The 227,303-nt window shown below is 59.3% G+C and carries 222 protein-coding genes, 1 tRNA gene, 2 pseudogenes and 2 riboswitches (2 of these 227 only partly in view); of the genes and pseudogenes, 126 read left to right on the forward strand and 99 right to left on the reverse strand.

Features of this window, described 5'->3' with window-relative positions; all coding sequences use genetic code 11:
• The 9 genes from mutS to sppA all read right to left on the reverse strand — a co-directional run.
• Positions 1–1,716, reverse strand: partial view of a DNA mismatch repair protein MutS gene (gene mutS, locus ACP7B1_RS04100; protein WP_346305987.1) — the 5' portion only. Its footprint begins 1,005 nt before the window's first position; only the first 1,716 of its 2,721 coding nucleotides appear in the window; it begins with the start codon at positions 1,714–1,716; the stop codon falls past the left edge of the window.
• Between the two features lie 147 nt (positions 1,717–1,863).
• On the reverse strand, positions 1,864–2,703 hold the full coding sequence (locus tag ACP7B1_RS04105) for a GNAT family N-acetyltransferase (protein WP_223612260.1): 840 nt from the start codon (positions 2,701–2,703) through the stop codon (positions 1,864–1,866).
• A gap of 157 nt (positions 2,704–2,860) precedes the next feature.
• On the reverse strand, positions 2,861–3,364 hold the full coding sequence (lspA, locus tag ACP7B1_RS04110) for a signal peptidase II (protein ID WP_223612259.1): 504 nt from the start codon (positions 3,362–3,364) through the stop codon (positions 2,861–2,863).
• 5 nt (positions 3,365–3,369) lie between these two features.
• Entirely contained in the window at positions 3,370–4,248 is an 879-nt protein-coding gene (locus ACP7B1_RS04115) for an RNA methyltransferase (RefSeq protein WP_346305979.1), read from the reverse strand.
• Positions 4,245–5,351 carry a class I SAM-dependent rRNA methyltransferase gene (locus ACP7B1_RS04120; protein WP_346305980.1) on the reverse strand — a complete coding sequence of 369 codons (1,107 nt, stop codon included), beginning with the start codon at positions 5,349–5,351 and terminating at the stop codon, positions 4,245–4,247. Before ACP7B1_RS04120 ends, ACP7B1_RS04115 begins: the two co-directional genes overlap by 4 nt.
• An 83-nt stretch (positions 5,352–5,434) precedes the next feature.
• Positions 5,435–6,409: an ornithine cyclodeaminase family protein gene (locus ACP7B1_RS04125; protein ID WP_346305981.1), complete on the reverse strand. Its 975-nt coding sequence runs from the start codon at positions 6,407–6,409 to the stop codon at positions 5,435–5,437.
• 24 nt (positions 6,410–6,433) lie between these two features.
• Positions 6,434–6,763 carry a LapA family protein gene (locus ACP7B1_RS04130; RefSeq protein WP_346305982.1) on the reverse strand — a complete coding sequence of 110 codons (330 nt, stop codon included), beginning with the start codon at positions 6,761–6,763 and terminating at the stop codon, positions 6,434–6,436.
• A gap of 69 nt (positions 6,764–6,832) precedes the next feature.
• Entirely contained in the window at positions 6,833–7,114 is a 282-nt protein-coding gene (locus ACP7B1_RS04135) for an integration host factor subunit beta (RefSeq protein WP_091878879.1), read from the reverse strand.
• A gap of 78 nt (positions 7,115–7,192) precedes the next feature.
• Positions 7,193–8,179, reverse strand: a complete 987-nt coding sequence (gene sppA, locus ACP7B1_RS04140) for a signal peptide peptidase SppA (protein ID WP_223612256.1) — start codon at positions 8,177–8,179, stop codon at positions 7,193–7,195.
• Positions 8,180–8,438: 259 nt separating this feature from the next.
• Here sppA and lptC point away from each other — a divergent pair, with 259 nt between their 5' ends.
• From lptC to ptsN, 6 genes and pseudogenes are all read left to right on the forward strand, one after another.
• Positions 8,439–9,176 (forward strand): LPS export ABC transporter periplasmic protein LptC, encoded by a 738-nt coding sequence (lptC, locus tag ACP7B1_RS04145; protein WP_223612255.1) that lies wholly within the window; start codon positions 8,439–8,441, stop codon positions 9,174–9,176.
• 44 nt (positions 9,177–9,220) lie between these two features.
• Positions 9,221–9,856, forward strand: a complete 636-nt coding sequence (locus ACP7B1_RS04150) for an LptA/OstA family protein (protein WP_288192577.1) — start codon at positions 9,221–9,223, stop codon at positions 9,854–9,856.
• A 109-nt stretch (positions 9,857–9,965) separates the two neighbouring features.
• Positions 9,966–10,694, forward strand: a pseudogene (lptB, locus tag ACP7B1_RS04155) (LPS export ABC transporter ATP-binding protein); the annotation flags it as partial.
• Positions 10,695–10,861: 167 nt separating this feature from the next.
• Entirely contained in the window at positions 10,862–12,526 is a 1,665-nt protein-coding gene (gene rpoN, locus ACP7B1_RS04160; protein ID WP_346305984.1) for an RNA polymerase factor sigma-54, read from the forward strand.
• 207 nt (positions 12,527–12,733) lie between these two features.
• Positions 12,734–13,327 (forward strand): ribosome hibernation-promoting factor, HPF/YfiA family, encoded by a 594-nt coding sequence (hpf, locus tag ACP7B1_RS04165; protein WP_091878871.1) that lies wholly within the window; start codon positions 12,734–12,736, stop codon positions 13,325–13,327.
• Positions 13,328–13,387: 60 nt separating this feature from the next.
• Positions 13,388–13,852 (forward strand): PTS IIA-like nitrogen regulatory protein PtsN, encoded by a 465-nt coding sequence (ptsN, locus tag ACP7B1_RS04170; protein ID WP_403169237.1) that lies wholly within the window; start codon positions 13,388–13,390, stop codon positions 13,850–13,852.
• Between the two features lie 247 nt (positions 13,853–14,099).
• Here ptsN and ACP7B1_RS04175 read toward each other — a convergent pair whose 3' ends face one another.
• Positions 14,100–14,996: a DMT family transporter gene (locus ACP7B1_RS04175; RefSeq protein WP_426136562.1), complete on the reverse strand. Its 897-nt coding sequence runs from the start codon at positions 14,994–14,996 to the stop codon at positions 14,100–14,102.
• 101 nt (positions 14,997–15,097) lie between these two features.
• On the opposite strand from ACP7B1_RS04175, the gene ACP7B1_RS04180 reads away from it, so the two are divergent.
• Complete coding sequence (locus ACP7B1_RS04180; RefSeq protein ID WP_223612251.1) at positions 15,098–15,955, forward strand: LysR substrate-binding domain-containing protein; 858 nt, start codon at positions 15,098–15,100, stop codon at positions 15,953–15,955.
• Positions 15,956–15,961: 6 nt separating this feature from the next.
• On the opposite strand, the gene ACP7B1_RS04185 is transcribed toward ACP7B1_RS04180, so the two are convergent.
• Both ACP7B1_RS04185 and ACP7B1_RS04190 read right to left on the reverse strand, forming a co-directional pair.
• The gene (locus tag ACP7B1_RS04185; protein ID WP_346307830.1) at positions 15,962–16,345 is read right to left on the reverse strand and encodes a cupin domain-containing protein; all 384 of its coding nucleotides are present in this window, start codon (positions 16,343–16,345) and stop codon (positions 15,962–15,964) included.
• 77 nt (positions 16,346–16,422) lie between these two features.
• The gene (locus ACP7B1_RS04190) at positions 16,423–16,857 is read right to left on the reverse strand and encodes a Fur family transcriptional regulator (protein ID WP_223612249.1); all 435 of its coding nucleotides are present in this window, start codon (positions 16,855–16,857) and stop codon (positions 16,423–16,425) included.
• Between the two features lie 235 nt (positions 16,858–17,092).
• On the opposite strand from ACP7B1_RS04190, the gene ACP7B1_RS04195 reads away from it, so the two are divergent.
• The 4 genes from ACP7B1_RS04195 to ACP7B1_RS04210 are packed head-to-tail and all read left to right on the forward strand — an operon-like array spanning position 17,093 to position 20,584.
• On the forward strand, positions 17,093–17,986 hold the full coding sequence (locus ACP7B1_RS04195) for a metal ABC transporter substrate-binding protein (RefSeq protein ID WP_346307831.1): 894 nt from the start codon (positions 17,093–17,095) through the stop codon (positions 17,984–17,986).
• Entirely contained in the window at positions 17,983–18,879 is an 897-nt protein-coding gene (locus ACP7B1_RS04200; RefSeq protein WP_346307832.1) for a manganese/iron ABC transporter ATP-binding protein, read from the forward strand. The genes ACP7B1_RS04195 and ACP7B1_RS04200 overlap by 4 nt, the downstream gene beginning before the upstream one ends.
• Positions 18,876–19,736 (forward strand): metal ABC transporter permease, encoded by an 861-nt coding sequence (locus ACP7B1_RS04205; protein WP_346307833.1) that lies wholly within the window; start codon positions 18,876–18,878, stop codon positions 19,734–19,736. Before ACP7B1_RS04200 ends, ACP7B1_RS04205 begins: the two co-directional genes overlap by 4 nt.
• Entirely contained in the window at positions 19,733–20,584 is an 852-nt protein-coding gene (locus tag ACP7B1_RS04210) for a metal ABC transporter permease (protein WP_346307834.1), read from the forward strand. Before ACP7B1_RS04205 ends, ACP7B1_RS04210 begins: the two co-directional genes overlap by 4 nt.
• A 36-nt stretch (positions 20,585–20,620) precedes the next feature.
• On the opposite strand, the gene ACP7B1_RS04215 is transcribed toward ACP7B1_RS04210, so the two are convergent.
• From ACP7B1_RS04215 to ACP7B1_RS04260, 10 genes are all read right to left on the reverse strand, one after another.
• On the reverse strand, positions 20,621–29,224 hold the full coding sequence (locus tag ACP7B1_RS04215; RefSeq protein WP_346307835.1) for a GH36-type glycosyl hydrolase domain-containing protein: 8,604 nt from the start codon (positions 29,222–29,224) through the stop codon (positions 20,621–20,623).
• 360 nt (positions 29,225–29,584) lie between these two features.
• Complete coding sequence (locus ACP7B1_RS04220) at positions 29,585–30,622, reverse strand: sulfate/molybdate ABC transporter ATP-binding protein (RefSeq protein WP_346307836.1); 1,038 nt, start codon at positions 30,620–30,622, stop codon at positions 29,585–29,587.
• An 11-nt stretch (positions 30,623–30,633) separates the two neighbouring features.
• Positions 30,634–31,518, reverse strand: a complete 885-nt coding sequence (gene cysW / locus ACP7B1_RS04225) for a sulfate ABC transporter permease subunit CysW (protein ID WP_223612244.1) — start codon at positions 31,516–31,518, stop codon at positions 30,634–30,636.
• The gene (cysT, locus tag ACP7B1_RS04230) at positions 31,508–32,368 is read right to left on the reverse strand and encodes a sulfate ABC transporter permease subunit CysT (protein ID WP_403169255.1); all 861 of its coding nucleotides are present in this window, start codon (positions 32,366–32,368) and stop codon (positions 31,508–31,510) included. Before cysT ends, cysW begins: the two co-directional genes overlap by 11 nt.
• 4 nt (positions 32,369–32,372) lie before the next feature.
• Complete coding sequence (locus ACP7B1_RS04235; protein WP_346307837.1) at positions 32,373–33,404, reverse strand: sulfate ABC transporter substrate-binding protein; 1,032 nt, start codon at positions 33,402–33,404, stop codon at positions 32,373–32,375.
• Between the two features lie 226 nt (positions 33,405–33,630).
• Positions 33,631–33,807: a hypothetical protein gene (locus ACP7B1_RS04240; RefSeq protein WP_346307838.1), complete on the reverse strand. Its 177-nt coding sequence runs from the start codon at positions 33,805–33,807 to the stop codon at positions 33,631–33,633.
• A gap of 17 nt (positions 33,808–33,824) precedes the next feature.
• Positions 33,825–34,331 (reverse strand): hypothetical protein, encoded by a 507-nt coding sequence (locus ACP7B1_RS04245; RefSeq protein WP_346307839.1) that lies wholly within the window; start codon positions 34,329–34,331, stop codon positions 33,825–33,827.
• A complete protein-coding gene (locus ACP7B1_RS04250; protein WP_346307840.1) occupies positions 34,312–34,470 on the reverse strand; it encodes a hypothetical protein in 159 nt (52 codons plus the stop codon). The genes ACP7B1_RS04245 and ACP7B1_RS04250 overlap by 20 nt, the downstream gene beginning before the upstream one ends.
• A 252-nt stretch (positions 34,471–34,722) precedes the next feature.
• Entirely contained in the window at positions 34,723–35,424 is a 702-nt protein-coding gene (locus ACP7B1_RS04255) for a GntR family transcriptional regulator (RefSeq protein WP_426136569.1), read from the reverse strand.
• A complete protein-coding gene (locus ACP7B1_RS04260) occupies positions 35,421–36,803 on the reverse strand; it encodes a formimidoylglutamate deiminase (RefSeq protein WP_346305105.1) in 1,383 nt (460 codons plus the stop codon). Before ACP7B1_RS04260 ends, ACP7B1_RS04255 begins: the two co-directional genes overlap by 4 nt.
• Positions 36,804–36,888: 85 nt before the next feature.
• On the opposite strand from ACP7B1_RS04260, the gene hutI reads away from it, so the two are divergent.
• From hutI to ACP7B1_RS04305, 9 genes are all read left to right on the forward strand, one after another.
• Complete coding sequence (gene hutI / locus ACP7B1_RS04265) at positions 36,889–38,082, forward strand: imidazolonepropionase (RefSeq protein WP_346305104.1); 1,194 nt, start codon at positions 36,889–36,891, stop codon at positions 38,080–38,082.
• Between the two features lie 2 nt (positions 38,083–38,084).
• Entirely contained in the window at positions 38,085–39,626 is a 1,542-nt protein-coding gene (gene hutH / locus ACP7B1_RS04270) for a histidine ammonia-lyase (protein WP_346305103.1), read from the forward strand.
• Complete coding sequence (gene hutG / locus ACP7B1_RS04275) at positions 39,623–40,429, forward strand: N-formylglutamate deformylase (protein WP_346305102.1); 807 nt, start codon at positions 39,623–39,625, stop codon at positions 40,427–40,429. The genes hutH and hutG overlap by 4 nt, the downstream gene beginning before the upstream one ends.
• Positions 40,426–42,096, forward strand: a complete 1,671-nt coding sequence (gene hutU / locus ACP7B1_RS04280; RefSeq protein ID WP_346305101.1) for a urocanate hydratase — start codon at positions 40,426–40,428, stop codon at positions 42,094–42,096. Before hutG ends, hutU begins: the two co-directional genes overlap by 4 nt.
• Positions 42,096–42,647, forward strand: coding sequence for a HutD/Ves family protein (locus ACP7B1_RS04285; RefSeq protein ID WP_346305100.1), 552 nt, complete (start codon positions 42,096–42,098; stop codon positions 42,645–42,647). The genes hutU and ACP7B1_RS04285 overlap by 1 nt, the downstream gene beginning before the upstream one ends.
• Positions 42,648–42,733: 86 nt before the next feature.
• On the forward strand, positions 42,734–43,117 hold the full coding sequence (locus tag ACP7B1_RS04290; RefSeq protein ID WP_346305099.1) for a hypothetical protein: 384 nt from the start codon (positions 42,734–42,736) through the stop codon (positions 43,115–43,117).
• A 113-nt stretch (positions 43,118–43,230) separates the two neighbouring features.
• Complete coding sequence (locus tag ACP7B1_RS04295; RefSeq protein WP_346305098.1) at positions 43,231–44,595, forward strand: PepSY domain-containing protein; 1,365 nt, start codon at positions 43,231–43,233, stop codon at positions 44,593–44,595.
• Between the two features lie 21 nt (positions 44,596–44,616).
• Positions 44,617–45,150 carry a copper chaperone PCu(A)C gene (locus ACP7B1_RS04300; protein WP_346305097.1) on the forward strand — a complete coding sequence of 178 codons (534 nt, stop codon included), beginning with the start codon at positions 44,617–44,619 and terminating at the stop codon, positions 45,148–45,150.
• Positions 45,150–45,740, forward strand: a complete 591-nt coding sequence (locus ACP7B1_RS04305) for an SCO family protein (protein WP_346305096.1) — start codon at positions 45,150–45,152, stop codon at positions 45,738–45,740. The genes ACP7B1_RS04300 and ACP7B1_RS04305 overlap by 1 nt, the downstream gene beginning before the upstream one ends.
• Before the next feature lie 39 nt (positions 45,741–45,779).
• Here the strand turns inward: ACP7B1_RS04305 and ACP7B1_RS04310 are convergent, their stop codons facing one another.
• The gene (locus ACP7B1_RS04310) at positions 45,780–46,673 is read right to left on the reverse strand and encodes a sigma-70 family RNA polymerase sigma factor (protein WP_346305095.1); all 894 of its coding nucleotides are present in this window, start codon (positions 46,671–46,673) and stop codon (positions 45,780–45,782) included.
• Between the two features lie 144 nt (positions 46,674–46,817).
• Between ACP7B1_RS04310 and ACP7B1_RS04315 the strand changes: the two genes are divergently transcribed.
• The 3 genes from ACP7B1_RS04315 to ACP7B1_RS04325 all read left to right on the forward strand — a co-directional run bounded on the left by ACP7B1_RS04315 (position 46,818) and on the right by ACP7B1_RS04325 (position 51,957).
• On the forward strand, positions 46,818–47,267 hold the full coding sequence (locus ACP7B1_RS04315) for a carboxymuconolactone decarboxylase family protein (protein WP_346305094.1): 450 nt from the start codon (positions 46,818–46,820) through the stop codon (positions 47,265–47,267).
• Positions 47,268–47,411: 144 nt separating this feature from the next.
• Positions 47,412–48,623, forward strand: coding sequence for an Mrp/NBP35 family ATP-binding protein (locus ACP7B1_RS04320; protein WP_346305093.1), 1,212 nt, complete (start codon positions 47,412–47,414; stop codon positions 48,621–48,623).
• A gap of 328 nt (positions 48,624–48,951) precedes the next feature.
• Positions 48,952–51,957, forward strand: coding sequence for a GH92 family glycosyl hydrolase (locus tag ACP7B1_RS04325; protein ID WP_426136576.1), 3,006 nt, complete (start codon positions 48,952–48,954; stop codon positions 51,955–51,957).
• 59 nt (positions 51,958–52,016) lie between these two features.
• On the opposite strand, the gene ACP7B1_RS04330 is transcribed toward ACP7B1_RS04325, so the two are convergent.
• Positions 52,017–53,645 (reverse strand): alpha-D-glucose phosphate-specific phosphoglucomutase, encoded by a 1,629-nt coding sequence (locus tag ACP7B1_RS04330; RefSeq protein ID WP_346307448.1) that lies wholly within the window; start codon positions 53,643–53,645, stop codon positions 52,017–52,019.
• A gap of 167 nt (positions 53,646–53,812) precedes the next feature.
• Between ACP7B1_RS04330 and ACP7B1_RS04335 the strand changes: the two genes are divergently transcribed.
• Together ACP7B1_RS04335 and ACP7B1_RS04340 are read left to right on the forward strand one after the other, a co-directional pair.
• The gene (locus ACP7B1_RS04335) at positions 53,813–54,067 is read left to right on the forward strand and encodes a type II toxin-antitoxin system Phd/YefM family antitoxin (protein ID WP_223612223.1); all 255 of its coding nucleotides are present in this window, start codon (positions 53,813–53,815) and stop codon (positions 54,065–54,067) included.
• Positions 54,067–54,480, forward strand: a complete 414-nt coding sequence (locus ACP7B1_RS04340; protein ID WP_346307449.1) for a type II toxin-antitoxin system VapC family toxin — start codon at positions 54,067–54,069, stop codon at positions 54,478–54,480. Before ACP7B1_RS04335 ends, ACP7B1_RS04340 begins: the two co-directional genes overlap by 1 nt.
• Positions 54,481–54,529: 49 nt before the next feature.
• Here ACP7B1_RS04340 and ACP7B1_RS04345 read toward each other — a convergent pair whose 3' ends face one another.
• Positions 54,530–55,147, reverse strand: coding sequence for a L,D-transpeptidase (locus ACP7B1_RS04345; RefSeq protein WP_223612221.1), 618 nt, complete (start codon positions 55,145–55,147; stop codon positions 54,530–54,532).
• Between the two features lie 180 nt (positions 55,148–55,327).
• Between ACP7B1_RS04345 and ACP7B1_RS04350 the strand changes: the two genes are divergently transcribed.
• The gene (locus ACP7B1_RS04350; RefSeq protein ID WP_346307450.1) at positions 55,328–55,822 is read left to right on the forward strand and encodes an MmcB family DNA repair protein; all 495 of its coding nucleotides are present in this window, start codon (positions 55,328–55,330) and stop codon (positions 55,820–55,822) included.
• Between the two features lies 1 nt (position 55,823).
• On the opposite strand, the gene ACP7B1_RS04355 is transcribed toward ACP7B1_RS04350, so the two are convergent.
• From ACP7B1_RS04355 to hrpB, 3 genes are all read right to left on the reverse strand, one after another.
• Complete coding sequence (locus tag ACP7B1_RS04355; RefSeq protein ID WP_105737977.1) at positions 55,824–56,387, reverse strand: ActR/PrrA/RegA family redox response regulator transcription factor; 564 nt, start codon at positions 56,385–56,387, stop codon at positions 55,824–55,826.
• A 68-nt stretch (positions 56,388–56,455) separates the two neighbouring features.
• Positions 56,456–57,760, reverse strand: coding sequence for an ActS/PrrB/RegB family redox-sensitive histidine kinase (locus ACP7B1_RS04360; protein WP_223612219.1), 1,305 nt, complete (start codon positions 57,758–57,760; stop codon positions 56,456–56,458).
• A 63-nt stretch (positions 57,761–57,823) separates the two neighbouring features.
• Positions 57,824–60,271, reverse strand: coding sequence for an ATP-dependent helicase HrpB (gene hrpB, locus ACP7B1_RS04365; protein WP_346306983.1), 2,448 nt, complete (start codon positions 60,269–60,271; stop codon positions 57,824–57,826).
• A 213-nt stretch (positions 60,272–60,484) separates the two neighbouring features.
• On the opposite strand from hrpB, the gene ACP7B1_RS04370 reads away from it, so the two are divergent.
• The 6 genes from ACP7B1_RS04370 to fghA all read left to right on the forward strand — a co-directional run bounded on the left by ACP7B1_RS04370 (position 60,485) and on the right by fghA (position 66,130).
• The gene (locus ACP7B1_RS04370) at positions 60,485–62,482 is read left to right on the forward strand and encodes a S10 family serine carboxypeptidase-like protein (protein WP_426136581.1); all 1,998 of its coding nucleotides are present in this window, start codon (positions 60,485–60,487) and stop codon (positions 62,480–62,482) included.
• 11 nt (positions 62,483–62,493) lie between these two features.
• Complete coding sequence (locus ACP7B1_RS04375; RefSeq protein ID WP_346306981.1) at positions 62,494–62,868, forward strand: hypothetical protein; 375 nt, start codon at positions 62,494–62,496, stop codon at positions 62,866–62,868.
• A gap of 155 nt (positions 62,869–63,023) precedes the next feature.
• A complete protein-coding gene (locus ACP7B1_RS04380; protein WP_223612215.1) occupies positions 63,024–64,136 on the forward strand; it encodes an S-(hydroxymethyl)glutathione dehydrogenase/class III alcohol dehydrogenase in 1,113 nt (370 codons plus the stop codon).
• Positions 64,136–64,612: a GNAT family N-acetyltransferase gene (locus ACP7B1_RS04385; RefSeq protein WP_346306980.1), complete on the forward strand. Its 477-nt coding sequence runs from the start codon at positions 64,136–64,138 to the stop codon at positions 64,610–64,612. Before ACP7B1_RS04380 ends, ACP7B1_RS04385 begins: the two co-directional genes overlap by 1 nt.
• Positions 64,613–64,618: 6 nt before the next feature.
• Entirely contained in the window at positions 64,619–65,269 is a 651-nt protein-coding gene (locus ACP7B1_RS04390; RefSeq protein WP_346306979.1) for a DUF1345 domain-containing protein, read from the forward strand.
• A 27-nt stretch (positions 65,270–65,296) separates the two neighbouring features.
• Positions 65,297–66,130: an S-formylglutathione hydrolase gene (fghA, locus tag ACP7B1_RS04395; protein WP_346306978.1), complete on the forward strand. Its 834-nt coding sequence runs from the start codon at positions 65,297–65,299 to the stop codon at positions 66,128–66,130.
• 2 nt (positions 66,131–66,132) lie between these two features.
• Here the strand turns inward: fghA and ACP7B1_RS04400 are convergent, their stop codons facing one another.
• From ACP7B1_RS04400 to ACP7B1_RS04410, 3 genes are all read right to left on the reverse strand, one after another.
• Positions 66,133–66,894 (reverse strand): RES family NAD+ phosphorylase, encoded by a 762-nt coding sequence (locus ACP7B1_RS04400; RefSeq protein WP_346306977.1) that lies wholly within the window; start codon positions 66,892–66,894, stop codon positions 66,133–66,135.
• On the reverse strand, positions 66,854–67,237 hold the full coding sequence (locus ACP7B1_RS04405; RefSeq protein ID WP_223612210.1) for an MbcA/ParS/Xre antitoxin family protein: 384 nt from the start codon (positions 67,235–67,237) through the stop codon (positions 66,854–66,856). Before ACP7B1_RS04405 ends, ACP7B1_RS04400 begins: the two co-directional genes overlap by 41 nt.
• Before the next feature lie 86 nt (positions 67,238–67,323).
• Positions 67,324–68,703, reverse strand: a complete 1,380-nt coding sequence (locus ACP7B1_RS04410; RefSeq protein ID WP_426136586.1) for a cytochrome P450 — start codon at positions 68,701–68,703, stop codon at positions 67,324–67,326.
• A 281-nt stretch (positions 68,704–68,984) separates the two neighbouring features.
• Here ACP7B1_RS04410 and ACP7B1_RS04415 point away from each other — a divergent pair, with 281 nt between their 5' ends.
• The 3 genes from ACP7B1_RS04415 (at position 68,985) to gyrB (ending at position 73,932) form a co-directional block, all read left to right on the forward strand.
• Positions 68,985–70,799, forward strand: a complete 1,815-nt coding sequence (locus ACP7B1_RS04415) for a S10 family serine carboxypeptidase-like protein (RefSeq protein ID WP_426136588.1) — start codon at positions 68,985–68,987, stop codon at positions 70,797–70,799.
• Positions 70,792–71,220, forward strand: a complete 429-nt coding sequence (locus ACP7B1_RS04420) for a hypothetical protein (protein WP_426136589.1) — start codon at positions 70,792–70,794, stop codon at positions 71,218–71,220. Before ACP7B1_RS04415 ends, ACP7B1_RS04420 begins: the two co-directional genes overlap by 8 nt.
• A gap of 270 nt (positions 71,221–71,490) precedes the next feature.
• Positions 71,491–73,932, forward strand: coding sequence for a DNA topoisomerase (ATP-hydrolyzing) subunit B (gene gyrB, locus ACP7B1_RS04425; protein WP_223612206.1), 2,442 nt, complete (start codon positions 71,491–71,493; stop codon positions 73,930–73,932).
• 34 nt (positions 73,933–73,966) lie between these two features.
• On the opposite strand, the gene ACP7B1_RS04430 is transcribed toward gyrB, so the two are convergent.
• Together ACP7B1_RS04430 and ACP7B1_RS04435 are read right to left on the reverse strand one after the other, a co-directional pair.
• A complete protein-coding gene (locus tag ACP7B1_RS04430) occupies positions 73,967–74,332 on the reverse strand; it encodes a transcriptional regulator (RefSeq protein WP_346306374.1) in 366 nt (121 codons plus the stop codon).
• Positions 74,329–74,625 (reverse strand): toxin-antitoxin system TumE family protein, encoded by a 297-nt coding sequence (locus ACP7B1_RS04435; protein ID WP_346306373.1) that lies wholly within the window; start codon positions 74,623–74,625, stop codon positions 74,329–74,331. Before ACP7B1_RS04435 ends, ACP7B1_RS04430 begins: the two co-directional genes overlap by 4 nt.
• A 284-nt stretch (positions 74,626–74,909) precedes the next feature.
• On the opposite strand from ACP7B1_RS04435, the gene ACP7B1_RS04440 reads away from it, so the two are divergent.
• From ACP7B1_RS04440 to thiD, 11 genes are all read left to right on the forward strand, one after another.
• A complete protein-coding gene (locus ACP7B1_RS04440) occupies positions 74,910–75,965 on the forward strand; it encodes a dipeptidase (RefSeq protein WP_346306372.1) in 1,056 nt (351 codons plus the stop codon).
• A 28-nt stretch (positions 75,966–75,993) separates the two neighbouring features.
• On the forward strand, positions 75,994–77,604 hold the full coding sequence (locus tag ACP7B1_RS04445) for an ABC transporter substrate-binding protein (protein ID WP_426136592.1): 1,611 nt from the start codon (positions 75,994–75,996) through the stop codon (positions 77,602–77,604).
• 27 nt (positions 77,605–77,631) lie between these two features.
• Positions 77,632–78,699, forward strand: coding sequence for an ABC transporter permease (locus tag ACP7B1_RS04450; protein ID WP_223612202.1), 1,068 nt, complete (start codon positions 77,632–77,634; stop codon positions 78,697–78,699).
• Positions 78,696–79,631, forward strand: a complete 936-nt coding sequence (nikC, locus tag ACP7B1_RS04455; RefSeq protein WP_223612201.1) for a nickel transporter permease — start codon at positions 78,696–78,698, stop codon at positions 79,629–79,631. The genes ACP7B1_RS04450 and nikC overlap by 4 nt, the downstream gene beginning before the upstream one ends.
• Positions 79,628–80,461: an ABC transporter ATP-binding protein gene (locus ACP7B1_RS04460; RefSeq protein WP_223612200.1), complete on the forward strand. Its 834-nt coding sequence runs from the start codon at positions 79,628–79,630 to the stop codon at positions 80,459–80,461. The genes nikC and ACP7B1_RS04460 overlap by 4 nt, the downstream gene beginning before the upstream one ends.
• Positions 80,458–81,231 carry an ABC transporter ATP-binding protein gene (locus ACP7B1_RS04465; RefSeq protein WP_346306489.1) on the forward strand — a complete coding sequence of 258 codons (774 nt, stop codon included), beginning with the start codon at positions 80,458–80,460 and terminating at the stop codon, positions 81,229–81,231. Before ACP7B1_RS04460 ends, ACP7B1_RS04465 begins: the two co-directional genes overlap by 4 nt.
• 125 nt (positions 81,232–81,356) lie before the next feature.
• Positions 81,357–82,313 carry a TadE/TadG family type IV pilus assembly protein gene (locus tag ACP7B1_RS04470; protein WP_346306490.1) on the forward strand — a complete coding sequence of 319 codons (957 nt, stop codon included), beginning with the start codon at positions 81,357–81,359 and terminating at the stop codon, positions 82,311–82,313.
• A gap of 56 nt (positions 82,314–82,369) precedes the next feature.
• A riboswitch (TPP riboswitch) is annotated at positions 82,370–82,472 on the forward strand.
• 111 nt (positions 82,473–82,583) lie between these two features.
• Positions 82,584–83,327, forward strand: coding sequence for an ABC transporter permease (locus ACP7B1_RS04475; protein WP_346306491.1), 744 nt, complete (start codon positions 82,584–82,586; stop codon positions 83,325–83,327).
• Between the two features lie 38 nt (positions 83,328–83,365).
• Positions 83,366–84,319 (forward strand): ABC transporter substrate-binding protein, encoded by a 954-nt coding sequence (locus tag ACP7B1_RS04480; RefSeq protein WP_223612196.1) that lies wholly within the window; start codon positions 83,366–83,368, stop codon positions 84,317–84,319.
• 25 nt (positions 84,320–84,344) lie between these two features.
• Positions 84,345–85,007 (forward strand): thiamine phosphate synthase, encoded by a 663-nt coding sequence (gene thiE, locus ACP7B1_RS04485; protein WP_346306492.1) that lies wholly within the window; start codon positions 84,345–84,347, stop codon positions 85,005–85,007.
• Positions 85,004–85,804 carry a bifunctional hydroxymethylpyrimidine kinase/phosphomethylpyrimidine kinase gene (gene thiD / locus ACP7B1_RS04490; RefSeq protein ID WP_346306493.1) on the forward strand — a complete coding sequence of 267 codons (801 nt, stop codon included), beginning with the start codon at positions 85,004–85,006 and terminating at the stop codon, positions 85,802–85,804. Before thiE ends, thiD begins: the two co-directional genes overlap by 4 nt.
• Here thiD and ACP7B1_RS04495 read toward each other — a convergent pair.
• Both ACP7B1_RS04495 and ACP7B1_RS04500 read right to left on the reverse strand, forming a co-directional pair.
• Positions 85,746–88,586 (reverse strand): DUF2339 domain-containing protein, encoded by a 2,841-nt coding sequence (locus ACP7B1_RS04495; RefSeq protein WP_346306494.1) that lies wholly within the window; start codon positions 88,584–88,586, stop codon positions 85,746–85,748. The genes thiD and ACP7B1_RS04495 overlap by 59 nt on opposite strands.
• A 72-nt stretch (positions 88,587–88,658) precedes the next feature.
• Positions 88,659–89,465, reverse strand: a complete 807-nt coding sequence (locus ACP7B1_RS04500; protein WP_346306495.1) for a lytic transglycosylase domain-containing protein — start codon at positions 89,463–89,465, stop codon at positions 88,659–88,661.
• A 255-nt stretch (positions 89,466–89,720) separates the two neighbouring features.
• Between ACP7B1_RS04500 and ACP7B1_RS04505 the strand changes: the two genes are divergently transcribed.
• From ACP7B1_RS04505 to ACP7B1_RS04525, 5 genes are all read left to right on the forward strand, one after another.
• Complete coding sequence (locus ACP7B1_RS04505) at positions 89,721–90,761, forward strand: L-idonate 5-dehydrogenase (RefSeq protein ID WP_346306496.1); 1,041 nt, start codon at positions 89,721–89,723, stop codon at positions 90,759–90,761.
• Positions 90,762–90,901: 140 nt separating this feature from the next.
• Positions 90,902–91,780, forward strand: a complete 879-nt coding sequence (locus ACP7B1_RS04510; RefSeq protein WP_223612191.1) for a D-alanyl-D-alanine carboxypeptidase family protein — start codon at positions 90,902–90,904, stop codon at positions 91,778–91,780.
• A 113-nt stretch (positions 91,781–91,893) separates the two neighbouring features.
• Positions 91,894–92,478 carry a hypothetical protein gene (locus tag ACP7B1_RS04515; protein WP_346306497.1) on the forward strand — a complete coding sequence of 195 codons (585 nt, stop codon included), beginning with the start codon at positions 91,894–91,896 and terminating at the stop codon, positions 92,476–92,478.
• Positions 92,478–93,065 (forward strand): hypothetical protein, encoded by a 588-nt coding sequence (locus tag ACP7B1_RS04520; protein WP_346306498.1) that lies wholly within the window; start codon positions 92,478–92,480, stop codon positions 93,063–93,065. Before ACP7B1_RS04515 ends, ACP7B1_RS04520 begins: the two co-directional genes overlap by 1 nt.
• 4 nt (positions 93,066–93,069) lie before the next feature.
• Complete coding sequence (locus tag ACP7B1_RS04525) at positions 93,070–93,645, forward strand: hypothetical protein (protein WP_403169373.1); 576 nt, start codon at positions 93,070–93,072, stop codon at positions 93,643–93,645.
• Positions 93,646–93,650: 5 nt separating this feature from the next.
• Here ACP7B1_RS04525 and ACP7B1_RS04530 read toward each other — a convergent pair whose 3' ends face one another.
• Together ACP7B1_RS04530 and ACP7B1_RS04535 are read right to left on the reverse strand one after the other, a co-directional pair.
• Entirely contained in the window at positions 93,651–94,949 is a 1,299-nt protein-coding gene (locus tag ACP7B1_RS04530; RefSeq protein ID WP_346308073.1) for a hypothetical protein, read from the reverse strand.
• 71 nt (positions 94,950–95,020) lie between these two features.
• Positions 95,021–96,205, reverse strand: a complete 1,185-nt coding sequence (locus ACP7B1_RS04535) for an MFS transporter (RefSeq protein WP_346308072.1) — start codon at positions 96,203–96,205, stop codon at positions 95,021–95,023.
• Positions 96,206–96,427: 222 nt separating this feature from the next.
• Between ACP7B1_RS04535 and ACP7B1_RS04540 the strand changes: the two genes are divergently transcribed.
• Positions 96,428–97,066 (forward strand): glutathione S-transferase, encoded by a 639-nt coding sequence (locus tag ACP7B1_RS04540; RefSeq protein ID WP_346308071.1) that lies wholly within the window; start codon positions 96,428–96,430, stop codon positions 97,064–97,066.
• A gap of 36 nt (positions 97,067–97,102) precedes the next feature.
• Here the strand turns inward: ACP7B1_RS04540 and ACP7B1_RS04545 are convergent, their stop codons facing one another.
• Positions 97,103–97,984 (reverse strand): DMT family transporter, encoded by an 882-nt coding sequence (locus ACP7B1_RS04545; RefSeq protein ID WP_346308070.1) that lies wholly within the window; start codon positions 97,982–97,984, stop codon positions 97,103–97,105.
• 8 nt (positions 97,985–97,992) lie between these two features.
• The gene (locus tag ACP7B1_RS04550) at positions 97,993–98,406 is read right to left on the reverse strand and encodes a VOC family protein (protein ID WP_346308069.1); all 414 of its coding nucleotides are present in this window, start codon (positions 98,404–98,406) and stop codon (positions 97,993–97,995) included.
• 214 nt (positions 98,407–98,620) lie between these two features.
• On the opposite strand from ACP7B1_RS04550, the gene ACP7B1_RS04555 reads away from it, so the two are divergent.
• Entirely contained in the window at positions 98,621–98,782 is a 162-nt protein-coding gene (locus ACP7B1_RS04555; protein WP_182548090.1) for a Thivi_2564 family membrane protein, read from the forward strand.
• A gap of 40 nt (positions 98,783–98,822) precedes the next feature.
• Here ACP7B1_RS04555 and ACP7B1_RS04560 read toward each other — a convergent pair whose 3' ends face one another.
• Positions 98,823–99,716, reverse strand: coding sequence for a LysR substrate-binding domain-containing protein (locus ACP7B1_RS04560; RefSeq protein ID WP_346308068.1), 894 nt, complete (start codon positions 99,714–99,716; stop codon positions 98,823–98,825).
• Positions 99,717–99,917: 201 nt separating this feature from the next.
• Between ACP7B1_RS04560 and ACP7B1_RS04565 the strand changes: the two genes are divergently transcribed.
• Complete coding sequence (locus tag ACP7B1_RS04565) at positions 99,918–100,070, forward strand: hypothetical protein (RefSeq protein WP_346308067.1); 153 nt, start codon at positions 99,918–99,920, stop codon at positions 100,068–100,070.
• Positions 100,071–100,079: 9 nt separating this feature from the next.
• Here the strand turns inward: ACP7B1_RS04565 and ACP7B1_RS04570 are convergent, their stop codons facing one another.
• The 3 genes from ACP7B1_RS04570 to ACP7B1_RS04580 form a co-directional block, all read right to left on the reverse strand.
• Entirely contained in the window at positions 100,080–100,268 is a 189-nt protein-coding gene (locus ACP7B1_RS04570; RefSeq protein ID WP_223612181.1) for a hypothetical protein, read from the reverse strand.
• A gap of 61 nt (positions 100,269–100,329) precedes the next feature.
• On the reverse strand, positions 100,330–100,731 hold the full coding sequence (locus ACP7B1_RS04575) for a (R)-mandelonitrile lyase (protein ID WP_346308066.1): 402 nt from the start codon (positions 100,729–100,731) through the stop codon (positions 100,330–100,332).
• Entirely contained in the window at positions 100,722–101,102 is a 381-nt protein-coding gene (locus ACP7B1_RS04580) for an ArsR/SmtB family transcription factor (RefSeq protein WP_346308065.1), read from the reverse strand. The genes ACP7B1_RS04575 and ACP7B1_RS04580 overlap by 10 nt, the downstream gene beginning before the upstream one ends.
• A 122-nt stretch (positions 101,103–101,224) precedes the next feature.
• Between ACP7B1_RS04580 and ACP7B1_RS04585 the strand changes: the two genes are divergently transcribed.
• Positions 101,225–102,400: an MFS transporter gene (locus tag ACP7B1_RS04585; protein ID WP_346308064.1), complete on the forward strand. Its 1,176-nt coding sequence runs from the start codon at positions 101,225–101,227 to the stop codon at positions 102,398–102,400.
• Between the two features lie 58 nt (positions 102,401–102,458).
• Here the strand turns inward: ACP7B1_RS04585 and ACP7B1_RS04590 are convergent, their stop codons facing one another.
• Complete coding sequence (locus ACP7B1_RS04590; RefSeq protein WP_346308063.1) at positions 102,459–102,920, reverse strand: YidB family protein; 462 nt, start codon at positions 102,918–102,920, stop codon at positions 102,459–102,461.
• A gap of 160 nt (positions 102,921–103,080) precedes the next feature.
• Between ACP7B1_RS04590 and ACP7B1_RS04595 the strand changes: the two genes are divergently transcribed.
• On the forward strand, positions 103,081–103,338 hold the full coding sequence (locus tag ACP7B1_RS04595) for a GlsB/YeaQ/YmgE family stress response membrane protein (protein ID WP_223612177.1): 258 nt from the start codon (positions 103,081–103,083) through the stop codon (positions 103,336–103,338).
• Positions 103,339–103,494: 156 nt separating this feature from the next.
• Here ACP7B1_RS04595 and ACP7B1_RS04600 read toward each other — a convergent pair whose 3' ends face one another.
• The 8 genes from ACP7B1_RS04600 to ACP7B1_RS04635 form a co-directional block, all read right to left on the reverse strand.
• Complete coding sequence (locus ACP7B1_RS04600; protein WP_426136604.1) at positions 103,495–104,508, reverse strand: DUF930 domain-containing protein; 1,014 nt, start codon at positions 104,506–104,508, stop codon at positions 103,495–103,497.
• Positions 104,509–104,599: 91 nt separating this feature from the next.
• On the reverse strand, positions 104,600–105,133 hold the full coding sequence (locus ACP7B1_RS04605; protein WP_346305850.1) for an ankyrin repeat domain-containing protein: 534 nt from the start codon (positions 105,131–105,133) through the stop codon (positions 104,600–104,602).
• A gap of 138 nt (positions 105,134–105,271) precedes the next feature.
• Positions 105,272–106,186, reverse strand: a complete 915-nt coding sequence (locus ACP7B1_RS04610; protein WP_346305849.1) for a hypothetical protein — start codon at positions 106,184–106,186, stop codon at positions 105,272–105,274.
• A gap of 218 nt (positions 106,187–106,404) precedes the next feature.
• A complete protein-coding gene (locus ACP7B1_RS04615) occupies positions 106,405–107,430 on the reverse strand; it encodes a fatty acid desaturase (RefSeq protein ID WP_223612173.1) in 1,026 nt (341 codons plus the stop codon).
• Between the two features lie 191 nt (positions 107,431–107,621).
• Positions 107,622–109,160, reverse strand: a complete 1,539-nt coding sequence (locus ACP7B1_RS04620; RefSeq protein WP_346308375.1) for a putative bifunctional diguanylate cyclase/phosphodiesterase — start codon at positions 109,158–109,160, stop codon at positions 107,622–107,624.
• Complete coding sequence (locus ACP7B1_RS04625; protein WP_346308376.1) at positions 109,161–109,715, reverse strand: heme NO-binding domain-containing protein; 555 nt, start codon at positions 109,713–109,715, stop codon at positions 109,161–109,163.
• 328 nt (positions 109,716–110,043) lie between these two features.
• Positions 110,044–110,120 (reverse strand) — tRNA-Arg (locus ACP7B1_RS04630).
• 185 nt (positions 110,121–110,305) lie between these two features.
• Positions 110,306–111,196, reverse strand: a complete 891-nt coding sequence (locus ACP7B1_RS04635; protein ID WP_346308377.1) for a LysR family transcriptional regulator — start codon at positions 111,194–111,196, stop codon at positions 110,306–110,308.
• Between the two features lie 109 nt (positions 111,197–111,305).
• On the opposite strand from ACP7B1_RS04635, the gene ACP7B1_RS04640 reads away from it, so the two are divergent.
• From ACP7B1_RS04640 to ACP7B1_RS04695, 12 genes are all read left to right on the forward strand, one after another.
• Positions 111,306–111,920, forward strand: coding sequence for a nitroreductase family protein (locus ACP7B1_RS04640; RefSeq protein ID WP_426136608.1), 615 nt, complete (start codon positions 111,306–111,308; stop codon positions 111,918–111,920).
• Entirely contained in the window at positions 111,917–112,801 is an 885-nt protein-coding gene (locus tag ACP7B1_RS04645) for an EamA family transporter (protein ID WP_346308404.1), read from the forward strand. Before ACP7B1_RS04640 ends, ACP7B1_RS04645 begins: the two co-directional genes overlap by 4 nt.
• 225 nt (positions 112,802–113,026) lie before the next feature.
• The gene (locus ACP7B1_RS04650; protein ID WP_346308405.1) at positions 113,027–113,770 is read left to right on the forward strand and encodes a type IV secretion system protein; all 744 of its coding nucleotides are present in this window, start codon (positions 113,027–113,029) and stop codon (positions 113,768–113,770) included.
• Positions 113,767–114,588 carry a P-type conjugative transfer protein VirB9 gene (gene virB9, locus ACP7B1_RS04655; protein WP_346308406.1) on the forward strand — a complete coding sequence of 274 codons (822 nt, stop codon included), beginning with the start codon at positions 113,767–113,769 and terminating at the stop codon, positions 114,586–114,588. Before ACP7B1_RS04650 ends, virB9 begins: the two co-directional genes overlap by 4 nt.
• A 3-nt stretch (positions 114,589–114,591) precedes the next feature.
• Entirely contained in the window at positions 114,592–115,890 is a 1,299-nt protein-coding gene (gene virB10 / locus ACP7B1_RS04660; protein WP_346308407.1) for a type IV secretion system protein VirB10, read from the forward strand.
• A gap of 51 nt (positions 115,891–115,941) precedes the next feature.
• Positions 115,942–117,045: a P-type DNA transfer ATPase VirB11 gene (gene virB11 / locus ACP7B1_RS04665; RefSeq protein WP_346308408.1), complete on the forward strand. Its 1,104-nt coding sequence runs from the start codon at positions 115,942–115,944 to the stop codon at positions 117,043–117,045.
• A 5-nt stretch (positions 117,046–117,050) separates the two neighbouring features.
• Positions 117,051–117,791 carry a lytic transglycosylase domain-containing protein gene (locus ACP7B1_RS04670; protein ID WP_346308409.1) on the forward strand — a complete coding sequence of 247 codons (741 nt, stop codon included), beginning with the start codon at positions 117,051–117,053 and terminating at the stop codon, positions 117,789–117,791.
• Positions 117,792–117,853: 62 nt separating this feature from the next.
• A complete protein-coding gene (locus ACP7B1_RS04675; protein ID WP_346308424.1) occupies positions 117,854–118,141 on the forward strand; it encodes a TrbC/VirB2 family protein in 288 nt (95 codons plus the stop codon).
• A 1-nt stretch (position 118,142) separates the two neighbouring features.
• Positions 118,143–118,445 carry a type IV secretion system protein VirB3 gene (locus tag ACP7B1_RS04680; protein WP_288191817.1) on the forward strand — a complete coding sequence of 101 codons (303 nt, stop codon included), beginning with the start codon at positions 118,143–118,145 and terminating at the stop codon, positions 118,443–118,445.
• Positions 118,442–120,862, forward strand: coding sequence for a VirB4 family type IV secretion/conjugal transfer ATPase (locus ACP7B1_RS04685; protein WP_426136612.1), 2,421 nt, complete (start codon positions 118,442–118,444; stop codon positions 120,860–120,862). Before ACP7B1_RS04680 ends, ACP7B1_RS04685 begins: the two co-directional genes overlap by 4 nt.
• On the forward strand, positions 120,859–121,044 hold the full coding sequence (locus ACP7B1_RS04690; protein ID WP_346308411.1) for a hypothetical protein: 186 nt from the start codon (positions 120,859–120,861) through the stop codon (positions 121,042–121,044). The genes ACP7B1_RS04685 and ACP7B1_RS04690 overlap by 4 nt, the downstream gene beginning before the upstream one ends.
• A gap of 3 nt (positions 121,045–121,047) precedes the next feature.
• Positions 121,048–122,220, forward strand: coding sequence for a type IV secretion system protein (locus tag ACP7B1_RS04695; RefSeq protein WP_346308412.1), 1,173 nt, complete (start codon positions 121,048–121,050; stop codon positions 122,218–122,220).
• Positions 122,221–122,340: 120 nt separating this feature from the next.
• Here ACP7B1_RS04695 and ACP7B1_RS04700 read toward each other — a convergent pair whose 3' ends face one another.
• The 5 genes from ACP7B1_RS04700 to hglS form a co-directional block, all read right to left on the reverse strand.
• The gene (locus tag ACP7B1_RS04700) at positions 122,341–122,526 is read right to left on the reverse strand and encodes a hypothetical protein (protein ID WP_105737844.1); all 186 of its coding nucleotides are present in this window, start codon (positions 122,524–122,526) and stop codon (positions 122,341–122,343) included.
• A gap of 41 nt (positions 122,527–122,567) precedes the next feature.
• Positions 122,568–122,861 (reverse strand): hypothetical protein, encoded by a 294-nt coding sequence (locus tag ACP7B1_RS04705; RefSeq protein WP_426136614.1) that lies wholly within the window; start codon positions 122,859–122,861, stop codon positions 122,568–122,570.
• A gap of 271 nt (positions 122,862–123,132) precedes the next feature.
• Positions 123,133–125,520, reverse strand: a complete 2,388-nt coding sequence (locus tag ACP7B1_RS04710; protein ID WP_346308413.1) for an EAL domain-containing protein — start codon at positions 125,518–125,520, stop codon at positions 123,133–123,135.
• 324 nt (positions 125,521–125,844) lie between these two features.
• A complete protein-coding gene (locus ACP7B1_RS04715; protein WP_346308414.1) occupies positions 125,845–127,356 on the reverse strand; it encodes an L-piperidine-6-carboxylate dehydrogenase in 1,512 nt (503 codons plus the stop codon).
• 88 nt (positions 127,357–127,444) lie between these two features.
• On the reverse strand, positions 127,445–128,848 hold the full coding sequence (gene hglS / locus ACP7B1_RS04720) for a 2-oxoadipate dioxygenase/decarboxylase HglS (protein ID WP_346308415.1): 1,404 nt from the start codon (positions 128,846–128,848) through the stop codon (positions 127,445–127,447).
• A 124-nt stretch (positions 128,849–128,972) separates the two neighbouring features.
• On the opposite strand from hglS, the gene ACP7B1_RS04725 reads away from it, so the two are divergent.
• A complete protein-coding gene (locus ACP7B1_RS04725; protein ID WP_346308416.1) occupies positions 128,973–129,878 on the forward strand; it encodes a LysR family transcriptional regulator in 906 nt (301 codons plus the stop codon).
• A 147-nt stretch (positions 129,879–130,025) separates the two neighbouring features.
• Complete coding sequence (locus tag ACP7B1_RS04730; protein ID WP_346308417.1) at positions 130,026–131,309, forward strand: FAD-binding oxidoreductase; 1,284 nt, start codon at positions 130,026–130,028, stop codon at positions 131,307–131,309.
• A gap of 26 nt (positions 131,310–131,335) precedes the next feature.
• Here the strand turns inward: ACP7B1_RS04730 and ACP7B1_RS04735 are convergent, their stop codons facing one another.
• Complete coding sequence (locus ACP7B1_RS04735) at positions 131,336–131,572, reverse strand: type II toxin-antitoxin system HicB family antitoxin (RefSeq protein WP_346308418.1); 237 nt, start codon at positions 131,570–131,572, stop codon at positions 131,336–131,338.
• Positions 131,573–131,769: 197 nt separating this feature from the next.
• Between ACP7B1_RS04735 and ACP7B1_RS04740 the strand changes: the two genes are divergently transcribed.
• A complete protein-coding gene (locus tag ACP7B1_RS04740; RefSeq protein WP_346308419.1) occupies positions 131,770–132,615 on the forward strand; it encodes an endonuclease/exonuclease/phosphatase family protein in 846 nt (281 codons plus the stop codon).
• Here ACP7B1_RS04740 and cls read toward each other — a convergent pair.
• Together cls and ACP7B1_RS04750 are read right to left on the reverse strand one after the other, a co-directional pair.
• Complete coding sequence (cls, locus tag ACP7B1_RS04745; RefSeq protein WP_346308420.1) at positions 132,587–134,047, reverse strand: cardiolipin synthase; 1,461 nt, start codon at positions 134,045–134,047, stop codon at positions 132,587–132,589. The two genes, ACP7B1_RS04740 and cls, sit on opposite strands and share 29 nt — an antisense overlap.
• A 14-nt stretch (positions 134,048–134,061) precedes the next feature.
• Positions 134,062–135,564, reverse strand: coding sequence for an ATP-binding protein (locus ACP7B1_RS04750; protein ID WP_374042650.1), 1,503 nt, complete (start codon positions 135,562–135,564; stop codon positions 134,062–134,064).
• Between the two features lie 242 nt (positions 135,565–135,806).
• Between ACP7B1_RS04750 and rpmH the strand changes: the two genes are divergently transcribed.
• The 4 genes and pseudogenes from rpmH (at position 135,807) to yihA (ending at position 139,027) form a co-directional block, all read left to right on the forward strand.
• Positions 135,807–135,941, forward strand: coding sequence for a 50S ribosomal protein L34 (rpmH, locus tag ACP7B1_RS04755; protein ID WP_040853797.1), 135 nt, complete (start codon positions 135,807–135,809; stop codon positions 135,939–135,941).
• A 48-nt stretch (positions 135,942–135,989) separates the two neighbouring features.
• Positions 135,990–136,389, forward strand: a pseudogene (gene rnpA, locus ACP7B1_RS04760) (ribonuclease P protein component).
• Positions 136,373–138,211: a membrane protein insertase YidC gene (gene yidC / locus ACP7B1_RS04765; RefSeq protein ID WP_346308421.1), complete on the forward strand. Its 1,839-nt coding sequence runs from the start codon at positions 136,373–136,375 to the stop codon at positions 138,209–138,211. The pseudogene rnpA and the gene yidC overlap by 17 nt, the downstream one beginning before the upstream one ends.
• Before the next feature lie 192 nt (positions 138,212–138,403).
• The gene (yihA, locus tag ACP7B1_RS04770) at positions 138,404–139,027 is read left to right on the forward strand and encodes a ribosome biogenesis GTP-binding protein YihA/YsxC (RefSeq protein ID WP_288191831.1); all 624 of its coding nucleotides are present in this window, start codon (positions 138,404–138,406) and stop codon (positions 139,025–139,027) included.
• A 22-nt stretch (positions 139,028–139,049) separates the two neighbouring features.
• Here the strand turns inward: yihA and ACP7B1_RS04775 are convergent, their stop codons facing one another.
• Positions 139,050–139,769: an anti-sigma factor gene (locus ACP7B1_RS04775; protein WP_346308422.1), complete on the reverse strand. Its 720-nt coding sequence runs from the start codon at positions 139,767–139,769 to the stop codon at positions 139,050–139,052.
• The gene (locus ACP7B1_RS04780; RefSeq protein ID WP_223612122.1) at positions 139,766–140,305 is read right to left on the reverse strand and encodes a sigma-70 family RNA polymerase sigma factor; all 540 of its coding nucleotides are present in this window, start codon (positions 140,303–140,305) and stop codon (positions 139,766–139,768) included. The genes ACP7B1_RS04775 and ACP7B1_RS04780 overlap by 4 nt, the downstream gene beginning before the upstream one ends.
• A 183-nt stretch (positions 140,306–140,488) precedes the next feature.
• Between ACP7B1_RS04780 and argB the strand changes: the two genes are divergently transcribed.
• The gene (argB, locus tag ACP7B1_RS04785) at positions 140,489–141,382 is read left to right on the forward strand and encodes an acetylglutamate kinase (RefSeq protein WP_105737814.1); all 894 of its coding nucleotides are present in this window, start codon (positions 140,489–140,491) and stop codon (positions 141,380–141,382) included.
• Here argB and ACP7B1_RS04790 read toward each other — a convergent pair whose 3' ends face one another.
• Positions 141,383–141,865 carry an Lrp/AsnC family transcriptional regulator gene (locus ACP7B1_RS04790; RefSeq protein WP_223612120.1) on the reverse strand — a complete coding sequence of 161 codons (483 nt, stop codon included), beginning with the start codon at positions 141,863–141,865 and terminating at the stop codon, positions 141,383–141,385.
• Between the two features lie 122 nt (positions 141,866–141,987).
• Between ACP7B1_RS04790 and phhA the strand changes: the two genes are divergently transcribed.
• Entirely contained in the window at positions 141,988–142,821 is an 834-nt protein-coding gene (gene phhA / locus ACP7B1_RS04795) for a phenylalanine 4-monooxygenase (protein ID WP_346308423.1), read from the forward strand.
• Here phhA and ACP7B1_RS04800 read toward each other — a convergent pair.
• The gene (locus ACP7B1_RS04800) at positions 142,818–143,495 is read right to left on the reverse strand and encodes a GGDEF domain-containing protein (protein ID WP_426136621.1); all 678 of its coding nucleotides are present in this window, start codon (positions 143,493–143,495) and stop codon (positions 142,818–142,820) included. The genes phhA and ACP7B1_RS04800 overlap by 4 nt on opposite strands.
• Before the next feature lie 240 nt (positions 143,496–143,735).
• Here ACP7B1_RS04800 and ACP7B1_RS04805 point away from each other — a divergent pair, with 240 nt between their 5' ends.
• Positions 143,736–144,461 (forward strand): pyrimidine 5'-nucleotidase, encoded by a 726-nt coding sequence (locus ACP7B1_RS04805; protein WP_223612115.1) that lies wholly within the window; start codon positions 143,736–143,738, stop codon positions 144,459–144,461.
• An 87-nt stretch (positions 144,462–144,548) separates the two neighbouring features.
• Here ACP7B1_RS04805 and ACP7B1_RS04810 read toward each other — a convergent pair whose 3' ends face one another.
• Complete coding sequence (locus ACP7B1_RS04810; protein ID WP_223612113.1) at positions 144,549–145,391, reverse strand: LOG family protein; 843 nt, start codon at positions 145,389–145,391, stop codon at positions 144,549–144,551.
• A 153-nt stretch (positions 145,392–145,544) separates the two neighbouring features.
• Between ACP7B1_RS04810 and dapD the strand changes: the two genes are divergently transcribed.
• Together dapD and ACP7B1_RS04820 are read left to right on the forward strand one after the other, a co-directional pair.
• The gene (gene dapD, locus ACP7B1_RS04815) at positions 145,545–146,399 is read left to right on the forward strand and encodes a 2,3,4,5-tetrahydropyridine-2,6-dicarboxylate N-succinyltransferase (protein ID WP_346308146.1); all 855 of its coding nucleotides are present in this window, start codon (positions 145,545–145,547) and stop codon (positions 146,397–146,399) included.
• Positions 146,400–146,482: 83 nt separating this feature from the next.
• Positions 146,483–147,778 carry an MFS transporter gene (locus ACP7B1_RS04820; protein WP_346308145.1) on the forward strand — a complete coding sequence of 432 codons (1,296 nt, stop codon included), beginning with the start codon at positions 146,483–146,485 and terminating at the stop codon, positions 147,776–147,778.
• Positions 147,779–147,782: 4 nt separating this feature from the next.
• Here the strand turns inward: ACP7B1_RS04820 and ACP7B1_RS04825 are convergent, their stop codons facing one another.
• Positions 147,783–148,811: a 2-dehydropantoate 2-reductase gene (locus tag ACP7B1_RS04825; protein WP_346308144.1), complete on the reverse strand. Its 1,029-nt coding sequence runs from the start codon at positions 148,809–148,811 to the stop codon at positions 147,783–147,785.
• A 101-nt stretch (positions 148,812–148,912) separates the two neighbouring features.
• On the opposite strand from ACP7B1_RS04825, the gene dapE reads away from it, so the two are divergent.
• The gene (gene dapE, locus ACP7B1_RS04830) at positions 148,913–150,100 is read left to right on the forward strand and encodes a succinyl-diaminopimelate desuccinylase (protein WP_346308143.1); all 1,188 of its coding nucleotides are present in this window, start codon (positions 148,913–148,915) and stop codon (positions 150,098–150,100) included.
• A 6-nt stretch (positions 150,101–150,106) separates the two neighbouring features.
• Positions 150,107–150,718, forward strand: coding sequence for a hypothetical protein (locus tag ACP7B1_RS04835; RefSeq protein WP_346308142.1), 612 nt, complete (start codon positions 150,107–150,109; stop codon positions 150,716–150,718).
• Here the strand turns inward: ACP7B1_RS04835 and truA are convergent.
• From truA to def, 4 genes are read right to left on the reverse strand one after another with little or no spacing between them, the layout of a single operon-like run.
• The gene (truA, locus tag ACP7B1_RS04840) at positions 150,670–151,455 is read right to left on the reverse strand and encodes a tRNA pseudouridine(38-40) synthase TruA (protein WP_346308141.1); all 786 of its coding nucleotides are present in this window, start codon (positions 151,453–151,455) and stop codon (positions 150,670–150,672) included. The genes ACP7B1_RS04835 and truA overlap by 49 nt on opposite strands.
• Positions 151,455–151,952: an N-acetyltransferase gene (locus tag ACP7B1_RS04845; RefSeq protein WP_346308140.1), complete on the reverse strand. Its 498-nt coding sequence runs from the start codon at positions 151,950–151,952 to the stop codon at positions 151,455–151,457. The genes truA and ACP7B1_RS04845 overlap by 1 nt, the downstream gene beginning before the upstream one ends.
• On the reverse strand, positions 151,949–152,878 hold the full coding sequence (fmt, locus tag ACP7B1_RS04850) for a methionyl-tRNA formyltransferase (RefSeq protein ID WP_288191829.1): 930 nt from the start codon (positions 152,876–152,878) through the stop codon (positions 151,949–151,951). Before fmt ends, ACP7B1_RS04845 begins: the two co-directional genes overlap by 4 nt.
• A gap of 9 nt (positions 152,879–152,887) precedes the next feature.
• Complete coding sequence (gene def, locus ACP7B1_RS04855) at positions 152,888–153,418, reverse strand: peptide deformylase (RefSeq protein WP_426136625.1); 531 nt, start codon at positions 153,416–153,418, stop codon at positions 152,888–152,890.
• Between the two features lie 114 nt (positions 153,419–153,532).
• Here def and ACP7B1_RS04860 point away from each other — a divergent pair, with 114 nt between their 5' ends.
• On the forward strand, positions 153,533–154,768 hold the full coding sequence (locus tag ACP7B1_RS04860) for a DNA recombination protein RmuC (RefSeq protein WP_346305915.1): 1,236 nt from the start codon (positions 153,533–153,535) through the stop codon (positions 154,766–154,768).
• Here the strand turns inward: ACP7B1_RS04860 and ACP7B1_RS04865 are convergent.
• Positions 154,765–155,724, reverse strand: coding sequence for a cation diffusion facilitator family transporter (locus tag ACP7B1_RS04865; protein ID WP_426136628.1), 960 nt, complete (start codon positions 155,722–155,724; stop codon positions 154,765–154,767). The genes ACP7B1_RS04860 and ACP7B1_RS04865 overlap by 4 nt on opposite strands.
• Positions 155,725–155,868: 144 nt before the next feature.
• On the opposite strand from ACP7B1_RS04865, the gene ACP7B1_RS04870 reads away from it, so the two are divergent.
• The 20 genes from ACP7B1_RS04870 to ACP7B1_RS04965 all read left to right on the forward strand — a co-directional run bounded on the left by ACP7B1_RS04870 (position 155,869) and on the right by ACP7B1_RS04965 (position 177,578).
• Complete coding sequence (locus tag ACP7B1_RS04870; RefSeq protein WP_426136630.1) at positions 155,869–157,884, forward strand: hydantoinase/oxoprolinase N-terminal domain-containing protein; 2,016 nt, start codon at positions 155,869–155,871, stop codon at positions 157,882–157,884.
• Positions 157,885–157,991: 107 nt separating this feature from the next.
• Complete coding sequence (locus tag ACP7B1_RS04875) at positions 157,992–160,172, forward strand: malate synthase G (RefSeq protein WP_346305918.1); 2,181 nt, start codon at positions 157,992–157,994, stop codon at positions 160,170–160,172.
• A 6-nt stretch (positions 160,173–160,178) separates the two neighbouring features.
• Positions 160,179–160,694 carry a DUF3859 domain-containing protein gene (locus ACP7B1_RS04880; RefSeq protein ID WP_346305919.1) on the forward strand — a complete coding sequence of 172 codons (516 nt, stop codon included), beginning with the start codon at positions 160,179–160,181 and terminating at the stop codon, positions 160,692–160,694.
• Between the two features lie 168 nt (positions 160,695–160,862).
• A complete protein-coding gene (locus ACP7B1_RS04885) occupies positions 160,863–162,905 on the forward strand; it encodes a GAF domain-containing protein (protein ID WP_346305920.1) in 2,043 nt (680 codons plus the stop codon).
• A 114-nt stretch (positions 162,906–163,019) separates the two neighbouring features.
• Positions 163,020–163,220, forward strand: coding sequence for a type II toxin-antitoxin system VapB family antitoxin (locus tag ACP7B1_RS04890; protein ID WP_346305921.1), 201 nt, complete (start codon positions 163,020–163,022; stop codon positions 163,218–163,220).
• Positions 163,221–163,222: 2 nt separating this feature from the next.
• The gene (locus ACP7B1_RS04895) at positions 163,223–163,591 is read left to right on the forward strand and encodes a type II toxin-antitoxin system VapC family toxin (RefSeq protein WP_346305922.1); all 369 of its coding nucleotides are present in this window, start codon (positions 163,223–163,225) and stop codon (positions 163,589–163,591) included.
• A gap of 147 nt (positions 163,592–163,738) precedes the next feature.
• Complete coding sequence (tsaB, locus tag ACP7B1_RS04900) at positions 163,739–164,428, forward strand: tRNA (adenosine(37)-N6)-threonylcarbamoyltransferase complex dimerization subunit type 1 TsaB (protein ID WP_346305923.1); 690 nt, start codon at positions 163,739–163,741, stop codon at positions 164,426–164,428.
• Positions 164,425–164,928 carry a ribosomal protein S18-alanine N-acetyltransferase gene (rimI, locus tag ACP7B1_RS04905; RefSeq protein ID WP_288191787.1) on the forward strand — a complete coding sequence of 168 codons (504 nt, stop codon included), beginning with the start codon at positions 164,425–164,427 and terminating at the stop codon, positions 164,926–164,928. Before tsaB ends, rimI begins: the two co-directional genes overlap by 4 nt.
• 4 nt (positions 164,929–164,932) lie before the next feature.
• The gene (locus ACP7B1_RS04910; protein ID WP_426136786.1) at positions 164,933–165,799 is read left to right on the forward strand and encodes a lysophospholipid acyltransferase family protein; all 867 of its coding nucleotides are present in this window, start codon (positions 164,933–164,935) and stop codon (positions 165,797–165,799) included.
• Positions 165,800–165,808: 9 nt separating this feature from the next.
• Positions 165,809–167,248 carry a tRNA (N6-isopentenyl adenosine(37)-C2)-methylthiotransferase MiaB gene (miaB, locus tag ACP7B1_RS04915; RefSeq protein ID WP_346305925.1) on the forward strand — a complete coding sequence of 480 codons (1,440 nt, stop codon included), beginning with the start codon at positions 165,809–165,811 and terminating at the stop codon, positions 167,246–167,248.
• Between the two features lie 31 nt (positions 167,249–167,279).
• A complete protein-coding gene (locus ACP7B1_RS04920; RefSeq protein WP_223612080.1) occupies positions 167,280–168,299 on the forward strand; it encodes a PhoH family protein in 1,020 nt (339 codons plus the stop codon).
• A 161-nt stretch (positions 168,300–168,460) separates the two neighbouring features.
• Positions 168,461–168,958 (forward strand): rRNA maturation RNase YbeY, encoded by a 498-nt coding sequence (gene ybeY, locus ACP7B1_RS04925; protein WP_346305926.1) that lies wholly within the window; start codon positions 168,461–168,463, stop codon positions 168,956–168,958.
• 5 nt (positions 168,959–168,963) lie between these two features.
• Positions 168,964–170,052 (forward strand): hemolysin family protein, encoded by a 1,089-nt coding sequence (locus ACP7B1_RS04930; RefSeq protein WP_346305927.1) that lies wholly within the window; start codon positions 168,964–168,966, stop codon positions 170,050–170,052.
• Positions 170,053–170,109: 57 nt separating this feature from the next.
• Positions 170,110–171,699, forward strand: coding sequence for an apolipoprotein N-acyltransferase (gene lnt / locus ACP7B1_RS04935; RefSeq protein WP_426136636.1), 1,590 nt, complete (start codon positions 170,110–170,112; stop codon positions 171,697–171,699).
• A 100-nt stretch (positions 171,700–171,799) separates the two neighbouring features.
• Positions 171,800–172,219: a helix-turn-helix domain-containing protein gene (locus ACP7B1_RS04940; RefSeq protein WP_223612073.1), complete on the forward strand. Its 420-nt coding sequence runs from the start codon at positions 171,800–171,802 to the stop codon at positions 172,217–172,219.
• 165 nt (positions 172,220–172,384) lie between these two features.
• Positions 172,385–173,650, forward strand: a complete 1,266-nt coding sequence (gene metK / locus ACP7B1_RS04945) for a methionine adenosyltransferase (protein WP_199537979.1) — start codon at positions 172,385–172,387, stop codon at positions 173,648–173,650.
• Between the two features lie 22 nt (positions 173,651–173,672).
• On the forward strand, positions 173,673–174,380 hold the full coding sequence (gene trmB / locus ACP7B1_RS04950; protein ID WP_288191783.1) for a tRNA (guanine(46)-N(7))-methyltransferase TrmB: 708 nt from the start codon (positions 173,673–173,675) through the stop codon (positions 174,378–174,380).
• Between the two features lie 236 nt (positions 174,381–174,616).
• Positions 174,617–175,567, forward strand: a complete 951-nt coding sequence (locus ACP7B1_RS04955) for a Bug family tripartite tricarboxylate transporter substrate binding protein (protein ID WP_346305929.1) — start codon at positions 174,617–174,619, stop codon at positions 175,565–175,567.
• Positions 175,564–176,046 carry a tripartite tricarboxylate transporter TctB family protein gene (locus tag ACP7B1_RS04960; RefSeq protein ID WP_288191781.1) on the forward strand — a complete coding sequence of 161 codons (483 nt, stop codon included), beginning with the start codon at positions 175,564–175,566 and terminating at the stop codon, positions 176,044–176,046. Before ACP7B1_RS04955 ends, ACP7B1_RS04960 begins: the two co-directional genes overlap by 4 nt.
• 14 nt (positions 176,047–176,060) lie before the next feature.
• Positions 176,061–177,578, forward strand: a complete 1,518-nt coding sequence (locus ACP7B1_RS04965; RefSeq protein WP_346305930.1) for a tripartite tricarboxylate transporter permease — start codon at positions 176,061–176,063, stop codon at positions 177,576–177,578.
• Positions 177,579–177,606: 28 nt separating this feature from the next.
• On the opposite strand, the gene ACP7B1_RS04970 is transcribed toward ACP7B1_RS04965, so the two are convergent.
• Positions 177,607–177,771: a hypothetical protein gene (locus ACP7B1_RS04970; RefSeq protein ID WP_165403430.1), complete on the reverse strand. Its 165-nt coding sequence runs from the start codon at positions 177,769–177,771 to the stop codon at positions 177,607–177,609.
• A gap of 412 nt (positions 177,772–178,183) precedes the next feature.
• Between ACP7B1_RS04970 and rimP the strand changes: the two genes are divergently transcribed.
• From rimP to truB, 6 genes are all read left to right on the forward strand, one after another.
• Positions 178,184–178,846, forward strand: coding sequence for a ribosome maturation factor RimP (gene rimP, locus ACP7B1_RS04975; protein WP_346305931.1), 663 nt, complete (start codon positions 178,184–178,186; stop codon positions 178,844–178,846).
• A 63-nt stretch (positions 178,847–178,909) separates the two neighbouring features.
• On the forward strand, positions 178,910–180,511 hold the full coding sequence (gene nusA / locus ACP7B1_RS04980; protein WP_346305932.1) for a transcription termination factor NusA: 1,602 nt from the start codon (positions 178,910–178,912) through the stop codon (positions 180,509–180,511).
• Between the two features lie 31 nt (positions 180,512–180,542).
• Positions 180,543–181,184 (forward strand): RNA-binding protein, encoded by a 642-nt coding sequence (locus ACP7B1_RS04985; RefSeq protein ID WP_374042649.1) that lies wholly within the window; start codon positions 180,543–180,545, stop codon positions 181,182–181,184.
• Entirely contained in the window at positions 181,181–183,952 is a 2,772-nt protein-coding gene (infB, locus tag ACP7B1_RS04990; RefSeq protein ID WP_426136641.1) for a translation initiation factor IF-2, read from the forward strand. The genes ACP7B1_RS04985 and infB overlap by 4 nt, the downstream gene beginning before the upstream one ends.
• 94 nt (positions 183,953–184,046) lie before the next feature.
• The gene (gene rbfA, locus ACP7B1_RS04995; protein ID WP_223612059.1) at positions 184,047–184,520 is read left to right on the forward strand and encodes a 30S ribosome-binding factor RbfA; all 474 of its coding nucleotides are present in this window, start codon (positions 184,047–184,049) and stop codon (positions 184,518–184,520) included.
• Positions 184,521–185,495 (forward strand): tRNA pseudouridine(55) synthase TruB, encoded by a 975-nt coding sequence (gene truB / locus ACP7B1_RS05000; RefSeq protein WP_346307273.1) that lies wholly within the window; start codon positions 184,521–184,523, stop codon positions 185,493–185,495.
• Here truB and ACP7B1_RS05005 read toward each other — a convergent pair.
• Together ACP7B1_RS05005 and ACP7B1_RS05010 are read right to left on the reverse strand one after the other, a co-directional pair.
• Entirely contained in the window at positions 185,492–185,839 is a 348-nt protein-coding gene (locus ACP7B1_RS05005; protein WP_342897116.1) for a gamma-glutamylcyclotransferase family protein, read from the reverse strand. The genes truB and ACP7B1_RS05005 overlap by 4 nt on opposite strands.
• A 38-nt stretch (positions 185,840–185,877) precedes the next feature.
• Positions 185,878–186,645 carry a class I SAM-dependent methyltransferase gene (locus tag ACP7B1_RS05010; protein ID WP_346307272.1) on the reverse strand — a complete coding sequence of 256 codons (768 nt, stop codon included), beginning with the start codon at positions 186,643–186,645 and terminating at the stop codon, positions 185,878–185,880.
• Positions 186,646–186,952: 307 nt separating this feature from the next.
• On the opposite strand from ACP7B1_RS05010, the gene rpsO reads away from it, so the two are divergent.
• From rpsO to ACP7B1_RS05025, 3 genes are all read left to right on the forward strand, one after another.
• On the forward strand, positions 186,953–187,222 hold the full coding sequence (gene rpsO, locus ACP7B1_RS05015; RefSeq protein ID WP_105736700.1) for a 30S ribosomal protein S15: 270 nt from the start codon (positions 186,953–186,955) through the stop codon (positions 187,220–187,222).
• Between the two features lie 216 nt (positions 187,223–187,438).
• On the forward strand, positions 187,439–189,583 hold the full coding sequence (pnp, locus tag ACP7B1_RS05020) for a polyribonucleotide nucleotidyltransferase (RefSeq protein ID WP_426136645.1): 2,145 nt from the start codon (positions 187,439–187,441) through the stop codon (positions 189,581–189,583).
• A gap of 132 nt (positions 189,584–189,715) precedes the next feature.
• Positions 189,716–190,735 (forward strand): class I SAM-dependent methyltransferase, encoded by a 1,020-nt coding sequence (locus tag ACP7B1_RS05025; RefSeq protein ID WP_346305208.1) that lies wholly within the window; start codon positions 189,716–189,718, stop codon positions 190,733–190,735.
• Here ACP7B1_RS05025 and ACP7B1_RS05030 read toward each other — a convergent pair whose 3' ends face one another.
• The 4 genes from ACP7B1_RS05030 to fabA form a co-directional block, all read right to left on the reverse strand.
• Positions 190,736–191,089, reverse strand: a complete 354-nt coding sequence (locus tag ACP7B1_RS05030) for a hypothetical protein (protein WP_223612048.1) — start codon at positions 191,087–191,089, stop codon at positions 190,736–190,738.
• Between the two features lie 108 nt (positions 191,090–191,197).
• Entirely contained in the window at positions 191,198–192,013 is an 816-nt protein-coding gene (gene fabI / locus ACP7B1_RS05035; RefSeq protein WP_223612046.1) for an enoyl-ACP reductase FabI, read from the reverse strand.
• Positions 192,014–192,024: 11 nt separating this feature from the next.
• Positions 192,025–193,254, reverse strand: a complete 1,230-nt coding sequence (gene fabB, locus ACP7B1_RS05040) for a beta-ketoacyl-ACP synthase I (RefSeq protein ID WP_105736691.1) — start codon at positions 193,252–193,254, stop codon at positions 192,025–192,027.
• 37 nt (positions 193,255–193,291) lie between these two features.
• Positions 193,292–193,807, reverse strand: a complete 516-nt coding sequence (gene fabA, locus ACP7B1_RS05045) for a 3-hydroxyacyl-[acyl-carrier-protein] dehydratase FabA (protein ID WP_105736690.1) — start codon at positions 193,805–193,807, stop codon at positions 193,292–193,294.
• A 223-nt stretch (positions 193,808–194,030) separates the two neighbouring features.
• Between fabA and irrA the strand changes: the two genes are divergently transcribed.
• A complete protein-coding gene (irrA, locus tag ACP7B1_RS05050) occupies positions 194,031–194,462 on the forward strand; it encodes an iron response transcriptional regulator IrrA (protein WP_105736688.1) in 432 nt (143 codons plus the stop codon).
• A 75-nt stretch (positions 194,463–194,537) separates the two neighbouring features.
• On the opposite strand, the gene ACP7B1_RS05055 is transcribed toward irrA, so the two are convergent.
• A complete protein-coding gene (locus ACP7B1_RS05055) occupies positions 194,538–195,095 on the reverse strand; it encodes an SH3 domain-containing protein (protein ID WP_374042648.1) in 558 nt (185 codons plus the stop codon).
• Between the two features lie 185 nt (positions 195,096–195,280).
• On the opposite strand from ACP7B1_RS05055, the gene ACP7B1_RS05060 reads away from it, so the two are divergent.
• On the forward strand, positions 195,281–196,282 hold the full coding sequence (locus ACP7B1_RS05060) for a 2-hydroxyacid dehydrogenase (protein ID WP_223612408.1): 1,002 nt from the start codon (positions 195,281–195,283) through the stop codon (positions 196,280–196,282).
• 25 nt (positions 196,283–196,307) lie between these two features.
• Here ACP7B1_RS05060 and ACP7B1_RS05065 read toward each other — a convergent pair whose 3' ends face one another.
• The 15 genes from ACP7B1_RS05065 to ACP7B1_RS05135 form a co-directional block, all read right to left on the reverse strand.
• Complete coding sequence (locus ACP7B1_RS05065; RefSeq protein WP_346306230.1) at positions 196,308–196,721, reverse strand: aconitase X swivel domain-containing protein; 414 nt, start codon at positions 196,719–196,721, stop codon at positions 196,308–196,310.
• Entirely contained in the window at positions 196,718–197,974 is a 1,257-nt protein-coding gene (locus tag ACP7B1_RS05070; RefSeq protein ID WP_346306229.1) for an aconitase X catalytic domain-containing protein, read from the reverse strand. The genes ACP7B1_RS05065 and ACP7B1_RS05070 overlap by 4 nt, the downstream gene beginning before the upstream one ends.
• A gap of 21 nt (positions 197,975–197,995) precedes the next feature.
• Complete coding sequence (locus ACP7B1_RS05075; RefSeq protein WP_346306228.1) at positions 197,996–198,778, reverse strand: molybdopterin-synthase adenylyltransferase MoeB; 783 nt, start codon at positions 198,776–198,778, stop codon at positions 197,996–197,998.
• Positions 198,779–198,827: 49 nt separating this feature from the next.
• Positions 198,828–199,142, reverse strand: coding sequence for a quaternary ammonium compound efflux SMR transporter SugE (gene sugE, locus ACP7B1_RS05080; protein ID WP_105736796.1), 315 nt, complete (start codon positions 199,140–199,142; stop codon positions 198,828–198,830).
• 281 nt (positions 199,143–199,423) lie between these two features.
• Complete coding sequence (locus ACP7B1_RS05085) at positions 199,424–200,128, reverse strand: glutathione S-transferase N-terminal domain-containing protein (protein WP_346306227.1); 705 nt, start codon at positions 200,126–200,128, stop codon at positions 199,424–199,426.
• 140 nt (positions 200,129–200,268) lie between these two features.
• The gene (gene recF / locus ACP7B1_RS05090; RefSeq protein WP_346306226.1) at positions 200,269–201,432 is read right to left on the reverse strand and encodes a DNA replication/repair protein RecF; all 1,164 of its coding nucleotides are present in this window, start codon (positions 201,430–201,432) and stop codon (positions 200,269–200,271) included.
• Between the two features lie 20 nt (positions 201,433–201,452).
• Positions 201,453–202,571 (reverse strand): DNA polymerase III subunit beta, encoded by a 1,119-nt coding sequence (gene dnaN / locus ACP7B1_RS05095; RefSeq protein ID WP_346306225.1) that lies wholly within the window; start codon positions 202,569–202,571, stop codon positions 201,453–201,455.
• Positions 202,572–202,757: 186 nt separating this feature from the next.
• Positions 202,758–204,308, reverse strand: a complete 1,551-nt coding sequence (dnaA, locus tag ACP7B1_RS05100; RefSeq protein ID WP_374042655.1) for a chromosomal replication initiator protein DnaA — start codon at positions 204,306–204,308, stop codon at positions 202,758–202,760.
• 865 nt (positions 204,309–205,173) lie between these two features.
• Positions 205,174–205,440, reverse strand: a complete 267-nt coding sequence (gene rpsT / locus ACP7B1_RS05105; protein WP_105736677.1) for a 30S ribosomal protein S20 — start codon at positions 205,438–205,440, stop codon at positions 205,174–205,176.
• A 156-nt stretch (positions 205,441–205,596) separates the two neighbouring features.
• Positions 205,597–206,370: an enoyl-CoA hydratase gene (locus ACP7B1_RS05110; protein WP_346306224.1), complete on the reverse strand. Its 774-nt coding sequence runs from the start codon at positions 206,368–206,370 to the stop codon at positions 205,597–205,599.
• Between the two features lie 13 nt (positions 206,371–206,383).
• Positions 206,384–207,277: a bifunctional DNA-formamidopyrimidine glycosylase/DNA-(apurinic or apyrimidinic site) lyase gene (gene mutM, locus ACP7B1_RS05115; protein WP_426136654.1), complete on the reverse strand. Its 894-nt coding sequence runs from the start codon at positions 207,275–207,277 to the stop codon at positions 206,384–206,386.
• Positions 207,270–208,505, reverse strand: coding sequence for a phosphopentomutase (locus ACP7B1_RS05120; protein WP_346306222.1), 1,236 nt, complete (start codon positions 208,503–208,505; stop codon positions 207,270–207,272). The genes mutM and ACP7B1_RS05120 overlap by 8 nt, the downstream gene beginning before the upstream one ends.
• Before the next feature lie 98 nt (positions 208,506–208,603).
• A complete protein-coding gene (locus ACP7B1_RS05125) occupies positions 208,604–209,224 on the reverse strand; it encodes a TadE/TadG family type IV pilus assembly protein (RefSeq protein WP_346306221.1) in 621 nt (206 codons plus the stop codon).
• A gap of 50 nt (positions 209,225–209,274) precedes the next feature.
• The gene (locus tag ACP7B1_RS05130) at positions 209,275–209,874 is read right to left on the reverse strand and encodes a TadE/TadG family type IV pilus assembly protein (protein ID WP_346306220.1); all 600 of its coding nucleotides are present in this window, start codon (positions 209,872–209,874) and stop codon (positions 209,275–209,277) included.
• Positions 209,875–210,012: 138 nt separating this feature from the next.
• Positions 210,013–210,411 carry a pilus assembly protein N-terminal domain-containing protein gene (locus ACP7B1_RS05135; protein WP_223612024.1) on the reverse strand — a complete coding sequence of 133 codons (399 nt, stop codon included), beginning with the start codon at positions 210,409–210,411 and terminating at the stop codon, positions 210,013–210,015.
• A 320-nt stretch (positions 210,412–210,731) separates the two neighbouring features.
• On the opposite strand from ACP7B1_RS05135, the gene ACP7B1_RS05140 reads away from it, so the two are divergent.
• From ACP7B1_RS05140 to ACP7B1_RS05180, 9 genes are all read left to right on the forward strand, one after another.
• Positions 210,732–210,941, forward strand: a complete 210-nt coding sequence (locus tag ACP7B1_RS05140; RefSeq protein ID WP_346306219.1) for a Flp family type IVb pilin — start codon at positions 210,732–210,734, stop codon at positions 210,939–210,941.
• A 66-nt stretch (positions 210,942–211,007) separates the two neighbouring features.
• Entirely contained in the window at positions 211,008–211,532 is a 525-nt protein-coding gene (locus tag ACP7B1_RS05145) for an A24 family peptidase (protein ID WP_403169649.1), read from the forward strand.
• Between the two features lie 186 nt (positions 211,533–211,718).
• Positions 211,719–212,519, forward strand: a complete 801-nt coding sequence (gene cpaB, locus ACP7B1_RS05150) for a Flp pilus assembly protein CpaB (protein WP_346306263.1) — start codon at positions 211,719–211,721, stop codon at positions 212,517–212,519.
• A 25-nt stretch (positions 212,520–212,544) separates the two neighbouring features.
• The gene (locus ACP7B1_RS05155; protein WP_426136658.1) at positions 212,545–214,080 is read left to right on the forward strand and encodes a type II and III secretion system protein family protein; all 1,536 of its coding nucleotides are present in this window, start codon (positions 212,545–212,547) and stop codon (positions 214,078–214,080) included.
• Between the two features lie 41 nt (positions 214,081–214,121).
• Complete coding sequence (locus ACP7B1_RS05160) at positions 214,122–214,775, forward strand: CpaD family pilus assembly protein (RefSeq protein ID WP_346306261.1); 654 nt, start codon at positions 214,122–214,124, stop codon at positions 214,773–214,775.
• A gap of 40 nt (positions 214,776–214,815) precedes the next feature.
• Complete coding sequence (locus ACP7B1_RS05165) at positions 214,816–216,099, forward strand: CpaE family protein (RefSeq protein WP_346306260.1); 1,284 nt, start codon at positions 214,816–214,818, stop codon at positions 216,097–216,099.
• 18 nt (positions 216,100–216,117) lie between these two features.
• Complete coding sequence (locus ACP7B1_RS05170; protein WP_223612013.1) at positions 216,118–217,596, forward strand: CpaF family protein; 1,479 nt, start codon at positions 216,118–216,120, stop codon at positions 217,594–217,596.
• A gap of 27 nt (positions 217,597–217,623) precedes the next feature.
• Positions 217,624–218,637: a type II secretion system F family protein gene (locus ACP7B1_RS05175; RefSeq protein ID WP_223612011.1), complete on the forward strand. Its 1,014-nt coding sequence runs from the start codon at positions 217,624–217,626 to the stop codon at positions 218,635–218,637.
• 14 nt (positions 218,638–218,651) lie between these two features.
• Entirely contained in the window at positions 218,652–219,680 is a 1,029-nt protein-coding gene (locus ACP7B1_RS05180; protein ID WP_346306259.1) for a type II secretion system F family protein, read from the forward strand.
• A 76-nt stretch (positions 219,681–219,756) separates the two neighbouring features.
• Here ACP7B1_RS05180 and ACP7B1_RS05185 read toward each other — a convergent pair whose 3' ends face one another.
• Positions 219,757–220,584 carry a tetratricopeptide repeat protein gene (locus ACP7B1_RS05185; RefSeq protein WP_346306267.1) on the reverse strand — a complete coding sequence of 276 codons (828 nt, stop codon included), beginning with the start codon at positions 220,582–220,584 and terminating at the stop codon, positions 219,757–219,759.
• Between the two features lie 147 nt (positions 220,585–220,731).
• Here ACP7B1_RS05185 and ACP7B1_RS05190 point away from each other — a divergent pair, with 147 nt between their 5' ends.
• The 3 genes from ACP7B1_RS05190 to ACP7B1_RS05200 all read left to right on the forward strand — a co-directional run bounded on the left by ACP7B1_RS05190 (position 220,732) and on the right by ACP7B1_RS05200 (position 223,425).
• Positions 220,732–222,105 (forward strand): leucyl aminopeptidase family protein, encoded by a 1,374-nt coding sequence (locus ACP7B1_RS05190; protein ID WP_346306258.1) that lies wholly within the window; start codon positions 220,732–220,734, stop codon positions 222,103–222,105.
• A gap of 115 nt (positions 222,106–222,220) precedes the next feature.
• A complete protein-coding gene (locus tag ACP7B1_RS05195; protein ID WP_105736645.1) occupies positions 222,221–222,571 on the forward strand; it encodes a MarR family transcriptional regulator in 351 nt (116 codons plus the stop codon).
• Entirely contained in the window at positions 222,559–223,425 is an 867-nt protein-coding gene (locus ACP7B1_RS05200; protein ID WP_346306266.1) for an NlpC/P60 family protein, read from the forward strand. Before ACP7B1_RS05195 ends, ACP7B1_RS05200 begins: the two co-directional genes overlap by 13 nt.
• Before the next feature lie 60 nt (positions 223,426–223,485).
• On the opposite strand, the gene ACP7B1_RS05205 is transcribed toward ACP7B1_RS05200, so the two are convergent.
• The 4 genes from ACP7B1_RS05205 to ACP7B1_RS05220 all read right to left on the reverse strand — a co-directional run.
• Positions 223,486–223,977, reverse strand: a complete 492-nt coding sequence (locus ACP7B1_RS05205) for a 6,7-dimethyl-8-ribityllumazine synthase (RefSeq protein ID WP_346306257.1) — start codon at positions 223,975–223,977, stop codon at positions 223,486–223,488.
• An 81-nt stretch (positions 223,978–224,058) separates the two neighbouring features.
• A riboswitch (FMN riboswitch) is annotated at positions 224,059–224,221 on the reverse strand.
• Positions 224,222–224,269: 48 nt separating this feature from the next.
• Complete coding sequence (locus ACP7B1_RS05210; RefSeq protein WP_346306256.1) at positions 224,270–225,226, reverse strand: 2-hydroxyacid dehydrogenase; 957 nt, start codon at positions 225,224–225,226, stop codon at positions 224,270–224,272.
• Entirely contained in the window at positions 225,223–226,854 is a 1,632-nt protein-coding gene (locus tag ACP7B1_RS05215; RefSeq protein WP_346306255.1) for an ABC transporter ATP-binding protein, read from the reverse strand. The genes ACP7B1_RS05210 and ACP7B1_RS05215 overlap by 4 nt, the downstream gene beginning before the upstream one ends.
• Positions 226,851–227,303 carry the 3' portion of an ABC transporter permease gene (locus ACP7B1_RS05220; RefSeq protein ID WP_403169669.1) on the reverse strand. Its footprint extends 693 nt past the window's final position, so 453 of the gene's 1,146 nt are visible here — the last part of the coding sequence; its start codon lies off the right edge, out of view; the stop codon is at positions 226,851–226,853. The genes ACP7B1_RS05215 and ACP7B1_RS05220 overlap by 4 nt, the downstream gene beginning before the upstream one ends.

Genomic DNA, 227,303 nt, shown 5'->3' on the forward strand with positions numbered 1-227,303 from the left:
TGCGTCGGCATTGGTAACCGTTTCCCCGGTCAGCACGTCGAAAATGCCAAGCTCGATCGACAGCGCCCGTTCGGCGGCATTGGCGATTTTGGTTTCGAGTTCGGCGAGCTCCGTTGTCGTGAACCGCATCGCATTGGCGATGGTCTGGCGATGGATGAATTTGCCCTTGGCCTCATCCGTGTCGGTCATCACGGATGCATTGTTCGCCGTGACCTCGATGAAATAGCCAAGCACATTGTTGTGCTTGATCTTGAGCGAACGTATGCCGGTCAGATCCATGTAATCGGCCTGGAGACCGGCAATGATGCGGCGGGAGTGGTCGCGCAAGGCGCGCATCTCATCAAGTTCCGCATTGTATCCGGGCCGCACGAAACCACCGTCGCGCTTCAGCAGAGGCAGTTCATCGTCCAGCGCCCGGTCAAGGTGAGCGGCATAGTCGTGGGGCAGGCTGCCAAGGCAATCCCGAACGGCGGAGAGTTCGGGGGGAAGCACTTCCCTGCCCAGGAATGAAGCGATTTGCGCCGCTGCTTCAAGGCCGCGTGCGAGGGCGCCGAGATCGCGCGGACCACCGCGCCCGACGGCAAGGCGCGACAGGGCGCGGGGCATGTCCGGCACGCCCTTCAATGCTTCGCGGGTCAGATCGGCGAGGGATTGTCCGGCGAGAAAGCAGGAGACGGAATCGAGCCGTGCCGCAATGGCTGCGGGATTTGTCAGCGGCGAGGTCAGCCGCTCGGCCAACAGCCGGGCGCCGCCGCCGGTAACCGTGCGGTCAATGGATTTGAGCAGGCTGCCGTCACGATTGCCCGACAAGGTGCGCAGCATTTCCAGATTGGCGCGGGTGGCCGGGTCGATGAAAAGCGTGGAGCCTTCCGATTCCCGCTCTGGCCGCATCAGTGGCGGGCGTTCGGAAATCTGTGTCTTCTCCACATAGGCGATAGCGCCCGAGATGGCGGACAGTTCGGCGCGCGAAAAATGCCCGAAGCCGTCGAGCGTGGCCACGTCGAAATAGCGCTGTATGCGGTTTTCCGCCGTGGCGCTGTCGAAAAGGCTTGGCGGCTGCGGGCTGACCGAGCGCCCGATGACATCGAATGTCGGGCGCAGGTCCGGATCGTGAAACACCGGATCGGCAACGATCAGTTCGCGCGGGTCGACGCGCAGAATATCGGCAAGCAGCCGCGACGGATCGGTTTCGCTGACCCGGAACGTGCCGGTGGAAATATCGATCCAGGCGAGGGCAAACTGGCCCTGCGCCGCGCCTTTCACCCGTCCCAGCGTCATGAGATAGTTGGCTTCGGAGGGATCGAGCAGCTTTTCCTCGGTGAGCGTGCCGGGGGTGACCAGCCGCACGACATCGCGCTTCACCACGGATTTCGATCCGCGCTTGCGCGCTTCAGCCGGGTCTTCCACCTGTTCGCACACCGCAACCCGGAAGCCGCGCATGATCAGCTTCTGCAGATAGTCGTCCGCCGCATGCACCGGTACGCCGCACATCGGGATATCCTCGCCCAGATGCTTGCCGCGCTTGGTCAGGGTGATCCCGAGGGCGCGGGACGCGGCTATGGCATCATCGAAGAACAGCTCGTAGAAGTCGCCCATCCGGTAAAACAGCAGGCTGTCCGGATTGGTCGCCTTGATCTCGATATACTGCTCCATCATCGGCGTTGGGCGCGCCGAGCTGTCAGCCTCATAGGATGGTGTTTCCGCAGTGAATGGCATGTCGGCCAAGACGTTCTCCTGATTTTGACCGATTCCGATCAGAAGACCAATCTATGCGCTATCGGGAACTTTACACACCGTGCAGGCGCATCATCGGCGGTTTTCTCCACAGATGATGTTCGTCCTGCATGAGGCGAAAGTGGAATTTCAGTCGAAACGCTTGGCGTTGGAGATGTAATGGCTGACGTAGCGGGTAGAAATGCGGCTGACCGGCAGAATGATCAGCACATCGGTCGTGCCGAAATCATGATCCACCACCGCACCGTCACCGATCATGGCACCAAGGCGCAGATAGCCCTTGATCAATGGCGGCATGGCGAACAGGGCAACCTTCGGATTGACCGCTTCGCTGGGAACGAGGTCCATCGGCTGATACAGCGATGGCAGAGCCTGGACATCCCAGTCTGGCGTTGCGCGGCAATTGTGATGCAGGAATGACAGCGGCAGGGCATGCGCCGCCGGCACCGTTCCCTGGAAGGATGCGCAGCCGAACATCACGTCGATGGAGTGATAGCGGCAATAGCTCCAGATGCCCTGCCACAGCAGTTCGACCGTGCGCTTCGAGCGGTATTCCGGCAAAACACAGGAACGGCCGAGCTCAAGGAAATGCATCTGCGGCTTGGCGGCAACCAGACTGTCGATCGTATATTCGCTAGCCGAGTAAAAACCGCCTGTTTTGTGGGCAACTTCCGAGCGCATCAGCCGGTAGGTGCCGACGATCTGCTTGTGCTTGGGGCCAATGATCGAGGTGTCATAAACCAGGAGGTGATCGCATACGGGATCAAAACGGTCTGCGTCGCGTTGCTCCAGGGAAGCCGAGCCCTTGGCGCCGAGTTCATCGAAAAATACCTTGAAGCGCAGCTGCTGGGCAGAGACGATTTCGGCTTCGGTTTGCGCAAGGCAAACTTCCATCGTCCCAATGCGTCCAAGCACCGCGACAAGGTGTGGCGCCGTAAACGGCGAGGGTGTTGAATCAACCTGCGACATCGTGTGCTGATCTTTAAAGATAGACGCAGGTTCAAGCAAGGCGAAGCTCATAACGATTCGCTCTCATCATGGTTGATCGGCAATCACTAGATGCTTGAATACAACAATTGGATGACGGGCGCATGACGCGGGAGACGCCGCAGATGCTGGGTTTTCCTCAGTTTCCCCCAGCTTGCCCCTTTGGTGTCTTGCGCTCGCGCAGCCAGACAAAAATTTCTTCAAGCACGACCAGTGCGGCGCCGACGGAAATGTAGGCATCGGCCAGATTGAAGACGGCAAATGACCATGACGGCAGATGGAAAAGAATATAATCAACGACATAGCCAAGCAGGCTGCGGTCGATCAGATTGCCGATGGCACCACCGATGATCAGCGCAAAGCCGATGCGCGAGATCCAGCGTGCCGGTACGGTGCTCCACCAGAGATAGCTGACAAAGGCGATGACGACGACGGTCAAGCCGATCAGGGCAAGGTCGTGCATGCCGCTGAGCATCGAAAATGCAATGCCATTATTGTGAACACGAAAAAGCGCCAGAAATGGCAGCAGATCGATCTGCTGCTGGTAATCCATGCCGGTCTCGACGAGATATTTGATGATCTGGTCGCTCGCCACAGCAAGCACCACAATCGCCAGCAGGCCGAAGAAGGATTTGCTTTTCATGGAGGTTATTTATCCTGTTTGCCGCCATCGAGTGTCAACGCCTCGCGGCGGATCTCGAACAGCATGACGCCGGTGGCAATGGCGAGATTGAGCGAATCCGCCCGGCCTTCCTGGGGAATGCGGGCCAGCTTGTCACAGGTTGAGGCCAGCGTGTCAGGGAGGCCCTGCTGCTCATTGCCCATCAGCAGAATGACCGGCTTGCCCATGTAGGGAATCGTCCGGTAGTCGACGGCGCCTTTGAGGTGCGTGCCGACGATGAGTCCCGAAAATCCCTTTCGCCAGGAAAGGAATTCCGTTTCGCTTGTGCGTATCAGCGGGACGGCAAAGACCGAACCCATGGTGGCGCGCACGGTTTCGAGCGAAAACGGGTCCGTGGCGTCACCGATCAGGATGATACCCTTGGCGCCTGCCGCATCGGCTGTCCGGATGATCGTGCCGAGATTGCCCGGATCGCGCACCCGGTCGAGCGCGACGTAAACATCGTTGCCCTGCGGTCGGGTGGCCGACAGGGATTGCAGCTGCTGTTCGAACACGCCGACGACCATTTGCGGGTTGTCGCGCCGGGTGATGGCGGAAATCACCTTCTCGTTGACCTCGAGCACGTCACCGCCTTTGGCAATCGTGCGGGCTGCCACCTGCTCGACAAGGGAATTGCCCTTGCCGGCCTTGGAATAGACCAGCGTCTTGATGACCCAGCCGAGATCGAGCGCGTCGATGACGAGTTTCAGGCCTTCGGCCAGAAACACACCCTGCTGGTCGCGGAACTTCTTCAGCGCCAGGGATCGCAGATCCTTGACGATCGGGTTGGTCAGGCTGGTGACTTCCTTGACCTTGCCGGGCCGCGCGATGGAGCTGCCGTGCTGGCGGTCGTCATGTCTGGTCATTTGGCACCCCAGCGGCTGAACAGGGACGTGGAAAGGGCGCGCCCGGAAGACCGTTCGCGCAGGATCAGTTCGCCGGACTGCACTTCGCCGCCCAGACCGGTAAAGGCATCGCGCATCAGCTCGTGAATGGCAAAGAACGATGCGCGGATGGAATAGGCGGTCAGCACCACACCGAGCGGATTGGGCGTCAGGATCGACCGGCACAGATCGACCATATCGGGCAGATTGTCGAAGAGCTGCCAGACCTCGCCATTCGGGCCGCGGCCATAGGCGGGCGGATCGAGCAGGATGATGTCATAACCGCTGCCGCGCCGCTCTTCGCGGGCGACGAATTTCATCGCATCCTCGCAAATCCAGCGGATGGGCTTGCCGGAAAGTCCGGCCATTTCCTGATTCTCGCGCGCCCAGACGATCGCTTTCTTCGAGGCGTCGACATGAGTCACCTCCGCGCCCGCACGGGCGGCAACGAGCGAGGCGACGCCGGTATAGCCGAAAAGATTGAGCACCTTCACCGGGCGCTTTGCACCGCGAATGAGGTTGTCCATATGCGACCAGTGCGTTCCCTGTTCGGGAAACACGCCCACATGCCGGAAGGAGGTGAAGCGGCCGAAGAAGGGAATGCCCTCATAGGCAAGCGGCCAAGTTTCGCCGAGCGGCACCTTGGGGAAATGCCAGCGTCCGACGCCTTCTTCATCCGTATTGCCGGTAAAGATCGCGTCAGCCTTGTCCCACTCGGCCTTGTTCCAGGCCGGGAGCCAGATGGCCTGGCCTTCCGGGCGGATGATCCGGTAGGGACCATATTGTTCAAGCTTGAGGCCGTTACCGCTGTCGAGCAGGGCGTAATCATCGGAGGGCAGCGTTTCGAGGATCAGGCCGGTCTTTTCTGTCGGGCGCGGGCCGGTATGGCGGGTCAGGACCCGCTTGGGCAGCGGTTCAGAGCGGGGCGCTGCCTTGACGCGCGCATCATTGTCCGGGGCCTGCGCAGGCTTGGCAAATTGCGGGCGGGGTTTTGTCGCCTGCTGCCGGTGCGGCGCAGCTTTCGGTCCCGCGCCTTTCGGGCCGGTGCCCTTGGCCTTCCTGATTTTTCCGCCAGACGATTTCAAACCGTTATGCCCTCATATGCCCTTGGCCATCGCTCAATGGTGGTTTCCTATGCCAAGATGAGGAAAGGCGAAAGCAAAAACACTCAGGCAGAGGCTGCAATCGCCTTTTCATAGACCAGAATGCCGGCGGCAAGGTCTTCCAGCGCAGCGCCGACCGACTTGAACAGGGTGATTTCATCGGACGACTGACGCCCCTTCACCGTTCCGCGGGTGAGATCGAACAGATCGCCGATCACGTGGCTGTCGCCGATAACGCCCGCCTTGATCGGCTGGACGAGGTCGCCGCCTTCCTTCAGTGCGCCTTCCCTGGTGTCGACAAACACCCGCGCGCGCTTGACGCACTCATCGTCGCTTTCCCGCATGATGGGGGTAAAGGCACCGATAAGATCGACATGCGCGCCCTTCTTCAGATGCCTGCCGAAAATAAGCGGTTCGGTCGACAGTGTGCCAGCAGCGATAATATCGGCATCGGCGATGGCCGCATCCTTGTCGGTAACCGCCTTGGCGTTGAACCCGTCAGCGACGAGATCCGCCGCCACTTTGCGCGCATTGTCGATGCTGCGGTTCCAGATGGAAATCTCGCGGATCGGTCTGACAGAGCTGTGCGCGCGGGCGAGAAAGCCCGAGAGCGCGCCGGCGCCAAGGATAACCAGTTTCGATGCATCTTCGCGGGCGAGATAGCGGGCGGCAAGGGCGGAGGCGCCTGCGGTGCGCCATGTGGTCAAACGCTGGCCATCGATCAGGGCCTTGGGTTCCCCGGTCTTGCCGTCGAGCAGCAGATAGACGCCCATGACGGCCGGTTTGGCAATGGCCCCATTGTCAGGTGACACCGTGACGATCTTGACGCCCATATAGCCCTTCGACGAATCGCCGAGCGCGTCGAAGTCCGACCAGGCCGGCATCAGCAGAAGCGTCGATGCGGCGCCGTCGGGGCGATCAACCGTGTGATGGTGGCGCACGGGCTGGATAACGCCCTGACGGAACGCCGTTTCAATGGCGTTGATCATGTCCGGCCAGTTCAACAGCCCGTCGACGTCAGCCGGAGAGACCAGTTTCATTGCAAATCCTTGAAAATATGCTGCTTAGTGCAGGGAGGGAAGGTTGGGCGTGGACTGCGTGGCCGCCGATTTCCGCGCCTCCATGCGCAGGAGTTCGGCTTCCTGCTTGCGCTGGCGGGCCAGTTTGCGGTGGCGGCCCTGGTTGATCCAGGTGGCGAAACTGCCAAGGATCAGCCCGACGAAGAGAGCGAGAAACAGCCAGACGAAGAGGGGTGCGGCATAGGACAGGCCGGGATTGCCCGGATTGAACGGATCGATCGTAAAGGTCACCAGCCCGCGATTGGCCACCGACAGTGCAATCAGGATAACTGCCAGCGGCACGAGAATGAGGACGACAACGACGCGATTGATCATATCTCTCTCCAGGGTAACAGCACTTCACGTATCATCAGGCTATGAGGCCGCCCCAGCTTGTTGCTGCATTCAGTCGGCGTTCAGCCGGTCGCGCAGCTCTTTGCCGGTCTTGAAGAATGGCACCCACTTTTCCTCGACCTCGACGCTGTCGCCGGTGCGCGGATTGCGGCCGCTGCGGGCGGGGCGGTTTTTCACCGAGAAAGCCCCGAAGCCACGAAGCTCGACCCGATTCCCTTCCGCAAGAGCGTCGGTGATCTCGTCGAAAATGGCGCCGACGATATTCTCGACATCGCGTTGAAACAGGTGCGGATTGCGGTTGGCAATGATCTGGACGAGCTCTGATTTGATCACGGCATAATCCCCTTCTGGTTCAAGTTCAAATGACACGGCCATTATGACTATGTCACTGATCCTGTAAGCTTAAATATTCTATTGCGCCCCTACGGGCCTGCCGTCAACGTGCCAAACAGAAACGAGCCCGTCAAGGAAGATGCGATCACCGGTCAAATCGCGCAGCAACCCGGTGCTTTCCTGCGGAATACCGAGATATTGCGCCAACATTTTCAGCGCGGATTGGGATAGAAACGAGCTGAAAGTTGTCTTTTGTGCGGGTTTCCATTCGATGACAGGCAATTTCTCGTCAACGCCCTTGGTTTTCAGCCAGGCAATCGACTTGTCTTCCCCGCCAAGTTCGTCGATCAGTTTGTTGGCCAGCGCCTGTCTGCCGGTAAAAACCGATCCGTCTGCCAGCGCAAGCGTCTGTTCGCGGGTGAAATTGCGCCGTTCCTGAACGATTCCGACGAACCAGTCATAGGAATCCATGATCATGCGATGGATCATGGCTTTGGCTTCGTCGCTGGCGGGGTTGAAAAAGTTCGGTTCGGCTTTCAGCGGACTGGATTTGATTGTCTCCACCTTGACGCCGACCTTCGTCAGCAGTTCGGAAATATCGGGATACTGGAACAGCACGCCGATCGATCCGACGATGGAGGACTGGCGTGCGACAATATGGTCCGAACCGCTGGCAATCATGTAGCCTGCCGAGGCCGCCAATGTGCCGACCTGCGCAACGACGGGTTTTTTCGCGGCAATCTTGCGCACGGCTTCATAGATGGCTTCGCCGCCCGCCGTGGTGCCGCCCGGTGAATCCACCGAAAGAATGACGCCTTTCACAGCGGTGGAATCGGCGACTTCGCCCAGACGCTTGATGAGTTCGTCATTCTCGAAAATCGTGCCTTCAACACGAATTTTGGCGATATGCGCTGCGGTTTTGCCGGAAAGGCGGTCGGAACCGGAGAGAAATCCGTAAAGCCCGATCAGGGCGAGCGCGACAACCAGAAGGGAAAGCACACGCCAGAATGTCAGCTTGCGCCGGAGACGGCGCCTGTCGATGATTGCGTCAGCTGTGTTTGCCATCGTATCGTCCGTTTCCTGTGCAATTCAGTGCAAGCATTCTTCTGCGGCAACATTCCGAGGAAGTCCAGACCCCGGGATTCAGCACATTGCCCCATATAGGCAATTGGCGCTGCACCTTGTATATGAGTGGATGACGGCATATTTGTTCGATCAAATGCAACGTGTCCCATAGACCCTGGTTCATTTCATCGAAAAATAACCATATTGGCGTTCAACTAACAGGGCGCCAACACATCGCAATCGGTAGTATAGCCAATACATGTCCATTGAACTGAAACATACGCATCCAAACGGCGATGCAACAGCGGCTGCTGCGCAGCATGCGGAAGTTGCGCGGCAATTTTCTGCCACCGAGAAGGATTCGCACGTTTTTCGCGCTGCGGAACGCCATTCGCGGCGCGTGCGCTTCATGAAATTTGCCTTGCCTGCCGTCGCCGTGATCGGCGCTGCGGTTTTCTCCTGGTTCACATTTTTCTCCACGACGAACATCCCGAGCAATATCACTTTGGACAGTGCGGGCATTCAGGATGGCAAGCTGGTCATGACCAATCCCAAGCTGGATGGCTTTACCAAGGACAAGCTCCCCTACAAGATGAGTGCGGAACGGGCGCTGCAGGATGTCGGCAACAGCTCGCTGATCACGCTTGAGAATATCAGCGCGGAAATTCCGGTTGGCCAGGATCTGCGGGCGCAGGTCAACGCCAAGGGCGGCCTTTACGACAATGCCAACCGCCAGTTGAAGCTTGACAACAACATAACGCTGACAACCTCGGACGGCATGAAAGCACAGTTGAAATCCGCCGATATCAATATACAAGAAAACTCGATGTCGACCGATCAGCCTGTCAAGATCGAAAATAGCAGTGCCAGTATCGTCGCAGACAGTATGAAAATTACTCAGAGTGGCAAAGTAATGGTCTTTGAAAAGGGGGTCAGGCTTGTCATTCAGCCCGCAAAGCTGCATGAAGGTCGCAACGAAGCCAAATCACCGCAGTGATTGCCGGCCAGGTGGGGATATCCCGGATTTAGGAGATTGAGACAATGTCGCGCGGGACAAGACTGATCAGCATTTCGACTGTTGCATTGGGCATTTGGGCATCCTCCATGATTGGTCCTGTTGCAGCGCAGGATGCGAGCAAGGCCGGCGGCCTGAACAACGGCATGAAGCTTTCGAGTGATCAGCCCATTCAGATCGATTCCGATCGCCTCGACGTGCATAATGATGTGGGTACTGCCACCTTCACCGGCAATGTAACGGTCACCCAGGGAACGACGCTGATGAAGGCGGGTTCCATGATTGTTTACTACGTCAAGAAGCCGGAAAAGACCGACGCGGAAAAAGCCGCCGACAAGGCAGCCGCCAAAACGGAGACCAAGGCAGCCGCGCCTGCGGGCGCAGGCGCCCAGGACATCGACCACATCGAGGTCAATGACAAGGTCTACGTGAAGTCCGAAGATCAGGTTGCCACGGGCGACCATGGCACGTTCGACATGAAGACGCAGGTTCTGGTTCTGACCGGCAGCAAGGTCGTTCTCTCGCAGGGCGATAATGTTGGCGTCGGTTGCAAGCTGACCGTGCAGATGAAGAGCGGTCAGGCCCAGCTGGAAAGCTGCAAGAACGGACAGACAGGCCGCGTTTCTATCGTCGTTGCGCCGAAGAGCGCTCCGAAGAACTAGGCCGGCGGTATAAGTGTCCCTGTTTTCCCGTCGATCCGCCAAGACCCCTACATCGCCAGACGCGCGCATTTCCCAGGAGATGCGTGCCGCCGATCCGTCGGCAACGGACCGGATGAAGGGTACGCTTGTCGCCCGCGGCATCACCAAGAGCTATAACGGCCGTCAGGTGGTCAATGGTGTTTCCTTCGGTGTGCGCGCCGGCGAAGCGGTCGGTATTCTCGGCCCGAACGGCGCCGGGAAGACCACCTGTTTCTATATGGTCACCGGCCTGGTGCCGGTCGACAAGGGCAATATCGAAATCGATGGCTTTGATGTGACGACGATGCCGATGTATCGCCGCTCGCGCCTCGGAATCGGCTATCTGCCGCAGGAAGCCTCGATTTTCCGCGGCCTGTCCGTGGAAAACAACATCAAGGCCGTGCTCGAAGTGGTCGAGAAGGACCGCACGGCACGGGCGCAGGAACTGGATTCCCTCCTGGAAGAGTTTCATATCGCCCATCTGCGCAAGGCACCGGCGCTTTCCCTCTCCGGCGGTGAACGCCGCCGGCTGGAGATCGCCCGCGCCTTGGCCTCACGGCCCAATTTCATGCTGCTCGACGAGCCGTTTGCCGGTGTTGATCCCATTGCGGTCTCCGATATCCAGCAGCTCGTCCGCCATTTGACCAGCCGCGGCATCGGCGTCCTCATCACGGACCACAATGTGCGCGAAACGCTGAAGCTGATTGACCGCGCTTACATCATTCATGCGGGGCAGGTTCTGACCCACGGCCGCCCGGACGAGATTATTGCCAATCCTGATGTGCGGCGTCTTTATCTCGGTGATCAGTTCAAGCTCTGATTTTATCAATTTCTGGCAGGTTTTTGCCAGAAATCACCCGCCGCTGCGTGAATCCAGATGAATCTTTCCGAAAAGAGTCGTTTTTTGCCTTGCCGGAATTGACAAGCAAGGATTGGGCCATTTCTGTACATTGAGAAGAATTTCGTACAGGAGTACCCGCGTTCACCATGGCCCTGTCGCCAAAACTCGATCTAAGACAAACCCAGTCTCTGGTGATGACGCCGCTGCTCATGCAGTCGATTCGGCTGCTGCAATTGTCCCATGTCGAACTCGAGCAATTCATCGAGCAGGAGATCGAAAAGAATCCGCTGCTGGAGCGCGATGAAACGGCAAATGAACATTTTTCCTTCGAAAGCCGGGATACGTCCGATGATCGCGGGCCGGGGGAAGCCGGTGACTATTTGCGCGGTGTCAATCATGGTGACGCCGACGAAAGCCGCGATGGCGGCAGCGCAAGTGAGCAGAACGACCATTGGCTTGTCAGCGGCGAGTCGACCAGTTCAGGCTCCATGTCCGAGACGTTCGACAGTTCTCTCGAGAATATTTTTCCGGATGATCCTGGAACCCACGACTTCATCGCTGGCGATCTGGCCTCGCAATGGAAATCGTCATCGGGTGACGGATATGTGTCGACGGGCGGCGAGGGGTTCAATCTCGAGCAGGTCACCGCGTCGCCGTTGACGCTGCGCGACCACGTCGGCGAGCAGATCATTTTTGCCTTTGAGGATGCGGTGGACCGCCTGATTGCAGCAGAACTCGCCGATTACCTCGACGAAATGGGCTATCTGCGCGTCGATGTCGAAGAGATTGCCGAGCGGCTGGGCACTGACGCGGCCCATATCGACAGACTGATCGCGGTGTTGCAGACATTCGAACCGGCGGGGCTGTTTGCCCGTGATCTGGCTGAATGTCTGGCTCTGCAGCTGCGTGCAAAAAACCGGCTCGATCCGGCGATGACGATGCTTCTGCAAAATCTGGAACTCCTGGCGAAACGGGATTTTCAAAGCCTGAGAAAGCTGTGCCGGGTCGCCGATGCCGATCTCCTCGATATGCTGCAGGAGATACGCCTGCTCGATCCAAAGCCGGGAACGGCCTTCTCCTCGGGTGTGGCCGACAGCATCATCCCGGATGTGCATGTCGACATGGCGCCGGACGGGACATGGAATATCGAGCTCAATCCGGATGCTCTGCCGCGGGTCCTCGTCAACAACACCTATTATGCGACCATTGCAAAGGTAACGGCTTCCCCGGCTGAAAAGGGGTTTCTCAGCGAATGCCTGCAAAATGCCAACTGGCTGACGCGCAGTCTGGACCAGCGCGCCCAGACCATTTTGAAGGTGGCGACGGAAATCGTACGCCAGCAGGCGGAGTTCCTGCAATTCGGCGTCGCCCACCTGAAGCCGCTCAATTTGAGAAATGTGGCTGACGCCATCGGCATGCACGAGTCGACCGTGAGCCGCGTCACCGCCAACAAATACATGCTGACGAAGCGCGGCGTCTTCGAGTTGCGCTATTTTTTCAATGCGGGGATTTCGGCCACCGAAGGCGGCGAGCAGCATTCCTCCCAGTCCGTTCGGCACCAGATCAAGCTGCTGATCGACAGTGAAAAGCCGGACGATATTTTATCGGACGACACGATCGTGGATCTTTTGAAGGGCCAGGGCGTTGAGATTGCACGGCGTACGGTTGCCAAGTACCGCGAGGCGATGAACATCGCATCCTCGGTGCAAAGGCGCCGGGAGAAAAAAGCGGAGGCTTCTGTGCGCAAGGGTGACGGAAACTCTGGATTCATCCGCCGCACAGGTGTAGAATCGAGGCGAGCGGGTAAATGAACCGAGCCACAGAAGCTTGGTCAAGGGAGAGTGAAGCGCCGGTAATTTGCGTCGATTGAAGCGAAAGCGCGCCTTTTGGAGATGAAGAATCAGAAAGTGAAATGTGATGGATCACTCGCATGGAATGTGCGGGATGTCTTTGCTCGTCTCTCAACAACAGTGTAGATTGGCTCGGGCAATGAAAAGTCACAATGAAGGTGAGGTATCATGAGTCTGCGTGTATCTGGGAAACATATGGACATTGGTGACGCTTTCCGCATTCGCATTGACGAACGGATCGGTGAGATGGTGACCAAATATTTCGATGGCGGATATACAGGCCACGTCACAGTGGAGAAACAGGGGTCGCGCTTCATCGCCGATTGCCTGATCCGTCTCGATACCGGCACGGTGCTGCAGGCAGCGGGCGAGGCACAGGATCCTCAGCTTGCTTTTGATGCAGCCGGAGAACGCGTGGACAAACGCCTTCGCCGTTACAAGCGGCGTCTGAAATCGCATCAGGCGCCCGGCTCGAACGGTGTTTTCGACGATATTTCCTACCGGGTTGTCGCCCCTGTACCGGATGAAGATGAGGATATTCCGGAGGATTACGCGCCAACAATCGTGGCTGAGACATCGATGGCGCTCAGGAGCATGAGTGTCGCATCCGCCGTGGTCGAGCTCGATCTGAAAGATAGTCCAGTGGTTGTCTTCCGCAACTCTGGCAGTACGCAGGTGAATATCGTATACCGCCGCGCTGACGGTAACATCGGCTGGATCGATCCATCGGCCGTGGCCGGTCAGAACGGTGCCGGGTCTTAGGCGAAATTTGAACTACCGTCCGCGCCCAAAGCGCGGACGGTAACAGGAAGGAAGAGAATAATGGATCTGGGTGACCTCATTCAGCCCGACGCTGTCCTGCCCGCATTGAAAGTCAATTCCAAAAAGCAGCTTTTGCAGATCATGTCGGAGAAGGCTGCCGCCTTGACCGGTTTGACGGAGCGGGAAGTGTTTGACACCGTCCTGCAGCGCGAGCGCCTTGGCTCGACCGGCGTTGGCAATGGCATTGCCATCCCGCATGGCAAGATCAACAGCGTCAAACGCATCACCGGGGTCTTCGCACAGCTCGAAACCCCCGTGGATTTCGAAGCGCTGGACGATCAGCCCGTCGATATTGTTTTTCTTCTGCTGGCGCCGGAGAATGCCGGCGCCGATCATCTGAAGGCCTTGTCGCGGATTGCCCGCATGCTGCGCGATCCCGAGCGGATTGCCAAATTGCGCACCGCCCATGATGCGACCCTTCTCTATGAATTGCTGACGGCGCAGCCTGCCTCCAACGCCGCCTGATTCTTTTGCAACCTTCGACGAAAGAGCCGCCTCCGGGCGGCTTTTTGTTGGGGTGGGATAAGGGGTAGGGCATGTTCTGCACTAGTCTCGTGCGTGGTTCGACAAGCTCACCATGAGGGAGCATGGGGGATTGCAAAGAAGTATATTCTGCGATACTGGCGATTGGCTTGCAGCCAACACCTTCCCTCATGGTGAGCTTGTCGAACCACGCACCATGAAGACGCAACGCTGACGGACAGCACCCGCTTCAAACTGCCATGCTCCTGCGCCACGGAAACTGCCACCCGAGCCGCACGCCCAGCGTACCGCAGGCAATCAGCAGCATGCCGGCGGCCTGTGCCATTCCCAGCGGGTGTCCGTAAATTGCCCAGTCCACGATGATGGCGACGATCGGATAGATGAAGGTCAGGACGCCGATGACCGGCGTCGACAGGCGCGGATAGGCCGAATAGATCAGGATATAGGCAATGCCCGTATGGAGGATGCCGATACTGGCCAGCCAGCCCCAGGATGCCAGCGGCACGGGCTCCGCCCAATTGGCAAAGGGCGCGAGCATGACGATGCCGACGATGGTCTGGCACAGCACCGTGATTTCCGGCCGTTGCTCGCCCAGGCCCTTGGCGAGAATGGTCGCAGCGGCATAAAGCATCGCGGCACCAAGCGACATGACGATCCCAAGAATCCATAGCGTGCTGACCGGTGCCGCCGCGCCGACAAGGCCGCTGGCCAGGACGACACCGAGAAAGGCGCCGAGCATCCAGATGATCTGATCGACGGTGATGCGTTCCTTCAAAAGGGTTGCGCCGATGAGAACAACGAAGAATGGCTGGATGTGATAGATGATCGTCGTGGTCGCAATCGACGTCATGCGGAACCCGGCAAAAAACGATACCCAGCTGAGCACCATGCAGATCCCGCCGAGCGCTGCCCGGCCCAGCCGCGGCCAGGAGAGGGTCCGGTCGGGAAGATAACCGCGCAGGAAACACCAGGCGGCGAGGAAGACCATGCCGAAGACACAGCGCCAGAAGACGATGGTGACCGGATCGAGCCGTGTTTCCGTTGCAAAGGCACCGACCGTCCCGATGATGGCCATGGCGATGGCCAGCCGTGCTGCAGGAAAACGATCGGATATCGGGTCAGTCATATGAGTCATTCCCGTGGAAAGGGATGCCCAGTTAGCGCCATTGATTGCCACCAAACAAACGAATAGATTTGGAGCGAACTATTCGCTATATTGATGGCATTATGGCTGCACCCCTCGACCTCGATCTCCTGCGGACCTTTGTAACTGTCATCGAAACCGGCAGCCTGTCGGCGGCTGCCCCGCGTGTCGGCCGCAGCCAGTCGGCCGTCAGCATGCAGATGCAGCGCCTGGAACAGGCGGTGGGCAAACAGCTGCTTATTCGCAACCCCCGGTCCGTCGAGCCGAATCTGGCCGGTGAGAGTTTTCTCAATTATGCGCGGCGGTTGCTGCGATTGTCGGATGAGGCGTGGGCCAATGTCACCCGCCCCGAGGAAACCGGCAGCGTGCGGCTTGGCGTGCCCGATGACTATGCGGCATTCCTGCTGCCGCCCGTTCTGTCGCGGTTTGCCGAGGAGCATCCGCTGGTCACCGTCGAACTGGTCTGCGAGCAATCCACCTCGCTGGTCAAGGCGATCGATGAGGACCGGGTCAATCTGGCGATTGTCACCCGCGGGGCCACCCAGCCGCTGGAGGTGATCCGCCGCGAGCGCTTGATCTGGGTGGCATCGCCGACCCATGTTGCCTGGGAAAATGACCCTCTGCCCATCGCCCTGTTTGAACCCGGCTGCGCCGCGCGCATGAACGTGCTGGATGCGCTGGGCGATGCGGATCGCAGCTATCGCTGCACCTATTCCAGCGCCAGCCTGCTTGGACTGATCGCCGTGGTGCAGGCCGGGCTGGCGGTGGCTGCGCTTGCCGCCTGCAGCGTGCCGTCGACCCTGCGCGTTATCGGCGAGAATGAAGGCCTGCCGCCGCTGCGTGATCTGGAAATCGGCATCATGCGCAGCCCGGTGTCATCCAGTCCGGCCATTGACCGGCTGAATGATTTTCTGCGCCGCGAACTGGCGCAGATTGCGTAAGGTCTGTCAGATCCACACGTCGTTCTGTGCTGTCCGCTCACCGCCCTCGTGGCCGGTATTAAGCACACCCCGGGGTTCGATCAGCATCAGACGGACTTCCCTTTCGGCATAAGGCTTGTGCTCGACCCCTTTGGGGACGACATACATTTCACCCGGCCTGATCGTCACGAACCCGTCGCGGAAATCGATGCGCAGTTCCCCATCCAGGACAATGAATGCTTCATCGGTTTCCGGATGATCGTGCCAGATGAAATCACCTTCGATGCGGACGATCTTGAATTGATAATCGTTGAGTTCCGCCACCACTTTTGGTGACCACTGTTCGGAAAACAGCTTGAATTTTTCCGAGAAATTGATGGCCTTGTAGGATTTCGATTGGACCGTTTGCATGCGGGACTCCTCTGGGCAAATGCCAGCGGAAATTATGCTTCACGCGAAACCAAACGTCTTGGACGTTTGTGCGTGCGCTATTCCGGCCGCTTGGATTTCCGCCCGTAAAGTTCCAGCCGGTGATGGATGATGTCATAGCCGAGCGCGCGGGCGATCTCTTCCTGCAGTTTCTCGATCTTGTCCGACTGGAATTCGATCACGTCACCCGTATCGACATCGATCAGGTGGTCGTGATGCTCGCCATGGGCCTGTTCGAAGCGTGACGGGCCGCCATTGAAGGCGTGGCGATGAATGGCACCCATTTCTTCCAGGAGGTTCATGGTGCGGTACACGGTCGAAAGCGAAATGCTGTCATCGATCTCGATGGCGCGATGGAAAATCTTCATCGCATCCGGGTGGTCTTCGGTGGAGGTCAGAATATCGAGAATGATTCGGCGGGGGCGGGTGATGCGAACGCCTGCCTTGCGCAATTCCTTCTCGTAATCCGGCTTCTGATTGATAGCATGTTTCATACACGGGATTATGCGCCAGAACGCGCTCAGTTGCAAAGATTCTCAACTGGCCTTGGCAGATGCGGGCGTTGGTGCACAGAATTTCGGCGTCTGACCTCTAGCATAATGCAGGAAACGGGAAACGGTTTCTTTTTGCAAATCATTCGCATTTGCATTGACGCACCTCTCACAAGCCGTTATGGAGTAACAATGGTGACGAAAAAGCTCACCATTTTCCCGGTTTGCTGGAGGCGAGATGAGATTTTCCCGACTGTTGATTGCTGTTTTCGCTCTTTTGACGATTCTTGGCCCGGCATCCGCTGCCGATGGCAAGAAGTTCAAGGTGGTCACCACCTTTACGATCATCGCCGACATGGCCCGCAATGTAGCGGGGGACGCGGCCGACGTGGATTCGATTACGAAACCCAACGCGGAAATTCATGATTATCAGCCGACACCCGGCGATATCCTGAAGGCGCAGGATGCCAATCTCGTCCTGTGGAATGGCCTTGGTCTGGAACGCTGGTTCGAAAAATTCTTCGGCAACGTCAAGAATGTTCCGAGCGCCGTCGTCAGCGAGGGCGTCGAGCCGATGGGCATTTCGGAGGGCCCCTATGAGGGCAAGCCGAACCCGCATGCCTGGATGTCGCCCAATGCCGCGCTGGTGTATGTGGAAAATATCCGCAAGGCGCTCGGCACGTATGACCCGGCCAATGCCGCCGTCTATGACCGCAACGCCGCGGCCTATTCGGAGAAGATCCGGGCAACGGTTGCGCCTATCCGCGACAGTCTCGCTGCTGTTCCCGCCGAGCGCCGCTGGCTGGTGACGAGTGAAGGCGCCTTCAGCTATCTCGCACGCGATTTCGACATGAAGGAGCTTTATCTCTGGCCGATCAATGCCGATCAGCAGGGCACACCCCAGCAGGTGCGCAAGGTGATCGACAAGGTTCGCGCTGAGAAAATCCCGGTGGTTTTCAGCGAAAGCACGATTTCCGCTTCGCCCGCCAAGCAGGTCGCCCGCGAGACTGGGGCAAAATATGGCGGTGTTCTCTATGTCGATTCGCTCAGCGATCCCGATGGTCCGGTGCCCACCTATCTCGACCTTCTGCGCGTCACGGCACAAACCGTTGCCAAAGGTTTTACACAGTGAGCGCGTCCTCCCAAGCGCTCGCCGGCCCCTCCGCTGCAAAGCGGGGGGCTGGTCTTTCCGTGCATGACGTGACCGTGACCTATCGCAATGGCCACACGGCTTTGCGCAATGCCAGCTTCGATATCCCGCGCGGGTCGATCACCGCGCTGGTCGGCGTCAATGGCAGCGGCAAGTCCACCCTGTTCAAGGCCATCATGGGCTTCGTGCCTCTCGCCAGGGGATCGGTCTCGATTCTGGGTGAACAGGCGGGACGGGCGCTCAAACGCAATGTGGTGGCCTATGTGCCGCAGAGCGAAGATGTCGACTGGAATTTTCCGGTTCTGGTCGAAGATGTCGTGATGATGGGACGATATGGCCATATGAATTTTCTGCGCATGCCGAAGAAGCGCGACCAGCATATGGTGACTGCCGCGCTGGAGCGGGTCGGCATGACGGAATTCCGCAAGCGCCAGATCGGCGAGCTCTCGGGCGGTCAGAAGAAGCGTGTCTTTCTCGCCCGCGCGCTGGCGCAGGAAGGCGATATCATTCTTCTGGACGAGCCCTTCACAGGCGTCGACGTGCGGACAGAAGAGGCCATCATCGGCCTTTTGCGATCCCTGCGCGATGACGGCAAGGTCATGCTGGTCTCCACCCACAATCTCGGCAGCGTGCCCGAATTCTGTGACCGGGCCGTGCTGGTCAACCGTACCGTCCTGGCCTCCGGACCGACAGTAGAGGTGTTCACGCAGGCCAATCTGGAGATGACGTTCGGCGGCGTGCTGCGCCACTTCATCCTCGGTGGCGTCGATCTGCATGCCGATGCGGATCCGCGCAGCGTGACGGTGCTCAGCGACGATGAACGCCCCTTCGTGATCTATGGTGAACCCGAGGGGAAAGGTAAGCCGCAATCATGATGCAGCTGCTTCTCGAACCCTTTTCCTACAACTATATGATCAATGCCATGTGGGTCAGTGCGCTGGTCGGCGGTGTCTGCGCATTCCTTTCCGCCTATCTGATGCTGAAGGGATGGTCGCTGATCGGCGATGCGCTCTCCCATTCCATCGTGCCGGGTGTTGCCGGGGCCTACATGCTGGGCCTGCCGTTTTCCATCGGCGCGTTCTTTTCCGGCGGTCTCGCCGCAGTCGCCATGCTGTTTCTCAACCAGCGGACAAAGCTGAAGGAGGACGCCATCATCGGCCTGATCTTCACCTCCTTCTTTGGGCTCGGCCTGTTCATGATGTCGCTCTCACCCGCCTCGGTGAACATCCAGACCATCGTGCTCGGCAATATCCTGGCGATCACGCCGGAGGATACGCTGCAACTGGTCATCATCTGCGGGGTGTCGCTGGCTGTCCTGTTGGTGAAATGGAAGGATCTGATGGTGACATTCTTTGACGAAAATCATGCCCGTTCCATCGGCCTCCACCCGCCGCTCCTCAAAATCCTGTTCTTCACGCTGCTCAGCGCGTCGACGGTGGCCGCCATGCAGACCGTGGGGGCGTTTCTGGTGGTGGCGATGGTCGTCACCCCCGGCGCAACCGCCTATCTCCTGCATGACCGTTTCCCGCGCCTGATCCAGACCAGTGTGCTGATCGGAGCCTTGACCAGTTTTATCGGCGCCTATCTCAGCTATTTCCTCGACGGTGCCACCGGCGGCATCATCGTCGTGCTGCAGACGCTGGTCTTTCTCACCGCTTTTGTTTTCGCACCCAAGCATGGAACGCTGGCCGCGCGCCGCCGTGCCCGGCTGGCATTGGAGGAGGAGCTATGAGCGACCTGATCCAGCTTTTGTTGCAGCCGTTCAGCTTCGGCTTCATGCAGCAGGCCTTTGTCATCACGCTTCTCGTGGCAATCCCCATGGGCCTGCTCTCGCCCTTTCTGGTTCTGAAGGGCTGGTCGCTGATGGGAGATGCGATCTCGCACGCGGTTCTGCCCGGCGTGGTGCTCGCCTATATCGCGGGTATCCCGTTGGCCATCGGGGCCTTTGCGGCAGGCATGATCTGCGCCCTTGCCACCGGCTTCCTCAAGCAGAACAGCCGGGTGAAGGAAGACACGGTCATGGGCGTGGTCTTCTCCGGGATGTTCGGCCTTGGCATCGTCCTCTACACCAAGATCCAGTCTGACGTGCATCTCGACCACATCCTCTTCGGCGATATGCTTGGCGTGGCGTGGCGCGATATCGCCGAAACCGGGGTGATAGCAGCCGTGACCCTGCTGGCCCTCGGCATCTGGCGGCGGGATTTGCTGTTGCATGCCTTTGACCCGCAGCACGCGCAGGCCATCGGTCTGCCGGTCAAATTCCTGCACTACGGACTGCTGTGCATCCTGTCGCTGACCATCGTCGGCGCGCTCAAGGCCGTTGGCATCATCCTTGCCGTCGCCATGCTGATTGCGCCGGGCTCCATCGCCTTCCTCTTGACCAAACGCTTTGAACGCATGCTGCTGGTATCGGCACTTGTTGCTGTTTCAACATCACTCGCCGGTATCTATCTGAGTTTTTTCCTCGACAGCGCCCCGGCGCCGACCATCGTCCTTTTGCTGACGGCAAGCTTCATTCTGGCCTTTGTCTTCTCCAGAAAAGCAGCCGCCGCCAGCGCGCAAGCACAGGCGGCGGAATAGGGTCGTCAACTCAGTCAGCGGCCACCAGGCCGCTGGCTATTTTCCCGGCACGACTTCCACGAGTACCGTGTGTTCGCCCGATATCTCCAGCGGAATGCCCGCATCGGCCTTGGCCAGCTTCTTGCCGTCCACAGTGATCTTCCTGCCGCCCTTGGCGGCCGGTTTCACCTCGACGGTATAGCGCGCCTTGCCGTTGCGCAGCACGAAGCTGAAGCCGTCGGTCCATGCCGTCGGCAGGGCCGGATCGACGAACAGCCGGTCATTCCTACGGCTGATGCCGAGAATGCCTTCCGTTGCCACGCGGTACAGCCAGCCGGCAGAACCCGTGTACCAGGTCCAGCCGCCGCGCCCGCGCATCGGATCAACCGAATAGACGTCCGCAGCGACGACGTAGGGCTCGACCCGGTAGGATTCGGCCTTGTCGGCATCCAGCGAATGGTTCACCGGATTGAGCTTGCTGAACCAGCGATAGGCCTCGTCGGCATTGCCGAGCTTGGCCATGGCCAAGACTGCCCAGGTTGCGGCATGGGTATACTGCCCGCCATTCTCACGCACACCCGGCGGATAACCCTTGATATAACCGGGCTCATGCCGCGTTTTGTTGAACGGCGGTGTGAACAGTTTGATGATATCGACCTCGTCATCGACCAGATCCGTCGCAACGGACTGCATGGCCTGCTTGGCGCGATCGGGATCACCATAGCCGGAGAGAACGCTCCAGGACTGGGCAATGGAGTCGATCCGGCACTCGTCGCTGGTCTTGGAACCCAGCGGCGAACCGTCGTCGAAATAGCCACGGCGATACCATTCGCCGTCCCAGCCATCCTTTTCCAGAGCCGCCTTGAGGCTTTCGATATGGGCTTCCCACCGCTTGATGCGGTCGGCATCCTTGCGCTGGCGGGCAATCGGCAGGGTGTCGCGCAGGGTGCTGATCAGGAACCAGCCCAGCCAGATGCTCTCGCCCTTGCCCTCTTCGCCGACCCGGTTCATGCCGTCGTTCCAGTCGCCGGTGAGCATGAGCGGCAGCCCATGCGCGCCGGTGCGGGCGATTGCCAGATCGAGCGCGCGCGCCGCGTGTTCGTAGACCGTGACTTTATCAGCCGCGATTGTCGGCTGATAGAAAGCATCGTGCTCGCCGTTTTCGAGAGCCTTGCCTTCGATGAACGCGATCTGCTCGTCGAGGATGCTCATATCGCCGGTCACCGACGTGTAGTGGGCAATGGCATAACCGAGCCACACCACGTCATCGGAAATCATCGTCCGCACACCGGCGCCTGATGTCGGCAACCACCAGTGTTGGACATCGCCCTCCTTGAACTGGCGGGCGGCGACATTCAGGATCTGGTGCCGGGCCAGTGATGGGTCGAGCACCAGCATGGACAACGTGTCCTGCAGCTGGTCGCGGAAGCCAAAGGCACCGCTGGCCTGATAGAAGGCCGTGCGCGCCCAGATACGGCAGGCAAGGCTCTGATAGGGCAGCCAGCGGTTGACCATCACATCGAATGCATCATCGGGCGTATCCACCTGCAGACCATCGAGGAAGCCGGTCCAGATTGCCTTGGAGGCCGCAAGCGTCTTTTCAAACGGCCGCTTCAACTGTTCGGCGAGAACACGCCGTGCCTCGTTGGCACCGGCGGTATCGCCGATATAGAACAGGATTTCCCTGGTTTCGCCCGCCGCGATCTCCACATCGACGGCAAGCGCCGCGCAGGGATCGCCCCCCGCCTCAACGACGTTGGACAGGGTTTTAGCCTGCAGGACGGCAGCCGGCTGGTCCACCGATCCCAGGAGGCCGAAGAACTCGGTCCGGTCCGATGTCACCGATTGCGGTTTCACGTTTGCGGCGAAGAATGCCACGTGATCCTTGCGGTCGGTGCCGTAGGGATTGCGGGCAAAGAGCGCGCCGCTTTCCGTATCATGCGACGGCACGATGAACGGAGCCGTCTTGGCGCGGGAATTGCCGAGCATCCATTCGACAAAGCCATAGACACGCAACTGCTTGGCTGTCCCGCCATGGTTGGTGATCTTGAGGCTGGACACGCGCACCGGCATGTCCGTATCGATGGTATGGGTCAGTTCAAGGCCGACATTGCCGTGGCGCGACAGGAATGTCGAATAGCCCTGGCCGTGGCGGGTTTCATACTGAACCGACGGATCGCGCAGCACCGAGGCGGTCGGCGAGAACGCGGTTCCCTTGTCCAGATCAACGACGTAGAGCGCTTCGCCGGACCGGTTGATCACGGGATCATTCGACCACTGGGTCAGCTGATAGTCGCGGCTGTTGCTCGACCAGGTGAAACCTGCACCCTCCGCCGACACGTGGAAGCCGAAGCCCGCATTGGAGATCACATTGATCCATGGCTGCGGCGTGGTGGTCCGGTCGGCAAGACGGACGACGTACTCACCGGTCTTCATGTCAAAGCCGCCAAAGCCGTTCCAGAAGGCCAGTTCATTGCCGTCTGTTTTCTGACGGCGCTTGCCCACCAGCTGCGTCGGTGCCGGCGCGATGCTGCGCATCTCGTCAAGGCCGGTATCGCCGGTCGCCAGAGTCTTGCCGGCCGGTATGGCGGCAACGGGCTGCAGGTCGGCGGACAGTTCCTCCGTGCGCTTCAGTTGTTCAACCAGCGTGCCGTTCTGCGCGTGCATGACAATGCGGGCAGAGGCGAGCAGGGTGTTGTAGCTCGCGTCGCTCATCTGGTCCTTGCGCACGGTGAAGATGTGGACGCGCGGGCCATACTGGCCGCCGCGGTTGCGGCTGTTCTCGCAGATCGCTTCGAGCCCGCGCTGGAAGTCCTGGGCGTAGGAGAAGGAGCGTTCGTTGATGACGACGACGTCAACCACAAGCCCCTTTGCCCGCCAGTATTCCTGTGCCTTCAGGACGTTCTTCAGCGTGTCCATGTCGGCTTCGTCATCGATGCGCAGAGCAAGGATGGGGAAGTCACCCGATATGGACATCGGCCAGAGGTCGGACTGGCTGCCAAGGCCGGAAGCGATGCTTTCGGCTGGCATGCGCAGGGCCTTGTCCGGATAGATCAGGCTGGTGGCGACGCGCTGGAAATCAGCGGCTTCGTCCGGATTGATCTCGATATGGTGCAGCCGCACCTGCGAGCTTGTCCAGGACAGCGAGAATTCGCGGGCAAAGCAGTCCGGATGGCGGAAGCGTGAAACGACCTCCTCCAGCTCGTGCCGGTCCGGGCCGACAAGGGTCCAGAAAACCAGCGTGACGCGCTTGTGCGCGGGAACGCGGACGCGGCAGCGCAGTGACGCGATGGGGTCCAGCACGAAGCCCTGGCTGCCGTTGAGGGTTACACCCTCGTCGAAGGCAACCGGATTGCGCAGGTTGCGGCCCCGGCCGATGAAGGCCCGGCGGTCGGTTTCCGCCTGGATTTCACGCATAGCGCCCGATCCGTCCGTGACCACGTGCGCCACGTGAATGTCGGGTTCGTTGCTGCCGCGCTTGCGGCGGGTGGCGTAGATCGTGTCGCCGCGCGGAACGATCTCGGTTTCCACGAACATCTTGGCGAATGCCGGATGTGCCGTGTCCGTATCGTCTGCGGTGAGCACCAGTTCGGCATAGGACGTCACTTCAATGATCCGGTCTTTCGTGCCGGTATTGGTGATGATGATGCGGCGGCCTTCGCCGTCGGAATCCGAAGCGACGATGGTTTCCACCGTCGACTGGATCGTGCCGTTTTCCTTGACGAATTCGGCCTTGTAGTCGGCGAAGATGGTTGTGCTCTTTTCGCCGGCTGCCCGCACGGGATCGCCGGTTGCCGACCACCATTCACCGCTGTCGAGATCGCGCAGGAACAGGAATGTTCCATAGCCGCTTTCCAGCGGATCCGGCTGGAAGCGGGTGATCGCCAGACCATTCCAGCGGCTGTAGCCGCCGCCATTGGCGGTGACCATGACCGAGTAGTGGCCGTTCGACATGATCTGCGTGGCACGCGGAGCGGAAAGCGGGTTCTTGATGAAGCGGATGGAGGCCGTTTCTTCGCCGCTTTCCACGGCCTTGCGCATCGGATTGTCGGCCTTGGCCTGCAGGACAGGGATTTCGCGCGGTGCCTTTTCCTGCAGCAGCAGTTCGGCGGCTTCGATGACGGGATCCGAGTGGAAACGGTCGCGCATGCGGCCTTCGAACACCACATTGTTGACGGCAACGATCGACATGCCGTGATGGTGCGCCATGTAGTTGCGCACGATGGCATATTCCTCGTCTTCGCGCACGCGGGAGCGGGTGAAGTCGACGGCATCATAGAAACCGTACTGACCGAGTGCACCCATCGCGCGAAGGCGTTTCAGATTGGCCACGGCTTCCGCCGGGCGATACTGGCTGGCCATGATGCTGGCATAGGGCGCAACCACGTAGTTCTTGGACAGGCCGCGTTTCAGTCCCAGCGTCGGGACGCCGAAATTGGTGTACTGGTAGTTCATCTCCGGATCGCGTGCATTATAGGCGGCTTCGGAAATGCCCCAGGGCAGGCCCTTGGAATCGCCGTATTCGATCTGGCGCTGGACGATCAGCTTGTTGGTCTGATCCAGCATCGAGCCCAGCGGTTCGATCATGACCAGAGGCGGCATGAGATATTCGAACATGGAGCCTGACCAGGAGATCAGCGCACCACGCCAGCCAACCGGCACCAGGAGACGGCCGAGGCGGAACCAGTGATCGACCGGGATATCGCCCTTGGCGATGGCAAACAGGCTGGCGAGGCGCGCTTCCGAAGCGAGAAGATCGTAGCAGCTCGCGTCCAGCTCGTTGGTATCGACGCGGAAACCGATCGACAGCAGGCGCCGTTCCTTGCGTTCAAGGAAGGTGAAGTCGGTGTCGAAGGCCAGTTGGCGGGCGCGGGTGGCCAGCGAAACCAGCCGCTCGCGCAGGCTGTCGGTTCCCTCGTGGGTGCCGATGGCGTCGTCCGTATGGGCCTGGCAGGTCTTGACCAGAATCAGCGCCCAGCCGTTTGCGGTGGTGCTGAGCGGGCTTTCGAGTTCGCCATGCAGTTCTTCCGTCAGGCGCTGGATGTCACCGGCGAACAGCGAAAGGTTGATGGTGCGCAGCGATGCCGTTTCCGGCTCTTCCTTGATGGTCGTGATGGCGCGACGGAAATTGGCCACCCGCTCGTCAAGTCGGCGGCGCAGGGGTCGCAGGACGCGGCGTTCATCGGGAATGTCGTTGATGGCTTCCTCAAGGATATCGCTGACGTCGAGGATGCCGTCGAGATCGCTTTGCAGATAGACGGACGGAGCCTCCGCCCATTTTTCCAGCGCGGAAGATAGTGCCACCAGATGGCCGGCGAGATTGCCGCTGTCCACCGACGAGACGTAGAGCGGCAGGAGCGGACGCAGCGTGGTTGTTTCGTACCAGTTGTAGAGATGGCCGCGATACTTCTCCATCTTTTCCAGTGTGGAGAGCGTGTCGTCGATACGGGTCAGCGTCTCGTTGAAGCCGATCCAGCCGAAATCCCGGGCCGCCACGGTCGACAGCAGGTACATGCCGATATTGGTCGGCGATGTGCGCGTGGCGATAACCGGATGCGGGTCCTCCTGGAAATTGTCAGGCGGAATGAAATTCTGTTCCTTGGTGACGAACGTATCGTAGTAGTGCCAGGTGCGGCGGGCGAAGCGGCGCAATTCGCTCTTGTCGGAAGAGCGGACATTCAGATCATCGAGCGGCTTGGCCGAACGGCTGACCAGCCAGGCAATGATCGGCGAGAAGAACCAGATCACGGCAAACGGCACGGCCAGATACCAGGCACGGCTGTGGGTGGCCAGCGGCAGGGCGATGGCGACAGCAGCCACGATGATCGCGGGCCACATCAGACGGGTGTAGTACTGCAGCGTGTCAGGTGCGCTGGCTTTCGCCTGTGCCGCCGCCCGCCATTCCAGCAGGTTCTTGCGCGATATGAAGACGCGGTAGAGCGTGCGTGCAATGGCATCGGCCATCAGGCAGGCCATGTTGGCAATGAAAGTGATGCGCAGGGCGATATCGGCGGCGCCGGAGAAAATGTCGGTGAGGATCGCCTGGAAATGGCCCTTCAGCGACAGGTTCATGTTTGTCGGAACAAGATTGGTGAACAGGATCATCGTCGGGACGATGAACATGCTGAAGATCATGAAGAACTGCCACAGGGCAGCGACGCCGGGCGGCAGCAATGTCCAGCCGGCGATGGAGGCGATGATCCAGAAGACCGGCGTCAGCGAGCGACGCAGATTGTCGGTCATCTTCCAGCGCGTGACGGCGGTCACACCCGGCTTTGTGCTGAACAGGTAGGGCAGGAGCTGCCAGTCGCCGCGCGTCCAGCGATGGTGGCGCGAGATGTCGACATTATAGCCTGTCGGATAGTCTTCAACCACCTCGACATCGCTGACGAGCGCCGCGCGGGCATAGCCGCCTTCCAGAAGATCATGGCTGAGAACGGTGTTCTCGTCGATCTTGCCGTCGAGCGCCAATTCGAAGAAATCGACGTCATAGAGGCCTTTGCCGGTGAATGTCCCTTCACCCAGCACGTCCTGATAAACGTCCGAGACGGCAAAGACGTAGGGGTCGATACCGCGGTTGACCGAGAAGACGCGCTGCAGGAACGAGGCATCGTCACCGGTGGTCAGCGAGGGAGTGACGCGCGGCTGCAGGATCGCATAGCCGCTGGTCACGCGGCCGGATTTTTCCTTGTAGATCGGGCGGTTGAGCGGATGGCTCAGCTTGCCCGCCAGGCGGTTGACCGAATCCGGCGTGAGGCGCGTATCGGAGTCGAGCGTCATCACGAATTTGATGTCGCCGGGCACCTCCTCATTGCTGGGGAAATAGGTTGTGTCCTTGTCGCCGCGCAGCAGGAGGTTCAGCTCATGCAGCTTGCCGCGCTTGCGCTCCCAGCCCATCCAGCGGCTTTCCTGCGCATTGTACAGGCGCTTGCGGTGCAGGAGGAAGAAACGCGGGTTGCCGCCTTGCGTATAATGCTGGTTGAGTGCGGTTACTTTTTCACGGGCGTAGTCGAGAATATCGAGATCGTTTTCGTTCTGCTCCACCTTGCTGTCCGCCCAGTCGGTGAGCAGCGCGAAATAGATTTCGCCGCGCGGATTGGTCAGATAGTGCACTTCGAGGTTGCGGATATGCTCGTCGACGGAATCGCGTGAAGTGATCAGCGTTGGCACCGCGACGAGGGTCTTCGCCTCGGGGGGCAGGCCATTCTTGTATTCAAAACCGATCAGCCGTGTCGGCGGCATGAACATCGGAATGATCCAGTTGACGAAGCCATTGGCGGTTTCCATCGTCGGGAACACCGCCAGGACCGTTAGCAGCAGAACCGTATCGCTCGGCAGGCCGTAACGGCGCAGCCAGTAATGGATCAGGAACAGAATGCCGATGGAAATGACCGAAGCCGGAATCCACAGGCCGGCGAGCCCGAGTGTCTTGTAGAACCGGACCCAGCGCTGCAGCAGGGTTGGGGTCGAGCCGCAGGTTTCTTCCAGCTCCGAGCGGCCGTCGCCGGCGAGATAATAGCCGACGTCGCGCTTGCGCTGCACGGTGACGCTCTTCTCGTCCCCCTTGGTTTCCGCACTGTGATGGGCAAGATCCAAGGCAGCCTGCGTGATGTCCTGCTCGCTCTTGCCCGAGCGGCGCGCGATCTTTTCAATCGCCACGCGATAGGCATTGCGGGAATGGAAATCGAGCGCATCAAAATTGGAATGTTCGCGCAGCACCGCATCGACGCCGCTGACCGTCTCGAACCAGGTGATCCAGTCGACATCATCGATAGCCTTCAGGCTGCGGATGAGGTTGCCCATGGTCACGCCGCCGGTGGACTGGCGCGTATGTTCCTGGATGATGGCGTCTTCGGCGTCGCTGCCGTTCTTTTCCAGCTCTTCCTCAAGCCAGGCGACAGCCGCACCGGAGTGCATAGCGCCGCCGCGCAGGCGGTAAAGCAGATGCGTGGCGAAGGTGCTGTCACGCGCGGCAGTGGTGTACTGGGCCAGAAGCTGCGGCAGGGTATCCTTGTCGGCGTTCAGCGTGATTTCGTCGGCAACGCTGTTGGCATAGGCGCGCATGCGCCGCGCCCGTTCGACGCGCAGCGACAGCCGGCGGGCGTTTTCGATGAGAATGAAGCGCACGGCGGAGGGCAGAGCCCAGAGTTCGCCGATATGCAGGGGCGCAACCGTCTGGAATCCTTCGACCACCGCTGTCAGGCTGTTGAGCGAGAACTGGCTGTCCGTATGGGCCGCATAGAGCCAGGCCAGTGCCATGACGCGCGGGATTTCCGGCTTGCCGGCCAGCGGCGGCAGCTGGCGGAAAAACTTCTTCGGAAGATCGCGCTCCACCTGCTGGATGTTCTGGTCGACGAGGTAGTAATTGTCGAGGAGCCACTGGGCCGCCGGAGTAATCGTCTCGCCCTTGCGTGCAGCCGCGTCGGAGGAGCGATAGGAATGGAGGATCAGCCGGGCATTTTCGACCGTGCGCTGTTCGAACACCATCGGTTCGTAGTCGGGCAGGCGGATATCTTCCCCGCGCGCCACGCGCGCGCCCAGGTCCCGCAGGTCGTCGATGGATTTGTAATGGGCTCTGATTGGATTGGGTTGGACCGAAAAAATCTGACCAACGGCATTCTTCTGTGGTGTGAAAGATTTAAAAAAAGACAGTAGGGCCATTTGCCTTCGTTTCGGTTGTGAAGAAAAAATCTTCAGGGCTGCAACACAGACGATAATAACGGGTCGACCGACCCATGGAGAAGTTTACGATCTAATCGGGTACGATCAACTAAGCTACCACCACTTTCATCCTTGCCGATCAGTTTTGATGAAAATGAGTCAGATTGCCATTTGTTTATCTTAAGCAATTCGTAGCGGGCTGCACAGGGGCACAGCGCGCAAACTCCTTTGCGGCTGTTTGCGAACGGGATGGGCTTTGTGAACAGACTGTTTCTGTTTTGGTGAACAAGCCTATGACGACCGGGCAGCAAAAAGCCGGAGCTCATGGAACTCCGGCTTCGGGGACAGAGGCCGAAAGGGTCAGGCCTGCGGGAAGACCCGCCAATGCTTCGGCCGAAAGGCGACGCGGCTCTTTTCCCGGGCCGGATGATCGGCCGGAATTTCAATCTCGACGCGTTCCGCCGCGCCGCCGATTTCGAGCTCCACGCGCCTTGTCGCACCGACACGGCGGCTGGCAATGACGGTTCCAGCAATGCAGCCGCCGCAACCGTCGATCAGCTCAACATCGTGCGGACGGAAATAAAGCGTCGCGTTGCCGTCGGGTGCATCGCTTTTCAGGCCGAGTGTGCGGTCCGCAAGCCATACTTCGCCATTGTCGATGCGTACGGTCAGCGAACTTGATTCGCCAATGAAGCCATAGACAAACGGCGAATTGGGCGTGTCATACACCTGATCCGGCGTTCCGATCTGCTCGATCTTGCCCTGGCTCATTACCACCACCCGGTCGGCGAGCTCCAGGGCTTCGTCCTGGTCATGGGTCACGAAAACCGTCGTGTGCATCGTCTTGTCGTGAATTTCCCGCAGCCAGCGGCGCAGCTCCTTGCGCACTTTCGCATCCAGTGCGCCGAACGGTTCGTCGAGCAGCAACACGCGCGGTTCGATCGCCATGGCGCGGGCAAGGGCAACGCGCTGGCGCTGGCCGCCGGAAAGCTGGGCCGGATAGCGCTTTTCCAGGCCGCCGAGCTGGACGAAATCGAGCAGCTCCGACGAACGGCGGCGGATTTCCTCATTGCTCGGCCGGCTGGCGGAGGGGCGAACCTTGAGCCCGAAGCCGACATTGTCGATCACGGTCATATGGCGGAACAGGGCGTAGTGCTGGAACACGAAGCCGACATTGCGCTCCTGCACGGATTTGAGCGAAGCATCCTCGTCGCCGAAAAACACCTTGCCTTCGGTCGGGGTTTCCAGCCCGGCGATCAGGCGCAGGAGCGTCGTCTTGCCAGAACCGGAGGGGCCGAGCAGTGCAATCAGTTCACCCGAATTGATATCGAGCGATACGTCGTGCAACGCCGGGAAGCGATCGAATTCCTTGCGCACACCACTTACGCGAACGTCCATGTTTATTCCTCTCAGTGTCCGCCATTGGCTGCCAGTTCCGCACCGTATCTCAACTCCAGCAGGGTCTTGAGAACGAGCGTCACCAGCGCCAGAAGCGCCAGAAGCGAAGCCACCGCAAAAGCAGCGACCGTATTGAATTCATTATAGAGAATTTCGACCTGCAGCGGCATCGTGTTGGTCAGGCCGCGAATATGGCCTGAAACGACGGATACCGCGCCAAACTCCCCCATGGCCCGGGCGTTGCACAGAAGCACGCCGTAGAGCAAGCCCCATTTGATGTTGGGGAGGGTGACATGCCAGAAGGTCTGCCAGCCATTGGCCCCGAGGGAAAGCGCCGCTTCCTCGTCGGTCGTGCCTTGCTCCTGCATCAGCGGGATGAGTTCGCGCGCCACGAAGGGAAATGTCACGAACACCGTTGCGAGCACGATGCCGGGAACGGCGAACAGGATCTCGATTCCCTGTGATTTGAGCCAGGGGCCGAGTGCGCTGTGCGTGCTGAACAAAAGCACGTAGACGAGACCCGATATTACAGGGGAAACCGAGAACGGCAGGTCGATCAGCGTCGTCAGGAATGCCTTTCCCTTGAACTCGAACTTGGCAATGGTCCAGGCCGCCACCACCCCGAAGACGAGATTGAGTGGAACGGCAATGGCCGCCACCAGAAGGGTCAGGCGGATCGCGGCGAGCGCATCATGGTCGGCGAAGGCTGCGAAATAGGCGGCGGGGCCCTTGCGGAAGGCCTCGAAGAAAACCGCAATCAGGGGCAGAAGCAGGAACAGGCCGAGAAAGACCAGCGCCACCCCGACGAGGATGAAGCGCGCCGTGCGGCTTTCGGTGGTTGCCGGATGCCAGACATTGGACGCAGCTTCCGGCGGTTGCGGCAACTCATGTCGCATAGCCATACCTCCTGCGGCTCCAGGCCTGGATCAGATTGATGACGAAGAGCATCGTGAACGAAATCAGGAGCATGATGGCGGCGATGGCCGTTGCGCCGGTATAATCGAACTCTTCCAGGCGAATGACGATCAGCAGCGGCGCGATTTCCGAGATATAGGGAAGGTTCCCGGCGATGAAGATCACCGAACCATATTCGCCGACCGCGCGGGCGAAGGCGAGGGCAAAGCCAGTGAGGATTGCCGGAGTAAGGCCGGGCAGCAGCACGCGTGAGATGGTCTGGAAGCGCGTCGCGCCGAGGGTGGCCGCCGCTTCCTCCACTTCCTTGCGGATTTCTTCCATGACCGGCTGCACCGTGCGCACGACAAAGGGCAATCCGATGAAGATCAGCGCGATGGTGATACCAACAGGCGTGAAGGCAACCTTGATGCCCAGCGGATCGAGCCAGCGGCCGATCCAGCCGTTTTTCGAATAGAGGGCTGTCAGGGCAATGCCTGCAACGGCGGTAGGCAGGGCGAAGGGCAGATCGACGATGGCATCGATGATCCGGCGGCCGGGAAAGCGGTAGCGCACCAGAACCCAAGCCACGATAACGCCGAACACGACATTGATCAGGGCGGCGATCAGCGATGTGCCGAAGCTGATTTTCAAGGCGTTCAGCGTGCGCGCGTCCGTCGCGACGTGCCACATGCCGCCCCAGCCCAGCGAGGCGGAGCGCCAGACCAGTCCAGCCAGCGGGATGAGGACGATGAGGGTCAGGTAGGCAAGAGTGAAGCCGAGCGTCATTCCGAACCCTGGAATAACACTCGGCCTCTTAAACCGCCAACCTGCCTTGGCAAGGTTGGAGATCATGCTGTTACTTTTTCGGCTTGTAAATCTGGTCAAACGTTCCGCCATCTCCGAAGTGATAGGGCTGTGCTTTTGCCCACCCGCCGAAGATTGGATCATCGATTGTCACCAGTTTCAACTCCGGCAGTTTTTTCAGGAGATCCGCCGATACCAGCTTGGGCTCGGAAGGGCGATAAAAGTGCTTCGCTGCAATGGTCTGGCCTTCTGCCGAGTAGAGATACTGGAGATAGGCTTCAGCCACCTTGCGCGTGCCCTTGGCATCGACATTGCCGTCGACAACGGCAACGGGCGGCTCGGCAAGGATGGATTGCGGCGGCACGACAATGTCGAATTTGTCGGCACCGAATTCATCGGAGGCAAGATAGGCTTCGTTTTCCCAGGCAAGCAGCACGTCGCCAAGTTCACGCTGGGCAAAGGTCGTGGTCGATCCGCGTGCGCCCGAGTCGAGCACCGGGACATGCTGGAACAGATTGCCGATATAGTCCTTGACCTTGGCTTCGTCGCCGCCGTACTGGCCATTGGCCCAGGCCCAGGCCGCAAGATAATTCCAGCGCGCCCCGCCCGATGTCTTGGGGTTCGGCGTGATGACTTCGACGCCATCCTTGATGAGATCGCCCCAGTCCTTGATGCCCTTCGGATTGCCCTTGCGGACCAGGAAGACAATGGTTGACGTATACGGTGCGGAATTGTGCGGATATTTGGTGCGCCAGTCAGGATTGATCTTTTTGGTTGCCTTGGCGATGGCGGAGATGTCGCTTTCAAGTGCCAGCGTCACCACATCGGCATCGAGCCCGTCAATCACCGAACGGGCCTGCGCGCCGGACCCGCCATGCGATGTCTGGATGGTCAGCGTTTCCCCGGTATCCGCCTTCCATTTCGCCGCAAAAGCCGCGTTGTAGTCCTTGTAGAGCTCGCGGGTCGGGTCATACGAGACGTTCAGCAGCGTCGTATCCGCATGGGCGGCAGACAGCGATTGAAAGGAAACTGTTGCGGCGAATAAAGCAGCCGCAAGCGATAGGGATATACGGGAATGTTTCATGCCTGCCTCCGTGTAGTGTGACCTAAAGCGTAGCAGAGCGTCCCGCAGAGCGGGCGTTGGAAAGAATTCCTTTTATATCGATAAATTAGAAAATTCTACCTGAATACCATAGTCTACAGAAATGGTAGTCTATTCCGGATCGGTGGTGGAATTTGACCGCAGCAGGATTCTTTCATGGCGGCAAGGAAGTGGTACCGGCCTGCGGCCGGTACCGGGCTGGAGGCCCTTATTTGCGTATCAGCAGGTCAACCGGTGTGATCTCTGCGACTTCGGTGTATGTGCTGGTCACTGTCCTGGCTTCGATCGAGGCACGCACTGTGAGTGGCGTGACAAAGATCGCCAGTGTCAGCAATGCGGTGGCGGCGATTGAAAGGCGTCGTTCCATGCGTGCGTTGATGATCATTGGTTTTCCCCTTCGTCCTAGTGGTATTTTGCCCGCAGCGGGCGGGAAATGATGTCGTCAATGGCAAATTTCGGGATCGGCAAAAGCACCTGATCCAGCTCGGCCAAGGTTTCGGCAAAACCGATGGCTGCATTCTCAACCTCTTCCTGGCGGGAGGGGCATGCCATGGCATTGAGGCAGGTTCGTGCCGCAAGCATGTCGCAATTTTGAAGTCCGGCGATCAGCCCCAAAGTCAGGCATTCTTCCTTGCACACATGGTGCGAGCCGAATGGAAATGTCTTCAGCGGGCACAGGGCACAGTGGCGCAACGTGCGGATGAAGAACGAGAGTTCCGACAGGGCGCGGTTGCCTTCACGGCTGCCGAGAATGTCGCTGTACAGGCCAAACGCCATTTCCCAGGCAATCACCGAGCCGGTTTCAAAGCCGGCAGTCCACCGGCGATAGCCTTCCAGCACGAGCTTTTCCGGAGCCCGGTCGAAATAGCAGCCTGTCCCTTGCCCTGCTTCAGATGCGCGTGGATACATGCCCACTCCCATCCTGTTCATTGTTGCGGCATGGGCGGGCAACGGGCGGCGTCAGCCGGTTCAGGCCGGATGCGGGACGTGGAAGCTGCGCATGCAGCGTGAAAACCACGCGCAGGCGTGGCAGAAAAAGACCTATCATAGGGTCCTCCAATCGAACGGGTTCAAGGCCCAGACATCAAAGGTATGCACTCGTGTGCTTGTGCATAAAGGCAATGACTTATTCCAAAGTCAAATGATAATTTTCGAAAAGCATGAAAAATATCAATAACTTAGAATGATTCTAGGAAATTATGAGTTTTTTAGTAGACAATTGTTCTGGCAAGCTGACAAATCATCGCACCCCCGATGGCGCGCGACGATCCATTTCTTGCGTCATCAAGCCGAATGTCTTCTAGAGCTGTGTGACCATGCGGTGCGAGGCGGGGTGGATCATCCGCACGAATGTGATCGGCTTCTGCGGCACAAAGGTGACGCGTTCCACGATGAACACGGCGTCCTTTTCGCTGACACCGAGAATGTCAGCCTCCTGCGCGCTCGCCACGCCGGCGTGAAAGACGATTTCGGCCTGCGAGAACGGTGAGTGGGTCACCAGCCATTCGTTCGGGCTGATGGTCTCGAATGTCTCGCCGCGAATGGAAGGCACCGCATCGAGATTGATCCAGCGATCCTCATATTGATACGGCTTACCGTCGGAGAGGTGCAGGCAGCGCACATGCAGCATGTCCTTGGCCTTGGCGAGACCCATGCGGCGGGCCACATCTCCCGGTGCTTTCTCCACCTGGTTGGAAAGCAGCCTGAACTGGTAGGTGCCGCCCTTTGTCTCGATTTCCTGCCGGACGATGGGAATGACGAAGCGCGCTTCCCGCATCGGGTGCAGGGCAACCCGGGTTCCGGCCTTGCGCTTGCGCACGAGGACGCCGCCCCGCGCCAGTTCCTGCAGGGCGCGGTTGACCGTGGCGCGGGCGCAGCCGAATTCAATGGACAGCACTTCCTCTCCGGGAATCAGTGCACCGGGTGCCCAGACCCGCTCGGCGATGCGCCGGGCCATTTCCGCTTTGATGGCATGGAAGGATTTTCGTGATGTTGCCGTCACACCCGCTCCAGAACCGACGCAAGCCGCGTCTTGTAGGTTGCAAAGATTTGTTCCCGCGCGTGGTGGCGTCCCTCATGCACCACATGACGGCCCGCCGACCACACATCGGTCACCGCGTGTCTGTCGCCTGCAAAAATCCAGCCGTCAAGCAACCGGTCACCCCGCAGGCCGAGGATCGCGGGGTTATCGGCATCGAGTGCAACCATGTCGGCCCATTGTCCAACGGCAAGACTGCCGCCCCTGCGGCCCAAGGCCTGCATTCCGCCCGCAAGCGCGGTGTCATAGAGCGTACGGCCGTTCGATTTGCCGTCAATAGAAAGCGTGACCCGTGAGACATCGCGCAAACGCTGGCTGTATTCGAGCTGCCGCAGTTCCTCCGATGGCGAAATGCGGATGTTGGAATCCGATCCCGTACCGAACCGCCCGCCCGCACCCAGGTAGCGCACGCCATCAAAAATGCCATCGCCAAGGCTTGCCTCGGTCAGCGGGCAGAGGCCGACCACCGCGCCGCTGGCAGCAACGCGCAAGGTCTCTTCCGGTGTCATGTGCGTCGAATGAATGAGGCACCAGCGCTCATTGACGGGCAGATGGTCAAGCAGCCAGCTCATGGAGCGCTGGCCATAGGCTGCCTGCACCTCTTCCAGTTCCGGCAGCTGTTCGGCGATGTGGATGTGGAAGGGCATGGCGGCAAACCGGCGCTCGAGCTCCAGAAGGTCGCGTTCGCTGACGGCGCGGATCGAATGCGGTGCGATGCCAAAGCCCGCATCGGGACCTGTTTGCCGCGCGGCTTTTTCCGCGGCCTGCGCCAGTTTGGAAAAGCGCTCGACATCATTGCCGAATCGCAATTGCCCGCCCGCCAGCGCGCGTCCGTCCACGCCGCCCTGCGCATAGGCAACCGGCAGCAGCGTCAGGCCGATACCGCTCGCACTGGCGGCAGCGGCAATGCGCTCCGACAATTCGCCGAGGCTGGAATAGGGGGTGCCGCCCGGCTGGTGATGGACGTAGTGAAATTCGGCCACGCTGGAATAGCCGGATTCGAGCATTTCGACGAATGCGAAGGCAGCGATGGCCTCGATATCGTCGGGATCGAGAATATCGAGGAAACGATACATGATTTCGCGCCACGTCCAGAAACTGTCGCGGCCTGCCGGGCTACGCGCTTCGGAAAGGCCGGCCATGGCCCGCTGGAATGTGTGGCTGTGCAGATTGGCCTGCGCCGGGAGGAGAACAGCGGTGCGATGACTGTCGCCGGGCGCAGTGCTGTTTGCGTCCACAGACGCTATCTGCCCGCTCGCGCCGATCTGCACGAGGACGTCGCGTTCCCAGCCTTTTTCCGTGAGGGCCGTGCTCGCAAAAACAGATTTTTTGGCTTCGCTCATTTCTTCTCTCATCCCCGGATTGACATAATATGTATATACATAATAACGTCATGAGCAAGCACTAATGGGGATGGTATCAAGGCCGATGAGGAAAATTCTGTCCGGATTGAGGATTGCGACGCTGGAGAACACCGGTGCGCCCTATGGCCTGATCGACACGGGTGCGATCGGCATTGAAGGGGACCGCATTTCCTGGGTTGGCACCGCTGTTCCGGATGACTGGAAAGCTGTCGAGGTGCAGGATTTCGGTGACCGCCTGGCGACGCCGGCGCTGATCGACTGCCACACTCATCTGGTTTTCGGCGGCAACCGCGCGCGTGAGTTTGAAATGCGCCTCGAGGGCGCCAGCTATGAGGAAATCGCCCGGGCTGGCGGCGGCATTGTTTCCTCGGTGAAATCGACCAATGGTCTGTCGGAAGATGAACTGGTCGCGCAGAGCCTGCCGCGGCTTGACACCCTGCTGGCGGAGGGCATTTCCACCGTTGAAATCAAATCCGGCTACGGCCTCAACATCGAGACTGAGCTGAAAATGCTGCGGGTGGCGCGCCGCCTCGCCACGCTGCGTCCCGTGCGCATCAGCACCAGCTATCTCGCTGCCCATGCGGTGCCGCCGGAATATCGCGGCCGCGCGGATGATTATATCAGCGAGGTTGTGCTGCCGGGTCTCGACGCCGCCCATGCGGAAGGTCTGGTCGATGCGGTCGACGGCTTTTGCGAAGGTATTGCCTTCTCGCCGGCCCAGATCACACGTGTGTTTGACCGGGCGAAAGCTCTCGGCATTCCGGTCAAGCTGCATGCGGAACAGCTGTCCAATCTCGGTGGTGCCAAGCTTGCCGCATCCTATGGCGCACTGTCTGCCGATCATCTTGAATATCTCGACGAAGACGGCGCCAAGGCCATGGCCGCCGCAGGCACGGTTGCGGTGCTTCTGCCCGGTGCCTTCTATGCATTGCGGGAAGAACAGGCGCCGCCGGTCAAAGCTCTGCGCGCAGCCGGTGCCCGCATCGCCATCGCCACGGACTGCAACCCCGGTACATCGCCGCTGACATCGCTGCTCCTGACCATGAACATGGCCTGCACCCTGTTTCGCCTGACCGCCGAGGAAGCGCTGGCGGCTGCAACGCGCGAGGCAGCGCATGCGCTGGGATTGCAGGATGACATTGGCACCATCGCTCCCGGCAAACGTGCCGAAATCGCCATCTGGAACGCCGCGCAGCCCGCAGAACTCTGCTACCGCATCGGCTTCAATCCCCTCCATCAGCTCATCTTGAAGGCTTGACCATGACTGTCGTTCTCCACCCCGGTTCCGTTCCTCTGGCTGAACTGGAAAAAATCTATTGGCAGGGCACGCCTGTCAGGCTCGATGCCTCGTTTCATAAGGGGATTGCCGCCGCAGCTGCGCGCATCGCCGAAATCGCAGCCGGCAGCGCGCCGGTCTATGGCATCAACACCGGCTTCGGCAAGCTTGCTTCGATCCGCATCGACGCCGCCGATGTGGGGACGCTCCAGCGCAATCTGATCCTGTCGCATTGCTGCGGTGTCGGCAATGCACTGCCGGAAAACATTGTCCGCCTGATCATGGCCCTGAAGCTGATCTCGCTCGGCCGTGGTGCTTCGGGCGTGCGCCCGGAACTGATCAGCCTTATCGAAGCGATGCTGGCCAAGGGCGTCATTCCTGTCATTCCCGAGAAAGGTTCCGTGGGCGCTTCCGGCGATCTGGCACCGCTGGCGCATATGGCCGCGGCGATGATCGGCGAGGGCGATGTGACCTTTGGCGGGACGCGGATGCATGCCAGCGAAGGCCTCGCCAAGGCCGGCCTCACGCCGGTCGTGCTCGCCGCCAAGGAAGGGCTTGCGCTCATCAACGGCACGCAGGTTTCAACGGCGCTGGCGCTCGCGGGCCTGTTCCGGGCGCACCGCTCGGCGCAGTCGGCGCTGATCACGGGTGCCCTGTCCACCGATGCGGCGATGGGTTCTTCAGCGCCGTTCCACCCCGATATTCACACGTTGCGCGGCCATCGTGGCCAGATCGATACGGGCGCCGCGCTGCGCCGCCTGCTCGAAGATTCGCCGATCCGCGAAAGCCATATCGAAGGCGACGAGCGCGTCCAGGATCCCTACTGCATCCGCTGCCAGCCGCAGGTCGACGGCGCCTGCCTCGATCTCTTGCGCATGGCGGCGCGTACGCTGGAAATCGAAGCCAATGCGGTCACCGACAATCCGCTGGTGCTCAGCGACGGCTCGGTGGTATCGGGCGGCAACTTCCATGCGGAACCCGTTGCTTTCGCCGCCGATCAGATTGCGCTTGCCATCTGCGAAATCGGCTCGATCGCTCAGCGCCGCATCGCACTGCTCGTCGATCCGGCATTGAGCTACGGCCTGCCCGCTTTTCTGGCCCGCAAACCGGGTTTGAATTCCGGCCTGATGATCGCCGAGGTCACCTCAGCGGCGCTGATGTCGGAAAACAAGCAGATGTCGCATCCGGCGTCCGTTGATTCCACGCCGACCTCGGCCAATCAGGAAGACCACGTGTCCATGGCCTGCCACGGCGCGCGCCGCCTGTTGCAGATGACGGACAATCTGTTCTCCATCATCGGCATCGAGGCACTCACCGCCGCGCAGGGCATCGACCTGCGCAGCCCGCTGCAGACCAGCCCGGAACTCACCCGCGCCCATGCCGCGATCCGTTCCGTCGTGCCGACGCTGGATGAGGACCGCTACATGGCGCCTGACCTGAAAGCCGTGTCCGATCTCGTCGGTTCCGGCGCCCTCAATGCTGCCATTTCTCCCGACATCCTGCCAGCACTGGATACCGGCCTATGAGTGTTGTTGACGTCAAGCAGGGGGCGTCCCCGGTCATTCTTGGCCTGCCGCACACCGGCACCGAGGTTCCCGCCGATATCTGGGCGCGGCTGAACGAGAACGGACAACTGCTGGCCGATACGGACTGGCATATCCATACGCTTTATGACGGGCTTCTGCCGGAAGCGACGACCGTTCGTGCCACCTTCCACCGTTATGTGATCGACGCCAATCGCGATCCGGAAGGCGTCAGCCTCTATCCCGGACAGAACACCACCAGCCTCATCCCGGAAACGGATTTCGACGGCAGGGCCATCTGGCGTGACGGCGAAAAACCCGCCGCCGCCGATACGCAAAAACGGCTTGAGCATTTCCACAAGCCCTATCACGCCGCCCTGGCGGCGGAGATCAAGCGCGTGCAGGACATTCATGGCCTCGCCATTCTCTATGATTGCCACTCCATCCGCTCGCACATCCCGTTTCTGTTTCAGGGCAAGCTGCCGGATTTCAACATCGGCACCAATCAGGGCACAAGCTGTGCGCCCGAAGTGGCTGCAGCAACCGGCCGCTTTGCCTTTGCCGCACCGGGCTATGACGGCGTGATGAACGGACGCTTCAAGGGCGGCTGGACCACGCGCCACTACGGCAAGCCGGAAAAGGGTGTGCATGCCATCCAGATGGAGCTGGCGCAGTCCACCCATCTGCAGACCGAAGCGCCGCCCTTTGCCTATGACGAGACGAAGGCCGAGCGCCTGCGCAAGCATCTCAAGGACATTCTCGAAAATCTCGAACAAACCGCCTTCAAGCTCGGGAGCTTAAAATGAACAATCCACGTCACAATATCCGCGAAATCCGCAGCCCCCGCGGTCCGGAACTCAATACCAAATCCTGGATGACAGAAGCGCCCCTGCGCATGCTGATGAACAATCTTGATCCGGATGTGGCCGAAAACCCCAATGAACTGGTGGTCTATGGCGGCATCGGCCGCGCCACCCGCACATGGGACGATTTCGACAAGATCGTCGCGACCCTGAAGACCTTGAACGAGGACGAGACCCTGCTGGTGCAGTCCGGCAAGCCGGTCGGCGTGTTCCGCACCCATGCGGATGCGCCGCGCGTCCTCATCGCCAATTCCAACCTCGTTCCCCATTGGGCGACATGGGATCATTTCAACGAACTGGATAAGAAGGGCCTGGCCATGTACGGCCAGATGACCGCCGGTTCGTGGATCTATATCGGCACGCAGGGCATCGTGCAGGGCACCTATGAGACCTTCGTCGAGGCGGGCCGCCAGCATTATGGCGGCAATCTCAAGGGCAAGTGGATTCTCACCGGCGGCCTTGGCGGCATGGGCGGCGCACAGCCACTGGCCGCCGTCATGGCCGGTGCCTGCTGCCTCGCCATCGAATGCAATCCGGATTCGATCGATTTCCGCCTGCGCACCCGTTATGTCGATGCCAAGGCGGAAACACTGGACGAAGCCCTTGCAATGATCGACCGCTGGACCAAGGCCGGTGAAGCCAAGTCCGTCGGTCTCCTCGGCAATGCAGCGGAAATCCTGCCGGAACTGGTGCGCCGCGGCGTGCGCCCCGACATTGTTACCGACCAGACCTCGGCGCATGATCCGATCAATGGCTATCTGCCCAAGGGCTGGTCGATCGCCGAATGGAAGGCTAAGCGCGAAAGCGACCCCAAGGCTGTGGAAAAGGCTGCCCGTGCCTCCATGCGCGAGCATGTGGAGGCGATGATCGCCTTCTGGAACGCCGGCGTGCCGACGCTCGACTATGGCAACAATATCCGTCAGGTCGCCAAGGACGAAGGACTGGAAAATGCGTTCGCTTTCCCCGGCTTCGTGCCCGCCTATATCCGTCCGCTGTTCTGCCGCGGTATCGGTCCGTTCCGCTGGGCGGCGCTGTCGGGCGATCCGGAGGATATCTACAAGACGGACGCCAAGGTGAAGGAACTCACCCCCGGCAATACCCATCTGCACAACTGGCTCGACATGGCGCGCGAGCGTATCGCCTTCCAGGGCCTCCCCGCCCGCATCTGCTGGGTCGGCCTCGGTGATCGGCATCGCCTTGGCCTTGCCTTCAACGAAATGGTGCGCAACGGCGAACTCAAGGCACCCATCGTCATCGGGCGCGATCACCTCGATTCCGGTTCCGTCGCCTCGCCGAATCGCGAGACCGAAGCGATGAAGGACGGTTCGGATGCGGTTTCGGACTGGCCGCTGCTCAATGCCCTGCTCAACACGGCATCGGGCGCCACATGGGTCTCGCTGCATCATGGCGGTGGTGTCGGCATGGGCTTCTCCCAGCATGCGGGCATGGTGATCTGCGCCGACGGTACGGATGATGCCAAGCGCCGCATCGAACGGGTTCTGTGGAACGATCCGGCCACCGGCGTCATGCGCCATGCGGATGCGGGCTACGAGATCGCCATCGATTGCGCCCGGGAAAAGGGCCTCAACCTGCCGGGTATTCTCGGCTGATGCGCATCCTGCGTTCGACCGGGCACCGGCGGATGCCTTGGAAAAACGGCAAGGGTGTCACCACCGAGATCGCCGTTTTTCCTGAAGGCGCATCGGTCGACAGCTTTGACTGGCGTATCAGCATGGCAAACGTTCCGGATTCCGGCCCGTTCTCGGCCTTTCCGGGCATCGACCGCGTGCTGGCCGTGCTGGAAGGCGAAATGGTGCTGGGCGTGGATGGCCGGCCGTCTGAAACGCTCGGTCCATTGTCTCCGGCGATTGCCTTTCCCGGCGATACCCCGACGAGCGCAGTGGTGCTGCGCGAGGTTACGGACCTCAACGTCATGGTCCGGCGCGGGACGTTTTCGGCGCGGGTTCGCAGGATGGTTGATGCGTCAATCAAGGCGGATGCTGCGCAAACATTTGTGGTTCTGCGCAGTGATGCGAAGCTGACTTCAGGCGAAACACTCGGCTCGGATGATGTATTGCATCTCGCCGGCGCCGAAACGGTGACGTTCAAAGATGTACCCTCGAGCGCATGGCTGGTGGAGATCGACCGTCTTCCTGCCTAGGCGATCCGGCATTTGTCGCTTTGCCGCATAGATTTCCCGCGCAAGCTGCGTTATCTGGTTACCAGGAACCGCAAAACGGGGATGTGATGCGCAAATACGGATACGATTGGCAACTGGCGGTGCGCATGCTGTGCGCGCTGGCGCTTGTCTTCGTCGCCTTTGCCCATCAGCCGGTCATTGCGGCATCCAACAATCAGATCGATCTTGCTGCCTATACGCTACCCGACGGCACTGTTCCCGTGCTCTGCCTTCCCGGCAGTGGTGACCAGGATCCGCACAAGAGCGCATGGCACGGCACGGGCTGCGAAGCCTGCCGTATTTCCGCGTCGTTCATTCTCCCTGTTCCGCCTCACACCGGCGGTCAGCGTGTAGAACCGGCGGTATCGCTCGCCGTCAAGCGCGAAGCGGTGCTGATTGCCCGCAGCCTCTATCCTCCTGCAGCACCGCCCCAGGCTCCCCCTCTCGTCTGACACAACTTTTCGAACGCTGGTCCGCCACCGGTCGGAAAGGTTGCGCCGTTTTGGGCGCGCCCATTGGTCTTTCACAGGCCAACCATTGTTGCTGTCAGACGATTGGAACACGCATGAGCGTCTCAAGCATGGCTTCGCAGAAGCCCAAGGACATCAGTCAATCCCTCTACCGCGCCATCTGGCGCTGGCATTTTTTCGCCGGCCTTCTGGTCATCCCCTTCATGCTCAATCTCGCCATCACCGGCGGGCTCTATCTCTTCAAGGATGAAATCGACAACACGGTCTTTGCCTACCGCAATGTTGTCACGCCGCGCAGCGAGGTGCTTGCGCCGTCGCTGCTGATCAGGAACGCGGAGGCTGCGGTCCCCGGCGCAACCATCCTGCGCTATCGGGACCCCTCCACGCCGACCCAGTCCGCCCGGGTTATCCTCGGTACGGATGCCGGGAAGGTCCTTGTTTTCGTCGATCCCTATACGGGCTCGGTGCTCGGCAAGGTTGCCGAGAAGCAGGAATTCAATTGGGTCGTGCGCAAGATTCACAGCCTCGTCTATTTCGGACTAGCGCTCGACCGGGTTGTCGAGGCCGTTGGCGGCCTGGCGCTGATCCTCGTCGTCACCGGCTTTTATCTGTGGTGGCCGCGCAAGCAGAAAGGCGGCGTCCTCACGGTTCGCGGCACGCCCGACAAGCGTATCTTCTGGCGTGATCTGCATGCGGTGACCGGTGCTGTTGCCGGGGCTTTGATCTTCTTCCTCGCCATCACGGGCATGCCGTGGTCGGCCTATTGGGGCGACAAGCTCAATGCCACCCTGGCGGATAAGGGCCTCGGATACCCCACGCAGCTGTGGAACGACGTTCCGGTGTCGAAAATTCCGACAAAGGATGTACTGACAGAGGCGGGCTGGACCATCGAAAACGCCCCGGTTCCGACGTCGACAGCCGATGGGACGATGAAAAGCGTCGGCCTCGACCGGATCGTGGCGTCCGCCCGGGCCGAAGGCATCACGCCGGGCTTCGAGGTATCGCTGCCGTCGGGACCGGAAGGGGTCTATACCGCGGCGATTTTCCCGGATGATATCGCCATGCAGCGGACGATCCATTTCGATCAGTACAGCGGCAAACCATTGGTCGATCTGAAGTTTGCTGATTATGGCGCGGGTGCCAAGGCCATCGAGTTCGGCATCGGCGTCCATATGGGGCAGTATTGGGGCCTCCTGAACCAGATCGTCATGTTGGTCACGTGCTTTGCCATCATTCTCGCCGCTGTCTCCGCCGTGGTCATGTGGTGGAAGCGTCGTCCCTCGGGGCGTCTGGGGGTGCCGCCCATGCCATCGCAAAAAAGCGTCTTTGCCGCGTTGACGCTGGTCATCCTCGGCTTCGGCGTGCTCTTCCCGCTCACAGGTTTTGCCATTCTTGCCATGCTGGTTCTTGATCAGTTGATCCAGCGTGTTCCTTCCCCGCTCAAACGCGTATTCTCATAACAACGGAACTGGAGAACGTTCATGAAATCCACTCTCACATTTGCTGCCCTCTTGCTGGCAACAACCTTCGCCGTACCTGCATTGGCCCATGATCATTCGGCCATGGCCAAGGAAGGTGCTGCCAAAATGCAAAAGCATGAAGCCACGGATGCGGTCAAAGTCGGCAATCTCGTATTCGCCGGCGCTTTCACCCGTGCCACATTGCCGGGCGCCAAGGTTGGCGGCGGCTATATCTCGATCACCAACGAGGCCAAGGAAGCGGACCGCTTGCTGGGCGGCTCAAGCCCTGTTGCGGCGCGCGTCGAAGTTCATGAAATGAAGATGGACGGCGAAGTGATGAAGATGCGCAAGCTTGCGGATGGCGTGGAAATTCCCGCGGGCGGAACCGTCGAACTCAAGCCCGGCGGCATGCATCTTATGCTGCTGGAGATCAAGCAGCCCTTGAAGAAGGGCGAAGACGTCCCGGTAACCCTCGAATTCGAGAAGGCCGGCAAGGTTGAGCTCAAACTGCATGTGGAAGCTGCCGGTGCGACCTCCATGGAGCATGGCCAGTGATGAATGTTCGCCGCGTCCGCATTGCACTCTGGTCGGTCATCGCCGTTCTGATGATCTTCCTCGCCTTCACCTATTACAGCGCCCGCAAGGGCAACGAGATAGAGCCGGTGAAGCTTGGCGTGCCGTTTTCGCTGATCGACCAGAATGGCGCGCCGATCACCGAAGCGGCATTCCAGGGACATCCGACGGTGCTGTTCTTCGGTTTCACCCATTGTCCCGAGGTTTGCCCGACAACGCTGTTCGAGATGGCGGGCTGGCTCAAGGCTTTGGGCGATGAAGGCAAGGATTTGCGTGTCTTTTTCATCTCTGTGGATCCCGAACGGGACACGCCCGAGGTGATGAAGGGCTACACGGCCGCCTTAACCGACCGGATCACCGGTATCACCGGCGATCCCAAGGAAGTGGAGAAGGTCATCAAGGGCTGGAAGATCTATGCCCGCAAGGTGCCGACGGAAAATGGCGACTACACCATGGACCACACGGCATCGGTGATGCTGCTCGACCGGGATGCCCGCCTGAAGAGCACCATTGACTACAAGGAAACCACCGATGTGGCCCTGAAGAAGCTGCGGCTTCTCATCGGCTCCTGAAGATTTTCCTCCAAAACAGAATGAGACCGGCATCTGGTCTCATTCCTTTCGGCCCTTGCCTTTCCGGAGCACCACCAGGTCAAGCGCGTTGAGGCGCGAAGGTTCGGCAACAGCTTCAATGGCAGTGATCCTGTCACCTGCAATCGTCAGGTTCAGGACCACGTGCAATCTGCCTCGAACCTTGACCACGAGACCAAGCACGCCATCGACAAGCGCTGGCACTGCACCCTGAGCGCGTCCCTTGAACGTATTGGCCACGGCTTCCGCACCGCGAATTTCCGACATTGCGCCCAATTGCACCGCCGCTTTGTCCGCACGGAACACCACATCCGGATCGAGCACGGCCAGAAGCGCGTTGAAATCGCCACCGCGGGAAGCCGCCAGAAAGGCATTCACGATCTCGCGCTGGCGGGCAAGACTGCGGGCCGGAATGGTATCCGTTCCCTGCACCCGGCGACGCGCCCGGCTGGCCAACTGCCTTGCCGCTTCCGGCGTGCGATCGACAATCGGCGCAATCTCGTCGAACGATATGCCGAACATGTCGTGCAACACGAAAGCCAGCCGCTCCGCCGGGGCCAGCCGTTCGAGCACCACGAGCAGAGCCGCCCCCACCGAATCTGCCATTACAATGTCATGTTCGGGATCGCCGCCTGACTCGCGGCCTGCCACGGGCTCTGGTGTTTGCGGAGTCAGTTGGTCCTCGCGCCGTGATGTGCGCGAGCGCAGCATATCGAGGCATACGCGTGAGACGACAGTTGTTAGCCAACCAGCCAAGTTGCCGACGTCGTCCGTATGCGCCCGGCTGAAGCGCAGCCAGGCCTCCTGTACGGCGTCATCGGCTTCGGTCATCGAGCCGAGCATCCGGTAGGCTACCCGCCGCAGATGGGTGCGATTGGCCTCGAATTGCTCGGTCAGAAATTTTTTCTCGTTCATCTGTCACGTTTCCTCACCATGTTCCGTCAAAGCGATGACGAACGAAATCCGGCCGATGTGACAAGAAATCGGGTCCGGGAAACCGTCAAGAGCAAAAGCCCGGATATCTGGTTTCGGGCGTCAGTCAAACGAGAGGAAAAAATGATGCAAGCACGTATGAGCAACCCGGCAATGATCAACCCTGAAGCAATGAAAGCCCTGCAGGCACTGGCTGCGTCCACCGGTGACAGCGAGTTCCCGAAAGGCCTGCTTGAACTCGTGCATCTGCGCGCCAGCCAGATCAACGGCTGCAGTGTCTGCGTCGACATGCATCCGCGCCTTGCCCGCAAGGCGGGTGAAACCGATGAACGGCTCTTCGCCGTGTCCGTGTGGCGCGATACGCCGTACTTCTCCGAGGCGGAGCGCGCCGCCTTGGCCCTGACCGAAGCGGTGACCCGTGTTGCGGATCGGGCCGATCCGGTGCCGGATGACGTCTGGAACGAAGCCGCCAGACATTTCGATGAAAAGCGGCTCGGCAATCTGGTGCTGGCCATCGCCAACGTCAATGTCTGGAACCGTCTCAACATCGCGACCCGGCAGGTGCCGGGCGTATAGAAAGTCTGATCTGCTTGCGCGGATTGCTCTGCAGACCGCCTCGCTCAGCGGGGCGGTTTGCCGCGGAAGTTGCGCTTTGCCCCATTGGCGTTTCTGTTCAACTGCACTATGTGAAGCAGCAGGGAATAAAAGGAATAGTATACAATGGCAGGCGTGACCAAGGAACAGGTTCTCGATCAGCTGAAGACGGTGACCGGGCCTGATTTCAACAGCAACATTGTCGATCTGGGCCTTGTCTCGGATATTTTCATTGCTGACAACAAGGTGTTCTTCTCCATAACCGTACCGGCCGAGCGGGCGCAGGAGCTTGATCCGTTGCGCGCCGCTGCCGAACGGGTCGTCAAGAATATGCCTGGTGTGGCTGGTGCCATCGTCGCGCTGACCGCCGAGAAAAAAGGCGGCCCCACCAGCGACGATGCTGTGCCCCGCCCCGCTCCACAGCGCCCGGTCCAGCGCCCTGCACCCGCCGGTGCCGTGCCTCCGGCCCGCGTTGCCGCACAGCCTGCTGCGCCGCACCAGCACGGTCATGCAGCACCACCGGTCAAATCCGGCGTTCCCGGCGTTGGCGCGATCATTGCCGTCGCCTCTGGCAAGGGCGGTGTCGGCAAGTCGACAACGGCAGTCAATCTGGCGCTTGGGCTGCAGGCCAACGGCCATCGTGTCGGCATTCTCGATGCGGATATCTATGGCCCGTCCATGCCGCGCCTGCTGCATCTCTCCGGCCGCCCGGAAGTCGTCTCCGGCCGTGTGCTCAAGCCCATGGAAGGCTATGGCCTGAAAGTCATGTCGATCGGCTTTCTCGTCGATGAAGAGACCCCGATGATCTGGCGTGGCCCGATGGTGATGTCGGCCCTCACGCAGATGCTGCGCGAAGTGCAGTGGGGTGATCTCGATGTGCTTGTGGTCGATATGCCGCCCGGCACCGGCGATGCGCAATTGACCATGGCGCAGCAGGTGCCGCTTGCAGGCGCTGTCATCGTCTCGACACCGCAGGATCTGGCGCTGATCGATGCGCGCAAGGGGCTCAACATGTTCAAGAAGGTCGATGTGCCCCTGCTCGGGATTGTCGAGAACATGAGCTATTTCATCGCGCCCGACACCGGCAACCGCTACGACATTTTCGGCCATGGCGGCGCGCGCAATGAAGCCGAGCGCCTCGGCGTTCCCTTCCTCGGCGAGGTGCCGCTGGTGATGGAAATCCGCGAAATGTCCGATGCGGGCAAGCCCGTCGTCATCAGCAATCCCGATGGGCCGCAGGCAAAGGTCTATCGCGAGATTGCGGCCAAGGTCTGGGAGCAGCTGCAGGCGGCGAAAGCCAATCCCGGCCGGACGGCGCCGGCGATTGTTTTCGAGTAACCATTTGTCATAGGCCTTGGCCGGGAGGTCCGCAAACGGCCTTCCCGGCTTTGATCCCGCCTGTATCCTCACATGTTGGGCATCCGTTCAATGTGATGGAGAACAGGGCGGTCGTCATTAAATCATTCTCTTTGACTAAAAGCGAATTGACACCCATTGGCTTAAGGAAATAATCCGGCTCCGTATTCAATCGTTTTAAATTGCTTTGGGAGGAGCACGGTTCGAGAGCGCGGTTGTTGCGATCGCGCATGTGTCAGACACGACATCCATTTTTCAACTCTTAATTTCAAGCACAAATTCAAAAGCAAAATTCATTTGGGAGGAACCAATGATTTTCAGACGCGTCCTCATCGCCGGACTTGTCGGCAGCACCATGCTGGCGGGCTGCAATAATGCGGATGACAAGGCTCCGGCAACGCCTGATGCGCAAGGCACCTTTGCTGAAGACATCAGTCCGCTGAACGGCGGCGTGGACCAGGCCGCGATCAAGGGGCTCAAGGAGACTTTGGACGCCGTGCAGGCGAACATCATAATTCTGCAAGGGGATGCCGTGGCCTCGAAAGAGACACTGGCTGCGCTCAAGTCCAGTACCGAGCTCTTGCAAAGCCGGGTCGGCCAGACAGAGGCCTCTGTTGCCGCGTTGACGGAGCTCCGCCCCCGGATCGGCAAGCTGGATGCCGGCCTCAAGTCGCTGACGGACAATGTCAAAACTCTGGATGGGCGAACGGCCGCCACACAGGCCGATCTGGACAGGCTCAAACCCTTGCGGGAGCAGTTTGCCGCACTGAAGGACGATTACGGCAAGGCGCTCAAGCTGAAGCTGGAAGCGGCGGCTCTCGCCCCACTGCTTGCCGACATCGATCTGCTGAAGACAGGCAAGGCCGATGCAGGGAAGCTTGCGGATTTGCAAGCAAAGCTCGACGGCTTGAAGGATGCGGTCGACAAGGCAAAGCTCGGAGCATCTTCAGCCGAAGGCTTCAGCAAACGCATCGCCATGCTGGAAGGCGCACTCGGCTTTCGCGTCGATGCCGCCTTGACACACTATGTCAACCCGCTGATCGGTTCGGGTCAGTCGCCTGCATCGGACGTGCCGGGGGAAACCGAGAGTATGCTTGGCGGCTTTGTCAATCCGGGTGCCAACGTGCCTTTCGGCATGGTTTCCTGGGGGCCGGAGACGGATGTGATCAGCGAGGTGTGGTCCCCGCGTGGCTATCACCATGATTCGGACGTGATCCATGGCTTTCCCATGATCAATCTGAGCGGTGTCGGTTGCCCGACAGAAGCTCCATTCAGGGTTCAGCCAGTGTCCAGTAAGTCGGACGGCAACGCCAAATTCAGTCATGACAAGGAAATTGCTCGGCCGGGTTATTATCAGGTCACATTCGATAATGGGATCAAAACGGAATTGACGGCGACGACCCGCACCGGGGTGGGGCGATTCACCTTCCCCCAAGATAAGGGTGTCGTGCTGACGTTCGATGCTTTAGAGGACGTCAAGGTGGATCTTCCAACACGCACATTTTCCGCCAGGACAAAGGGTGGCAAATTCTGCAACAGCTCTGAGTACAACATCTACTTCTCTGCGCAATTCGATCAACCTTTTACCTACGAAAAACTTCCCGAAAGTAAAACTATCGGCGATAAATATTACACGGTTTGGGCTTTTACCTTTACCGCAAAGCCAGGGGCGGCGACCACCATCGGCATGAAAGCCGGCGTTTCCTATGTTAGTGTTGCCAATGCCAAGGAAAATCTGGAGACCGAAAGCGCATCGCTGACATTTGATGACGCGCGTAAAAAGGCCGATTCTCTCTGGAACGAGCGCCTTAATTCCATACAGGTCACAGGCGGTACCGAAGAGCAGAAAAAAATATTCTACACCGCACTGTACCGTTCCTTCTTTGCCCCTTCGGTTTTCAGCGACGTCAATGGCGCCTATGTAAGCTTTGACGGCAAGGGAACTGTGGAGAAGGTCGAAAAGGACAGAGTCCACTACACAACCTTTTCCAGCTGGGACTCCTATCGCTCCCTTGCCCCCATGCAGGCTTTGCTCGCTCCCAATGAGACTGCAGACATGGCGCAATCCCTCATCAATGATGCCAGACAATGTGGCGGTGTCTTCCCGATGTGGGTCGAAGGGTCTTCTAACAGCAATATCATGCCGGGCGACGGTGCTTCCATTATCGTGGCGCAGACCCATGCGTTCGGTGCGCAGAACTTTGATACCGTTGCCGCACGCAAGATCATGCTTGACATGGCGACTGGGGTTAAGACGACGTGCCGGCGCATAACCACTCTTCCCTTTATCAAGAACTATAAGGAGCGCGGCTATCTCACTGTCGGCGAGGGCCAAACGTATGGCGATAACACGCCGACCTCCAATACGTTGGAATATGCCAGTACGGATTTTGCCATCTCCCGCTTTATCGCTGCCCTTGACAAACAAAACAGCCAACTGGTTGCCGGGGGCGTATCGGATCATGTAGCCATGCTGTTAAAGCGCTCGAACAATTGGACCAACCTGTTCAATCCGGAATGGCGCAAGGTGAAAGACCAACCCTATCCGCAATTGCGGCCGCGCAACGCGGATGGCACATGGCCAAAATATACACCAACAACTGATAACAAGACCAATTATCGGGAAGGTAATGCGGAACAATATACCTACATGGTGCCTCACAATATACGCGGGCTCTTAAGGATGCTGGTGAAGGACAAGGCCGCCAACCCCGATTTGGAAACCGATGCGATTGAGCGTCTCGACACTTTCACAAAATATGTCAATGCAGCGACGAACTCACCCTATCTGTGGGTTGGCAATGAGCCAGGTTTTGCCACGCCATTTTTCTATAATTGGACCAGCCAGCCCCATAAATCGCAGGCATTGGTGCGCCGGGTTCTGCGCGAGCAATTTACCAATACCCCGCAAGGATTGCCGGGCAATGACGATGAAGGCGCCACCTCTGGCTGGTATGTTTGGGGCGCACTTGGCCTCTATCCGGAAATTCTGGCTGTACCCGGCTTGACTTTGACCAGCCCTATTTTCGAAACGGCGGTGGTCTGGCGGGGTGACAGCAAGCTGATCACGATCACAGCGGACAGGCCAGCCTCGACCTATATCCAGAGTGTCAAGGTTGACGGCAAGTCCCATGACAGTACATGGCTGCCGATTGATCCATTTGCGAAACAGCCCATAACCCTCGGCTTTGCTCTTGGTGACAAACCGAGTTGCTGGGCATCAAAGCCGACAACAGACATACCGCCATCCTTTGGCCCGGATGGCAAGGACGTGCCACTGTTGACGCCAGCTGCGGTATGTAACCAGCCGCAATAAAGCTGCAGACAATAAGAGGGCCGCAAAAGCGGCCCTTTTGTTGTCACTGACTTGGAAGGTCAGGTGATCACGCTCGGCTTGTCGCGGCCGGTGCGTGTCTTGATTTCAGTCAGGTCATCCGCCGCGCGGATGAGGTCGGCAAGCGCGCTTTGCGTTTCAAGATCGTGGCGCGCGGCATCGGCCTCGTAGCGTTCGATGTAGAGCCGCAGCGTTGCACCCGACGTGCCTGTACCGGAGAGGCGCAGGACAATGCGCGATCCGCCCTCGAAGAGAATGCGGATGCCCTGATGTTCGCTTACCGATTTGTCGACGGGGTCATGATAGGCGAAATCATCGGCCGTGGTGATTGTCAGGCCCTGCACGGTCTTGCCCGCAAGCGTCGGCAGCTTGGCCCGCAAGGCGTCGATCAGGCTGTTGGCCGCGCCTGAATCCACTTCCTCGTAATCGTGTCGGGTGTAGTAATTGCGCCCATAAGCGGCCCAATGTTCCCGCGCGATCTGCTGGACGCTCTCCTTGCGCACGGCGAGAATGTTGAGCCAGAGCAGCACAGCCCAGAGGCCATCCTTTTCGCGCACATGGTTGGAGCCGGTGCCGGAGCTTTCCTCGCCGCAGATCGTTGCCATGCCGGCATCGAGCAGGTTGCCGAAGAACTTCCAGCCCGTCGGTGTTTCATACATGCCGATCTTCAGCTTTTCGGCGACGCGGTCGGCCGCGCCGCTGGTCGGCATGGAGCGGGCAATGCCCTTCAGCCCGGCATTATAGCCCGGCGCGAGATGGGCATTGGCGGCCAGCATCGCCAGCGAGTCGGACGGCGTGACATAGATGCCCTTGCCGATGATCAGGTTGCGGTCGCCGTCGCCATCGGACGCTGCGCCGAAATCCGGACCGTCCGGCGACATCAGCAGGTCATAGAGATCCTTGGCATAGACGAGGTTGGGATCGGGGTGATGTCCGCCGAAATCCTCCAGCGGTACGAAGTTCACGCAGGTTCCATCCGGTGCTCCGAGGCGGTGTTCAAGGATTTCCTTGCCGTAGGGGCCGGTCACCGCATGCATGGAATCGAACCGCAGAGTGAAGCCGGACCTGATCAATGCGCGGATCGCATCGAAGTCGAACAGCGTTTCCATCAGTTCGGCATAGTCCGAGACGGAATCGATGATCTCGACATCCATGCCGGCAAGCTGCTGCTTGCCAACGGTGTCGATGTCGATGTCGGCGGCATCCGCGATCAGATAGCGGTCGATGACCTTGGAGCGGGCAAATACGGCCTCGGTGATTTTTTCCGGGGCGGGGCCGCCATTGCCGATATTGTACTTGATACCGAAATCTTCGGTCGGCCCGCCGGGGTTGTGGCTGGCGGACAGGATGAGTCCGCCGAACGCCTTGTACTTGCGGATGACATTGGACGCCGCCGGCGTTGAAAGAATGCCGCCCTGGCCGACGAGAACGCGGCCAAAACCGTTGGCAGCGGCCATTTTCACGGCGATCTGCACGACGTCGCGATTGTAATAGCGGCCGTCGCCGCCGATCACCAAGGTCTTGCCCCTGAAACCCTCGAGGGAATCGAAGACCGACTGGATGAAATTCTCCACGTAATTCGGCTGCTGGAATTCGGGAACCTTCTTGCGCAGACCGGACGTTCCCGGCTTCTGGTCATCGAATGGCGTGGTGGCAATCGTTTTGAACATGTGGACCTTCCCGGTTATGCGCATCGGCAGCAATCTATGAGCGCCTTGTCGATCAGGTCAACACGGCAAAAATCAGTTCGGCAAATAAATCAGATTGCGGCAGCCGGGTTAGGTTTGTCTACGTCGCCAGTTTGTAGTAACATATCTACAATTCAAAGAGGTGCGTTATGGGCATTACAACTGTTTCGAGCAGAGAATTCAATCAGCATGCCAGCGACGTCAAGAAGGCAGCAAACAACGGCCCCGTGTTCATCACGGATCGGGGCAGGCCCGCCCATGTCCTCCTGAGCATGGAAGAATATCTGAAGCTCACCGGGGGGCAGGAGAGTCTTGCCGACGTCCTGGCGCAACAGGAACCCTCGGATTTTGATTTCGAAATACCCAGTCTGAATGTCCGTTTTCGTCCGGCCGATCTGTCCTGATGTTTATTCTGGATTCCAATTTCATTTCCGAAATGCGCCGACCGGATAGAGCCGATGCGAACGTCATGGCTTGGGCATCGACCATACCGTTTTCGCATTTTTTCCTATCGGCCATTACGATACTGGAGATTGAACAGGGGCTGCTGCTGGTGGACCGGAGGGATGCGCAACAAGGGGCGATCCTGCGCCTTTGGCGGGACAATTGGGTGTTACCTCGGTTCGAGGGAAGAGTTCTTGCAGTGGACACGGCTGTCGCACAACGCTGCGCGCACCTGCACGTCCCGAACCCTCAATCGGAGCGCGATGCGCTTATCGCTGCAACGGCCCTGGTCCATGGCATGGTTGTGGTAACCCGCAATATTGCGGATTTTGCATCAACAGGGGTCAAGACCATCAACCCCTGGAGCGTGTGAAAAGGCCGCCCAAAGGGCAGCCTTTTCAAGCAATTCATAAGCCGGAGAATTAGAGAACGACGACCTTTGCACCCACTTCGGCGCGGTTGAAGAGGTCGATGATGTCCTGATTCATCAGGCGGATGCAGCCCGACGACATCGCCTTGCCGATGGACCACCATTCCGGCGTTCCGTGCAGGCGATAGCCGGTATCGCCGCCCTTGTTGAAGAGGTAAAGCGCACGGGCACCCAGCGGATTCTGCAGGCCCGGATCCATGCCTTCGCGGAATTCGGCCAGTTCAGGCTTGCGCTTGATCATTTCCTTCGGCGGCGTCCAGGTTGGCCATTCGCGCTTCATGGCTATGCGCGCCGAACCCTGCCATTCAAAGCCCTGCTTGCCGACGCCGATGCCGTAGCGCATAGCGCGCCCGTCGCCGAGGACGAAATAGAGGAACTTTGCCTTGGTATCGACAACGATCGTCCCTGCGGCTTCACCGCCATCGTAGCGAACTTCCTGACGCAGGAACTGCGGCGGAATCTTGGCGCGGGGAATGGCTGGAAGCACATAACCGGCATCAGTCACGGAGGAATAGGAGGCAGTGGAATAGTTGAAGCCGATCGTGGAACAGCCCGTCAGAGCAGTTGCACCCATCAGTCCAACTGCAAGGACGATTGTCTTGAGTTGCATAGTCACCCCATCAAGTATTGGCCGAATCTAAGGCGATTCAGTTGTCTTCCCTCATTACTGCCATTATTGTTAATGCTTGATTAACCGTAAAGCGTAGTTTTCTGTTAACCATACTTATCCTCAACCAAGTGGTGCATTTTTGCCGTATTCGGTTGTAGCGATCTCAGCGATACTTGCATCATGCCCCTTGTGATTCCCGGTCAGACCAGCCCGCTCATCGATGGTCGTCAGTCAGAGAACGCCATGCTGGTGCGCCGCGGCGTGCAGCGGCTGTTTCTTGATCTGGGTCTGGCGGTGATGCCGGAGTTGCCGCTGGCTTCGGGACGGCGGGCCGACCTCGTTGCCATGTCGCGCACCGGTGAAATCTGGATCGTCGAGATCAAATCATCGATCGAGGACTGGAAGGTCGACAAGAAATGGCCGGATTACCGGGCCCACTGCGACCGGCTGTTCTTTGCCACCCATCCCGGCGTTCCCGCCGATATTTTCCCGCAGGACTGCGGATTTATCCTGTCGGATGGCTATGGCGCGGAAATCCTGCGCGAAGCGCCCGAGCACAAATTGTCCGGGGCAACGCGCAAGGCGATGACACTGCGCTTTGCGCGGGTGAGCGCGGCGCGGATGACACTGGCCGAATTGTCCGGAATTCACTTGCCCGAAACGGATATGGAATAGTTCAGCGCGGCGCGCGCTTTGCGAGGATGCGTTGCAGGGTGCGCCGGTGCATGTTGAGGCGGCGGGCCGTTTCGGAAACATTGCGGTCGCACATCTCGTAAACGCGCTGGATATGTTCCCAGCGGACGCGATCCGCCGACATCGGGTTTTCCGGCGGGGCAACCTTGGCACCGGACCGGCGGGTCAGCGCGGCAAACACCTCATCGGCATCGGCGGGCTTTGACAGGTAGTCGATGGCACCGAGCTTGACGGCGTTGACCGCTGTCGCAATGTTGCCGTAGCCGGTCAGGACAATGGCGCGGGTGTCTTCGCGGCGCGCCCGGATTGCCTCGATGATATCAAGGCCGTTGCCGTCGCCCAGCCGCATGTCAACCACGGCATAGGCCGGTGCGTGCGTCTTGACGCTGGCAAGTCCCGCCTCGACCGATTCAGCCGTTGCAACGGTGAAACCGCGGGATTCCATGGCACGCGCCAGGCGCTGCAAAAAGGGCTTGTCGTCGTCGACCAGCAACAGTGTCCGATCGCCGCCTATGGCCGCAATATCGTCCTGATCCGTGTGTTCCATCAGGGTTTCCTGCTCATTTCTTATAAATATACTCCGTTAATGGTTCGCAATGAACAAAAAGTCAAAGGTTATCCGTTTTGTTCATCAAGTTGATTGCGCGGCCATGTCACGACAACTTCTGCGCCTTGCCCCGGATCATTGCGATTGCGGAAGGTGATGGCCGCACCAGAACGCTCCAGCAAGGTTTTGGCGATGAACAGCCCCAGCCCCAGCCCGCCGCCATGTTCATTGGTCTCGCGGTCGCGGCCGGTGGTATAGGGCTCGCCGATTCGGTCGAGAATATCAGCCGGGAAACCTTTGCCGTCATCGGCAACGACGATCTGCACCGTCTTGTCGGTCCAGCCCCAGCTGACCTGAATGGTCTCGCGGGCAAAATCCACGGCGTTCTCCACCAGATTGCCGAGGCCGTAAATGATTCCCGGATTGCGGCGGATGACCGGTTCGTTGCCTTCGCCGCGCAGCTTCGTCACCTCGATGCTGATGCCGAAATTGCGGTTGGGCTCGATGACTTCCTCGATCAGCGAGGAAATCTTCAGCCGCGACATATGTTCCTCGCTTTCCGAGGACAGGCTGGTCAGGCGCTTGAGGATTTCCCGGCACCGGTCGGTCTGCGAACGCAGGAGTTCGATATCCTCGGCAAAGCGATCGTCCTGCGCCAATGCCCGCTGCATTTCCTTGGCAACGAGCGCGATGGTCGCAAGCGGTGTGCCGAGTTCGTGCGCTGCCGCCGCCGCGAGACCATCGAGCGCGGAAAGATGCTGCTCGCGCTGCAGGATCAGTTCGGTCGCCGTGAGCGCATCCGCCAGAAGCCGCGCTTCTTCGGCAACGCGGTAGGCATAGACGGCGGTGAAGACCAGCGCCGAAACAACGGAACACCACACCCCTGCAATCAGCACGAACGGTAGTTGCAAGGCCTGGTCGGGGTACCAGGGCAGGGGCAGATGGAAATAGGCAAGGGCCGTCGCGCAGACCGTCACGAGGACACCGAGCGTCACGGTCGATGAGGCGGGCAGCGATGTTGCGGAGATGATGACGGGGACGATCATCAGCACGGCAAAGGGATTCTGCAGCCCGCCGGTCATGTAGAGCAGGCCCGCCACCTGCAGGATATCGAAGGCGAGAACCGTGATGGCCGCCCGTGGTTCGAGCCGATGGTTTATGGGGTAGCGGAACGACAGGAGGAGATTCAGCCACGCCGAACAGGCAATCAGCGCAAAGCAGATGCTGACGGGGAAGGGAAACTTCAGGTAGAGCGCCACGAAGAGAACAGCGATGCTCTGGCCTGCGACAGCCAGCCAACGCAGGCGGATCAGCGTCGTCAGCCGCAGCCGCCGCGACAGGTATGAGGAACGTATGCTGAATTCTTGAACCATGGGCGAGCTTTAGAACAAACCCGATGCAAAGGGAATTCTCGTTTTGCATCGTTTGCGGCCCGCCTATGTGCCGCGCGGCTTGGCCCGGGCCGTGGGCAGTGCCTGCGCCGGGTCTTCCGGCCAGACATGCCGGGGATAACGCCCGCGCATGTCGCTGCGCACATCAGCCCATGAACCTTTCCAGAAACCGGGCAGATCACGGGTGATCTGGATCGGCCGGTGCGCCGGGGAGAGCAGTTCCAAGAGCAGCGGGATTGTGCCGCCGGCAATGGCAGGATGAACCCCGAGCCCGAACAGTTCCTGCACGCGCACGGCGAGAACCGGGTCGTCCGCATCGTAGCGGATGGGAATGTTCGAGCCGGTCGGCACCGCGAAATGTGTCGGAGCCAGCGCATCGATCCGCCGCTGCAGATCATGCGGCACCAGCGCGCGCAGCCCCTCAACAAGCACATGCGCCGGAATCTGGTTGAGATTGGCGGTTCCCGGCAGGAACGGCAGCAGCCAGTCATCCAGCACGGCAATCAGGTCCGCATCGGTCATGGATGGCCATGGAGCGCCGAGGCCCTTGTGCAGCCAGGCAAGCCGGCGGCGCAGGATCGTCGCCTCCTTCGACCAGGGCAGGATATCGAGACCATGGCTGCGCACTGCCTCGGCAACGCCCTGGTTGGCCTGGTTGCCGCTCGGGGCGGGCAGGGTCTTTTCCGACAGGGCAATGGCTCCGATGCGGGTGGCATCGCGCGCCTGCAGGGCATTGCGGTTTGCGTCATAGCTGACCTGCCGGCCGCTGACGATGCGATCGCCCAGCGCTTCGCGGATGTCGGCTTCGGTTGTTTCCGCCGCTGCCAGTATCCGGGCCTTGCCGGCCCGGCCCGCCAGATCGGCGACGACGAGCCATGGCGCGCGCGCCAGCGAGGTCGCCGCATCCATTTCGCCGCCGCGGCCGTTGGCCAGCGTGAACTGGCCGTTGCCGCGCGCCTTGGCAATCCGGTCGGGATAGGCATCGATCAGCAGGCGTCCGACACTGCCCGGCTCCGTGCCCTGCACAACATCACGTCCGGCCAGCCGCTTTGCCAGCCCGCGCGCCCGCGTTGCCCGCTCGCCGCGTTCGCGCTGAAAACGGCTAAGCCGCACGTCGAGGTCAATATCATTGCCGCCCAACCCGCGTTCGGTCAGGAGCACGGCGAGGTCCGCTGCGCGCGCGCCCTGTCCGCGTTCCCGCGCCGTCAGCACCATATGGGCAAGCCGCGCCGGCAGGGCGAGCGCGCGTATGGCATGGCCCATCGGGGTGATGCGGTCGCCGTCCAATGCGCCAAGGTTTTCCAGCAGAGCTTTCGATTCCCTTATCGCCGGGGCGGGCGGCGCATCGAGAAAGGTCAGGCTGCGCGGATCGGCAACGCCCCAGGCGGCACAATCAAGCACAAGGCCGGTCAAATCAGCCTCGAGAATTTCCGGCGGCGCAAAGGCTTCCAGCGCCGCCGTCTGTTCGGCGCGCCATAGGCGCAGGGCAATGCCGGGTTCCGTGCGTCCGGCACGGCCCGCCCGCTGGTCCACTGCCGCGCGTGCCGCCCGCACGGTTTCCAGCCGGGTCAGGCCGGTGGACGGTTCGAACTTCGGCAGCCGTGCCAGACCGCTGTCGATGACGACGCGCACGCCGTCGATGGTGATGGATGTCTCGGCAATGGACGTCGCCAGAACCACCTTGCGCCTGCCCTGCGGCGCCGGCCGTATCGCTGCATCCTGATCGCGGCCCTCAAGCGCGCCATAGAGCGGCACAATCATCGTGTCCGCGCCCACGCGCCCTTCGAGCGCTTCGGCGGTACGCTCGATTTCACGCTGTCCGGGAAGAAACGCCAGAATGCTGCCGGTCTCGGTGGCCAGCGTGTCGCGGATCGCCCGCGCCATGGCATCTTCGATCCTCTCGTCCGGCTTGCGCTCGCGATACCGCGTTTCGATGGGAAAGGAGCGGCCCTTGCTTTCCAGCACCAGCGCATCGCCAAGAAGCTGCGCCACGCGCGCGCCATCGAGCGTTGCCGACATGACGAGGAGCTTCAGGTCCGGCCGCAGCGCCGCCTGCACGTCGAGCGCCAGCGCCAGGCCGAAATCGGCATCGAGGCTGCGCTCGTGGAATTCGTCGAACAGCACGGCGGCGATGTCCTTGAGATCGGGATCGTCGAGGATCATGCGGGCGAACACACCCTCGGTCACCACCAGGACGCGCGTTTTGGCCGAAACCTTGTTTTCCAGCCGCATGCGGTAGCCGACGGTGGCACCCACCTCCTCGCCCAGCAGGCTGGCCATACGGCTGGCGGCGGCGCGCGCTGCAAGACGGCGCGGTTCCAGGAGGATGATGGTCCTGTCCCCGCGCCATGGCGCATTGAGCAGATGCAGCGGAATGAGCGTCGTCTTGCCCGCGCCGGGCGGCGCCACAACGACTGCCGCCATGCCGCCCGCCAGCGCGCCGTCCAGCGCGGGAAAAATCTCGGTGACAGGCAGGAGAGGCAGGTCAGGCACGGCAAAATCCAGTGGTGAAATCTCCGGCCGTTTTGACAAGGTTTGCCGCGGGAAGTCCATTGTTTTCTCTGTGATGGCCGATGGATGCGACCGGTCACAACCCTTCAGCGCTTCTCCGGTTGTTGAGACTTTCGCTCAATTGACACTGCCTCGCTCCGTTTGACACCTTGGCCGCTTTCAAAAGCAATTTTCAAACTGGGGAATTTTTCACAGATGAGATTACGAATTCTCTCGCTTTCGATTCTGGCGCTCTTGACCGCATGCAATAACAGTTCCGACAGTCCCGTCTCCGAAAGCACGTTTGCATCCGAAGCAGCGCCCGTCGCTGCGGTGAAACCGAATGAAGCGTCCTCAGCCAAAATCCAGCCCAAAGCATTACCGCTTGAAACTGCCCATATTCGTGCCGACGAGCTGATCGAAGCGGGACATTTTACCGACGCTGCCAAAATTTTTGAAGCCGCTGGTCTGAAGGCGGAAAGCAGCTCGCTGCGTACGGTTGAGGCCTTCTTGGTCAACGGCAAGGTTGCGGAGGCGGCCGGCGAACTAACGAAGATTGCGCCGAAAAAGGCCGTGGCGGCGCTTTATACAAGAGCTGGTCTGGACGAGGAAGCCTACAAGCTCTACGCGCCCGCGGACTATATGCTCGAGGACAACACCAAATATAGCGGCCTGCCGGATGCTTCACTTCCTGCAGCTGTTGATGAAAAACCCGCTGTGATGCACCATAAGATGACGCTGAACGGCCAGAGCTTCTGGTACACCGCATCGGCCGGTCATCTGACCGCCTATGCCAAGAATCCGGAAAAGCAGAATCCACAGGCGTCAATCTTCTACACAGCCTATACGCGCGACGATTTGCCGAAAGAAAACCGGTCCGTCACGTTCTTCTTCAATGGTGGGCCGGGCGCTTCATCAGTCTATCTGCATCTCGCCTCGTGGGCACCCAAGCATGTCGTCGTCGATGCGCTCAACGTGCCGGATGCATGGGCCGACGGCCGGCCGCAGGAACTACCCTTCATCGACAGTCAGGAGTCGCTGATCGACAGGACCGATCTCGTTTTTGTCGATATTGTCCCGGGCACTGGATTTTCCGAATCCGTTGCTCCAAATACCAATCAGACGTTCTGGACGACTGACAAGGACGTTGAACTTTCCAGGCAGTTCATCACGCGCTATATCAATTTCAATCGCCGGCAGGAATCGCCGAAATATCTCTATGGCGAATCCTATGGCGGCGGCATCCGCGTGCCCAAGCTTGCCCTGGCATTGGTGGATGCGGGCACTGACGGTTATGAGAAGGCCGAAGGTGTCGACAAATCCAAATTCAAGGTGCTCACCGGATCGGTGTTCCATTCACCGGCTTTCGACTACAACAGTATGAATCAGATTGACGGCGATTTCCCCACTTATGCCATGGTCGCCGACGCTCTGGGAAAATCCACCGCGCGCAACAAAGAAACCTCGCTGGAGTCTTACGCCGGGACCCTCGGGGATATCGCCGTAAAATACGCTGCCGACCGAACTTTCATCGCCTCGTCCTACACGGGCCTTGAGAAGAGAATACCCGCCTTCTGGAACAGACTAGATTTCGAGCAATACGCGGCAGCCTTGATGCCCGGCTATGATTTCAATGTGTATGATGGACGAATGCATGTAAAACTTAAAAAAGATCCGACATCCGGCTTTACGGCATTGAAGTATGAATTCAATTTCTTCGAAGAAGACGCCTTGAACAACAGGATCACCAGCTACCTGCCGGAACATGTCAACTACAAGCCAAGCGCACGCTATATCAATGCGTCCTGGCAGACAAGGGATCCGGGTGTGGTCAAGGGACCAGCGCTGGCATTCGAGCTTTGGCAAGGCCGGAACGGTGCAAGTGGTTTGCCCAACGTCGTAGCGGCCATTGCGCGCGATCCTTCGCTCAAGCTTTTGACCGTACATGGTTATCACGACACGGTGACGCCCTTCCGTCGCTCCGAGCTTGACCTTAAGGGTGCCAGTCTCGGCAAGCGTGTCCCGGTGAAGAACTTTGTGGGCGGGCACATGATCTATTATGCCCAGGAATCGCGGGCATCGCTGATAAAGGCGCTCGATGAGTTCTACGACGCGCCGCCCTATGGCACCGGGCCGACGATTGCCAAAGCCCAATCCTTGCGTCCTGCATTGGCACAAGACGCCGCACCCGTTCCCACCGTAGCCCTGCATTAGGAGAGCGATCCATGTCCATTTCCCGTACAATCTTCATTTCGCTCCTCCTGACCTCAATGGTTGGACAATCAGCCCAAGCCGGTGATCGTGTCTGGCGCCCTGAGCCGGGCACAAAATCAGTCAAGCAGGATGCAACCTCGATCCAAAGACAGCTTGATCAGGAACTGCGTGCCAAGTTCGATGCAGCTGCAACGTCCAATCACCTTCTCACTGCGCAAGCGGCCAGCGACGCCGACTGGGGCTTCATCGCCGAGCATTTTGCGCAGATCGACAAAGACCAGGACGGTTACCTTACCTTCGATGACGTGCAGACCTTCCTCGATGCGCGTTCGCCGCTCCCGGCAGCAAGAGCAAGGGCTGCAAAGAAGGTGCAGGTGATCGAGTAAGAGAAGACCGTTTCGAGAGCAAGGCGCGTCGCAAGAAGCGCCTTCCCCGACCAGAAATGTCGCCGATTTGATTGACGATCCCCGATGTGATCCTGATAGTGCACAACTGCAAATCAGTAGACCGCATGTTGAAAGACGCATCAGGGAGAATTCGCATGAAATCGCGCGCCGCCGTTGCCTGGGAAGCCAGGAAACCACTGACCATCGAAACCATCGAGATCGGCGGGCCGAAGCCGGGCGAGGTTCTGGTGGAAGTCATGGCCACCGGCGTGTGCCATACGGATGCCTATACGCTCTCCGGCCTTGATTCCGAAGGCAAATTTCCCGCCATTCTCGGCCATGAGGGCGCGGGGATCGTGCGTGAGCTCGGCGCAGGCGTCACCTCGCTGAAGGTCGGCGACCATGTCATTCCGCTCTACACACCGGAATGCCGCCAGTGCAAGACCTGCCTGTCGCAGCGTTCCAATCTCTGCACATCCATCCGCTCGACTCAAGGACAGGGCGTCATGCCCGATGGCACCAGCCGCTTTTCCTGCGATGGCGGCGAAGTCTTCCATTACATGGGCTGCTCCACCTTTTCCAATTTCACCATCCTGCCGGAAATTGCGCTGGCCAAGGTGCGCGAGGACGCACCTTTCGACAAGATCTGCTATATCGGCTGCGGCGTGACGACGGGCATTGGCGCGGTGATCTATACCGGCAAGGTCTGGCCTGGCGCCAACGTGGTGGTCTTCGGTCTCGGCGGCATCGGCCTCAATGTCATCCAGGGTGCCCGCATGGTTGGCGCCGACAAGATCATCGGTGTCGATCTCAACCCCGCCAAGGTCGAGATGGCGAAAAGATTCGGCATGACCCATTTCGTCAACCCCAATGAGGTCGGCAATGACAAGGTGGTGCAGGCCATCCAGGACCTGACCGATGGCGGCGCGGATTTCTCCTTCGATGCAACCGGCAACACCAATGTCATGCGCCAGGCGCTCGAATGCTGCCATCGCGGCTGGGGCACCAGCATCGTCATCGGCGTGGCGGAAGCCGGCAAGGAAATCGCAACACGGCCGTTCCAGCTGGTCACCGGGCGCAACTGGCGCGGCACGGCCTTCGGCGGTGCGCGCGGGCGCACCGACGTGCCGAAAATCGTCGACTGGTACATGGAAGGCAAGATCGAGATCGACCCGCTCATCACCCACACCATGCCGCTTGAAGAAATCAACACCGCCTTCGACCTGATGCATGAGGGCAAATCGATCCGCTCGGTCGTCGTCTTCTGATGGCCGATGGCGGCTATACGGTGGACGTGCGCGGGATGGATGAGTTCAGCCCGCGCGATCTCTATGCCATGCTGCGCCTGCGGGTCGATGTTTTCGTCGTCGAGCAGAAATGCCCCTATCCGGAACTTGACGGCAAGGACGGCGACGCACTGCACCTGCGGCTTCTCCTCGGCAATGAACTGGTGGCGAGCGCCCGCCTGCGCCAGCCACATGGCGGTATGGATGCAGCGCGCATCGGCCGGGTCGTCGTCTCGCCCGCGCATCGTGGCAAGCGGCTCGGCGAAAAGCTGATGGCCGAGGCCATTGCCGCCTGCGAAACCCGCTTTCCCGGCCGCCCCATCGCGCTGTCGGCGCAAAGCCACCTGCAGCGGTTTTATGAATCCTTCGGCTTTTTGCCGGTGTCGGGCGAATATCTGGAAGATGATATTCCGCATGTCGACATGCAGCGGCCGGTGACGGCGCAAACGGCGGGGTAGAAGGCGATGCTGCACCGGCACAATCCCTTTTACATCGCTGCTGTTGCCGGTCTCGCCGCGCTGGCGCTCGCCCTGGTGCTCTACCCGCACCTTGCCTATGTGCTCGGCGCAAACACCTTCTTCATCGTCTATCTCATCCTGACGGCGTTCAAGATCCGCCGGCTGACGGCGGATTTTCTCAGGAAGAATGCCGCCCGTTCCGACGAGCCCATGGCGGTCATTTTTGCCGTTACCCTTGGCACGGTTGTCGTGGCGGTGGGGTCGCTTTTCGTGCTGATCAACAGCGGCAAGCATCCGCAGCTGATCAATCTTGTTCCCGCGCTGGCCGCGGTGCCGCTGGGCTGGGCGACCATCCATGCCATGGCCGCCATCCATTATGCCCATCTCTACTGGCAGCCGGATGAAACGGCAGAGGGCACCAAGGACAAACCGCGCAAACATGTCGGCGGGCTGGATTTCCCCGGCGAAAAGGAGCCGGGCGGCATCGAGTTTCTGTATTTTTCCTTTGTCATCGGCATGACCGCGCAAACCTCCGATACGGCGGTCACCAGCACCGAAATGCGCAGGGTCAACCTGCTGCACGCCATCGTTTCCTTCTTCTTCAACACGGTGCTTGTGGCAGCGGCGGTCAATGTCGCTGTCGCGCTCGGCCAGTAATCAGCTCAAAAAACCACGGGAATTGTCATGGAAACGCTATCGATCGCCAGGAGTTTTGAAGGCACGCAGGGAGTCTATCGCCATCGCAGCGATGCCTGCCAGTGCGACATGACCTTCGCGGTGTTTCTGCCGCCGCAGGCCAAGGATGGCCCGGTGCCGGTGCTGTGGTATCTCTCGGGTCTCACCTGCACCCATCAGAACGTCATGGACAAGGGTGAATACCGCCGCGCGGCGGCCGAGCATGGCGTTGCCATCGTCTGCCCGGATACCAGTCCGCGCAGCGATCACGTGCCTGATGAAAAGGACAATTGGCAGTTCGGGTCAGGCGCCGGATTTTATCTCGATGCGACCGAGGCGCCCTATGCCGACAATTACCGCATGGCGAGCTATATCGCGCAGGAACTGCCGGCGCTGATCGCCGCCAATTTTCCCGTCGATATGGCGCGGCAGGGCATTTTCGGCCATTCCATGGGCGGGCATGGCGCCATCACGCTGGCACTGAAACACCCCGGCCGTTACCGTTCGGTTTCCGCCTTTGCCCCCATCGCCCGGCCGGGTGTCGCCGGCTGGTCGCGTCCGGCCTTTGAAAAATATCTCGGCACCGACGAGACGCTCTGGCGCGCCTATGACAGCGTGCTTTTGATCGAGGATGGCCACCGGGTGCCGGAACTGCTGGTGGATCAGGGCAAGGCCGACGGCTTTCTCGATGACGGCCTGCGGCCATGGCTCCTGGAAGAGGCGTGCCGGCAGGCCAATATTCCGCTGACGCTCAACATGCGCGATGGCTACGACCATTCCTATTTCTTCATTTCCACCTTCATGGCCGATCATGTCGCCTGGCATGCGGCGCGGCTCGGTTAGTCTTACGGGCGCAGCGTCCTTGCCATGCGCGGGTCGCCGGCAAAGATCGCGCGGCTGAAACCCAGCCGGATGTCCGGCTGGTCGCAGATGGCCTTGACGCCATAATCGGAAAACACCAGCCGCCACGTGGTCGTGTGCGTGGGGCGCGGCATGGCAAAGGCGCCGCAGGAGAGCAGCGCCAGATTGGCGCCGCCCGCGGGGTCGCGCACCGACTGGTAGCGGATGATCTCGATGCCCGCCTGATGCGCCGCGTCGGCCAGCGCAAGGCAGGCCGTATAGTCGGTCAGGTGCGTCCAATGCTCCGCATGCCGGGCAAAGGGCTGAGCCAGCAGATCGATACCCCGCTTCGTCGCATAGCGGCTCTCGAAAGCGGTGAATTCCAGTGCATTGCGCGGCCAAGGCGTCCCCGGGCTCTCGCTGAAGAACAAGAGCCGGTAGAATGCCGTCTCGGCCACTGCCGTTTCAACCACTTCGCTGGCATAGAACACGCCGGGGGAATAGCCCTCGCGCCGGAAGCGTGAATTGCCGGGATAGCGGCCATAGCGAAAGGGCGTTGCCAGGAGATAATCGAGCCGGGCGCAATCCGGCGGCAGCGGCGGCTTGGTCGCTTCGATCTCGTCCTCGAGCAAGGCCTGCTCGTCGAGCGTGTCGACAAGTTTCATGGTAGAAACGCGGTGTTGCGCCTCAACGAGACGCCAGCAGGCGCCGTGCCGGTCGCGCGCCTCAGATCGGAGCGCGTCGGGCGTCCAGATAGGCAAGGACATGGGCGAGACCGTCAATGGTTTTGATGCGGTTGAGCGGCTTGCCCCCCAGCATACTGTTGTCGGTGCGGATCCACTGCCGGGCGACGCTGTCGTCACCGCCGACAATGGCGTCCAGCGAACGGTAGAGCCGGATGAAAAGCAGCGCCAGCTCATAACTCTTGCCGGTGAGCGGCGTGCCATCCTCGCTGCGCTTCAGGCGCGATATGCTGGGCTCCGACAGGCCGACCACGGTCGACAGTTCCTTGGCGGTCAGTCCGAGCAGTTCGGACGACCGCAGCAAAGCCTTGGAAACAACGGCGGTCTTGCTGGTGTGTTCCGGTGTGCGTTGGGTGAGTGCCGACATGCCTATACCTTTCATCTGAAAGGAATATAGCTTTAATTTCTGGTGAAATCAATAGGCGGAGATTTTGGTTGTCTGGCAGCCATTCCCTACCGCCTTGCCGAAACCGCCATGGGCAGTCCGCCATCGGGTTGCGTTGTGAGTTTCTGCACCGGCCATGGCTTTGCGGTGCCCACCGTATCGAAACGATACCTGTGCAGCAGCGTTGCCAGCGCGATGATGGCCTCCTGCAGCGCAAAGCTGGCGCCGATGCACACGCGCGGTCCGGCGCCGAACGGCAGGTACTGGAAGCGGTCGATTTTATCGCGGTTTTCCGGATGGAAGCGCGAGGGCACGAAGGCTTCGGGGTTGTCCCAGTAGAGGCGATGGCGATGCACCGTCCATGGCATGACCAGAATGGCGGCCCCCTTGGGAATATGCAGGTCCTTATACTGATCGTCTTCCACCGGTTCGCGGTTGATCGACGGCGCCGGCGGGTACAGCCGCATGGCTTCCTCAAAGGCGGCCCGCGTGAGGGGCAGGGCGTTCAGCCAGTCATGCGGCGCCGGCAGCGGATCCTGCTGCATGAAGGCGTCGATTTCCTGTTCGATCAGATCGCGTTCCCATGGCGCCTGCGCCAGCAGATAGAACGTCCAGCCCAGCGCGCGTGCCGTGGTTTCATGCCCGGCGCCGATGAAGGTGATGATATTGTCTTCGATCTCGGCGCGCGACAGCCCGTCCGGCCCTTCCGCGCGCAGGAGCAATGTCAGGAAATCGTTGGGAACGGCGTCGCCATCCCGGTCCATGCGCGCCTTGCGCAGGACGATCGTCTCGGCAACGATCTTGCGGAAGAAGGCCAGCGCCCTGCGGCCACGGATCTGGGTGAAGCGCGGCAGCCAGCTCGGCGCACCGAGGAGGTCCAGCGGATCGACCCGCCCCATTGTCTCGAACAGGCGGTCGACTTCATGGGCGAATTCGTCGGGTTCACCGGCAATTTCGCCGGAAAACAGGGTTTCCGCCAGGATATCATAGGTGAGCATCGTCATGTCGCGGGACACATCGACGGTGCCTGCAACGCTTTCATAGCGCTCGGCAAAGCTTTCCGTGGTCCGCTTCATCGCTGCGGCAAAACCGTTGATGTGGCGGGGGGTAAAGACGGGCGCCATGGCCCTGCGCGAGCGCTTCCAGGTTTCACCTTCGGCCGTCAGCAGCCCGTCGCGCAGGATCGGGCGCAGGATGCGCTGGCGCACCGCCGCCATCTTGTAATTCTTGGCATTGTCGACAAGGACATGGCGGATCAGGCCGGGATCATTGGCGATGATCGTGTGCTGGAAGGCCCAGTCGATGGATACCCATGGTTCATTGTAGGACGGTTCTCCCCACAATTCGAGCGGATTGCGGTAAATGGTGCGGATCAGCTCGATCGTGCCGACCGGGCCCGTACGCGGCACCGGTGCGGGGGGGATGAATGCGGTTCTGACAGTGTCCATGCGGCGGCCTCCAGACCCAGGATGTGGGGATGTTGTTTCCCGATGTCCAGCCATTCAATCCCGATTCCTGCAATGTCCCGGCTCTTCGCCGGTTTGCCGTCGGCGTATCGACCAATGGCTAATTGACGAGGTATGGCCAGGCAGGGTGTACTCATCCCAAGCACCGCCATTTTTGTGAGACAGTCGAAACGGCTGACCGAAAATCAGATTTGTTCTCAATTTTTATCTCATTGTATCAATAGCTTAAGTATTTTATCGATTTGTATTATGAGGTTGTGACCATGGCTTTCCGCCTGTACTGGCTCCTGCTGGCGGTATTTCTCGTCTCCTGCAGTGGCGGTTCCGATTCCGAAAAATCCGCTTCAACCGCCTTGTCAGGAACTTTTACCGCCCCCAAGCCCGTGCAGCCGGTGCCCGGGAGTGCCGTCTTTGCCTATGAGCCTTACGATGCGGTGGACCGCCTGGCTGTGAGCGAAACGCCTTCCAGCAAGGCGCAGACGATCAACCTCAAGGGGAGCGTCATTCCGTTCACCGCAACCGCCGGTCATATGATCGCCTATGACTGGGAAAGTGCCCCGCCGAAGCCGGTTGATCTGGCGCGACTCGATGCGCAAGCCGCCATTTTCTATACGGCCTATACGCGTGATGACCTGCCGCGCGAAACCCGCCCGGTTACCTTCGTGTTCAATGGCGGGCCGGGTGGTTCATCCGCAGATCTGGACCTTGATTTCCTTGGGCCGAAGAAAATCGATACGGTGTCGCCGGAATTGAGACTGCTCGACAATCCCGATACCCTGCTCGACAAAACCGATCTTGTGTTTGTCGATCCGGTTGGAACAGGTTATTCCACAGCGATCCGGCCGTATGAAAACGCGGATTTCTGGGGCGTCGACAGCGACGCCAAGGTCCTGCGCGACTTTATCACCCGTTACATCAACCTCACCGGCCGGCAAAGCTCACCGAAATATATTTACGGTCTATCCTATGGCGGCATGCGTGCGCCGATCATCGGGCGTCGGCTCATCGAAAGCGGCAGTCGCGATTATACGGCTGGCCCGGACGGCAAGCCGGCCAATATCCTGGCCGGACTGATCCTGAACTCACCGATGCTGGACTTTAAAACAGACTGCCGCCAATCCAACGTCTCCTGCGGGGGAGCGCTGCCGACCTACGCCATGGTTGCCGCCTATCACGGCAAACCCGCCGGACGTCAGGATCTGACGGCCGAGGACCTGAAAACGGCCGATCCAGCATCTGTGGCACCAAAGATCGCGAGATTTCTGTCGGATGTCCGCACATTTGCCATCACCTTCAACAGCCTGTATCTGGCCGTATTCCCGGGCGTTTCGCAAGCGGCCTCTGGCCGAATCCAATGGGACGCTTACCTCAAGGCACCCAACGGGTTCGTTTCGGACGCAGGTCAACCCAATGCTGAAGATTTCCTCAATAGGCTCTACACCCTTACCGGAATAGGCAAACCATACCAGAAAGGGAATATGTCCAAGGACAATCCCTGGATCGAAACGCCCAATCTCAATCCCATGCAATTCCTTGAAAAGTTCGATCCGGCGCGGGGTAAGCTTGTCATCAATGACGGACGGCAGTTTTTGCCCAGACAGGCAATCGACCCCTCGTTGGATCGGGCCGATATTTATTATGATTTCATAAAGACCTATCAGGCCGGTTTCATGAACTACAGGTCGACGTCGCAGTATCTGGGTCTCAACGGCGGCGTCATCGACAACTGGAAGTTATTGCCTGATCCAAGGCTGCCGGGTGCCGAAGGCAGGTTGGGAACCAGTCTTCCGGATATGGCTTTTGCCTTGACCTTGAATCCCAATCTGAAGGTTCTCATCCAGCACGGTTATTACGACCTCAACACCGTGTTTCATCAGACGGAACTGAACATAACGCGCGCTGGCTTGGCGGCGAAGGTGCCTGTCAAAACCTATGAGGGCGGTCACGGAGTGCTGCCCGGCAAGACCCGTTCCTATGAGCGTGTCATGCAGGATATCGATACATTCTATGCCCAGCCCCTGGCGAACATGATTGCCGCGTTGAATGCGCCTCTCGCAGCAGGGGATAGCCATGAATAAATTTGCTTTGTGGATGACCACGGTTTTGCTCGCTGTCAGCGCACAAGCACCGGCCTCCCATGCCGGGGATTCCATCAATCTGACCGGGCCGGATCCGGACATGCGGACGCGCGCGCCACGCGCCATTCCGCCGCGTGACCCGCCGGGACAGGGAAATCCCGAGCCGGTCACGCCGGAGGGCATGGACAGCGCCAACGACCGCCGTATCCGTTCTCTGTTTGAACAGGCGGCTGACCCTGCCACGCAGCGTGTCACCGTCGCTTCGGCGGAAAAAGCCGGCGTGGGCTATTTTGCCGATCATTTCAGAGAAATCGATCGTGACGAAAGCGGCAGTCTCGATTTCGCCGAGGTCAAGGCGTTTTTCGACACCCGGTCTCCCATTGCAAGGCCAACGTCGACCGGAATCCAGATGATCAGATAGCGTGCACCGCTGTGTTCCGGTCCGTGGTGTGGCGCCCGGAATGAATTGCGCGAGAAGGTACGCCGCGCTCAGCCTGAATCTGTGCATACTGCAGGGTTCAGGCACGGATTTCCGCGTTGATCAGGCGTTTTTTAGCCATGATCCGTGGATAGCCTATAGGCTAAGAATTGGAAAAATGTACATTAACCACTATATCTAGGTCTGTAGCCGGGCATGATTCGCCCGGGTCCTTCACGCCAGTTCACGGCGCCAAGAAAAGATTGAATTTATATGAGTGATACACCTGAGATGACGACCGGAACTTCACCGGAATATGGTGCAGATTCTATCAAGGTTCTCAAGGGGTTGGATGCTGTCCGCAAGCGCCCGGGTATGTATATCGGCGATACGGACGACGGTTCCGGCTTGCACCACATGGTTTATGAAGTCGTCGACAACGCCATTGACGAGGCGCTGGCCGGTCATGCAACGCGCGTCACTGTCACGCTCAATCCCGACGGGTCCTGCACCGTCACGGACAACGGACGCGGAATTCCCACAGATATGCACGAGGAAGGCGTCTCCGCAGCCGAGGTCATCATGACCCAGCTGCACGCCGGCGGTAAGTTCGATCAGAACTCCTACAAGGTGTCAGGCGGTCTGCATGGCGTGGGTGTTTCCGTGGTCAACGCCCTGTCGGTCTGGCTGCGCCTCAAGATTCGCCGTCAGGGCAAAATCCATGAAATGAGTTTCACCCATGGCGTTGCCGATGCTCCGCTGCGGGAAATCGGCGAGTCCAATGGCGAGACCGGCACGGAAGTGTCGTTCCTGCCCTCGACCGACACATTCACCATGGTCGAGTTCGATTTCAAGACGCTGGAACATCGTCTGCGCGAACTGGCTTTCCTGAATTCCGGTGTTCGCATCCTTCTGGCTGACCGCCGCCATGCCGATCCGGTCGAGCTCGAGCTGTTTTATGAGGGCGGGCTGACGGCCTACGTCAAATATCTCGATCGCACCAAAAAGGAACTGGTCAGCGAACCGATTTATATTCGCGGTGAACGCGATGACACCACGGTGGAAGTCGCCATGTGGTGGAATGACAGCTATCACGAGAATGTTCTGTGCTTCACCAACAACATTCCGCAGCGCGATGGCGGGACGCATCTCGCCGGTTTCCGCGGTGCGCTGACGCGCCAGATGACCGGCTATGCCGAAAACACCGGGCAGGCGAAAAAGGCAAAGGTGTCGCTGACCGGCGACGATTGCCGTGAAGGTCTGACCGCCGTTCTCTCCGTCAAGGTGCCGGACCCGAAATTCTCGTCGCAGACCAAGGACAAGCTCGTTTCATCCGAAGTGCGCGCGGTCGTCGAAAGTCTCGTCAACGAGGCCTTGTCGAGCTGGCTGGAAGAACATCCCGCCGAAGGCAAGGTTCTGGTGGAAAAGGTCATCCAGGCTGCATCCGCCCGTGAGGCTGCCCGCAAGGCGCGGGACATCACCCGCAAGAATTCGCTGAGCATCAGCTCGTTGCCGGGCAAGCTTGCCGATTGCCAGGAACGCGATCCGGCCAAGTCGGAAATCTTCATTGTCGAGGGCGATTCCGCCGGCGGTTCGGCCAAGGGCGGCCGCTCGCGCCAGAACCAGGCGATCCTGCCGCTGCGCGGCAAGATCCTGAATGTCGAGCGTGTCAAGCTGGACCGCATGCTCTCCTCCGACCAGATCGGCACGCTGATCCTGGCGCTGGGAACCAGTATCGGCAAGGACGAGTTCAACCCGGACAAGCTGCGGTACCACAAGATTATCATCATGACCGACGCCGACGTCGACGGGGCGCATATTCGCACGCTGCTGCTGACGTTCTTCTTCCGCCAGATGCCGGAACTGATCGAGCGCGGCCATATCTATATCGCCCAGCCGCCGCTTTATAAGGTGTCGCGCGGCAAGTCCTCGCAATACATCAAGAATGAAGCGGCCTTCGAGGAGTTCCTGATTGATTCAGGCCTTGAAGAGGCGTCGCTCGAGCTGACCGGCGGCGAAGTGCGGGCCGGCACCGATCTGCGGTCTGTCATCAATGATGCGCTGGCTGTCCGTCATCTGCTGCTGGGCCTCAATACCCGCTACGACCGTGCCGTCGTCGAGCAGGCGACCATTGCCGGCGCGCTCAATCCGGAAGCCATTTCCGATACGCCGCGTGCCGAGCTTTTGGTGAAGGAAGTCGCTGCCCGCCTCGACCTGATCGCCGAAGAAACGGAAAAGGGCTGGACCGGCCGGCTTGCAACGCCCGATGACGGTGTCGACGGCTATGTCCTGGAACGTTCGCTGCGCGGCGTCAAGGAAACCGTGACGCTCGACATGGCCTTGATCGGTTCGGCCGATGCGCGCCAGCTCGACCGCTATTCCCCGCGCCTGCAGGAAGTCTACGGCAAGCCGCCAGTCCTGCGCCGCAAGGAAAAGTCCGAATCCCTGGCCGGACCGATTGCCCTGCTTGAGGCGGTCTTTGCCACGGGACGCAAGGGCCTGTCGCTGCAGCGTTACAAGGGGCTGGGCGAAATGAACGCCGATCAATTGTGGGAAACCACGCTTGATCCCAATGCCCGTTCGCTGCTGCAGGTCAAGGTCAATGACGCGACAGATGCCGACAGCCTGTTCTCAAGGCTGATGGGCGATGATGTCGAGCCGCGCCGCGAGTTCATTCAGGACAATGCGCTCAGCGTTGCCAATCTGGACGTCTGATCCCGGACAATCATCCCGGCTGCGGGCGTTGCCGTCAGGCCACCGCCCGCAGGTCAAAATCGGCGTGAATGATGTCGAACGGCACACAAACCTTTGCATCCTCGGTACGTTCGACAAGACCCCAATGGATCAAGGCCGTTACATCGTCGTGAACCCGCTTCACATCGCGCCCGAGCGAGCGGGCAAGCCCGCGAATGCTGGACGGACCTATCTTTTGCAAATGCTCGATCAGTTCCCAGCGTTTGGGCGTGATGATTGAAAACAGTTGGGCCGGCGAACTGAACGTGAATGTCGCAACCGGATCGGCGCTTCCCTTGTTCCAGGTGTTGGTAAATCCCTTGGCAGCGTCACGCATGACTGTGTTCGTATCGCTGCATATCTGGATCGCTGCCCGTCTCATTTGACTATTCTCCTGTCAATTTCCGAATAAAAATCGGTGATCAACGCCTCGACGGAGATGAAGCGATACGGATATTCCCGCCCATCGAGATGGCAGTGATCGCCTTTTCCTCTTTCATTGTCGTATCCGACAATCCGCCTGCCGTGACGTCCCCAGAAAAGCCGGTATTTGTAAGGATGCACGCTTCCTTTGACCGGTATGGGAACGGACCAGATGATCATCTCCATGATGGAGCCATCAGCGAATATGCTCTTGTGCCGATAGATCAGTTTGGCGCCGATGTTGTCAATCATGCCAACGCATTCCCCCGTTGTCAATCATGCCAACGTTCCAGCGATATTTCGCCTTCCTATGGGTAGCAAGTTTGGCAATCCCCAGCCACGATCCACAGGTTGCAACCCGTCCGCATGGGCGGCCCGGCACAAATGGGGTTGCTCTTATACTTTTGTACAATTCCTATCTTGCCTGTTCCTCTGCGACATGATCTTTTGTCAAAGAAGAAGCACGCAGCACCGGACGTTGATGAAACGATTTATCGGTGGGCGTGCCTTGTTGGGTAACCTGAGTGGGAATTGAAATGCAGCCTGTCTTTGATGGTCACAACGATGTGCTTTACCGGTTGTGGAAACATTCAAAAGACGGCGCCGACCCGGTCCGCGAATTCATTGAAGGCACTACCTCAGGCCATATCGACAAAAGCCGCGCCCTGAAGGGCGGGCTCGTTGGCGGCCTGTGCGCCATCTATGTTCCGTCAGGCGATCTTGCCTTCAAGGCGCCCGATGCCAAGGGGCATTATTTTACGCCGCTCGCTGCGCCGCTCGAGCGCGCACCCTCGCTCGACATCTCCCTGGAAATGGCCTCGATTGCGCTGCGTCTGGAACAGGCGGGCGGATGGAAGCTGTGCCGTTCCACCGCCGATATCGAGGAGTCGGTGGCCAACGACCAGTTCGCCGCGGTTCTGCATATCGAGGGCTGCGAAGCGATCGATGCCGATCTGGCGGCACTCGAGGTTTTCTACGCGGCGGGGCTGCGCTCGCTCGGGCCGGTCTGGAGCCGCAACAATGTTTTCGCTCACGGGGTTCCCTTCGCCTATCCGTCCGACCCGGATACCGGTCCCGGTCTGACGGCGGCGGGCGAGGATCTGGTCAGGGCGTGCAACCGCCTCGGCATTCTCGTTGATCTTGCCCATATTACGGAAAAGGGCTTCTGGGATGTCGCCCGGATCAGCGATCAGCCGCTGGTTGCCAGCCATTCCAATGTTCATGCGCTCACGCCGATCGCGCGCAATCTGACGGACAAGCAGTTCGATGCCATTCGCGAGCGCAAGGGGCTGGTCGGCCTGAACTATGCGGTCGCGATGCTGCGTCCGGACGCCCGCGAGAATGCCGACACGCCGCTCAGCGATATGGTTCGCCACATCGACTATATGGTCAATCGCATGGGAATCGACTGCGTGGCCCTTGGCTCGGATTTCGATGGTGCTAAAATCCCCAGCGAAATCACTGATGCGGCGGGCAATCAGGCGCTTGTCAAAGCGCTGGCGGATGCTGGATATTCAAGCGAGGATCTTGCAAAGATTTGCTACGGAAACTGGATGCGTATCCTGCAGTCCGCTTGGCATGAAACGAACTGAAACAACACAAAAAACAGGGGTGACTATTATGTTGATCAACCAGTTAAACGCGAAATTCCGGCTGCTTGTCGGAAGTGCGGCGCTCTCCGCGCTCGTGATATCCGGCGTGCCCGCATGGGCCGCAACGCCAGCCGATACGCTGGTCGAAGCTTTTGCCATCGACGATGTGATTACACTTGATCCCGGCGAGGCCTTCGAGCTCACCATGGGCGAGATCAACGGCAATACCTATGACAAGCTGGTGCGTCTCGACATCAATGACCCCTCGAAGATCATTCCGGACGTTGCCGAGAGCTGGACGGTTTCCGACGATGGCCTGACCTATACGTTCAAGCTGAAGCCGGGCCTGAAATTTGCTTCCGGCAATCCGCTGACCGCTGAAGACGTCGCCTATTCCTTCGAACGCGCCATCAAGATCGACAAGAGCCCCGCCTTCATCCTCACCCAGTTCGGCCTGAAGCCGGACAATATCACCGAAAAGGCCAAGGCAACGGATCCGAGCACCTTCGTTTTCACCGTTGACCAGCCCTATGCCCCAAGCTTCGTGCTCAACTGCCTGACATCGACGGTTGCATCCGTCGTCGACAAGAAGCTTATCTCGCAGCATGTGGTCGACAATGACTACGGCAATGCCTGGATGAAGACCAATTATGCCGGTTCCGGCCCGATGAAGATCCGCGACTGGCGCGCCAACGAAATCCTCGTTCTGGAGCGCAACGACAATTATCACGGCACCAAGGCGCCGCTCAACCGCGTCATCTACCGCCATGTCAAGGAAAGCGCCACGCAGCGCCTGCTCCTGGAAAAGGGCGATATCGACGTTGCCCGCAATCTGGAGCCCAACGATCTGGAGCAGGTGGTCAAGAACAGCGACATCAAGACGACCAGCGCAGCCAAGGGCACGATCTATTATTTCAGCCTCAACCAGAAGAATGCGAACCTGGCCAAGCCGGAAGTGCGTGAAGCGCTGAAATATCTCGTCGATTATGATGCCATCGGTGAAAAGCTGATCAAGGGCATCGGCGAAATCCACCAGACCTTCCTGCCGAAGGGCATTCTGGGCGAGCTGGACGAAAAGCCCTATTCCCTCAACGTGGCGAAGGCCAAGGAGCTTCTGGCCAAGGCCGGCCTGAAGGATGGTTTCTCGGTGACGATGGATGTGCGCAACGGCCAGCCGGTGACGGGCATTGCCGAATCCGTGCAGCAGACCTTTGCCCAGGGCGGCGTGAAGCTGGAGATCATTCCCGGCGACGGTAAGCAGACGCTGACCAAATACCGCGCCCGCACCCATGATATCTATATCGGTCAGTGGGGCGTGGATTACTGGGATCCGAACTCCAATGCGGAAACCTTCACCAGCAATCCGGACAATGCCGATACCGGCACCAACAAGACGCTCGCATGGCGCAATGCCTGGGATGTGCCGGATCTGACCAAGGAAACCAAGTCGGCCCTTCTGGAACGCGACACTGCCAAGCGCGCCAAGACCTATGAGGATCTGCAGAAGAAGGTTCTGGCAACCAGCCCGTTCGTTCTCCTGTTCCAGCAGACGGAAGTTGCCGGTATCCGCTCGAATCTCAAGGGTTTCAAGCTCGGACCATCTTTCGATACCAATTACGTTTTCACCGTATCGAAATGATCAGGGCAAGCGCCCAAGGCTGAAATTATGACGACCACAGAAACACAACTGGAGGCCAGGCGTTCAGGCGCCTGGGCCTCCGGCCTTGCCATTGCTATTGGCCGCTTCGTGCTGATCGGCGCGATCACTTTCCTCGGCCTTCTCGCCGTGACTTTCTTTATCGGACGGGTCATTCCCATCGATCCCGCCCTGGCGATCGTCGGCGATCGGGCCCCGGCCCATGTGGTCGAGCGCGTGCGCGAGGAATATGGCCTGAACCTGCCGCTCTATGAGCAGTTTTTCATCTATGTGAAAGGCGCGCTGCAGGGTAATTTCGGCAATTCGGTCTTGACCTCCAATCCTGTCATGACCGACATCCGCCGGGTGTTTCCCGCCACCATGGAGCTTGCCACGTTCGGCACGCTCATCGGCACGCTTTTCGGCGTACCGCTTGGGGTCCTTGCCGCGGTCAAACGTGGCAGCCTGATCGACCAGATCGTGCGTCTGATCGGCCTTATCGGCTATTCCATGCCGATCTTCTGGCTCGGATTGCTGGCGTTGCTGGTCTTTTACGCCAAGCTTGGCTGGACTTCGGGTCCGGGCCGCATCGACGTCATCTATGAATACACCTTTACGCCCATTACCGGCTTTTATCTTCTCGACGCAGTGCTTCAAGGCAATTGGGACGCCTTCTGGAATATCTTCTCATTCATCATCCTGCCCGCTTCGCTGCTTGGTTATTTCTCGCTTGCCTATATCAGCCGCATGACCCGCAGTTTCATGCTCAATGAGCTGGAACAGGAATATATCGTTGCCGCCCGCGCCAAGGGCCTGTCGGAAACCCGTATCATCTGGGCCCACGCCTTGCGCAACGCCGCCGTGCCACTGGTGACGGTCATTGCCCTGTCCTATGCCAATTTGCTTGAAGGTTCAGTCCTGACCGAAACCGTCTTCTCGTGGCCGGGCCTCGGCCTGTACATCACCAATTCCCTGCAAAACGCGGATATGAACGCGGTCCTTGGCGGCACCATCATCATTGGCGCAGTGTTCATTGCCATCAATCTTCTGTCTGATCTTCTGTATCAGGCGCTTGACCCACGGACGCGCGCACGATGAGCCAGACAATCCATACACCGCCTCCACCCATGTCACGCCGTCAATGGCTGATGAGTGACCGTCCGCAATCACGCCTGCAGGCAAGGCTTGGCCGCGCCTATCTGGTGTGGGGCCGCTTCGCCAGCAACCGGCTGGCGCTTGCCGGCCTTGCCATTATCGTCGCCCTGCTGGTGGTTGCAGCATTGGCCAATGTTCTTGCGCCGCATTCACCCGTTATCGGCGACCTGCGCAATGCGCGCCTGTTGCCACCCGGTGGTGATTATTGGCTCGGCACCGATGATCAGGGCCGCGATATTCTCTCGCGCCTCATCTACGGCTCGCGCCTCACGCTCTATGTCGTGATACTCGTGGCGATCATCGCAGCGCCCATTGGCCTGATCGTCGGCACCGCTGCGGGTTATGCGGGAGGCTGGGTCGATTCCATCCTCATGCGCCTCACCGATATTTTTCTGGCTTTCCCAAAGCTTATTCTCGCACTTGCGCTTGTCGCAGCCCTGGGACCTGGCATCGAAAATGCGGTCTTTGCCATCGCCGTGACGTCCTGGCCACCCTATGCGCGTATTGCGCGCGCCGAAACACTGACGATTCGCAATTCCGACTATATTGCAGCTGTCCGCCTGATGGGGGCCTCGCCGGTCCGCATCGTCCTGCGGCACATCATGCCGCTCTGCCTGTCCTCGCTGATTGTCCGTGTGACCCTGGATATGGCCGGTATCATCCTGATTGCCGCGGGTCTTGGCTTTCTTGGTCTCGGCGCTCAGCCGCCATTGCCGGAATGGGGGGCGATGATTGCGTCGGGCCGCCGCTTCATCATGGATCAGTGGTGGGTTGCCGCAGCACCGGGCTTTGCCATTCTGATCGTCAGCCTAGGCTTCAATCTGTTGGGCGATGGCCTGCGCGATGCGCTTGATCCGCGAGGCAACAACCAATGAGCACGCTTTTGACTGTCAAGGACCTGCGGGTCCAGTTTCCGACCCGGACGGGTGTGGTCGATGCCGTGCGCGGCGTATCCTTTACGCTCGGCCGCGAACGTCTCGGCATCGTCGGCGAATCCGGTTCGGGCAAGTCCCAGACCGGGCGCGCCATCATGGGGCTGACGCCGCCGCATGCGAAAATTACCGCGGAGACGTTGAACTTCGATGGCATCGACCTGCTGAAAGTCTCGGCTGCGGAACGGCGGTCGCTGCGCGGCAACCGGATTGCCATGATTTTGCAGGACCCAAAATATTCGCTCAATCCGGTCATGAGCATCGGGCGGCAGATCGTCGAGACGCTGCGCACCCACGAAAGGGTCAGCAAATCCGAGGCGCGCAAGCGCGCGCTCGACATGCTGGCCGCCGTGCAGATCCGCGATCCCGAACGCGTCTTCGACCTCCATCCGCACGAGGTTTCGGGCGGCATGGGGCAGCGCGCCATGATTGCCATGATGTTGATCACCGGCCCGGAACTGCTGATCGCCGATGAACCGACCTCGGCGCTCGACGTGACTGTCCAGCTGGATGTTCTCGCCATCCTCGACAATCTGGTGCGCGATCGCGGCATGGGGCTGATCTTCATTTCGCACGATCTGCGGCTGGTCTCGTCGTTCTGCGACCGGGTCATCGTCATGTATGCGGGCCATATCGTCGAGGAGATCGCCGCCAAGGACCTGCACAATGCCAAACATCCCTATACGCAGGGGCTTCTGAACTGCATGCCGAAAATTGGTGCCGATACCCATCCTCTCCCTGTCCTTGATCGTAAGCCGGAGTGGGCGGCATGACGACATCTCCTGCCAAAGCGCTTGTCGTCGACAAGCTTGAAGTCACGTTCGATCGTTTCCGTGCCTTGCGGGGTGTCAGCCTCGATGTGATGCCGGGTGAATCCTTCGGGCTCGTCGGTGAATCCGGCTCCGGCAAATCGACATTGCTGCGGGCGGTTGCCGGGCTTGCGCCAACCAGCGGCGGTTCGATCACCGTGAACGGCAAGCTGCTGGACAAGAAGCGCACCAAGGCATTCTATCGTGAAGTGCAGATGGTGTTCCAGGACCCCTATGGTTCGCTGCACCCGCGCCAGACCGTCGACCGGCTTCTGCTGGAACCTCTGGCGGTCCACGGATTTGCCGACATTGAAAAGCGAATCCTGCGCGCGCTCGACGAGGTGGGCCTCGGCTCCAGCTTCCGCTTCCGCTATTCGCATCAGCTGTCCGGCGGCCAGCGCCAGCGTGTCGCTATCGCCCGGGCATTGATCCTGGAGCCGTCGATCCTGCTGCTCGATGAACCAACGTCGGCGCTCGATGCATCCGTACAGGCCGAAGTGCTGAACCTGCTGGAACAGATACGCCGCGACCGCAAGCTGACCTTCCTGATGGTCAGTCACGATCTGGCGGTGGTCACCCACATGTGCGACCGGCTGATGGTCATGCAGAGCGGTGCCGAGGTGGAGCGCCTTTCCGCCGCCGATCTTGCCGCCCGCAAGGTGACGCAGGCCTATACGCGCAATCTGCTCGTTGCCAGCGAGGGTTTTGTGCGGCCGGGCGCACCCGCTGCCTAGGTCGTGCTTTATCGGATTTTTACCATGGTGCACGACTTATCGCAGATTGAGACAATCTGAACGAATTTGCTAAGCAGGCATTTACGGCATGGCCTTCATGGTTCGCTCAACAACCGGAGCGGGCTATGAGCAAATTCAAACAATTCCTGAGAGACAAGCGTGGGGCCACGGCACTGACCTTCGGTCTGCTGCTTGTGCCGCTTATGGGCATGACCGGTCTTGCCCTTGACTATACCGTTGCCTCAAATGAAAGAGTCAATTTGCAGAACGCCGCTGACACAGCGGCGCTGGCCGGTGCCTCCATCTTCACGGGTGGCAATGCACAGGCTGCCGAGGACAGGGCACGGGCCTTTTTGCGGGCCAATCTTGGCGCCAAGGCGAGCACTGTCAGTGTCAATTTCAGTGCAAAGGACCAGAAGGTTACCGTCAATCTGGGAGGGCAGACCAATACCCTCTTCATGTCGTTGCTGAACCAGAACTCAGTCCAGATTGGTGTGACTTCGACTGCGCTGGCGCCGTTGAAACCGTCAGAAGCCAAAATCATCTTGAAGGACATGTACGGCATTTGGGCCAAAAAGGTTTCGATTGTCGTCACTCGCCCTGGTTCAAGTAAGGAAGTGACGTTAGGCACCGTGTTGTATGAGGCCAAAGACAAGACTGCCCTCAATTGGCGAGGAACAGGGGTCAAAACCATGAGTCCGGCTGACGGTAACGTTGTGCTCGGCGACTACCAAACACTGTATATCAAAATGGAAGTCAAAAAGGACGGTTGTGATGTCGGCCGTTATAATTCCACAGCTGGTACAAACACAGTTACGTGTAAAACTGCATCGAGCGGATATAGGAATTATGACGCAACATACCAAACCAATGATGGAAATACTGTGGATCATCTCTTCGTTGACGGTGTGCAGCTGAAGAAAAACGGTGATACAAAGTTAACTGATCTGCTCAGTTGCGATAAGCAATCTCACGAACATGCTTGGGAAGACGGCGGTGGCTGGGACCAGCAAGATCTTTTCTACACGGTTATTTCCGGGTGCAAAGCTGTCGATGGGGAGAATGTCCGCCTGACCAACTGATGTCTGCAATCCTCAAGCGGCGCGATTGACTTTACGCCGCCGCCGCTCCATCATGACTTCATTCCGAGGGGGGCACTGTACAGTGCTGAGATAGCGTCGAGCTGGACCCTTGAACCTGATCCGGGTTATGCCGGCGTAGGAACGGGAATTGAGCATTCTTCACGCACTCTGCCTTGTCTTCGCACATATCCGGATCTCCACACGTTTGATGGAGTCCTGCAGATGCCGTTTTCGCTGAATCACCAATCGCCGAGTCTGTGACGGCCCGCCATGCGCATGCTCGTCCGCATCGCCGGAGCCCTGCTGGCTGTGCTTGCGTGCTGGCACCTCGCTGTCTGGATGCTGCAGCCGCCGCGCTTCATCCTGCCCGGCCCCGGTTCTGTCATTGCCGCCCTGATAGAGCAGCAGCATTATCTCCTGAGCAACGCCGCCATCACGGTGCTTGAGATCGTGCTCGGGCTGTTCTTCGGTGCCATCGCCGGAATCCTTGTTGCGCTTCTGGTGGCCGGCCTGCCGGGTTTCGGCCAGATCGTCTGGCCGCTCCTGTTGGTCTTGCAGGCGCTCCCGGTCTTTGCCATTGCGCCGCTTCTGGTTCTCTGGTTCGGCTTCGGCCTCGCGTCCAAGGTCGTCATGGCCAGCCTGATCATCTTCTTCCCCGTTGCCTCGTCCTTTGCCGATGCACTGCGCCGGACCAGTCAGGATCTGCTGGATGCCGCCGCCCTGACACAAGCCTCGCCGCTGGCGACACTGTTCCTCATCCGCGTGCCCAGCGCCTTGCCCGGCCTCGGTTCGGGCCTGCGTGTTGCGGCGGTCTTTGCCCCCATTGGCGCCGTGATCGGCGAATGGGTCGGTGCCTCGCGCGGACTGGGCTTCGTCATGCTGCAGGCCAATGCCCGCATGCAGACCGATACGCTGTTTGCCGCCCTTATCATCCTCGCCGTTCTGACCATCGTTCTGCGTTTCCTCGTCGATGCCTTCGCCGCACGTCTCACGCCCTGGGTGCAGGCATCATGACCGCCCCGTTTTCCCGTCCCGTTGATAAAGGAATGCCCATGTTTCGCCGCCGCGCGTTTGCCCCCGCCATCATCCTGCTAACCGCCCTGTCTCTCCTCGCATCACCCGCCGCGGCGGCAGACAAGCTGTCTGTCCTGCTGGAATGGTTCGTCAACCCCGACCATGCACCGCTGGTGATTGCCCGCGAAAAGGGTTTCTTCAGCGAAGCGGGACTGGACGTGGATCTGATCCCGCCGGCCGATCCGGCAGCGCCGCCGCGTCTCGTGGCGGCCAAGCAGGCGGACATCGCCATCGGCTATCAGCCCAACCTCTATCTCAGCCATGACGAAGGCCTGCCGCTGGTGCGTTTCGGCACCCTGGTGGAGACGCCGCTCAACACGGTGACCGTCCTCGCCGATGGCCCGATCAAGAGCCTGAAGGACCTGAAGGGCAAAAAAGTCGGGTTCTCCGTGGCCGGTTTTGAGGATGCCATGCTCGGCGCCATGCTGAAATCCGAAGGCTTGAAGACGGGAGATGTCGAGCTGATCAATGTCAACTTCGCGCTGTCGGCATCGCTGATCGCCAATCAGGTGGATGCCACGGTGGGCGGTTACCGCAATTTCGAGCTGACGCAGATGGCGCAGGAAGGTCACAAGGGAACGGCATTCTTTCCCGAGGAGCATGGCGTTCCCGTTTATGACGAACTGATCTTCCTGACCCATCCCGATCTGGCGAAAGACGACCGTTTGAAACGTTTCATCGGCGCCGTGGAAAAGGGAGCGATCTATCTGACCAACCATCCCGATGAGTCCTGGTCGCTGTTCGTCAAGGCTTATCCCGATCTCGACAATGCGCTGAACCGGCAGGCATGGATCGATACATTGCCGCGTTTTGCCAAGCGTCCCGCCGCCCTCGACCGCAGCCGTTATGAACGGCTCGGCGTGTTCATGCACGAGGCGGGGCTGATCAAATCGGTGCCCAAGGTGGATGACCTCGCCGTTGAACTGCAGTGAAATGATTTATTCGGAGAAAAAGACCATGCCAAATGTAGATTTCCGCCTGAATGCCATTGTCGATGTCGACACCATCGGCGGTGATGCCGATCTGGGTGCCCTGGCTTTGCAGGCCGCGCGGGGTGGCGCCACGATCATCCAGTATCGCGACAAGAATTCGCCGACGCGCAAGATGGTGGAGCGCGCCCGTGCCATCCATGCGGCCCTGCAAGGCACAGGCATCCCACTGCTTGTGAATGACCGCATCGACGTCGCGCTGGTGGCGGGTGTCGAGGGTGTGCATATAGGGCGCGAGGACATGCTGGTCGCCGACGCCCGCACGCTGCTTGGCCCCGATGCAATCATCGGCCTGACGGTGAAGAATGAAGCCGATGCGCAGGTGGCCATAAGCTCTGCCATCGACTATGCCTGCGTGGGCGGACTGTTCGAAACCCCTGCCAAGCACAATCCCGACGGCCCGATCGGTTTTGACGGGTTTGCCCGGCTGGCGGCCATCATCCGCGCGGCAAAGCCCGACCTGCCGGTCGGTGCCATCGCGGGCATCGATCTCGGCCGGGTCGCTCCGGCTATTCGCGCGGGTGCCGATGGGGTTGCTGTGATTTCGGCGATCTTCCGTCAGGCGGATCCGCGCGCCGCCGCACAGGTGCTGCGCGATGCCGTCGACGAGGCGTTGAGGGCAAACGCATGACCGCCATCGCCCTGACCATTGCCGGTTCCGACAGCGGCGGCGGCGCCGGTATCCAGGCCGACATCAAGACGTTCTCGGCGCTCGGTGTCTATGGCACGAGCGTGCTGACCGCGATCACCGCACAGAACACCCGCGGCGTCACCGCCATCGAGAACCTGAGCCCGGCTATCATCCGCGCCCAGATCGATGCCGTTCTCTCGGATATCGCGGTCGGGGCGATCAAGATCGGCATGGTTTCCACGGTCGAAACCATTGACACCATCGCGGAAGCCTTGAACCGCTGGCAGCGCAAGGCGGTCGTCGATCCGGTGATGGTGGCAACATCGGGTGATCCGCTTCTGCAGCCGCAGGCGGTGGAGGCGCTGCGCGCGCAGCTCCTGCCGCTGGCACTTGTGCTCACGCCCAATCTGCCGGAAGCCGCATTGCTGACCGGCATACCCGTAGCGGAAACCGAACGGGAGATGGCACGCCAGGCGGAGCTGCTGCTGAAGCTTGGTCCGGCGGCGGTGCTGATCAAGGGCGGTCACGGGCATACAAGCCTCAGTACCGACCTCTTGTTCGACGGCGCGTCTGTCACGCGCTTCGACGGACCGCGGCTCGCCACCATCCATGACCACGGCACGGGCTGCACCCTGGCGGCGGCGATTGCCAGCGGGCTGGCCAAGGGTCTTGATCTGCCCGTGGCAATCGGCGAGGCGAAAGCCTATCTGACGGCAGCCATGGCGGCCGCCGACGGGCTCAATGTGGGTCAGGGGCGCGGCCCGGTGCACCATTTTCATCGCTGGTGGGCGGCGTAGCCGCCGCCCCCGCATTGAGAATGCGCTGGTAGAACAGGCCGACGCCAACCAGCGACAGACCCAATCCGATGAAGGAGAGGGCCCGCAGGATGCCTTCAAGGTTCGACATGTCGAGCAGGAAGACCTTGGCGATCACAAGGAACACGATCGGTGCCGAGATCAGGCGCAATGGCCTGTTCTGCCGCCATGCGCCCAATCCGAACAGGCCAAGGCCGAACAGCAGCCAGACGGCCGAATAGGTGAACATTTCCATCGAGTCCACGCCCTTCCACAGATGAATGCTGCTGCCCCAGAAGAACACCCGGATGGTGAGCGTCACCCACGTGAACAGCATGAGGCCGGACAGGATCGCCAGGGCCATGGCGTAGTGCCGGGGGCGGTTGGCCTGCGTCATGACCAGCGGCAGGCCGAACAGCTTTATCTGCGGTTCGCCGAAGGCGTTGAGCGCCACGAGGGCCGCCAGCAGGCCCGGCAGCAGGTAGCCCATGAACAGGCTGTTGAAGATCAGGCCGCCGCCGACCGAGCCGTCAAACAGCGGATTGAGGAGAATGAAATGCTGCGTCACGGCCACAAGGATGCCGATGTAACCGACAATGAGCGCGGCGATGCGGTAGAGCCAGTCCTGGCCGCCCCGGCTCAGCATCATCAGTGACAATGATCCGCCGAGTGCGATGAGCGTGTAGAGTGACTGCTCGCTCAACGTTACATCGCCGCCACTGTCGAGCGTGCCACCGTTCATCCAGTGGCGGACGAGGATATTGACGAGCACAAAGCCTGCCAGCACGGCCAGAGCCTGCGCAAGCCGGTAAGCGGTGTCCTTGATCCCTTTGGCCAGCACGATCTGTGCAACGATCATGGCCGCGAAGAAGCCGCCGTAATTGAGCAGAAGCTGGTTGAAGAACGGTGTGGTGGACAGGCGGTCACTGCCGACGATCGTCGGATCGAAGAGGATATGCCCGAGGATGACGACGGCAAACACCGCCGGCGCAAAGCGCAGCACCGGTGCAAGGCGGGTGCGTGTGGCGAAGGCATAGACAACCGCCAGGGCACAGGCGGCCAGAACACGCCATTGCGGGTCGAACACCACGAAAAGGGCGAGCACAGCGAAACCGATGGATGCGGCGTCAAACAGCCATGCCGGGGATGCCGGCTTCACGTCGTCCTTCCACAGGCGCGTCAACCACGTCGCAGCGCCGAAGCCGGTGATTGCGAGCCCGACGGTGAGTATCTCTTCGGTTGGGGCAGGCGTGTTGCCGAAGATATAGAGCATCACTGTGATCATCACGAAGGGAATGGCGGTTCCCAGCGCCGCATAGGCAAGGCCGCGCACGATATCAGGCAGGCGGGCAAGCACCGTTGCGGCGAGAACACCGATGGCGGTGAAGGCAAGTGCGATGACTATGGCAAAGCTGCGATATTTCGCCGGATCGTAGAGCGGCAATCCCGAACCGTTGTAGCCGCTGTCCAGCAAGTGATGCATATCCACGAGGGAGAGCGGAACAAGCGCGATGAGGGCGGCTGGAACAAGAAAGGGCAGGGTCCGGCGTATCAGGAGCGGTGCCAATGCCGACACGGCAATAATGAGGGTTGCCAGGACCAGATAGCGCGACGATGCCAGCCCGAAAAGATCGTGCGAGACATAGCCAAGACCGAGAAGAACCGCACCAACGGCACCCGCTATGGTGATGGGATCGTACCAGGGTTCCGCGGTGCGGTCGAACAGGGTGTAGCCGCCGGGCTTCAGATGACTGAAGACGGAGAGGGCCAGCACGCTGACCGTCAACAAGCCAAGGGCCCCGCCATTCGGCATGGGGTCGAACCCGGTATAGGCCGCTCCCCAGAGCGCTGCGAGAAGTATCGCCGCGCCGCCGATCAACGGCCATGCCTTCGCCCGGGCGAGGACAACCGCGACGAGCGTGACGACCGACAGATAGGTCATGAAGCTGTAGGGCGCCGGTGCCTGCGCATTGACCAGGGCCGGTGTCAGGTAGGAGCCGATAAGGCCAAGACCGGCAATCCACGGACCGTGTTTGATGGCGAGCGCAAGGGTGGCAAGGCCGACGGCGCCCAATGCGAGAAAGGCGGTCGAACTGCCGATAAAGCCATAGATGCCGTGGGCGGCATAGACGACGGCAAAGAGGGCCGCTGATCCCGCAGCGGTGAGAACACCGGGAATATAATCCGGGCCCTCGACGGACAGGCCCAGCGGCTTTTCCTTGCGGCGCAGATATTCACCCGCGCCCAGAAGCAGCAGGCCGAAAATCGCACCAAGGCAGAGCCGGATACCGGGGCCGAGCAGTTCGTTCTCGATGGAATACTGGACGACGAAGATACCGCCAAGAAACAGCGCCACGCCGCCGATCCACACGGGCCAGTTGCGGCCAAGCGATCGCTCGAAATCGCCGTAGGACTTCTTTGGCCGGGCTGCCGGTACGGATGGTGCCGGTGTTGCGCGGACGGTGACAGGCGTTGCCGATGGCTTGCCCGACATGATTTCCGCCACTTTTTTCGGGTCCAGCCGCGCTGATGCCGCCATGGCCGGTATCGGTGTTCCCACGGGCTCGGCCGGGGGAACTGCGCGTGCCGGTGTCTCCGTCAAGGCCTCGTCGGCCCGGAAACGGCGAATCGGTTTTGCGGTTTCGCTGGCTGTCGGTGCCGGTTGTGTTTTTTCCGCAATCTGCCGTCGCAATTCTTCGACCTGCTTGCGTAGTGCGGTCACTTGCTGACGCGCCGTGGCCGCTACAACCAGTGCGATGATCGACAGAATGATGGAAAGACCCATGTGTGTGCTCCAGATTGCGCACACAACGCCATGAATCGGCTCATTATTCAACTAGGCGTTGATAAGTGGGGTTTATAGCCCGTAAGGGCGATCAGCCGGAATGGCGATAAAGCCGGGACGCACGGGAGCCGGGTCCGGCGCATAGGCCACCGTCTGCACCGTCGCGGCCGGCTGGCTGATTTCGGGCACAGGTGCCATGGGCAGCGAAGCAATCTGCGTGGACTGGACAGGCGTGGTGCCGCCCTTCAGGCCGGTTTCATCCAGCATGCCCTTGCGCTTGGCCTGATAATAGTAGCCGCTGGCATAGAGGCGAACAGCACGGTCAAAATTGCGGTCGGCAACCTTGTAGGCACCGGCCAGGTATTTCACGCCGTATTTGAGGTTGGTTTCCGCATCGAGCAGGTCCTTTGGCGTGCCGCTGTGCCCCATGGCGCGGGCGGTGGACGGCAAAATCTGCATCAAGCCCCAATACTTGCCGTTGCGGGCTTCCGGACGGCCACGGCTTTCGCGGTGGACAACACGGCGCACCAGCGCTTCCGGCACCGCATAGGCGGCAGAATATTGTGAAATCAGATTGTCGACCCGTGGGCCGTAGGTTTCTGTCTTTGCCGGTGCGGCAATTTTAGCTGTCTCGGCCGGGGCAGCGTGCGCCGCGGCATTGGCGGTTGCGAGGGCGGCCGGGTTGGCTGCCGGGCCGGCATAGGCCATCTGCACAGGCGCGCCCGTCACGGTCAGCGCGGTGGTGCGCGGTGCAGTCTCGGGAACAGGAATCGACGCTGTGCTGGTCGGCAATGTCGGGTTGGCCGTGGTGCAGGCTGCCAGGCTCAGTACCAGACCGAGGCAGGCGAGCGGGCGCAGCAATCGAATGTTTGAAACCATTGTCCACCAGTTCTGAGCGACCGTTTACGGCCTGTTAATCTCTTCTCATAGCCTGTTCGGCGGCTTCCCCGGCAATCACTTTCCGCAACACTCTGTAACAAATGCCGTTTCCACAGGTCTGCAGGGCGATTTTTGGACGCTCCACAGCCCCTGGCGACCGCTGCGAATGCTCCCGGGCCCGATCAATCCGCGCGTGTTGTTTGTCCGCCATTTTCTCGATACGATCGCCGTTATAACCATTCCGGGACGGATCACATGAAGACAATCGCTGCCACCCTTTTCGGCCCGGAGGATTTGCGTATGGCGGAACACACGCTCTCCGCGTTGAAGCCCAATATGGTGCGCATCCGCTTCGGCGCAGGCGGCATTTGCGGCTCGGACATGCACTATTTCCGTCATGCGAGGACCGGCGATTTTGTCGTGACATCGCCGCTGATCCTCGGTCACGAAGTGGCGGGAGAAGTGATGCAGCTCGGGTCTGAAGTCACGGGGCTCAGTGTTGGCGACCGTGTCGCGGTCAACCCGTCGCGCTGGTGCGGCACCTGTGCCTACTGCCACGAGGGACGCGCCAACCTGTGCGAGAATATTTATTTCATGGGGTCGGCGTCGAAGACGCCGCACATGCAGGGCGGCTTTGCCCGTTTTTTTGATGCAACGCCGGCGCAATGCGTGAAGGTGCCCAGGGATTTCCCGTTTCAGGCGGCGGCGCTGGCCGAACCGCTTGCGGTGTGCCTGCACGCCGTTCGCCGGGCCGGACACGTCAAAGGGCATTCAGCCATCATATTCGGTGCGGGTCCGATCGGGCTTCTCACCCTTCTGGCGCTGAAACATGCCGGGGCGGAATCCGTTGTGATGGTCGATCTCGCCGCCGCTCCGCTGAAATTCGCGCTTGAACTGGGTGCCGACCGGGTGTTCGACCTGTCGGAAGGCGAGGACAAGCTTGCCAAACTGGCCGTCGCGACGCCGTTCGATGTCGGCTTTGAAATTTCCGGAACGGCCGCTGGCCTTGCCTCGGCCATCCGCACCGTGCGGCGCGGCGGTACGGTTGTGCAGGTCGGCAACCTGCCCGGCGGGTCTATTCCGGTGCCCGCCAATGCGGTGATGGCGCGGGAACTCGACCTGAAAGGCACATTCCGTTTCGGCGAAGAATTCTACGAAGCCGTTGAACTGATCGTCTCCGGAGAAATCGGCGTGTTGCGGCTTGTCACGGGTGAATTCCCGCTTGAAGAGGCCCCCGAAGCCTTCGCCGTGGCGCTGGACAGATCCCGCAGTGTCAAGGTCGTTCTGACTGCCTGAGGGCCCGGCGACCATTTGCCGTCACGCCGCAGCTTGGTCTGGCGACGGAAATCCGCTAACAGGGTGGCAGAGCAGCGGATTATTAACAATGATGCGCTAAAAACCATTCATCTCCACCTTTGGAAATCAGACCGCTCAAAATGAACGTGCCGCGTGTTTTTTACCCTCTGTCGTTGATGTCAAAATGTGTGGCATTGTTTGTTCTGGTTGTTGGCGTGGCGAGCGGTTGCACGACCACATCGGCGCTGCAGCCGGTCGCAACGACCGTGCCCGCTTCCATCACGGAAAAGTCGGCGTCGATTGTCGTCGATGGCAGTACCGGTGCGGTGCTTTACCAGGCCAGTGCCGACCTTCCGCGCATCCCGGCCTCGCTGACCAAGATGATGACGTTGTATCTGACGTTCGAAGCGCTGGAATCCGGCCGTCTTACCAAGAACACGGTCATTCCCGTTTCCGCCCACGCTGCTTCCCAGGCGCCGAGCAAGCTCGGCTTCCGGCCCGGTCAGTCGATTGATGTGGATACGGCGATCAAGGCGATCGTAGTCAAGTCGGCCAATGACGTTGCCGTTGCGCTTGCCGAAGCCATTGGCGGCTCTGAACCGCAGTTCGCCGCATTGATGACGGCCAAGGCCCGCCAGCTCGGCATGAAGGGCACGACGTTCAACAATGCCTCGGGTCTCCCCGATCCCATGCAGGTCACCACCGCCCGCGACATGGCGCTGCTCGGCATGGCGCTGCGCCGGCATTTCCCGCAGCAATATTACTATTTCTCGCTGCATGACTTCATGTTCAACGGCAGGCTGGTGGAAGGCCACAACCGCGTCCTGGCGAAGCTCAACGGTGCCGATGGCATCAAGACAGGCTATGTCCGGGCCTCTGGCTTCAACATCGTCACATCGGTGAATGACAATGGCCGCAAGCTCGTTGCGGTGGTGATGGGCGGCGACACGGCAAGAGCGCGCGACCAGCAGGTCGTCGATCTGGTTCATAGCTATCTGCCCATGGCTGCCTCACGCTAAACCGCCTCACGCGGTCAGGACTTGCCATGCAGCGCGCAACCGTTGCATGGTTCCTCGGAATGCGACTCAGAATTCAGCGCGTGCTATGGCGCTGATCGGAGGAAGATCGCCCGATGTGGTCCTATGTGCGCAATCTCCCCAGCAAGGCACGCGCCTGGATAACCGCCGGCCTCGGCACCTTTGCCGCGCTCGTCGTGGCCGTGGCCCTCGGCGTATTCGAAGCGCAGCCGCAGGCCGCCATCAGCCAAATTCTTCCCGGACAGTCGCTTGATGCCGGCAAGTGGCGCATCAAGCCTTTGAAAGCCTGGGTTACGGATCAGAAAATCCATGGTCTGACGCCGAAGGCGGATCAGAAGGCGCTGGTGCTTGAGGTCGAGCTGATGAACCGGACAACGCGGTCGGACAAAAGCTACTACAGCGCAGTCCATCTGCCTCCCGGGATAGGAGCAAAGGCGGAAAAACCGATGATCTATCTTGTGCGGGATGACGCGCTGATGCCGTCGCTCCAGCCGGGACTGCCGGAAAAAATGGCCTATGTCTGGCTGATGCCGGCAACGGCGATACCCAAGGATACGGTTGAGCTGAGCTTTGACGCCGATATATTCAAGCGGAGCGATAATCTCTATGGCGCGCCCGGCTGGTGGGGCAAGCGCACGGCGGCCAAGGCCAGTCTGGCCCTTGCCGGAGGACAGGGCTGATGCGCCCGCTCGGCAATATTCTGGTGGTCTGTCTTGCCGTCGTTGTGCTGTATGCCATGCAGCAGACAAAGCCGCATTACGAGGATTTGACCGGTCCCATCCCCGCCTATGGCAAGATGCATGAAACGGTTCATACCCGGCTGGTCGACCTCCGGTTGGAGCAGGTGGATTTCGCCCGCGAACTGACATTCACGCAGTACGGGCAACGCAAGACACTGACGACGTCGGGCCTTTGGGCTGTGGCGACGGCGGAATTGGCGGCAACGACTGCATCGACAACGGTTGCTGCAGCGACATGGGTGGGCCCCACGGGCCTGCATTACGAAAAAACCGATCGTGTCGGCACCCTGAGCAGCCAGATGCCGCCGATGCTTGATCCGGGCATGCCGAGGAAAGTTCGTTTTGTCTTTGAGATCCTGCCGGATCAAGTGAATGGGGCAACGTTCACGCTTTCCGGCCGGATGGCGCCACGGCTCGATTCCGAGGCGCGCATCGCCATCGATGATTTCAGAAAGTTCAACGACGGCCAGCCGCTGATAGCGGACAGCTATGATCTTGCAAAACCCGTGCCCGTTTCAGGGAACTGATCGCATGACCCTCGCGCTTGAAGAGACACCGGATCTTTCGGAACGCCGCTGGCGCCGGCGCAGTCTGTGGGCGCTGGTGCTGCTCGTTCCTCTTGCGCTGTTCGTCATGTCGTACGGCGATGTCAAGGAAATGGGAGAAAGCAACAATGTCGTGCCGATTGACGTCGCGGCTGGCCAGATCGCCCGCTACGGCGGCAGCGACTGGCAGTTTATCGAGCTGCGCACGGTCACCGAGGGCATGAAACCGGGGGCATTGCCGAAAAATGCCGTTCCGGTCATTGCGCGTTTCATTGTCGAAATCGGCGATCCTGACCTGAAAAACCTCTGGCTGATGTGTTCGATCAGGCTTGCGGACGCAACCGGGCGATCCTGGTCACCGGCATCGGTACCCGGCCTGCCGCGTCCTGCCGAGGGGATAGAAACCTGTACCTCCACCATCTTTGCCGGGGTCAGCCAGGGCATGCGGCGGGTGGTCGAGGAGACCTATCTTGTCCCCGCTGATGTCGTTGGGGAGCTGAGGCCGACCATCGGCATGCGCAGCGAGCGGCCCTATTATCTGCGCTTTGCCCGTCCGCAATAGCTGGGCTAGCTGCCGGCAGCAACCGGTTCCGCCTCTGCCGGCTGCGGATTGCGCCGCATCGAGAATGCCGTTTCCATAATTGCGGCAAGAAAGCAGATGCGCAGCGGCTCGATCAGTATCCCGGCCGAGGAGTCCTGCAGGGGGCTGCCGAACAGGAAGGTGACGCCATTGGAAAGGGCCTGCCAGACGTCCAGCGCATGCGGGCCGATCAGCCGCGCGGTGCCCAGCCACATCCAGGCGGCGGCCCATTCGATGAAACGATATCCGAGGATCAGCGTGAGGATGAGGAGCAGTCCGGCGTTGAGGGTCAGCTTGACGCCGTTGGCGATGGGCAGGTAGCGCGAGCGGTAGCCGCCAATGAAATGTTCCACGAAGTCGCGCAGGAATTTCGGGATCGATGCATAGCGCGTGCCGAACTGTTCGACGCGGCGGTGCAGATGCAGAATTTCCTTTTCGTCGCGCACATCGTAGCCATAGACCAGGGCCACCATCACAAGCCAGATCACCGGTAACAGCGCATGAAAGAACAGGCCGATCGCGGCGGTGCCGAACGCTTCGGGAACCTGCTCGACGGGTATGAGTGCTGCGGCATGGGCCGATGCAACCGGCTCCGGCAGACCGGCAAGCAGGGATTTGATATAGGTCCAGAGATTGCCCTCGCTCAGGGCCTTCATCCAGCTATCCTTCCAGCGGCTGATGATGAAGAGGCCGATGAAAACCCAGTTGGTCTCGCACACCACCATGATGATCTGCCAGATGGAACGGCCAGTCTTTTCCTTCATGGTTTTTGCCAGCTTGCGGATGACCCAGGAGATGGCAACGGACAGAAGCAGCCATTTCGAATCCAGCACATCAAGCACATTGCTGCCGCGCTCACCAAAGGGCATCTGGTCGAGCGCGGCGCGTGAATACTGCCGCACCGTATTGCCCAGAAAGCCCCAGGCGGCGTAGTAGGCAAAGAACGGGATGAGCGCGACAGAGACCATGGCGGCCAGTCTCGAAAATCCGTGGCGCGTGTCGCCGCTATCGCTTCCTGTCTGGATTTTCTCCTGCGCCGCGTTCAGTGCCGGTAGGCCGGGCCGGACGATCTGGATCATGGAAACGGTTGTCACAAGCTGCGCAAGGGCCACCAGCGTCAGCACGGCCAGTCCCATATAGTGGTTGATATAGGCCGCATCGACGGCCAGTTGCATCAGCACATGCGATGCGATGACCCCAAGCAGCAGAACGGCAAAAAGCTGTGGCCAGAACCTCAGCCACAGCCGGAATGTCAGCTTCAGGGGCAACATAACGTCGGCCAGCATGATCAATTCCCTGCGAATCTCATGCGGACTGTATCAAAATCGCGGGGCGTGTCACCCCGCGGGGAAAGGCTCTAGCAAGTCGCCAGAACCTGCGTTGCCGCGCGCCTGTCGAGCGCCTGGCTCCAGAGTGTCAGGCCAAGGGCGCCGACCACGAGAATGGCACCGACCCATGGTGTCGCGCCAAGACCGAGGGGTGACGCCACGATGATGCCGCCGAGGAAGGCACCCCCGGCAATGCCGAGGTTGAACGCGGCGATGTTCAGCGCTGAGGCAACGTCGACCGTTTCCGGCGTGTGGATCTTCGCCAGCTGCACCACATAAAGCTGCAGGCCGGGGACATTGGAGAAGGACAGCGCACCGAGCGCGGCCAGCGTGACCAACGACCAGACCGGCGAGACGGCGGTGAAGGTGAAGATGGCCAGCACAAGTGCCTGCAAGGCAAACATCACGACCAGCGCGCCAACCGGGTTGCCGTCGGCCACACGTCCGCCAACCATGTTGCCCACGGCAATCGACAGGCCGTACAGCACGAGGATGAGACTGACCGTCGAGCCTGCATAGCCGGTGATCTCCTGCAGCACGGGAGCAAGGAATGTGAACATCACGAAGGTCCCGCCATAGCCGAGCGCGGTCATGGCGAAGGCCAGCAGCAGGCGTCCGCTGCCCAGCACGCGAACCTGGTCGATCAGGCGTGCAGGAGCGGCCTTGGCGATGGTTGCCGGTAGAAGAACGGCAATGGCGACGAAGGCGATGACACCAAGGCCGGCAACCGCCCAGAATGTTGCACGCCAGCCCAGCTGCTGGCCGATGAAGGTACCAAGCGGAACACCGGTGACGATGGCGACGGTCAAGCCGAGGAACATCATGGCGATGGCCGATGCGCGCTTGTTGGGTGCAACCAGATCGGCGGCGATGGTGGCACCAACCGAGAAGAACACGCCATGCGCAAAGGCGCTCAGCACGCGGGCGACGAGCAGCAGTTCATAGGTTGGCGAAAGCGCCGCAGCAGTATTGCCGACGATGAAAAGCGCCATGAGCCCGAGCAGGAGCGGCTTGCGCTCGATCTTGCCGGTGAGGGCGGTCAGAACCGGTGCGCCGAAGGTGACACCCAGCGCATAGACGCTGACGATGAGACCGGCGAGCGGCAGGGTGATGCCGAGATCGCCGGCAACGGTGGGCAGGAGGCCAACGATCACGAATTCTGTCGTGCCGATGGCATAGGCGCTGATTGTCAACGCCAGAAGTGCGAGAGGCATTGTCTTGTCCTTTGAATGGCAGGCGGGAATTCGATCCGGCCCGCGAATGGAATGATGACGGATGGCAATCCGGTTGCGCTGAATATGGTCGACGCGCATTCCATTGATAATCGTGTGATATCGCGGGATAATCGTGAATTGAATTCATGGATCAGGGCAATGCACGCACGAGGCTTGTCATCGGCACCGGTTTCATGAAAACGTGTGTCAACCGAGGCCCCCATGACTCTTGCTCTGCCAATTCTGTATTCTTTTCGCCGCTGTCCCTATGCCATGCGGGCCCGGCTCGCCATTCAGGCTGCGCACCAGGCCTGTGAGCTCCGGGAAATCGTATTGAGAGACAAAGCGCCGGAGTTTCTCGGCGTTTCGCCATCGGGAACGGTGCCGATGCTGCTGCTGCCCGACGGGACAGTGGTTGATGAAAGCCTCGACATCATGCGCTGGGCCTTGAGCCAGCACGACCCGGAACATTGGCTTGAGGTGGATGATGGCGGCTGGATTGCCCGCAATGACGGCCCGTTCAAGCGCAGCCTTGACCGCTACAAATACCCCACCCGCTTTGATAAAACCGATCCGCTGGCAGAACGCGAAAAAGCCGTGGCAATTCTCGATGAATACGAGGAACGGCTGGCCTGGTCGCGCTGTCTCTTCCGGGCGACGCCGTCGCTTGCCGACATGGCGATCCTGCCGTTCGTCCGGCAGTTTGCCAGCGTGGATGCGGGCTGGTGGAGCGGGCTTGCCCGGCCGCACGTGAAGCGGTGGCTGGATGAGTTCGTGTCATCCGGCCGGTTCGACGCGGTGATGCTGAAATATCCGAAATGGCAGGCAGGTGATGCCCCGACCCTTTTCGGCAACGCCTGAGCATCGATTGCAACGGCTTCGAGCGGATGAAACGTTTCAATCCGCTTGAATGGCCTTTGCCGGCACGCTCTTGTTTTTCAGGTTCAGAAGGTTGCCCGAAAGGATGAGGGCCGCGCCGAGCGCCGTGTAGATATCGATCCGTTCCGCATAGATGAGCCAGCCCAGCACGGCCATGAGCGGCACACGCAGAAAGTCCATCGGAATGACCACGGTGGCATCCGCATAGAGCAGGGCCTTCGCCATGCAGAAATGCGAGAATGTGCCGGTGAAGGCAATGATCACCACCCAGGGCCAGGCATGCAGGGTCGGCCACTGCCAGACATGCAGCGCCGGCAGCAATCCGATGGCTGACTGGATCACCAGCATCCAGAAGATGATTTTCACCACGCTTTCCGTGCGGGTCAGGGATTTGACCATGGTGAAGGAAATGCCGAACGTGAACGCCGCGCCGAGGACAATCAACTGCCCCATTTCGATCGTTCCGATGCCGGGGCGCACAATGATGACGACGCCGATGATGCCGAGAAGGATCGTCAGCGTGCGCCAGAGATTGAACCGCTCGCCGAGAAAGGCGACGGCCATGACGGCCGTCCAGGCCGGTGTGGTGAATTCAATGGCGATCACCTGCGCCAGCGGGATCATGGACAGCGCCTGCAGCCAGGCGAACTGGCCGGCATAATGGGCGGTATTGCGTCCGATGTGCTGCCAGATGCGGCCGGTCCGCATGGCGCGCACGCCGCCGGAAGACCGGATCAGCGGATAGAGCATGGCCAGCCCGATCAGCGACCGCATTTCCATGATCTGGAAGACGTTGAGTTCCTTTGAGGCTTCCCGGCCGGAGATCGCCATCATGAGAATGGCGGCCAGCGACCCGGACATCCAGAACGCCGCCTTCAGGTTTGATGGCTTGAATTCCATGGCGGCCGTTATTTCGCGTAGACGCTGGCGAAATCCGCAAAGCCCTTCACTTCGATCGGGTTGCCCGAGGGATCACGGAAAAACATGGTCCATTGCTCGCCCGGTTCGCCCTTGAATCGCACCACGGGAGGCATGACGAAGTCGACCTTTGTGTGCTCGAGCCGGTCGGCAAGGGCATTCCAGTCTTCCAGCGGAAGAATGACGCCAAGATGCGGCATGGGCACCATGTGATCGCCCACCTTGCCGGTGTTGGTCGTTTCGAACGGCTTGCCGAGATGCAGCGAGATCTGATGACCGAAGAAATCGAAATCCACCCAGCTGTCGGTGCTTCGCCCCTCAGCACAGCCAAGGATATCGCCGTAGAAGCCGCGCGCCTTGTCGAGATCATGGACGTGGTAGGCAAGATGAAACAGCGAGCGCATGGGAAGAATCCTGATAAACGGGGATGATGGCGAAGCTATCAGCAACTGAACCGGCAATGCAATGCACGGTGGTTCGAAATTGCGCGAAGCATCCGGTGCCAGCAGCACGTCCCGATATTGCAGCGTTGGACTGCTGTTTGCATGGAACAAAAATAGCCAGCAAAGAGTTTTGCCACGCTACAATCGTTCTGATCCCGAAAACAGGAAATTTGCAATGTCCATTCTTATCAGCCTTTTGATCACCGTTCTGGTGATCTTTCTTGTGCTCTATCTCGTCCAGATGCTGCCGCTCGATGGCCGCGCCAAGCAGATCGTCCAGGTGATCGTTGTGGTGATCGGGATTATCTCGCTGCTGCGCTATCTCGCAGTTTTCTAGGGATCGCTGCGGCGGGGCTCAAGGCTCTGCCGCATCCTCGCTATTTCTTTACGTCACCGAGCTGCCCCAGCATCCAGTCGCGGAACGCGCGGATTTTCGGGACATTCCGCCGGGCTTCGGGATAAACCAGCCAGTAGGCGTGCTCTGACGATCCCACAATATCGAAGGGTTGGATAAGCTGTCCTTGTTGCAGCTCGGGCTGGAAGAAGAACGGTGTCAGTATTCCCACGCCCTGTCCGGCCAGCACCGCGCGCCCTTCCAGATGCTGATCGCCCAGCCGATTGCGCAGGTCGCCGCGCAGGGCCGGCTTTTCGATACCCACCAGGCTGAACCAGATGTTCCACCAGGGGTCGCCGGGGTCGAGAATGGGCAGTTTGAGCAGGTCGGTTGGTGTCTTGACACTGCCGACAGAGGCAGCGAGTGCCGGTGACAGCATGGGCGTGAAATAGGCCTGGAAAAGCTTGTGACAGACAAGGCCGGGCCACTCCTTTGTGCCGCTGCGAATGCCGACATCCGCCTCCTGACGCACGAAATCCGTCATTTCGCGGCCGGATTTCAGCCGGACTGCCAGTGCCGGGTTCTCCATTTGAAACGAACCCAGCCGTGGAACCAGCCATGTGGCGGCAAAGGTCGGAATCGTCGCAATGGTCAGGATGCCGTCGGCGCTTTCGCGTGTCGTTGCAAAGGCGGCACGCAGGATTTCGAATGCCTCGGTCGTTGCCGGGGCCAGCCGCGCCCCGATTTCCGTCAGGACAACCTGACGCGGCAGCCGCAGAAACAGCGGCGATCCCACCCGCTCTTCCAGCAGTTTGATCTGGTAGCTGACGGCGGCTTGCGTCATGCCGAGCTCCTCCGCCGCCTTGGTGAAATTGCCATGGCGGGCAGCGGCCTCGAAAACACGGATAGCGGCAAGGGGCGGAAGATTCATCGGCATGTTCCATAAGCTGTCCTTATGGAAGATACTCGTCGTTTTGTTGGAAAACAAGCGCGAACAGGCGCATTGAATACACACCCAAGACATGAACGTCGCATACAAACCGGAGTGGAGGTCATGAACCCCTCACCATCGCACTGCACATCCATAGACAACCCCGGATCCCGCTGGGGTTGGTTCGCGACCCTCAGGCGGGCGCTGGTGAGACCCACTGTGGCGATCACCGTCAATGCCGGGGATTTTTCCGATCACATGCTGCGTGACATCGGCATGAGGGACGGCCGTCCCGGGCGGGGCGACCTTTTCACATCGCACCCCGATCTGAGGAAGGATATTTTCAAAGGGTCCGTCTAAGCGTGCCGTTCAGGAATCAAAGTCGACTTCCAGCTGCTTCTCGAGGGCGACAAGGTCCGCGGGAAGCGGCATGCCCATGGCTTTCAGTTCGTTGAGATGCTCACGCAGAGTCTCGTGAATTTCATGGGCGTCAGCCGGCCGTTGCACCATCTCTTCAAGCAGGAGTGCGATCTGTGCCTTGATGTCTTCGAACGCCATGATTTTTCCTTTCAACGCAACCGCAAAGCCGGGTTTTTACACCTGCGCACATGCTAGCAGATTATTGTGCGCCGGAATATTGCGTATCAGAAACCTTTTCCATCCACTCGACGGCATTTCCGTCCAACGCCTCCTGCATGGCGATGTGCGACATGGAATTTGCCGGACCCGCACCATGCCAGTGTTTTTCGCCGGGCGGAATCCAGACGACATCACCAGTCCTGATCTCGCGAATTTGTTCGCCCCAGACCTGCGCGAGGCCCGCACCGGAAACCACATAAAGGGTCTGTCCAAGCGGATGGGTGTGCCATGCGGTACGGGCGCCCGGCTCGAAATGCACGACGACGGCGAGCAGCCGCGCCGGGGAAGGGGTCTGGATGATCGGGTCCTGCCAGACCGTGCCGGTGAACCATTCTTCCGGCGCACGGCGCGTCGGTATGGAGCCGCTCGATTTTATGTCCATTCGGTTTCTCCCGGGGTTTCGGCCGGATCGGCCGGAGGCTGGCTTTCAGGCAACGGCATCGTGCTTGCCGAGGCGATGACGGAGTCGAGAAAGCCGGGGAAGCGATTGTCGAGATCGGCACGGCGCAAGGTCAGAAACCGTTTCGTTCCATCGGGCCGCACATTGATCACGCCTGCCTCCCGCAGCTTGGCGACATGATAGCTCAGGGCTGTTTTGGAACCAAGCTGGGTAAATTGCCCGCATGTCATGGCGCGTTCGCCATTGCGCGCCAGAATGGCAATGATGTTCAAACGCGTCTCGTCGCCAAGCGCTGTGAAGATGGCGGGAAGTGAAATCTCTTCAGCATCCGGATGAAACAGGGGATGGGTCATGCCCTCCTACGTAGCAAGTACGCGGGGAAAGTTCAATGTTCAATAATCGTTGAACTTTGTTCTTGACTTCACATGCCAGTGAGCTCAATAGTTCAAGGATCATTGAACAAAGGATATCTCCCATGGACATTTGCCTTGTCGGTCTGGCGTTGGGTACATTCGCCATTGGCATTGAGGGTTTTGTCGTCGCCAGCCTTCTGCCGCAGATTGCCGGGGATACCGGCGTGACGCTGGTTCAGGCCGGTTATCTCGTGGTCATGTTCGCGCTTGCCTATGCGCTGGGCGCGCCGGTTCTTGCGGCGCTTACCGGGTCTGCAGACCGCCGTCTCATCCTGGCAGGCAGTGCCACCACCTTCGTCATCGGGGCAATTCTGGCGGCATTTGCTCCGTCCTATGCGTTTCTCACGGCCGCCCGGCTGCTGATCGGCATGTCGGCGGGCCTATACGCGGCCACGGCGCAGGCAACGGCCGTCGCCATCTCTGAAGCGCATCACCGGGCGCGGGCGATTTCCGTCATCGTCGGCGGGACCACGCTGGCGGTGGCCTTCGGTGCGCCGCTTGGCGCGCTGATCGCATCGTTTGCCGGCTGGCGCGGCACCTACATCTTCATTGCCCTGATCGGGGCGGCCGCGACAACCTTCGTCTGGTTTCTCCTGCCGCGCGGATTGCGCGCCGACCGCTTGACCCTGCGCCAGCGGCTCGGCGTGATCCGCCACCCCGGGCTCTTGCCCGCGCTTGTCACCATGCTGCTCTACATGGCCGGCGGCTTCATCGTTTTCACCTATATCGCCGCCATCGCGGTGCAGGGCACCGGCCTTTCCCGCACGATGGTGCCGCTGGTGCTGCTGGCCTTTGGTCTTGGTGCTGCCCTTGGCAATGTTGTCGGCGGACAATTATCGGATCGCTTCGGCCCGACGCGCACGGTGATCGCCGCCTCCTTCCTCAATGCCGCATCGCTGATGGCGATCAGCTGGATCATGCAATGGCCGCATGAAATCGCCGGTCCAGCGCTGATGACGATCATGGTTCTCTGGGGAATTGCCGCCTGGATGTTCCCGCCCGCGCAGGCCAGCCGGGTTCTGACGATCGCACCGGAAAGTGCGCCGCTCGCGCTGTCGCTCAATGGCTCGGCGCTCTATCTCGGCATTGCTTCGGGGTCGTTCATCGGCGGGCTGATCATCGCCAATCTGGGCCTTGAATATCTGGGCTGGATCGGCGGCGCCTTCCCGCTGCTCGGACTCGTCGTGATGCGGCTCGCCAGCATCAACGCGCGCAAGACCGAACTTTCCGTCGCCTGATCCCCGGCGACCGAACAAAGGCTGGCCGAAACGAAACCCGTTCCGGCCAGTCTGGTGTTTATGAAGATGATTTCAGGAGCGAAGCAATCTGCTGCGTGCTGGGCACCTGGCCGTTCGGCGTGAGCTGGTCGACCACGCCCGGCAAGATCTTCGACAGCTGCGCGAGAAGGTCTTGTTCACTCATCCCGGTTTGCTGGGCAATCTCGCTGATGGTTTTCTGGCCGAGCGCGCTGCCCAGATCGCCGGGTGCGATGGGCTTGTTTTCACCCGGCTGAAGCCAGGAATTTGCCGTCTCGCCGTGGCCCGCATTGGTCAGGCTGTTCAGGAGACCGCCGAGTCCGCCGAGCAGCCCGCCGCTGGCTGCTGTATTGCCGTTGTCGGCCGTCTGCGGATTGTCGGGAGCCTGCGCGGGCTGGCTCGAGCCGCCGCTCAGCATTTTACCGACCAGAAGTGCTCCAAGCGCAATGATCAGCGGCTTCGATATATTTCCGCCTGGTACCGCATTATCGAAAATTCCCATCTCGATCTCCCTTCTATATTGCTCGGTTTCAGCTCAAATCCGTCGTTCTCCCCCGCAAAGATATTTGTTCATTCCGGGAGAAAGCACAACCATCTTGCTTTTATTCAATCTATGCGAAAACATGACGACATTAAGCCAATGGATAGGAAGGAATGTTCGCATGTCTGTTATCGGTTGGATTGTACTTGGGCTTGTTGCTGGATTTATTGGCAGCAAGATCGTCAACAAGAGCGGTCAGGGCTTAATCCTTGACATCGTTCTGGGCATTGTCGGCGCTGTTGCCGGCGGCTTCATTTTCAGCTTGCTCGGTGCCACCGGCGTCACCGGCTTCAACATCTACAGTCTGATCGTCGCTGTTATCGGTTCCGTCGTCGTGCTCTGGCTCTATCACGCGATCACCGGCAACAGATCTGCATGACCTGAAACCGCTTGCTTTTTGGAATGAACAGCGTGGCATCCGTGCCGCGCTGTGACTGTTATTGTAGGGCAAGGAAAACAAAACACCCACATGGTGCGGCGTCCATTCCGGCCTTAGTAGGACGCGATGATCAAGGCCGGGTCTGGCGCCCGGCTATCAGCGCCTGTCATCCAACTTGCGTGCTTGCCACTCATTTCTTGGAACGATCCCGCCAATCCTGAAGGTGAATGAGACCACCCGCGTTGCGCCGGCATCGACCGAACATTTGAAATCCAGATTGTACCAGTTTGATCCGAGGCGGAACGCGGCGCCAGCACCGTTGAATGACGTCTTGGACATGATCCCTCCCGCGGGGCCATTGGGAAGGATCGCATCCCGCGATGCAGTGCTGGGTTTTGAACTCAGCATCGCCAATGCCTCCGACGTACAGAGGCTTGCAAGGCGCTCTTCTGGCGAAAGCCGTGCGACGATCTGCGCTGTCCGTGGGTCAAGCCCCGAGTTCGGCAGGAATTTCTGGCTCATATTTGAGAATGGATTGGAGCTGGGTGCGGTTTTGGAGCCGTTCGGTTTGGATGCCTGATCTGACTTCTTTGGCGCAGGCTCTGATTTTTGTTGCGGAGTGGGCATATTGTTGACCGCGTTGGTCGGAGCCGGCGACTGTTGCGTTGCCTGCCCCGCCGTTTCGCTGGGCATGGGCGCCGACTGCATATCAGGTCTCGGGGTTTCTGGCGCAGCCGGTTTGCTCTCCAGCGGCAGCGCGGCTGGAGCAGCGTCCATTTTCGCTTGTGCTGCGGGTGACTCCTGCGGGGTTGATGCTGCGTCTTGCGTTGTACCGTTGGCGGGTGGCGCTGCTTCGGAATCGGCAGCATCTCTTTCTGATCTCGGGAGAAGCTTGAGAAGACGTTGCGAAGAGGCGGCCGCTGCGGCGGGGGCCGGGGCGGGCTGCGGTTTTGGCGCCTCTGCCTTCTCTTCCTTCTTTTCCGGTTCCGGCTTTGGCTGCGGTTCGGGTTCTGGCGGCGGAACGACCTTCACCTCCACGCTTTCCGGCTCCGGCGGTGTCGTTTGCCATTGCGGAAGCTGGAGAAACAGCAATGCCGCCACCAAAAGATGCAGGGCGAGGGACGTCAGGACGCCCCCTCCAACTTCGTCCCGCAGTTTTTTGGCGAACACTAGCATTGCTTAAACGATTATCGACCGCATGCCTGAAACCTAGGCGCTTGACCGGCCCGCAACAAGGGGGCAGGACGCAGGCCGGTTCCCTCTACTTCAACAGTGCGGCAATGGCCGGCTTGTCGGCCGCCAGTTCCAGCGCTGTCTTGCCGCCCGCAGTCCTGGCTGATTTATCCGCTCCGTGTTTGAGCAGAGCCTGAACCACGGCGGGATCATCGCTGTAACTTGCCGCCATGTGCAGCGGCGTCATCTTGTCGTAGTCGCCGACGAAGTTGACCTTCGCGCCCTTGGAAATCAGCAGGTCAATGACGCTTGCCGGGCCGTAATAGGCTGCAGTGTGCAGGGGTGCCCAGCCCTCCTGGGTCTTCAGGTTCACATCGGCACCGCAGGCCAGCATCTTGGCAACAAGATCGGCTTTCTTGTCGCGGATCGCGATGCTGAAATGTGTATCGCCGCCCATATCCCGCCCGTTCGGATCGAGTTTTTTGCACTGCGCGGCCGTGGGCGCCGCGCTGGCGCCGGAAACCGGAACAACCGCACTGACCGCCGTCAGAGCCAACCCGAACAGGGCCACATTTGAAAACAATCTCCGCACGCTGTCGTCCTCACCAATTTTGGATTGCATCCGTCATCCGCGACGGATCGATCCCTGCTTTCTACAGGGCTTCTCGTCTGCGGGGCAAGGGAGGAGCAGCGCATTCGGCAAAAGGCCCAAGCACGTCCCGCGGCACATGTCGCGGGACGTGCTGGCGTTCAAGTGGGTCTACCGATTGCGCCGGATTCCGGCCGCACCGCCGACCGCTGCGGCCAGGGCGCCGATCAGCATGGCGACGAAGGCTGCAAAACTGCCGCTTGCGGCAATCTTTGCCGACTTGTCGGCGGCCTGCTTGGCCTGAGCCTTCAGTTCTTCAACCTTGGCCGTGGCTTTGGCCTTGACATCGTCGATCTTGGCAACAGCCGCATCGTATCGCTTGTTGGCTTCATCGGGCGAAATGCCCAGCTGCGCTGCAATGATGGCCGTCACGCGCTGTTTGGTTTCCTGCGATGTCTCTTCACCCAGGGCATGACTGGTCAACGCCGATACGACTTCCTTGCGGGCCTGTTCCGGCGTCAGGGATGTGGTCCCCGAGGGATCGCGGTTGAGCACGCCGTCAACCAGACGGTCGACTTCCGCGCCGGCCTGTTCCTTGGTGATGCCGCTGGCTTGAACAGCCTGCGGGATCATGTCCTTGGCGGTCGAGGCCGCACCGGACACGGCCTGACCTGCTGTCGATCCGACCGAGGACGCGACGCTGCCGAGGACGCCGAAAGCCCCGCCAACGGCGGTGCCAAGCAGATAGAGTCCGATAGCCAGTCCCGCAGCCCAGACAACCAGACCGTGCAGCACGCCGCTCCAGCGCGCATACTGGCCGGAAAAATAGGCAGCGACGTAACCGCCGATAGCCAGGGCAATAATCATCGCAACGGCGCTCCAGATACCGCCACCGATACCCAGGCCCTGCGCGGAAGCGCCGTCGCCGGTGGTGCTGACCGTGCTGAGGCCAATGCCCAGACCAAGGGCTGCGAACATCACCTGGACGGCGATGGTGAGAAGCGTGCCGCCAAAAATACCGCCCCATGCGAGGCGCTGTCGGTCAACCGCGATTGTATCCACTGTGTCCCGATCATACGAAACCATGGTGTGTCTCCATTCATCCTGTTCTTCAGATAAAATCCCTGCGGGGTGCAAGCTCCCGGCGAGGTCAGGATGGAAACACACCCGGATACCGTTGGTTCCAGATCGGTAGCCGGATATATTTTGCACGGGCGCGGGAACAAAAGCCGCGTTCGTGTATGCCTGCGCGGTATGCGCAGGCTGCAAGGCAGGTGTACAGATGGTCTGGAAAGCGGCTGGCGTCAGGCCAGGCTGCGCGCCTCGCGAAACGTGATGAGCCTCTTGCGGCCTTCATCCCACAGGACCAGTTTTACGCAGCGCAGGCTCTGCAGAATGGTGATGCGCCCGACATTGCTCAGCTCCGGATAGTCCCGCAGAACTTCCGGCAGCCGGTAATAGGGCACGCGGCTGGAAAGATGGTGGACATGGTGGATACCGATATTGCCGGTCAGCCAGCGCAGGGGAAGCGGCAGGACGTAATGCGAGGAACCGTGCAGGGCGGCTTCCTGGAACTGCCAGTCAGCGCCTTGCGACCAATGGGTTTCCTCGAACTGGTGCTGGACGTAGAACAGCCAGATGCCTGCAGCCCCGGCAAGAACGACGATGGGCAGATGCACCATCAGGAAGGGAATAACACCCACCAGCCAGATCAGAACGGCTGCCAGCAGCGCGATGGCAAAATTCGTCGCCATGGTGGAGATCCAGGGCTGGGCGCCGGAGCGCATCATGCCGAACGGCAATCTCTGTTTGAAAATGAAAAGCCAGGCCGGTCCGATGCCGAACATGATCACAGGATGGCGGTACAGGCGGTAGCCCAGGCGGCCCCAGCGGGACAAGGCCCGGTATTCGGCAACGGTCAGGGTCGTGATATCGCCGACACCGCGCTCATCCAGATTGCCGGCGGAAGCATGGTGCAGCGCATGGGCACGGCGCCAGTAATCATAGGGGGTCAGAGTGAGAACGCCGATCGCCCGGCCGGTCCAGTCGTCGGAATGCCGGTGGGCAAAGAACGAACCATGGCCGCAATCATGCTGGATCATGAACAGGCGAAGCAGGAAGCCGGCTGCCGGAATGATAAACAGCAACCCCCACCAGAAACCGTAGTGGACGGCAGCCCAGCAGACGGCCCACAGGATTGCAAAGGGAATGACCGTCACCGCGAGCTCGAAAATGCTGCGGCCGCGGTGCGGTTTGCGATAATTCAAAAGGATTTTCGGCCAGGCTCGGCCGCCTAATCCAGCTTCGGAAATGGGAGAGGTGTTTTTCATCGTCTATCATAGGCTTGCGACATGGGGCGACACAAGAGAGCTTCCCGTTCTTTTGTCGTAATAGGCAGATTTATGTGCAAATCCGCCGCGCCATCACGGAAATCGAGGCAGAGCCGATTGGGTGCGACGTGACAGTTCCCACTGGCTTCATGGTGGCCCTCCGTCCTGTATCGACAGACGACGTTTCAGGCTCAGGAGGCTGAAATATTTTGGGCGAATTGCGCCGGATTTGCACGGGCCTCAAGATATCGGGTGATTTCATTCAGGGGCATCGGCCGCCCAAACAGATATCCCTGCTGTACGAAACAGCCGCAACTGGTCAGCCTGAGCGCCTGACTTTCCGTCTCGACGCCTTCGGCGATGACGCGGAGTTCCAGCGCCTGTGCGAGCTGAACAATTGCCTTGACCACGGCTTCGGCCTGCTGGTCAGCGCTGATGTCTCTGGCAAAGGAGCGATCGATCTTGATGACGTCCAATGGCAAGCGCCTGATGTATGAAAGGCTCGAATAGCCCGTTCCAAAATCGTCAAGGGCAATTCGGATGCCGAGCGCGCGAAAGCGGGAAAGGCATTCCTGGGCCTGCTCGAAATCGATCAGCAGCAGGCTTTCCGTGATTTCCAGTTGAAGGGCGGAGGGAGGGAAATGATGATGGGCCAACGTCGCGGCGATATGTTCGACAACCGAGGAGGAACGCAGGTGACGCGGCGACAGATTGATCGACACGTAATCGAGATGACCGTCGCGGATGAACGGGTGCATCTCCCGGCAGCAGCGGTCGATCATTGCCCGGCCAAGCTCGACGATCAACGAACTTTCCTCGGCCAGCGGAATAAACAGGCCGGGAAGAATGAGCCCCCGCTCGGCATGCTGCCACCGCGCGAGCGCCTCCACTCCAACGATTTCATTGCTCTTGGTGGAGATGATTGGCTGGTACCAGGGCTCGATCTCTCCCGCCGCCACCGCGGTGCGCAGTTCTGCTTCCAGGCCCTGGCGGCTCTGAAGCTCGCCCGCCATGGTGTCGTCGAACTCCGTCCATGTCGAGCGTCCAGCCGACTTCGAATGGTAGAGGGCGAAATCGGCAAAGCGCTGCAGAGTTGGTGAATCCACGGCATTGCGGGGGAAGCTTGCAAAGCCGACCGAGCAGCTGACGATCAACTGCAGGCGGCCGCAATCGATCGGCCTGCTCATGACCTCCATGACGTCTGCCGCGATCTGGCGGGCGCGTTCGCTGTGAGCCGGTGTCACGCAGATGACGCCAAACTCGTCGCCGCCCAGCCGTCCGGGCACCTCTCGCTCCCGACAGATTGCGCGCAACCGAGAAGCAACCTCCAGTAGCACCGCATCGCCGACGGCATGGCCGTAATTGTCATTGATCTCCTTGAACCGATCGAGATCGACAAACAGAAGCTGTACCATCCCGCTTTGAACACGAGCCTCCCGGATAGCCGCTTCCAGATCGCGCGTGAAACTGACCCGGTTTGCGAGCGTGGTCAGAGGGTCGCGCTCGGCAAGGAACAGGGCCTGCTGGCGGGAGACCTCCAATTCGTGCGTGCGATCGAGAACGCGCATTTCAAGGTCGTTCGCCAGCACCGTCAGGTGGTTGTTGGCGTTATACAATTCCAGCGACTTCGCCTCGAGCAACCATTCCGCCTCTTCGCGGGCTCGGCGTTCCCGTATGAGGCGCCGTTCGAGACGTGCAACGCGATCACCGGGCGTGTCGGTTTCCAGCATTTAGGCTATCGCATCCGTCTTCTGGATTGAGAACCGGACGAATTTCTCGCCATCGTGTTCGTGCGCGCTTCGCTCTATAAGCACGGTCTCGCCATAGAGCTGAGCCGCGCCAAGAATGAGGCCCGAGGCAAGCGCCGCAAAGGGACGATTGCTGCGATAATCGAGGTGCATTGCCCCGGTCCCAAGGCGTTCGGCCCGAAATTCCGGCAGCTCGGCATCGGGGTAGAGTTTTCGTACCTCCACATGGATATGGCTGTCGATGCTTTCGAGGAAATCAAACAGGGTGGCTGCGGTCTTGAAGAAGTCAGGGAATGAAGCCTTGAAACGCCCGATCAAATGTTGACCAAACAAACCCAACAATTCGTTTGGCGGCGTGTTGCTTTGCAAAGACAAGTTGGTGACAAGCGATTGCATTTCCTTATGGTCGTAAGTACCAACCGCAGTATAGGCACCACCACTCGGCAGGTCGGAAGCTTCGATGAGATCATCCACGGCATCCGCCCCGTAGATATGCTCTACGAAACCCAGTAATTCGGTGAATACCATGCCCTTCATTTTGCCCCCCCTACCTGAACATCGAACCATGTCGATTTCCAACGATAGACTGCAGGAGAAAATGCATAATTAATAATCTAATTAAGAATGAAAGAAAGTTTTCCACACAGTACTTTAGGTGGGAACGCGTGGGATAAATATAGATCCTTTACTTAATTGGTTCTGCTTCATCGTGATGTGATCATGCGGCGACATCCGCGTGCGGGGAATTCTCATCCGCCATTGCGAAAACGGGACGAGAATGCTCCGCACGGTTGTTCAATCCGTTGCGGTCTTAATTGGAAGCCGATTGTTCTGATAAGTCAGGGCTGCTGCTCCTCGCCAGATATGGCGCACCCGACAGGATTCGAACCTGTGACCTCTGCCTTCGGAGGGCAGCGCTCTATCCAGCTGAGCTACGGGTGCATGAGGCTGCGATAGCTCGCATGCGCGAAGCGGTTCTAACCGATGCGGCCTTTGGCTTCAATGGCGAATTTCGCACCTTCCCGAAAGAAATGATTGTACCGGCCGCACGCCGCCCATCGGACAGGTCACCATTCCCCAGACAAGCCGGCGCATGGGTCGGTCAGCGCGGGTACAGCCGCGTTCATTTATTCCCGGCTGAATGCGTCGATGAGGAAATCGACAAAGGCGCGGATTTTCGGCGCGACGTGCTGCCGGGACGGGTAGATGGCATAGAGCGTGGTTTCCACCGTGCTCCAGTCATCCAGCGCCGATTGAAGCCGGCCCTCCTTCAGGTCGTCTGCGACATAGGGATAGGGCATCAAACTCACGCCGAAGCCCGCCCGCAGCGCGTCACGCACAGCAAGGCTTGAGGTGACCGAATATCGGCTGTTGACGGTGATACTCTCTACGCGGCCGAACTTGCGGAACTCCCAAAGGTCGGCATGGCCGGAAAGGCTGAACCGGACACAGGTGTGCGCCTTCAGATCCGACGGTTCTTCAGGTTTGCCGTGCGCCTCGAAATAGGAGGGCGCCGCACAAAGGACATGGGGCATGACGGCGAGTTTTCGCGCGATCAGGCTGGAATCCTCCAGATTGTCGCTGCCGCGAATGGCAAGGTCAAAGCCTTCCCGGACGATGTCGACCCGCCTGTCGTCGAGATGCAGATCGAGGTGCAGGCCGGGATAGCGCGACAGGAAACCGGGAATTGCGGCCGAAAGCCGTGTCAACGTCACCGTCATCGGCGCGCTGACCCGCAATGTGCCGCTCGCTTGCGCCTTAATCGGACACAGGGCTTCGTCCGCCTCGGCCAGTGCATTGAGCCCGCGCACCACATGCTCCAGATAAATCCGGCCTTCCTCAGTCAGCGCCATGCGCCGCGTCGTCCGGTTGATGAGCCGAACGCCCAGATGCGCCTCCAGCTCGGCAATGTTCTTGCTGACCGCAGGCGGCGACAGGCCGAGACGGCGCCCGGCTTCGGCAAAGCTGTTGAGTTCCGCTACCTGGCGAAAGACCCGCAGGGCAGTGAGATGATCCATGTCATAGTTTTCCAATAGTGAATTATCACTTTCGTATATCGCATATTATCATCATCAGGTGAATTATCTATGTGGTGTCAAAGCCACATACCAAGTTTGGAATGACGTGATGACCAACCCTACAATCGCTCTGATCGAACAGCGTGTTTCAGCCAATCGTTTCGATGCCTCGCACACGCTGTCGGATGCGGAAATCAGGGAGCTGACGCGTCTGGCAACGCGTGCCCCGACCGCTTACAACCTGCAGAACTGGCGCTTCATTGCAGTGCGCGCACCCGAGTCCAAGGTCCGATTGCAGCATCTGGCCCACGGTCAAACCAAGGTGCGCGATGCCGCCGTTACCTTCATTGTCTGCGGGCAACTTCCCGACCACGCTGTCCTTGCCGAACGGTTGCGCCCCTTCGTCGAGGCTGGTTTCATGCCGGGCGACATGGCCGCCATATGGCAGAAAGGAGCCCGCACACAATATGCCGATCCTCAGACAGCGCGCGATGAAGCTGTGCGCTCGGCGAGCCTTGGTGCCGCAACTCTGATTTTTGCCGCCGAAGCGCTGGGCCTCGTCTCCGGCCCGATGGTCGGTTTCAATGCCGAAGGCGTTGCGCGCGCGTTCAGCCTTGGGCCGAATGAAGTGCCGGTGATGCTCGTCACCGTTGGCCGCGCCGCGCCCGGAAACTGGCCGCAGAAGCCCCGCCGTCCCTTGGCCGAAGTGCTGGAACTATCATGAGCGCGCGCGGTTCCGACCTGCTGCTGACGGCAATTGCCCCTGTCATCTGGGGCAGTACCTATATCGTCACCACCGCTTTCCTGCCGGGCTTTTCCCCAATGACGGTCGCCATGCTGCGCGCCTTGCCGGCGGGACTGCTGCTGCTCCTGATCGTTCGGCAGCTTCCGGCCGGCATCTGGTGGCTGCGCAGTTTTGTTCTCGGCGCCCTCAATATCGCGATCTTTCTGAGCATGCTGTTCATCGCGGCCTACCGGCTTCCGGGCGGCGTTGCTGCAACGGTGCTGGCGGTCCAGCCGTTGATCGTGATTTTCCTCGCCTCGTTCGTTCTGGCCAGTCCGGCCCGCCCGGTATCGATCTATGCCGCCCTTGTCGGGATCGCCGGTGTCGCGCTGCTGGTGCTGGCCCCCAATGCGGCGCTCGACGGGGTTGGTGTTGCAGCCGGCCTTGCCGGAGCGGTCTCCATGGCCCTCGGAAATGTATTGACCCGCAAGTGGCAACCGCCGGTATCGCTGCTCACCTTCACGGCCTGGCAATTGACGGCCGGAGGGCTGCTTCTCGTTCCGATGGCGCTGCTTTTCGAGCCGCCCATGCCGTTCCCGAGTGCAGCCAATCTGCTTGGCTTGGGGTGGCTTGGGCTGATCGGCGCTGCCCTGACCTATGTCCTGTGGTTCCGGGGCATTGCACGAATGCAATCTGCGGTGGTGTCCTTGCTCCTGTTCCTCAGCCCGTTGACCGCCGTGCTGCTCGGATGGATATTCCTCAATCAGACATTGACCTCACCGCAGATCGGGGGGCTCGTTCTCGTCATTGGCAGCATCTGGCTCGGACAACGGGCCAGCGCGCCTCCGGTCTCCGCCCCCGGAGCCGTTGAAACCCGCTAGGAAAGTCGGCCGGCGGCCTCCCGCAGGAAGCGGCAAAACCTCATCTTCTCCTGCCTGGGCGAAAGGCATCAGACCAAAGTCGAATTGTGTTCCGCGTTCGCATGATATTTACAACTTGAACGGTTCTTCGGGCGCTGCGCAATCGAGGCAGGGCACGCGGTCATATTATAAAATTTTCATTTCAGAATTTTCAGTTTTACCGATTTCAAGGTTTAGCCAGCAGTGATGAATGCGTCTGGATCCAATGAAAACACAATCGAGGCGGGATTGGCACCCGGGCCGGACAGGCGCTATTTCAGCGAAGCCGTCCGCTGGGAAAACGATGTCATCCGCACCGTGAAGCGGTCCCGGCTGACCGCATGGCTGGTGGCTGTCATCAGCTTTGCCCTGGCCTGCCTGACGTTGACCTGTCTGGCCTTGCTGCTTCCGCTCAAGAGCTTCGAGCCCTATGTCATCGAAGTCGACAAAACAACCGGGTTTATGGAGATAAAACAACCACTTGCTGACGGTGATCTGACGCAGAACGAAGCGATCGCGCGCATGTATGTGGTTCGCTATCTGAAGGCGCGCGAGACCTATGATCCGGCAACGGTGAAGGACAATTTTGATCTTGCCCAGCTGTTGTCGACACGCGATGCCGCGCGAGATCTTTTTGCACTCTACGGCCCATCCAATGCGGACAATCCGGTGACGCGTTTCGGCCGCGAGAGCCGGGTCGAACTGAAGATCAAATCCATACAACTTCCCAACAGGCTTACGGCGGTGGTCCGGTTTTCCACACAGCGGACAGGCCGCGAGTCTGGCGCAGAAGAACACTGGGTTTCTCTCCTGCATTTCCAGTATTCCAAAGCGCCCATGCCCAATGAATGGCGGTTCGAAAATCCGCTTGGTTTTCAGGTCGTCGACTATCGCCGCGATCAGGAAAGCCTGTCAGGGCAAGGCACTCCCGGTGACCGGTACCAGCCATGAGGATACGTGCCCGCGCCCGCATGGTATTGCCGGTTGGCGTCGCGATAACGGTGGCGGCGGTCATCCATGCGGCGCAGGCGGAAGTGGCGCCGCGCCGCGGATCTGCGGATGCCCGTGTCAGGACGGTGACTTACAACCCCAGCAACGTCGTCGCGGTCGATGCAACCTATGGCGTGTCGACGATGATCGTTTTGGGCGACACGGAAAAAATCGAAACGGTTGCCGTTGGCGACAGTATTTCCTGGAAAATCGAGCCCAACAAGAAGGGCAACATCATTTTCCTCAAGCCGGTGGAGCCGAAAGCCGCGACGAATATGAACATCGTCAGCGACAAGCATGTCTACACCTTCGTCCTGCGCGCGCATCCGGATTCGCAGTCTGACCAGACCTACATGATCAGGTTCCGGTATCCCGACATGGAGATGGACGCCAAGCTTCTGGCCCAGGCGCAACGGCTGGTATCGGAACCAAACCGCGCCGGGTTCCGCCATGAAGATGCCAATACGGATTATCATTTTCGCGGGGACCGCGCGCTTAAACCGGCCAAGGCTTTTGATGACGGCGTCAAGACATGGTTCAGGTTTCAGGGCGATGTTCCGGCGATCTTCAGTGTTGAAGGAGGCAAGCGCGAAATCCTCGCCAATTACCGGCGTGAGGGAGACTATATCGTTGTCGACAAGATTGCGAAGCAGTGGATGCTGCGGCACGGCGGTTATGCGACCTGCCTGTTCAATCTGAACAGGAAAACAGCGCCATCGATTGTCGCCGCGCCGGCTGTCATCGCCGATGCTCCCGCCTCCAAACGACGCTGGAGATAAGCGATGCCTGATCTCGACTACCATCGCAGTCTGGATATCGAGGCAGGGACAGGTTCCCGCCTGCTGGAACCAAAGCGCACCTTGCGAGCCGGCATCGTTGGCCTATGTCTTGCGGCAGGGGCAACCGGGCTTTTTGCCTTGCCGCTGTTCAGCCACCCGCGGCCGCCGCAAGGCGAGCGCGCTGTGTCCGACGAAGCTTTCCTGCCATCCCGTGCGGGCCAGCTCAATCTCACGCCGCCGCCCGAACGGAAAGCCGCACCGCTCCTGCCGCAAGCCGCAGCGGTGATCGAAGGAAAGGCGGGCAACACTGACGATTCGGAACGTGAGCGGCGCAGCGCCGAGGAAGAAGCACGCCGCCGTGCCGAGGCGGAGGAGGCGGCCTATCATGCGAAGCAACTGGACCGCTACCGCTCGCCGATGATCGTTTCGGAACTGGGCGTCACGGGTGAGCCGGCCCACAATGAGAGGGGTGCCGACGAGAAACCGAAAAGCCCGGATACGTTTCAGGCCACCAATCCGAACGACCAGTTTCTCGCGTCCCTCTCCGGAAAATCCGCAGAAACGGCCAAGGCTGAAAAGAACCCGCGCATCGACGCGCTGGTGCCGCAGGGCACTGTTGTGCGGGGTGTCCTCGAAACGTCAGTCCAGACAGACCTGCCGGGAATGGTGCGGGCCATAACCACGGATGATGTCTGGTCGTTCGACGGAAGGCGGATTCTCGTGCCATCGGGCACGCGGCTGATCGGCGAATACAACGCCGGACTGGCGCAGGGGCAGACACGGGCATTCATCGTCTGGACCCGGCTGTTGCGGTCGGACGGCGTGTCCATCAATCTCGCTTCCATCGGCACGGATGAGCTTGGCCGCTCCGGAATGAACGGCCATGTGAACAGGCATGTTTTTGAGCGATACGGTTCCGCGATCCTGCTCAGTGCGATTTCCGCCGGCGGTCAAATATTGGCTTCAACGGACACATCGTCCAGCCTGAATTCAGGCCCGGTGACGACAACCTATGTTGATCCGAAGACCAATGAAGTCCGGACCGTCACGACCCGTCCCAATATCGATATCGGCGCGAACATGGCGGCAAAGGGCGCTGCGGTTGCGGCGCAAACCTTGGCTCAGGTCGCAGGGGAGGCCTTGAAGGGGTCACTGAACATTCCACCCACGATCACGATCAATCAGGGAACGCCGGTTGCCATCTTTGTCCGCCGCGATCTCGATTTTTCCGATCTCTACCCGGATCCGGTGCGGGAAAAGCTGCGGGAGCTCAAACGGGGGCGCGACGGCTATGGACAATAGAAACCCGCACGCATCCGCCTTCCGGTGTTTTGTGCCGCGCGAGGCTTTCTGATGGGCATGGTCTCCCGCAACGACGATCTGATCTCGCTGGCCTTTGCGCCACTGCAATCGCTGCTGGAAAGGCAGGATGTTATCGAGATCTGCATCAATGAACCGCACAGGGTTTTCGTCGAATATGGTTCAGGCGCGCTGCAGGCCGGTATGGTTGCGCTCAACCTGCCGGAGCTGACCCGCGAGCGGATCTGTTTCATGGCAGAGCGGGTCGCCGCCGCCAGTCATCAGTTTGTCAATGAAGAAGAGCCGCTGCTTTCCGCATCCCTGCCGGATGGTTCGCGGGTTCAGGTGGTGCTGCCGCCCGCGGCACCGCACGGTGGCGCCATTGCCATCCGGCGGAAGATCGTTCGTGATCTGTCGCTCTCCGACTATGCCGAGGCCGGTGCGCTTCTCCGCGCGCGGGTAACCGGCGGGGCTGATGTCTTGACCGACGAGGAACAGGCCCTGTGCGGCCACCTCGATACGGGCGATATCGCGCAATTCCTCCATTTGGCGCTGCGTCACCGTATCTCCATGATCATTTCAGGCGGGACTGGAACGGGAAAGACGACGTTTCTCAACGCCTTGATGCGGGAAATACCGGGGCATGAGCGGATCATCACAATCGAGGATACGCCCGAACTCATGCCGCCGCACGGCAACCATGTCCGGCTGATCGCATCACGGGGCAATCAGAACATCGCACAGGTGGACATGCGGCGTCTGGTGGAAGCGTCACTGCGCCTCCGCCCCGACCGCCTGCTGCTCGGGGAAGTGCGCGGCGGCGAGGCGCTGGATTTCCTGCAGGCCATCAACACGGGGCATCCCGGTTCGCTTTCCACGGTTCACGCAAATTCTCCGCGTGCGGCTTATGAACGCTTGGCAATGCTGGTCATGCAAAGCGGCTTTGGCGGGGGTGGCGGTCTTTCAAAACCGGAAATCATCGATCATCTGCATGCAACGCTGCCGGTTGTCGTGCAACTCGGTCGTAAAGCGGGTCGGCCCGGCGCTGTGTCCGAGATTTTTTACGCTCCCTATGTCAGGCAGACCGGGCGCCCCGAAGCCGTACAGGGAAACATGTTGTGGAACGCCTCCAGCCGTCGCGCGCGCGGTGCCCCATGAGCTGCGTGGCAAACAGGTCCAGCGGTCCTGCTGCCGTCGACACAGGCCGTTTTGCCCGCACAGCTCATCGGACGGTACGGGTTCTGATCGGTCTTTGCCTGCTTGGCCTGACTGTCCCGCAAGCAGCCAGTGCCGTCGAAGCCAACGATCCCGGCATGCCGCCGGTCAAGATCACGGTGTCCGGCGAAAGAACCGCAGCGCCGCAACCGGCGGCGGATATGGCGGTATGCCAGTTCAAACGCGTGCCTTCGGCCGAAGACGGCAAGGCGCTGGTCCAGCGCATCGCCAGGGAGGAGCATGCCGATGTGGCGCTTGCCGTCGCTGTGGCCCGGCAGGAAAGTGGCTTTCGCATGGATAGCGTCTCCAGCGCCGGTGCCATCGGCCTGATGCAATTGATGCCGGCAACCGCACGACGGTTCGAGGTGGATATTTGCGACCCGGAGGACAATGTCCGCGGCGGCGTGCGGTATCTGAAACACCTGCAAACCAAATATGCCAATCCGCTCTATGTCCTCGCCGCCTACAATGCCGGTGAGCTTGCCGTGGAGCAAAACGGTGGCATTCCGCTTTATCCTGAGACGGTGCGTTACATCGCGGCCGTGCTTTCGGACGTCTACGACTGGCGGCCGCTTGGTGACCGCAAATTGCCTGGGAAAGCCGCCCATCAAGGCAGGAAGGCGCCGGACAAACCCGATGCGGGCAGTATCGGCGCATGGACGCAAGGATTTGTTCTTCACGTGGAGTAATCAAAGTGTTTTTTCATTCGTTCATTTTCAAAATCGCCCTGTCGCCGTCGCTCGCCAGGCGTATCGTCACCCGCGGGATAGCGGCCTGGATAACTCTTTGCATTCTGGTCCAGGGCGCTCATGCCCAGACGGGGCTGCAGCCGGTGCAGTCTGTCCTGCAGACCCTCATCGGCATTCTCACCGGGCCAATTGCCTCGATGATCGCCATCTTGGCCGTCATCAGCTGCGGGTTTCTCGCCTGGACCGGGCGCTTCACCTGGGGCATTGCCGGATCGGTGATCATGGGGATTGTCCTGGTGTTCGGGTCGACGCAGATCGTCGCCTTCTTCCAGAGTGCGTTGGGGCATTGAGATGATCCCGGATGATGCGCCAGATCTCGTGCCTCTGGTCAAAGCCCTGACCCGCGCCCCCACGCTGTTCGGGGTTCCCTACATGTTCGCCATGTTCAACATCGTCGTGACCGCGTGCACATTCCTGGCAACGAAGAACCTGCTCATGCTTTTGCTCGTCCTGCCGATCCACAGCCTTGGTTACTTCCTGACACTGCTGGACGATCAGATTTTCACCATTCTGCGCGTGAAGATGTCGAAGGCGCCGCCGCAATCCAAAGCGGTCTGGGGCATCAGAAGCTATGCAGCCGGTGACCGTCCATGACCAGCCGTCCCGTCCGCCGGGAGATGCGGTTTGGTTCGTCGAGCCAGCGCGAGCGCTCCGTTGCAGCCCACATCCCCTATACACGCCACGTGGATGACACGGTGTTGCGCACCCGGGATGGTTATCTGTTGAGCATTCTGAAACTTGACGGCTTCTGTTTCGAGACCGCCGATATGGCGCAGCTGAACGGCAAGCTGGAAGCACGCAACACCCTGTTGCGCTCCCTCGGCAGCAGCCGCTATGCCGTCTATGGCCATATGATACGCCGCCGCATTCAACCGGGCCTCGCGGGCAGGTTCGACAACCCCTTCGCCGATGAATTGAACCGGCGATACATGGCGCAACTCGAGCAGCAGCGCATGTTCGTCAATGACATGTACGTCACCATCGTCCGCCGCCCCCTGCGCGGCCAGGTTGGCGTCATCGACAAGGCGACGCGGCGTCTGTTCGCCAAGGCGTCCGATGATGGCGGGGCTTCCGGCGAAGCGCAGGATCTGCGCGAACTGCAGGATGCCGTTCTCAACATCCGTGATGTCCTGCAGGATTACGGCGCGCGATGCCTTGGTATTCGCGAGCCGCAACCGGGGGTCTATTTTTCCGAACCGCTGGAGTTCCTCGTCCAGATCGTGAATGGTCTGGAACCGGTCAAAATGAGGTTGCCGCGCATGCCGCTTGACGGGGCGCTGGCGATGAAACGGCTGCACTTCGGCCGCAATGCCATCGAGTTCGTCGGATCGACCCCGCCTGACAACAGCAGGCTGGGCGCCATGCTTTCCATCCGGGAATATCCACCCTATACCGGACCGCTGCTGCTCGACGGGCTTTTGAAGGTCCCGCATGAGTTTATCGTCAGCCAAAGCTTCGCGATCGTCGACAAGCCTGTGGTGCAGGCGCAGATAGAGCGCGTCTCCCGGCAGATCGCCATGGCCGATGAAGCCGGTTCCGTGGTGGGCAGCCAGCTCAACAGTGCCCGTGATGAATTGCTGGGCGCGCGTTCGATTTACGGCAATCACCATTTCTCCATCATGTGCCTCGGCGACGACAAGGCAGAGCTTGATCACTGCATCCGCGCCGTCGGCGCTACCCTGACGGACCAGGCCATTCTCTGGTTGCGCGAGGATCTGAATTGCGAACCGGCCTTCTGGGCGCAATTGCCCGGGAATTTCTCCTATATCGCCCGCTCGGCCATGATCTCCTCGAAGAACTTTTCCGGGTTCCTGTCATTGCATAATTTCCCGAGCGGCAAAACCGACGGCAATCATTGGGGCAGCGCCATTTCGCTGCTGGAGACGACGAGTCAAACCGCCTATTTCTTCAATTTCCACGTGCGCGATCTTGGAAATTTCACGATGATCGGCCCCTCCGGCTCCGGCAAGACGGTGGCTCTTTCGTTTCTGATGGCGCAGTCACAACGCATCGCGCCAAAACCGCGCTGCATTTTCTTCGACAAGGATCGCGGTGCCGAAATCTTCATCCGGGCACTGGGAGGCAATTATGCTGTCCTGGAGCCCGGGGAGCCCTCGGGTTTCAATCCGCTGTCCCTGCCTGACACGGGACCCAACCGCGAGTTCCTGTTCCAGCTGTTTTCGCTCATGGTGCGGCGGCCGGATGGTGCAGCGCTGCCCGCCGGGGAGGAAAGCGTCCTCCGCTCGGCCATTGCGCAAATCTTTGCCTCGGGTCCGGACATGCGCTCGTTGGGCGCCTTCGGTTCCCTGCTGCGCGGGCGCCTGCGCGCCGGCGGCGATGATCTTCTCTCCCGTTTCGACAAATGGCTGCGCCCGGACCAGCTTGGCTGGTTGTTCAACAACCCCAGGGATCATTTCACATGGTCCGATGTTGCGGGATTTGACATGACAAAGGTGCTCGATGACCCGCTCATCCGCAGTGCGGCGCTGATGTATATTTTCCATCGGCTGGACGAATTGCTCGACGGCAACCCGCTGCTAATTTTCCTGGACGAGGGCTGGCGGCTTCTCGACGATGATATTTTTGCCGCCTTCATCAAGGATAAGATGAAGACGATCCGGAAGTTCAACGGCGTTGTTGGCTTCGGCACGCAAAGTGCATCGGACATCGCGTCCTCTGCGCTTGCCAATACGCTGATGGAGCAGAGCGCAACGCACATCTTTTTCCCCAATCCGCATGCCGATCTGCAAAGCCACACCACGGGCTTTGGTCTCTCGGCACGGGAAATCCAGTGGATACGGACAGCCGACGCGTCAAGCCGGTCGTTCCTGATCAAGCATGGACAGGAATCGGTCATTGCACGCCTGCGCCTGAACGGCATGGATGACCTGATCAAGGTTTTATCCGCCCGCGCCGATACAATCGAGGAACTGACTGCCCTGCGCCGTCATCTGGGTGATGATCCGCAGAAATGGCTGCCTGCCTTTTGCCGCCCCGGAGACAAGACATGACGTTTCGCACCATCTGCCTGCTGCTCTGCATCCTGATGACGGGCACCGCCTGCGGGAGCGATCAGAGGTTGAAAACCCCCTGTGCCCCCGGATTGTTCTCGTTTGCCGCAACGACACGCGATTGCGGGCCGCTCAGGCCGGTGAATGAAGCGCTGGTTGCCTTGTTCGGGTTTGAGACCTGAGCCATGGCCTTGCCGGAAGCACCCAATTACATCGCCCTGATGTCGGACAATATCGATCGTCTCGGCAGAAGTTTCACGGCGTCCACATACGGGGCTTTTGCCGGTCAACTCACGCCGGTCTTGTCCGGGCTGCTGGTGCTCTACCTGATATTCTGGGGATTCCGGTTTTGGCAGGGCCGGGGTGAAAGCAGCGTCATTGACATCGCCTTCCGCCTGTTTCGCATCGCCATCATCTTCTCGATTGCCACGGGGTGGGGGCCAATTCAAACCTTGGCCTATGGTGTCATTTCGGGCATTCCCACCGCCATCTCTGCGGTCATGATGAACAACATCGTCAATGTCGGGCGTGGCGCCATGTCGCAAACGACGGTTGAACGGGATCTCCATGATTTCTATCAGATAGCGCTGCTGGCTTCTGCGCGGATGTCTGCGCCGGCCACGGGCGTGGTCACGTCAGTTCCGGCGGCAAAACAGGCGCCGCCGGAGGCCGATCCCGCGGCCAAATCCGGCCCGGCCGTCAGGGGAGCGCCGCCAGCGGACGGGCTATTGTCTTCCCTGCATTCCGGCATTGTCTGGATCGCGGCAGCTTTGTTTGTCGGATATGCGGTTTTCCTGATGCTGTTCTCAAAGCTCGCATTATGGATTGTCCTGGCTTTGGCCCCTGGTTTTATTGTGATGCTGCTGTTTCAGGGCGTGTCGCGGTTCTTTTCCGGCTGGCTGAGTGTTGCCATTCAGACAATGCTCGTCCCGATTTTCTTCTATGCGTTTTTGAGTTTCTTCCTGCTGATCATCAAAGAGGTTGTGATCGCCTTGAAAGTGTCGATGGATCAGGGGGCGGTTCCAACCATCAAGGAAATCGCGCCCTTTGTGCTGGTCTGCTTTTCGGGATTGTTTCTTCTCGCGCAAATTGTCCCATTGAGCGCCCGCATAGCCAGCGGTGCGCAACAATGGATCGGCGATGTTTTGCAAGGCGGGGCCGGCCGGATAGTCCCTGCGTCCCTTGTCGCCGCGCGCGGAAACAGCGGGAGGGCGATCCTCACAAAGCCATCGGGCACGAGCCCGGTTCCGCCGGGGATGCAGGGCATCCCGTCATCGCTGTCCGAAATGAACGATACGTTGATACGGGATATTCAGGACCGGAACCTTGCGATAAACCGGCAGACCCGCAACCGGTAGTGATCCCCGCCGAGGCAGGTCAAGAATGCAGATGGTCAAGCGTCAAAACAAAGTGATGCCAGTCAACGGTGTCCGCTGACCAGCATCATTTTAAGGGTCGTTCAAATCAAGCCGCTGTTGTTACATCTTCTTTGCATGATGACGATGATGGCGATGATGCTTCTTCATGTGGCGATGATGCTTCTTCATATGATGATGCTTTTTCATCGGTGCTGCCGATGCCGTGGTGCTGCTGGTGGCGAGCACAGGCGCAGAGAATGCAAGGGCAAGTGCAAGACCAAGTGCTGTGTAGAGTGACTTTTTCATAATGCCGTTTCCTCTCAGTTGGGGCTGTTGTGATGCAACCGTCAATTATTGGCGGGTTGCACACCGAGTACTTTCAGTGCTTTTGCAAAGGTCCGTATGCCCTGTGCCTGCCGATTGCTTGCACAAAAGCGGATAGCCTTTTTCTGCAGTGATTTTGCCTTGGCCGCCCGGGGAGCCTCGGCATGCTCGATGATTGCTTGATGAACCTCTGCCTGGAATTTCACGCAAAGCTCTTTGCGTGATGGTGGTCGCTCCGCTGCAAATACACTGTCAGCGCTTGTGGAGAGCATCATTCCGGCTAGCAGTATTGTTGGTAAAGTCGAAATATTTCTCACGGCCACCTGCGGGAAGAAGAAATGTATTCTCCTGTTATTCGAGAATACAAAATCATTTTACTTGCTCTTTATGGAGCGGGAACATTGCGACAATATTTCCGGTTTGTAGCGTTTTGTTTCTGTGATGTTTCTAAAATGAGGCGGCAATATTCCAGCGCGTAAAGCAATCCCGCGCAAGAATCGTTTGTCGCGGGAAAGGGTGGGGGCAGAGGTGCCGTGGGCCAATCGATGGAACGCGGCTCCCCTGCGCGGCGCCGCGTCCAGAACGATGTCAGAGTGCGACGAGTTTCTTGTCCACCGGTTGCGTCCCGTCGCTGACGAGATGTCGGAAACCCTCCATCGGGCCGGGCATGCCCAGATAGAATCCTTGCCCGGCGCTGCATGATTCGCCCATCAGGAACTCCAGCTCGTCCGGGGTTTCGATGCCTTCAGCAAGAACCGGCATGCCCAGACCCCGGCCAAGGCCGAGCACCGCCTTGACGATGGCGGCCGCCTGTTCGTTCTTGTCGACCGATTTGATGAAGGAGCGGTCAATCTTGATCATGTCAAACGGGAAGGCGCGGACGTTCGACAGCGAGGAATAGCCCGTACCGAAATCGTCCATGGCGATACGCACGCCGAGTGTCTTCAACTGGCGCAACGTGGTCAGGGCGCGGTTGGTATCCTTTATAAGGGCGGTTTCGGTGATCTCGAGTTCAAGCCTGTGTGCCGGCAGGCCCGTTTGCAGCAAGGCGCTGTGTACGCGCTGGGTGAAATCGTGGCTGTAAAGCTGCACGGCAGAGACATTGACGGCAACAGACAGGGGCTTGTCCCAGCTGGCCGCTTCGCGGCAGGCTTCCCGCAACGCCCATTCGCCAAGCTGCAAAATGATGCCGCTCTCTTCGGCGATGGGGATAAACACCGTAGGGGAAATATCGCCCTGGCGCGGATTGTGCCAGCGCATCAGGGCTTCGAAGCCGGTGATCGCGCCTGTGTCCATCCGTATCTGCGGCTGATAGACCAGCCGCAGCTCATTGCGCTGCAGGGCATTGCGCAGGTCGTGCTCTATCAGGCGCCGCTCCCTGGCCTGGGCCCCCATTTTTGCTTCAAAGAAACGATAGGTGTTACGGCCTTCCGCCTTGGCCTGGTAAAGGGCCGTGTCGGCTTGGTTCAGCAAGGTTTCGCGATCGGTCGCGTCGACAGGAAAGATGGCAATGCCGATGCTGGTCGAAATCAGGAAGCCGATCGGGGAATTTGAATTCTCCGACTGCAGTGCCTCGAGGATTCTGTCAGCCAGGCGGCAGGCCGCCGTTGGTGTGACGAGCCCGGGGACGAGAACGGCGAATTCATCGCCGCCAAGGCGCGCCAGCATGTCGTCCTTGCCGAGGAGCCGCGTGATCGCGCCTGAAACCCGCTGCAATATATCGTCACCGGCCGCATGGCCGAACAGGTCGTTGACCTCCTTGAACCGGTCAAGGTCCAGGCAGAACAACGCGAGATAGGTTTCTTCGCCGCTTGCCGCAGTTGCAATCAACTGGTCGAGACGGGCATTGAAATTGCGGCGGTTGGGCAGCCCGGTGAGCGCGTCATGGTGCGCGAGATAGCTGATGTGCGCCTCCGCTTCCTTGCGCGAACGCAGGTCGCGGACCGCAAGAGCGCGATGCCATTTGCCATTGAAGTCGATCGTGTGGGCGATGAGTTCCACAGGGACGAGTTGGCCATCGCCGCCCACAAGATCGGCCTCGATCAATTCATTCTGATCACTCAGCAATTTGGAGCGCAGGCGCGTATCGGGCAGGAAGGTTGCCAGCGATGTGCCTTCAAGGGAGGCGCTCTCCATGGTTGCCAATGTCAGGAAACTTTCATTGGCGGTTACAATGATGTCTCCGTCGCAGATGACCAATCCTTCCACGGCTGCATTGACCAGCTTGTGCATGCGCTGCAGTTCGAGCTTGTTTCTGCGGTTATGAACGTCGACCGTGAACGCAATCGAACTGGCGACGAGAATGAGGGTGCTCACCAGCGCCACGGTTATGGCAATAAGGCTGGCGGGTAGTGCATTTGCCGGAACGGAGATGGACGAATCCGGAATGATCGCGACAGCACCCATGGCAATGAAATGGTGGCTGCAAATCGCCAGGGTCAGCATGCCGGCTGCCGCATGACGGGTTTTGTCCTCCGCTTTGGCCAGCGCCAGGCGGACGGCGAAAGCGCCAAGGACAATGCCGGCACCAATGGACACCGCGACAAGAGTGGGATCCCAGGTAATTCTACCTTCAACCTCAAAGGCAGCCATGCCGGTAAAATGCATGGCGGCGATACCGGCGCCGATAATGGCGCCGCCGGCAAGATCCGCATTCTGCCATCTGGCGGTGATTGCGGTATGCGCACCAAGGCCTGTGACGAGCACGGCTATGACGAGGGATAGTATGGTGAGAAGGCCGTCATAGCCGTTGGGCAGGCCGGGTGAAAACGCCATCATCGCGATGAAATGCGTGGCCCATATGCCGAAGCCGCAGGAAACCGCGGAAACGCTCAGCCAAACGGCCTGATGTGCCGAGTTGCGGGCGTGACGAAGAAGATCAACAGCCGTCAGGCAAGAAAAGATACAGATGGCGGCGGCAAGAAAGACAAGCCTGATATCGTGCTGATTGACGATACAATTGTATACTGTCAACATACGTTTGTTCCCTGCTTTGAATTCTTTTCTTGGATAACTCTATTATTTGTCATCTTAAGTCTAACTTAAGAGGAGCGTTATTTGCCGTTTTGAACAGGTTTGAAATGGTCAGAGTGATATTTAAGTAAACAAATATAAAATGGGAGGAAGAAGTATTTACGCAAATGAATGGATGGGATTATCCAAAGTATAAAATTTTAATAAAACATGCGGCCTGCGGGCGATGACTCCATTCAAATAGACGCTGCTTGAGTCTTGTCTCCACAATAAAAAGCCCCCGGACCGAAAGGCCGGGGGCTGTATTGTTGCAGTCAGGGATATCGATCAGTCGATGTCGAAGGAAACACCCTGGGCCAAAGGCAATGCCTTGGAGTAATTGACGGTGTTTGTGGCGCGGCGCATATAGGCCTTCCAGGCATCCGAGCCGGATTCGCGGCCGCCGCCCGTTTCCTTTTCGCCGCCGAACGCGCCGCCGATTTCAGCACCTGAGGTGCCGATGTTGACGTTGGCAATACCGCAGTCCGATCCATCCGCGCTGAGGAAGCGTTCGGCTTCCTGCAGGTCGAGGGTGAAGATGGACGACGACAGGCCGGCGCCAACCGCGTTGTGATCGGCAATCGCCTTGTCGAAATCGCTGTATTTCATCACGTAGAGGATTGGAGCAAAAGTCTCCTCGGTTACCGGACCGGCCTGCTTCGGCATTTCGATAAGGGCAGGACGGACGTAGTAGGCATTCGGATGCGATGTATCCACGCGGGCGCCGCCGGTAACCTTGCCGCCGTGGGCGACGGCTTCCTGCACTGCCTTCTGCATGTTGTCGAAAGCGGCTTTGTCGATCAACGGGCCGACGAGGGCCGATGTCTCGATCGGGCTGCCGACGGAAACGCTCTCATAGGCCTTCTTCAGGCGTGGAACGAGTGTGTCGTAGACGCTTTCGTGCACGAAGAGGCGGCGCAGGGTGGTGCAGCGCTGACCCGCCGTTCCCATGGCGCCGAAGGCGATGGCGCGCAGTGCCATGTCGAGATCGGCTGACGGGCAGACGATACCGGCATTGTTGCCGCCGAGCTCAAGGATCGAACGGGCAAAACGCTTGGCCAGACGCGGGCCGACTTCACGGCCCATGCGGGTCGAGCCGGTTGCCGAGACGAGCGCAACCTTGGGATGATCGACCAGGGCTTCGCCGATAGTCCGGTCGCCCATCAATGTCTTGGTCAGGCCGGCCGGCACGTCACCGAAGCGCGCGACCGCGCGGTCGAAGATGGCCTGGCAGGCGAGGGCGGTGAGCGGTGTCTTTTCCGATGGCTTCCAGACGACGGCGTTGCCGCAGACGAGGGCAAGCGCCGTATTCCACGACCAGACGGCAACCGGGAAGTTGAAGGCGGAAATGACGCCGACAACGCCGAGGGGATGCCAGGTTTCCATCATGCGATGCCCTGGACGTTCCGTTGCAATGGTCAGGCCGTAGAGCTGGCGGGAAAGGCCGACCGCGAAATCGCAGATGTCGATCATTTCCTGCACTTCGCCGAGCCCTTCGGACGGGATTTTTCCCGCTTCAATCGAGACGAGGCGTCCGAGTTCCGTTTTCAGTGCCCGCAGCTCTTCACCAAAGAGGCGGACGAGTTCACCGCGCTTGGGTGCCGGAACAAGGCGCCATTCGCGGAAAGCCGCATCGGCCTGTTCAATGGCCTTGGCCGTATCGGCCGCCGAATGAATGGCAATATCGGCAATCTTCTCGCCGGTGACCGGGCTGTAGGAAGCCATTGTTCCATCGGTATAGGCGGCTTCGGCCACGCCAAGCTTTGCGAGGAGTGTTTTTACGTCTTGAGCAATCGTCATTTTGCCTTCCCTTTACATATCTTTTGTCTGACCGTGCGGTGAGCGCCGGACTTTTGCCGGAGAGGCCGCAATAAGGTCAAATGAGTGTTCAACTTGCAAGTGCCGCAGGGCGCAGTATTTGCAGGCATTGTTGGATGGAGGCCTGTTCGAGCCCGGCATAGTGGGCAAATTCGTCGAGGACCGCCGTACCGAGGTCAGTCTCGAATTCGCGCTGGCTGGGGCTGGCGACAAATTTCTGGCTGGCTTCGTCACCGAGATTGGACTGGAAAATACCCGCTGCGCTGACGGGGAGAAAATCCTCGTAGACGATAGGATCGAACCGCACGGCACCGCGTGCGATCAAGGTCTCGATATCCCCAGCCTCGCGCGTGGTCACGCGGCCCGCAAAGCTCTCGACGACCGAATAGCGGAAATAGCCGAGACCGTCGCGGCGAATGTCCGCCCAATTGTCGGGAAACGCTTTGAACGTTTCCGACAGGGCGGCGATATAGGCTTTCGCGTTGGAGCCATCAGCCGCCGGACGAATGATCTTGCGGGTGTCATTCAGCAGCCTGTCATAGAGGGCCCGGCCCTTTGGTGTCAGTGCAATGCCGCGCTGCTCGATTTCGCCAAAGCGTGCGGTGTGCGAGCCCGTTTCCCATGTGCCGTCGGAATTTTGAAACGATACATTCTCTTCCAGCGCCTTGAACGATGTCTGGCGCAAGAGGATGGGGCAGGCCCGCGTGGGCGGGCCTTCAATGACCGCCTTGGGAGAAATGCCGTGTTCCGGCATCAGCTCCTGCACCGCATCGATGTCGAGGGTGCGCGGCGTCAGATGATTGATGTGCGGCCCCTTGAACGAGACGACATCGGCAATGAGCCGGTGGGCATCGTGCAGGCGCTGGTAAAGCGTTCCGCTGACGCTCGCCCGGTCGTGCCAGCGAAATGTCTCGAGAATTTCGCTCACGAATATTGCCGCGTCGTCAGAACCAAGGCCGCCTTGGGCTTCTGCCTTTTCAACGAGAGCAATGGCCTTGTCGGTGAAAATCTGCCGCGCGTCCAGAATGGCACGCGCCTTTTTCCGCAAGCCGGCATCGCCGATCAGGTTGAGGCGCAGCAGCGACGTGAACACCCGAAACGGATTGATCTTCAGCGCGGCATCATCGACCGGACGGAAAGCCGTGGAATGGACGGGAACGCCTGCCTCGCTCAAATCGTAATAGCCGACGGGATACATGCCCATAACAGCGAAGACGCGGCGCAGCATGGACAGCTCTTCCGGCGTGCCGACGCGGATCGCGCCGTGGCGCTCTTCCGATATGCGGTCAAGCGTATCGGTTTCCTGCAACTGGTCCTTCAGTTCCGGGGATGTTGCCAGTGTCTTGCCGTTCACCTCGGCAACGAGGGACATGAGTGTGCCATAGGCGGGAACCTCCGTCCGGTACATGGATGACATGGCGGCCGAAAAGGACGCCCTGATCACGTCGGATGACGCAAACGTGCCTGATTTCATTGTGTTCTGTTCCGCTTTGTTGCTGCAACAGCATAAACTATCGCTGTCATGCTCAAACTGGATTATAGAGTGATGATATCGCCAAAGATTGCGATGAATTGAACTAGGTTGATGCGAGATAAGAATGAAGTTAAGCCGCCGTCTGATTCCTGACATCGATATCCTGCAAACCTTCGAGTGTGCGGCGCGCCATGGCAGCTTCACGCAGGCGGCAAAGGAGCTGAACCTCACGCAGAGTGCCGTCAGCCGCCAGATGAGTGAGCTGGAAAGCCAGATCGGCGTCCTGCTTTTCGAGCGCATCCGGCAAAGGGTGGTTCTGTCCGATGCCGGGCAGAAATTCCTGCCCGAAGTGCGCCGCCTGCTTGGGCTGACCGAGGAAACCATGCTGCGGGCCATGGCGGCATCGCAATCGGCGTCATCCCTGAGCATTGCAACATTGCCGACCTTCGGCAGCCGCTGGCTGATGCCGCGCCTGCCGGATTTTCTGCGGCTCTATCCGGATATGGCCTTGAGTGTTGCATCACGCTCGCAACCCTTTGATTTCGAGGAAGAGCCCTTTGATCTGGCAATCCATTACGGTCAACCGGTCTGGGCTCATGCCACCTGCACATATCTTTGCAGTGAAATGATTGTTCCCGTCGGCAGCCCGGAACTGCTGGCCGCCAATCCCGTCGTCACACCGGCCGAACTGGCCGGCTCAGCACCGCTGCTGCACCTTTCGACGCGGCCGAAAGCCTGGGCCGACTGGTTTGAATCGGTACAGGCGGAGGTGGTCAGCCCCTATAAGGGCCATCGTTTCGAGCATTTTTCCATGGTGATCGAAGCTGCGCTGGCAGGATTCGGTTTTGCACTGGTGCCGCGTTATCTCATCGAGCATGAATTGGCGTCCGGTCGCCTGCAGGTGTTGTTCGATCAGCCGCTGACGACAGAGAACAGCTATTATCTCGTCGTGCCGGACCACAAGAAAGAAAATCCCATGGCCCAGAGCTTTTTTGCATGGATCGCCGATCAGGTCAGCAAACGTCCCTAGGGTCGAGACCTTGTGGGTCATTCGCCCGCCGCATCACCTCTTCAACGAATTTCACTTTCGTTGCCGAAAACCCGGTCTATAAGCAGAATGGACGATGAGTCTGTGCAAGATTGCCGGCAAAGGCCGGACCGACCTGACGGTGACCCCATGCTGAATGATGAACGCTCCCACGGCCTCTGGGAAAAGACCGCGCCGCCCGCGCCGGCAACGCAGAAGCTGGCGGGCAATATTTCTGTTGATGTCGCCGTCATCGGTGCCGGTTTCACCGGGCTTTCCGCAGCTCTGCATCTGGCCGAAACAGGTAAAAGCGTTGCCGTTCTCGATGCCGTCGAAATCGGCTATGGCGGATCGGGCCGCAATGTCGGCCTCGTGAATGCCGGTATGTGGGTGATGCCCAACGACCTGCCGCAGGTTCTGGGGCAGGTGCATGGCGAACGTTTGCTGGAACTGCTCGGCAATGCGCCCCAATCCGTCTTCAATCTCGTCGACAAGCATAAGATTGCCTGCGAACTTGAACGCAAGGGTACCTTGCATTGCGCCGTCGGCAAGAGCGGCGTCAAACAGCTGGAACAGCGGGCTGAACAGTGGCTGGCACGCGGCGCGGCCGTCCGCCTGCTGGGCGCAGAGGAAACCGCCGAGAAGGTCGGCTCGACCGCCTATGCCGCTTCGCTGCTGGACAATCGCGCCGGCACGATTCAGCCGCTGGCCTATGTACGCGGCCTTGCAACCGCTGCCATTACCGCTGGCGTTGCCGTCCATACGGGAACCCCGGTGACATCCACGACCCGCTCCGGCGACCGCTGGATCGTCAATACCCCGTCAGGAACCGTGTCGGCTGAGTGGGTTGTCGTGGCAACCAACGCCTATACGACGTCACCCTGGCCGGAACTGCGAGCCGAACTCCTGCATCTGCCCTATTTCAATTTTGCCACGACGCCGCTGCCGGAAGACGTGCGCAACACGGTTTTGCCTGAGCGCCAGGGCGGCTGGGACACCAAGGAGATACTGAGCTCATTCCGGATGGATCAGCGCGGCCGCCTCGTGTTCGGCAGCGTGGGGGCGTTGCGCGGCACGGGAATGGCCGTCCACAAGGCGTGGGCTGCCCGGTCGATCCGCAAACTGTTCCCGCAGATCAGGGATGTGACGTTTGAGGCGGGCTGGTACGGCCAGATCGGCATGACCAACGACAACCTGCCGCGATTCCATACCCTCGCGCCGAAGATCATCAGTTTCAGCGGTTACAACGGGCGCGGCATCGCTCCGGGCACGGTCTTCGGCCGGGTCCTGGCTGAACACATCGCCGGCAGGATATCCGATGCCGACCTGCCTTTGCCGGTGACGAAACCCCGGGAAGAGGGTCTGCGCACCTTGCGCGAGGGATATTACGAAGTGGGTGCCCAGCTGGCGCATTTCGTTGGCAACCGGGTTTAGGCGAAATCTGCAGCTGTTTTCGAGCGTTATTTCACGAGCGCTGGTTTCTGCGATACCGGTGGAATGGGCAATCCGTGATCGGTTGCGGCTTCGAGCCATGCCGTTATGGCATCGTGCGCGTTGCGCACCGCTTCCTCGGGCGTGTTCCCGTCGCTCATGCAATCGGGTAGATCGGGAACATAGGCAATGAAACCGCCACCGTCTGCATGGGGTAGCGGGGAAACGATCACCGAATAATCATAGTAGATTATGCCATGCTGCATTTGCTCAAACCGTTTGCTCATAGCTTGATGTCAGTTGCTGTAGTCAGAACTATGTATCAGCGGATTATTTTGGGTGAAATTGGTACTTGGTAGCAGAGACGAAAGGAGCAATCGCTATCTTGGCGGCGCGCCCACTTCATTTGCTTGCCATTCGGATGAACCCGACATATCTCTTATGCATGGACAGCAAGAAGCCAATGCGGCACACAAGACCCAGTGTCTCAGCCAGCATCCTCGCGGCGGTCAAGAACCGCAACAAGCGCCCGACTGGCGTGACCAAGGTCGTGCGGAACGATACAGTCATTGCGTCCTACAATGTCCATAAGTGCGTCGGCATCGACAAGAAGTTCGATCCTGACCGCATTGCCCATGTCATTGGCGAACTTGGGGCAGATGTTGTCGCTGTGCAGGAAGCGGACAAACGCTTCGGCGAACGGTCCGGCCTGCTCGATCTTGCCCGGCTGGAACGCGAGAACAATCTTGTGCCCGTGCGTGTGGCATCGCTCTACCCCAAGGGGCACGGCTGGCACGGCAATCTGCTGCTTTTCCGTGAAGGTGTCGTGCGGCGGGTGCAGCAGCTGAGACTGCCGGGGCTTGAGCCGCGCGGCGCTCTGGTGGTCGACCTCGATCTCGAAGCTGGCCCTCTGCGCATCATCGCCGCGCATCTTGGCCTGCTGCGGCATTCCCGCATGCAGCAATCCGAGGCGATTCTCGATGCGGTTCATGCGGATCCTTCTCGCCCGACGCTTCTGCTCGGCGACCTGAATGAATGGCGCGTCGGCAGGGGGTCGTCATTGCATTTCCTGCATCCGGTCTTCGATCCGATGAAGAATGCAGTGCCCAGTTTTCCCTCGCGTTTTCCGGTGCTGGCGCTGGATCGCGTGCTCGGCCATCCGCACAGTCTGGTCACCGGCATCGAGGTGCATGACACGCCGCTTGCCCGCGTGGCATCGGATCACCTGCCGATCAAGGCCTATGTCGACCTGAAGGGGGCCCTGGCCGAAACGGCGGAAATCAGAGATAGGGCGAGCCTAGCCAGATAATCCGGTCGAGCAGCCGCACCCAGAATGAACGGGCGCGCAGGCTCTGCAACAGGACCGGTTTTGCGGTTTCAATGGCCGTCTCGATGAGCCCTTCCACTTTTTCTGCAAATGCCGCGTCCATGATCTCCAGGTCAACTTCGAAGTTGAGGCGCAATGACCGCGGATCAAGATTAGACGACCCGACATAGGCCCACTGTCCGTCGATGGCCAGAAGCTTGGAATGGTTGAAATTGCCGCTGGCGCGCCAGATGCGGCAATGGCTCTTGAGAATCTGGTCGAATTGCGCGGTCATCGCGCGATCAACGAGTTTCAGATTGTTGACCGCCGGCACGACGATATCAACCTCGACACCCCGCCGGGCTGCGGTCACCAGAGCGCTGATCAGTTCGCGATCCGGCAGGAAATAGGGCGACATGATCCGGATATGGTTTCGCGCCACGGAAAACGCCCCCATCAGCATGCGATGATTGGCTTCCACGCTCTTGTCCGGCCCGGCCGGGACAGCCCGGATAAAGACGGGATCGCCCGCCGGCGTTTCTGGCGAAGCAATCAGCCAGGGATCGCCAGCCAGCTGTTCACCCGTGGTGAAGCGCCAGTCTTCCGACGCGATATGGAAGAGGTCGGTGACGATCGGGCCGGTCAATCTGAAATGGGTATCGCGCGCATGGTCCTTGCCGGCAATTTCTTCGGAAAAACCGGCGCGAATGTTCATGCCGCCGGTAAACGCCGTTGTCCCGTCGACAATCAGAATCTTGCGGTGGGTCCGCAGGTTCGCATAGGGCAGGCGCAAGCCGATGATGATGTTGCCGTTGAACACGTCGGTGTGCACGCCGCCTTTTTTCAGATAGCCGACAATACTCGGTATGGAATAGCGGGCTCCGACAGCGTCGATGAGAACACGGACTTCAATGCCGCGCTGGACGGCAGCAATCAACGCATCCGCCACGCGAAAACCGATCTTGTCCCGGTCGAAAATGTAGGTCTCGAGCAGAATGCTGCGCTGAGCTGCGTTAATATGGTCGATCATCGAACGGTAGGCATCGTCTCCGCTTTGCAGCATGGCGATGTCGTTGCCGGTTGTCAGGCGGCAGCGGCTCACCCGGTCGCCGAGCGTTTTCATGGCGGCAAAGCGTTGCCCGAAATGCGCAAGGACATTCCCTTCGTCCGCATCGAAACGCATCAGGTGATCCTGACCGATTTCGTGCAGGAAGGCGCGCTGCGAGCTTATGGAGGAGCGCCTGATCCGGTTGATGCCGGCGACCGCATAAATGACCGCGCCGATCACCGGGGAGAGGATGATGACGCCGACCCAGCCAATGGCCGCGCGCACCTCCTCCTTCGTCATGGCCGCATGGACCGCGGCGGGAACGCCGAGGACGATGGAAAGGACAAAGAAGATTTGGGGCCAGTAGGTGGGAAGATAATCACTCATTTGCGAGTGTCATATCACGATATTGAATCCCGGCGCGAGCGCCATTCGGCGAGAGAGACGGGTTGATCCGGTATGCGGATTTCAAAACTTGTGCCCGCGCCTTCGCCGCCGCGCAGTTCAATGGTGCCGCCATGCGCGCGAACCAGCTCGTGCACAATGGCAAGGCCGAGCCCGGTACCACCGGAGCGGGCCGAGCCCTTGAATGCGGTGAACAGGTTCTCGCGCGCCTTGGGCGGCAGTCCCGGGCCGGTATCCTCAATGCCGATGATCGATGTGGCGCCAATTTGTCCTGCCGTGATTGTCAGCCGTTTGACGATGGAGATGTCATCACCCGTAACGCCGCTCATGGCTTGAACGGAGTTGCGGCAGAGATTCGAAATCACGCGGAAGAACTGATCCGGATCCGCGTCGACCTCAAAACTCTCCGGTACGAGGTTTTTGAATTCAATCCCCGACTTTGTATCAAGATTGAGCATTTCTTCCACATCGCTGACGATGGTGTGCAGCTTCACCCGGCGCCGCTGTGGCGGCGGTTCCTGTGTTCCGCCATAGGCAAGCACGGTCTGGGAGTAGTTGATGGCTCGGTCGATCGTCCGTACGAGTTTCGGCACCATGCGCTGAATGGCGGGGTCGCTGGCATTGGCGAGGTGATCGGACATGAGCTGGGCAGACGCGAGAATGTTGCGCATGTCGTGGTTGATTTTGGAAACGGCAAGGCCAAGGTCGGCCAGGTGTTTCTGCTCGGACAATGTGCGCTGCAAGCGCTGCTGCATGTCGGCCAGCTCGCGCTGGGCAATGCCAAGCTCGTCCTCGCGATTGTCCGGCTGGATGACGCGCTGCGGATCATCCGGCTGCTGGGCAAAGGCCAGCATGTTTGCGCTCATGCGCTGGATCGGCCGGATAAGCAGGTGGCTGATGGCAAGGAAGACCAGACCGGCGGTAATGACCGAAATGAACATCGAAATCAGCGTCAGATTGCGGGCATAACGCAACATCGCGTTGCGCAGGGGCGCATCGGATGTGATGAGCTCGATGACCTTCCCCGTCTCGCCGATAGGACCATAAACGCGGATGATGCGGTTGCCGCCATTGATGAGGGTATCGAATGCATCGCGGATCGTGGTCAACGGGTCAGTGACCGTCATGTCGATATGCCGATCGACCTTGGATGGCATGTCCGACACCGCCAGCAATCGTGACGCGCCCATTTCGCGCAGGGCAATCGCCTTGGTGCCCGTGGCAAGAAGCACATCGTTCTGTACGCTCTGCGGAATATCCTTGTCGTCGCTTGCCGCTAGCACGACACTCGCCGCCGCAACGGTATTGAGGCGGTCCGAAAGCCAGCGCATGCGCATATCGGCCATGGTCGGAACGAAAATCATCACTTCGGCCAAGAGGCCGAACAGGATGGTGAGGCGCAACAGCTTGCCTGAAAGGCGTTTGAGGATCGGCAAGCGACGTCCCGCGTGCTGCATACGCGCGCCTGCCGGTTGCTGATCCTGTTGCGTTACCGCCATATTTGCTCCATCAATGCCCGATGTAGGACAAACGTTGCGCCGGTACAATAAATCACTTCCCGATTTTTGCCTATGCGTGAATTGTCCGGTATCAATTGACTTCTTGGTATCATGCCTCTATAAGCCGCGCACGTCCGGGTTGACCGCCCCGGCGGCGTGTTGTTATGCGCCAATGGCGGTCCTGATATGCTCCTGTCAAAGAACAGACCACAAGAAGGGCCGCACACCGCGGTATTAAACAAATGAAGCGTACTTATCAGCCATCCAAACTTGTCCGCGCACGTCGTCACGGGTTTCGCGCCCGTATGGCTACTGCAGGCGGCCGCAAGGTTATCGCAGCACGTCGTGCTCGCGGTCGCAAGCGGTTGTCGGCATAAGGCGTTCCGCGCAGGTTTGCGCGGTTGGCCGAAGTTGGCATTGCAGGAATGAATGATCAAAAACCACTCCGCCTTCGCAAGAGAGCGGAGTTTTTGGCTGTTCGGGCCGGAGAAAAACGCCGCGGCGGCTTTTTTCTGCTCGAAGTCAAGGAGCGCGAAGACCGGCAAGGTCCGCCGCGTGTTGGTTTTACAGTCACAAAAAAGAACGGAAATGCCGTTATCCGCAATCGCATCAAGCGCCGGCTGAAAGAGGCTGTACGCGTCAATGTTGCAGGTGACATGGCCCCCGGAACCGACTATGTGATCGTTGCTCGCCGTGACGCGCTTGATGCGCCATTTGCGGACTTATCCCGGGAACTCTCGAAACGGGTTTCCAAAAAATACCAAACCGGCGTTTCCCCAAGACATGACCGGCCCAACAGGACCCGATAATGGAAACCAATCGTAATTTCTTTATCACCATCGCCTTGTCCGTCGTTATTCTGGGACTGTGGCAGGTGTTCTATATGGGCCCCAAGATCGAGGCCGAGCGGCAGCAGGCACAGATTGAAGCCACACGCCAGGCGCAGACCAAGGCCGCCGGGCAGCCCGCGACGCCAGCCGGTACGCCAGCAAACAATTTGCCGGCATCCACACCCGCCGCACCCGGTGCCAATATTCCCGGCCAGACGCCGGATGCCGCTCAGGCCGGCAGCATCACCCGTGCCGCCGCGCTCGGGCAGACGTCGCGTGTGCAGATCGACACGCCAAGCCTCAGCGGATCCATCAGCCTGACCGGCGCGCGTCTGGATGACCTGCAGCTCAAGCAGTATCATGAGACTGTCGACAACAATTCACCGACCATTCAGCTGTTAAGCCCTTCGCAAATGGCAGACGGGCAATTTGTCGAAATCGGGTTCACCGGCAATGAGACATCGGGCACGGTTCCCGGTCCGACGACCGTATGGACGGTGGACGGCAACAGCAAGCTTAGCCCATCGACCCCGGTTACCCTGACGTTTACCAACGAAAAGGGCCTGGTTTTCAAGCGCACCTTCAGCGTCGACGACAATTATATGTTCACGGTCAAGGATGCCGTGACGAACGGAACCTCCGTGCCGGTTTCACTGGCCTCCTACGGTCGTGTCACGCGGTTCTACAAGCCTCTGCATGCCAGCACCTATGTGTTGCATGAAGGTCCAATCGGCGTGATCGCTGGAAAGCTGGTCGAATACAAATTCGCGGCAATCGAGAAGGAAAAAGAGGTTTCTCCTGAGAAAACAGACACTGGCGGCTGGATCGGCATCACCGATAAATATTGGGCCGCTGCGCTTGTTCCATCGCAAACGAAGCCTTTCAAGGCGCGCATGTCCTACTTCGACAATGGCCGTCCGCAGTATCAGAGCGATTATCTGTCCGATCCGACAACGATTGAGCCAGGCCAATCCACAACGATCGAGAACCTCGTTTTTGCCGGCGCCAAGGAAGTTGGCAAGATCAATGGCTATATGAACAACCTGCATATTCCATTGTTCAAGAATCTGATCGACTGGGGCTGGTTCTACTTCATCACCGAACCGATGTTCTATCTCATCGACTGGCTGTACAAGGCCATCGGCAACTTCGGCGTGGCCATTCTCGTTGTTACGGTCCTGCTCAAGGCGCTGTTCTTCCCGCTTGCCAACAAGTCCTATGCGTCGATGGCGCGCATGAAGCTGGTTCAGCCGAAGATGACCGAAATCCGCGAGAAATATGCGGATGACAAGGTCAAGCAGCAGCAGGCCATGATGGAACTCTACAAGACCGAGAAGATCAACCCGATCGCTGGTTGCTGGCCCATCCTGATCCAGATTCCGGTCTTCTTCGCGCTCTACAAGGTGCTGTACGTCACCATTGAAATGCGTCACGCGCCGTTCTTCGGCTGGATCCAGGATCTGGCCGCGCCGGATCCGACATCGGTGTTCAACCTGTTTGGTCTCATTCCATGGACTGTTCCGGCGTTCCTGATGATCGGTGTCTGGCCGCTGATCATGGGTGTGACGATGTTCCTGCAGATGCGCATGAACCCGACGCCTCCCGATCCGACGCAGGCCATGATCTTCAACTGGATGCCGCTGATCTTCACGTTCATGCTGTCCAGCTTCCCGGCCGGTCTGGTGATTTACTGGGCGTGGAACAACTTCCTGTCGATCACCCAGCAGGGTATCATCATGAAGCGGCAGGGCGCGAAGATCGAACTGTGGGACAATCTCGCGGGGCTCTTCAAGAAGAAACCCAAACCCGCGGAATAGGCGGGTTTCACTCGAATGCCGAAAGCCCCCGCGTCATACCGGGGGCTTTTCATTTGCCGGTGAACGGCGCCGTTCAGTTGACAAGGCGGCGATAACATTGAATGCAGGTGGCTGCGGCCACCCCATGAACGGACGGAAAACAACGTGAGCGAAACCAACGACAATACGAACCGGCTGATCGAAAAGGGCCGGATGCTCTTTGCGCAGGGCTGGGTTTTCATTCGCGGCGTTCCGTCCATGAAATTCCTGCCGCCCGAAGGGCCTATCGAAATCGCCTTCGCCGGGCGCTCCAATGTGGGCAAGTCGTCCCTCATCAATGCGATCATCGGCCAGAAAGGTCTGGCGCGCACCTCCAACACGCCGGGGCGCACGCAGGAACTCAACTATTTCGTCCCGGATGGCCATTCCGGTGAAAATGGCGATCTGCCGCCGCTCGCCGTGGTCGATATGCCGGGCTACGGCTTTGCGGAAGCACCGAAGGAACAGGTCGACGCATGGACGCGGCTTGTCTTCGATTACCTGCGCGGCCGTACCACGCTGAAGCGCGTCTATCTGCTTATCGATGCCCGTCACGGTGTGAAGAAGAACGATGCGGAAGTGCTGGATCTGCTGGATCGCGCGGCGGTGTCCTACCAGATCGTTCTGACCAAGATCGACAAGATCAAGCCTGCCGGTGTGCCGCGCCTCATGGAAGAAACGGCGCAGGCCATCAAAAAACGTGCCGCTGCCTATCCAACGATCCTTGCCACATCGTCGGAAAAGGGCGGCGGGCTGGATGAGCTGCGCGCTGCAATCGCACTTCTCCTCGAAGAATAGAGCCTTACCAGCGTCCTTGATTTCAGATGCTGCTCACAGCGCCCGCTGCGACCACAGCACCGGTGGGCGCTCCGCTTGGAGAGCCGCCTGCCGGTTCAACCGAAATGGCCAGGGTCGTTCCATCCCGCAGCTTTGCGGCAGTTGGCGCAGGTACGTCGAACTCTGTCACCTTGGGCGATTTGAGAACGCCCAGCGACACCGGAGCGTCCTTTCCCGCAATCAGCCAGAGTTCCAGCGACTTGTTCTGCGGAATATCGCCTGAAACCAGCGTGATCCTGAGCTTCCTCGACTTGCCGTCAAAAACAGCAAGGCTTCGCATTGGGCCACTGTCGCTTGCCATGGAGGCAACAAGCTGCGCGGGCGCTGGTCCGGTCTGGCGCAGAACGTACTCCCTGCCGAAGTTGAACAGGACCAGTGCAAGCGCTGCAACGGCAACCGTTCGCCAGAATGCCAGGCTGTTCCAGAAGGAGGCTCCAGCCGCCACGCGGCCCGAGTCGATACCAAAAAGGCGCTGATCGATCTGGCCCTTCAGATAGCTGGGTGCCGTCACCGGCTGAAATTGCACGTTCAATGGGTCGAACCGGTTCTGCCAGTCGGATACGAGGCGCGCAAAGGGAGCATCGGTTTCGATGCGGCGGACGGCATCCTGCCGCTCCTGATCCGGCAGCACGCCCAGCACATACTCGGCTGCGACGAAATCGTCGCCTTCCGGCATTGTGTCATCGGGTGGTATCGTGCTCATCGTTCCAGACATTCCTTCAGTTTCATCAGGCTGCGGCGCAGCCAGGTTCTCATTGTATTCAATGGCACCCGGTGACGGATCGCCAGAAGATCATAGCTCTCGCCGTTCAGATAGGCGCCCCGCACGGCCGCGGCCCGGTCAGAATCCAGCTGATCGAGACACTCGTTGATGCGCTTTGTTTCACCGGATGCAATGGCAGACTGTTCGGGATTGAGGGACGGTTCCGCGAGACCGACCGCCTTTTCCAGTTCGGCTGTTGCTGGCTTGCGGGCCCGCAGCACGTCAATCGAATGATTGCGCGCAATAGCCACCAGCCACGAGATGGGGCTTGTATCCGCGACGGCAAACCGGTCAGCCTTGTTCCAGATCTTGACGAAAATATCCTGCAGTGCATCCTCTGCTTCCGAGCGATTGCCCAAGATACGCAGGCATACGCCGAATAGTTTCGCGCTCGTGGAGGTATAAAGCTTATCGAACGCCGAGCGATCCCGCAAAGCGACCCGTGAAATCAGCTCTGATATGCCTTCGGGTGTCATGCGACCGGCGTTTCCAACTCTTTGATTATCCAGAGTCCTGCCCCTAAGTTAAATCTGCGGATATGTTGTCCTGTCAATGGGCCGCATGCAAAAACGTTCCCGCCCACCCTAAATCATGTTTGCCCATGACCGTCTTTAGGGTTATGAGACCCCGTCCTTTTCAAGCTGGAGCTTGCTTCCCCCATGTCCGAGACTGAGCACACCGCAGAAATTCAGGCAAGCCTTCTATCCGCGGCTCTTCCCTATATGCAGCGATACGAAAACAAGACCGTTGTTGTGAAATATGGCGGCCATGCCATGGGCAACGTGGAGCTTGGCAAGGCCTTTGCCCGCGATATCGCCCTGTTGAAGCAATCCGGCATCAATCCGATCGTTGTGCATGGCGGCGGCCCGCAGATTGCATCGATGCTCGCGCGCATGGGCATCGAATCGAAATTCGAAGGCGGCCTGCGCGTTACCGATGCGAAGACGCTCGAAATCGTCGAGATGGTTCTTGCGGGTTCGATCAACAAGGAAATCGTTGCGCTGATCAATGCGGAAGGCGAATGGGCCATCGGCCTGTGCGGCAAGGATGGCAACATGGTCTTCGCCGAAAAGGCCAAGAAGACGATTGTCGATCCTGATTCCAATATCGAGAAGATTGTTGACCTTGGCTTTGTTGGTGAACCGGTCGAAGTGGACCGCACCCTGCTGGACTTGCTTGCCCGCTCGGAGATGATCCCGGTCATCGCTCCGGTTGCGCCAGGCCGCGACGGCCATACCTATAATATCAATGCCGACACTTTCGCGGGCGCGATTGCCGGTGCATTGGCCGCTTCGCGGCTGTTGTTCCTCACGGATGTCCCCGGCGTTCTCGACAAGGACAAGAAGCTCATCAAGGAACTGTCCGTCGGTCAGGCCCGCGCGCTGATCAAGGACGGCACGATTTCAGGCGGCATGATCCCCAAAGTCGAAACCTGCATCGACGCGATCAATCGCGGTGTCGAAGGGGTTGTCATCCTCAATGGCAAGACCCCGCATTCGGTTCTGCTCGAACTCTTCACGGAACGTGGTGCGGGAACGCTGATCGTTCCCTGATCACCGTTTCAGATGGTCGAGCGGAATCTTGCCCGGCCCCTTGATGTTCTGCAGGACGAGTTGGGTGTGCACATCACGCACACCCTTGAGGCGCATCAGCCGATGCATGACGAAATCGTTGAGATCATCGACAGTGGGCACCATCACGTGCAGCAGGAAATCATGCTCGCCGGTCATCGTCCAGCAGGATGATACCTCGTCCATGCGTTGTATTTCCGTGATGAACCGTTCCGGCGATTCGTCGCTGTGCGATGTCAGTCGCACCTGAACGAAGACCTCGACCATGAGCCCGATGGACCGGCGGTCGATCACGGCGGCAAAGCCTTTGACGACGCCGGTTTCCTGCAGGGCGTCAAAACGTCGGCCGCAGGGCGTGGCCGAAAGCCCGATGGCCTGCGCCAGATCGGTGATGGGCACCCGGCCATTGTCGCGCAGAACCTGCAGCATCTTGATTTCAAATTCGTCAAATCGAGGGGATGTCACTTGTTTTTCTCCAGGATATTATATTTTCCTCTCCAGATAGTGGTTCATTGAGGCAATAAGGTCAAATTCACTCGATTTCTCGGCGTATTCTGGATGTCAGAATGGGAATCGAGGAGGAATTCATGACCATCAGTGTTGAGGCCTATGCCCGTGAATGTGCAGCACAAGGGTTGCGCGGCGACTATCATGCCTGCCAGCCGGATTTTACCGTCGAACAGCAATATGACTATTCGGCGGAAGATCAGGAGGTGTGGCGCACCCTCTGTGACCGTCAGACAAAGCTCACATCGCGGCTTGCCCATCACAGTTACCTCGACGGCGTCGATGCGCTGGGCCTGCTCGACCGTATCCCCGACTTTCATGAAGTAAGCGAAAGACTGCGCAAATTGACGGGCTGGGAGATCGTGGCGGTCCCCGGTCTTATCCCGAACGAGCCGTTCTTCGATCATCTTGCCAACCGCCGCTTCCCGGTCACCAACTGGCTGCGCAGCAAGAAGGAGTTGGACTACATCGTCGAGCCGGACATGTTCCATGACTTCTTCGGCCATGTTCCCATTCTCAGCCAGCCGGTGTTTGCGGATTTCATGCAACTCTACGGTGAAAAGGGTGCCGCTGCGGTCCGTATCGGCGGTGAACAGATGGTCGCACGGCTTTACTGGTACACGGCTGAATTCGGTCTGATGCAGGAAGAGGGCGCCCCGCTCAAGGCCTTCGGCGCCGGCCTGATGTCATCGTTCAGCGAATTGCAGTTTGCGGTCGAAAGCCCGGATGCACACCACGTTCCATTCGATCTGGAAACGGTCATGCGGACCGTCTACGAGATCGACAAGTTCCAGCGCGCCTATTTTGTTCTCCCAAGCTTTGCCGCGCTGCGCGATGCCTTTGAAACCGCCGATATGGCCACCCTTGTTGCCCGGTGGAAGGACAGCCCGCCGCTGGACCCGTCGGCAATCTAGGCTGCGGTTTTCATCGTTGGTTTCACGATGACGCAGTTGCGGCCATTGCGCTTGGCCTCGTAAAGCCTGCGATCGGCGGTCTGGAAATGATCGGCGATCGCCCCGGTCGAGACATCGATCACCCCGCCAATGCTGACGCTGAGCGGAACCTGCTCATTTTCCGGCGTCCGGAATTCAATCAACGTCACATCTTTGCGAATGATTTCGGCAATGGCGCGCACCTCATCCTCGTGTTCCGTGGCCAGGAAAACCGCAAACTCTTCGCCGCCGATGCGGCCGATGCTGTCGTTCTCGCCGATGCTGCGTGAAATGCAGTGGGCAATGGCAGTCAGCGCGCCGTCGCCATTGTAATGGCCGTGCTGGTCGTTGATTTTCTTGAAATGATCCGCGTCGATGATCAGCAGGGATCCGGGTATCTGCCGGCGGACCCTGTCCACATGGGTGAAAAAAGCTTCACGGTTGAGCAGGCCCGTCATGCTGTCGCGGGAGGCTTTCTCCAGGAGCTTGGCATTGGTTTCCTCAAGCTGCAGCATGACCTGACTGAGTTGAAGCAGGGTCACGCGCAGTCGCTCGGACTGCCGGAACACCATCAGCGAGATCGGCGGGGTAATGGTCAACGGACAGATCGTGGCGATCACGAAGCCCATTTTGTTGTGCATGTCGAAAGCACTCATGATGCTCCCGGTGATCAGCAAAGAACAGACAATCGCGATCAGTGTGACAAGCGCACATTTGTACAGAATTCTGAACATTTCACCCCTAATACTGCTACCTGATTACTATGCTGCATTCATGAAGCGGCTGTTAGCGGAAAATGTAAAAACGGTCGTAGTTCGGACTTTTTTCGTCTATTGAGTCGTTATGGCAACAGACTGCCTGTCCCGTTACCGATGTCCCTGCAATGGCGAGTATGCATGACGAAAAATCCCGATCCTCTGAATTTTGCCCATGTAACGGACTGGGTGTTCGATCTGGACAACACGCTCTACCCGCATCATTCCAATCTGTTTTCGCAGATCGACGTGAAGATGACGGGTTATATCGCGGATCTCCTGCAACTTTCCCATGCGGATGCCCGCCAGATGCAGAAGCAGTTCTACAAGGATTACGGGACGACCCTCAAAGGGCTGATGGATCGCTACAATATCGATCCGGACGATTTCCTGCAGAAGGTCCATGATATCGATTATTCATGGCTGGTTCCCAATCCGGCATTGGCCATGGCGATCAAACATCTGCCGGGGCGCAAGTTCATTTTCACTAATGGTGACCGTGGCCACGCGGAGCGGGCGGCCCGGCAACTCGGTGTCCTCGACCAGTTCGACGATATTTTCGATATTGTCGCGGCCGAACTGATGCCCAAGCCGGCGCGGCAGGCCTATGACCGTTTTCTTGATCTGCACGGGATCGATGCCAAGAGCAGCGCCATGTTCGAGGACCTCGCGCGCAATCTGGTCGAGCCGAAGGCGCTCGGCATGAAGACAGTCCTGATCGTGCCGCATAATTTCGAGCCGACGTTCTCCGAGATATGGGAACGCGATCCGGACTATACTGATCACGTCGATTACGTGACCGATGATCTGGCGTCGTTCCTCAATGCGATCCAGCCGGGGCAGGTCCGTGCAGGCATGCCCGCCTGAAGCGATCAGCATCGGTCGAAGCGGTCATCGACGCTGCGGGGTACCGGGTCCTGGCCCGGCGCCGCGCAGCCGCGACGAGGCCGAGGGTCAGGGCAGCTCGTAGAAGGTCTTGATCACGTCCCACGCCTCTTCGGCGTCATCGACAAAGGTGATCAATTCCCTGTCCGACGGCGAAATGACACCCTGTTCGGCCAGGAATTCAAAATTGATCGCCTTTTCCCAGAATGACCGGCCGAAGAGGAGGACCGGGATGCGCTCCATGCGCCCTGTCTGGATGAGTGTCAGCGTCTCGAATGTCTCGTCCATGGTGCCGAAGCCGCCGGGGAAAATCGCAAGCGCTTTTGCCCGCATCAGGAAGTGCATTTTCCGGATGGCAAAATAGTGAAAATTGAAGCAGAGCTCCGGCGTCACATATTCGTTCGGCGCCTGTTCGTGCGGCAGGACGATGTTGAGGCCAATGGTCGGCGCTCCGATATCGGCTGCACCGCGGTTGCCCGCTTCCATCACGCCGGGACCGCCGCCGGTAACAACGACAAACTCGCGGTTGTAGGTGGTCGCGGAATAGGTCGAGCATAGCTGGGCGAACTTGCGCGCCTCGGCATAATAGCGCGAGTTGGCTTCAAGGTTCTTCTTCTGCACTTCGTTCTTCGCGGCCCAGGCTTCACCGCCGGGCTCGGGAATACGCGCGCCGCCGAAAAGCACGACTGTCGAACGGATGCCCCGCTGGGTCAGTGCCATTTCCGGCTTGAGCAATTCAAGCTGCAACCGCACTGCGCGCAGATCGCGGCGTGTCATGAATTCCGGATCGGCAAAGGCAAGACGATAGGTGTCCGATTGTGTTTGCGGGGTCTCGGGAGCGGTTTCTACCCGCCGTACGGCTTCAGTGGAGTGGGAAAATGGCGTCCAGCCGTTTTTTTCATCGGTATTCAATTATATTCTCCTTCTGCGGACGCAAGTGACGCTTACAGACATTAAATCCTATTCGTCGTCCAACATTGTGGCGCTGCGATTGACCCTCTCACAGACTTATCTTACTAGGCCTTACATCAGCCTTAACCGCCCGTGCAATGGAGTGACCTGAAAATGTCCAAGCCCGACCTGGCCAGTCTTGAAAAGACCATCAACAAGGCCTTTGACGAACGCGATGCCGTGAACACCGAAACGCGCGGCGAAATACGCGATGCGGTTGACACATCATTGCTGCTTCTCGACAGCGGCGAAGCCCGTGTTGCCGAACGGCAGGCGGATGGTGCATGGACCGTCAATCAGTGGCTCAAAAAGGCAGTGCTCCTTTCCTTCCGTCTCAATCACATGGGCATCATCGAGGGCGGCCCTGGCGGTGCACCGTGGTGGGACAAGGTTCCCTCCAAGTTTGACGGCTGGGGTGCGACCGAGTTCAGCAAGGCGGGCTTCCGCACGGTGCCGAGCGCGATTGTCCGCCGTTCGGCCTATATTGCTCCGGGCGCCATCCTGATGCCGTCCTTCGTCAATCTCGGCGCCTATGTCGGCGAGGGGACAATGGTGGATACATGGGCCACGGTGGGCTCCTGCGCGCAGATCGGCAAGCACGTGCACCTTTCCGGTGGCGTCGGCATCGGCGGCGTTCTCGAGCCCATGCAGGCAGGCCCGACCATCATCGAAGACAATTGCTTCATCGGCGCCCGCTCGGAAGTGGTCGAAGGCTGCATCGTGCGCGAAGGCGCGGTCCTCGGCATGGGCGTGTTCATCGGCAAATCGACAAAGATCGTCGACCGCGCCACCGGCGAGATTTTCTATGGCGAAGTTCCGCCCTATTCGGTCGTTGTCGCGGGCACTCTGCCGGGCAAGCCTTTCCCCAACAATGAACCGGGCCCGAGCCTCTATTGCGCGGTGATCGTCAAGCGCGTCGACGAGAAGACCCGCTCCAAGACCTCGATCAATGAATTGCTGCGCGACTGATTAGGCGATTTACATCTGGACAGACGGAGATTCCCGACAGAAGCTGGTACCCAAGCCGATTCCATCTCAGCCGAGGTACCAGTATGACTGTGCAGGCTTCCCTTCTGACCCGCGATTATGACGCCAAGCGGCGCCATGCCATTGCCGCCGCCACCATCGGCAATGGCCTCGAATGGTTTGATTTTACCGTCTACGGCTTCTTCACGCCGATCATCGCGCGCTTGTTCTTTCCCGCAATCAATGACCTGACCTCGATCCTGCTCACGGTCGGCACCTATGGTGTCGGCTTTTTCATGCGCCCGGTCGGGGCAGTTGTTCTCGGTGTCTACGCCGACCGGAAGGGGCGCAAGGCGGCGCTGACCCTGACGATCCTGATGATGGCGTTCGGCACGGCACTGCTCGGCTTTGCGCCGACCTATGCACAAGCAGGCATTGTCGGACCGCTGGTTATTGTTCTGGCGCGGTTGATCCAGGGCTTTTCCGCCGGTGGAGAGATCGGCGGCGCGACGGCCTTTCTCATCGAGTATGCGCCGCCGGAAAAACGCGGGTTCTATGCCAGCTGGCAGCAGACAAGTCAGGCGCTGGCCGTTGTGCTCGGTGGTATCTGCGGCACCATCGTCACGCACGCGCTTGATCCCGCAGCCATCGACAGCTGGGGCTGGCGCGTGCCGTTCCTTCTGGGGTTGCTGATCGGACCGGTCGGGTTCTACATCCGCGCCCGCGTCGATGAGACGCCGGTCTTTACCGATAGCCACACGCAGAAGAGCGAGTCGCCGCTGCGTGACGCCCTCAGGGATCATCCGCGCGGGATTGCGTCCGGCTTTGGCGTCACCATTCTCTGGACGGTATGCACCTATGTGCTGCTGTTCTACATGACGACCTATGCCGTCAAGCAGCTCAACATCCCGCTCGCCGATGCTTTCGTTGCGACGACCATTGGCGGGCTGGTGCTGATGCTGGGTTGTCCCATTGCCGGGGCCTTGTCGGACCGCGTGGGGCGCAAGCGGCTGTTGCTGGCCGCCGCCATTGCCATCGGTGTTCTTATCTATCCGCTGTTCGCGTGGGTCAATGCCAAGCCCGATCTGATGACCCTGGCTATTGTCCAGGGCATTCTCGGGCTGCTTCTCGCCGCATTCACCGGACCGGCACCGGCGCTGCTGGCCGAGCAGTTTCCCGCCGGGCTGCGCTCCACCGGGCTGTCACTCGCTTATAATTTCGCCGTGACCATTTTCGGCGGTTTTGCCGCTGTCATCGTCACGCTCCTGATCGAGGCGACAGGTACGAAACTGGCTCCGAGTTTTTATGTGATGGCGGCGGCGCTGGTGAGCGCGCTGACGCTTCTGACCATGAAGGACAAGACGGGAAAGCCGATCGACTAACCGTTTACGCGACGAATTTCTGGCGGATCTCGGCCACCGCATGGCAGCGGACCGGCTGCCCCTCAGCCTGTTTGACGCAGGCAATGACCTTTTGCGCCAGGGGCGTGGGGACATTCTTTTCCCGGGCCAGTTTCACGATGACACCCTGGAGGTAATCGATTTCGGTGGTCCGGCCACGGGAAAAATCCTCCCACATGGATGAGCGGGCACGCGGGTCGATAGCCAGCATCCTGCGGGCGATGCGGCGGAAGAGAAAATCGGGCAATCGCAGAATCCAAGGGAGTATCGCGGGTGATACGCCCTGGACCGGGGCTGCAACAATGCCATGTGCGCGCATGACCTTGAGGCCTTCGCCCATCTGATCGGCAAGCAAGACGCGCCAGTCACGGTCTGCAAGCTGTGCGGCAAGCGGCAGGTTTGACAGGGCGTTGAGCGCGTTGTTCAGGTTCATCATCAGCTTGCCCCAGAGAATGCCTTGCATATTGTCGTGGTGGCTGACCGGAAGGTCCGGCGTCGACAGGGCTTCGGCCAGGCCTTCGACCTTGTTCTCGACAAGGATCGTGCCCTGCGTGGTGCGGCGTACGGTCAGGGGCAGTGCGCCCGCATCCGATTGGACAACGTTGAAAGGCACCATCCCGGCAATCACGGTCATGCTCTCCGGGAGGTTCTTTTGCAGAACGTCAGCATTGCCAACACCGTTCTGCAGGCTCACGACAATGCTGTCTGCAGGCGCGTATCTGGCAATCAGCCCCGCCATCTCTTGCGTCGCGCCGCTCTTGACCGCCACGAGAATGATCCGCGCCTTGTCGAAGGCAGTGGCAGGGTCCTGGGTGAGGGAAAGCCGGTCCGGGGGTAGAAGCCGCTCCGTGCCGTCGAGATTGACAATCTTCAGGCCGGCGCGCCGGATTTCGTCCGCCACCCGGGGCCGCGCCAGGAACGTGACTGCTTTTCCCGCGGCGGCAAGCTGCCCGCCGACATAGCAGCCAATGGAACCGGCACCTGCGACAACAATGCGGCTGGCGTTTTCAAGCATTGGCGGGCCCCGGTTTGACGCAATCGTCAGCCATTAAAACAGATGCGCGCATTGTGATCCAGTGCGTGACAGGATGCTGCTTTTGGATTATCGCTTTGCACATGACATCCTCGACAGATCCCGTAAAAAACCTCGCCCAACTCATTGCTTGTCCGTCGGTTACACCAGCGGAGGGCGGTGCTCTCACCACGCTTGAAGCCATGCTGGCGCCGCTGGGCTTTTCCGTCGAGCGCCCCACCTTCAGCGAAGACGGGACGCCGGACGTTGAAAACCTCTACGCCAGACGTTCGGGCAATGGGCCGCATCTGATGTTTGCCGGTCATACCGACGTTGTTCCCGTCGGTGACGCGGCGGCCTGGACCTACCCGCCGTTTTCGGCGACGATCCACAAGGGCGAGATGTACGGTCGCGGTGCGGTTGATATGAAGGGCGGCATCGCCTGCTTTGCCGCCGCCGTTGCCCGGCATATCGCGAAGAACGGTGCGTTGAAGGGCTCGATTTCCTTCCTGATCACCGGCGATGAGGAAGGCCCGTCGATCAACGGTACCGGTAAATTGCTGGAATGGGCCAAGGCGAGGGGCGAAACCTGGGATGCGGCCATCGTCGGCGAGCCGACAAATCCCGACAAGCTGGGCGACATGATCAAGATCGGCCGGCGCGGTTCGCTTTCGGGAACAATCACCGTTCACGGTGTTCAGGGGCACGCGGCCTATCCGCATCTGGCCGACAGCCCGGTTCGCGGGCTGGTGACGCTGGTGGACAGCCTGCTTTATCCGGCTTTCGACAAGGGGACGAAGAACTTTCAGGCGACCAACCTGGAAGTCACGACGATCGATGTCGGAAATCCGGCGGTCAACGTCATCCCGGCCAAGGCAACCGCGACGTTCAATATCCGTTTCAACGACACATGGACCGATGAGACGCTGATGGCGGAAATCCACAACCGTCTCGACAAGGCATCCGGACGCCGTAAGCTGCGGCCGGGCCGGAAAACCCCGGTCAATTACGAGCTGGTCTGGCGCGACCGGCCAAGCCACGTCTTTCTCACCCATGATGAAAAACTTATCGGCACGCTGACGGCTTCGGTCGAGGCCGTGACCGGCAAGCGGCCGCAGCTGTCCACGTCGGGCGGCACCTCCGATGCGCGCTTTATCAAGGATTATTGCCCGGTGGTCGAATTCGGGCTCGTGGGGCAGACCATGCACATGGTGGATGAGCGCGTGGCGGTCGCAGACCTGGAAACGCTGACACAAATTTACGAGCGGTTCATTGCCGACTTTTTTGCCTGAGCGACCATGCTGAATTTTGAAGACATCCAGCGTTATTTCTGGGGCTCGTGGCGGATCATGAACGGTCATGCCGACGGTCTGGAATTGTTCGACCTTTCCGAAGACGGTTTCTGGCAATCATTCCAGGCCATCACGGTATCGCTGCCACCCCTGATTTTGAGCTGGATTGTTTTTGCCAATGATGCGGTGGCCTTCCGGCCAGAAACGGGAACCCGGTTGTCCCTGATCGGCCGGATCGCCTTTGTCGATTTGACCGCGTGGGTTCTGCCATTGGTGGTGCTGCTGTTTGTTGCACCGCGCATTGGCCTGCGCAACCGTTTCAGTGTCTATGTGATCACCAGCAACTGGGGTTCCGCATTGGTGAACTGGCTGGTTGTGCCCGCCACACTGGTTCATATTTTCATTCCGACCCGGCCGCAGCTCTCGCTGGGTGTCGACCTCATCCTCAATGCCGTTGCGCTTGTTTTGACCTATCGATTGACGCATGTGGCATTGAAGAAAACCTATGCCTATACGACGGCGTTCTTCGCCATTCTGGTCACGGGATATATTGTTCTGGTGGTTGTTCTTCAGAGTGTGCTGGGCATTGCCATGCCGGAGCCGGTCACACTCGGATAATCCACACCGACGAGGTAGAGCCCGTAAGGCGGCGCGACAGGGCCGCAGGCCTTGCGGTCCCGGGCCGCAAGGGCATCGCTGACATCATCGGCTGTCCAGCGCCCGCAACCCACTTCGTTCAACGTTCCCGCAAATGAGCGAATCTGGTTGTGCAGGAACGAGCGCGCGGATGCCCTGATTTCGATGATTTCCCCGTTGCGAAGCACACTGAGGTGATCGAGCGATTTGACCGGGCTTTTTGCCTGACATTGGGTGGCGCGAAAGGTCGTGAAATCATGGGTTCCGACCAGTCGTTGTGCCGCCTCGTGCATTGCCTCCGCATCAAGCGGCTTCTTCACCCACCACGCGCGGAATGCTTCCAGCGGTGCCGGCGGGCGGCGATTGATGATGCGGTAGAGATAATGCCTGCCCGTCGCGGAGAAACGCGCATCGAAATTCTCGGTCATCCGCTCGACATTGATGATCCCGACCGTTTCTCCGGCCACGACCAGATGGGCGTTGAGCGCCTCGCGCACCTTGGCGCTGCTCCAGTCCTTGGTCAGATCCACATGGGCAATCTGGGCAATCGCATGCACGCCGGAATCGGTGCGGCCCGCTGCGCCAAGGGAGATGGTTTCGCCGCAAAACTTGAAGATGGCCTGCTCGATGGCTGCCTGAACGGTATGGCCGTTTTCCTGCCGCTGCCAACCCGCATAGGGGGTGCCGTCATATTCGATGGTGAGTTTGTAGCGCGGCATCAAAGGCCCTCGAACGCTCTGGAATAGACCAGCGTTCCCGACAGAGGTGCATCAGCGAAAGCCAGCGCCTGGAGATACTCGCCCTGATATTGGCTGGCAAAACCCGATGCCCGTGCATTCGTATAGCCGAAGCGGCCGTAATAGCCGGGATCGCCGAGGACAATGGAAAGGGTTTCGCCCATGAGCACCAATTCCTGATGCGCGGCCTTGATCAGTGCCGATCCGACGCCTTTGCCCTGGTGACCGGAGACGACACTGACCGGCGCCAGTGCAACCGCGTCAAAGCTGGTTCCATTCTCAACGCGCAGCCTTGAAAACAGGATGTGGCCCGCCAGGGCACCAACGAATTCCGCAACCAGTTCGAGCACGATATCGCCGTTGCCACTGAGTTGCTCGACCAGCCTTGCCTCATCCGGTCCCGCAAAAGCGTCTTCGACGATAGCTGAGATCAACGCGCGGTCCGCGGGCTGTACGCGACGAATGGTGATGCTGCTCATGGCAGCTTTGCCCCTTGCGCAATCTTGGCGCCGCGCTGGAATTCCTGCCCGTCCATCGCCTTCCCGCCCGCGCGCTGCAGCGCGCGCAAACGCACTGCACCTTCTCCGCAGGCAATGCGCAGATCGTCATCAAGCACCGTGCCCGGCACGCCGGCACCGGTTGCAAGCAGCGAGCGCAGCAACTTGACACGTTCAAGGCCGTCACCGATCTCCATCTCGCACCAGGCGCCCGGAAACGGTGCCAGACCGCGAATACGGTTATGGATGTCAATGGCCGGCAGGGTCCAGTCGATGCGGGTTTCAACCTTGGTGATCTTCGACGCGTAGGTGACACCGTCTTCCGATTGCGGCGTCAGGGTGAGGCTGTCCCGTTCCAGCGCGGCCATAGCGCGCACCATCAGGTCGGCGCCGATCATGCTGAGCTGGTCATGCAGTTCGCCCGCGGTCGTGTCGGGCGTGATCTTGACCTTTTCGGCCATGGCGACCGGGCCGGTATCCAGCCCCTCATCCATTTTCATGATCATCATGCCGGTTTCGCTGTCGCCCGCCATGATGGCCCGCTGGATCGGTGCGGCGCCGCGCCAGCGCGGAAGAAGCGAGGCATGGCCGTTGTAGCAGCCAAGGCGCGTGCCTTCGAGAATAGCGGTGGGCAGGATCAGGCCATAGGCCACCACGATGGCAACATCCGCATTGAGATCACGGAACGCCTGCTGTTCCTCGGGGCTGCGAAGGCTTTTGGGCGTGCGCACTTCAATGCCGAATTCTTCGGCATTGCGATGAACGGGCGAGGGGGTCAGTTCCAGCCCGCGCCGGCCTGCCGGACGCGGCGGCTGACTGTAGACGGCGACGATCTCATGGCCCTGACCAATGAGCGCGTTGAGAACCGGCACGGAGAATTCCGGGGTTCCCATGAAGACGATACGCAGGCTCATGGCTTACACCGCCAGCCGGCTCGGAACGCGATCCTTGGCAAGCTTCTTGAACTTCTTTATCACCATTTCACGCTTGAGGCGCGAGATGTAATCGATGAACAGAACGCCATTAAGGTGGTCGATCTCGTGCTGAAGGCAGGTTGCCAGCAAACCGTCCGCCTCGATCTCATGCTTCTTGCCTTCAATGTCGAAATAGGCGACGCGCACTTTTGCCGGACGTTCCACTTCCGCATAATAATCCGGAATGGACAGGCAGCCTTCTTCATAGATGTTGCGTTCGGTGCTCGACGACAAAATCTCGGGGTTGATGAAAACCTGAGGTGCCTTCGGTTCGTCTTCCTTGGCAAGGTCGATCACCAGCATGCGCAGCGGTTCCGCCACCTGAATGGCGGCGAGGCCGATCCCCGGCGCGTCATACATGGTGTCGAGCATGTCGTTGGAGAATTTGCGCAAATCGGCGTCAAAGCGCTCCACGGGTTTGGAAACCTGGCGCAACAGCGGATCGGGAAGAATGACAAGCGGTTTGATAGACATGAGCATCACCTAATATCTCGGCTTTCAACCGTCAATCCCGGCATAAATGGCATTTGTGAAAATGTTCTCGTTTTGATCTCACATTTGCCATCCGAATCGGTTAGTCTGCTTCCCATGGAAACATCACATTCACTCGACCAGCCATTGTTTCAGCTTGGTGCCACCTCGATATCGGTCGGTACCGCGCTGGTAATGGCGGCTGTCATCGTTGCACTTGCCATTGTCCTGTGCGGGATCGCGCTCTGGCGTTCGGCACGGGTACGGCTGATCGCGGAATTCCAGGCGGAAGACCGTGCGCGTGATGCGGAAGTACGGATGGCCGAGATCCTGAAGAGCCAGTCGGAGATGCAGGGCCGCATGCAGACCATGGCGGAACTTTTCGGTTCGCGCCAGGCGGAGCTCAACCAGTCGATCCGCGAGCGCCTCGACGGCATGACCAGCCGCATCGGCCAGACCATGACGGAACAGACGCAGTCGACCCATGAAAACCTGGCCAAATTGCAGGAGCGGCTGGCGGTCATCGATACCGCGCAGAACAATATCCAGTCGCTGGCCGGACAGGTTGTACAGCTGCAGGCGATTCTCGCCAACAAACAGACGCGCGGCGCTTTCGGTCAAGCACGCATGGAAACCATCATTGCCGATGGCCTGCCGCAGGGAGCCTATGAGTTCCAAGCTACGCTTTCCAATGGAAGCCGGCCGGATTGTATCGTCCGCATGCCGAATGGCGCGCCCAATCTGGTCATCGACGCCAAATTTCCGCTGGAAGCATGGAACGCCATCCGCGAGTCCGAGACACCGGATACGAAGAAACTGGCGCTTGCCCAGTTCCGCCGGGATATCGAGATCCATATTCGCGATGTTTCAGAGAAATACCTGATCAATGGCGAAACCCAGGATACGGCATTTCTCTTTGTCCCATCGGAATCCATCTTTGCCGAAATTCACGAGAATTTCGAAGGCATTGTGCAAAAAGCCCATCGTTCGCGCATCGTCATCGTTTCGCCATCGCTGCTGATGTTGTCCATTCAGGTCATTCAGGCGGTGCTCAAGGATGTTCGCATGCGCGAGCAGGCCCATCTCATTCAGGGTGAAGTGATCCGCCTGATGGAAGATGTCGGGCGTCTGGACGACCGGGTCCGGCGGCTGCAGACGCATTTCGGTCAGGCGAGCAAGGATATTGACGATATTCTCGTCTCGTCCAGCAAGGTGACGAAGCGCGGCCAGAAGATCGAGGCGCTGGAGTTTGTCGATCCGGCGGCCGGCGAACCCGCGAAGGGGCCGGATGCCAACAGGTCGGCAGCATCGGCGACGGGCCAGTTGCGCCTGCGCGTGGTGGATGAAGATTAGCCCTCAACGATTTTTTGCCGCCGCGTCTTCCAGCTACTTGCAGTCTGCGGTTTGACGAAGACGGACACGATGTCCGGGTTGGCCTGACGGATTGCTGTTTCGATACGCTCGACGCAGGCTTCGATCTCGGGTGCGGTAAGATGATCCTCAAATTCAATGCTGAGCCCGGCAACGATCTGCTTGGGTCCCATATGGACGGTCAGTACGCCGTTTGCCTGCTGAATGGCCGGATCCTTGCCGGCAATGTCAAGAATCTGCTGTTCCGCCTCGGGAAGTGCCGACTCGCCGATCAGCAGGCCCTTGCTTTCCCGGGCGAGGAAAATTGCAGTTGCACCGAGGATCATGGCAATGCCGATGGAGGCAACCCCGTCGAGTTCAGGCATGTCGAAGAATTGCGCCGCTGAAATGCCGGCAAACGCTACGATGAGTCCCAGCAGCGCAGCCGTATCCTCAAACAGGACGGTAAAGACGCTCGGGTCCTTGCTCTGTTGCACGGCTTCGAGATAGCCAAGCTTGCCCTTCATGGTTCGGAATTCTTTCAGCGCGACTGTCCATGAGATGCCCTCGAACAACAGCGCAAAGCCAAGCACCACATAATTGACAGTGGGATTGGCGACGGGCTCCGGCTCGAGAATGTGGGTGAGGCCTTCATAGAACGAGACGCCGGCACCCACGGCAAACACCAGCAGGGCAACAATGAAACTCCAGAAGTAAAGCTCGCGTCCATGCCCGAGCGGATGCGCCTTGTCGGCTGGCTTGGCAGCCCGCCGCAGACCGTAGAGAAGCAGGCCGCCATTTCCCGTATCCACCAGCGAATGAACGCCTTCCGACAGCATGGCGGAACTGCCGGTGAAGAAGGCGGCAATGAACTTGGTTGCCGCGATCAGAAGATTGCCGAGGATGGCGGCATAGATAACCTTCTTCGATCCCGCATGACTGCCAGATTGTGATGCCATAGAAGCCCCCTTTTCCCACGTCTCAACGTAGCAGGATTTGAATGGTTCCGGCACTGTTGTGCTGTTGCGGCGGCAAATGGTCGGAATGACGCTAGTCGTTGCTGCCGTCATGGGATAACCCTGCCACAAACGGCGCAGGGCATCATGGCTGATTCACAGGTAGAGAACGCAATTTTCCTCGGTATTGATACGGGCGGCACCTATACGGATGCGGTTCTCTGGTCGGAGGCGCGGGGTGTTATCGCCAAGGCAAAGGCTCTGACAACACGTCACGATCTGAGTGTGGGCATCTCCGGGGCGGTCGAACGCATTGTCGAAGAGGCTTCCGTTGATCCCGGCCATATCCGCCTTGTGTCCATGTCGACGACCCTGGCCACCAATGCTCTTGTCGAAGGACAGGGCGGACGAATCGCGCTTGTCATGGTCGGGTTCTCGCCGGCGGATCTGGAGAAGGCGGACCTCGGGTCTGCCCTTGGCTCCGATCCCGTCGTCTTCCTGCCGGGCGGGCACGATGTCTATGGCCGCCCGCAACCTTTCGAGGTCTCGGCGCTGCAGGAGGCCTTGCCGCGCCTCAAGGAAGAGGTGACGGGCTTTGCAGTCTGCGCCTATTTTGCCGTGCGCAACCCCGAGCATGAAATTGCCATTCGTGATCTTGTGCGCGCTGAGACGGGTCTGCCTGTTACCTGCAGTCACGAACTTTCAGCCAAGCTGAATGGTCCGCGCCGGGCCCTGACAACGGTCCTCAATGCGCGGCTCATCGCCATGATCGACCGTCTGGTGGCGGCGACGGAGGGTTTCCTCTACCGGCGCGGCATTCATGCGCCGCTCATGGTGGTGCGCGGCGATGGTGCACTGGTGTCGGCGGCTTTTGCACGGCACCGCCCGATTGAAACGATCCTGTCGGGACCGGCTGCCAGTCTTGTCGGCGCGCGCCACATGACGGGCCTCGACAATGCCATCGTGTCCGATATTGGCGGGACGACCACGGACGTTGCCGTTCTCGACAATGGCCGTCCACGGCTTGATCCCAATGGCGCCACCGTTGGCGGTTTCCGCACCATGGTCGAGGCGGTGGCCATGCGCACGTTCGGACTGGGCGGCGATTCAGAGGTGTCGCTGGACGACAATGCCATGGCACCGCGCATCATGCTTGGACCAAGGCGGCTGGTGCCGCTGTCGCTGCTTGCGGCCAATCACGGTGCCATCGTCATCGATCATCTGGCGCGGCAGGTGAAGACGGCCAATCCCGGACGCCTGGATGGCCGTTTCGCTTTGCTGACCGGCGTTCCCGAGCAAATGGCATCCGGATTGAGCAAGGGTGAAGCCGAGCTCTATCAGCGGATCACCCGGGAGCCGCAGCCGCTCGACCGGCTCCTGAACTCGGTTTCCCAGACCGCGACGATCAATCGGCTGGTTGCGCGGGGACTCGTTCATCTCTCGGGGTTCACGCCGTCCGATGCCTGCCACGTTCTCCATCTGCAGAACAATTGGAACGGCGAGGCGGCGCGCTATGGCGCCATTCTCTATGCCAGGCGCAAGGACGGCGCGGGCCGCCCGCTGTGCGATACGCCGGAAGAAATTTCGCGGCGCACCTATGACGCGCTCATTCGCCGTTCATCGGAAGTGGTGCTGGAAACCGTGTTTGCCGAAGATGGATTGGATGGACCTGACATGGTGGCCAGTCCGCTGACCCAGCGCGCGCTTTCCGGGCAGGGCGGTATTGCCGGTGTCAAGCTTGATATTGACCGGCCACTGATCGGCCTGGGTGCTTCCGCTCCCGTCTATTATCCCGCCGTTGGAGCCATGCTGGGTGCGCCAAGCATTGTTCCCGTCGATACGGACGTTGCCAATGCGCTCGGTGCCGTGGTCGGGCAGGTGCGCGTATCGGTCGAAGCCCACATCGGTCAGCCCGCCGAAGGGATTTTTCGCGTGACAGCGGGGGAGGCGATGAAGGACTTTCAGGACGAAGATCTCGCGATTGCCTTCGCTGAAGAAACGCTGCAAGGGCAGGTTCGCAGTTTCGCGCTGGAGGCTGGCACCGACGAGGCACAGGTCACCATCGCCCGAAACATCAGCGCTGCGACTGTTGAAGACCAGCGAAAATTCATCGAAGCGGTGCTGGTTGCAACCGCAACCGGCAGGCCTCGCATTGCCCACTGATTGATTGTTTCCCTTCTGGCACAAATCATGTTCATTTAGGCCGAATTGACGGGGAATGCTTTGGTGTGTTCAAGGGTACGCTAACAGAAAATCTTAAGGAGTATAGTATGAGCGAGCGGGTCGAGATCGATGGTCTGAAGGTGGCGAAAGAGCTCTACGACTTCGTGGCTAATGAAGCGGTGGTCGGAACATCGATCAATGCCGACGCCTTTTTCCAGGGTCTGGCAGCAATTGTCGATGATCTGTCGCCCAAGAACCGGGCCTTGCTCGCCAAGCGCGATGCATTTCAGGAAAAGCTCGATGCGTTCTATCGCGAAAAGCGGCAGACAGGATATACGCCAGAGCAATATGAAGCGTTCCTGCGGGAAATTGGCTATCTGCTGCCTGAGGGCGGAACATTCTCCGTCTCGACCGACAATGTGGATCCGGAAATCGCGGTAACGGCCGGACCGCAGCTCGTGGTGCCTGTCATGAACGCCCGCTATGCGCTCAACGCGGCCAATGCGCGTTGGGGTTCGCTTTACGATGCGCTCTACGGCACCGATGCCATTCCGGAAACCGACGGCGCGGAAAAGGGCAAGGCATTCAATCCGCTGCGTGGCGCCAAGGTCATCGCTTGGGCCAAGGCCTTTCTCGATGACAGTGCGCCGCTCGATGGTGCACACTGGGCTGATGTGACCGGTCTTTCCGTTGATCACGGCACGCTTGTGCTCAAGACCGCCAATGGGGTCTCGCCGTCGTTGAAGGAGCAGGCACAGTTCGTTGGCTATAAGGGCGATGCTTCCAGGCCATCCTCCATTCTTATGGTGAAGAACGGCATGCATGTGGAGATCGTCATCAACGCCGATCATCCCATTGGAAAAACCGACCCGGCCAATATTGCCGATGTGGTGCTGGAATCGGCACTCACCACGATTCAGGACTGCGAGGATTCCGTTGCTGCCGTCGATGCGGAAGACAAGGTTGTCGTCTATCGCAACTGGCTCGGCCTGATGAATGGCGATTTGCAGGATACGTTTGAAAAGGGCGGCAAATCGGTCACGCGCAAGCTCAATCCCGACCGGGGCTATACGGGGAAAGACAGCAAGCCGCTGACGCTGCCCGGCCGTTCGCTCATGCTGGTGCGCAATGTCGGTCATCTCATGACCAATCCGGCCATCCTCGACAAGGATGGCAATGAGGTGCCGGAAGGCATCATGGATGCGGCAATCACCGGCCTGATCGCCCTGCACGACGTCGGCCCCAAGGGCCGCCGCATGAATTCGCGCGCCGGTTCGATGTATGTCGTCAAGCCGAAAATGCACGGCCCGGAAGAGGTCGCCTTTGCCTCGGAGCTGTTCGGACGCGTTGAAGCCCTGCTCGGCATGCAGCCCAACACGATGAAGATGGGCATCATGGACGAGGAGCGTCGTACGACGGTCAACCTCAAGGAAGCGATTCGCGCTGCGAAAGAACGGGTTGTTTTTATCAATACCGGCTTCCTCGACCGCACCGGCGACGAGATTCACACCTCGATGGAGGCGGGTCCGATGATCCGCAAGGGTGACATGAAGCAGGCATCGTGGATCGGCGCCTATGAAAACTGGAATGTCGATGTCGGGCTTGAGTGTGGCCTTTCCGGCCACGCGCAGATCGGCAAGGGCATGTGGGCCATGCCGGACCTCATGGCAGCCATGCTTGAACAGAAGATTGCCCATCCGAAGGCCGGTGCCAACACTGCATGGGTGCCGTCGCCGACGGCCGCCACGCTGCATGCCACCCACTATCACAAGGTTGATGTAGCCGAGGTACAGGCAAAGCTGAAGACGCGCGGCCGCGCCAAACTCAGTGATATCCTGTCGGTGCCGGTCGCTTCGCGGCCCAACTGGACACCGGAAGATATCCAGCGCGAGCTCGACAACAACGCCCAGGGCATTCTGGGGTATGTCGTGCGCTGGGTAGATCAGGGCGTCGGCTGCTCCAAGGTCCCGGACATCAACAATGTCGGCCTGATGGAGGATCGCGCCACGTTGCGCATTTCCGCCCAGCACATTGCCAACTGGCTGCATCACGGCGTTGCCGGCGAGGCACAGGTTCTGGAAACGCTGAAGCGCATGGCCGGGGTCGTCGACAAGCAGAATGAGGGCGATCCGCACTACCAGCCGATGGCCGCCGATTTCGACGCATCAGTGGCGTTTCAGGCCGCTTGCGATCTGGTGTTCAAGGGGCGGGCACAGCCGAACGGCTACACCGAGCCGGTCCTGCACCGCCGCAGACTGGAACTGAAAGCCAAGCGCGCGGCTGCATAGCGGCCGATGCGCGCTCTTCGCCTCCTGGCCCTGGTGTTTCCGGCGTTGTTGGCCGGAGCGGGGCTTGCGAGGGCGCAGGGCGCAGAACCGGCCATTGAAATCCTCAACTGGGGTCTGACGCGGGCGAGGGATGTCGGCACTGAAGCGGCACCGGATACGCCGACAGGTTATAACCGGCTCGTCGACGGGCCGGTCGACGTTGTCAGGGCCGACAAAATAACCGCCTGCCTCGGGACCAGTTTCGGCGTGATGTATGCCGCGTTCAATGTCCCCGATTTCCAGGTCGTGCCGATCATGATCGTTGTCCGGCATCCGGTCATTCACACGCCTGATGGCCGCAGTATGCAGCGCAGCAGCTGGCCCGACGGCGCCATCCGGCAGCAGCGCTATGCGGGCTGGGTGTTCGAGAAGAGCTACGAACTGGTTTCCGGTGTCTGGACCTTTTCCCTGCAGGACACGCATGGGCGCGAGTTTGCCACCAGGAGTTTCGACGTGACCGCCGGCAGCTGTCCCATATCCTGATAATGGCCAAGCCCGTTCAGATATCGTGCTGGATCGGCATTTCCTCTCCCTGCGGCGACGCGGATCGCGGGAATTTGCAAATAGCAATTGTCACGGAGCAAAATTAGACTATTTGATAATCACGAAAACTCCCGTGTCTCTCATATAATTTGGCGATTGGGTTTATCCATGAGCGATTTGCCCCATTCAGTTCTTCAGGACGCCCATCGGCTGGCTGCCCTTGCTGAATATGATGTCCTTGATACGCCGTCAGAGCCGGCATTCGATAATATTGTCTCTCTTGCCAAGCAGATTTGCGAGACACCGGTTGCTTTGATCAGCCTGGTCGCCGGAGACCGGCAATGGTTCAAGGCGCGGTCCGGCTTTGAGACCTGTGAAACACCTTTGGAGCAATCGGTTTGTGCCCATGCGCTGCCGACGGGCTCTGTCCTGGTCATTCCCGATCTCACACTGGATGAGCGCACCAGGCACAATACCCTGGTGACGGGAGAACCCCATATCCGGTTCTATGCCGGGGCCGTTCTCAATACACCCAGCGGCGAGGCGATCGGAACCCTGTGCGTGATCGACAGCGTGCCGCGCCCCGGCGGGCTGACCGAAGCACAAACCGAGGCCCTTCAGGACCTTGCCGAGCAGGTCATTACCATCCTCGAACTGCGCCGGGTGCTGGAAAACCGCAACGACGTTGTTCTCCAGCAGCAGCGCTCGATTCGCTCCAGCCTAAAACGGGCCCTGTCGAGTGAAGCGGCGCGCAACAAGCAGTACCGGGTCGATGGATGGCTTGGTCCCGCGCAACAGGCGGGGGGCATCGGGGCATTCGAACTCAATCTTAAAACCAATATTGCGCGCGTTACACCCGAAATGTGCAGGCTATACGGACTGCCGGAGAGCGAGCAATATTCCGCTCCGACGTTCGAGGTGCTGACCTATGCGGACGACAGGCATCTGGTTTCCGATCAACCATCGCGCCTTGATGGCAACGTCATGCTTGATATCGAATACCGGATCCGCCGTGCCGATGACGGGTCGCTGCGCTGGCTGAGCCGCCGTGGCGAGCTCACCCATGACGAGGCTGGCCAACCCGCGTTTTTCCGTGGCACGGTCCAGGATGTCACCAAGCGCAAGCAGGCGGAAATCCGCCAGGCTGCCCTCCTCGAACTGGGTGACAGTATTCGCGACGCCCATACAACGGGCGAAGCTGCGGAAATTGCCTCACGGATTCTCGGTGAAAACCTGAATGCCGGTCGTGCGGGATTTGCCATCATTGATCTGACGGCGGATCTATTCAATGTCGAGCGGGATTGGACAGCGGCCGCACTGAAGTCCATGGCCGGCCGCCACTCGCTGGTGAACTTCAAGGCGACGATCAAGAACTCGCAGATCGGGATTCCGATTGCCGTCTCCGACATACCGGGAACGGACTGGCTGGCGCAGGATTATGACGGCTATGCCGCCCTTCAAGCCCGATCGTTCATCAATGTACCGCTGATGCATGCCGGTGAACTCGTGGGGCTGATGTTTGTTCACGGCGAGAATCCGAGGGATTGGCAGACCGACGAGATTCAGTTTGTCGTGAGCATTGCCGACCGAACCTATGCGGCGATTGCCAAGCTGCAGGCCGAACATGAACAGGGTATTCTCAATCAGGAATTGAGCCATCGCCTGAAAAACACGCTTACCATGGTTCAGGCCATTGCGACGCAGACATTGCGCGATGCGCCGCAGGACGCGGTCGAGGCATTCAAGCAGCGCCTGATGGCGCTCAGCTCGGCGCACAATGTGCTGCTGCACCAGAACTGGTCGGCCGCGCGTATCCGCTCGGTGCTGGAGAGCGTCTTGGCGCTGCACGGCGAAACAGCGCAGTTCGTCTTGCGCGGACCCAATCTCAATCTCGGGCCAAAGGCCGTCCTTTCCCTGTCGCTGCTGCTGCATGAACTTGCTACGAACGCACTGAAATATGGATCGCTGTCCAACAGGCAGGGCAAGGTGGAGATCAGTTGGGAAATCCAGCGTGCTTCGTCGCAGATGGAATTTGTTCTGACATGGCGCGAGAGCGGAGGCCCGGCCACAACTGCTCCCGAAAAGAAGGGATTTGGCTCGCGCCTGATCCGTTTTGGCCTGTCGGGCACCGGGGATGCCGATATTCAGTATGAGAAAGAAGGGCTTGTGGCGCGGTTCAGGGCGCCGCTGGCACTGGTCATGGATAATTGATCAAGATCTTTGGTTAATCCGCACGGACGGTCGGCGGCGCGTGGGTCGACTTTGGTATGCATTGTTTGCCGCATCATTCGATGCTAAAATCATGCCTGAACCAGGAAGCCGGAAATGCGCACCACACTTGCTCTTGATGATGAGCTTATTGCCAAAGCACAGGATTTCACGGGATTGCATGAAAAATCCGCCCTCGTTCGGGAAGCCCTCAAGGCTTTGATCGAACGAGAAAGCGCACGCCGGTTGGCGCTTCTTGGAGGGAGCGAACCAGGTTTGAACACGATACCCCGCCGCCGCATCGGATCGGGCGCATAGGCGTGATCCTCGCCGATACATCGATATGGATTGATCATTTGCGCGTTGGCGATGCCGAATTAAAACTGCGTCTCAACACCAATCAGATAATGGTTCACCCATTCATCGTGGGTGAAATTGCTTTAGGCATTTTACGGCAACGTGACCTCATCCTGGCTGCCCTTCGTGATCTGCCGAAGGTGAAAATAGCCAACGAGGAGGAAGTCCTGCATTTTATCGATGCCGAAGCGCTGTTCAGTCTTGGTATCGGCTATGTCGACGCGCACTTGCTGGCGGCAACGCGGCTAACACCCGGCACGCGGTTGTGGAGCAGAGACAAGAGATTGGCTGCCGCTGCCGCTCGCCTGCAACTCAACGTTGACTTTCCGTGATGCGGACAAGGTACAGGATTCAGTATTCGCGATCGAGGCGGCAATCAGCAACAGGACTGAAAAGCCTCGTGCAATTTTGACCAGATTAATGCGTGCCGCCCCGAACACTACTTGTTTGCTGGCTGATTCTTGTTTACGCGATTGGCCATGAAACTGCTTGCGCTTGATACGGCCTCCACTCGTTGCTCCGTTGCTGTTCTCGATGTCGAGACCGGGACCGTGCTTGCCGCAACGAGTGAGGATATTGGCAAGGGACATGCGGAGCGTTTGATGGCCTTCATTGAACAGACGTTGAACCGTGCAGCGGTGCCGATCAGTGCCATCGGCAAGATCGCGGTCAGCATCGGTCCGGGATCATTCACCGGCGTGCGTGTCGGCGTTTCCACGGCGCGCGGCTTTGGTCTTGCCTTGCAATGTCCGGTCGTGGGTGTCAGCACGCTTGAAGCATTGGCTTTTGATGCACGGCGTGTGTTTCCGGAACGTCCCGTCCTGTCGATTATCGATGCACGTCGCGACGAGATCTATGCGCAGTTCTTTGCGCCGGACGGTTCTGCCGGTTCGGTGCCCGGTGTGACAACCATACCGGACGTGTTGTCTGCCTTGTCGGAACGGCCAGACGATGTCGTGTTGTCCGGTTCGGGCGCGGCCCTCGTCAATGATGGCAAGGAACACAAGCTCGATGTGGCCGTAACGACGTCGACGGGAACGATTGAAGCCTTTGCCCGGCTGGGCGCTCTGCGCTCGGTTGATGGCGAAGCGCCGAAGCCGCTCTATCTGCGCGGGCTCGACGTCAAGCCGCAGCAGGGTTTTGTCCTGCGAAGGAAGGTCTCGGAATGATGGGCTTTCCCCTCGGTAATCTGCGCAACCGTCCTTTTGTCATTGAACCCTTGGCAAGCACGGATTCGATTCACCTGGCAAAGCTGCACGCCCTGACGTTCAGTCAGCCATGGAGCGATGAGGAATTCCATGCGCTGATGATGCAAGGGAATGTCTTCGGTTTCATTGCGCGGGAAGAGGGCAGGCGATCTGCGCCTCCCGGCGGCTTCGTGCTGGCAAGGCTCGTTGTCGACGAGGCGGAAATCCTGACGATAGCTGTGGCGCCGTCCGCGCAGCGGCGTGGTCTTGGCCATGCCTTGATGGACGCGACCCTGCGCCATCTGCACAATGCCCGGGCGGAAATGCTGTTTCTGGAGGTGGACGAGACAAATATGCCGGCCCTGGCGCTCTACCGCCGCCTTGGATTCAAGCAGGTGGGCAAACGTCCCGGCTATTATGAAACTGCGGGCGGCCGTTCCGCGGCCCTGACCATGCGCCGTGACCTGAAGCGGGCACGCTGACATGATGTCCTGGGTCCGTTTTACTGTCACGGCCACGGCTTTTGCGCTGGTCACCCTGATCTCGGTGCCATTGCAGTATTTTTTCCTCAAGGCCGGCTGGGGCTTGCGCAAGCGGTTCCCGATTTTCTATCACCGCATCGTCGCCAAACTGCTTGGCTTGCGCATCCACATGCATGGGGACATGGCAACGCAGCGCCCGCTGCTGCTGGCGGCCAACCACGCATCGTGGACCGATATCGTGGTGCTGGGGGCGCTCAAGGAATTGTCCTTTATCGCCAAGATCGAAGTGGCGAGCTGGCCGCTGTTCGGCATGCTCTCCAAACTGCAGCGCTCCGTCTTCGTGGAGAGGGAAAAGCGCGGTAAAACCCATGATCAGGCGAGCGAGATTGCAACGCGTCTGGCCGCCGGTGACGTCATGGTGCTGTTTGCCGAGGGAACCACCTCCGACGGCAATCGCGTTCTGCCCTTCAAGACCTCGCTTTTCGGTGCCGCCCAGGTGGCAATCCGCGAAACCAGCGTGGAAACAGTGACGGTGCAACCCGTCGCGATTGCCTATACGCGGGTGCATGGCGTGCCGATGGGCCGCTTCCATCGCCCGATCATTTCTTGGCCGGGCGACGTGCCGCTGGGACCGAGCCTGATCGGGCTTTTGAAGGACGGTGCGATCGATGTCGATGTCTGGTTCGGCGAACCGATGACCATCGACAGCAAGACCAACCGCAAGATGCTGGCACGGTTGATGGAGAAGCGGGTGAGGGAGATGATGTTGTCGTCGCTCCTTGGCCGGGATCTTGTCGCAGCGGCGGGAGAAACGCCGGAGTCAGCCATTCCGGCTGACTCTGCTATTCTCAAAGGCCTCAAAAAGCTTTAGAAGCCTCGCATGGACGATATCATCACCTCGCACAAACCGGACGAGACATCCGGAACCGTATCCATTTCGCCAGCACTTGCGAACACGCGCAAGGTCTATGTGAAGACCTATGGCTGTCAGATGAATGTCTATGACAGCCAGCGTATGACGGACAGTCTGGCGGCGGAAGGCTATAGCCCCACCGATACGGCGGAGGACGCCGACCTGGTGTTGATCAACACCTGTCATATTCGCGAGAAAGCCTCGGAAAAACTCTATTCGGCGCTCGGCCGCCTGCGCAAGATGAAGGACGCCCGCGCCAAAGAAGGCCGCGAGCTGACCGTCGGCGTTGCCGGTTGCGTGGCGCAGGCGGAAGGCGACGAGATCACCCGCCGCGCGCCGGTGGTGGATCTGGTGGTCGGTCCGCAGACCTATCATCGCCTGCCGCAGGCGCTTGCCCGTGTGCGGCAGGGCGAGCGGGTCGTCGAGACGGAATATGCGATCGAAGACAAGTTCGAGCATCTGCCGGCTCCCCGCAAGGAGCAGACAAGAAGCCGTGGTGTGACGGCTTTTTTGACTGTCCAGGAGGGGTGCGACAAGTTCTGCACATTCTGCGTGGTGCCCTATACCCGCGGTTCGGAAGTCTCGCGACCGGTCGCGCAGATCTTGAAGGAAGCCGAAAAGCTGGCTGATGCCGGCGTGCGCGAACTGACTCTGCTCGGCCAGAACGTCAATGCCTGGCATGGCGAAGGCGCCGACGGGCGCGAGTGGGGATTGGGCGAGCTGCTCTACCGTCTGGCTGAGATACCCGGCATTGCGCGCCTGCGCTACGTGACCAGCCATCCGCGCGATATGGATGACACGCTGATCCATGCCCACCGCGACCTGCCGATGCTCATGCCCTATCTGCACCTGCCGGTACAGGCGGGGTCGGACCGCATTCTCAAGGCCATGAACCGCAGGCATACGGCTGCGGAATATGTGCGGCTGATCAACCGGATTCGCGAGGCGCGCTCGGACATTGCCCTTTCTGGGGATTTCATCGTCGGCTTTCCCGGCGAGACCGACGCGGATTTCGAGGCGACACTGCAGATCGTGCGCGACGTCACCTATGCTGCGGCTTACTCGTTCAAATACTCGCCCCGCCCCGGCACGCCCGGTGCGGATATGGAAGATCATGTCCCCGAAGCCGTGAAGGACGAACGGTTGCAGCGCCTGCAGGCCCTGCTGTCCGAACAGCAATATGCATTCCAGCGCAGTCTGGTCGGTCAAACCATGGACGTGCTGATCGAAAAGGCCGGGCGGGAACCCGGACAGATGGTTGGACGATCTCCCTGGTTACAACCTGTAATTATCGATGTACATGGCGGCGAAATCGGCGACATAATCAGCGTACGAATCATCAGCACGGGAACCAACAGCCTGATTGGGGTTCGTGAGATGGAAACGACGAGCGACGGGACTATATAAGCACTGAACACCTTTTGGTAAGGAGAGCCGATTGACCGCCACCGAAAAGCTGAAACCCGCTCCGTCAGGGGCCTCGGATCTGGCGCATATCGTACTGACATTCGACAATAACCGGCTGGCAAGCGCCTTGTTCGGTCAGTTCGACGAGAACCTTGCCCGCATCGAACAGAAGTTGGGTGTCGATGTCCGCTCCAAGGGAAACCAGCTTGCGATTCGCGGTGAACCGGGCGCGACCGAACAGGCCCGAAGGGCCCTCGATCAGCTCTATGAACAGCTGCAGAAGGGCCATGATATCTCGGCATCCGATGTGGATGGCGCATTGCGCATGGCTATTGCCGCCGACGATCAACTGACGCTTCCCAGCATGGAAAACAAGAGCAAGATGGCTGCAGCCCAGATATCGACCCGCAAGAAGACGATTTTTGCCCGCACGCCCACACAGGATGCCTATATGCGGGCACTGGACCGCTCGGAAATGGTGTTCGGCGTCGGCCCTGCCGGTACCGGCAAGACCTATCTGGCCGTTGCCCACGCCGCCATGCTTCTGGAGCGTGGTCTGGTGGACCGGATCATTCTGTCGCGTCCGGCGGTGGAGGCCGGCGAACGTCTTGGCTTCCTGCCCGGCGACATGAAGGAAAAGGTCGATCCGTATCTGCGACCGCTCTATGATGCGCTGTATGACATGATGCCCGCCGACAAGGTCGAGCGGGCCATTGCTGCCGGTGTCATCGAAATTGCACCGCTGGCTTTCATGCGCGGACGCACACTGGCGCATTCTGCCATCATTCTTGATGAGGCGCAGAACACGACAGCCATGCAGATGAAGATGTTTCTCACCCGTCTTGGTGAAAACGGACGCATGATCATCACCGGTGATCCCAGTCAGGTCGATCTTCCTCCTGGCCAGAAATCCGGTCTGGTTGAAGCGCTGAGAATTCTCGATGGCGTCAGCGGGATTGTCACAGTCCGCTTCTCGGATGTGGACGTTGTCCGCCATCCGCTTGTTGCGGCAATCGTCCGTGCCTACGACAAGGAAGGCGCCAAGCCCTGAGATATTTCGATCACTTTATCCCGTTGGTCGTCTGATGCGATTTTCTGCACTTCCGGCGTTTATGGACTACAATGTCCACGGCGCTCCGGTTCTTGAAAACCGCGCTATCCGACTCAACGGGCTGAGTGCTCGAAAGATATCCAACGCTTGATGGTACAATTTTGATCGATACCGATATTCTCGTTGAAACCGACGGCTGGCCCGAGGAGGCCACCCTGCAGGCGCTTGCCGAAAAGGCCATTGCTGCTGCATGGCAGACATTGGATCGCGGCCCGCAACCGGTGAGTGAACTCAGCCTCGCCTTTACCGACGACGCGGCGATCCGCGAACTCAACAATGACTGGCGCGACAAGGACAAGCCAACCAATGTGCTGTCATTTCCCGCCTTTCCGATCAAGCCCGGCCAGAAACCCGGCCCCATGCTCGGCGACATCGTCATCGCTCGGGAAACGGTCGAGCGTGAAGCTGCCGATGAACAGAAACCTTTCGACCATCATTTGACGCATCTGATCGTGCACGGCTTTTTGCATCTGCTGGGCTATGATCATATTATCGAGAGCGAAGCGGAAGAGATGGAAGATCTGGAGCGTAAAATTCTCGCGCATCTTGCCATTCCCGACCCATATGCGCTATCGGTCACTGACGATCAATCCGATTGAGGACCATGTCTGACACGTCGCACCAGAACGATCCTGCCGCGCCCGCCAAGGGCATAACCGGGCAGGAGAGTGACGCCGAGGGGCAAAGTAGCACCAGAGCGCCCGCAACCGAAAAGCGCTCGCTTCTCACTGCAATTTTTCCATTTCTGCGCGCTCGCCCGGGCACATCCCTGCGAGAGGATATCGATGCGGCGCTGGCAGGCACGGATAATGGCGATACGGCGTTTTCGCCGGAAGAACGCGCCATGCTTCACAACATCCTGCGCCTGCGCGAATTGCGCGTGGAGGATGTGATGATCCCCCGCGCCGATATTGAGGCGGTTGATATCACCACGACTCTAGGCGATCTGCTGGAGGTTTTCGAGAAATCCGGCCATTCGCGCATGCCGGTTTTCGCGGAAACCCTGGATGATCCGCGTGGCATGGTGCATATCCGTGATGTGGTCAATTACATCACCAAGATTTCCAGGGTGAAGACCCAGCGCCGAACGTCGGCGAAGGCACCCAAGGCACCGGCTGCTGCCAAGTTTGATCTGGGCAATGTCGAACTGACCAAGACCATTGCAGAGCTCAGTCTCATGCGGCCGATCCTTTTCGTGCCGCCCTCGATGCTTGCCAATGACCTGATGGGCCGCATGCAGGCACAGCGCATTCAGATAGCGCTGGTTATCGATGAGTACGGCGGGACAGACGGCCTGGTATCGCTGGAAGATATCGTCGAAATGGTCGTCGGCAATATTGAAGACGAGCACGACGACGACGAAGTGATGATCATGGAGGAGCCGGAAGGCGTCTTCATCGCCGATGCCCGCGCCGATCTTGAAGAGGTCGCGGGAAAGATCGGGCCCGGCTTTGTCGTTGGCGAGCATGGCGAAGACGTCGACACGGTCGGCGGTCTGATCTTCTCGATTCTCGGGCGTATTCCCGTGCGCGGCGAGATGGTCCAGGCGGTTCCGGGCTATGAGTTCCATGTGCTCGAAGCTGACCCGCGCCGTATCCGCAAGGTCCGCATCGTGCCGCTGCGCCATGCCGAGCGCCGCCCGCGCGCTCCGCGTCCGGGCGCGGCGGATGAACCCGCTGAAATGGACGAATGATTGGCGCAAGTCTCACCCGCTTATACTGACGAAAAATCACCAAGGGTGGGGCATGGCATGATCCAGCGTCTGGCCGGAAAAATCATCCTGCTGTGGGGATGGAAGCGTGTTGCGCTGGCATTTCTCATGGGTGCACTGGCCAGTTTCGCGCTGCCGCCCTATGATTTTTTTGCCGTCTGCTTCATCTCCTTTCCGGTTCTTGTCTGGCTGATTGACGGCGCCGTCGACAATGCGGGCGCCGGGCCTCTCCGCAGGCTTTGGCCGGCAGCCATGATTGGCTGGTGGTTTGGTTTCGGCTATTTCGTCCTGGGCCTCTGGTGGTTGGGGAATGCACTGCTGGTGGACGCTGCCGGCTTTGCCTGGGCAATTCCGCTTGCCGTGCTTGGACTGCCGGCCGTTCTCGCCGTTTTCTACGCTTTTGCCGCAGCGCTGGCGCGGCTGTTCTGGAGCGAAGGGATGGGCCGTGTTCTGTCGCTGGCCTTTGCCTTCGGTATTACCGAGTGGCTGCGTTCGATTTTGCTCACCGGTTTCCCCTGGAATGCGATCGGTTATGCGGCGATGCCGGTTCCCGTTCTCATGCAGTCATCGGTTTTTGTCGGCCTTCTGGGCATGAATGCGCTGGCCGTTGCGGTGTTTTCCATGCCTGCTTTGCTTGCTGGCCGCCGGGATATCAGAACCGGCCTGGTTGTCGCGCTGATCCTGGTGTGCGCCCATGCGGGTTACGGGTTTTACAGGCTGCAGACAGCCAGCCTTGTGGCAAAGGGCCCCAATGTTCGTATCGTTCAGCCGTCGATCGCACAGGATCTGAAGTTTGACGTGGAAGCGCGCCGCGATATTCTTGATAAATATCTCGCCATGAGCGGCAAACCGCCGCGATCCGGCGCCCCCGCACCCGACGTGATTGTCTGGCCGGAAACAGCGGTCCCCTATATCCTGACGAGAACACCCGACGCGTTGCGGGCCATTGCCGGAATGCTGAAAGAGGGGCAAGTCCTGCTCGCCGGGGCCGTGCGGATGGAGGAGCCGGGTGGCAATCAGCCGCCGCTGTATTACAACACGATCTACAGCATCAACGATGCCGGTGAGATTACCGGTGCAGCCGACAAGGTACATCTGGTTCCTTTCGGGGAATATCTGCCGCTCGAAGGTATTCTGCGCAGCCTGGGTTTGAGCGAAATTGCTGGAATGCCTGGCGGGTTTACTGCAGGCGCCTCCAAGCAGTCGCTCAAGGTGAACGACAATCTCACGGCTTTGCCGCTCATCTGCTATGAAGCGATCTTTCCGGCTGAAATGGGGTATCAGGGGCCGGCGGCCGACGCGATCATCAATGTGACCAATGATGCATGGTATGGCGATACGCCAGGTCCGTATCAGCACTTCCGCCAGGCGCAATTGCGCGCGGTCGAGCAGGGTTTGCCGCTTGTCCGCGCCGCCAACAATGGACTATCAGCGGTTGTCGATCCCTACGGTCGAATCATCGATGCCCTGGCGCTGAATGCAGTGGGTGTGGTCGATGTGGCGCTTCCCGGTAGGGTTCAACTACCATTAAGTGAAGGCTTACGCAGATTTCAATTTCTGATTGTACTCGGTCTGCTTTTTGCTGCCGTACTGGCGTATTTTTATCGGGATAGAAGGCGTCTCGGTTGACTTTTTTACCTTTGCCCTGTCGAATACCGTTATATTTGGTCTGTTGATACATTGATGATAAAATTAGTTTTCAGCCCCATTTCATACGAATGAGATTTTCATGCCCGATAATAAAAAGCGACCGAACCCAGTTGACGTCCACGTGGGCGCCCGAATCCGTCTGCGCCGGAACATGGTTGGCCTCAGCCAGGAAAGACTAGGCGATAGCCTGGGAATTACATTTCAGCAAATTCAAAAATACGAGAAGGGTGTCAACCGGGTAGGTGCCAGCCGTCTGCAAGCGATTGGCAACGTTCTCAACGTACCCGTCACGTTTTTCTTTGATGATATGCCCGACCAGCCGGAGAAGGTGCAGGGTTTCGAGGAGGAAAGTGACAACACATACGTGGTGGGCTTTCTCAACAGCTCCGAGGGGATTCAGCTTGCGCGTGCCTTCGCCAAGATCGGCGACCCGAAGATTCGCCGGAAAATCCTCGATCTGGTGCGGACATTGAGCCACGAAGAAGATCCCGAAGGATAGATTCCCGTTAGCCTGTCGGTCTTTCCGTTCAAACAGTAGAAAAATTCTTCCAATGCTGTTTGTTTGAAAACGAAAGCGATTGACTGAATCCTTGGACCTTGGCAAACACTACGCAGGCTCGTTCCCTGTGGAATGGGCGTACGTTTGTTTCAAGAGGGGTTTCCCGTGACACGCAGTTCCTATCTTTTTACCAGTGAGTCTGTATCGGAAGGTCATCCAGATAAGGTTTGCGACCGTATTTCCGATGAAATCGTCGACATGATTTATAAGGAAGCAAAGAAAACGGGTGTTGATCCGTGGACTGTGCGTATTGCCTGTGAAACCTTGGCAACGACCAACCGGGTTGTTATTGCCGGTGAAGTGCGTGTCCCCGACACGCTGCTGAAGAAGGACAAGAACGGCGCCGTTGTTCATGACGCCAAGGGTCATCCGGTCATCAATCCCTCCCGCTTCCGCGCTGCCGCCCGCCGTGCGATCCGCGATATCGGCTATGAGCAGGATGGCTTCAGCTGGAAGACCGCAAAGATTGACGTGCTGCTGCATCCGCAGTCGGCCGACATTGCGCAGGGCGTCGACAATGCTTCTGACCGTCAGGGTGAAGAGGGTGCAGGCGACCAGGGTATCATGTTCGGCTATGCCTGCCGGGAAACACCGGACCTGATGCCGGCTCCGATCTATTATTCGCACAAGATTCTCGAGCTTCTCGCCGCTGCCCGCCACAAGGGCGAGGGCGAGGCCGGCCGGCTTGGCCCCGATGCCAAGAGCCAGGTGACGGTTCGCTATGTCGATGGCGTAGCGGCGGAAGCGACGCAGATCGTTCTTTCGACGCAGCATCTGGATGCCAGCTGGGATTCCAAAAAGGTTCGCAAGGTCGTTGAACCCTACATCCGTGAAGCGCTGGGCGATCTCAAGATTGCCGACAATTGCGTCTGGTACATCAACCCGACCGGCAAGTTTGTCATCGGCGGACCGGACGGTGACGCAGGGCTGACAGGCCGCAAGATCATCGTGGACACCTATGGCGGCGCGGCGCCCCATGGCGGCGGTGCGTTCTCCGGCAAGGACACCACCAAGGTCGACCGCTCTGCTGCCTATGCAGCGCGCTATCTCGCCAAGAATGTTGTCGCCGCAGGCTTTGCCGATCGCTGCACAATCCAGTTGTCCTACGCCATCGGCGTTGCCCAGCCTCTGTCGGTCTATGTTGACCTGCACGGGACAGGCAAGGTGAATGAAGATGCCGTGGAAGCTGCGCTGCGCAAGGTCATGGACCTGTCACCCACGGGCATCCGCAAGCATCTTGACCTGAACAAGCCGATCTACGCCAAGACATCCGCCTATGGCCATTTCGGCCGCAAGCCCGGTCGTGACGGTTCGTTCTCCTGGGAAAAGACCGATCTGGCCAAGCAGTTGAAGAGTGCACTGGCTGCGTAAGCAGCCAGTTTGATTGAAGATGATGACAGATACAGAAGAGCCCAGGCGCGAGCGCTCAACGGAAGCGTTTTTCGGCAGACGCAATGGCAAGACACTGCGGCCCCTGCAACGCTCCATCCGCGACGAGTTGTTGCCGCTGCTGAAACTGGATCTGTCGGAACCTGCACCCGGCGACCTTCGCAGTCTTTTTACTGCGGAGGTCGACAAGGTCCGGCTCGAAATCGGCTTTGGCGGTGGCGAGCACCTGCTGCATGAAGCTGCCCGTTTTCCCAAGTCCGGCTTTATCGGTGTCGAGCCTTTCGTCAACAGCATGGCAAAGCTGGTTGTCGATCTGCACGAAAATCCCCTGCAGAACATTCGCCTGTACGACGACGATGCAACGCAGGTCCTGGACTGGCTGCCGGATGCATCGCTTGACGGTATCGATCTGTTTTATCCGGATCCTTGGCCGAAAAAGAAACATTGGAAGCGCCGCTTCGTCAGCCAGAAGAACCTTGACCGTTTTGCCCGGGTATTGAAGCCGGGCAGCCCGTTCCGTTTTGCATCGGATATCGATACTTACGTCAACTGGACATTGCAGCATTGCCGCGCTCATGGCGCGTTCGCGTGGCAGGCCGAAACATCCGCCGACTGGCACACACCCTATGAGGCTTGGCCCGGCACCCGCTATGAGCAGAAAGCGCATCGCGAAGGGCGTGTCGGTGCTTACCTGACTTTTTCACGCCGCTGATTTGCCGATCCGGCCGATATTGGCCGGTCTTCTCCAATACGTGACAGCTTCCAGACAGTTTTCTCCTGTCAATCTGAGCATGAGGAGACCGCTGGGAGGCTGTCCTATAGTTTATTGGTGTACGTTGAATTGCGCGCTTGGCGTCAGTTCAAGACTTTGACTGTTGCCGCCTCCCGGCTTCTTCAAAGAACCAGCAAAAACAGACGGCGGAATGCTGTCACGGGAGGATTTCTACAATGCGTAAAATGTTGCTTGCTTTCGCTGCTGCCGGCGCGATGATTGTGTCGGGTTCGGCCTTTGCTGCCGATTACAAGATCATGGCACCGGCTGCCCCCGGCGGCGGCTGGGACCAGACCGCCCGCACCATCCAGTCCGTGCTGCAGGATGAGAAGATTTCCGGAAGCGTTCAGGTGGTCAATGTTCCCGGCGCTGGCGGCACCATTGGTCTTGCCCAGTTTGCCAATTCGGCAAAAGGTGATCCTGCGCAGCTGATCGTCGGCGGCTACGTCATGGTCGGCGCCATCCTGACCAATGCGTCGCCGGTAAATCTCAGCCAGGTTACCCCCATCGCCCGGCTGACCGGTGAATTCGAAGCGCTGGTTGTCCCCGCAGCATCGCCCATCAAGAGCATGGCCGATCTCGTGGAAAAGCTGAAGTCCGATCCAGGTTCGGTGTCGTGGGGCGGCGGCTCGGCTGGCGGTACGGACCACATCACGGCGGGCCTGATCGCCAAGGCGGCGGGTGTTGACCCGACCAAGGTCAATTATATCGCTTTCTCCGGCGGTGGCGAAGCGCTGGCTGCCATTCTCGGCAATCAGGTGACGGTGGGCATTTCCGGTTATGGCGAATTCGAATCGCAGATCAAGGCTGGTACACTGCGCATTATCGGCATTTCCAGCGATGCGAAGGTAGCAGGCGTTGATGCACCGACGTTCAAGGAGGGCGGCATCGATGTGGCCATCCAGAACTGGCGCATGGTTGCTGCGGCCCCCGGCATTTCCAAAGAACAGGAAGCTGTAATCAGCGCCGACGTCGAGAAGATGGTGAAGTCGAAGGCGTGGCAGGATCAGCTTGCCACCAAGGGTTGGGCAGACACCTATCTTGCAGGTGATGCGTTCAAGACGCAGCTGGCGAAGGATACCGAAGCAACATCGGCAATCCTGAAAGATATCGGCCTTGTAAAATGACAAACAACGTGTCTGCATCCGCAACGCGCCGCCCTGACCGGGCGGCGCTGGTTATAGCCGTCGTTCTCGCTCTGGTTGCAGCTGTCATTGTCTACAGCACCGCAACCGCCCACGGCGGAAGCACCACGCGCATCGGCCCCGGCGCATTTCCCTACACCATATCAGGCTGTCTTTTCGTGCTGTCCGTCTGGACCGGCATTGAGGCGTGGCGTGGAGATTTTCCCGAGCGCGAGGCGCAGGAGTTTGGCCCTGTCATCTGGATTGTCGGCGGGCTTGCCGCGCAGATGCTGCTCCTGAACACGGTCGGCTTTTCCATTGCAACCGGCATATTGTTTGCAGCGACAGCCCGCGGTTTTGGCAAAAGGCCGCTGTGGATGACCATTCCGATCGGGATCGCCCTTTCTTTCGTCGTCTGGATCATTTTCGCCAAGGGGCTGCAATTGTCGCTTCCTGCAGGGCCGCTTGAGCACCTCATTTAAAAGGCATCACAGCCATGGATACATTTACACTCCTCGCCCACGGCTTCCTGGTCGCGCTGGAGCCGATGAACCTGTTTTACGCGCTCGTCGGTGTCACGCTCGGTACCGCTGTCGGCGTTCTGCCCGGCATCGGGCCGGCGCTGACGGTGGCGCTGCTCTTGCCGGTCACCTACAAGCTTGACCCGGCGGGTTCACTCATCATGTTTGCCGGCATTTACTATGGCGGCATGTATGGGGGCTCGACCACCTCGATCCTTTTGAACACGCCGGGGGAAAGCGCTTCCATCGTTACGGCGCTGGAGGGCAACAAGATGGCCCGCGCCGGACGCGGAGGGCCGGCGCTGGCAACGGCCGCCATCGGTTCCTTCGTTGCCGGACTGATCGCAACGCTTGGGCTTGCGCTGATTGCGCCGACAATCGTCAAATTTGCCCTGTCGTTCGGTCCGGCCGAATATTTTGCCCTGATGATCCTGGCGTTCATGACCGTATCCGCCGCCTTCGGCGATTCCACCCTGCGCGGCCTCACGGCGCTCTTTCTCGGCCTTGCCCTCGGATTGGTTGGTATCGACCTCCAGACGGGGCAGGCGCGGCTGGCTTTCGGTATTCCCGACCTTCTGGATGGTGTGGAAGTCACCACCCTTGCTGTTGCCCTGTTTGCAATCGGCGAGACCCTCAGTGTCGCGGCTGCCCGCTACGGTGGGGATGAAAAGATCGAGCCGGTCAAGGGATCGGTGTGGATGAACAGGGAAGACTGGTCGCGGTCGTGGAAGCCGTGGCTGCGCGGCACGGTCATCGGTTTCCCCATCGGCGCAATGCCGGCGGGCGGTGCCGAGATCGGTACATTCCTGTCCTATTCAGTGGAGAAGCAACTGGCGAAGAAGCCGGAGGAATTCGGCCATGGCGCCATTGAAGGTGTGGCAGGCCCGGAAGCCGCCAACAATGCATCGGCTGCCGGAACACTGGTCCCGCTATTGACGCTTGGGCTGCCGACGACGGCAACCGCAGCCATCATGCTGGCCGGTTTCCAGCAGTTCGGTCTACAGCCCGGACCGTTGCTGTTCGCCACCAATCCGCAGATTGTCTGGGGATTGATCGCCAGCCTTCTCGTGGCCAATTTCATGCTGCTGGTGCTGAATCTGCCGATGATCGGGCTCTGGGTGCGCTTGCTGTCCATCCCGAGGCACTGGCTTTATGCCGGCATTCTCGTGTTTGCCACGCTTGGCACCATCGGCGCCAACCCGTCGACATTCGAGCTTGGCATGCTGCTGGCATTCGGTGTCATGGGGTATATTCTGCGCCGGTTCGGTTATCCGATTGCGCCGGTTGTGGTCGGCCTGATCCTCGGGCCAATGGCGGAGCAGCAATTGCGCCGTGCGCTGGCGATCAGCCAGGGCGACGTTACCGTGCTGGTCGGGTCGCCCATTGCGATCATTCTGCTTGTTTTGGCGGTCTGTGCCGTGGTCGTGCCACTGATCTTGCGGGCACGGGGCAAAGGCAGGGTATTGTCGCAGCTTGCTGCGAACGAGGACTGATCAGCGATCAGCCCGGTCCACCGGGATATTAATTCCGGTGGATTGTGCTGAACTGAACGGGGTCAATGCCAAGATTGCGCAAATCCGACGGGATCGGCTGATGACCGAGGCGTGTTGCAGAAGCAACAGCAACGGCACTGCCGAATACGTTGAGAAAGCGGCTGATCTTGTAAGGCATATGTCTCTTGGTCATGGCTCATTCCTTTCGCAGTTATATTGCGATGCAGCATAGATAGGGGAGTTGGCTCGAAAGGGTTAGGCCCCGCAGCGCACGGCAGCCATGCGAAAATGCATTGCGGTGGCATGAATTCGGCATTTTCGGCCCTTACAAAAGCCTGAATCCATTTGTTTGGATGATTTTTGACCATTCCGGCATATCGCCGTTTGAACGGCCGGCCCTTGCAGCGCGGGAAGCGGTATGTGCGGCTGCATGCGGCGTTGAAATCGCCGAACTGTGGCGGACGCGCAGAAATTCGTCACAGAGCTTGAAACTCTCCCCTCATTTCGATATATAGAAGTCATATTCTTGGTCGATAGAACAGGGGTGGGTCCACACAGGTCCCGCTCTTTTTTGTTTCTTGGGGCCGAAACAGGGAAAATTCTGCGTGACAGACGGCACCAAAACAGAACACCAAGCGGTTGAAACAACCGCGCATGAAGAGCGCATTATCACCGAGACGGGCGTCGATGCCCGTATTGCTGGTATTATCGAGCCAGTGCTGGAATCCATTGGTTTCCGCCTTGTGCGTGTTCGGCTTTCCGGACTGAACGGCCTGACCTTGCAGATCATGACCGAACGCTTCGATGGCACCATGACCGTCGAGGATTGCGAACTGGTCAGCCGGACGATGTCGCCGGTTCTCGATGTGGAAGACCCTATCGACCGTCATTACCACTTGGAAGTATCGTCGCCGGGTATTGATCGCCCGCTGGTGCGCAAGTCGGATTTCAACACGTGGTCCGGTCATGTCGTCAAGGTTGATACATCTGCGGTACTGAGCGGGCGCAAGAAATTCCGTGGCCGCATCGCTGCCGTTACCGATGACAGTGTCACGATAGAAAGCGATCAGGCGAGTTATGGTGATGAGCCGGTGATCGAGGTGCCGTTCGAGTTGATCTCGGATGCGCGGCTCATTTTGACGGACGATCTCATTCGCGATGCCTTGCGCCGCGACAAGGATTTGCGCGAAGGCCGGATTCCCGAGGAGGGCGCTGTAGCGCCTGACGAAGCCGAATCCGCTGAGCAGGAACAGACAAAACAGGATTGATCTTCATACGCCGCGGGAGAAGCGGTGCGATGAACCCCCAAGGGGAACTTCAAGGAGAAAGACATGGCAGTCAGTGCAAACAGGCTAGAACTTCTGCAGATCGCCGATGCGGTGGCCCGCGAGAAGTCGATTGACCGCGAGATCGTTATTGCGGCAATGGCCGATGCCATTCAGAAAGCCGCGCGTTCGCGTTACGGTCAGGAAACCAATATCCGCGCCGATATCAATGCCAAGACCGGCGAGATCAAGCTGCAGCGCCTGCTGGAAGTTGTCGAAGACGTTGAAGATCCGGTGACGCAGATCAGCATGGATGCCGCGCGCGACCGCAATCCCGATGCGCAGCCCGGCGATTTCCTTGCCGATCAGCTGCCGCCGATGGATTTCGGCCGCATTGCCGCCCAGTCCGCCAAGCAGGTTATCGTGCAGAAGGTGCGTGAAGCCGAGCGTGACCGCCAGTATGACGAATACAAGGACCGTGTCGGCGAAATCATCAACGGCAGCGTCAAGCGCGTCGAATACGGCAATGTCATCGTCGATCTCGGTCGTGGTGAAGCGATCGTCCGCCGCGACGAACTGATCCCGCGCGAGACATTCCGCTACGGTGACCGGGTTCGCGCCTATGTCTATGACGTGCGCCGCGAACAGCGCGGCCCGCAGATTTTCCTGAGCCGCACTCATCCGCAGTTCATGGCGAAGCTGTTCACCATGGAAGTGCCTGAGATTTATGACGGCATCATCGAAATCAAGTCGGTTGCCCGTGATCCCGGCTCGCGCGCCAAGATTGCCGTGATTTCGCGCGATTCCTCGATCGATCCTGTCGGTGCCTGCGTTGGTATGCGCGGCTCGCGCGTTCAGGCGGTTGTCGGTGAACTCCAGGGCGAAAAGATCGACATTATTCCGTGGTCGCCTGAACCGGCGTCCTTCATCGTCAACGCGCTGCAGCCGGCGGAAGTCGCCAAGGTTGTGCTTGATGAGGATGCGGAACGTATTGAAGTTGTGGTTCCGGATGACCAGCTATCCCTGGCAATCGGTCGTCGCGGCCAGAATGTGCGCCTTGCATCGCAGCTGACCGGCTGGGATATCGATATCCTCACCGAGCAGGAAGAGTCGGAGCGCCGCCAGAAGGAATTCGTCGAACGCTCCAACCTGTTCATGGAAGCGCTTGATGTCGACGAGATGGTCGGTCAGGTTCTCGCATCGGAAGGTTTTGCCAGCGTCGAGGAAATCGCCTATGTGGATGGCGATGAAATTTCCTCCATCGATGGTTTCGATGAGGAGACGGCAAGCGAAATCCAGCAGCGCGCCCAGGAATATCTCGGCCGCATCGAAGCTGAACGTGATGCCCGCCGCAAGGAGCTGGGTGTTTCGGATGAACTGCGCGATCTGCCTGGCATGACGAATGCCATTCTGGTTGCTGTCGGCGAAGACGGCGTCAAGACGGTCGAAGATTTCGCCGGTTATGCGGTGGATGAACTGACCGGCTGGCGTGAGCGCAAGGATGGTGAGACAATCAACCATCCCGGCATTCTCTCGGCTTTCGAAGTCAGCCGTACCGATGCGGAGCAGATGGTTCTGACAGCGCGCCTCAAGGCCGGCTGGATCACCGAAGACGATCTGGTTGCTGTTGAGACGGATGAAGTGCCGGACGAAGAGGTCGCTGGCTGAGAGCGAGAGGCCTTTGTACGTGGAACCGGAAATGAATGACAGGACATGCATTGTCACGCGCGAAGGCGGTTCTGTCGATGACATGATCCGGTTCGTTGCAAGCCCGGACGGGGCGGTTGTCGCTGATTTGAAGCGCAATCTTCCCGGGCGGGGGTGTTGGGTGAAGGCCCAGCGGCGTTATATTGATGAAGCGGTCAAGCGAAAGCTCTTCCCGCGCGCATTGAAAACCAATGTGACTGTCCCGGACGATTTCGGGTTGGTTGTTGAGCAGATGCTGGTAAAATTCGCGCTTGGCAGTTTTGGGTTGGCGCGCAAGGCCGGTGTTGTGGTAACAGGGGCCGCAAAAGTGGACTCAGCTATCCGCAACGGCACCGCAGCGATGGTTCTTCATGCCCGTGAAGCAGCGGAAGATGGCATCCGCAAGCTTGACCAGGCCCGCCGTTCGGTAGTTTATGCCGGCGGACCGGAAATTCCCGCCCTTTCATTGTTTGAAAGCAGTGAAATGGATTTGGCACTAGGCGGGGTAAATGTGATACATGCTGCCGTACTCAAGGGGAAGGCAGCTGCCGGGTTCGTCGAGCGAGCTTGGCTGCTACAGCATTTTCGCGATGGCCGTACGGATCTGGCCGACGCTAAAGCGGCATCTGCCGCGAAGGAAACGGAAACGGAATGAGCGATACAAAATCGACAGACGACAAGACGCTTGGCGTCAATAAAAAGACCCTGACCCTGAAGCGGCCTGGCGTTGAACAGAGCACTGTGCGTCAGAATTTCAGTCATGGCCGCACGAAGTCTGTTGTCGTTGAAACCAAGAAGCGCAAGTTTAGCCTTCCGGATCAGAAGCCGGAGGTAACGCCTCCTGCTGCGCCGGCACCGGCAGCACCGGCGCCCGCATCTGCGGCACCTGCTCCTTCTGCACCGGTTGTGCGCCCGGCGGATCCCCAGCCGGCCCCTGCACCCGTACAGGCAACGACATCAAGTGCTGCTCCTGCGCCAGCGCCGCGTCCGGCGGCTCCTGCGCCAAGCACGTCTGCCGCTTCTGCATCCGCGAGCGCGCGTCCCGCTGCTCCGGCGCATTCGCAGCGGCCTGCCCAGCAGCCCTACCGTTCATCGCGTCCGAACGACCGTTCGGGCATGGTGCTGAACACATTGTCGTCCGCCGAGCTTGAAGCCCGCCGCAAGGCACTTGAGGGTTCAAAAGTTCGTGATGCGGAAGATCGTGCGCGTGCGGCTGTTGAAGCTGCCCGCCGTGCGGAGGAAGATGCTTTGCGTGCCAAGGAGCGCGAAGAATCCGCCCGCCGCCAGGCCGAAGAAGAAGAGCGCCTGCGCAAGGAAGCCGAAGCCAAGCAGCGTTCGGAAGAGGAAGCCCGCAAGCGCCAGCCTGAAACCGCGAAAGCGGCTGAAGATACAGCTGCGCCGAAGGGTGCCGTCCGCAAGCCCGTCGCTGACGAAGAAGAAGAACGTCGTGGGCCTGCTGGCGCCCGCCGCGGCAGCAGTGCCGCTCCGGCAAAGCCGGAAGTGCGCACACCCAAGGTCGTCAAAGGCGAAGACGAGCGTCGCCGTGGCAAGCTCACTCTGGGCACAGCGCTGAACGATGAAGGCCGCAGCCGTTCGCTGTCCGCGATGCGCCGCCGCCAGGAAAAGTTCAAGCGTGGCATGCAGCAGGACACCCGCGAGAAAATCGCGCGCGAAGTCATTCTGCCGGAGACCATCACCATTCAGGAACTTGCACAGCGTATGGCCGAACGTTCGGTTGACGTCATCAAGTTCCTGATGAAGGAAGGCCAGATGATGAAGCCGGGCGATCTGATCGACGCCGATACGGCTCAGCTGATTGCCGAGGAATTCGGCCATACGGTTCGCCGCGTTGCGGAATCCGACGTTGAAGAAGGTATCTTCAACGTGCAGGACGACGAAGGTGCGTTCGAATCCCGTCCGCCCGTTGTCACGATCATGGGTCACGTCGACCACGGCAAGACATCGCTGCTCGATGCCATCCGCAAGGCCAACGTGGTGTCCGGTGAAGCCGGTGGCATCACCCAGCACATCGGTGCCTATCAGGTCGAGCAGAACGGTCACAAGATCACGTTCATCGATACGCCCGGTCACGCCGCCTTTACGGCGATGCGCGCACGCGGTGCACAGGCCACGGATATCGCTATCCTTGTGGTTGCCGCCGACGACAGCGTGATGCCGCAGACGATTGAATCGATCAATCATGCCAAGGCAGCGGGTGTTCCGATCATCGTGGCGATCAATAAGATCGACAAGCCGTCCGCCGATCCGCAGAAGGTCCGCAATGGCCTGTTGCAGCACGAAGTCTTCGTGGAATCGATGGGCGGTGAAACGCTCGACGTGGAAGTGTCGGCGAAAACCGGTGCCGGTCTCGACAAGCTGCTCGAAACGATCCTGCTCCAGGCTGAAATTCTCGACCTGAAAGCCGATCCTTCACGGACGGCCGAAGGTGTGGTTATCGAAGCGAAGCTCGACCGCGGTCGTGGTTCGGTTGCGACCGTTCTCGTCCAGAAGGGCACATTGCGTCCGGGCGATATCATCGTTGCCGGCAGCGAATGGGGTCGTGTCCGCGCGCTCGTCAATGATCGCGGTGAAACGGTCAAGGAAGTCGGTCCGGCAACGCCGGTCGAGGTTCTGGGTCTTCAGGGCCCGCCACAGGCTGGCGATCGCTTTGCCGTGGTGGAAAACGAAGCCAAGGCCCGCGAGATTTCTGAATACCGCACGCGTCTTGCCCGTGAAAAGGCAGTGGCCCGTCAGGCTGGCTCGCGCGGCTCGCTCGAACAGATGATGAGCCAGTTGCAGGTCACCGGCCTGAAGGAATTCCCGCTGCTCATCAAGGGCGACGTGCAGGGTTCCATCGAAGCCATTGCCGGTGCGCTGGACAAGCTCGGAACCGACGAAGTTCGCGCACGCATCATCCATTCGGGTGCCGGCGGCATCACCGAGAGCGATATTGCTCTTGCCGAAGCCTCCAATGCTGCCATCATCGGCTTCAACGTGCGTGCCAACAAGCAGGCGCGTGACCTGGCCGAGCGTGAAGGTATCGAGATCCGCTACTACAACATCATCTACGATCTGGTGGATGACGTGAAGGCAGCCATGTCCGGCCTGCTGTCGCCGGAACGCCGCGAAACCTTCCTCGGCAATGCGGAGATCCTCGAGGTCTTCAACATTACCAAGGTCGGCAAGGTTGCCGGTTGCCGTGTCACGGAAGGCAAGGTCGAACGTGGTGCGGGCGTACGCCTTATCCGCGACAACGTTGTCATTCACGAAGGCAAGCTCAAGACGCTCAAGCGCTTCAAGGACGAAGTGTCCGAGGTGCCTGCGGGTCAGGAATGCGGTATGGCGTTCGAGAACTATGACGATATTCGCGCAGGCGATACGATCGAAGCGTTCCGCGTCGAACACATTACCCGCACACTTTGACGCTAAGCCCTTGCAAGGGCAGCGTTTAAATCATCGATAACAGGATCGCCGGAACAAAAACCGGCGATCTCCTGTATCTTGGGATACGATAAATATGTCTCGTTTTGCCTCATCGTCCGGCCCCTCGCAACGCCAGCTGCGCGTCAGTGAGCAGGTGCGTCACGCGGTTTCTCAGGTGCTTCAGCGCGGTGACGTGCGTGATGACACGCTGGAAAACGCCGTTGTCGCCATTTCTGAAGTGCGCATGTCGCCGGATCTCAAGATCGCCACCTGCTTTGTCTCGCCCATTGGCGCGAAAGACAGCGATGCGGTGATTGCCGCGCTGAACCAGCATGCAAAATTCATCCGCGGCCGGGCAGCGGCCTATCTGAAGCAGATGAAATACATGCCGGAATTCCGGTTCCGCATCGATTCGAGCTTTGACAACTACGCCAAGATCGATGCGCTGCTGCGCAAGCCCGAGGTGACCCGCGATCTCGATGATCATCACGATCACGATGATGATCATGACGATCCCAACCCTGGCGATGTGCCGGGACATGGCCCTGACGGCAACGGAAACAATTGAATGTCGAGACAGCGCAAGAAAAAAGGTCGGCCCGTATCCGGCTGGCTGATCTTTGACAAGCCGAAGGGCATGGGCTCGACCGAAGCCGTCTCCAAGATCAAGTGGCTGTTCAAGGCTGAAAAAGCCGGACATGCCGGCACGCTCGACCCCCTCGCATCCGGCATGCTGCCGATCGCGCTGGGCGAAGCGACGAAGACCGTCCCCTATGTCATGGACGGAACCAAGATTTACCGCTTCACCGTCACGTGGGGGGCTGAACGCACCACGGACGACATGGAAGGCGAGATCACCGTCACATCGGAGCATCGTCCGGACGAGGCATCGATCAAGGCCATTCTTGCCAGATATACCGGTGTGATTCAGCAGATTCCGCCAAAATTCTCCGCCATCAAGATTGCCGGCGAGCGCGCCTATGATTTGGCACGCGGCGGTGAAGACGTGGAAATCCCTTCACGTGAAGTCGAAATCGACCGGCTCGAACTGATTGAACAGCCCGACGCATCCACCGCGATTTTCGAAGTCGAATGCGGCAAGGGCACCTATGTCCGCTCACTCGCCCGGGACATGGGGCGGGATCTCGGTTGTTATGGTCATATCTCCGATCTGCGCCGCATTGAAGTTGCTCCCTTTGACGAACAGGATTTCGTCACGCTCGAGGAACTGGAAGCGGCTCACCCGCCGGCCCCTGTCGAGGGTGAGGAAGGGGAGGACCGTTCCTACGAAGCCATCGAGGCGCGTTTCTCGGTGATGGACGCATTCCTGATCGATACCGGCGCCGCGCTGGAGAGCCTGCCGCAGGTCGCCCTCTCCGATGATCAGGCGCACCGTATCCGCATGGGCAACCCGGTCATCCTGCGTGGCCGCGACGCGCCGGTGGAGGCTGACGAAGCCTGCGTAACGAGCAAGGGCAAGCTTCTTGCCATCGGCTTCATCGAACAGGGTCAGTTCAAGCCCAAGCGCGTTTTCACCGCTTAAGCTTTCACGTAAACCCAGGCATCAATTCCTGATTTCAACCGCACTTCGATGCGTTTGTAATCGGACACTTCGTAGGCGTCCGCCGCGGCGAGTTCGCTCGCCGTGATCTTGAAAACCGTCCCAGCAACCTCGTCGCCGGAATCGCCGCTTGGCACGACGATGGGATGGAAATTGCTGCCGCTTGCACGGATGACATCGGGATCGGTGATTTCGATCATCGATTTCCTGAAACCTGGCATCGCATCCGGCGCGCCTTGCAGAAGGCGGCCGAAGGAAGACTGCTGGACACCCTCCTGCTGCAGGGTTCCATAAGAAAACAGATGGATCGCCGGTGTGTCATTCATGGTGTGCTCCTCTGGCGCTTCGTCCTTAGTGGCGAATATCATTCCTTGATGCAACTGTAGGCTGCGGTGTCGTAGGGCAGGGTGACCTCCGCTTTTCCGGCGAGCGTCGGTTCGTTTGCGATAAGGGTGCGAACGTCGGCGGCAACCCGTTCCTGTTTCTCCGGCGGCAGGGCGGCGATGAAGCTGGTCGACAGCACCCGGTTGACGATGACGTCTTCTGGCGCACCGGTATGGTTATTGGAAAAGTGATGTTCCCTCAACGCGCTGAAGCCATTGAACGGAAAAGGCTTTTTCCACTCACCGGTATGGTGCCGCGGCGTGTCGCCTTCATAGGGCGCAAAGATATCAGCCAGTTTTGCCACCCAGGGAATGCGCGCGTCCCGCGTGTTCCACACCAGCCCGAGGCTGCCGCCGGGTTTAAGCACCCTGTGGATTTCCGTGAGTGCGGCTTTGGTGGCAAACCAGTGGAATGCCTGCGCACAGACGACCGCATCCACGGATGCATCGGCAAGAGGGATCGATTCGGCTGTGCCTGAGTTGGCCGAAATCTCGGGATGTTCATCGATGAGTTTTTGCAGCATTTCGGCAACGGGTTCAACGGCGATGACCGCAGCGCCCGTCGTCATGAGCCGGCGCGTAAACTTGCCGGTTCCGGCACCGAGATCGACAACGGTCTTACCGGGTTCCAGATCCAGCTCATCGCGCAGCCATGCATCGAGTGCGGGCGGATAGTCCGGACGGCCCAGGACATAGCTATCGGCCTTAGCGGCAAAACCCGTGGCAGCGGCGTGATGAATGGTGTTCATGATTTTACTCCGGATCATTGGCCCGCCAACCAGTATGGAAAGGCGGATTGGCGGAATCGGGGCGGGCAGGGACATGCCATGCTCATGCCGCAGTTCCCGTCTAATGTAAGATGGCAAAATGTATATGACCGTTTTGCCCCCGGTTCGACAGCTGAAAAGCGGTCGAATCATTTGCGGCTGGTAATTTGTCACATTTTCGACTATACGGCCCGCAGCGATAGGCTTTGCCTGCCGCTTTAACCGGCCCCCGCTGGACGACATCCCGGCCGTGGGCATCCCGTTTTCCCTTCAAAAGAAAGGACATACGATGTCGATTACCGCTGAACGCAAGCAGGCACTGATCTCTGAATACGCAACGAAGCCAGGCGACACCGGTTCCCCGGAAGTCCAGGTTGCAGTTCTGACAGAGCGCATTGTCAACCTGACCGAGCACTTCAAGGACCACAAGAAGGATAATCATTCCCGCCGTGGTCTTCTCAAGCTCGTCTCGACGCGCCGCAGTCTCCTTGACTACCTCAAGGGTGTAGACGAAGGCCGCTACCAGACGCTGATCGAAAAGCTCGGCCTGCGCCGCTAACGGATTGGACCGGCGGGTGCGTTCAGTCGCTCCGCCGGTCTCTGTTTATCCCTGACAGGGATGAACGCTACCATGAGGCAGGTCATGGGGCAGGATTGCAGGCAACTCGGCCATACGAGTTGCACGTTGTCTTGCCCGTGATTGGTCTGAAACGAAACGGGCGAAACATGCTGCTATCCAAAGGGATGCGCGTATTTCCCCACTGAAGGACAAGATATGTTTAATCAACACAAAGTTGAAATCGAATGGGGCGGTCGTCCGCTCATTCTGGAAACGGGCAAGATTGCCCGCCAGGCTGACGGCGCAGTTCTCGCCACCTACGGCGAAACCGTCGTTCTCGCCACCGTTGTTTCCGCCAAGGAACCAAAGCCAGGTCAGGATTTCTTTCCGCTGACCGTAAACTACCAGGAAAAGACCTACGCGGCCGGCAAGATCCCAGGCGGCTACTTCAAGCGTGAAGGCCGTCCGAGCGAAAACGAAACACTGGTTTCGCGCCTGATCGACCGTCCGATCCGTCCGCTCTTTGCCGATGGCTACAAGAACGACACACAGGTTGTCCTGACGGTTATCCAGCACGACCTCGAAAACAATCCTGACATCATTTCGCTCATCGGTGCTTCCGCAGCGCTGACGCTGTCCGGTGTTCCGTTCATGGGTCCGATCGGCGGCGCACGCGTCGGCTACATCGGCGGCGAATACAAGCTGAACCCGACCATCGACGAAATGGTTGAGTCGAGCCTCGATCTCGTTGTTGCCGGTACAGGTGAAGCCGTTCTGATGGTTGAATCGGAAGCCAAGGAATTGGCTGAAGACGTCATGCTCGGCGCCGTGATGTTCGGTCACAAGAGCTTCCAGCCGGTTATCGACGCGATCATCAAGCTTGCTGAAGTTGCCGCAAAAGAGCCACGCGATTTCCAGGCAGAAGATCTTTCTGCTGTTGAAGCTGCGGTTCTCAAGGTTTGCGAAGCCGACCTGCGCGCTGCCTACAAGATCACCGATAAGCAGCAGCGTTATGCCGCTGTTGATGCGGCCAAGGCAAAGGTCAAGGCACACTTCTTCCCGGAAGGTGTTGAAGAGCCGGAATTCTCCGCCGAACAGATCGCAACCGTGTTCAAGTCGGTTCAGGCGAAGATCGTTCGCTGGAACATCCTTGATACGGGCGGCCGTATCGACGGACGCGACCTCTCGACGGTTCGTCCGATCGTATCGGAAGTCGGCCTTCTGCCGCGCACCCACGGTTCGGCCCTGTTCACCCGCGGTGAAACACAGGCCATCGTTGTTGCAACGCTCGGCACCGGCGAAGACGAACAGTATGTCGACTCGCTGACCGGCATGTACAAAGAAACCTTCATGCTTCACTACAATTTCCCGCCCTATTCGGTCGGTGAAACAGGTCGCATGGGTTCGCCCGGCCGTCGTGAAATCGGTCATGGCAAGCTCGCCTGGCGCGCTATCCATCCGGTTCTGCCTGCCAAGGAACAGTTCCCCTACACGCTGCGCACGGTTTCGGAAATCACCGAATCCAACGGCTCGTCCTCAATGGCTACTGTCTGCGGCACGTCCCTTGCCCTGATGGATGCCGGCGTTCCGCTGCTCCGTCCGGTTGCTGGTATTGCCATGGGCCTGATTCTCGAAGGCGAGAAGTTCGCTGTTCTGTCCGACATCCTCGGCGACGAAGATCACCTCGGCGACATGGATTTCAAGGTTGCCGGTACTGAAGGCGGTATCACTGCCCTGCAGATGGACATCAAGATCGACGGTATCACCGAAGAGATCATGAAGGTTGCTCTGGGTCAGGCCAAGGACGGCCGTCTGCACATCCTCGGCGAAATGGCCAAGGCCATCACTGAAGGCCGTTCGGAACTCGGCGAATTTGCTCCGCGCATCGAAGTCATGAACATCCCGACCGACAAGATCCGTGACGTTATCGGTTCTGGCGGCAAGGTCATTCGTGAAATCGTCGAAAAGACCGGTGCGAAGATCAACATCGAAGACGACGGCACGGTCAAGATCGCGTCCTCCTCTGCCAAGGAAATCGAAGCCGCCCGCAAGTGGATTCATTCGATCGTTGCTGAGCCTGAAGTCGGCGAAATCTATGAAGGCACGGTCGTCAAGACTGCAGACTTCGGCGCATTCGTCAATTTCTTCGGTCCGCGCGATGGTCTGGTCCATATCTCCCAGCTCGCTTCCGAGCGCGTTGCCAAGACCTCCGATGTGGTCAAGGAAGGCCAGAAGGTCTGGGTCAAGCTCATGGGCTTTGACGAACGTGGCAAGGTTCGCCTGTCGATGAAGGTTGTCGACCAGGAAACCGGCAAGGAAATCGTTCAGGAAAAGAAGCAGGCTGAAGAAGACGCTGAATAAGCCTCTTGCTTTGACGTGATGAAAGCGCGCCCTCGTGGCGCGCTTTTTTCTTGGCGGGGTTCGATTGTCGTGGAAGGTTGCCATTCCAGTCAATTCCGCTTCAGACAGACCTATTGATGGATGGATATTGCCATGGCCAACGGCGCACTCAAGACGCTCTTTCTGCCCTTTGAAGACGGGATATTGCCGGTTCCCGGCGCCGGCAGCGCATGGCTGTTTCTTGGCGCCGAGGTGGAACGCGACATCGATCCTGCATGGAAAGATGTGCTGACAGCCCTTCAACCATTCAGGCCGGATTACAACGCATTGCAAAAAGCGGGCTTCCAGGCGGTTTCCCGTCTTGAGGGTAGGGAAAGCTTCAAGGGCGCGCTGATCCTTCTTGGCAAGCATCGTGGGCGCAATGAGGCATGGCTGGCGCAGGCTTTGCGCCATGTCGAAGCGGGTGGCCTGATCGTGGTGGGCGGCGACAAGAAACTTGGTATCGACAGTTTCCGCAAGACGGTCGAGAAATTTGCGCCGGTCACCGACCGGCTGTCCAAGCACCATGCGGTGGCTTTCTGGTTTACGCGGCCCGAGGCTCTCGATGAGGCACAGGTGGAGGCGCTTGTGGCCGAACCGACTCTCGTGGAAGAGCGTTTCACCACCGCACCCGGCATGTTTTCCCACACGGCCATCGATAAGGGCTCGGCGCTGCTGGTGAAGCATTTTGCCGGACGCATCAGCGGCCATGTCGCCGATTTCGGCGCCGGTTGGGGCTATCTTGCCAGCGAAGTCCTGAAACATCCGGAAAAGCTGAAATCGCTGGCGCTCTATGAAGCGGATTTTGAAGCTGTTGAAGCAGCACGGGTGAACCTTGCCGGAGCGAGCGAACTGCCACTGTCGTTCCACTGGCATGACGTGAACGGCGAAGCCATCACAGAGATTTACGACACCATCGTCATGAACCCGCCATTTCATGCGGGGCGCAGCGCCGACCCGACCATGGGGCAGGGGTTCATTGCTGCGGCTGCCAAGCGCCTGAAACCGGGCGGCAGGCTGTTGCTGGTTGCTAATCGCCAGATGCCCTACGAAGCGGCTCTGAAGTCGCTCTTCCGCTCTGTCCTGCCCGTTGAGGATGTCGCCGGCTACAAGATCATCGAAGCGAAAAAATAGTCAGTTCAATCGCCGCCGCCGGATACCGCACAGCCTCGTTTCTTCGATGGCCGCCTCGCTCATCCACGCCATGGATTTGAGGCTGACAACGATCCGTTGCAAAATGGCAGGACGTGGTCCCCTGCGCCAGGTATCGCTGGAATAGAGCGCTTCCTGCGAAGCGTTGAGGTGATCGAGATTGTCATAGGCGCGCACGAGGAAATAGGCATCGGGGTGATGTTCCGATTGGCCGAAGTCGACCACGTCCATATCGATGGACTGGTGTATGGGCAGGCTTTCCTCGCACACCAGTTTGTGGAATTCGGCTCCTGTTCCCGGGCGCAGGCTGTAGATAAGCGTTTCAACGAGGCGCATGGTGGGTCTCCTGACATTCCTGACGAAAAAGGGAGGCCCACTTTCAACAAAAATCCCGCAAAACCAAGCCTGGTCTCACGGGACTGCTGTCAATTCTGGCAGGAGGGTTTATTCCTTGCCGTCGTCGGATTTCTTCAGTTCTTCGAGCGTTGGCATCGATACGATGTTGTAGCCGGAGTCCACATAGTGGATTTCGCCGGTCACGCCGCTCGACATATCCGAGAGAAGATAGAGCGCCGAGCGGCCGACATCGTCGATATCGACGGTGCGGCGCAGCGGCGCGTTGCGCTTCTGGTAGGAGAACATGGCGCGTGCGTCGCCGATGCCGGCGCCAGCCAGCGTGCGGACCGGACCGGCGGAGATCGCGTTGACGCGGATGCTTTCCGGGCCGTAATCGGCGGCGAGATAGCGCACCATGGCTTCAAGGGCAGCCTTGGCCACGCCCATGACATTGTAGTTCGGCATGACACGGGTCGAGCCGCCATAGGTCAGCGTCAGGATGGAGCCGCCATTCGTCATCAATTTTGAAGCACGCTGCGCCACTTCCGTGAAGGAATAGGCTGATATCACCATGGTGCGGCTGAAATTGTCGCGCGTGGTGACATCGGCATAGCGGCCCTTGAGCTGCGACTTGTCGGAAAAGCCGATGGCATGCACGACGAAATCAAGCGTGCCCCATTCCTTTTCCAGGGTCTCGAACACGGCGTCGACGGTTGCGATATCCTCAACATCACAGGGAAGCAGCAGCTTGGAGCCGAGTTGTTCCGCGAGCGGCGCAACGCGCTTGCCGAAGGCATCGCCCTGATAGGTGAAGGCGAGTTCAGCGCCGTTGTCGGCCAGTTCCTTAGCAATGCCCCAGGCAATGGAATGGCTGTTCGCGACCCCCATAATGAGACCGCGTTTGCCTTTCATCAGTTCACCCATATTCTTCCCTCTCAACCCTGGAAACGCTGGAACACCAGCGTTGCATTGGTGCCACCAAATCCGAAGGAATTGGTCAGCACCGTATCCAGTTTGGCATTGTCGATCCGCTTGCGCACAATAGGCATGTCCTCGAATGCCGGATCGAGTTCTTCAATATTGGCGCTCTCGGCGATGAAATTGTGGTTCATCATCAAAAGCGAATAGATTGATTCGTGCACGCCGGTGGCACCCTGCGAGTGCCCGGTCAGTGATTTTGTCGCCGAGATCGGCGGGCAGCCGGCCTCAGCCGTGCCGAACACTTCGCGAATGGCTTCGATCTCCTTGAGATCACCAACCGGTGTCGATGTGGCGTGCGGATTGATGTAATCCACCTTGCCTTTCACGTTCTCGATGGCCATCCGCATGCAGCGGGCGGCACCTTCACCGCTTGGCGCAACCATGTCGGCACCGTCCGATGTCACGCCGTAACCGACGATTTCGCCGTAAATCTTGGCGCCGCGCGCCTTGGCATGTTCCAGCTCTTCCAGAACCAGCACGCCTGCGCCGCCGGAGATGACGAAACCGTCGCGGTTCTTGTCATAGGCGCGCGATGCAACCGAAGGCCGGTCGTTGAACTTGGAGGACATGGCGCCCATGCCGTCGAAAAGCACGGAAAGCGTCCAGTCGAGATCTTCGCAGCCGCCGGCAAACATCATGTCCTGCTTGCCATACTGGATCATCTCGAAGGCATTGCCGACGCAGTGATTGGACGTCGCGCAGGCCGATGAAATGGAATAGTTGACGCCCTTGATCTTGAACCATGTGGCAAGCGTTGCCGATGCGGTCGAAGACATGGCTTTCGGCACGGCGAACGGGCCGACTTTCTTGGATGAACCCGATTCGCGGGTTTTATCGGCAGCTTCGACGATGGTGCGGGTGGATGAGCCGCCGGAACCCATGATGATGCCGGTGCGCTCGTTGGAAATCTGGCTTTCATCAAGACCGGCATCGGCGATGGCCTGGTCCATGGCCACGTGATTCCATGCGGTTCCCCCGCCATGGAAGCGCATGGCGCGCCGGTCGACCAGCGTTGCCGGATCAAGCGTGGGAGCGCCGTGCACCTGACTGCGGAAACCGTATTTTGCATAGTCTTCCGCGAAGACAATACCCGATTTCGCCGCACGCAGGGATTCCAGCACCTCCTGCACGTTATTTCCGATAGAGGACACGATACCCATCCCCGTCACAACCACTCGCCGCATTGCGATCTCCTTGAAGGTGCTGCGCTGACCGATAGGGTCAGGCAGCGCTTTCCTTGAATAGGCCAACCCGCAGGTCGGTTGCCTTATAGATAGTTTCGCCGTCGGCTTTTAGCCAGCCGTCCGCAATGCCCAACACCAGACGACCGCGCATGACGCGCTTGAAGTCGATGCCATATTCGACGATCTTGGTCTTCGGGGTGACCATGCCGGTGAACTTGACCTCGCCGGTTGACAGCGCGCGGCCCTTGCCGGGCTCGCCGAGCCAGCCCAGATAAAAGCCGGTCAGCTGCCACATGGCGTCGAGACCAAGGCAGCCCGGCATGACGGGATCGCCAATGAAGTGACACGGGAAGAACCACAGGTCCGGCTTGATGTCGAATTCAGCACGGATGTAGCCCTTGCCATTTTCGCCGCCGGTCTCGGAAATCTCGGTAATGCGATCAAACATCAGCATGGGTGGCGCTGGCAACTGGGCATTGCCCTGACCGAACATCTCTCCGCGGGCGCAAGCAAGGAGCTCTTCATACCCGTAGCTTGATTTCTGTTCTGGCATTCTGTCTCCCATCAATTGCTTCAATGCTGGCGCTTTTGCGCGGGCGGACCCTATCACAGAGTGTTTCTCGCTGAAAACGGTCTGTTGGCTTATCCCTAACGGAATGGCTGAATTGCGGCCTATTGATCGATTTCGCAAGACGGCATATATCAATGATGTAACACGATAGACAACAGTCTATGGTGAGACTTTTGATATCATTTAACGGAGTGGCAGACGGGCCATGCATATTTCTTATGAGATTGATGCCGACGTACCCTTGCAAGAGCGCCTGCGCTTTGCGGGTTTGCGTCCCACCCGTCAGCGTGTAGCGCTTGCCAGTCTGATCTTTGCCAAGGGCGATCGTCATCTTTCGGCGGAAGAACTGCATGAAGAGGCGCTCGGCGCCAATGTGCCTGTTTCCCTTGCGACGGTCTACAATACCCTGCACCAGTTCACCCAGGCAGGCATGCTGCGTATCCTCGCCGTCGAAGGCGCAAAAACCTATTTCGATACCAACGTTTCCGATCACCATCACTTTTTCGTCGAAGGCGAGAACCAAGTGATCGATATTCCGGATGGCTCGGCCATGGTCGGCCATCTTCCGCCGGTACCGGAAGGCATGGAAATCGTCAACGTGGACATCATCATCCGCCTGCGCAAAAAACGCGGCTGATCCAATCGCATATCAATGATGACGGATTGTGCAGTCTGACGGGCATGTGAGGCAAGCCCGCCCGGATTCTATGGATCAATCAAACTTCTCGCCGGGATAGGCACCCCAGATATCCGATTGGCGCATCCAGCCGCTGGCGCCACTGAATATCAGCCGGCACCAATCCCCATTGCACATCTTGAGGGTTGCCAGAACACCGGGCTGCACCTGCGCCACGATGCCCGCCTTGTCATCGGCGCTGCGATAGACATTCAGCATGACATTGTCCTTGTCACGCTGCCACGGGGCGGTCATCGCTGTGCGCTTGCCGGAGAGGAGGGACTGATAGACCCAGCCTTCGGTTCCCTCGGAATCGCGAATGCGCCGCCAGTTGTCATATTCCTGGACGATTTCCACCGGCAGGCCCGATTTCAGAAACAGCCACGTCACGGCGTAGTCGCGCCCCGGTCCGACGCGCAAATTGACGCGACCGGGTTTCAGGCTGACAAAACGCGGCAATGGCAGGCCGCTTGGGCCAACCTGTTGGGCGGCATAAGCCGTGGCAATGCCGGGAATCGCCGCGGGAACGGCGAGGGAAAGAGCCGACGCAATACCGGCGGTCAGTGTGAAAGAACGAATAAATGAGATGCCCAACAAAATCAGTCCTTCATCGTTCTGAGCTCTTTTCCGGCAATTATGCGGTTGAACAAGGAACGATCCCTATTTTTCTTTGTCTTTGACGCGCCGCCTTGATAGACAAGTATCGGAGCTCAAGAGCAATTGCAGTTTGCAATGACTTGGTTAAAGAGGTCTCAATATCATCGGAAAAAGGGAGGGGAATATTGGTTAACAAAAAGCCTCTGGTCGTCATCACCCGAAAACTGCCCGATTCCGTTGAGACGCGCATGCGTGAACTCTTCGAAGCGCGGTTGAATGTCGATGACCGGCGGTTGTCAAAGGCGGAACTGATCGAAGCCGTCCAGCAAGCCAATGTTCTCGTGCCCACGGTTACCGACCGTATCGATGAAGAGATCATCAATGCGGCCGGTCCGAATCTCAAGCTTATCGCCAATTTCGGCAATGGCGTTGACAATATCGACGTTCCTGCCGCCGCCAAGCGCGGCATCACTGTCACCAATACCCCCAATGTCCTGAGCGAAGACACCGCCGACATGACCATGGCCCTGATGCTGGCTGTGCCGCGGCGCTTGGTGGAAGGCGCATCCATTCTTCTCGATGACGGCAAATGGGAGGGCTGGGGCCCGACCTGGATGCTTGGGCGGCGTATCTGGGGCAAGCGCCTCGGCATTGTCGGCATGGGCCGTATCGGCACTGCCGTTGCCCGCCGCGCCAAGGCTTTTGGCCTGTCGATCCATTATCACAACCGCAAGCCGGTCAGTCCCAGGACAGAAGTCGAGCTGGAAGCAACCTATTGGGACAGTCTCGATCAGATGCTGGCCCGAATGGACATCATCTCGGTCAACTGTCCGTCCACTCCAGCGACGTTCCATTTGCTCTCGGCACGGCGGCTGGCACTGATGCAGCCCTCCGCTTTCATCGTCAACACGGCGCGCGGCCAGATCATCGATGAGCAGGCGCTGATCGCCCAGCTGGAAACCGGAAAGCTCTCCGGTGCGGCGCTTGATGTCTTCGAACACGAGCCTGCAGTCAATTCAAAGCTCCGTAAGTTGGCAAAGGCGGGCAAGGTCGTCATCCTGCCGCATATGGGTTCGGCAACGCTGGAAGGCCGCATCGACATGGGCGAGAAGGTGATCATCAATATCCGCACCTTCATTGACGGGCATCGTCCGCCCGACCGGGTTTTGCCCAACCTCGTTTAAGCCGGTATCGCGGCAACAGCGCGAATTATTGAACGCTGACCATCCCGGCAATATCAATCGCGAGCGTTTGATCGATCAGCGGGGTAAACTCCCTGCGGTCAAGTTTGACAGCCATGGGCGTTGCGTGGCCCATCTCCTGCGCGACAATCAGGCCAAGGAGGAGAATGGCGTCGGGTTCATGCAGGATGATGGCGGCGGGTGCGAGGCCTGCAGAAACGAGTTCCAGAAGCACGGCCGCCGCCGATGACGACCCGATGGTTCCCGGCAGGCACAGAACCTTGCCGGTGATGGCGATGCCGTGCTGCGGATGGCGCACGTCGGCAATCCGTCCGGTCTTGGGATTGACGCCGCCCCAGAAGCTGATCGGAGCTGTCAAAACCAGCGCCTCTGCCAGAGCTGGCTGGCCTTGCACAAGAATTTCTGTTTGAAACCGGCTCATTCGGCAGCTCCAAACACCGGACGCCCGGTAACGGCACTTTCCACACATTCGGCCATGGAGCCGTAAATAACGCCATAACCCGTATTGCCCGGCGCATAATGGGCAAACTTTCCCGAATTGGTCATCAGCACGGCATTGTCGATATCGGGCAGGATGGGCGTGACGACGACACAGGTATCGGCGACGATAATGACGCCGCTTTGTTCCAGCAGCTGGCGCTTGCCGCTGCTTTCCAGCGCGGCGAGGGCATGGCGGCCTGTGCAGGCATAGAGCGGAACATGGAGACGACGTCCGGCGATCAACCGCTCCAGCCGATCAAACTCGGCGCCGGAAAGATGCGGGCTGCCGATAGCCACGGCATGAATGGCGTCTGCACCGGCCGCTGTTGAGAGCCTGCGCCGGGAATCCCGGATCATGTCGGTGGTGACCTTGATCACCGTTTCCGGCGTCTGATGGTGCAGGGCGGTGGCAAGGTCTGGCGCTTCGGGTGTTACGCCCGCCACGTGGAAGAGCCCGATGGCACCGGCAGAGGCCGCTGCTGCGCCAAAAGCTTTCAGTGCATCTTCTCCGGGATGATGCTCGATACCGGCGACAACACCCACGGCATCGCCCATTTCCCGCCCGTAAAGACTGCCAAGGATCGGCCATGCGGCCTCGGACGCCAGGAACTCCGCGTCCAGCCCCGATACATCGAAGACGATTCTGGCCCGGCGGTTTTCCGGGAGATGAAATCCGTAGTACGGGGCGTAGCCTGCAATCGCGCAGGCGATATCGAGAAAGTCGCCATAGCGGTTGGTCCGCGCGCCGAAGACGGAATTGCAGAAGACCACCGCATTGGATTCGCCCCAGGCGACGTCGCTGCCGTAGGCGGGGCGGTGCCCGGCCTGATAGGGCGCGCATGTCCATGTCGGTTCGCAGCCGAGCGTCCGGTAGGCATCCATCATCCGTCGGGCCATGCCGCGCTCATGCGGCTCCAGCCGGTTCTTCGAACAGCCGGTCAAGTCAAGTGAGCCGACATTGAGCGTGGCTCTCACGGCAACCCTTGCCCCGCCTTCCACGAGCTTCTCGGCAAACAGCGTGCCGGAATCGCCGTGATAGAGTGCGCCGTCGATATGGGCGGACGCGATGGGAATGAGCGACGGGGCGCCCATCAAGCGGGCTGTCGCCGCGACAATGCGCAGAGCCATTGCCGCACCCTCGCCGCGTGCACCATTGGCGATTGCCCTTTGCTCCGCAGTCAGATCAAGCGCCATGGCGAAGGGCCTTCTGTCCGCTCACGCCGCAGCTCCGGCGGTGTTTGCCTTGTACTTGATCGTCTCGAAGCGCGAGCTTAGTGCATCGTAAAGCAGCAGCCTGCCGATCAGCGGCTCGCCGATACCGGTGATCAGTTTGATCACTTCGGTGGCCTGCAGGCTGCCGATAACACCGGGGAGCACGCCGAGAACACCGGCTTCCGCGCAGGCAGGCACGAGACCTGGCGGCGGCGGGGACGGGAAGAGATCGCGATAGGATGGGTTCTGTTCGCCCTTGCCGTTCCGTTCATAGGGTTTGAGCGTTGTTAGGGAGCCGTCGAACCGTCCGAGCGCTGCGGAAACCAGCGGGCGTTTTCCCGCTGCACAGGCATCGGCAAGCAGATAGCGTGTGTCGAAATTGTCGGAGCCGTCGACGACGATGTGATAACGGCTGATGAGATCGGCGGCATTATCGGGTGCAATGCGCGTTTCATGGGCTTCGACCGTAACGTGCGGATTGATCGCGGCAATGGCGCGGATGGCGCTTTCGACCTTGGGCGAGCCGACGAGGTCGGTGTCGTGAATGACCTGCCGCTGCAGATTGGACAGCGAGACCCGGTCATCATCGACAATGCCAAGCGTACCGACGCCTGCGGCCGCCAGATACTGGAGCACCGGCGCGCCCAGTCCGCCAGCGCCCACGACAAGCACGCGGGCGCGCTTGAGCTTCTGCTGGCCGGGACCGCCGATCTCCGCCAGGATGATGTGACGGGCATAGCGTTCAAGTTCGGCGGAGGTGAAGGCAGGGTTTTCAGGGTCGCTCATGGCGCTACATTAGAACAAGATGGACCCCGAATGCAGCATCCGATTTGTCTCAGGCAAGAAATTTCAACCCGGCAATGCCGGAGACGATCAGGCCGATGCAGACGAGACGGATGACCGTTGCCGGCTCTCCGAAAAGATACATGCCGAGCAGCGCGGTGCCGACCGTGCCGATACCGGTCCAGACCGCATAGGCGCTGCCCACGGGCAGCTCACGCAGGGCAAGGCCCAGCACGAGAACGCTGATCACCATGCTGGCGCCGGTCAGTACCGACGGCGTCAACCGGGTAAAACCGTCGGTGTACTTGAGCCCGATGGCCCAGCCGATTTCAAAGAGTCCTGCGACGACGAGATAAATCCAGGCCATGACGACCATCCTTTTCCATGTGCGGGCCGTCCCGGCTTGTGTTCAGACGCAGCCTTTTACGGCCGCGAGGAGGTCGTCCTCCAGAGTTCTATCTAGGCTGGCGGAATTGCCGGGGCAAGTTTCCGGTCGCTGAGTAATTTTGGTGTTTAACATCAAGCGGAATGAACGAAGATCATCCCCAACGATACCCCGGATACCACACTCCAGCCGGGGTGCAGGCAAACGCCGCCAAAGCGGCGGCGTTCAGAGGTTCACAACAGGGAATCACAGCAGCCGGGCGCCTATGGTCGCTTGGGTATATCGAGACCGCGCTGCACCGCCGGGCGTGCAAGCCCGCGCTCGAGCCAAGCCGGGACATTCTTCAGGCTGGCATAGTCGACCAGTTCGCCCGCACCATAGAAGCCAACCAAGTTGCGAACCCAGCCAAGCGTGGCGATATCGGCAATGGTGTAGTCGTCATCCATGATCCACTGACGGCCTTCAAGATGGGTCTCGAGCACGCCGAGCAGACGTTTCGATTCAGTCACATAACGCTCGAGCGGACGTTTGTCCTCATACTCCCGTCCGGCAAACTTATGGAAAAAGCCGACCTGACCGAACATCGGGCCAATGGCAGCCATCTGGAAGAACACCCACTGGATGGTCTCGTAGCGCCGGGCCGGATCAGCAGGCAGGAATTTGCCGGTTTTCTCGGCGAGATAGAGCAGGATCGCGCCGGATTCAAACAGCGGCAGGGGCTTGCCGCCCGGGCCATCCGGATCGATGATAGCGGGAATCTTGCCGTTGGGGTTCAGTGACAGGTATTCCGGCGTCCAGCTTTCATTCTTGCCGATATCAACGAGATGGGTCTCATATGGCAGCCCAAGCTCTTCCAGCATGATGGATACCTTCACGCCATTAGGCGTCGGCAGCGAATAGAGCTGAAGGCGGTCGGGATGCTGTGCCGGCCAGCGCTTGGTAACAGGGAAGGCAGAAAGATCAGACATGGGAATTCCTTTGTTGGATCAAGGCACCGGGCGATAACAGCCCTGTGTCCATGGAGGTCTTGTTTCATGGGATTGTTGCAGAAAGAATTCGATTCTTCGGCATGCTAACACGGCCGCAGGCAGGCTTGCCATCATCCGCTTTATCCGGCGCGCACTTCTCCGTGCGACACGTCAAAAAACTGGGCGCGGCCGGTAAGGCTGGAAAACAGCGAGCGGTCCGTGCCCGTCATGAAGGCCTGTCCGCCAAGGTCTTCGATGATGTCAAAGAGGGCGGCGCGGCGGCCTTCATCAAGGTGGGCGGCGATCTCGTCCAGCAGCAATATGGGTGCCATTCCCGCCAGTTCTCCCGTGAGGCGCGCATGCGACAGGATAAGACCGATGAGCAGTGCCTTCTGCTCGCCGGTGGAGCAGAGTTCGGCAGGCATGGCCTTGGGCCGGTGGCGTACGAGAAGGTCGGAGCGGTGCGGGCCATCCAATGTGCGTCCCGCCGCCCGGTCACGGCTGCGTCCGTCGTGCAGTGCCCGTCGAAAGGCCTCCTCAACGTCTGTTGCCGATTCGATACCGATGCGTGCTTCCAGCTCGCCGTCGAGGATGCAGTCGGCCTTGGGGAAGGGACTGTCATCCGGCAGGCGTTCGATCATGCCGTTGATCAGGCGCATGAGCTCGGCCCGGGCAGCGGCAATCGCGATCCCGAGCTCCGCCATGGGGGTTTCAATGGCGTCAAGCCAGGCGCCGTTGCTGCGCTCTTCCGTTAGCAGGCGGTTGCGGCTGCGCATGGCCTTCTCATAGTCGAGCACACGGCGGCCATGTGCCGGATCGATGGCCAGCACCATCCGGTCGAGAAAACGCCGCCGATCCCCGGCCGCGCCGGTAAAGAGGCCGTCCATCGAGGGCACCAGCCAGAGGATGCGGGAATATTCCAAGAGGTCGTCGGCACTGGATGCGGTGACACCATTGATGCGCACCCGCCGCGCGGTATCGCCCGGTGCATTGCCGGCAAGTCCGGTGCCGACATCCACGGAGCCTTCCTCGGTCTCGATGGCCGCATGGATGGCAAAACCATCGGGCGCGTCATTGCGGGTGACATCCGTATAGGTGGCACGGCGCAAACCGCGGCCGGGAGAAAGGAACGAGACGGCTTCCAGCAGATTGGTCTTGCCTGACCCGTTCTCTCCGGTCAGCACCACATGCGACGGGCCGAGCCGCAGTGACAGGCTTTCGTAATTGCGGAAATGCGCAAGCTTCAACCGGCTGATCGAAACGCGGGCCGGTTTGCCCGCGTCCGTTCTGGGATCATCGGTCACAGCGGGATTGTCCGTTTGCGTCAAACCCGCATCGGCATGAGCACGTAGAGTGCATTCGCATCGCCCGTATCCCGCACCAGTGTCGGCGAGCCGGCGTCGGCCAGCATGAAGATCGCTTCCGAGCCGGAAAGCTGGGCAGTGATGTCGAGGAGATATTTGGCATTGAAGCCGATCTCGATCGGATCGGAGTCATAATCAGCCGCAAGCTCGTCCCTGGCGCTGCCCGAATCCGGATTGTTGACCGTCAAGGTCAGCTGGCCATCGGCAATCGTCAGCTTGACGGCGCGGCCGCGCTCGCTCGAAATCGTCGAGACGCGGTCAACGGCAGACGCGAAGCTCTGGCGGTCGATGGTCAGTTTCTTGTCATTGCCGGATGGAATGACGCGCTGATAGTCCGGGAAGGTGCCGTCAATCAGCTTGGAGGTCAGAACCACGGAGCCGATGGTGAAGCGGATCTTTGTGTCCGACAGTTCGATGGTCACGGCAATGTCGGGATCATCGACAAGCTTCTGCAACTCGGCAACGGTCTTGCGCGGGATGATGATGCCGGGCATGCCTTCCGCGCCGGAAGGCGCTTCCAGCTCGGCGCGGGCCAGACGATGTCCGTCCGTGGCCACAGCGCGCAGCTTCAGCGAACCCTCGCTCTCGATGGCATGGAAATAGATGCCGTTGAGGTAATAGCGGGTTTCTTCCGTGGAGATGGCGAATTGCGTCCGCTCAATCAGGCTTTTCAACGCCGTGGATGTGATGCGGAATGTGTGTGTGAAGGATCCTGCAGTCAGTTCGGGGAAATCCGATTGCGGCAGGCACTGCAGGCGGAAATTCGACCGGCCCGAGGTCACGGTCATGGAATTACCGTCGGCATTGGTTGCCAGCATCACTTCCGCCCCGTCGGGCAGCTTGCGGACGATGTCATAGAGCAGGTGCGCCGGCACGGTGGTGGCACCGGATTGTTCGATTTGCGCAGCAGTGGCTTCGGTGACTTCAAGGTCAAGGTCCGTGGCCTTGAGGGCAAGGCTTGCACCCTCAGCATGCAGAAGAACGTTCGAAAGAATCGGAATGGTGTTGCGTCGTTCGACCACGCGATGAACATGGTTGAGCGACTTCAGAAGATTGGAACGTTCAAGAGTTACACGCATGATAAACCGGTCTCACTGTCTTATTCGACCCAAAGCCCGTAAGGGCCTGCGGCGCTTTTTCTGGCGAGAGGGCGAAGTTCCCCCAAGGTCAAGCAAATTGGCAGAAAGTCACCCTAAAAAGCAAGCCTGCGGCTGGCTGCAACGCACCATACCGCAGGCTTTCTGTTGATAAGTGGCGAAGTAGCCTTATTGGGCCTGATCGTTGATCAGGCGCTTCAGGAGCTCAAGTTCCTGCGACAGTTTCTGGTCCTTGCCGACAATATCTTCGATCTTGCGCACCGCATGCAGAACGGTTGTGTGGTCACGGCCGCCGAAACGCCGGCCGATTTCCGGCAGCGAGCGGGGCGTGAGCATCTTGGCAAGATACATGGCGATCTGGCGCGGCTTGACGATGGTGCGCGTGCGCCGGTTGGACAGAAGGTCCTGCTTGGAGACGTTGTAATGGCGCGCAACGATGCGCTGGATTTCTTCGATGCGGATACGCTTGGCTTCACCGCCGCGCATCAGATGGCTGAGCAGTTCATCGACCCGGTCGACCGACAGGTTCGGCTCGAAGGTCTGGCGGAACAGCAGCTGGTTGAAAGCGCCTTCCAGCTCACGGCCGCTTCCGGTGACGGACTGGGCGACGTGATCGAGAATCTCCGGCGAAATATCCAGAGACTGGTCTTCCTGCTGGGCGGCAACCAGGCGGCGCTTGAGAATCTCAAGGCGCATCGCATAGTCCGGCGAAATCATTTCAAGGGCAACACCGCCCTGCAGGCGCGAACGCACGCGCGCATCGAGCGATTCCAGCTCTGACGGCGGGCGGTCGGCTGCAACCACCACCTGCTTGGCACTGTCGAGCAGCGTATTGATCAGATGGCAGAATTCATGCTGGATCGATTTGCCCTGCAGGAACTGCATGTCATCGATGATCAGGAGATCGATATCGCGCAGCTGTTCCTTGAACGACAGCGCGTTGTTGTCGCGAATAGCCGTTGCGAAACGCCACATGAAATATTCGGCAGTCAGGTAGACCACGCGGGCGCGCTCCGAGCGCTTCAGGGCATCGGCGGCAATGGCCTGCAGCAGATGCGTCTTGCCGAGGCCGACGGAGGCGTGAATGAACAGCGGATTGAAACGGACGGCACTGGCGCCGGCATCCGCAATGGTGCGCGCAGCAGCCAGGGCGACCCGGTTTGGCGTGCCATCAACAAATGTCTCGAAAGTGTAGCGCGGATCCAGCGGCGAACCGAACACGGAGTTCTGTCCCGGGCGATCCGTTGCACGGTCGGCAAAATGTGCCGGTGCCTTCTTGTCCTGCGATGTGCTGCCAACGGGGAAAACCGGCTTGTCGCGGGCAATCGCACGCTGGTCGGCCCGCAAGGCAGGCTCTGCCTCAAGCGAGGGGCGGCTGGCGCGGCTGGCGCTGCGGAAAACGATCTCCACCTTCAGGACCTGCTCATCCTCTTCATGCCACAGCGTGTTGATCATGTCGGAGTAGTGGTTGTTGATCCAGGAGCGAAGAAATGCGGTCGGCACGGAAAGGCGAACAATGCTCTTGGATGTCTCATCCAGCTTCAGGCGGCCAAACCAGCTGGAGTAAACTTCATTTCCGAGTTTGGCTTTGAGCTTGGTCTTGACCCTCTCGAAAATCGTCTCGCCCTGGCTGCCGGCCGATACCATACTTTTCCCTTCGTCCATATGGAGCGGGACCATGGCTGCATTCGTGCCGTTTTCCATTATTCCGCTGGTCATTGTCATTGCCTCATCCTGATATTTATCTGTTCGGGCTTGATAGTGCCCGTGTTCGCATGTGGACCGGTCCATGACCGGTTGCAGTCCTCAAGAGCCGGTCACCCCTATGACCGGCCTTCAATCTCCTGGAGCTAATTGTTGGATAAGGTCAGGGACGCGTAGTACAGGTCTGAACAATCTCGCACCGAAATTCTAAAAACCGCCACGTCCACATCCCTTTCAACTTTGGCGCAAAAAGACTCACGCCCGGCTGATGCCAGCGCCGCCAACTTGCTTCTTTTCTGAAACGATCCAGGGTCGTACAACCCGGATACCCGACAAAAACGTACTCGTTACGCAAACGAAAAATCTGCGTCCGAACCCACTAATTTGATAAGCCTGTTAAATGGGTTTTTGCCCACCCCTTCGATGTCTGGACCTTACAAAAACCTTTGCAGGGAGGGCAAGGGCAGGCGCGCCGCTTTTTTAGTGAATTAAAGGTTAACGCTTTTACGTTTTTTTTAACTACCTCCGGTTGGGCAGGGAAAAAGCCTTCGGATTCAAAGCCTTTTTTGGAATGCCGATTTTGCTGCACTGCGGACTCACGCGATCAAAAAAAAATATTAAATTATCGCTTGACATAGGCTGGGGTGACAGATTCCCCCGGCTGGGGTCTGGCGATTATGGCTACCTGCCGTAAGTCATTGAAATTAAATGAGAAATGATGGTTGTCGCTTTTTGTATGAAACTATTTATGACCGGCATATGTCAGGGTTTTGATATGCCACAATCTTTTTCATCGGAAACGAATTTATGCCCAAAAAAATGGCAAATAAAAAACCCGGCTAAGGACCAGCCGGGTTTAAAATAGATTATTTGTGTCTGATTAGGCAGACATGCCCTTAAGGCGCTGTGCGAGACGGGAAACCTTCCGGGATGCCGTATTCTTGTGCACGACACCCTTCGTGGCAGCGCGCATCATTTCCGGTTCAACAGCCTTGAAGGCTACGGAAGCGGCTGCCTGATCACCGCTTGCCACCGCATCTTCGAACTTGCGAAGGAAGGTGCGCACGCGTGAGCGGCGGGATTTGTTTACTTCGGTGCGGGCTTCGATCTTACGCGCCGCTTTCTTGGCCGAAGGAGTGTTGGCCATGATGCCTCTCTTTTCTGTCAGCTACTCGGCAGCATCAACGCGGCCGTCACAAAATAATAGGGTGGCCGAGGGGCCACCAAACGTTGTCGGGCTTATAGATCACGTTTCCGATTGCGTCAACTTGGAATCGTCGCCTGGCCGGTGGATATTTCGGCCTCAGCGATTCTTGAAATTCGGGGCGCGTTTTTCCGCGAAGGCAGCCATCCCCTCTTTCTGGTCTTCCAGCGCGAACATGGAATGGAATACCCGCCGTTCAAATCTCAATCCTTCTGAAAGGGTCGTTTCATAGGCCCTGTTGACCGTTTCCTTGGTCATCATCGCGACAGGCAGCGAGAACGAGGCGATCTTCCGGGCAGCCTTCAACGCTTCCTCCACCAGATCGCCGGCCGGGACAACACGCGAGACAAGGCCGCAACGCTCCGCTTCCGCCGCATCCATCATTCGCCCGGTCAGGCACAGATCCATCGCCTTGGACTTGCCGACAAAGCGCGTCAGCCGCTGTGAGCCGCCCATGCCGGGCATGACGCCGAGGGTGATCTCCGGCTGGCCGAATTTGGCGGTATCGGCCGCGATGATGAAATCGCACATCATGGCGAGCTCACAGCCGCCGCCCAGCGCATAACCGGCCACAGCGGCGATCAGCGGCTTGCGCAGGCGCGTGACCCGCTCCCACTCGCTGAAATAATCGCCGAGATAGGCATCGGCGAAATCCAGTGTCTGCATTTCCTTGATGTCCGCACCAGCGGCAAAGGCCTTTTCCGAGCCCGTGATGACGATGGCGCCGATACCATTGTCCCGGTCGAAAGCTTCAAGCGCTGCGCTGAGTTCGCCGAGCAGGGCGGAGTTGAGCGCATTGAGCGCCTGTGGACGATTGAGCTGGATGAAACCAACTTTCTCACGCGTCTCCACAATGATGTTTTCGTAGGCCATCCGGATACTCCTCCTAATGCTGGCAGATCGGGCAGAAAAACGTCGAGCGCCCGCTTTGGACGATGCGGGCTATCGTGCCATCACAGGCAGGACGCGGGCAAGGCTCGCCTTCACGGTCATAGACAGAAAATGAATGCTGGAAATAACCGAGTTCTCCGTCCGCCTGCCGGTAGTCTTTCAGGCTGGAACCGCCTGCCGCGATGGCATCGGCGATGACAGAACGAATGGAGGTGGCAAGCCGATCCGCCATGGGGTCCGGATCGCCGCTTTTCCCGGCAATGGATCCGGCCAATCGCCGGGGCGATAATTCGGCACGCCAAAGGGCTTCGCAGACATAGATGTTACCGAGGCCTGCGATCAGCTTCTGGTCGAGCAAGGCTGCCTTCAGCGGCGCATTCCTGTCGGCAAAGAGCCTGGCCAGCAATGCGCCGTCCAACCGGTTGCCTGTCGGCTCGATACCAAGGTCTTGTATGAATTTATGGGTGTTGAGCGCTCCTGGCTCGGCAAACAGCATGAAGCCGAAACGGCGCGGATCGTTGTAGACGATCCGGCTTCTGATCCCGTCTCTTGATTGCACATGGATCACCACATGGTCATGGGTCGTGTTTCTTGACCGGTCATGATGGAAGACACCCGGTGCCGTATCTGCCCCGTCCTGTTCGATGCGATAGGAGCCGGACATGCCGAGATGACTGATCAGACCCAGTCCGTCATCCATATGCATGATGAGGTATTTCGCACGGCGCTCCAGCGAGTCGATCGTGCGTCCGATCAGCCGTTCGGCAAACCGGTCCGGAAAAGGAAAGCGCAAATCTGCCCTGCGCTGCTCGACACGCGCAATGGTTGCTCCCTCCATGAAAGGCTGCAATCCGCGGCGGACGGTTTCGACTTCGGGAAGCTCAGGCATGGGATGCAGTGCCCCGCAGGAAGCTCTTTCCGTGTGGACCGGGCGCAATGGCAAGATGGGCTGCGACCGTCTCGCCAATATCAGCGAATGTCGTGCGGATGCCGACAGATCCATGCGGCAGGTCGGGCCCGAAGCACAGAACCGGAACGCGTTCACGCGTGTGGTCCGTTCCCCTGAAGGTCGGGTCGCAGCCATGATCGGCGGTCAGGATCAGGAGATCGCCGGGCCGCAGTTTCGCCATGGCCTCCGGCAGCCGCCGGTCAAAGGCCTCAAGCGCGGCGGCATAGCCGGGCACGTCGCGGCGGTGTCCGTAGAGCATGTCGAAATCGACAAAATTGGTAAAGACGAGATCGCCGTCCTGTGCGTCGTCCATGGCAATCAGCGTTTCATCGAACAAGGCCATATTGCCATTGGCCTTGCGCACCTGGGACACCCCCTTGTGCGCATAGATGTCACCGATCTTGCCGATCGCGATGACAGTACGGCCCGCCTCCGTCAGCCTGTCGAGCAAAGTGGGTTCCGGCGGCGGCACCGAATAGTCGCGCCGGTTGCCTGTGCGCTCGAAGGTTTGCGTGGTTTCCCCGACAAACGGACGGGCAATGACCCGGCCGATGTTCAGGGGGTCGACCAGTTCACGAACAAGCACGCACAGATCATAGAGACGATCCAACCCGAAATGCTGTTCGTGCGCGGCGATCTGGATAACGGAGTCCGTGGATGTATAGAATATCGGCTTGCCGCTGCGAATATGTTCTTCGCCATATTCCTCGATGACCTCGGTGCCGGAGGCATGCTTGTTGCCCAGAATGCCCGGCAGACCGGCGCGCCGCACAGCTTCGGCAATCAATGTGTCCGGAAATGTCGGAATTGTCCTGGGAAAGTAACCCCAATTGAAAGTGACCGGTACACCGGCAATTTCCCAATGCCCGGAAGGTGTGTCCTTGCCATTCGACACTTCCTCGGCAGCACCCCACAGCCCGACAGGATCGGCAGCCGATGCGGGGATATTGATACCCGAAGCGAGGTTGGCGGCATGAACAAGGCCCAGTGAACTCAAATGCGGGAGAGTGAGTGGGCCGGAGCGCAGGCCGTCCTTGTCGCCGCGCCCGTCGGCGCAGGCCTCCACGATGTGACCGAATGTCGTTGAACCTGCATCGCCGAAAGCTGCTGCATCCGGCGCACCGCCTATGCCAAAAGAATCGAGCACAAAAAGAAAAGCGCGAGACATGCCTCACTCCATCAGAACCAGAATCCACAGATAGGTGAAACTGACGCTGATGACAAACACCATGTGCGCAGGCGGTTGTTACGGCCGGCTCCGGCGATTCAGCAGTTGGTGCAGGCTACGGCTTCCGCGCCCTGACGGATCCGGCCATAGATCATCTTGCCCATGACGACACCTGGACCGCTGGTGCCTATGGATGTGTTGACGGTGTCTTTCATTGTCCAGGCAACGAGCGGAATATAGGCAATGCTTGTTTCAACACGCACAAAGTTTGACGTGGGAATCTTCAGGTTGGGATCGATGGTGATGGTACTGCCCTTGGCATAGGGCGTTGAGATGGTTTGGCCCCGTTTGCGCTGCGACCAGGCAACCGTGGCGTTGCCGTTGGCGTCCACGTTGATGGATGTGATGGTGATTGTCGGCAGGTCGCGCCAATAGGGCAAGAGGATGGAAGTCCCGATTTCCATGATATCGGCGATCTTTTCCTTTGTGATGGATTGTTGCTGTGTCACCAGATCGCCCACCATTGCTCCGGCCCGCGCCAGCTTCTTGTTCACGTCGAATCCGTTGGTGATTTCAATGCTCCCGAGAAGAAGCATGATCATCACCGGCGCAATCAATGCAAATTCCAGTGCGGCAACTCCTCGGCGGTCTTTGCCGAACGCAGCCAGGATACGCTTGGAAGCGGCCACTTTTTCACGGATTCTTTTGAATGGCGGCATGGCGGGGGCCTTCGCGGAAGAAAACAGCTGATTGGTTGTTCGGCGCCGCATCAGAGGTACGGCTCATTTTGCCAGGTGGCGGTTGAGAACAGCAGGGTTTTCCCCTGGCTCTTTATGCTTGCGATACGGGTCTTCATCAAATCCGTCAGAATGGGCCAGCGATAGAAAATCCGCAGCTGATTGATCGTGCCAGCACCGCCCGGATTGACCTTCAAGGTGCTGACATCGACGTCATTGTTCGATGTGAGCGGGACTGTCGTAGGGACGGTCTTGAATGTCGCATAGGTCTGCAGGTCGACCACCAGATCGGGGCAGGGCGTCGCGGCCATGAGCAAGCGGGGACAAATCAGTGCTTTCAATTTTGTGGCGTCACTGACATCCGTTGTCCTCAATTGCCCGGTGCGCAGCTGGCGCGCAATATCATCGACCGTATTCGACATGACCTGCTCAGCGGTGAAGCTGAGGGTAACTTCGACAACGGCAAAGATCAGGAGAAAGAAGGGAAGGGCGATCAGGGCGAATTCAATGGCAACACTGCCGCGATTGTCTTTGCGAAAGCGTGTGAACAGTGGGCTTTTTCTTGTGGAGCGCGTGCGTTCCGGCAAATCGGAGTTTCCGCGTTCTTCACCTCTGACAGCTTCCTGCATCATCACTGGACCTTCTCCGTCTCCCCGCCACGGACAAAGCTCTATCAGGCAGATATTAGAATCTCGTGTGAAGGAACGTGCAAATTGTGATGAGTGAATTCACGCTTTCTCAACTGTGATGCTGGCCTCGCGGCAGGCCGGTCAGTTCCCGCCAATTTCCGCGTCTGACTTCTTTTCCGCAGCCGTCTTCTGGGATGTCTCGCAAAAGGGAGAACAGGAGAGTGTTTGCACAAAGGCGCGCCGGTAGACGCGCACAGTGTTGGCGACACTGCGGCTGACGAGAACCTGGTCGTCGACGATTGCTCCGCCTTCGGCGTCCATGATGACGATATTGGTCATGCCGAAGCCTTTCCCCGTCAGGACGACCGTTCGGGAATCCTTGACAACGGCATCCGCTATTTCAGGATCGCCAACCACAACGGTATCTGCGGGGCGCGCAAGCTTCAGCACGGTTGCCTGGTTCATGACCACGTGGATACCCGTGTCAGCATGGGCTTGCACGCTTCCGGACAGGGCAGCAGCGAGCATAAGTGCGATCATTGTTGCATGCTGACCGAAACGTCGTTGGCCGTTGTATCGAACCATGGGAGTGCCCTTCGCAAAATCGTTGAATGAACGATGCCGATGATTGGTGAAGGAAGACTTAAACCTGTGAACTTATCATTAAGTATAATTGTGACTGCTGCTCTGCCCGTGGTGGCACGGCGGTAGGACGTTTCGAAACGGGGGATTTTACGGTTCTCCTTCACCCTTTCGTAACGGTCTTTCTTAAGCTGAAAGCAATGCGCCAGCGATATTGTTCACGACATCACGTTACAGAGTTGGCGACCGTGCGCGGTTGCAGACATGCGGGGGAAAACATGATGTTCAATGCAAAGCGCCTCGCTCAGTCGGATGATAATATATTCACCGGTTTTCCCCGGAACAGGTCGGGTGCGACAGCCATAGAATACGCTTTGATTGCCGGTATCATCTCCGTTGGCATCGTTGCTGGCGCCGGTACGCTCGGAACCGCTGTAAAGGCAACCTATGATGGCTTCGCCACGACGGTGAGCAATGTCACCAAATGAGGGTCTTGCACGTGGGGATTGCGACATGCGGGATGGTTCTACCCCTCGGTTTGATGGAACGGCGCGATGATTGAAGCTGCAATACTGATCGTTTTCCCCTTCGCCATGGCCTTTGCAGCGACATCGGATCTTTTGTCGATGACGATCCAAAATCGTGTATCGCTTATTCTGCTTGTCGCCTTCGCCGTTCTGGCGCCCATGACCGGGATGCCTTGGGATATCTACGGACTGCATTTTGTCGCCGGGGCTGTCGTGCTTGCCTTCACATTCCTGCTGTTTGCGACGGGAACGATGGGTGGTGGTGATGCCAAGCTCATGACCGCGACAGCGGTCTGGATGGGGTGGAACATGGATCTGGCCGGCTATCTGCTTGTGATGTCGCTGCTCGGCGGCGCGCTCACCTTGGCGATCCTCAAGTATCGAAACTCGCACTTTGCCATTGTGTATTCAGGTCGTTTGGATTTCATGCATCGATTGGCACAGAAGAACGAAGGCGTTCCCTATGGTGTTGCCCTTGGCGCTGCCGGTCTCATCATGTTTCCGTCCTCACCCATGTGCGTCTGGGTCATAGACCGGTTGGCCCATGCCTGACGGCTTTCGATCGCCCAAGGGTTGATCAGCCAGTGAAACGGTGCCGCTTCGCGGGAGACGGCACAAACAGACGCCGGTGAGCGTCGTTTTTTGTCCTTTTAAGTAAACTGTTAACCATAATTACACGATTGCCAAGTCAAGGTGCAACCCAGGGTAAATTAGACAAAAGTCTATTGGGGTTCATCGATGCAAAAGGCACGCGTTGTTATTCTCGTCGTGGCGATTACAGCCGCCGGTGCGGCTGGCTATATCGCGACGAATATGAAGCCTGATGCGCCGGTTGTCGTGGAAACAGTTCCCCTGCCACAGATTGAATTACAGGATGTACTGGTCGCCACGGATGGGCTCGGCGTTGGTGCCGAAATGCGAAACCAGATGCGTTGGCAGCCCTGGCCGGTGTCCGCCCTGGCCGATGGCTACATCAAGCGCTCGGAACGCCCCAATGCCGAGGAAGAATTGCGCGGCTCCACCGTGCGGCTGCAGATATTCCCGGGAGAACCCATTCGGGAAGCAAAACTGATCGGCAAGGGCCAGAGTTTCATGTCCGCGCAATTGCCTTCCGGAATGCGCGCCGTGGCAACGCAGATTGCAGCGGATACGTCGGCCGGCGGTTTCATCCTGCCCAATGATTATGTCGACGTGATCATGATCCGGCAGATCGATGGAGAGCAGAAGCAGTTCGCGACAGAGACGATCCTGAGCAATGTCCGGGTTCTCGCCATCGACCAGACAATCCAGGAAGACGAAACAGGCCAGAAAAACAAGGTCGGTTCCACGGCAACGCTCGAGCTGACGCCGCAGCAGGCGGAGATATTGGCCGTGGCTCAGCAAATGGCGAGCCGCATGACATTGGTCCTGCGGTCCTTGCAGGATGCACAGGAGCCCACAGGTCCGGGAGCGGAATATCTCGTCAATTCACCCGGTCGGGCCGGGAACGTCAAGCTGATCAAATCCGGGACTGTCACTGAAATATTGGGGCGCAAATAAAATGGGTTTCGGAGCAATTTTCGGAATGGGTAGATCTGGCAATCGTGCGCACCGGCTTTGGAAAGCCGGACTTGTTGCTGTCGGCTGCTGCATCGCTCCCTTGCCAATCCAGACGGCCGCCGTAGCGCAGAGCAATGTGGTCAAGTTGAATCAGGGGCAGGGCGCGCCAAAGCGGATCAGTCTTGCGCTCAACAAGTCACTGGTGGTCGATCTTCCGGCCGACGCCTACGACATTCTTGTCGCTAATCCGACGGTGGCTGATGCCGTGACCCGCACGGCCCGCCGTATCTATCTATTCGGAAAGCAGGTCGGCCAGACCAATGTTTTCGTTTTTGGACCGAATGGCGAACAGCTGGCCAGTTTCGATCTGGTCATCGAGCGTGATGTTGCCGGGCTTGAGGGCAGTCTCAAGAAGTATATTCCGGATTCCGATATCAAGGTCGAACTCTTGAATGACAACGTTATCCTGACAGGCACGGTGCAGACGCCGCTCGATGCCAAGCGTGCCACGGATCTGGCAACCCTGTTGGTCACCGGCGGTGAAGCCACTACGGGCCAGTATCAACAGACCGCCACTGCCGGCGGCAATGGCAGTAGCAGCGTTATCATTGGTGACCAGAACGAAGCGCGGCAGAAGAGCAAGATCGTCAACCTTATCCAGATTGCCGGTGAAGATCAGGTGACGCTTAAGGTCACGGTTGCGGAAGTCAGCCGTTCCGTAATGAAGCAGCTGGGCGTCAACATGGTCGGGTCCACGAAATCCGACGGCATTCTGTTCGGCTCGGAGAATTTGGCTTCCCTTGTCGGGAAGGGGCTGAGCAGTTCCGGCGCGACCATTCCCATATCGATCGGTAGTGCGACGATCGACTCCTACATCAACGCCATGGAACTGGCCGGTGTGATGAAAACACTGGCCGAACCGACGCTGACGGCGATTTCGGGTGAAAAAGCCACGTTCCGCGTGGGTGGCGAATATAACATGATCAATGGCTCCGATGTCGATGACAAGGGAAAAATCACGTACAATATCGGAAAGATCGATTACGGCATCGGCCTTGAATTTGTGCCCGTGGTTCTTTCTCCGGGGCGTATCAGTCTCAAAGTGCGTACGTCCGTATCAGAACCAACCATGGAAGGGTCGGTTTCTCTGAGTATCGGTCAGACAAGGCCTTCGACCAACGTTATTTCCATCCGTAAACGCCTGGCCGACACGACCGTGGAGCTTCCCTCCGGCGGATCCATGATGATTGCTGGCTTGATGCGGGATGATGCGAGACAGGCTATTTCCGGTCTTCCCGGGCTCTCCAAAATCCCTGTCCTTGGTACGCTGTTCCGCAGCCGTGAATTCGTGCGCAACGAGACCGAACTTGTGATCATCGTCACACCCTATCTGGTGCGGCCGGTTGCCCGTAACGCCCTTGCCCGGCCCGACGACAATCTCAATCTTGCCAGCGATGCGGCCGGGATGTTCCTCGGAAAAGTCAACCGGGTCTATGGGACAAAAGCGGCCACCCCGCCCACCGGCCGGTATGAGGGTGTTGTCGGATACATCTACAAATGAGCAAGGACCCTGCCATGTCAGCCCTGAGGAAATTGAAACCGATGAAACCGGTGCTTGCGCTTCTCACTGTTGCTCTGCTTGCTGGATGCGCGGATCGCGGTACGACCGTTGGCAGCATCCCGGACGATTACCGGACCAACCATCCCATTGTCATCTCTGAAAAAGAGCAGGTTGCCGATATTCCGGTCGGTCATGCCGACAACAGGCTGTCGATCACCCAGCGCAGTATCGTTCAGAATGTTCTGACCAATTATCACGCCAACGGTTCGGGCGTCATTCACATACTTCTGCCGTCGGGTACGCCGAACGAGCGCGCGGCGGGCCGCCTGCGCGATGACATCGTCGCTGTGTTGCGCAGGAGCGGGGTAAAGCCGTTCAATATTTCCAGCGAGCGTTATCGGGCTGACTCGGCTGATTCTGCGCCGATCCGCCTATCCTACTCGGCAATGACGGCCTCGACCGGACCTTGCGGTCAGTGGCCCAAGGATCTCCTCGAAACGGCGGATAACAAGCATTATGCGAACTTTGGCTGTGCGAGCCAGAACAATCTGGCGGCGCAGATAGCCAATCCGGCGGATCTTCTCGGGCCAAGGGCGTCGACGACAATCGATGCAGAGCGTCGCGGCAAAGTTATCGATGCGTACAGAAATGCCACGCCGCCGCCCCCGATCTTCACGCAGGAAGTACAATATTAGTTGCTGAAAGAGACCTTTCGACAAAACGCGGAATGCTAAAATGAGCCAGTTGGCCTTTGAAACAGACGATCAATTCGGGGATGTCGAGGGCCGGCCGACCGGTACGGGGCTGCACGCCTTTCGGCCAATTCCCCGGATCTCGATACAGGCATTTTGCGAAAGCGACGCTGTTGCACAGCAGATATCGCGTGCAAGCGAAGATCGCCGCATGGCGAAGACCCACGCACAGCTTCACATGGGCGGAACAGCGACGGCTGTCGAACTCTTTCAGACGGTGCCGACGCCCAATCTGATCATTCTGGAATCATCGGCCGCGCCGCGTGACATGCTGGAACAGCTCGCCGCCCTGTCGGAGGTTTGCGATCCAAGCACCAAGGTGGTGGTCATAGGCCATTACAATGACGTTTGGCTTTACCGCGAGCTGATCCGCAATGGTATTTCTGAATATATGGTCGCGCCGGTCAATCTGGCCGATATCATTGGTGTGATTGGCGGTCTCTTTGTTGATCCCGACGCAAAGCCGCTGGGAAGCTCGATTGCATTCATCGGCGCCAAGGGCGGTGTCGGTGCCTCGACAATGGCGCATAATATCGCATGGTGCATCTCCTCGCTTTTCAAGAACGAGGTGGTCATCGCCGATATGGATCTGCCTTACGGCACCGCCAATATCAATTTTGACCAAGACCCGCCGCAAGGCATAGCGGAAGCAGTATTCTCGCCCGAACGCATCGATGATGTTTACCTCGACCGGCTCCTGGCGCAATGCGCCGAAAACCTGTCACTGCTTGCGGCGCCGTCGACCCTCGATCGCGTCTTCGATTTCCGCGAGGATTCCTTCGCCCATCTGATTGATGTGGCCCAAAGGTCCGTCCCGCACGTGATTCTGGATATTCCGCACACGTGGAACGGCTGGACCCGCACAACCCTAGCGCGTGCGGACGAGATCGTGATTGTAGCATCGCCAGAATTGGCCAATTTGCGCAACACAAAGAACCTGCTGGACACGTTGAAACAGCTTCGCCCCAATGACGGGCCGCCGCGCCTTATTCTCAATCAGGTCGGCATTCCCAAACGGCCGGAGATCGCACCCGCAGATTTCTGCAGCCCGCTGGGGATTGCCCCGATCGGCGTCATCCCTTTCGAACCCGCATTGTTCGGGAACGCGTCAAACAATGGGCGGATGCTTGCGGAGACCGATTCCTCCAATGCAATTGTCCAGAACATCAATGAGATTGCCCACATCCTGACGGGACGGCTGGAGCTGAAGGCCAAGAAGAAGCCGGTGCTTTCCACGGTCTTGTCCAAGCTGAAGCGCAAGAAATGAGACTGAAGGAATAGACCCATGTTCGGCAAACGCGGAAGTACGGGGGAAGGTCGCCCGGTCCAGGAGTTCCGGGCGCTTGCGCTTGAGACGGCGTTGCCCACGAATCATGCCTCGCTCGCCGCGGAACCGGCAAAGCTCCCTCGGGATATTGCTGAGGTCAAGCGTTTGGCGGTTGTCGAGCAGCCGCCAAAGCCGGCCGCACCACAGCGCGAAAAGAACGAGAGCTACTACGATACAAAATCGCAGGTTTTTACGGCCCTGATCGATACGATCGATCTCTCCCAGCTGTCCAAACTCGATCCGGACGTGGCGCGTGAGGAAATTCGCGATATCGTCAACGATATCATCGCCATCAAGAATTTTGCCATGTCGATTGCCGAGCAGGAAGAATTGCTCGACGATATCTGCAATGATGTTCTCGGTTATGGTCCGCTGGAGCCCTTGCTTGCCCGTGACGATATCGCCGACATCATGGTCAACGGGGCGCGCAAAACCTACATTGAAGTCCTTGGCAAGGTCCAGGAATCGGGGGTCCGTTTCCGCGACAATCAGCAGCTGCTGAACATCTGCCAACGCATTGTCAGCCAGGTTGGCCGCCGCGTCGATGAATCCAGCCCCATATGCGATGCGCGTCTTCCGGATGGCTCGCGCGTGAATGTCATTGCACCGCCCCTTGCACTCGACGGGCCGGTTCTCACAATCCGCAAGTTCAAGAAAGACAAACTGACCCTTGATCAGTTGGTACGCCTGGGAGCGATCTCGCCACCCGGTGCCGAACTGCTTCAGATTATCGGACGTGTGCGCTGCAATATTGTTATTTCCGGCGGCACGGGTTCGGGCAAGACCACGCTTTTGAACTGCCTGACCAATTATATCGACCGGGATGAGCGCATTATTACCTGCGAGGATTCGGCCGAGCTTCAGCTCCAGCAGCCGCATGTGGTGCGCCTTGAAACGCGCCCTGCCAATCTGGAGGGGGAAGGTGAGATCACCATGCGTGATCTGGTCAAGAATTGCCTGCGCATGCGTCCTGAACGGATCATCGTCGGTGAAGTCCGCGGACCGGAAGTGTTCGACCTTCTGTCGGCCATGAACACCGGTCATGACGGGTCGATGGGCACCATCCACGCCAACAGCCCGCGGGAATGCCTCAACCGCATGGAATCCATGATCGCCATGGGCGGATTTGCCCTACCTCAGCGCACGGTGCGGGAGATCATTGTCGGTTCTGTCGATGTCATCATCCAGGCTGCCCGTCTGCGCGACGGTTCGCGCCGCATCACGCACGTGACCGAAGTTGTCGGCATGGAAGGGGATGTCATCATCACGCAGGACCTCATGCTTTACGATATCGAGGGCGAAGATGCGAATGGCCGGCTTATTGGAAAACATGTCTCGACCGGCATAAGCCGGCCGAAATTCTGGGATCGTGCCCGTTATTACAATGAGGAGCACAGGCTCGCCAAAGCCATCGATACAATGGAATTGCAGTCATGATGCACACCGCACGGCGGGAGACCCATTATGTTCGGGCTTGATCTTGAACAACTCACCTTCGTGTTGCTCGCAACGACTGCGGTTGCTGCGCTCGCCTATTTCTTCGTTTTCGACAACATTGAACAGCAGAAAAAGTCAGATGAACGGCTGAAATCAGTCAAGCTGGCCGCGATCGACGGTTTGAGCAAATCAACAGCCAGGGACAAGCAGGTTGAAGCAACAAGGCGCCGCAAATCGGTACAAGACACGCTGAACGATATCGACCAGCGGCAGAAACTGCGTGACAAGAACATCAAGTCTCCGCCGCTGAAAATGCTGCTGCAACAAGCGGGCATGAAGGTGACCGTAAAGCGGTTCTACATTTATTCAGGCATCGTCGGGTTGCTGCTGGTTGTGCTCCGCACGTTCTTCGGCGCCCCGCTTTATCTGGCGCCAGGTTTTTTCCTGATTGGTGCCTTGGGGTTGCCGCGTGCATTCGTCTATTTCAGGCGGCGGCGGCGCGTGGCGGCTTTCCTGCATGAATTTCCCAATTCCATCGATGTCATTGTTCGCGCCATTCGATCCGGTCTACCGCTCAATGACGGTATTCGATTGATCGCGCAGGAAGCCCATGAGCCGGTTCGCACCGAGTTTCGCCGGATTGTGGATATGCAACAGGTTGGGGTGAGTATTCCGGAGGCGGCCATGCGGATGTCGGAATACATGCCCTGTCCGGAAGCAAGCTTCTTCGGCATCGTCATTCAGATTCAATCGCAGGCAGGCGGTAACTTGTCGGAAGCACTTGGCAATCTTTCCAGAGTGTTGCGGGACCGGAAGAAAATGAAGGCAAAGGTTCAGGCCCTGTCGATGGAAGCCAAGGCGTCCGCCTATATCATCGGCGCCTTGCCTTTCGTGGTTGCATGCCTCGTCTACTTGTCCAGTCCTCACTACATCATGGTTCTGTTCACAACCGATATGGGCAACATGATCATAATATGTGCCGGGATATGGATGTCGATTGGCATCGCCGTGATGCGCAAAATGATCAACTTCAAGTTCTGAGCGGAGTAAGCGCGGTGTTCTCTTCCCTTCTCAAAGCGGTGCAGGACAATCCGGACACGGTCCGGACCGTCCTTGTTGCAATCTCAGCCTTTGCAACGGTGGTAACGGTTTTCCTGCCAAAGCTTCGCACTTCTGTGTTGAAGACGCGGATGAAATCCGTCGCGCTGGAGCGTGACCAGCTGCGCGCCAAGGATCGAACCCGCCTTGCCACGGAAAGTATCAGCCGCCACAAGGCCGCGTCGCAGGGTAGCCTGCGCATGGTGCAGAGGCAGGGCGTTCGCCAGTTCGTGGAAAAGCTCGACCTGCAACGGGCGCTTGCCGATGAAAAAACACTGGCATCCCTGCGAACGGCCGGGTTTCGCGGACAGAATGCTTTGAATCTGTTCTTGGCGGCGCGCTTCGGTCTGCCATTCCTGACACTCAGCCTGACTGCATTTTGGGTGTTCGGCATGAATGGCCTGATACAATACCCGACGATGGTCCGAATACTCGTCTGTCTCATCGGCGGTTATGCCGGCTTTTACGCGCCCAATCTTTATGTGAGCAATGCAGGCAGCAAGCGCAAACACTCGATCCAGATGGCGTGGCCGGACTCGCTCGATCTCATGCTGATCTGCGTTGAATCCGGTATGTCCATCGAAGCTGCCTTCAAGAAAGTCTCCGAGGAGATCGGAGTCCAGTCGACCGCCCTGGCGGAAGAGTTCGTCCTGACGAACGCCGAATTGTCCTTCCTGCCCGAGCGGCGGCAGGCCTACGAAAACCTTGCCATGCGGACGGGGCTTGAGTCGGTCAAGGCCGTGGTTCAGGCACTGACGCAGTCGGAGCGTTACGGTACGTCCATTGGTGGCGCATTGCGTGTCTTGTCTGATGAAAGCCGCGAAGCCCGACTGAACGCGGCGGAAAAGAAGGCGGCAGCCCTGCCGCCCAAACTGACAGTTCCGATGATCCTGTTTCTTCTGCCCGTGCTTTTTGCCGTTATTCTCGGGCCCGCTGTGATCCAGGTCTCGGCGCAGGGCGGGCTCTTCGGGACGGCCCTTAAATAAGATCAAATAGGATTGAGGCCTGCCCGCAATCCGAGAGAAAGGGCCGCCTGATCCCAGCGGCCTTTTTCCTGCTTGATCAGCTGTTGGGCTTCTTCTTGTCTTTCAGCATCGTCCAGGAGTTCTGCTGGGCGAGCATGGATCGCAGATATTTGACGTTGGCTTCCGCCTGCTGCGGTGAAAGCTCCTGCTTCGCAATCGTTTCCGCTTCGGGAAACCGTCCCTGAAGTCCGACCACGAGCGCCAGATTCTGCCGGACGCGGCTGTCGGCACCCTGTGCGTTGACCGCTCTGCGCATGTAGGTTTCGGCTGTATTCAATTCGCCTGACAGCACATACGACATCCCCAGATTGGAAAGCAGCGATGCCTCGTTCGGATTGAGGTCCATGGCCCGCTTGTAGATGTCACGGGCTTCGGTGGTTTTGCCGAGTTGGTCGAGGATCGCAGCTTCAGCGGAAAGCAGTTTCCAATCCGGATATTCAGGCGTCTGGGCGCGGCGAACTGCATCAAGCGCCGCTTCGAATTCACCGCTGCTTGCCAATGCCTTGCCGTAAGCGGCCAGAACCTCGCGGTCCTTCGGATAGGCGATAGCAAGGCTGCGCATGACTGCAAGCGCCTGATCGTTTCGCCCCATCATGCGCAGCACCGCAGCAAAATTCATGGCTGTGGCTTTGTCTTTCGGGTTGCTCTGATACCGCGCTCCCAGGCTGGTTGAGGCCTGCGCAAGCTGCTGCGCGTTCATATGGTCAAAATTGCCCGTGGGACTTGCTGTCGATGCTGCTGGCGCAATGGAGCCGGTGGTTGTCTTGTCGGTGGTGGCGCAGCCAGAAATGCTCATTGCAAGGGCAGCCACGGTCACGGAAAAAATGAGCCGGCGGTTGCGTTGAATAATCCCTGCGCTTGTCATAGTTTGCCCCGTCAGATCCCAGCGCACATCCATTGGTGCGTTAACCAATCCCATGTGAAAGAAATATTCTGTTAACCCTAACGGACCGTTAATGACGCCGCCTTTGCCGGCGCAAAAGCAGAAAATTGACACCAGGAGCAAACGATCATGCCTGCCGAAATCACCAAACAAAAATCATCGGATAGCAAGCCTGTCTGGTTCGTGGCGAAGGGCGGGCTGGAAGCGCTTGGACTTGATCCGGCAGCACTTGCCTGGGCCAGGGCAAACGGGTTCGAAGGGCAGGCCGGCCGGCTGCTGGTTGTTCCCGGCGAAAACGGCCAGATCGCCGGCGCATTGCTCGGAACCGGCAAGGATGACAATCCTCTGGCGGCAGGCAAACTCGCGCAGGCTTTGCCGAAAGGCGCCTGGCATCTGGCAGGCCCTGTCAGCGCGCCTGATCTGGCCGCTCTCGGCTTCCTGCTCGGTGGTTACAAGTTCACCCGGTACACGAAGAAGGATGATGCGGAGGTCGCGCTGATGCTGCCGGAAGGCGCTGATAAGGCCGATGTGAAGCGGCAGGCGAGGGCGGTGACGCTCGCGCGTGACCTCATCAATACACCAACCAATGATATGGGTCCGGAGGCGCTGGAAGCCGCTGTGCGCAAAGTGGGCGATGAGCACAAGGCGTCTGTCATCGTGATCAAGGGCGATGCGCTGCTCAAGAAGAATTTTCCGATGATCCATGCCGTCGGCCGTGCCGGTAGCGAGGAGCCGAGGCTGATCGATCTGGAATGGGGCAAGAAGGATGCTCCGAAGGTAACCCTGGTGGGCAAGGGCGTCTGCTTCGATACCGGCGGTCTTGATATCAAGCCCGCCAGCAGCATGCTTCTGATGAAAAAGGACATGGGCGGTGCCGCCAACGTTTTGGCCCTTGCGAGCATCATCATGGATGCGAAACTGCCGGTCCGCTTGCGCGTCCTCATTCCTGCGGTCGAGAACTCCATCTCTGCCAACGCATTCCGTCCGAGCGATATTCTGACGAGCCGCAAGGGCATCACCGTCGAGATCGGCAACACCGATGCGGAGGGACGCCTCGTCCTCGCCGACGCACTGGCATTGGCCGATGAGGAAGAGCCGGAAATCCTGATCGACATGGCGACACTGACGGGCGCAGCGCGTGTTGCGCTTGGTCCGGATGTGCCACCCTTTTATGCGACCGATGAGAGCTTTGCGGCCGATGTGGCCAAGGCGTCCGAAGCCGTGGCCGATCCCGTCTGGCGCATGCCGTTGTGGCAGCCCTACGAAGCAAGGCTTTCATCCCGCGTGGCCGACATCAACAATGTGACGACCGATGGCTTTGCCGGATCGGTGACAGCGGCACTGTTCCTGAAGCGTTTTGTCGAGAAGACCAGGATCTGGGGCCATTTCGATATCTATGGCTGGAACCCGGTGGAGAAGCCGCATTCTCCCGTTGGCGGGGAAGCACAGGCCATCAGGGCGCTTTACCATGTGTTGAAGACGCGTTTCCCGGCTGGGAAGTAACGGGGATTTGCCAGTCTGTGTCCGGCCGAGAAGCCGCCGACCGATTATGACCGCTTGCACTTCGCACCGCGAGGAATAAAATGATACGGAACCGAAATGATCTCGGAAGCCGTTCATGCAGATTGAGTTGAAGCCGTTTCAGGCGCTGACATTGTGGAAGGAAATTGCCGTCTCCGAAGTACGGGATGATGCGCATGACCTGACGATGCGGCAATTGGCGGTGCTGCTGACGGTTTATCTGGAGCCGCCGCCGCACACGATTCGTGGTATGGCTGCCAAGCTGAAGGTGACGAAGCCGGTGATTACCCGCGCGCTAGATACAATGGGTGGTTATGGATTGGTGGACCGGCATCGTGATGAAAAAGACAAGCGCAACGTTCTCGTCAAGAGAACGGTAAAAGGTGCGCTCTATGTTGAAAAGCTCGGCGATCTCGTCATCGCCAAGGCAAGAGGATTACCCCTGTGACATTGGACAAACGGTTGAACGCGTTCCGCCCCGATCTGGCAGACGAAAGCCTGCGTGGGCAGGTAGAGGCGGAGCACTTCGTGGAAGGCAAGCCCATGCGCATTGCCGATCCGGTCGTTGATGTGCGTGGCGCAGCACGCGGCGATGCCGGTGTAACCACACAGTTCCTGTTCGGCGATGACGTCCTGGTGTTCGAAGACAGCAATGGCTGGTGCTGGGTGCAGAACGAGCGGGACGGATATGTCGGCTATGTCGTCGATAAGGCGCTGGACAAGCGCTATGACGAGCCGACGCATATCGTCATCGCACCGCGCACGTTTGTCTATCCGGGATCTGACCTGAAGTTCCCGCCAACCAATGCACTGTCCATGGGATCGCTCGTCACGATAAAGGGCGGCGAGGAACGCCGCGGAACGCTCTACGGCATTCTGCCAAGCGGCGAGGCCGTCATTGCCAAGCATCTCGTTCCGATCGATGAAGTCACCGACGATCACGTGGCGGTTGCCGAGACCCTGATGCACACGCCTTATCTGTGGGGCGGCGTGTCCGGTTTCGGAATTGATTGCTCCGGTCTGGTCCAGTTGTCGCTGCTGATGACCGGTCAGTCCGTCTTGCGCGATTCCGACATGCAGGCTGATACGATCGGCGATGCGATCGAGCCGGATGCAAATTACAACAATCTGAAGCGCGGTGATTTTGTTTTCTGGAAGGGCCATGCCGCGATGATGGCCAGCCATTCCATGCTGCTGCACGCAAGCGGTCATACGATGAGTGTGACACTTGAGCCTCTGCACGATGCCATCGAACGCATTGCCTATCTCTATGGCAAGCCGACAGCGGTGCGGCGGCTCTAGTCAAATAACCCCTCTGTTCGATGGAACAGAGGGGTTATCATTTGCTTTGCTTGTCTGGATTCAAGCCGCCGATAGTTCAGCCACGTGCTGGAATGTGCGGATGATCTGCAGGCAGGCGCGCGCCGCTTCCTGTCCTTTGACCAGGAAATGCCTGGTGAAGAAGTCGATATGCTGGGCGGTTTCCTGGAAATGATGCGGTGTCAGCACGGCTGACAGCATGGGAACGCCGGTCTCCATCTGGGCGGTGAGAAGCGCACTCACCACAGTTCCGGCGACGAAATCGTGCCGGTAAATGCCGCCATCGACGACGAGACCGGTTGCGACAATCGCGTCGTACTGGCCGGTTTCGGCGAGCTTCTTGGCCAGCAGGGGAATGTCGAACGATCCCGGCACATCATAGACGTCAAACCGTCCGGCAGTGACACCCTGACTTTTGAGTTCGCCTTCAAAGCCGATACGGCATTGATCGACGATTTCCGAATGCCATCGCGCCTGGATGAAGGCGATGCGCGGGGCGAAATGTGGGGTATTGTTATTCTGAAACTGATCCATGTCGGTCTCCTCAAGAGTTGACGTGAATCAGGGCACAACCAAAAACGGTCAGGGACTGCCGGAAAGGCAGCCCTTGCTTTCAGTTGTTCTCTTTCATCCGGACTATACCGTCGGCTTCGGAATTGCACCGAAATCTGCTGACCTTTCCGGCAAACCGGAAAGCGCTCGCGGGCTCGCACCTGACATCTTTCGACACCCAGTGATTACCGCCGGTGGGGAATTGCACCCCGCCCTGAGAACACTTGCGCGGGCAATCTATCCGAAGGTTCTGGGCTGTCAAAGCCAAATTTTTCTAATACTGGGCTTTCCGGTCGACAATATTTTTAAGCGGCTCGCCGCGCTCGAAGGATTCGATCTGGGCGACGATCTCCGGAACCAGCGCCGACGGGCTGGAGCTTGCGGCCGCATGCGGGGTGATGATGACCTGCGGATGCGTCCATAACGGGCTGTCTTTCGGCAGGGGCTCCCTGTTGAACACATCAAGCGTGACAGCCGACAGCATGCCGCGTTCCAGCGCGGCCAGGATATCCGCCTCGTTCTGCAACCCGCCGCGACCGGCATTGATGAGAATCGGCGCGCCGAGCGGCCCGTCCGCCTTCATCTGGGCAAAAAGGCTCATTGACAGGATACCTTTGGTCTCCGGTGTCAGCGGCAGCAACGAAACGATGATATCCGCATCCTTCAGAAAATCCTTCAGGCCATCACTGCCAAAATGGCTGGTCACGCCTTCGACGCTTTGGGGACGGCGGCTCCAGCCGCTGACCTTGAATCCCAGCATTCGCAACTTCAAGGCCGCATCCCGGCCGAGAACGCCCATGCCGAGTATGCCGACATTGACCTCATGTGCCGCCGGCTGGCGCCGGTCCTCATGCCAGACCTTGCCGGTCTGCTGCTGCCGGTAGCGCAGGCCGAGGCGGTGGTGATCCAGCACCTGCCAGACCACATATTCCGTCATCCGCATCGTCAGATCAGGGGATACGATGCGCACGATGGGCACATCGGGAATCCTGTCATCATGGAAGACGTGATCCACACCGGCGCCCAATGAGAAAATGACTTCGAGGTTCGGCAGGTCCGCGAGGGAACCGGGGCGCTGTTTCCACACCAGTGCGTAGCGAACCTTTTCCTTGTCCGTATCGGTGTTCAGGACAAGTTTGCGCTGCGGGGCGTTCATGGCAAACTCCGATAGCCAGACCTCCGGGTCCCATCCCGTTACAGCCAGAAAAATCGTGTCGCTTGTCCCGGTCATTCGCTTACTGCTCCCTGTTCCGCCGTTTCTATCCTGAAGGCCGCTGCCATCAGTGCTTTTGTATAATCGCTCTTCGGATTGGCGAAGATCTCCTCCGACGGGCCATATTCAACCGCTTTGCCATTGCGCATGACAAGCACGTCATTGGCCAGCGCTTTCACCACCTTGAGATCGTGGCTGATGAAAAGATAGGCCAGATTGTGCTTTTGCTGCAATCCGCGCAAGAGGTCGACCACCTGCGCCTGCACGCTCATGTCGAGCGCCGAGGTCGGCTCGTCCAGCATGACGAAGCGCGGGTTGAGCACCATGGCCCTGGCAATGGCAATGCGCTGGCGCTGGCCGCCGGAAAATTCATGCGGATAGCGGAAGCGGTTCTCCGGATCGAGGTTGACCTCCTTGAGTGCGGCAACGACGCGTGCATCCCGCTCGTCCGCCGACAGTTTCGGCTCGTGCACAGCAAGGCCCTCGGCCACGATATCGGCAATCGACATGCGCGGCGACAGCGAGCCGAATGGGTCCTGGAACACGATCTGCAACTCGCGCCGCAGCGGCCGCATCTGTTTGAAGGAAAACTGGTTGATGTCCTTCTCGCCGAAGCGGATGACACCTTGAGAAGAAATCATGCGCGACAACGCAAGCCCGAGCGTGGTCTTGCCCGAGCCGGATTCGCCGACAACGCCAAGCGTCTGTCCGGCGCGGATAGTCACATCGATGCCATCGACTGCCTTCACATGATCGACAGTCCGCCGCAGGAAACCCTGCTTGATCGGGAACCAGACCTTCACCTGTTCGCCGCGCATGACGGGCGCGGCGGACAGATCGGCGGAGGGGGGATTGCCTTTGGGTTCGGCGGCAAGCAGATGGCGCGTATATTCATGCTGCGGATTGTCGAAGATTTGCCTGGTGGGGCCGGTTTCGACGATTTTACCCTTGGTCATGACGCAGACGCGATCAGCAATCTTGCGGACAATGCCAAGATCATGCGTGATGAACAGCATGGACATGCCCTGCGCCTTCTTGAGGTCGGCAAGCAGTTGCAGGATCTGTGCCTGCACGGTCACATCGAGCGCGGTGGTCGGCTCATCGGCAATCAGCAGCTTCGGCTTGTTGGCGAGCGCCATGGCAATCATCACACGCTGACGCTGCCCGCCGGAGAGCTGGTGCGGATAGGCATCGAGGCGCTTTTCCGGTTCGCGGATGCCCACTTCGTGCAGAAGCGCAAGCGTGCGTTGCCTCGCCGGTTTGTCGGCCATGCCCTGGTGCAGTTTAAGGACTTCGACAATCTGCTTCTCGATCGTATGAAGCGGATTGAGCGAGGTCATCGGCTCCTGGAAGATCATGGTGATGTCGTTGCCGCGCACACGCCGCAGATCGTTCTCGTCGCTGTCCAGAAGGTCCTGTCCATTGAACAGGATCTGACCGGAGGGGTGCGAGGCCGGCGGGTAGGGCAGAAGCTTCAGGATCGACAGGGCCGAGACCGACTTCCCGGAACCGGATTCGCCGACAAGCGCAACCGTCTCGCCCTGAGCGATGTCGAACGAGACATGATCGACGGCAATCGACTGGCGGCCGTTCTGGGTGAAGGCAACCGAGAGATCACGGACGGAAAGGAGGGGAGACGCACTCATTTGAAAGCCTTGCGCGGATCGAATGCGTCACGGGTTGCCTCACCGACGAAGATCAGCAGCGACAGCATCAGCGAGATGACGACGAAACCGGTCAGGCCAAGCCATGGTGCCTGCAGGTTGTTCTTGCCCTGGGCCAGGAGTTCGCCGAGCGAGGCAGAGCCCGGCGGCAGCCCGAAACCGAGAAAATCGAGCGAGGTGAGCGTCGTGATCGATCCGTTGAGGATGAAGGGCAGGAAGGTGAGCGTGGTCACCATGGCGTTGGGCAGAAGGTGACGGAACATGATTGTCCGGTCACGCACGCCAAGTGCACGCGCGGCATTCACATATTCGAAATTGCGGGCCCGCAGGAATTCAGCGCGGACGATGCCGACAAAATGCACCCACGAGAACAGCAGCATGATGCACAGCAGGATCCAGAAGCCGGGCGGCAGGATCGAAGCCATGATCAG

Origin of the sequence: Phyllobacterium sp. SL163 (genome assembly GCF_049896885.1) — a bacterium.
Lineage (GTDB): Bacteria > Pseudomonadota > Alphaproteobacteria > Rhizobiales > Rhizobiaceae > Phyllobacterium > Phyllobacterium calauticae.

Coding starts and splice junctions, on each gene's coding strand:
- ACP7B1_RS04180 (WP_223612251.1), top strand. CDS start 15,098: ATGGCTGCACCCCTCGACCTCGATCTCCTGCGGACCTTTGTAACTGTC.
- virB11 (WP_346308408.1), top strand. CDS start 115,942: ATGGGCATGGTCTCCCGCAACGACGATCTGATCTCGCTGGCCTTTGCG.
- ACP7B1_RS04115 (WP_346305979.1), bottom strand. CDS start 4,248: ATGACCAGACATGACGACCGCCAGCACGGCAGCTCCATCGCGCGGCCC.
- ACP7B1_RS04735 (WP_346308418.1), bottom strand. CDS start 131,572: ATGCAGCATGGCATAATCTACTATGATTATTCGGTGATCGTTTCCCCG.
- ACP7B1_RS04835 (WP_346308142.1), top strand. CDS start 150,107: ATGCTGAATTTTGAAGACATCCAGCGTTATTTCTGGGGCTCGTGGCGG.
- ACP7B1_RS04315 (WP_346305094.1), top strand. CDS start 46,818: ATGCAAGCACGTATGAGCAACCCGGCAATGATCAACCCTGAAGCAATG.
- fabA (WP_105736690.1), bottom strand. CDS start 193,807: ATGCCAGAACAGAAATCAAGCTACGGGTATGAAGAGCTCCTTGCTTGC.
- ACP7B1_RS04475 (WP_346306491.1), top strand. CDS start 82,584: ATGCGCATGCTCGTCCGCATCGCCGGAGCCCTGCTGGCTGTGCTTGCG.
- ACP7B1_RS04430 (WP_346306374.1), bottom strand. CDS start 74,332: ATGAGACGGGCAGCGATCCAGATATGCAGCGATACGAACACAGTCATG.
- ACP7B1_RS05025 (WP_346305208.1), top strand. CDS start 189,716: ATGGCCAACGGCGCACTCAAGACGCTCTTTCTGCCCTTTGAAGACGGG.
- ACP7B1_RS04175 (WP_426136562.1), bottom strand. CDS start 14,996: ATGACTGACCCGATATCCGATCGTTTTCCTGCAGCACGGCTGGCCATC.
- hpf (WP_091878871.1), top strand. CDS start 12,734: ATGAGTCTGCGTGTATCTGGGAAACATATGGACATTGGTGACGCTTTC.
- lptC (WP_223612255.1), top strand. CDS start 8,439: ATGTCCATTGAACTGAAACATACGCATCCAAACGGCGATGCAACAGCG.
- ACP7B1_RS04595 (WP_223612177.1), top strand. CDS start 103,081: ATGTCTGTTATCGGTTGGATTGTACTTGGGCTTGTTGCTGGATTTATT.
- ACP7B1_RS04525 (WP_403169373.1), top strand. CDS start 93,070: ATGACCCTCGCGCTTGAAGAGACACCGGATCTTTCGGAACGCCGCTGG.
- ACP7B1_RS04640 (WP_426136608.1), top strand. CDS start 111,306: ATGACCAACCCTACAATCGCTCTGATCGAACAGCGTGTTTCAGCCAAT.
- ACP7B1_RS04800 (WP_426136621.1), bottom strand. CDS start 143,495: ATGAGTGCTTTCGACATGCACAACAAAATGGGCTTCGTGATCGCCACG.
- ACP7B1_RS04245 (WP_346307839.1), bottom strand. CDS start 34,331: ATGTATCCACGCGCATCTGAAGCAGGGCAAGGGACAGGCTGCTATTTC.
- nikC (WP_223612201.1), top strand. CDS start 78,696: ATGAGCCAGACAATCCATACACCGCCTCCACCCATGTCACGCCGTCAA.
- ACP7B1_RS04685 (WP_426136612.1), top strand. CDS start 118,442: ATGACCAGCCGTCCCGTCCGCCGGGAGATGCGGTTTGGTTCGTCGAGC.
- ACP7B1_RS04910 (WP_426136786.1), top strand. CDS start 164,933: ATGTCCTGGGTCCGTTTTACTGTCACGGCCACGGCTTTTGCGCTGGTC.
- ACP7B1_RS04495 (WP_346306494.1), bottom strand. CDS start 88,586: ATGGGTCTTTCCATCATTCTGTCGATCATCGCACTGGTTGTAGCGGCC.
- pnp (WP_426136645.1), top strand. CDS start 187,439: ATGTTTAATCAACACAAAGTTGAAATCGAATGGGGCGGTCGTCCGCTC.
- ACP7B1_RS04385 (WP_346306980.1), top strand. CDS start 64,136: ATGGCCGATGGCGGCTATACGGTGGACGTGCGCGGGATGGATGAGTTC.
- ACP7B1_RS05120 (WP_346306222.1), bottom strand. CDS start 208,505: ATGTCTCGCGCTTTTCTTTTTGTGCTCGATTCTTTTGGCATAGGCGGT.
- ACP7B1_RS04330 (WP_346307448.1), bottom strand. CDS start 53,645: ATGTTCAAAACGATTGCCACCACGCCATTCGATGACCAGAAGCCGGGA.
- gyrB (WP_223612206.1), top strand. CDS start 71,491: ATGAGTGATACACCTGAGATGACGACCGGAACTTCACCGGAATATGGT.
- dnaA (WP_374042655.1), bottom strand. CDS start 204,308: ATGACCAGCGGAATAATGGAAAACGGCACGAATGCAGCCATGGTCCCG.
- rpsO (WP_105736700.1), top strand. CDS start 186,953: ATGTCGATTACCGCTGAACGCAAGCAGGCACTGATCTCTGAATACGCA.
- ptsN (WP_403169237.1), top strand. CDS start 13,388: ATGGATCTGGGTGACCTCATTCAGCCCGACGCTGTCCTGCCCGCATTG.
- ACP7B1_RS05205 (WP_346306257.1), bottom strand. CDS start 223,977: ATGGATCAGTTTCAGAATAACAATACCCCACATTTCGCCCCGCGCATC.
- rimI (WP_288191787.1), top strand. CDS start 164,425: ATGATGGGCTTTCCCCTCGGTAATCTGCGCAACCGTCCTTTTGTCATT.
- ACP7B1_RS04620 (WP_346308375.1), bottom strand. CDS start 109,160: ATGCTGGAAACCGACACGCCCGGTGATCGCGTTGCACGTCTCGAACGG.
- ACP7B1_RS05065 (WP_346306230.1), bottom strand. CDS start 196,721: ATGAGCCGGTTTCAAACAGAAATTCTTGTGCAAGGCCAGCCAGCTCTG.
- ACP7B1_RS05195 (WP_105736645.1), top strand. CDS start 222,221: ATGCAGATTGAGTTGAAGCCGTTTCAGGCGCTGACATTGTGGAAGGAA.
- ACP7B1_RS05175 (WP_223612011.1), top strand. CDS start 217,624: ATGTTCGGGCTTGATCTTGAACAACTCACCTTCGTGTTGCTCGCAACG.
- ACP7B1_RS04215 (WP_346307835.1), bottom strand. CDS start 29,224: ATGGCCCTACTGTCTTTTTTTAAATCTTTCACACCACAGAAGAATGCC.
- fabI (WP_223612046.1), bottom strand. CDS start 192,013: ATGGGTGAACTGATGAAAGGCAAACGCGGTCTCATTATGGGGGTCGCG.
- ACP7B1_RS04960 (WP_288191781.1), top strand. CDS start 175,564: ATGACAAACAACGTGTCTGCATCCGCAACGCGCCGCCCTGACCGGGCG.
- ACP7B1_RS04360 (WP_223612219.1), bottom strand. CDS start 57,760: ATGGTTCAAGAATTCAGCATACGTTCCTCATACCTGTCGCGGCGGCTG.
- ACP7B1_RS04690 (WP_346308411.1), top strand. CDS start 120,859: ATGACGTTTCGCACCATCTGCCTGCTGCTCTGCATCCTGATGACGGGC.
- def (WP_426136625.1), bottom strand. CDS start 153,418: ATGTCTATCAAACCGCTTGTCATTCTTCCCGATCCGCTGTTGCGCCAG.
- dapD (WP_346308146.1), top strand. CDS start 145,545: ATGTCCAAGCCCGACCTGGCCAGTCTTGAAAAGACCATCAACAAGGCC.
- infB (WP_426136641.1), top strand. CDS start 181,181: ATGAGCGATACAAAATCGACAGACGACAAGACGCTTGGCGTCAATAAA.
- ACP7B1_RS04550 (WP_346308069.1), bottom strand. CDS start 98,406: ATGCGCTCGCTGTTTCATCTTGCCTACCACGTCCATGATCTCGACAAG.
- ACP7B1_RS04870 (WP_426136630.1), top strand. CDS start 155,869: ATGGCTGATTCACAGGTAGAGAACGCAATTTTCCTCGGTATTGATACG.
- ACP7B1_RS05140 (WP_346306219.1), top strand. CDS start 210,732: ATGATGTTCAATGCAAAGCGCCTCGCTCAGTCGGATGATAATATATTC.
- ACP7B1_RS04465 (WP_346306489.1), top strand. CDS start 80,458: ATGACGACATCTCCTGCCAAAGCGCTTGTCGTCGACAAGCTTGAAGTC.
- ACP7B1_RS04340 (WP_346307449.1), top strand. CDS start 54,067: ATGTTTATTCTGGATTCCAATTTCATTTCCGAAATGCGCCGACCGGAT.
- cysT (WP_403169255.1), bottom strand. CDS start 32,368: ATGATCTCCAACCTTGCCAAGGCAGGTTGGCGGTTTAAGAGGCCGAGT.
- ACP7B1_RS04520 (WP_346306498.1), top strand. CDS start 92,478: ATGCGCCCGCTCGGCAATATTCTGGTGGTCTGTCTTGCCGTCGTTGTG.
- argB (WP_105737814.1), top strand. CDS start 140,489: ATGTCCGAGACTGAGCACACCGCAGAAATTCAGGCAAGCCTTCTATCC.
- ACP7B1_RS05110 (WP_346306224.1), bottom strand. CDS start 206,370: ATGGCCTACGAAAACATCATTGTGGAGACGCGTGAGAAAGTTGGTTTC.
- ACP7B1_RS04345 (WP_223612221.1), bottom strand. CDS start 55,147: ATGCAACTCAAGACAATCGTCCTTGCAGTTGGACTGATGGGTGCAACT.
- ACP7B1_RS04400 (WP_346306977.1), bottom strand. CDS start 66,894: ATGTCCTTGCCTATCTGGACGCCCGACGCGCTCCGATCTGAGGCGCGC.
- ACP7B1_RS04295 (WP_346305098.1), top strand. CDS start 43,231: ATGAGCGTCTCAAGCATGGCTTCGCAGAAGCCCAAGGACATCAGTCAA.
- fghA (WP_346306978.1), top strand. CDS start 65,297: ATGGAAACGCTATCGATCGCCAGGAGTTTTGAAGGCACGCAGGGAGTC.
- ACP7B1_RS04410 (WP_426136586.1), bottom strand. CDS start 68,703: ATGGACACTGTCAGAACCGCATTCATCCCCCCCGCACCGGTGCCGCGT.
- ACP7B1_RS04355 (WP_105737977.1), bottom strand. CDS start 56,387: ATGGAACACACGGATCAGGACGATATTGCGGCCATAGGCGGCGATCGG.
- ACP7B1_RS04510 (WP_223612191.1), top strand. CDS start 90,902: ATGAACGTGCCGCGTGTTTTTTACCCTCTGTCGTTGATGTCAAAATGT.
- ACP7B1_RS04575 (WP_346308066.1), bottom strand. CDS start 100,731: ATGGACATAAAATCGAGCGGCTCCATACCGACGCGCCGTGCGCCGGAA.
- ACP7B1_RS05005 (WP_342897116.1), bottom strand. CDS start 185,839: ATGAATGACACACCGGCGATCCATCTGTTTTCTTATGGAACCCTGCAG.
- rbfA (WP_223612059.1), top strand. CDS start 184,047: ATGTCTCGTTTTGCCTCATCGTCCGGCCCCTCGCAACGCCAGCTGCGC.
- ACP7B1_RS04715 (WP_346308414.1), bottom strand. CDS start 127,356: ATGACGATTGCTCAAGACGTAAAAACACTCCTCGCAAAGCTTGGCGTG.
- ACP7B1_RS04235 (WP_346307837.1), bottom strand. CDS start 33,404: ATGAAACATTCCCGTATATCCCTATCGCTTGCGGCTGCTTTATTCGCC.
- ACP7B1_RS04470 (WP_346306490.1), top strand. CDS start 81,357: ATGAGCAAATTCAAACAATTCCTGAGAGACAAGCGTGGGGCCACGGCA.
- ACP7B1_RS04505 (WP_346306496.1), top strand. CDS start 89,721: ATGAAGACAATCGCTGCCACCCTTTTCGGCCCGGAGGATTTGCGTATG.
- ACP7B1_RS04185 (WP_346307830.1), bottom strand. CDS start 16,345: ATGCAAACGGTCCAATCGAAATCCTACAAGGCCATCAATTTCTCGGAA.
- ACP7B1_RS04730 (WP_346308417.1), top strand. CDS start 130,026: ATGCTGAATGATGAACGCTCCCACGGCCTCTGGGAAAAGACCGCGCCG.
- trmB (WP_288191783.1), top strand. CDS start 173,673: ATGACAGATACAGAAGAGCCCAGGCGCGAGCGCTCAACGGAAGCGTTT.
- ACP7B1_RS04130 (WP_346305982.1), bottom strand. CDS start 6,763: ATGATCAATCGCGTCGTTGTCGTCCTCATTCTCGTGCCGCTGGCAGTT.
- ACP7B1_RS04460 (WP_223612200.1), top strand. CDS start 79,628: ATGAGCACGCTTTTGACTGTCAAGGACCTGCGGGTCCAGTTTCCGACC.
- ACP7B1_RS04405 (WP_223612210.1), bottom strand. CDS start 67,237: ATGTCGGCACTCACCCAACGCACACCGGAACACACCAGCAAGACCGCC.
- ACP7B1_RS04535 (WP_346308072.1), bottom strand. CDS start 96,205: ATGCCTCTCGCACTTCTGGCGTTGACAATCAGCGCCTATGCCATCGGC.
- ACP7B1_RS04500 (WP_346306495.1), bottom strand. CDS start 89,465: ATGGTTTCAAACATTCGATTGCTGCGCCCGCTCGCCTGCCTCGGTCTG.
- ACP7B1_RS04415 (WP_426136588.1), top strand. CDS start 68,985: ATGGCTTTCCGCCTGTACTGGCTCCTGCTGGCGGTATTTCTCGTCTCC.
- ACP7B1_RS04325 (WP_426136576.1), top strand. CDS start 48,952: ATGATTTTCAGACGCGTCCTCATCGCCGGACTTGTCGGCAGCACCATG.
- ACP7B1_RS04390 (WP_346306979.1), top strand. CDS start 64,619: ATGCTGCACCGGCACAATCCCTTTTACATCGCTGCTGTTGCCGGTCTC.
- ACP7B1_RS04580 (WP_346308065.1), bottom strand. CDS start 101,102: ATGACCCATCCCCTGTTTCATCCGGATGCTGAAGAGATTTCACTTCCC.
- ACP7B1_RS04585 (WP_346308064.1), top strand. CDS start 101,225: ATGGACATTTGCCTTGTCGGTCTGGCGTTGGGTACATTCGCCATTGGC.
- ACP7B1_RS04775 (WP_346308422.1), bottom strand. CDS start 139,769: ATGAGCACGATACCACCCGATGACACAATGCCGGAAGGCGACGATTTC.
- ACP7B1_RS04515 (WP_346306497.1), top strand. CDS start 91,894: ATGTGGTCCTATGTGCGCAATCTCCCCAGCAAGGCACGCGCCTGGATA.
- ACP7B1_RS05170 (WP_223612013.1), top strand. CDS start 216,118: ATGTTCGGCAAACGCGGAAGTACGGGGGAAGGTCGCCCGGTCCAGGAG.
- ACP7B1_RS04290 (WP_346305099.1), top strand. CDS start 42,734: ATGCGCAAATACGGATACGATTGGCAACTGGCGGTGCGCATGCTGTGC.
- ACP7B1_RS04260 (WP_346305105.1), bottom strand. CDS start 36,803: ATGAGCGAAGCCAAAAAATCTGTTTTTGCGAGCACGGCCCTCACGGAA.
- ACP7B1_RS04560 (WP_346308068.1), bottom strand. CDS start 99,716: ATGCCGATGAATCTTCCGCCCCTTGCCGCTATCCGTGTTTTCGAGGCC.
- ACP7B1_RS04590 (WP_346308063.1), bottom strand. CDS start 102,920: ATGGGAATTTTCGATAATGCGGTACCAGGCGGAAATATATCGAAGCCG.
- ACP7B1_RS04445 (WP_426136592.1), top strand. CDS start 75,994: ATGTTGATCAACCAGTTAAACGCGAAATTCCGGCTGCTTGTCGGAAGT.
- ACP7B1_RS04695 (WP_346308412.1), top strand. CDS start 121,048: ATGGCCTTGCCGGAAGCACCCAATTACATCGCCCTGATGTCGGACAAT.
- ACP7B1_RS04700 (WP_105737844.1), bottom strand. CDS start 122,526: ATGAAAAAGTCACTCTACACAGCACTTGGTCTTGCACTTGCCCTTGCA.
- ACP7B1_RS04555 (WP_182548090.1), top strand. CDS start 98,621: ATGTCCATTCTTATCAGCCTTTTGATCACCGTTCTGGTGATCTTTCTT.
- ACP7B1_RS04635 (WP_346308377.1), bottom strand. CDS start 111,196: ATGGATCATCTCACTGCCCTGCGGGTCTTTCGCCAGGTAGCGGAACTC.
- ACP7B1_RS04190 (WP_223612249.1), bottom strand. CDS start 16,857: ATGAAACATGCTATCAATCAGAAGCCGGATTACGAGAAGGAATTGCGC.
- ACP7B1_RS04965 (WP_346305930.1), top strand. CDS start 176,061: ATGGATACATTTACACTCCTCGCCCACGGCTTCCTGGTCGCGCTGGAG.
- ACP7B1_RS04380 (WP_223612215.1), top strand. CDS start 63,024: ATGAAATCGCGCGCCGCCGTTGCCTGGGAAGCCAGGAAACCACTGACC.
- fabB (WP_105736691.1), bottom strand. CDS start 193,254: ATGCGGCGAGTGGTTGTGACGGGGATGGGTATCGTGTCCTCTATCGGA.
- ACP7B1_RS04880 (WP_346305919.1), top strand. CDS start 160,179: ATGCGCGCTCTTCGCCTCCTGGCCCTGGTGTTTCCGGCGTTGTTGGCC.
- virB10 (WP_346308407.1), top strand. CDS start 114,592: ATGCCTGATCTCGACTACCATCGCAGTCTGGATATCGAGGCAGGGACA.
- ACP7B1_RS04210 (WP_346307834.1), top strand. CDS start 19,733: ATGAGCGACCTGATCCAGCTTTTGTTGCAGCCGTTCAGCTTCGGCTTC.
- ACP7B1_RS04970 (WP_165403430.1), bottom strand. CDS start 177,771: ATGACCAAGAGACATATGCCTTACAAGATCAGCCGCTTTCTCAACGTA.
- ACP7B1_RS04865 (WP_426136628.1), bottom strand. CDS start 155,724: ATGGCATCACAATCTGGCAGTCATGCGGGATCGAAGAAGGTTATCTAT.
- cysW (WP_223612244.1), bottom strand. CDS start 31,518: ATGCGACATGAGTTGCCGCAACCGCCGGAAGCTGCGTCCAATGTCTGG.
- ACP7B1_RS04680 (WP_288191817.1), top strand. CDS start 118,143: ATGATCCCGGATGATGCGCCAGATCTCGTGCCTCTGGTCAAAGCCCTG.
- ACP7B1_RS04420 (WP_426136589.1), top strand. CDS start 70,792: ATGAATAAATTTGCTTTGTGGATGACCACGGTTTTGCTCGCTGTCAGC.
- ACP7B1_RS04710 (WP_346308413.1), bottom strand. CDS start 125,520: ATGTTGACAGTATACAATTGTATCGTCAATCAGCACGATATCAGGCTT.
- ACP7B1_RS04125 (WP_346305981.1), bottom strand. CDS start 6,409: ATGAAACTGGTCTCTCCGGCTGACGTCGACGGGCTGTTGAACTGGCCG.
- ACP7B1_RS05070 (WP_346306229.1), bottom strand. CDS start 197,974: ATGGCGCTTGATCTGACTGCGGAGCAAAGGGCAATCGCCAATGGTGCA.
- ACP7B1_RS04780 (WP_223612122.1), bottom strand. CDS start 140,305: ATGACACCCGAAGGCATATCAGAGCTGATTTCACGGGTCGCTTTGCGG.
- ACP7B1_RS04725 (WP_346308416.1), top strand. CDS start 128,973: ATGAAGTTAAGCCGCCGTCTGATTCCTGACATCGATATCCTGCAAACC.
- ACP7B1_RS04305 (WP_346305096.1), top strand. CDS start 45,150: ATGAATGTTCGCCGCGTCCGCATTGCACTCTGGTCGGTCATCGCCGTT.
- ACP7B1_RS05160 (WP_346306261.1), top strand. CDS start 214,122: ATGAAACCGGTGCTTGCGCTTCTCACTGTTGCTCTGCTTGCTGGATGC.
- ACP7B1_RS04930 (WP_346305927.1), top strand. CDS start 168,964: ATGTCTGACACGTCGCACCAGAACGATCCTGCCGCGCCCGCCAAGGGC.
- irrA (WP_105736688.1), top strand. CDS start 194,031: ATGCATATTTCTTATGAGATTGATGCCGACGTACCCTTGCAAGAGCGC.
- ACP7B1_RS04825 (WP_346308144.1), bottom strand. CDS start 148,811: ATGCTTGAAAACGCCAGCCGCATTGTTGTCGCAGGTGCCGGTTCCATT.
- ACP7B1_RS04310 (WP_346305095.1), bottom strand. CDS start 46,673: ATGAACGAGAAAAAATTTCTGACCGAGCAATTCGAGGCCAATCGCACC.
- ACP7B1_RS05130 (WP_346306220.1), bottom strand. CDS start 209,874: ATGATGCAGGAAGCTGTCAGAGGTGAAGAACGCGGAAACTCCGATTTG.
- ACP7B1_RS04530 (WP_346308073.1), bottom strand. CDS start 94,949: ATGCTGGCCGACGTTATGTTGCCCCTGAAGCTGACATTCCGGCTGTGG.
- mutM (WP_426136654.1), bottom strand. CDS start 207,277: ATGCCTGAGCTTCCCGAAGTCGAAACCGTCCGCCGCGGATTGCAGCCT.
- ACP7B1_RS04540 (WP_346308071.1), top strand. CDS start 96,428: ATGACTCTTGCTCTGCCAATTCTGTATTCTTTTCGCCGCTGTCCCTAT.
- ACP7B1_RS04440 (WP_346306372.1), top strand. CDS start 74,910: ATGCAGCCTGTCTTTGATGGTCACAACGATGTGCTTTACCGGTTGTGG.
- sppA (WP_223612256.1), bottom strand. CDS start 8,179: ATGGCAAACACAGCTGACGCAATCATCGACAGGCGCCGTCTCCGGCGC.
- ACP7B1_RS04820 (WP_346308145.1), top strand. CDS start 146,483: ATGACTGTGCAGGCTTCCCTTCTGACCCGCGATTATGACGCCAAGCGG.
- ACP7B1_RS04320 (WP_346305093.1), top strand. CDS start 47,412: ATGGCAGGCGTGACCAAGGAACAGGTTCTCGATCAGCTGAAGACGGTG.
- ACP7B1_RS04450 (WP_223612202.1), top strand. CDS start 77,632: ATGACGACCACAGAAACACAACTGGAGGCCAGGCGTTCAGGCGCCTGG.
- ACP7B1_RS04625 (WP_346308376.1), bottom strand. CDS start 109,715: ATGAAGGGCATGGTATTCACCGAATTACTGGGTTTCGTAGAGCATATC.
- yidC (WP_346308421.1), top strand. CDS start 136,373: ATGGAAACCAATCGTAATTTCTTTATCACCATCGCCTTGTCCGTCGTT.
- ACP7B1_RS04570 (WP_223612181.1), bottom strand. CDS start 100,268: ATGGCGTTCGAAGACATCAAGGCACAGATCGCACTCCTGCTTGAAGAG.
- rpoN (WP_346305984.1), top strand. CDS start 10,862: ATGGCCCTGTCGCCAAAACTCGATCTAAGACAAACCCAGTCTCTGGTG.
- hutI (WP_346305104.1), top strand. CDS start 36,889: ATGAGGAAAATTCTGTCCGGATTGAGGATTGCGACGCTGGAGAACACC.
- dnaN (WP_346306225.1), bottom strand. CDS start 202,571: ATGCGTGTAACTCTTGAACGTTCCAATCTTCTGAAGTCGCTCAACCAT.
- cls (WP_346308420.1), bottom strand. CDS start 134,047: ATGAGTGATTATCTTCCCACCTACTGGCCCCAAATCTTCTTTGTCCTT.
- hutH (WP_346305103.1), top strand. CDS start 38,085: ATGACTGTCGTTCTCCACCCCGGTTCCGTTCCTCTGGCTGAACTGGAA.
- hutG (WP_346305102.1), top strand. CDS start 39,623: ATGAGTGTTGTTGACGTCAAGCAGGGGGCGTCCCCGGTCATTCTTGGC.
- ACP7B1_RS04285 (WP_346305100.1), top strand. CDS start 42,096: ATGCGCATCCTGCGTTCGACCGGGCACCGGCGGATGCCTTGGAAAAAC.
- ACP7B1_RS04240 (WP_346307838.1), bottom strand. CDS start 33,807: ATGATCATCAACGCACGCATGGAACGACGCCTTTCAATCGCCGCCACC.
- lnt (WP_426136636.1), top strand. CDS start 170,110: ATGATCCAGCGTCTGGCCGGAAAAATCATCCTGCTGTGGGGATGGAAG.
- ACP7B1_RS04220 (WP_346307836.1), bottom strand. CDS start 30,622: ATGGACGTTCGCGTAAGTGGTGTGCGCAAGGAATTCGATCGCTTCCCG.
- ACP7B1_RS05185 (WP_346306267.1), bottom strand. CDS start 220,584: ATGACAAGCGCAGGGATTATTCAACGCAACCGCCGGCTCATTTTTTCC.
- ACP7B1_RS04250 (WP_346307840.1), bottom strand. CDS start 34,470: ATGATAGGTCTTTTTCTGCCACGCCTGCGCGTGGTTTTCACGCTGCAT.
- ACP7B1_RS05075 (WP_346306228.1), bottom strand. CDS start 198,778: ATGAGCGACCCTGAAAACCCTGCCTTCACCTCCGCCGAACTTGAACGC.
- ACP7B1_RS05155 (WP_426136658.1), top strand. CDS start 212,545: ATGGGTAGATCTGGCAATCGTGCGCACCGGCTTTGGAAAGCCGGACTT.
- ACP7B1_RS05125 (WP_346306221.1), bottom strand. CDS start 209,224: ATGCCGCCATTCAAAAGAATCCGTGAAAAAGTGGCCGCTTCCAAGCGT.
- ACP7B1_RS04435 (WP_346306373.1), bottom strand. CDS start 74,625: ATGATTGACAACATCGGCGCCAAACTGATCTATCGGCACAAGAGCATA.
- ACP7B1_RS04205 (WP_346307833.1), top strand. CDS start 18,876: ATGATGCAGCTGCTTCTCGAACCCTTTTCCTACAACTATATGATCAAT.
- ACP7B1_RS04335 (WP_223612223.1), top strand. CDS start 53,813: ATGGGCATTACAACTGTTTCGAGCAGAGAATTCAATCAGCATGCCAGC.
- ACP7B1_RS05085 (WP_346306227.1), bottom strand. CDS start 200,128: ATGTCTGATCTTTCTGCCTTCCCTGTTACCAAGCGCTGGCCGGCACAG.
- ACP7B1_RS04750 (WP_374042650.1), bottom strand. CDS start 135,564: ATGGCGGTAACGCAACAGGATCAGCAACCGGCAGGCGCGCGTATGCAG.
- hutU (WP_346305101.1), top strand. CDS start 40,426: ATGAACAATCCACGTCACAATATCCGCGAAATCCGCAGCCCCCGCGGT.
- ACP7B1_RS04350 (WP_346307450.1), top strand. CDS start 55,328: ATGCCCCTTGTGATTCCCGGTCAGACCAGCCCGCTCATCGATGGTCGT.
- ACP7B1_RS04740 (WP_346308419.1), top strand. CDS start 131,770: ATGCGGCACACAAGACCCAGTGTCTCAGCCAGCATCCTCGCGGCGGTC.
- ACP7B1_RS04195 (WP_346307831.1), top strand. CDS start 17,093: ATGAGATTTTCCCGACTGTTGATTGCTGTTTTCGCTCTTTTGACGATT.
- ACP7B1_RS05135 (WP_223612024.1), bottom strand. CDS start 210,411: ATGATCGCACTTATGCTCGCTGCTGCCCTGTCCGGAAGCGTGCAAGCC.
- ACP7B1_RS04845 (WP_346308140.1), bottom strand. CDS start 151,952: ATGAGCAGCATCACCATTCGTCGCGTACAGCCCGCGGACCGCGCGTTG.
- ACP7B1_RS04645 (WP_346308404.1), top strand. CDS start 111,917: ATGAGCGCGCGCGGTTCCGACCTGCTGCTGACGGCAATTGCCCCTGTC.
- ACP7B1_RS05215 (WP_346306255.1), bottom strand. CDS start 226,854: ATGAGTGCGTCTCCCCTCCTTTCCGTCCGTGATCTCTCGGTTGCCTTC.
- ACP7B1_RS04105 (WP_223612260.1), bottom strand. CDS start 2,703: ATGTCGCAGGTTGATTCAACACCCTCGCCGTTTACGGCGCCACACCTT.
- ACP7B1_RS04890 (WP_346305921.1), top strand. CDS start 163,020: ATGCGCACCACACTTGCTCTTGATGATGAGCTTATTGCCAAAGCACAG.
- nusA (WP_346305932.1), top strand. CDS start 178,910: ATGGCAGTCAGTGCAAACAGGCTAGAACTTCTGCAGATCGCCGATGCG.
- yihA (WP_288191831.1), top strand. CDS start 138,404: ATGCTCTTTGCGCAGGGCTGGGTTTTCATTCGCGGCGTTCCGTCCATG.
- hglS (WP_346308415.1), bottom strand. CDS start 128,848: ATGAAATCAGGCACGTTTGCGTCATCCGACGTGATCAGGGCGTCCTTT.
- ACP7B1_RS04605 (WP_346305850.1), bottom strand. CDS start 105,133: ATGCAATCCAAAATTGGTGAGGACGACAGCGTGCGGAGATTGTTTTCA.
- virB9 (WP_346308406.1), top strand. CDS start 113,767: ATGAGGATACGTGCCCGCGCCCGCATGGTATTGCCGGTTGGCGTCGCG.
- ACP7B1_RS04545 (WP_346308070.1), bottom strand. CDS start 97,984: ATGGAATTCAAGCCATCAAACCTGAAGGCGGCGTTCTGGATGTCCGGG.
- ACP7B1_RS04940 (WP_223612073.1), top strand. CDS start 171,800: ATGCCCGATAATAAAAAGCGACCGAACCCAGTTGACGTCCACGTGGGC.
- ACP7B1_RS05165 (WP_346306260.1), top strand. CDS start 214,816: ATGAGCCAGTTGGCCTTTGAAACAGACGATCAATTCGGGGATGTCGAG.
- ACP7B1_RS05030 (WP_223612048.1), bottom strand. CDS start 191,089: ATGCGCCTCGTTGAAACGCTTATCTACAGCCTGCGCCCGGGAACAGGA.
- ACP7B1_RS04370 (WP_426136581.1), top strand. CDS start 60,485: ATGAGATTACGAATTCTCTCGCTTTCGATTCTGGCGCTCTTGACCGCA.
- ACP7B1_RS05010 (WP_346307272.1), bottom strand. CDS start 186,645: ATGAACACCATTCATCACGCCGCTGCCACGGGTTTTGCCGCTAAGGCC.
- sugE (WP_105736796.1), bottom strand. CDS start 199,142: ATGGCCTGGATTTATCTCGTCGTCGCAGGACTCTTTGAAATCGGCTGG.
- rpsT (WP_105736677.1), bottom strand. CDS start 205,440: ATGGCCAACACTCCTTCGGCCAAGAAAGCGGCGCGTAAGATCGAAGCC.
- ACP7B1_RS04805 (WP_223612115.1), top strand. CDS start 143,736: ATGACGAAAAATCCCGATCCTCTGAATTTTGCCCATGTAACGGACTGG.
- ACP7B1_RS04375 (WP_346306981.1), top strand. CDS start 62,494: ATGTCCATTTCCCGTACAATCTTCATTTCGCTCCTCCTGACCTCAATG.
- ACP7B1_RS04615 (WP_223612173.1), bottom strand. CDS start 107,430: ATGAAAAACACCTCTCCCATTTCCGAAGCTGGATTAGGCGGCCGAGCC.
- thiD (WP_346306493.1), top strand. CDS start 85,004: ATGACCGCCATCGCCCTGACCATTGCCGGTTCCGACAGCGGCGGCGGC.
- ACP7B1_RS04860 (WP_346305915.1), top strand. CDS start 153,533: ATGGAAACATCACATTCACTCGACCAGCCATTGTTTCAGCTTGGTGCC.
- thiE (WP_346306492.1), top strand. CDS start 84,345: ATGCCAAATGTAGATTTCCGCCTGAATGCCATTGTCGATGTCGACACC.
- ACP7B1_RS04300 (WP_346305097.1), top strand. CDS start 44,617: ATGAAATCCACTCTCACATTTGCTGCCCTCTTGCTGGCAACAACCTTC.
- dapE (WP_346308143.1), top strand. CDS start 148,913: ATGACATCCTCGACAGATCCCGTAAAAAACCTCGCCCAACTCATTGCT.
- ACP7B1_RS05145 (WP_403169649.1), top strand. CDS start 211,008: ATGATTGAAGCTGCAATACTGATCGTTTTCCCCTTCGCCATGGCCTTT.
- truB (WP_346307273.1), top strand. CDS start 184,521: ATGTCGAGACAGCGCAAGAAAAAAGGTCGGCCCGTATCCGGCTGGCTG.
- ACP7B1_RS04885 (WP_346305920.1), top strand. CDS start 160,863: ATGAGCGATTTGCCCCATTCAGTTCTTCAGGACGCCCATCGGCTGGCT.
- ACP7B1_RS04610 (WP_346305849.1), bottom strand. CDS start 106,186: ATGGTTTCGTATGATCGGGACACAGTGGATACAATCGCGGTTGACCGA.
- rpmH (WP_040853797.1), top strand. CDS start 135,807: ATGAAGCGTACTTATCAGCCATCCAAACTTGTCCGCGCACGTCGTCAC.
- ACP7B1_RS04150 (WP_288192577.1), top strand. CDS start 9,221: ATGTCGCGCGGGACAAGACTGATCAGCATTTCGACTGTTGCATTGGGC.
- ACP7B1_RS04985 (WP_374042649.1), top strand. CDS start 180,543: ATGAATGACAGGACATGCATTGTCACGCGCGAAGGCGGTTCTGTCGAT.
- ACP7B1_RS04480 (WP_223612196.1), top strand. CDS start 83,366: ATGTTTCGCCGCCGCGCGTTTGCCCCCGCCATCATCCTGCTAACCGCC.
- phhA (WP_346308423.1), top strand. CDS start 141,988: ATGACCATCAGTGTTGAGGCCTATGCCCGTGAATGTGCAGCACAAGGG.
- ACP7B1_RS04650 (WP_346308405.1), top strand. CDS start 113,027: ATGAATGCGTCTGGATCCAATGAAAACACAATCGAGGCGGGATTGGCA.
- lspA (WP_223612259.1), bottom strand. CDS start 3,364: ATGAAAAGCAAATCCTTCTTCGGCCTGCTGGCGATTGTGGTGCTTGCT.
- truA (WP_346308141.1), bottom strand. CDS start 151,455: ATGCCGCGCTACAAACTCACCATCGAATATGACGGCACCCCCTATGCG.
- tsaB (WP_346305923.1), top strand. CDS start 163,739: ATGAAACTGCTTGCGCTTGATACGGCCTCCACTCGTTGCTCCGTTGCT.
- ACP7B1_RS04875 (WP_346305918.1), top strand. CDS start 157,992: ATGAGCGAGCGGGTCGAGATCGATGGTCTGAAGGTGGCGAAAGAGCTC.
- cpaB (WP_346306263.1), top strand. CDS start 211,719: ATGCAAAAGGCACGCGTTGTTATTCTCGTCGTGGCGATTACAGCCGCC.
- ACP7B1_RS05190 (WP_346306258.1), top strand. CDS start 220,732: ATGCCTGCCGAAATCACCAAACAAAAATCATCGGATAGCAAGCCTGTC.
- ACP7B1_RS04955 (WP_346305929.1), top strand. CDS start 174,617: ATGCGTAAAATGTTGCTTGCTTTCGCTGCTGCCGGCGCGATGATTGTG.
- ACP7B1_RS05210 (WP_346306256.1), bottom strand. CDS start 225,226: ATGACCGGGACAAGCGACACGATTTTTCTGGCTGTAACGGGATGGGAC.
- miaB (WP_346305925.1), top strand. CDS start 165,809: ATGGACGATATCATCACCTCGCACAAACCGGACGAGACATCCGGAACC.